Raw genomic sequence first — 230,686 nt, 5'->3', positions numbered from 1 at the left:
TAATAAAATTGGCCTTGACCAGGACAGGGTAAACAATGCCGAAAACAGCGCGCACCTTAAGCTGAAGCTTACCAAAACATTCAGCAACCGTTTTAAACTGGCTGTGGGGGGCGATTATTTTATTACTGATTTTAATGAGGATTATAAAGAGGCTACCGGCTTTAACTTTAACAGCGGTTATTACAACGGTATTGCGGCCGGGTATGCTGAGGCCGATATTGTTTTCTCGCGTGATTTTGCCCTTAAGGCCGGTGTGCGCAGTTCTTACAGCCAGGTGGTGGGAGAGGGTACTTTAGAGCCCCGTGCGGCACTGGCTTACAAAGCCGGTAAAAACGGGCAGTTTTCTCTTGCATACGGTAATTTTACACAAACACCGGGGCAGGGCTACCTTAAATACAGCCAGAATTTTGATTACGAAAAAACAGCCCACTATATACTGAATTACCTGTACAATACTGACGGCCTTATGCTGCGTGCCGAGCTATACTACAAAGATTATACAGACCTTGTAAAGTACAACACAGCTATGCCGGTATACAACAGCATTTACAGCAACATGGGTAGCGGTTATGCAAAAGGGCTTGATGTGATGTGGAGGGACAGCCGCACGTTTAAAAACCTGGAATACTGGGTAAGCTATTCTTATATTGACAGCGAGCGCGATTACCGCAATTACGAATATGCTGTTACCCCAAGCTTTGTGGCTAAACACAATGCATCTATAGTAACCAAGTACTGGGTAAACAGCCTGCGTTCCCAGCTGGGTGTAACCTACAGCTACAACAGCGGCCGCCCTTATGATAACCCTAACGAGCAATTGTTTATGAACAGCATGACCAAGAGCTACAACAACCTGAGCCTGAGCTGGGCCTACCTGCTGTCGCAGCAAAAAATACTGTACTTTTCGGTAAGTAATGTTATGGGCAGCGATAACGTGTTTGGCTATACCTATGCCAATAACCCTGATGCCAATGGCTTTTATAACCGCCAGGCTGTTACCCAGCCGGCAGACCGTTTCTTTTTTGTAGGCTTCTTCTGGACCATAAGCAGCGATAAAAAGAGGAACCAGCTGGAGAATCTTTAGGATTTTTGGATTGTTGGATATTTCGACTTATTGGGTATTTGGTATCAGAATTGTATACAGTTTGAGTGAAGCTCTCGAACAATCCAATAATCGAACAATCCAATAATCGAATAATCCAAAAAGAAGTATCTTTGCCTTTATGAAATACCTGTTATTCATGTTACTGTTAGCGGCGGGTGGGGCAAGCGCACAGCAAAATGCCATGCACTGCGGTTATGACTTTACCAGCTATGTGGTGATTGATGCGCACGAAAACGGCAAAACGCATAATATTAAAAACCTTAAGGTTACTATTGTAGACAGCCTGGGTAATGATGTTATAAACACCAATAACCTGTACAGCTACAACAAGGCGAACCAGCCTATGAAATTCAGTTTTAACTATCTTATAGGCGATGATAACAAACGCCTGCCCGAAGGCGGTGTGGCTAAAAAAGAACGCTGGTTTTTTCCGTATGCGAAGGATAATTATATGCTGTCGGTAGTAAATAATTTCCCGGCAGAAAGCTTCCAGGTTAAGATTGAAGATGTAGACGGCGCTGAAAATGGCGGTAAGTTTAAAACGGTATTTGTACCGCTTTACTCTTATAATATGTATGTGCTGTGCAGTAATGAAAGCGAGCAGGCAGCCATGAAATTTGGCCGTAAGATGAACAAACCCATTGATGTGGTTTTGGAGAAGGAGTAGTTTTCAGTCTCAGTCTCAGTTTTCAGTAGCTTCACTCTCACTGTAAACTGCGACTGAGACTGAAAACTTAAAATAAAAAAACCGGCTACTGCCGGTTTTTTTATTTTGCCTTGTTTGCTTTCTGGCTTAGCTCAAGCGATATTGCAGAGCGCTCCAGTTTAAGTTTTCCGGCCATGGTTTCTATAACCACAGTATCTTCAGAAAGCTCGGCTATACGCCCGTGGATACCGCTTTTTGTTACTATTTTGTCGCCTGCCTTAATGTCTTGTTCAAATTGTTTTTCAAGCTTAGCCCTTTTTTGCTGTGGCCTTATCATCATAAAATACATTACAACGAAGATTAGCAAAATAGGAGCAAATTGCTGTAATTGTTCCATTATATATAGTTAAAAGATTTATTAGTGTGCAATAACGCCGCTTTTAGCGCCACCCTCTACGTTAGCTTTAAAGTTTAGGGTTTCGGTACCTTTTTCGGTGTTTAGGGTAAGTGCTACGGTTTTTTCAACGTTACCGCTTTTGTGAGATGAATCAAAAATTACCTTAACCTGGCCGGTTTCTCCCGGTTTTATAGGTGTTTTAGTCCAGTCTGGCACGGTGCAGCCACAGCTTGGCTTGGCATTGCTTATTACAAGGTCGCCTTTACCGGCATTGGTAACAGTGTAGGTATGCTCTACTTTAATACCTTCTTTAATAGTACCAAAATCGTGTATAAGGTTGTCAAAGTTAGCTACGGGCACTTTGCCAGATTCTGCATGGGCAAGTTCGGCTTTGCGTGCTACGGCATCGTCAATGGCAAGAGAATTGTTCTTTTGGCAAGAGGCAAGGCCCAGTGCTGCAAGTGCCATGATTACGATAGATTTTTTCATAACAGTAATATTATAGTTTTTACATTAAACCCCTTCCGGTTTTTACAAGTTTATTGCCGGCCTGGTAATCTTTAACAAGGTTATCCAGGATTCCGTTGATAAAGATACTGCTTTTTGGCGTACTATACTCTTTTGCAATCTCAAGGTATTCGTTAATTGTAACTTTTACCGGAATGCTCGGGAATTTAAGGAACTCGCAAATGGCCATTTTCAGGATAATGCTGTCAATTTCGGCAATACGCTCGGTATCCCAGTTGGGTGTTTTGTCAATAAATTCTTTGGCAAGCTCTACCTCATTAAGTACCGTTTTACGGAAAAGGTCGCGCACAAAATCCTTATCGTCTATATCTTTATACAGCCTTGGTACCGAGAATGAGTCGCGGCCTTCGGGTGTAAGGTTTTGCAGCTGCTTGCTTATAAGGGTGTTTACCACAGGTATGTCGTCTACCCAGGTAAGTTTGTTGTCTTCCAGGTATTCATACAGTTTTTCGTTAGGGGCAACAACTTCTGTAAACAGTGCGTGTACAAAATCGCGGTCTTCTTCCCACGTGTTGGTGCGGGTTTGCATATAGTTTTTGTACAGCTCGGTTTCTTTAATGTCTTCTAACAATAAAAGAATGTAGTCATCATTAAGCTGCCAGTTGTTTATCCTGCGGTCTGCAATAGCAATGCTAAGCGGGTTGCTTTCGTCAAGCAGGGTAAGCACCAGGTTGTTTACAAATTTTTTGTTGGGGTTGCGCTCTGCATCGGTAGCAAGGTGTTTTTTTTGCGATTTTTCTATAAAATCGTCTTCGGCTTTGCGAAGCTCCACCAGGGCCGACACCATGAGCAGGTAAAGGTCGCGGATGTTTTCAATGCTTTGAAAAAGGAACTTCTCTTCCTTTTCCATACTGTCTGAACTTGTTTGGTGCATGGCATAAATGCTCTGCATTACTTTTACACGAATATGTCTCCTGTTTAACATCCGGCTACTTTAAGAACTTAATAAAATTAATACGGGGCGAAAAATTTTTTCGCCCCGCAAAATTAGTAATAATATTAATGTGCGCTAATTATTTGGCACTTTCTTTTTTCCTGTCGTCAATACGCTGCTGTGCAATTTGCATTGCGGCCTGGTGTGTGGTAATACCGTTAGCCTCAGCGTGGTTAAAGATTTCAAGTGTGGTGTTGTATATGTTTTCGGTACGCCTAAGGGCTTCTTCTTTGCCATAACCGGCAATTTCGCCATATACATTAATAATACCACCGGCGTTTATAAGGAAATCAGGCGCATAAGCAATGCCTTTTTCCATTAGTATGCGGCCGTGCACCTGCTCTACAGCCAGCTGGTTGTTAGCAGCACCGGCAATAACGCGTGCCTTAATGCGGTTAATAGTATCATCGTTTATAGTAGCGCCCAGTGCACACGGGGCATAAATGTCTACATCGGCACTATAAAGGTCGTCTCCGGCAAAAATGGTAGCACCATATTTAGCTGAAACCGCCTGCATGCGCTCTTCGTTAATATCGCTAATGTATACGGTAGCGCCTTCTTCGGTAATGTGCTTAATAAGGGTTTCGCCCACGTGGCCTGTACCCTGTACCAATATCTTTTTACCCTCAAGGCTGGCCGAACCAAACTGGTGCATGGCTGCTGCCTTCATACCCATAAATACGCCATAGGCCGTTACGGGGCTTGGGTTTCCGCTGCCGCCGCGCGCTTCGCTAATACCGGTAACGTGCGGGGTTACATCGCGAATAAGGTCCATATCGGCTGTTGTGCTGCCCACGTCTTCGGCGGTAATGTACTTGCCGCTTAGTGAGTTAACAAACTGCCCGAAACGGGTAATAAGCTCAGGGGTTTTGTCTTTAGAAGCATCTCCTATAATTACAGCCTTGCCGCCGCCCAGGTTAAGCCCGCTAATGGCACTCTTGTAAGTCATGCCGCGCGATAGCCTAAGCACGTCGTTAAGGGCTTCCCACTCGTTGTTGTATTTCCATATGCGGGTGCCGCCCAGCGCAGGGCCTAAAGTTGTATTATGGATGCCAATAATTGCCTTTAATCCTGTATCTTTGTCCTGACAAAAAACAACCTGTTCGTGGTCATTAAACGAGGGCTGGCCAAACACCGGGTCAACCTTGTGTAGCTCATTGGCTTTTACAACTTCTGCAATCATGATAGTAATGTTTTAAATTTGATAATTATTTAAAAACCTGAAGCAAAAATACGGATTTTATTGTGAATTGGCAGATTGAAACCGATTTTTTGAGTTTTTGATAAATAAAAGAGGTGTTTTTTGAAGCGTTTTTAGCTTGTTGCAGCGTGGTTTTTTAACATTCGCTTAAAGCATAATTATACATTTGGTTACAAAGCATGAAAGAATTACAATATTTAAATAAATTTTTTGCCAAATATAAATTTCAATTCCTTTTAGGAATTTTAATAACCATAGTGGCACAGCTCTTTGCACTCTTTGGCCCTAACTACACAGGGGCATCGGTTACGGCAGTGCAGGAATTTGTAAAAGGCACTAAAACCGGCAATGAGGTTAAGGATATACTGGTTACCAGTTTCCTTATAATATTAGGTGCTACCATATTAAGGGGTATCCTTACCTTTTTTATGAGGCAGACGCTTATAGTTATGTCGCGCCACGTAGAGTTTGACCTCAAGAACGAGATTTTCCGCCAATATGAAAACCTGTCGCAAAACTTTTACAAGCAAAATCGCACGGGCGACCTTATGAACCGCATTAGCGAAGACGTAAACCGTGTGCGCCAGTATGTGGGCCCGGCCATTATGTATGCGCTCAACACCATAATACTGTTTGTGGTAATACTCACGCAAATGATTATTATTTCTCCGGAGCTTACCCTGTATACGGTATTGCCTTTGCCACTGCTGGCATGGAGCATTTTTTGGGTGGCCAACCAGATAAACAAGCGCAGTACGCTGGTGCAGCAAAATCTTTCGTCTTTATCTTCATACAGCCAGGAAATGTTTAGCGGCATACGTGTTATAAAGGCTTATGCCCTTGAGGGATTAAAACAGGAGGGCTTTACCGACCTGAGCCGTGAGAGCAAAAAACGCAACATGAGCCTTGCTTTTGTAGGCGCGTTGTTTGGCCCGCTTATGATTTTGCTTATTGGCATCAGTAACCTTGTGGTGCTGTATGTGGGCGGTACTATGTACATAAACGGCGAGATAACCAATCTGGGTACTATTGCACAGTTTATACTGTACATAAATATGCTAACGTGGCCGGTGGCTTCCATTGGGTGGATTAGCGGTATGGTGCAGGAGGCTGAGGCATCGCAAAAACGTATTAACGAGTTTCTTAAAATACAGCCTGATATTGCCAATAACCAGCCGGAACATACGCCAATTGCAGGTAACATATCGTTTGAAAACGTAAGCTTTACGTATGACGATACCGGCATACACGCGCTTAAGGGGGTTTCATTCAAAATAAATAAAGGCGAAACGCTTGCCATACTGGGCCGCACGGGCAGTGGCAAGAGCACGGTATTGTCGCTCATTAGCCGTTTGTATGATACTACAAGTGGTATTGTAAAGGTAGACGGACACGATGTGCGCGGGCTTAACCTGTATGACCTGCGCGACAGTATAGGCGTGGTGCCGCAGGATGCCTTTTTGTTTAGTGACAGCATAGAGAACAATATTAAATTTGGCAAGGAAGACGCCACGCATGATGAGGTGGTGGCCGTTGCCAAAAAAGCCGTGGTGCACCATAATATAGAAACCTTTACCCACCAGTATGAAACCATACTGGGCGAGAGGGGTATAACCCTTTCCGGAGGGCAAAAGCAGCGTGTAAGCATAGCCCGTGCGCTTATTAAAGATGCGCCCATACTGCTGCTTGACGACTGCCTTAGCGCCGTAGATACTGAAACCGAGGAGGCTATACTAAGCAGCCTGCAGGAATTTGCACAGGATAGAACCACTATTATTGTGAGCCACAGGGTATCGAGCGCCAAGAATGCCGACAGGATTATTATACTGGAAGACGGTAAAATTATAGAGGAAGGTACTCACAATCAGTTGGTAAGCCAGCAGGGTTACTATAAGGAACTGTACCTGAAACAGCTTAGTGAGAAAGAATTAAGCTAAAATTGTTGCTTTATTTAGATTTTTTTTAGATTTTTGGTACCCACATAAACCAATATACAAGAACAGAGGATTATGAGAGATAATGATATGCTGGAAAAGGAGGAGATCTTTTCTAAAGTGCTTAGGGCAGGAAGAAGGACTTATTTTTTTGATGTAAGGGCTACCAAGGCTGATGATTACTACATCACGATAACAGAAAGCAAAAAGTTTACTGAAGAAGATGGTTCATTCCACTTCAAGAAGCATAAAATTTACCTGTACAAGGAAGATTTTGCCGCCTTTAGGGATATTCTTGATGAAATGACCAACTATGTACTAAACAACAAGGGCGAAGAGGTAATAAGCGAAAGGCACCAGAAAGACTTCCGCAGGCTGTTTGGCGAAAAAGGCGAGGAAGCCGTTGCTGCTGAAAGCTTTACCGATGTTAGCTTTGACGATATTTAATATTCTTTTTAGAAATACAAAACCCCGCTAATAGCGGGGTTTTGTATTTCTAAAAAGCGGCTGAGTTTCTTAGCTACTGAGCTGCTGAGCAATTTTAATCTATATCAAAAAGATAACTTTGTCGGTCCGGGCTCGTTTTTGCGCTTGGTGGGTTCATCAGTATATTAAAAAATTGTCCCGGTGGGTGGGGTGGGTGTAGTCTTGCCAGTTGATGGAAAGCAGTTTGTGCAGGTGGCCTTTTAATGTGGCGAAGTTATAGGGCTTTATATAATAAAAATGAGCGCCAAGTGTGTAGGCTTTATCAATATAAATAGGGTAATCTGACACTGACATTACAATAACGGGAATAGCGTTGTATGTGGGCAGGGCTTTAATCTGGGCAAGTATTTCCATACCGTTAAAGAGTGGCAGGCTGCTGTCTAAAAAAATCACATCGGGCAATACGCCTTCATATCTTTCAAAGGTTTTGAGCAGTTCTTCCCCCGAATGAAAAATGGTAATTTGAAAGGTGTCGGGAAGCTGTAAAAGTGCCTCCTGAAAAAAATGGATGTCGTCATAATCATCTTCCACAAGGAAAATCTTTTTTGAATACAGCATTACATATAGTTTTGGCGATTCGCAAAAGATAGTTATATTCAAATACTATTTTTTCCTTTAGAAAATCAGTTTGTTATAAAAGTAGCCATTACTTATTGCACCGGCCCTGCATTTAGGATAACAATAACAAAAGCCTCCGTGTGTGGAGGCTGTAACTTAACTAACTATGAACACAAAATCCCTGAAATTAGGGGTTATTATACTGCTTTTCCAATTTATGGAGAGCAGCTTTTTTATGTATAATTTTAATGTGCCAAACTCATAAGGCTTTACAAAATAGTAATGGGCCCCGTTAGCGTGTGCATATTGTATATATTCTTCTTCGGCGCAGGTAGAGTACAGCACAACCGGTATGGCGGCATAGGCAGGGTTCTTTTTAATAGCCTTGAGTGTTTCAAGCCCGTTCATCTTTGGCATATTTATATCAAGAATAATAAGGTCCGGCAATGTGTGGGTGCATTTTTTAAGCTGGTCGAGCAGTTCAAATCCATTACAGGAAACCGTAAGGTTAAAGCTACCATCAACGGTATTAAGTGCCTCCTGAAAAAACTCTACATCATCAGTATCGTCTTCGCACAGGTAAATGTTTTTAGCAAACATCATAATATTCTGTTTTAATAATTCATCAAAGAATACTCAAAATGAAAACAGGATACAGGTTATAAAATGTTGTCAGAAGAAGTTCCCTCAGTAAATCGGGTTATTTTGTAAATATAAACATAATTATTTGATTTTGTGTAATTTATTTGTGTTATTAAATTGTTTGGCCATTAGCGGCTATTAAAAAACCTGTAAGGTTTGCGCCTTACAGGTTTACAGTTTTTATATGGTTTTCAACTTTAAAAACAGCCCTCAACCCTCAACGGAGCAACGGATTAAAACCCTCCCAGGAGCTTGATGCCAAATACAAAGCCATCGCCTATAAAGGTACTGCCCTGGTACGAACGCACATAATCTACCCTGAATATGCGGAACATACCCACGCCTATGTTGTCAAAACCTACGGTAACTTCATGATACGATTTATAGTCTGGTGACGAAATGTGGTGGTAACCGCCCACCAGGTTCCATTGCAGGGCGCTAAGCAGCGGTATTTTGTTCATTATATAACCGTTGTCGTTATGCTCTGTGTGCAGCTCAAAATAAGCGTTATTAGTGCTCAGGCGGTAGTAGGGCAGGTTGTTGAACACGTTATTATAAGTACCGCCATTGTTTACATGGGTTTCGTTGCCGTTAAAGTGCTTGTAATCCATAAAGGCAATGTTATCGCCATTAAAGAATTTACCGCCCTTAACGTTTATTGAGAATGTACCCTTGTTGTCAAAGCTTTCGCTCCACGAGCCGCTGCCATACAGGTGGCTGTAGTTATAATTGCTGTTGCTTGAACCAAAGCCCTGTATGTAGCCAAACGATATTTTAGGGTAGTTAACCTGCTCTATATAGCTTTTGTAACCACCGGGGTAGGTAATGTACTTGCCACGCTGCTTAAACACAATACTGCCCGCAATACCGGCTTTCCATATATGGTGCTTTTCAAACGGGGCAGAGCCATAGTTAAATGGGTCGAGCGGGTTGTTGCTTGTATAGTCGTGGTCGTTTTTAATAAGCACCCAGTCGGCATTGTTGTACAGCGGCCTGCGGCGCTGGTATTCTATGCCATAACTCAAAGACAGGAAGCTAAACGGGCTGCGGCTGTAGGTAAGCCCCCAAAACTGCTTGTCGTACAGCTTCATGTAGTTGTCTTTAAAAAACAGCGTACTAACCGAGTTGATAAACGGGTCTATAGCCGGGGAGTTATTAAACTGCTCTATGCTGTTACCCCCTTTAAGGTATACATAGCCTATTTTACCAAAGTTTTTAGAGAGCGTACCCTGTACCCGCAGGCGGTCTTCGGCAAGGCCATAATTAAACGTGGCTGACGCCGAAAAGTATTTGTTGCGTAGTGAGTCGCGTGCGTCATTGCGGGTGTACGCCAGCTTTGTTTCGGCGTTCCAGCCCTGCACCGTGTTGTACATAGGCACCTGAAGGATGCCATCGTACTTAAAAGATGTGTATACTTTATCTTTATTCTTGTAGTAATCGTAGCCCATAAGCGGACTTAAAATACCAAATTTATTACGGCCACGGCTCATAGAATCCCTGTAGGCAGGGTTATCATACTTGGCGCTCAGGCTGTCTTTCTTTACATAATCGGTTATTTCCTCGTGGCTAAGTGGCACGGGGCGTATGGCCTCCCAATAAATACTGTCTTTTTTATTACTGTCTTTCTCAAAAGAGCCTACTTCATCGGTAAACACACCGGTATCAAAGGTATCTACAAACTTATAGTTGGTATACACGTGTGTAACCAGCCCGGTAAAGCCTACGCCAAACAGCCCGGCATCAATATCAAACGTTTGTGAGTTTTTGCTCCAGATGCCGTTGCCCTGGTTGTAGCTGAAGTTTTGCTGTAGCTTGAGGTTTTTAATAACCGGTATGCGTATGCGGTAGCCTTTAATATCAAAATCTACGGCGTAAATGCCATAAGTATCGTCTAAAATATAAATGTAGCCTTCTACCACGGGCTCGTTATTGCGCTTGGCAATAACCTTGATTTTGTTAACCAGGTAGCCGTGTTCTTCTTCAAAGCTGCCTTCAAGCTTAAACTTGTAGTAGCCAAAAGAACCCTTAGCCAGTGGCGATACCATTTGTACTTCGCCAAAGTCTATATAATCGTCATAAAAGTTGTAGAACGTGCCGCGTGCGGTGTTAAAGCTAAGGCCCTGGTTGTCGCCGCTTACCTTATTGGCAATAATGTGTTCCTTAAGGTTGCGGGGCTCCTCATAGGTAAGGTGGCTCACGGTTTCGCTAAGGTGAATCACCCCGCTGCCGGTGCTGTCTATGCCCATTTCTTCAAAATCTATCTTTTGGCCCAGTATGCTTTTAGGTACGTTCTTTACCCTAAAGATAGCCTTGCTGTAGAAGTCGGCTTCAAACTTACCGCCCTTGGCGCTGTTTTCTTTACGGCGGGCAATGGCCTCGCGCATAATTTTGTAGGCAGGGTCTTCGCTCTTGGCAGAAATAACCAGCTCGTCCATCTTGTAGCTTTCGTCTTCAAGGGTAACGTTAAGCGTGTGCGGAAACTCCTTAAGGTTAAGGGCCACCTCTTTGGTTTTGTAGCCTATAGACTGAAACACCAGCGTGTAGCTGCCGGGCTGCTTTATGGGCAGTTCATAAGTACCCTCATCATTAGCTGTGGTGCCGGTGTAGGTGTTTTTAATAACCACGCTGGCAAAGCTTATGGGCTCTCCCTGCGCGTCTTTAACGGTTCCTTTTACCTGGCTGAAACCCGCCAGGGAGGCAAGGCATAGTAGTAAGGTGAATAATTTGTGCATGTATCGGTTTAAATATTGGTTTATTGGTTGGTTAACGGTTAACTGTTGGGGGTTGGGAGTTGTTTTTAAAGTTGTGGACGACCTGAACGTTCAGGGAACCCGCAACTCCCAACCCTCAACAGAGTAATAGACGTTTTTACTTTTAAAATGGTTGCATGAAGATAAAATTGGTTGCCCATTAGAACGCATTTGTGTGTATTTTGTTACAAAATATTTCTAAAAAACATAATGTAAAGGTAATACGGGCGTGTATAACTTTAGCATTTAGGGGGTGCAGAAAACGTGGGTTTGCCGTATTTTTGCCAATACTAAAATACACAGGGCAGTTTATTGCCGGTACTTAATTTTTTTGAATAGTTATGGAGCAATCGCATCAGGAAAACGCTGTGGCCGCCGGGCTAAAAACCACCCTTACGGGCATACTGGTCAGCACCGTTCTGGCTGTGGCAAAGGCGCTTGGGGGTATTTTTGGCAACAGCTATGCCCTTATTGCCGATGCTATTGAAAGCCTTACCGATATTGTTACCAGCGGCCTGCTGTACATAGGCCTTAAGTGGAGCAGCCGCCCGGCCGATAAAGCCCACCCGTATGGCCACGGCAAGGCAGAGGCGCTTATAGCCCTGGGCATATCGTTAGGTTTAGTTGCTGCTGCGGTTATTATAAGCGTAGAGAGCATACACAACATACAAACCCCACACAAAACACCTGCCCCGTGGACGCTGATTATTTTGCTGGCGGTTATTGTTACCAAAGAAATTTTATACCGCTATGTGCTTAAAACAGGCGAGGAAATAAACAGCGGTGCGGTTAAGGCCGATGCTTTCCACCACAGGAGCGATGCCATAACATCTGCGGCGGCGGTTATAGGTATAGGCATTGCGCTACTGGGCGGCCCCGGATATGAGGAGGCCGACGACTGGGCAGCATTACTGGCAGCTGTGGTTATTGTTATTAACGCTTACCTGATTGCACGCCCCGCGATAGGCGAACTGCTGGACGAAGACCTTGACCCCGCCCTGAACGAAAGTGTGAGAAACTGTGCCGCCGAAGTGGCCGGGGTGGTGCTTGTTGAAAAATGCCACATAAGGAAAATGGGTATTATGAGCCACGCCGATATGCACATTTGGGTAAACAAAGACCTTACCGTGGCGCAGGGGCACGATATTGCCCACGCCGTGCAGGACCACATTAAGCAGTTGTACCCGCAAATGGCGCATGTGCACATACACATAGAGCCAGCTGATATGGTGCATGGATAAGTTTTAGTATAATCCGAAATAAGAATCAAACTACATAATGGATAAACGATTTTCATTAGCCAGCAGGCTTATACACTGGGCTATTGCCTTTACGTTTTTATACCTTTTGTTAACGGTATTATTGCGCCTGGGCTGGATGAACAAAGGCCAGATGGGTGGCATTATTCAAAGCAGCCTGGAAAATGAAGGTATGATCATAGATAACGACCTGGCCGGCAAGATAGGTAAAGACGTGCGCCGCCCCATGTGGAACACGCATACCATTGCGGGTTATGTGCTGTGCGGCCTTTTTATCATCAGGATGGTTATAACCCGTGTGCAGGGCGCTGCGTTTTACAGTCCGCTTAAGGGTGGGTTAACGGGTTACCAAAGATTCCGCTCGTGGGTGTATGTGCTGTTTTATGTTTTTACGGCTACATCATTACTAACCGGGCTTATTATTAAGTTTGGCCCGGACAGCATACACGATATTAATGAAGAAATACACAAGCTCTCCCTGTACTACATGGTGGCGTTTATAGGCCTGCACCTTGTGGGTGTTGTGGCGGCTGATGGCGATAAAGAACGCGGCATTATAAGCAAGATAATAAGCGGGGAGGGGGCAAGGGTTTAACTGTAAAAGCTAAATTAAATGGGTAAATACGGTGGCTACATTGTGCTTGTTTTTTTAATTGGTGTAGTGCTTTTTGCTACCCTGAGAAAAGATACCTATCGTAAAGAAATAGCAGAGCACAAGGGCACAACCATTTGCAAGTTTACCTATTGCTACCACGCTAACAAATCATCTCAGGCGCGGGTAAGGTATTATATTGATGGTGTAAAATTTAAGAATGGCTATGATGATTGCCCGGATAATTACAGGGATAAACTCAAGCATTTTTATGTAATGTACTATTCAACCCTCGACCCGAATAAAATCACGGTTGATTTTACTAAAGAAATAACAGATACCACCGCTATTTTAAATGCAGGGTTTTCGGTTGAAGAATTAGGCAGCGATGCTATTGAGAAAGGAGAAGAATAGGTTATTATCTGTGCGTGAGACACATTTAATGTGTATCTACCGGAAATCTTTTACTGCCCCATTTCGCCCTTATCAATATAATACTTAAGGCTGCTTAAAAAAGTGTTGTAATTTTTGATTAAATACTGCTTTTGTTCGGCTGTTGTGCCTTTAAAATAGTTTTTAGAATGCAGGGCATCACTAAAAGTGGCGCTGATTATTTTGTCGTTATCATCAATAAAATCTTTGTGCTGTATAGTAAGGCTAACCGTATTACCATCAACTTTAATGGTTATTATGTTTGATGCATTAATAATAGGATTACGATTGGTTTTATGTGATGACCTGTTATTAAATACATCAAACAACCCTCCCTCTACAACAATGGTTTTTGCGTTGGGCTCCGGTTGTTCAATTACAGGTATGCCCATAAAGTAGTGTTTGTGTAAAAAAGAATCTACAAGATACTGCAACGTACTTTCATCCTTTTCAAAGGTCAGGATTGCTGTAGCAATCCCCTGTTCGTTAAGTTGTAACGGCTGTTGGCTATAGAGTGCTTTATTAAGGTTAATACCAAATTCATATTTTAAGATACCGGTAGTAATAGCTCGCGACATACAGTTTAAAAATGCTGTAAACTGGTTGCAATAGTTTTCATACTCATTTTCAAAAATTAAAGGGTCAGGCTCACCGGATTGTAGTTTTTTAAAGTCGATATAATAGTCTAAACCATAAATGTGAAAGTTAAGGTGTTGTATGTACCCATCAATTTTTCCATCTGTAATTTGTACTCTCATTTCAAAAGCACCTATTACTTCGGGTTTTTTACCCGAAAAATATTTGCGGCAAAGCACGTCAAGTATTTCGCCTTTTTGTAGATGTAATGTTTTGGTTATGGAGTCGGCTTGCATTCTTTCTTCATGGTAGCCGTAATATGATGTTATGAATGAATATACGCCTTTGTAAATTTCGTCAGCGGTTTTGCCCGGATATTCCCGTTTAAAAACTGCCCTGCCGGATGCATCAAAAACAACATTTTGCGCTTTTATGGCTGAGGTACACAAAAGCAAAAGGAGGATAAAAAGTTTCATAAGATTGAGGTTTACGCTAATTTACAGGTTTTTACAATGCATTGGCGCAGAACTTATGTTAAACTTTACGCCTGTATTGCGCACTGTTGCCAAACAACAAATTGCTTAACTTTGTTTACTCAACATACATCGCCATGAAAAAGATAACCGAAGCCATAGTGCGCAAAGATGCCTCGATACACAAAGTACAGTTTGACCGCGACTGGTTTTACAGCCTTGAGGATATGGAGTATTTTTTAAAGGAAGACCTTAGCGGGGTAGAAGCCGTGAGCCTGCCTATGGAAATATTTGGCGAAACCATGAGCGTTAAGTGTGCCACCTGGGAAGACATAGAGCGCTACCGCCACCGCGAACCGCTACAGGACTTTAAAAGCAGCGTTTTCCGCAACAAGAAAAATTTGGAGGGCGGGAAATAGTATTATTATGGAAAATAAAGATTGGTATACAGGATTGACAGATGCTCAAAAAAAGAGCATAAACCAAGGTCTTGATGATATAGACGCGGATAGGGTATTGCTACACGCTGATGCCATGAAAATTATCAGGGCTAAAATTGACGGCCTGAAAAAATAATTTATCCCAAAATTTCAAAGAACGGCAAAACCGGTTTTCAGACAGCTGAAAATTGAAAGGAAAAATTTAGGTGGCAGTATGGAGGAAAAATCTATGCTGCAAAATTACGAAAATTTTCTAAATTAAAATGAAATTATTTTCTAAAAATTTTTCATCGAATTTTTTGGAATGAATTTTGGTTTCAGATTCTGATTTTCCATCCCCAAAACTTTCTGACTTTTGACTTTCGACTTTGAAACTGAATTTCAAAGTCCAAAAGTGAAAAATTAGCGTTAAAATTTTCTTAAAATGTAAGAAATTACACTATTCGAGGAAGTCGATAAATGTAAGCCCGAAAACTACCCCGTCTGATAAGAATTTTCCTTCATAAGAACGGATGTAATCAATGCGCAACAACCTGAATTTGCCCCAGCCCACATTGTCGAGCCCTATGGTAAATTCCATATACGGGTTGCGGTCGGGCATTGCAAGGGCGTGGTAACCTGCTACAAGATAGTAGTTTAGCTTGTTAAACAGCGGTACAGAATTGGTTAAGTACCCGTTGAAATGGTGTTCCAGATGTGTTTCAAGGTATTGGTTATCAGTACTATGTGTGTAGTAAGGCAGGAAGTTAAACACGTTGAGGTAGCGCTCGCTACGGCCCACATGGGTTTGGTTGCCGTTAAAATGGCGGTAATCTACAAAAGACATCCCCTCGGAATTGAAGAATTTTCCTGCACGGAAGTTGGTGCCAAGTATACCAACGTCCCCAAAATCAGTATCATACGTTACCCTTGCCGATAGATGGTCGAAATTGTAATCGTCTATACTGGCGGCAAAACCCTTCTCATATTTAAGGTACACGCGGGGGTATTTATCATTGCTTATGGTCTCCCTGCCATTGGGCCTGGTGCGGTAGGTTTGCCCAAAGCTGATGCGTGCCATAATGCTGGCTTTTAGCATATTGTGCTGTGTAAAGGCCGGAGTTGTGTTGTCATCATTAAGCAGCATGGGGTTGTTGCTCATGTAGGGTTTGTAGGCATCTTTAAGGGTACTGAAGTTGGTGTTGTTAAACAGCGACCTGCGGCGGGTATACTCAAAGCTGCCGTACAGGTACAGGCCGTTTAGAACCTCTTCTTCATAGTTGACCCTCAGGAAGTTATTATCGTACAGCTTCATGTAATTGTCCCTGAAAAAGAGGGTGCTGATGCTGTTAACTATCTTGTTTATAGGCTTTTCGGGGTTAAACTGCTCTATACTGCTGCCTCCGCTAAGGGTAACGGTACGCTTGGTTATGTTGTTGAATTTGTGGGTAATATAACCCGTAGCACGCAGGCGTTTCTCGGCAAAACCATAGTTGAGGTCGGCGCCAACGGTAGTGTAGCCGTTATTATCATGAAACTTGGTAAACGATGCCCCCGGACCCAGCCAGTAGGCCTGTACTGTGTTGAAAGCCAGTCTTCTGGCAATGCCAATGAAGTTTAGCTGCCATTTATCGTAGGTATTGCGGTAGGTATACCCCAGTATGGGCGATGTCCAGTTAAAGCGGTTGCGGCCGCGGTCTATGCTGTCCTGGTAGGACTTGGTTTTGGCAAGTTCCTCAAGACGACCTTTTTTAGCGTAATCGGCTTGTTCTTCGGGGGTTAGGGGTATGCGGCGGTTGGCTGCCCAGTAGCTGTCAGGACGTGTATTGCCCTCTGGTTCAAAGTATTGAATCTCGGCGGTAAGGCTGTCTCTGGTAAAACCCGGGCTGTAATTGTAGTTGCTGTATACATAAGTGAATGTACCTAAGGACTTTACATCGAGCAGGCTAAGTTCAAACTCTACCACCTGTACGCTTTTGCTCCACAGTTTTGCCGTAGTGTTGTAGCTGTAATTTTGCCTGATGGTCAGTGTGTTAAGTAACGGTTGGCGTATGTTGCTGCCCAAAACGGTTAGCTCGGCGGCATATACCTCCCAGGTGTTGTTAACAATGTAAATATAGCCGCTAACGGTGGGGGTATTGGTGCTTTTTGGGGTTACTTTTATCTTGCTAACCAGCTGGCCACCAGCATCTTTAAAAGTGCTTTCCTGTTGATAATCATAGTAGTTAAGGGCGTTATCGGCAATGGGCGATATTACATTAACCTGAAAGGGCAGGTAGTTTTGGTACAGGTCAAAATTAGCGGCATCGGCATTGTTGTAGCTGTACTCGTCATCGCCGCTAGTTTTGCTGGCAACAACACGCTCATTGAGCCTGCCGTCTTTATATTTTATATGCGACACTGTTTCAGATAGATACAGTATACCTTCATGCGTTGTAGTATCTATTGAGGCACCTAAATCGCCTATTTCCTGGCCCAGTATGCTCTTAGGTACATTCTTGAGGCGCATTACCCCACGGGAGTAGAAATCAGCCTCATATTCAGCGGTTTTGGCAGCATTAGCCTTTCGCGCTTTTATGGCGCTGGTTATAAAGTCTTTAGCCGGGTTTACATCGCCAATAACCAGTTCCTGAAGGGTATAGCTTTCGGCTTCAAGGGTAATATTCTGATTGAGGGGCTGTTGCGTTACAGTGATGGCTATTTCTTTGGTTTTAAACCCAATAGACCTGAAAACGAGGATGTATTTGCCCTTAGCGAGCTCTAACTGGTAAAAGCCGTTTTCGTTAGATGAAGTACCGGTATAAGTTCCCTGAACGGTAATGGCGGTATAGGGCACGGGGTTGCCTTTGGCATCGGTAACACGGCCTTTAACCTGGGCTACAGTAACATAGCCCAACAACAGGAACAGTATAACGGCTAATTGCTTCATGTACGGTAAATGAATGATTGTAATGCCAGCTCATAGCTTTTCAGGCCAAAGCCAATAATGACTCCTGCCGATACCGGCGATATAAACGACTGATGCCTAAAGGTTTCGCGCGAAAAAGTATTGCTTATGTGCACTTCTACAACGGGGGTGGTAATGGCCTTTATAGCATCGCCAATGCCAATTGAGGTATGGGTATATGCCCCGGCATTGAGTATGATACCCGTATGGGTAAAGCCCGTTTCGTGCAGCTTGTTGATGATTTCGCCCTCTATATTGCTCTGGTAATAAGACAGTTTGATATCAGGAAACTTTTGTTGCAGTTCGGCCATGTAATCGTCAAAAGTGCGGCCGCCGTATATTTCGGGTTCACGGGTGCCTAACAGGTTGAGGTTAGGGCCGTTAATAATAATGATTTCCATTTGTGTTTATTTATATGTAAAAATAAAAGTATCCTTACAAATATGATTGGGTATAATGAATAATTTAACAGTAAATCAAAATAAAAAACCGGTTATACCCATCGGGCAAACCGGTTCTTTGAATTTTTATCAAAAATTTTAGAAAAAGTATCCTACAGAAAGCTGGAATACACCGTTCTTAACGTCGCCTGCTACAGTGCTGTCGTTAACGTTGGTAAGGCCTATGTTGTACCGCGCCTGTGCAAAAAGCCCGGCAATGATTTTAAGCTCTACACCACCCGATGCGGCAAGTTCAAACTTCTTGGTTTCGAAGATATCACCGGCATCACTTACCAGGAACGAAAACTGTGGGCCGGCAGTAAAGCTTAGTGTATTAGGCAGTACGTAAAACTTAGCCAGCACCGGAACCGAGATATAATCAAGGTTAATGTCTTCGGCGGCACCAAAGGCATTATCATACTCTGCACCCACGGTAGAGAACATACCTTCAGCCTGAACCGAGAACATAGGTACAATGTTAAGCTCCAGCACGGCACCTGCGTGAAAGCTGGTTATACCATCGGTATCTACATCGCCGTTAAAGTTGGCAAAGTTGGCACCTGCCTTAATACCTAAGTTAAGTCCTTGGGCCTGTGCGGTTAAAGCACCCATAAAAAGGGCTGCTGCTACAATCAGTTTTTTCATAATTATTGTTTTAGTTATAGTTGGGTTTTAAAATACAAATCCAATAGAGGCGCTAACCACCCTGTTCTTCAGGTCGGTATTGCCCGATATTTCGTTAGACCCGGCATAATACCTTGCCTGTATAAAAAATCCGTCTGTTACAAAAAACTCAAGGCCACCGGCCCATCCAAAATCAAAGGTTTCACTCCTGAAAGGCCCAAAATTATCAGACTCACTAAGCAACATGCTCATTTGCGGGCCTGCCTGCAGGTTGAAGTTTCCGTTAAGGTATACTTTAAGCATAACCGGTACTGTAAAGTAGTTAAGCTTTATTTCCTCATCCCTAACCTTAGCACCCTGAACAGAATACAGTAATTCCGGCTGCACATACACGTGGTTAAAAATACGCGCTTCATACAATCCGCCTATGTGAAAGTTTGTATAAACGTTAAAGTTTTCATCAGCATCTCCCTTCAGGTTGGCAAAGTTCAGTCCGCCTTTTATGCCAAACTGCGCATTTGCCGCAATACAGCTGCATAGTGCCATAGCCGCTGCAAGTAATACTCTCTTCATGTGTTATTGGTTTATATAACAAATGTAAATAAAGTAGTACTAATTGTAATGATGTTTAACCCTAATTTGGCATTAAACAGCTCAAAAGTTAAATATAGTGGCACGTTTGTTGTAATGTAAATTCTTGTTAAAAAGTTATAACCAAACAATTTAGACCAATGAAAAAATTACTATTCTCACTCAGTACTTTATTATGCATTACTGTTGCATTTGCACAGGAAACTGAACCGGCTTCAGGTTTTCTAAAAGGCGATGCTTTTATTTCAGGAACTGTTGGCTTTGGCACACAAAAAACCGGCGACTATAAAGCAAACCAGTTTACTGTAGCCCCAAAAGCAGGATATTTTGTTAGCGAAAATATAGCACTTGGTGTTGGCCTTGGCTATAGGTCTCAAAAGTCTGACCAGACAGACAGCTTTTTAGGCACTACATACGAAACAAAGACAAGCACTTTTGAGGCGGGTGTTTTTGGCAGGTACTATTTTACCCCGGCCAGTAATTTCTCAATATTTACTGAGCTTTCAGCGGCTTATGCAACCACAAAACAGGAGAGTAATATGGATTGGGCTACAGACTTTACTGTAAATGCTTTTGATGTTGAATTTGCTCCCGGCTTTAACTATTTTGTAACCAGGCACCTGGCATTAGAGGCTACATTTGGCTTTATAAATTACAGCACAAGAAAACTTGATATTGATGGTGCCGAAACAACAAATGCATTTAACGTAAGCCTTGACCTTGCCAATATTAACTTTGGTATTATATACAAATTTTAATTTTTTCTGATTTATATTTATATTTTAAAAACGGAAACCTCCCGGAAACGGGAGGTTTTTTACTTTAATTATGTTGCTATGGTTTAGAATTTATAGCCTACACCAACCTGAAAAACAGCGTTTTTTGCATCTACATTGTCTACAATTTCGCTAAGCCCCTGGGTGTATCTTGCTGTAGCAAAAAGACCCATGGCTGTTTGGAAAGTAAGGCCACCGGTTACACCAAAATCAAACTTGTTAATGTCTACATTGTCAAGGGGAACATCGCCGTTATCTGAGTTGGGGTTAAAATCAAACTCGTCATTTACCAGAAAGCTAAACTGCGGGCCCGCTTCAATACTTAAGCCTTCCATAAGGTAAAATTTAGCCAGTACCGGCACGTTAATGTAATCTAGCTGAACTTCTGCTTTATCGCCATCCGGGCCTTCAAAATCAAGGTCAAACCCCTGACCTGAATAAAGTGCCTCTACCTGTAGGGAAAAAATTTCGGCTACAGGGAACTCTCCAAATACACCTGCATGAAAACTGGTTCTTGAATCTGGGTTACCCAGGTCATCGCCAGATACTGTGGCAAAGTTAACACCACCTTTTACACCAAAGCTTGGCGAAAGGGTTGAGTTGCTCGTGTCCTGAGCTGAAGTTGCGGTTACGGCTCCAAGCATTAATGCCCCTGCCGATAATAATTTAAATAGTTTCATCTTTTTAAGTTTTAGTTTTGTGAAATCAAAATTATTTGAATAAAATTGGCTATTTTGCGAAGAAATTCTTAATTCACATAACTTTAACCGGAGGATGGCGGCGTGGCAGCGGTATATAAATGAATATAAAAATTACCTCAAAATAGAGCGGGGGCTATCGGCAAATTCGGTTATAAATTATGAATTTGACCTGCAAAAGCTGGTAAAATACCTTGAAGCCCATGCTGTTGAAAATACACCCAAAGACATATCTAAAGAGCTTATCCAGCAGTTTATTTATGATGTTGCAGGCAGTGGGTTAAACCCCAAATCAAGGGCACGGCTTATAAGCGGCCTTAAGAGTTTTTTTAACTATATTGTGTTTGAAGGCTACAGAGATGATAATCCTGTAGAGCTGGTAGAGGTGCCTAAAACCATGCGAAAACTACCCGATACGCTATCAACGGCCGAGATTGACAGCCTTATTGCAGCAATAGACCTTAGTTTGGCAGAAGGCGAGCGCAACCGTGCTATGCTGGAAACCCTTTATGGCTGCGGCCTGCGTGTATCTGAACTGGTAGATTTAAAAATAAGCGACCTGTTTTTTGATGAAGGATTTATAAAAGTTACCGGCAAGGGCAGTAAGCAGCGTTTTGTGCCCATTAGCCCGGCTGTGCAAAAGTATATAGGCTTTTATAAAGATAACAACAGGGTGCATCTTGCTATTCAAAAAGGATATGAAGATACTTTGTTTTTAAACCGCAGGGGCAAGGCATTAACACGTGCCATGATATTTACCATTATTAAGCGCCTGGCCGAAAAAACAGGCCTTAATAAAACCATTAGCCCGCACACCTTCAGGCACTCATTTGCAACGCATTTGCTGGAAAATGGGGCAGACCTGCGCTCTATACAGCTAATGCTGGGGCATGAATCTATTACTACAACTGAGATTTATATGCACCTTGATAAAACATTCCTTAGGGATGTTTTAACTTCTTTTCATCCAAGGCGATAAGAAAATAATAAGAATAATTAAAAAATAATTTTATAATTTCCCCACCTAATTTTTGAGTATGCCACATAGTGAGGATAGTGAGAGTGTAGACGGTTTTTATAAAAAGCTGCTTGATGAAGTGCCCGACCTTATTTTTAAGGCTGTATATGCACATGGTTATTTTTCTATAGCCTATTGTAGTGAGTCTGTAAGGGAGGTTTATGAAATGTCTCCTAAAGAGTTTAAAAAGAACCCTGATATATTTCTGGACGAAAGGATAGTAGATGAAGACCGCCCGGGATTCATGAAAAAGCTGCAGTTTTCTAGAAACAAGCTGGTGCGTTATGAATATGAATACAGGGTGGTGCTGCCTAAAAAGGGCCTTAGGTGGATGCGTATTAGTGGCAAGCCGGAGCTTAAGCTTGACGGCTCTATATGCTTTTACACCCGCGTAAGCGATATAACCAGCCTGAAAGAACAGGAGCAAAAACTGCTAAAATCTGAAGAACGCTTTGAGTTTGCCATGAGCGCCGCAGCCGAAGGTGTGTGGGACTGGAATATGGATACCAACCAGGTATATTTTTCGGCGCAGTTAAGTAAAATGCTGGGTGATGAGGAGAAAGCCAAGTATGTAATTAATACTGAGTGGACCAACAGGATACACCCTGAAGACCGTGCACATTATGAAAAAAGCAAGGTAGACCACATTCAAAATGTAGCTTCTAACCCGGATATATCACCAAATTATGAAAACGTATACCGTATTTTAGTAAATAACGGTACTTATATATGGGTGCTTAGCAGGGGGCAGGCGCTTGATTTTGACGAGAACGGCATGCCGCACAGGGCTATTGGCACCGTTAAGGATATTACCCAGATGAAAGAAAAAGAGATTGAACTGGGTAATACAATAAACATTATAGGCAACCAAAACAACAGGCTGAGCAACTTTGCCCATATAGTATCTCACAATCTCAGGTCGCACGCCAGTAACCTTAAAATGCTCATTGACCTGTTTAAAACTACTACAGATGAGCAGGAAAAGGAAGAAATGCTGGATCACCTTGAAGGTATATCAGACGGGCTTAGTGTAACCATTAGCCACCTTAAAGAGCTTGTAGAAATACAAACAGAAATTAAAATATCAAGGGAAGACCTTAATTTAAGGCATTACCTTAAAAACATACTTACCATACTGCACAATGAAATAACCAAGCATGGCGTGGTAATAGAAATTAATATACCGCTTGATGTAACTGTTAACTATAATCCTGCTTATCTTGAAAGTATTTTGCTTAACTTTACAACAAACGCCATCAAGTATTCCAGCCCGGAGAGGAGGCCTGTTATATCTTATGATTTTTCTGTAGAGAAAGGTGTAAAGGTACTTTCGGTAACCGATAACGGTGTGGGGCTTGATTTAAAAAAACACAAAAATTCGCTTTTTGGTATGTATAAAACATTCCATAAACACCAAAACTCGCGCGGAATAGGCCTGTTTATAACAAAAAACCAGGTAGAGGCCATGGGAGGGAAAATAAGGGTGGAAAGCGAAGTAAATAAGGGTACAACCTTTAAAATTTACTTTAATGAAGATTAATAGCTTATTTGTTATTGATGACGATAAAATATACCACTTTTTGCTTAAAAATCTGTTTAAGCAAAATGGCATTAATGTAGCAACATCATTTTTTCATAACGGCCAGGAGGCTATAGAGGTAATAAAAAACGATAAAGACGGCAATACAATGCCAGATCTTATATTGCTTGATGTTAATATGCCTATTATGAATGGCTGGCAGTTTATTGAAGAGTATAATAAACTCTTTGGCTCGCTGCCGCATCCATCGCAAATTTATATGATAAGCTCGTCTAATGATGAAGTAGATATCAATAAGGCAAAAGGCTACGACAAAATAGTTAAAGATTACCTGTTAAAGCCCATTTGCAAAGAAGACCTTGAAAAAATATTTACCGAAGTATAAAAATTAAGGCTCCCGTTAAGGAGCCTTAATTAGTGTATAAGTAATTGTTTAGTTGAATCGTACTTCAAGTATATCAATTTCACCTTCATTTATCTCGTTGTTGTCGTCCGGTATTACGTTTATGCCTGCAATGCGTAGCGATTTTACCTTGTTTTGGCCTGTTTTTACAAGCTTTTCAAAGTTTGAAGGGTGCAACATTAGCATTACATTTTCGGTAAGTGCATTAGCAAGGATGAAATTTTTAATAGTGGTTAAGTCAATGTTTCTTTTCATGGCTGTAAAGTTTTAGAAGGTTGTAGTGCAAAGATGGCCTTTTAACCTTTAAAATTTTGGTAAGAAAATGCCAATAATTCACTAAATTATCTTAACAAAATCATTCTAAAACCCCGGTACTGTTTCGTTTTAGCTGCTAATAAGTATTGGGTGGAAGCAGTGGCAGTGGCTAATTCTAAAATTGGGCTTATATTTGTATAGCCAAAGCCATGCAAATGCCATATTTTATACAGGTTATTTTACCTTTATCGGTTCCAAAAACGTTTACCTATGCTATCAATGAGGCAGAGTATCATTTTTTGAATCCGGGCATGAGGGTGGCTGTGCCCTTTGGTAAGAATAAAATATACACCGGGCTGGTACTACAGCTGCACCAAAACCCGCCACAGCTTTATGAGGCTAAAGAAATTCACCAGATACTTGATGATTACCCTATTGTAACCGAAACCCAGCTAAAACACTGGCAATGGGTTGCAGGCTACTATATGTGCACATTAGGTGAGGTTTATAAATCTGCAATACCTACAGGCTACCTGCTTGAAAGCGAAACCATAATAACCATGCGTCCCGGATTTACTGATGGAATGGAACTTTCTGATGAAGAATTTATGGTGTTTGAAGCTCTCCAACAGCAGTCTGCACTTAAGGTGGGAGAGGTATCGGCTATACTGAATAAGAAAACCATTTTGCCGGTTCTTGGCAAAATGCTGGCTAAGAGTGCAATACAGCTTCAGGAAGAAGTAAACGAAAAATACAAGCCTAAAACAGTGCGGTATATTCGCCTGCAGGAAGAGTTTTTAAAAGAAGAACAGCTTGGCGAACTGTTGCAGTTGCTATCAAGGGCTGAAAAACAGCGAGAAGCGGTACTGCTTTATTTTCAGTTGTTTGCAAAAGAAAAGAAGCCTGTATCGGTAAAAAAACTAACTGAAGCAGGCGCTACAGCCGCTGTTATAAAGTCGCTGATTGAGAAGGATATTTTTGAAGAATACCATCTTGAGGAAGACCGCGTGCGGTTCCATAAAAAAGATGATGCTGATTTTTCACTTTCGGACAAGCAGAATGAAGCTTTTGAAGGTATAAAAAGCAGTTTTGACCAATTTCCGGTTACGCTTTTTCATGGGGTAACCTCAAGCGGTAAGACTGAAATTTACATCCGCCTTATAGAAGGGTATATCGCTTCCGGTAAGCAAGTGCTGTACCTGTTACCAGAAATTGCCCTTACAACCCAGTTAGTGGGCAGGCTTACGGCTTATTTTGGCAACCAGGTAGCGGTTTTTCATAGCAAATACACTAATAATGAGCGTATAGAAACCTGGCAACAGGTATTGCAGGCCAGCGAAAAGGCTAAGGTGGTAATAGGTGCCCGCTCGGCATTATTCCTGCCGTTTCAGGATTTAGGGCTAATTGTAATTGATGAGGAGCATGAGCAAACCTTTAAGCAACAGGATCCCGCCCCAAGATACCATGCCCGCGATGCCGCTGTTGTGCTGGCTAACTATCATGGCGCTAAGGTATTGCTGGGTTCGGCAACGCCGTCTATTGAAAGTTATACCAATGTAAATTCCGGTAAATATGGCTATGTGGCTTTAAAAGAGCGCTTTGGTAAGGTGTTGCCTCCCGAAATTGTATTGGTAGATGTTAAAGACAAGTATAAGCGTAAGCAAATGACCGGCCATTTTAGTGATACATTAACTGAGGCTATTGCCGAAACCCTGGCTAACGGCAGGCAGGTTATCCTGTTCCAAAACCGAAGGGGGTTTTCGCCTTGGGTAGAGTGTATGTCTTGCGGGCATGTGCCGCAGTGCCCGCAGTGCGATGTTAGCCTTACCTACTACAAATACAAAAACCAGCTGCGTTGCCACTATTGCGCCTACCATATTGCAAACCCCACCCATTGTCACCATTGCCACAGTACCGATATTTCTACAAAAGGTTTTGGTACAGAGCAGATAGAGCAGGAGCTTAAGGTGCTTTTTCCGGCTAAAAACTCCTGGCGTATGGACCAGGACACCACCCGTGGCAAGCATGGCTATGAAAAAATTATAGATGCTTTTAAAAACCGCGAAATAGACATACTTATTGGTACACAAATGCTGGCCAAGGGGCTGCACTTTGATAACGTGGGCCTTGTAGGGATATTGAATGCCGATAATATGCTTTACCAGCCTGATTTCCGTGCATTTGAGCGAGCTTACCAGCTTATGGTGCAGGTAGCAGGCAGGGCAGGGCGCAAAGAGGTTAGGGGTATGGTAATGATACAAACCTACAACCCGCACCACAACATTATCCGCCAGGTAACTGATAATGATTATGAGGGTATGTACCGCGAACAGCTGTATGAACGCCATAACTTTAAATACCCGCCCTACCACCGCATGGTGCGTATAGTGCTAAAGCATAAAGATTATGAGAAGCTTAAAGACGGCGCTATGTGGCTGTATAATGTAATGGCCCAAAACCTTAACGTGCCGGTACTGGGGCCTGAAGAGCCTGCCATAAGCCGTATACGCAATGAGTATATACGTGCCATAATGGTTAAAATACCACTTGGGCAGGCATTGGGCAAAACAAAACAATCCATACAAAAAATGCTGGACAGCCTTGATGCAATACCACAGTACCGCGCTATAAAAGTTACTGTAAATGTAGACCCCTATTGATCTTTACCCAGTGCAATGGCCAGGTCTTCCTTTTTGTTCCTGCTCAGCGGAATTTTCGCGGCGCCTATCTCGGCGGCCTTGCTGTTAAAGCGCTCTACCTTTTCAATATTAATGATATATGATTTGTGTACGCGCAAAAACTTGTTGGCAGGCAGCTCAGCTTCAAAAGATTTCATGGTAGACAGCACCAGATGGCTTTCGTCTTCGGTAATTATCTTTATATAATCGCCAAATGCCTCTACCCACTTAATTTTATCTATGTATACCTTAAAATTCTTTAGGTTGCTTTTTACAAAAATAAATTCGCCTTCTTCTTCAGGGCCATCTTTAGCAATCCTGCGAATATCAAGGGCCTTTTGTATGGCCTTGTTAAAACGGTCTTTAGTTACCGGTTTTTGCAGGTAATCAAGTGCAGCATAGTCAAAAGCGCGCAGTGCATAATCAGATTTAGAAGACACAAAAATAATCTGCGGCCTGTTTTTAAGGCCGTCTAAAAGGTCAAAACCGCTTTGTACAGGCATTTCTATATCCAGGAACAGCAGGTCTACTTTTTTGTTGGCCAGGCAGGCCCGGGTTTCAGTAGCATTAGAAAAGTCTCCCACAAGGTTTAGTTCCGGATGTTCCTTTACAAGTTTTGCGATGGTAATCCTCTGTATTGTACTGTCGTCTACAACAACACAGTTTAATTTCATCTATAAGGCGTGTTTATAATGTTTAGTAATTGTTTGTTTTGCTGGAATGTTTACAAATATAAAGAATTAAACATTTTTCCGGCATTTTCAAAAAACTAAATTTGATATTGCAAATTAAGAAATAATAACTATTTTTGCACCTAATTTTATAACAAAATTTTTTTATTATGAATCACTATGAAACTGTTTTCATCTTGAATCCCGTTTTATCTGAAGCACAGGTAAAGGAAACAGTAAGTAAGTTTGAAGATTACCTTACTTCAAAGGGTGCAGAGATCGTGTCTAAAGAAGACTGGGGTCTTAAGAAAATGGCCTACGAAATCCAAAACAAAAAGAGCGGCTTTTACACGCTGTTCCAGTTTACAGCTCCGGCCGATGTGCTTATAGGCTTTGAAACTGAGTTCCGCCGTGACGAAAGGGTTATGCGTTTCTTAACCGTAGCACTTGACAAACACGCTGTATCTTGGGCAGAAAGAAGAAGGGAAAAACTAAAATCTAAAGCAAACTAATTATGTCAATAGAACAGTCAGCTAAAGGAAAAAAGGATGGAGATATCAGGTATCTTACTCCTCTAAATATTGAAACTAACAAGCAAAAAAAATATTGCCGTTTCAAAAAGGCAGGTATCAAGTATGTTGATTACAAAGATCCTGACTTCCTATTGAAGTTTGTAAACGAGCAGGGCAAAATCCTTCCTCGTCGCCTAACCGGTACTTCACTAAAATACCAAAGGAAAGTATCTGTAGCTGTTAAAAGGGCACGTCATTTAGCGTTAATGCCATACGTAGCGGATTTACTAAAATAATAATATAAATACAGTTGTTGCCCTGCTACGGTGGGGCTAACTTCTAAAAATTAAAAGGACAACAACATGGAAATAATCCTAAAACAAGACGTACAGAATTTAGGTTTTAAAGATGATGTAGTTACAGTTAAGCCAGGTTATGGTCGTAACTTCCTTATCCCACAAGGTTTTGCTGTTATGGCAACTCCATCTGCCAAAAAAGTTTTGGCTGAAAACCTTAAACAAAGGGCATTTAAAGAGCAAAAGCTTGTAGACGATGCTAAGAAAACTGCAGAAGCTCTTAAAGCTGTTGAAATTAAACTAACTGCTAAAGCAGGTGGCGAGAAACTTTTTGGTTCTGTTACCAATGCTGATATTGCAGAGGCTCTTGAAAAAGCAGGACAGCCTATCGAAAGGAAATACATAACAAGTGGTATTGTTAAACGTACTGGTAAATATACTGCCAGCGTAAGGCTACACCGTGATGTTATTGTTGAGCTTCCTTACGAAATCGTAGCTGAGCAAAACGCTTAATATTACATTTTTTTGATATAGAAAAACCCACGCATTGCGTGGGTTTTTTATTTTTCAGGGTTGGCTATTCTTCTTCCTCCATATCCCATATTTCGGTAGAAGAATACGTTACTTCAAGCCGTGGCATGGCAAACCCGCCCGTGCCTACAGATTTTATGAGGGCTACCATCCGCAGGTTTTTGCCTTCATATTTATCGGCATTATCCAGCAGCAGCTTGTCTTCCATCTCAAAGGTTTCAAACATATAAATAACCGTTGCACCTTCGTTAGTGGCGCATTTGCGCCAGGCCTTACCGTCTTCTGCCAGGCTCAGGTAGTTAAACATTCCCTTGGTTTTATATTTGTTAAAAGGGGTAATAATTACTTTGCCTTCAAAGCCTTTTAGTTTTTTTTCGGCTTCTTCCTTACTTATTTCTTTGTTGCCTACCAGTCCGCCTATGGTATGCAGGTACATATAGCGTACTATACCTGCCTCATCGCTCATTTCGTCATCGCCTTTAAAACGGCTTAAAAACTCAAGGCTTACCTTTTCTGCATTGGCAAAATCTTCTTCAACCAGGTAAGGGATAATCGTGTTCCAGTCTTCTTCGGTAATCAGGTTTACGTCTTCGTCCTGGGCGGTACACACAGGGGTGCTGAAAAGCGCTGTAAAGAAAATTACAGGCAATAGGAGTGTTTTCATAAAAGTATAGGAAGGTGTTAAATTATACTACAATTATAACGAAAATCCTTATGCTTTTATGATTGGGGTAAAAATAAAAATTAGCAGTTTTTTACTTGCGGTAACGGTCGTTTAGCCCGCGTCCTTCAAATATGAGGGTGCGTATTTTTTCGAGCCGTGCAAGCTTTGTTTTTTCCTGTTTGGCCTCGCCTACATATTCGTTAAATTCCTTTTGTTTAAAGGGGGTAAAAGCCTCAAACGCGGCTTTTAATTCAGGGTTTGCGTCCAGTTCCTGTTGCAGTATTTCGGGTACAGGTATTTCGCGGCTCTGAGGCTTTATGCCCAAGCCTGCCTGCTCAACAGCAATAGCTTCATTTATGTAGCTTAAAACGAGCTTTTCGTTTATATCGTTAACTGATTCAAAGCGCCACTGCCTGAGCGATTTGGTGTTTTCTTCATTGGCATTGACCAAAACACCGGCTTCGTCTTTAAGAAAAACGCCTTTAAAAAACCAAATGGTAAAGTAGTTTTTAAAGCCGCCTATGCCAAGGACGTTCTTGCCGTTAAGGGTATAAACCGGGCCGCCCCACTTGGTGGTTTCAGTCAGCCCGGTAGTATTTATTATGGATTTCAGTACCTCAAGCTCATTAGTCCAGAGTTCAGATTTATTCCACGTTTTCTTATCCTTTTCCATTTTTGGCTTTGCTATTCTTTTTTGCAGTAAGCTCGGCAATGCGCACAATAACCTCAGTAGCCTTAACCATGCTCTCTACAGGAACATATTCATACTTGCCGTGGAAGTTATGCCCACCGGCAAAAATGTTAGGGCATGGCAGGCCTTTGTAGCTTAGCTGGCAACCATCGGTACCGCCGCGTATAGGCTTAATGATGGGTTTAATGCCCAGCTCTTTCATAGCCTTTTCGGCAATTTTTACAATATGGAAAACAGGCTCAACCTTTTCTTTCATATTATAATACTGGTCATTTATCTCGGCTGTAACAATATCGCCGCCGTATTGTTTTTTGAATTTACGGTTTATGCTGTCAGCCAGGTTTTTAACCAGTTTTTTGCGTTTCTTGAATTCTTTTGCATCGTGGTCGCGGATGATAAGCTGCACGGTGCTCTCTTCAATACTGCCGGTAATGCCCGTTACGTGAAAGAAACCTTCATAACCCTTGGTCTTTTCAGGTACTTCCTCTTTTGGAAGTTGCGAAATGAATTTGTTGGCAAGTAGCATAGAATTAATCATCTTGCCCTTAGCATACCCCGGATGCACGCTCTTACCACGGAAGGTGATTTTAACGCCCGCAGCATTAAAGTTTTCATACTCCAGCTCGCCTATCTGGCTGCCGTCCATAGTGTAAGCCCAGTCGGCGCCAAATTTCTCTACGTCAAATTTGTGGGCACCACGGCCTATTTCTTCATCGGGCGTAAAGCCTATGCGTATTTTGCCGTGCTTAATATCGGGGTTTTGTATAAGGTATTCCATTGCCGAAACAATCTCAGTAATACCGGCTTTGTCATCAGCGCCAAGCAGGGTAGTGCCGTCGGTAGTAATAATAGTCTGGCCTTTATATTGCAGCAGGTCTTTAAAGTATTTTGGCGAAAGCACAATGTTTTGCTCAGCGTTAAGTACAATATCGTTACCATCATAATTAGGTACTATCTGCGGCTTTACGTTAGCGCCGGTAAAATCGGGTGTAGTGTCAAAGTGCGAAATAAACCCTATTACCGGAACATCGTGCTCAACATTGCTGGGCAAGGTAGCCATAATGTAGGCATTTTCGTCTATGGTAACGTCTTCAAGGCCTATGGCTTTCAGTTCTTCAACAAGTTTATTGGCAAGGTCCCATTGTTTAGCAGTACTGGGTGTGGTGTTGCTGTTTGGGTCGCTTTCGGTATCAACGGTTACGTAACCGATAAAGCGGTTTATGATGTGCTCCATCTTAGGGTTTTATTGTTTTTGTAGTACAAATTTACAACTTATTGTAAATACTACAATGCACATTACTGTATGGGTTTTAGTTGTGCCATCTCCCGGCGGATATTTTCCAGAGCTTGTGTTTCATATTTCTCGCTAAAAACACTGGTTTTAAACAGCGGCTTTGTGGCAAGAAAGTGTTCCAATACTTTATAACGGCCCGGTTTGTATAGAAAATCGGGGTATATGACATATTCTTTTCTCACCTGAACAGTATAGGTGTCATAAGCATCAGGAGGGTAGCCTAATATAGAGAGGTCGGCATCGGTAAAGAGGTCGGTGTCGTTATCTCCTGTAGCAATGTGGCTTTTAGTGGCGAGTATTTGTTTGTGGCAGGCGGCAATTTTATCATTTGGATAGCCGATGCGTTTCAAGGCTTTTACTGCTGCTTCGGCACTTTTTTCTTCGTTGTTTTTGGCTGTTGCCTTATATACAATATCGTGGTAAAAAAGCGAGAATAATACCGTATCCCAATCGTTAACCTCATTGCGGCAGGCTTCAAGTTCCCGGTACAGGTTTTCTAAATGGTTTAGATTGTGGTAGTAGCGTTTTTTGCCGGTGTAGGCTTTTTCAATTTCTGTCCACAAAATTTCAGCAATAGTGTGTTCAGAATATTGCTTTACGAGGTTTGTAAAAATATTTTTAAGCATAACACTTGTATTCTTTGGCTTTTTATCAAAAATATGAAAAAATGTTACTTAAAAATTTTGGTATAATTTATAAATTCGGGTTATAATGCTAAATTTGCATAACAACACCGCTAAACAATGTATAAATCGCTTATAAGGCCCCTGCTTTTTAAATTCGACCCTGAAAAAGTCCACTATTTTACATTTTCGTCAATAAGGCTACTCAGCCGACTTGGGCTGATATCCCTGTCCAAATCGTTATATACTGTTGAAGACAAGAGGCTGGAACGTGAGGTTTTTGGGCTGAAGTTTAAAAACCCGGTAGGTCTTGCAGCAGGGCTTGATAAAAATGCAGTGCTCTATAAAGAGCTTTCTAACCTTGGTTTCGGTTTTATAGAAATAGGCACGCTTACGCCAAAGCCCCAGGACGGCAACCCTAAAAAGAGGTTGTTCCGTCTTAGGGAAGACAGCGCACTTATAAACCGTATGGGCTTTAATAACGATGGTGTTGAAGTAGCTGTAGAGCGCCTTAAAAAGAACCCTAAAGGCAAAGGGCATGTGCTGATAGGTGGTAACATAGGTAAGAACAAAGTTACGCCCAACGAAGATGCCGTTAAAGACTATGAAATATGCTTTGATGCCTTGTATGACTATGTAGATTATTTTGTGGTGAATGTAAGTTCGCCCAATACACCCAACCTGCGTGAGCTACAGGATAAAGAGCCGCTAACGGCACTGCTTAAAACCTTACAGTATAAAAACCAGGCTAGACCTAAGCAAAAGCCCATTTTGCTTAAAATTGCACCTGATTTGACCGATGAACAATTGCTGGACATTATCGACATAGTTAAGACTACTAAAATCGCCGGTGTTATTGCCACAAACACAACCATATCTCGCGAGGGGCTGGTGTCTGAAAATAAAACCGAAACTGGCGGCCTTAGTGGTAAACCGTTAACCAAGCGCTCTACAGAGGTAATACGTTTCCTTTCAGAGAAAAGCGGTAAGGCGTTCCCAATTATTGGGGTTGGGGGCATACATACAGCTGACGATGCCATAGAAAAGCTGGAAGCCGGTGCAAGCCTGGTTCAGTTGTATACAGGCTTTATTTATGAAGGCCCGCAGCTTATTAAGGATATTAATAAAAGGATTTTAGATTTATAGCTACTTAGCCACTAAGCTACTTGGCTTTAAAAATATAAATGTCTAAGAATCTCAGTAGCTTATTAGCTAAGGAACTTTTTAAAAAAGCTAAGTGGCTCAGCGGCTCAGTAGCTAAGAAGCCCTAAAGAATGGAAAAAATCAAAATAATAGAATGTCCGCGCGATGCTATGCAGGGTATAAAAGCTTTTATACCCACGCAACGCAAGGTAGATTACATACAGTCGCTGCTGCGTGTGGGGTTTGACACTATAGATTTTGGTAGTTTTGTGTCACCCAAGGCCATACCCCAAATGCAGGACACGGCAGAGGTTTTGGCACAGCTCGACCTTTCGGCCACTACCAGTAAGCTGTTGGCTATTATTGCCAATACGCAGGGAGCCGAAAGTGCAGCCCAACACAAAGAAATTCAATACCTGGGCTACCCGTTTTCTATTTCAGAAAACTTCCAGATGCGCAATACACATAAAACTATAGCGCAGTCAATTGTTACCCTACAGGAAATCCTTGATATAGCCGATAAGGCAGATAAAGAGGTAGTAGCCTATTTGTCAATGGGCTTCGGTAACCCGTATGGCGACCCATGGAATGTAGAAATAGTGGGGGAGTGGACCCAAAAGCTGGCCGCTATGGGTGTAAAGATATTGTCGCTTAGCGATACCATAGGAAGCTCAACGCCTGATGTTATAGACTATCTTTTTGCCAACCTGATACCGCAGTTCCCAAATATTGAATTTGGCGCCCACCTGCATACTACGCCCGATAAGTGGCATGAGAAGATTGATGCAGCCTACAAAGCCGGTTGCCGCCGTTTTGACGGGGCTATACAGGGTTTTGGCGGATGCCCCATGGCTAAAGACGACCTTACGGGCAACATGCCCACCGAAAAAATGCTGTCGTACTTTACGGCAGCAAAAGCATATACCGGCCTTAAAGCCCTAAGTTTTGAGAGCGCCTATAATGAAGCCACTAAGGTTTTCGGCGAATTTCATTGATAGAAACCTATTTGAGCGTATTGTATGTATCTGTAGTGCTCCATACACGGTATTCTAATGTACAATATCCCGGAATGTAAAAAGGTACAGGAAAATAGCTTTGGTATCGAAAAATAACCTCTTCGGTGCTAAGTATAGTTTTCTCAATTTTAGTTGTGCTCTCACAACCGGATGGCATGCCTACAGATATGTCTCCATTTACATCCTCTACAACATAATAAGGAAAACGTGAAGAATTGGGAATTCCATACTTCTCTGTTAAATTGTTCCTTCCAAGGCTAAAATCACCCTTCGCACATTCAACCATAGTGTGTTTTATGCCAAAACGCACCTCTACCTTGTAGTTTTCTTCATTTTCAATTTTTGGCAACATGATATCTACCCTTTTGAATCCTTTTTTGGCTTCAGGGTAAGTGGGTTTATTTTGGGAATATGTGATAAAAGATAAAAGTAATGTGATAAGGAGGAGTGTATTTTTCATGATTAATGAGTTTGTGTAAATATATAAAAACATTTGTATGCTGCTGTTCTTGGTGGCTATTGTTATATAGAAATTAATTATAGCTGTTGCAGTTTTGCATTCTGCTAAAAATGCTTATATTTGCACGCAATTTAACTACAAATTGCAACATGAAAGCACACACAACTAAAATCATCGGCGAAGGCTTAACTTACGATGATGTATTGCTTGTTCCTAATTACTCCGAAGTTTTACCGCGCGAAGTAAATATACAATCTAAATTTACACGAAACATTGTTTTAAACGTTCCTGTGGTTAGTGCCGCTATGGATACCGTTACCGAAAGCGCTATGGCTATTGCAATGGCCCGCGAAGGCGGTATAGGCGTACTGCACAAAAACATGACTATTGAGCAACAGGCTAATGAGGTGCGTAAGGTAAAACGTGCCGAAAGCGGCATGATTATAGACCCGGTTACCCTGCCGCTTACCGCTACCGTTAAAGATGCTAAAAATGCTATGCGCGAGTATGGTATTGGCGGTATTCCGGTTGTAGATGAAAACGGTACGCTTAAAGGTATTGTTACCAACCGAGACCTGCGTTTTGAAAAAGACGGCGCCCGTTCTATACTTGAAGTTATGACCAGTGAAAACCTGGTTACTGCCGGCGAGGGTACTACACTTGATGTAGCCGAAGGTATACTTCAAAAAAACAGGATTGAAAAACTGCCTGTTGTAAATACTGACTACAAACTTATAGGCCTTATTACGTATAGGGATATAACTAAGGTTACCCAAAAGCCTATTGCCAATAAAGATAAATTTGGCCGCCTGCGCGTTGCAGCTGCCCTTGGCGTTACGGCTGATGCCGTTAAACGTGCAGAAGCACTGGTTAATGCAGGTGTAGATGCCGTTATTATAGATACTGCACACGGCCATACACAAGGTGTGGTTAAGGTGCTTAAAGAAGTTAAGGCGCAATTCCCTGAACTTGATGTGGTGGTGGGTAACATCGCTACCCCTGAAGCCGCCCTTTATCTTGCCGAAAATGGCGCTGATGCCGTTAAGGTTGGTATTGGTCCTGGTTCAATATGTACAACCCGTGTTGTAGCCGGTGTAGGCTTCCCTCAATTTAGTGCAGTGCTTGAAGTGGCTGCAGCCCTTAAAGGTACCGGTGTTCCGGTTATTGCCGATGGCGGTATCCGTTACACAGGAGATATCCCTAAAGCGCTTGCTGCCGGTGCCGACTGTGTAATGCTTGGCTCGCTACTTGCAGGTACTAAAGAATCTCCGGGTGAGACCATCATTTTCGAAGGCCGTAAGTTTAAGTCATATCGTGGTATGGGCTCTGTAGAGGCCATGCAGGAAGGCTCTAAAGACCGTTATTTCCAGGATGTGGAAGACGATATCAAGAAACTGGTTCCGGAAGGAATTGTGGGCCGTGTACCTTACAAAGGTGAGCTGTTTGAAAGCATGCTGCAGTTTGTAGGCGGGCTTCGTGCCGGTATGGGCTACTGTGGTGCTAAAGATATCCCTACACTACAGGAAACATCACGCTTTGTACGCCTTACGTCAAGTGGTATTACCGAAAGCCACCCGCACAACGTTACCATTACTAAAGAAGCGCCTAACTATTCAAGGTAATACCTGATAGCTATAAATAACAAAACGCCCCATTATGGGGCGTTTTGCATTACAAAAATCACAATAAGCATTTATAAAACCTTAAACTGGAAAACCGGAGATGCCGTAGCATTACCGGCAACGTCAGTAGTTACTACTTTCCAGTAGTATGTACTTCCGCTAACTACAGCTACATTGTTTACAGATGTTTGTGTGCCTGTGTGGATAGATGTTGTTGGATTGGCTGCCGTACCGAAGAATACCTCATAACTCTCAATATCGTTATCAAGGTCGCTACCGGTCCATTGAAGGGTTAAAGAAGGCCCGTAAACAGAGCTGCTCATAACCGGTGCTACAAGTTCGGCAGGAAAAGGGGCATAGTTGGTAATGCCAGGCCCCGCATTATAAAACTTCCATACCTCGCTCTGCACGGTATTGCCTGAGTTTTTTCTTGAACTTACATACCATGAATAGGGGGTAGCCTTGCTTAGTGTAACTTCATAAGATGTGTTATTGGCAGCATTATACTGCAACGTGTTTTGTGTAACCAGGTTTTTAACATACAAAAAATATGTTTGGTTATCTGCGGCCTCATTCCATTCAAAAGTAACCTTACTTTGGGTTTCATTAACCTCGGTACCGGTAATACACTCGGTATTATTTAATGGGGCTGCAAGTGCTGCGGCTGTACCATTACCGCCGCCGCCATCATTGCCTCCGTCATCACTGCCGCATGAGGCTAAAATGCCTGTAAAAGCAATGGCCCATATTATCTTTTTCATTCTTTTACAATTTTAGTGTTAAACGAATAGCTGCCTGATGCAATTTTTACAATATATACGCCCTGAGAAAGGTTTGTGGTAGGGATGGCAAATACATCGTCCTGAGCGTCAAACTCCCTTACATAAGCCCTAACGCCCTGTAGCGTGAATATTTCTACATTTACTTTGTTTTGTGTAGATGGTATCTTAATATAAAACACATCTTCATTAACCGGGTTAGGATATACCAATGCCGAATCATCAAGCATAATCCTTTCCCTGTAAATGCCCTGGCAATCGCTGTCGGCTTTTACTTCAATATTATTTTCACCCGGGTTAAGGTCTAAAACAATGCTATTCTGGCTCGTAGTGTAAACCGTATTGTTAACCCTGATGGTATAGGTTTCGCCGCCATAAAGGTCGAGTTCCACCTGATACTCTGGTGCCATAATGCGCGATAGTACAGCTAAATCAGTAGGTTCAGTTACTACCAGGTCAAAACATTGCTCGTAAGCAGGGGCTTCAGGCAGGGTAAAGCAAAGCTCATAATTACCGGCAGACAGGTTACTGAATGACGATGTAGTATTAAAGTTGGCCGTTTGGTTACCGTTAGGCCCTGTTAGTGTTGCCACATAGTTATGGTTTGCAGCTGCTGTTATAGCAATGCTGCCGTTGTTAGAAGACCTGCACGTTTCGCCAGTGGTTTGTATGGCAAAATTGTTACCCGGAAGTGTAAATAGCGGACACCCGGTAAAATCTACAACTGTGTTAGCAGGGGTATCAGGGCAAAGGTCGTCCGTATTAGGCACGCCGTCGTTATCATCATCTGGTGCAGCAAATGAAAATTTTACCCAGTTGAAGTTAAAGCCCGGTGCAGTAACCAAAATCCGCAGGTAATACCTGCCTGCCGGTAATGTAGCCTGGCTGTTAACGGTGCTCCAGGTTTGCCAGCCACCGGTAGGAGGGAAACTCACCGTTTGTATGTCCTGAGTAGTTTCGTTTATCAGCTGAAGCTTTACCTGGCCCGTTTGGCTTTCGCCTGCTGTGCGGTATTGTATAAGGTAATTGCCGGTTTGTGTAATATTAACAAGATAGTCAAGGTAGTCGCCCGCATCTGTATAGCCAATGTTCTGGCCACCATTAGTGTCGGTTGTGTTTTCTACTGTAAGGCCACTTTGCGCATAAAACGATTCAGCCTGTATTTGGCCTGATATCTGCTGTAAGTTGCCCACCCTGTTTACTACATTTTTATCGGTAAATGCAGCATGGGTAGTGGTATCGGCAGCAACAAGGTTGGTGCCTGCATAACTGAACTTTATTACATCGCCGGTATTTATGGCTGTGGCTGGCGTAATTACAAAGGTATTGTCATTAAACTGGGTTACCTGTGTAATGGTGGCAGTGTTGTTATTTACGATTAATGATAGCGCACTTGCAGTAAAGTCAATACCGGTGGCAAGGTCTTTATTAAGCGTAACCAGTATTTTATCGCCAAGAACATTAGTGCCGGCATCTATTACCTTAAACGCTGCTTCGGCAGAAGTAGCAGGGTTTTTGAATTCAACATAGTTTAGGTTAAATCCACCAATATCAAAGTACAGCCTTAGCTTGTTAGTGCCCGCTTTTACCAAAACATCGGTGAGGGTTACGGTAGACCATGTAGTATAATTACCTGTTGAAGGAAGAGTGATGTTTTCAGATATACGGCCATCCTGGTCTTCTATATGCAGTGTACCACCCATGCCGGCATAGCGTATATCTACATCATAAGCAAGCAGTTCGGTTGCAGGTATGGTATATTGTAGCCATTCGCCGTTTACTATGTGGCTTACATGGAAACCGTTAGTAACGGCATCATTAGATGTTTGAATGTCTACACCGTCATTTCGGCCGGCCCAACCCTGGTTCCAGTTAACATAAGTGCCACCGCCCGAATGGTAAGTAGCTACTTCGGTATCATAATAGGCAAAGTTGTTTGTGCCAAGGTCATATTCGGTAGCATATACCTTTCCGGGCAGCACGTGGTCTGTATACGGAATGGTTTCGTCTGTTTGCACCTGTCGGAACATAGCATCTATAACATCGGTCTTTTTGGTAACGTTTTCAAACTTATAATTCTCTGCAAGTTCCATAAGGGCGGCTGTTGCAAAAGCCTGAGTGGGTTGTGTGCCACCGTTAGTCCAGTAATTAAGTAGTTGCTGGTAACCGGCAGGTTTTGTTGCAGCAGTAACACCTGCAATGCTTTCAACCTTTTTCATGGGCCACCATGCCCAGCCTATGTTGTTAGACTCTACAAGCTTAATGGCATCTTTAAACCATACGTTAGAGTTTTCGCCGCTTTCGCCCAACCATAGGGGAACGTTATATTGCGAGCGCAGGTTAAGCATGCCCTGTATATCGCCCTGGCTGTTGCCATTCCAGTATTTGTGGAAGCTAACGGCAATATTATCATCCCACAGCGGAAAAATGCCATTGTAGTTATTGCCCCAGCAGTTACCTTCTATAATAATCATGTGGTTAGTATCTACCTGCCTTATGGCGTTGGTAATATCTACCATTAGCTGGCGTAGCGGTGCATTAGAGTTTTCATCGCAACCGTTTTGGTTGGTTCCTGTAAAAGCCCAGTTAGGCTCATTAATCAGGTCATAAGCGCCTATCCATTCGCTGTCTTTGTAGCGTGTGGCCAGTTCCTGCCATAGCGCTACCATTTTTTGCCTGTTGGCTGCACTTTCCCAAAGCGAAGGCTTACTATCGTCATAATCGCTAATATTGGCATCTTTGCCCTGCCCACCGGGAGCAGCGTGCATATCCAGTATCAGGTACATTTCATTGTCTTCGCACCATTGCAGGAGCAGGTCTGTACGTTCAAAGCCTTCTTCCAGCCAGGTATTTTGCCCGGCTACGGGCTCATCTTCAATAGGCAGTGTATAAAGGTTGTAATGCATGGGCAGGCGAATGGAGTTAAACCCCTGTGCCTTAAGCCAGTCAATATCAGCCTTTGTTATGCCATTATTTCTGTATGCCTGATAAAAAGTTTCAGTATTTTCGGCTCCTATCAGGTCTTCTATTTTTTGCCTTATATCATGCTGAGGCCCGGCAAAGGCGCTGGTTTGCAGCATATAGCCTTCCTGTACCATCCATCCGCCCAGGCCAAGGCCACGCAGCAGCACATTGTTGCCATCTGCGTCTACAATATTTTGCCCGTCACGGTGAAGGAAACCCTGGCTAAAAGCACATGCCGATATGAGCAGTGCTACGGTTAATAATTTTTTCTTCATAATTGTTGTATAGCAATTTTAGTAAACTAAAGTCTGTATGCCGTGTGCCGGTATGGTTGCCACAAGCTTTTCGGTGCCAATTATCAGGTTGTAAGTAATCTGTGCATCAGAATTATTCATAACCACAGTTGCCATTTTACCATCGGTATTGACAAACGATACAGTTTGCAGCTGGCTGCGGCTTGCGGCAGAACTAACACGTTTTGCCTGTGGTGCCACAAATTTTGAAAAATGGCCTATGTAGTAATAAGACGGGGTATAGATAAGTTCACCCGTTTTAGTATCGGCATGTACCGGGGCAAAGCAAAAGTTGCCTACGTGGTTGGGGCCGCCTTTTTCATCAAGTAAAATATTCCAGTCTGTCCAGCCGGTAGTACCGTTATTAAAGTCGTTAATCATTTGCTCACCATAGCGCTCGCCGTTAGGCCAGTACTGGTATCTGGCAGCATCAAATTTTTCCACGCAGCCTTCGGTAAACATTATGTTTTTATCAGGGTAGGCTTCGGCCACTTTCCTTACATTATCAAACATTGGTTTTCCCCCGGCCCATGTTTCATACCAATGGAAGCCAATACCCCATGCATATTTAGACGCTTCGGGGTCGTTAAAAATAACATCGGCACGCTGGTTCATAAGGTCGCGGTTATGGTCCCACACTACAATTTTCTTATCTCCGAGCTCTTTTCTTACCGTAGGGCCAAGATAGTTTTTAAGGAAATCACGCTCTTCTTCGGCAGTATAAATGCAGGATTCCCAGGTTTGGGTAGCCATAGGCTCGTTTTGAACACTAAGCCCCCAAATGTGTATACCTTCTTTTTCATAAGCCTGGATAAACTTTACATAGTAGTTGGCCCATGCCTGATAGAATTCGGGTAAAAGTTTCCCGCCTTTAAGCATATTTTTACTGTCTTTCATAAAGGCAGGCGGGCTCCACGGGCTTACAAATACAGTTGTATTTTTACCGGATAGTTTTAGCGCTTCTTTTATAAGTGGGAGACGGTATTTTTTATCGTGGTCTATATTAAACGATTTTAGAGCTGTATCGCCTTCTTTTATGTAAGTATAGCTGCCACTGCTAAAATCGCAGCTGTGTATATTTGTGCGTATTATTGAGTAGGCAATACCTTTATCTTTGCTGTAATAAGCATCTAAAAATTCTTTTTGCTTGGCCGGAGACAGCTTGGCAAAAACCTCTGCACTTGAGTCGGTTATAGCGCCTCCTATACCTAATATTGACTGAAATGATTTAGATGGATCTACAAAAATTGAAAACTCAGTTTCAAGGGGCTGCTTTGAGCTGCTGAATGTTAGTTCATCTGTTTTTTGTATTCTCAGGTCTGTGTTTTCGGCTGTGGTATATACAACAGCCTTTTTGCCTTTAGCCGAATAGTTTTGCTGTGCAAAAGCACCTGTGCCTGCTAATAACAATGCAAGGAGTAAATTCTTTCTTTTATTCATTTTTTGGAAATTTTGGACACAGCAGGTAACTACCATGTTATTAAAAAATAGCCTGTAACCTTATGATTACAGGCTATAAGAAACTAACCCAAATATTTATTTTAATTAATTCTCCTGAACTCTACGTTAGTAAGGCTTATAGAATTTATAGCACCGTTGTCTCCGGTACAGCCGCCTTTAATCACGAAATATACAGTACCTGATTGCGTAAATTCTACAACCGGCCCCTGAGAGTCTCCGCCGCAGCCAACTACTGATAGCATACCTTCAAACGGTGCTGTAGCGCAACCTGCCCATGTATTTAACTGAAGTTTCTTTCCACCGGCACTATAATCACTGTTTTGAACAGGAGCCTGTGCATTTACATATACCTCAAACCACGTATCTGTTGAGCCCGGACCCCAAACTTTCATATCAAGTTTATACTCATGGCCTGCTTCAACTTCTACAGCCTGGTAAATGGCCTTGTGTGCATTACTGCCCAGGCCGCCTGTTACTGTAGCACTGCCCTCGCCAAATGTAAATGCCCCGTTGTTAGAGATGTTAAGTACCGTCCATTTAGAATGGTCATCAGGCGTTTCAAATTTTCCGCCCAGTATAAGGTTACCGGCTATAGGATCGGGGGTATCAACAGTAATGGTTTGTGTTGAGGTGTTAGATGATCCTCCACTTCCATAAACTGTGTGTGTTATGGTATACGTACCAGCATCGGGAAAGAAAAAATCTTCGGCAGATGAGCCCTTAAACTGGCCTGCGCCAATATCCCAACGGTGTACTATAACGCCCTGGGTTACACCGGTAGCTGTTATATGGTTGCCGGAAGCATCTGCAGATACAGTAAACGATGCATCTACATTAGGGTTTGATATAGGGTTGCCGCCCGTAACTTCATCGGGCGAACAACCTGTTAGTGTTACAGCAAGGGCAGATAATGCCAGCCAGCTGTTTTTAAATATATTAAATTTCATAGTTTGATTAGTTATAGTTAGGGTTTTGAACAAGCTGCGTGTTTTCAAGCTCACGAAGTGGTATAGGCCATATTTCGTTTTTACCTGCTGTAAACCCGCGTGGCCCAAGTACAGTTGCTGCTTCGCCCCTGCGCACAAGGTCAAGCCAGCGGTGGCCTTCGCCCCCAAGTTCGCGCCTGCGCTCATCTGCAACTGCCTGTGGTGTAACATTTACAGGACTAAGGCCCACCCTGGCACGAACAGCAGTAAGCAATGCCTGGGCCCTTGCTCCGGTTCCGCCAAGTGCCTCTGCCTCCATAAGGTAAGTATCTGCAAGGCGAATTACGTAGAAGTTTTGCCTGTAATTTAATACAACATCACCACCACCATCTGTAATGTCGTCGTGAGTTGGCATAAATTTTTTAAGGAAGTAGCCAGTATCCTGGTTTGCAGGGGAGTAAATGGCCAGCCCTTGTGTAACAAGTGCATTAAGGTCGGCAATTGTGGCATCAAAGCGTGGGTCACCTTCCATAAAATCCACATAATCTAACGTAACGGTATTAAAGCTCCATCCGGTTTCATACTGAGGGGCTGATGGGCTTGAGGCAGAATAACCGCGTGGGCCTACCATAACATTAAGCGAGTTACCTTCATCCGAACCTGAACCCCAGTTACCCCAGCCAGCATTACTTAGCTTAGTGTGCGATGCCTCAAGTATTGATTCTGAGTTAAATTTATTATCAACAATCCACAGGTCAGCATAATTGTCAAGTAGCTGATAGCCATATTGGTTGGATCCTGATGTAGGGTCTCCGTTTACTTCTGCAAACATGGCGGCAGCTTCGGCATTTTTATGCTCAAAAAGATACACTTTACCCAGTATAGCCTGGCCTGCACCCCTGTTTAGCCTGCCCGCTTCTGTAGCAATATTTAGGTTGGTTGGCAGGTTAGGTATTGCTTCAAGAAGGTCTTGTTCTATTTGTGCATATACATCGGCCGGGTTTGCCTGTGTTACATTATAAAATTCTGACGTGGCAAGTGGCGTGGTAATAAGCGGAATGTTCCTGAACATTGTTACCAGCTGAAAGTAATAATAGGCACGCAGTGCTTTTGTCTCGGCAGTAAAGCGTGTTTTTACAGCCTCATCCATAGGGATATCCGGAAGTTTTACCAATAATGTATTAGCCCTGAAGATACCCTGGTAGTAATCACTCCAAAAACTCATAGGTATTGTAGCTGAGTTTATGGTATAAGTGGAGAAAGACTGTATACCGGCACCATCGGCAGCACTACCGCCACCGGCATGAAAATCATCTGACCCTGCATTAAGCATTGCCGTTAGGTTTTCAAAACCACCCGCGTGTTTCCTCATCAGGTCATATACAGCTATAAGTGCCGAATAGGCCTGGTCCTGGTTTTGGTAATAGTTCGATTCAAGGTTTGTACCCGTAGGCTTTACCTCAAGGTAATCTTCGCTGCAAGAGCTAAATGCAAGTAGCCCGGCAGACAATAGAAATGAATATTTTATAGCTTTAAGTTTCATCTTTTTCAATTTTTTTTAGAATTGTAAATTACATCCAACCATCAATGATTTTGACTGAGGGTAGTATCCACGGTCAATTCCCATCACATCGCCTCCAATTTCCGGATCGAAACCTGTATATTTTGTAAACGTAAATAAGTTTTCAGCACTTAGATAAATCCTTGTTTTAGAAAGGCCAACAGTCTTGATAATGTTTTCAGGAAGTGAATAGCCAAGTTGTATTACTTTAATCCTGAAATAGTCGCCATCCTGAAGGTAAAAGTTAGATGGCTTGCTAAAGTTACCGTTAGGGTCTGAAGTTGAAAGCCTTGGGTATGTGTTAGATGTGCCTTCGCCTGTCCAGCGGTTAAGGGCAGCTGTTTGCCAGTTTGCATTTACCATATCAAGCCTGCGTAATCCCTGGAAAATCTGGTTGCCGGCAACACCCTGGCCAAATACCATAAGGTCAAAGCCTTTATAATCAAAGTTAAGTGTTATACCATAGGTATAGTCAGGTAGTGGGCTGCCAAGGTATTTACGGTCTTCTTCGGTAATCTGGCCGTCATCATTAAGGTCGGCAAATTTAAAGTCACCCGGTACGGCTGCTGGCTGTATAACAGTACCATCTGAACTGGTATAGCCTTGTACTTCAGCTTCGTTCTGGAATACACCGTTTGTTACAAAACCGTAGAATCCGTTAAATGAACCACCCACTTCAGTGCGTGTTAACGGGAATGCAGAAGACTGTATGCTTGGTCCTGAAAGGAAATCAACTGTAGGAACAAGGCTTGTAACTTTGTTTTTAACTGTTGAGATATTACCGTTTATGCTCATGTTAAAATCACCAAAGCTCTTGCGGTAAGCAAGCTCAAGCTCAAGGCCTGTGTTTTGCATAGAGGCAATGTTTGCATAAGGTTCGCCTGTTGCACCTACATAAGCCGGTAAACGTAGTGTTTGAAGAATGCCGGATGTTTCTTTTTTATACCAGTCAAATGTTACGTTCAGGTTGCCAAAAAGCAAGGCGTCAAAACCTATGTTGGTCTGGGTTGTTTCTTCCCATTTAAGATCCGGGTTTGCAGGAGCATCGGGGCTGTTACCTACAACTACCGAACCCTGGTTGCCTATTGTATAGTTACGGCCACCGCTTACCAGTGCCATGTACCTGAAATCTGCAAACTGGTCGCTACCGGTTACACCATAGCCACCACGTACTTTAAACGTATTAAGTACATCATTTGCAGTCCAGAAATCTTCTTTGGTTAATACCCAACCTAAAGATACAGATGGGAATGTACCGTATTTGTTGTTAGCACCAAACCTTGAAGAACCATCTCGGCGTACAATTGCTTCTAACAGGTATTTTTCTTTATAGTTATAGTTTAACCTTGCAAAAAGTGATGTTACAATGTGTTTGTTGTTGGTTGAAGCCCATCCAACAATATCTGTAGCAGGGGTAGGCCAGTTAAATGAAGCATCCTGATAGTTGTTAACCGGCTGGTTATAGTAAGTAACACCATGGCCACTGCCAATATTATCTACATAAGCACCCTGGCCTATAAGTACAGTACCGGTATGGTCTCCAAATGTCTTGTTATATGAAGCGGTGTTTTCTATGTTCCAGCCAAAACCTTTTTGGGTTTCCCTGTACAGGCTGTTCCTTACGGTATTGCTGTTAGGGCTCAGGTAAGACATTGGTGTAAAGCTTTCTGAACCCCAGTAAGCCAGTTTGCCGCTTAGGGTAGACCTTACTTTAAGGCCCTCGATTGGCATAATTTCTACGTATGCGTTACCTACAAAGTTATCGGCCCAGCCATAGTTGCCAAGGCGGTTTTTTGTGTAGGCAAGTGGGTTTGTCATTTCCTGTTGTACAGCATTAGAAATACCATAGTAGTTGCCATTTTCATCTTTTACGGCATATTGCTGTGCATAGTCCCCCGGGTTTGGCACGTTGCTAAGGTCTGTTACAATAGCAGGTGTGGTAGGGTCAAGGTTAATTGCCGAAGCAAGTGGCCCGCCATATTCTCCGTTAGTATTGCCAAGGCCTACGTTTTTCTCTCTTGAATAACCAAGTGTTTGGCCTACAGTTACAAATTTTGATATTTTGTGTGTTGAGTTTAAACGGATGTTTTTACGCAGGTAGCTTGAAATATCAGTAGTTACAATACCTTCCTGGTCTACAAGGCCGAAAGACATATAAAAGTTAGACTTATCGTTACCGCCGCTAACGCTAAACTCGTGTTGAGAACGTTGTGCGCTATCGTTAAAAATAAGGTCCTGCCAGTCTGTTCCCCTGCCAAGTGTTGCGGCATTTGGGTACGGAAGTGTAGGGTTGCCACCTGTGTAGCCGTTAATGTAAGCTTCGTTCCTAAGACTTGCATATTGTTGTGCATTAAGAAGGTCAAGCTTACGTGCTGCTTTTTGGGTACCGGCAAAACCATTATAGGTTACACTAAACTTACCGGCTTTACCTTTTTTGGTAGTAACAAGTATTACACCGGCACCGGCACGAGAACCGTAAATGGCTGATGATGCGGCATCTTTCAGTACTTCAATAGATTCGATATCAGACTGGTTAAGGTAACCAATGCCGCCTGCATCTACCACAATACCGTCTACCACCCATAAAGGGTTGTTGTTGTTAAGGGTGGTTATACCCCTAACCCTTACAGTAGCAGATGAGCCCGGCTGGCCGGCATTAGCCGAAATAAAAACACCCGATGTCCTGCCCTGTAATGACTGCTCAATACGGGTTAATGGCAGGTTTTCAAGCTGTTCTGCCTTAACGCTCGAAATGGCGCCGGTTACAACGCTTTTCTTTTGTGTGCCATAACCTACAACCACTACCTCTTCAAGCATTTCCTCGCTTGGGGCAAGCTGCACATTTACGGTAGACTGCCCATTAACCGCTACTTCCTGGGTTGTGTAGCTTAAGTAAGTAAATACCAAAATACCGTTTGTTGGGGAACTGATTTGGTAATTACCGTCAATGTCGGTCATAGTGCCGGTTGTTGTATCCTTAATAATAATGGATACGCCGGGAACCGGAAGTCCGTTTTCATCTGTTACTATACCAGACACAGAAACATCCTGTGCCCATGCAAAGCTTGAAAGTAAACAGAAGAAGTAAAGAAATCGTAATTTTAATAATTTCATACTCGTTAAAATTTGGGTTGATTATTTATTAATAATAAGCAATATTAGGTGTTTTTTTTAATAATTAACATTTATTAATCTCTACAAAAACCCATCAATTTAAAATTTCAACTATATTAAAACACATCAATTAATTTATAATTAATTGTTTTGCAATATTTTATAAAAAATATTTCTTGCTATTGATATGTTAATTTTATAAATTTACCCCTACAAATAGCTAATATTTAATTACAACGTTGTAGTTAATTATGTATCAATTGGTTAACAACAAAACAATACCTTGTTTTTTGTGGTTTTATTGTTAATTTTTGAGGTCATAAATGAATGTTTTAAGATTATTAAAGCTGTGTTTTGGGTAAAAAAAACTACTTGCTACACCGTTTTCATACTATACAAAGTGCCAATATGAACATAATGTTAAGAACAAAGTTTCTGGTTTTATTATTGTTGATGCTGTTTTCAGGGATGTCAGCCCAGGTTAAAAACATTGGATTGCCTAAGATTATTAATTACAAGAAGTCTGATTATAATGGTGGCTCTCAAAACTGGGATATAGGCCAGGATAAAAACGGCAACCTTTATTTTGCCAATACATCAGGCTTAATTCAGTTTAACGGTACCTCGTGGTCAATAAGCAGTATACCAAATGAAACCGTAAGGTCTTTAAAAATAGATGCTTCGGGTAAAATTTATGTAGGTGGGTATAATGAGTTTGGGTATTATGCTACTAATGAGAAAGGCAAGCTTATTTACCATTCGCTTACACACCTTATTGGCCAAAACTCCAAGAATATAATTGACTTTGTATGGAAAACCCATATAGTTAACGGAGCGGTCTTTTTCCAGACCTTTTACAAGACTTATATATATAAGGATGGAAAGGTAGAGATACTTGAAGCGCCAAATCGTTTTCAGTTTTCATTTGTGGTAAACAATACTTTATACTTTCAGGATATTGTACAGGGGCTTTTAGAATACACAAATGGTAAGCTCATTCCGCTTAAAGGGACTGAAATATTTAACAGTACCGAAGTTTGGGGCCTTTTGCCATTCCAGGACAACCAGCTACTGGTTGTAACACAGGATAACGGGCTTTTTATTTCAGACTCAAATGGTGTTAAGCCCTGGTTATGCGAGGCTAATGATTTTATTGTAGCCAATAACTCTTTGGGAGGGCGTATTTTAGCCGATAAATTTATAGTACTAAACTCTGTGCTTGACGGTATTATTATATGCGACCTTAACGGTAAAATTATACAGCATATTAATAACCGTAAAGGCTTGCAAAACAATACGGCGCTAAGTTCTTTTATTGATAATAGCAGCAACCTTTGGTTGGGGCTCGATAACGGTATATGCTTTATTAATGAGAACTCTCCTTTCTCTTACCTTGGCACCAGCTATGGTTTGGGGGCGGTTTATGGCTCGGCAGTATTTGAAGGCAATTTGTATGTGGCTACAAATCAGGGGGTATTTAAGCACGATTGGAAAAAAACATTTAAAGAAGAGTCGTTTAAGTTTTTAGAAGGCACTACAGGGCAGGCCTGGAACATTCAGGAGTTTGACGGAGAGCTCTTTTGTTCGCACAACCGTGGGCTTTTTCTAATTTCAGGGGGTAAACAGGGCCGTTTTCTCGATAATAAGAGGGGATATCTCAATGTAAAGAAGATACCCGGCAGGCCTGGATTTCTCATCGCCTCAAATTACCACGGTTTTGCTATTTTAGAAAAAACAGCAGCCGGATGGCAATTCAGGAACCAAATTGATGGTTTTAATATATCAGACAGCAAATTTACTACAGACGGTGTTAATGTGTGGTTGAGAAAAGGCTCTGTTTACAGGCTTAAGCTTAGTAACGACTTGAGGAATTTTACCACTATATCTACCTATACTTCTCCGGGAGGTAAACTTAAGGATATACAAAGCGTTCAGGATATAAATGGCGCAGTATATTTTCAGTCTGATAACCGTTTTTTTATCTACGAGCCTGTAAAAGACCAGTTTGTAGAAGATAAAAAAATGACTGCGTTATTTAAAAATGTGCCTAAAATAAGGTATTGTTTTCAGGATAATAAAGGCAACATAGGTTACTTTTTTGGTAAATCTTCTATGGGTATGCTTATCAAAATGCCCGATGGCAATTACAGGAACGTGCAGTCGCCATTTTCATCGCTTACCGGTAATATGGTTTATTTTTTTGAATCTGTCAATACCGTTGATAACAGTAATATATTTATAGGTGTAACCGAAGGGCTCGTGCATTACAACCCACAATTGCAAAATATTTATCCGCAAAAACCTAATGCTTTTATAAGGAGTTTTACTTTCTCCGGCGATACCCTGATAACAGGTAACCTTAAGGCTGTAAAAGAAGTGCACCTGTCTTACAAGGCTAATAATGTTAAGTTTACGTTTTCGTCTCCCATATACGATAATCCGGAAAATATACTGTTTTCGTACAAGCTTGAAGGGTTTGAAGATAAATGGAGTGCCTGGACTAAAAATCCGGTTAAAGAATATACAAACCTGCGAGAGGGCGATTATCGTATGCAGCTAAGGGTTATGGATAGTTTTGGTAAAATATCTGACCCTGATGTTATTTCATTTACTATTGCCCCGCCATTTTACAGGCATCCGTTGGCTTACCTTGCTTATATTTTACTTATCGCATTTTCGGTTTACTACATAAGAAGACGTATAAAAGTTAAAATCCGTAAAAATAAGTACTATGAAACCCTTGAGCAGCGCAGGCTGTATCTTGAAAGGGAAACAAAAATTAAGCAGGAGCAGCTTGAACTTGAAAAAGAAATTGAACGCCTTAAAAATGAGCAGCTTAAAGTTAAGATTCTTACCAAAGATAAAGAACTGGTTAGTAATTCACTACAGGTGGTAAAGAAAAACAAGATGCTTAACGGCATCATCCATAAAATGAAAGACCTTGAAACCGAAAGTATGGATGATGCCACCAAGCAGCGCTTTAACCGTGTGTATAAAACCATTGTAAAAGAACTGAATACCGATAAAAGCTGGAATAACCTTGAAAAGCACATCAGGAACGTACATTTTGATTTCCTGAAGCGGCTTAAAGACAAGTTCCCAGCCATAACACCCCGTGAAATGGACCTTGCTACCTACCTGCTTATGAATATGAGTACCAAGGAAATAGCCGAAATTATGAATATATCTGACGGTGGGGTAGAGTTGGCACGTTACCGCCTGCGTAAAAAGCTGAACCTTACACGGAAGGATAACCTAACCGGGTTTTTAATGAATATTTAATTTTAAAAAGATTCTCTTAGCCGGTAAAGAATAAAGAGGTATAAGAATACTATCGGTATGTTTATTAGTAATATGCTGGTTTTTTGAAGGATAAGCCAAAAGTATCGATTGTTTAATAAGGCTGTAAAGAACATAATGGCAACAATTGCTATATTGATTATGGTAGCTATATAAACATAATAGTATCCTGCTATGATTATATTTACTGAATCAGTTATTAAGTACAATACTAAAAGTGCTGTTCCACCTAAAAAGGATAAAGCAAAAATTACCCGTGGTATAAACAGGATATTTACAATTAATGCAGGTATATTGGTGTGTTTCCCTCTGTACCACGGGCTGAAAAAGTTACGTAAATTGTTCATATAAAAGGTTGACCCCCGTTTCCGGGGGTATTTATATTTATGCTATTGAAGTATTCCACTGTATTTTTCTTGAAAAGTACATTACTGCACCCAGTATAAGGAATAAGCCTATGCTGCCGGCTAAAAGGGCATAGTTTTCAAGCTGTATGATTACATAAATAAAAGTGTACAGGCCTGTTAATGCTGTTGCAATAAAAACTGGGAACTTTCTGTCTTTTAGTATTGACAGAGAGTATAGCCCAATCATAGTTACTACGCTAACACCGGCTATCAGGTAAGCCAGCCAAAAGCTGCTATGTTCGGTTATAGATATAAGCAGCGTGTAAAACATTACCAGTGCAAGGCCTATCATGGTATACTGAAAGATATGGATGTTGATTTTGCTAACAGTTTGTATCAGGAAAAACACCAGGAAAGTAAGCCCTATAACCAGAAATCCGTATTTAGAGGCGCGCTCATTTTGCTGAAATTCATCTACCGGTATTACAAAATCAACATCAAAACTGTAGTTGTTCATTTTTGGTATCAGTGTGGTGTATTGCTGGGCAAATGGCCTGTTAAGTTGCGATATATTCCACGAAGCGGTAAAGCCATTATCGGTTACGTCGTGCTTTTCGGGCAGGTAATTGCCGGTAAACTTAGGCGATGGCCAGTTGCCTGCCATAGTGGCTTCCGTGAGCTTACCAATGGGTACAATAGCAAAGCTGTTACTGCCGTCATAGCTTATTTTTATTTCAAATGGTATGCTGCCCAGCGCAGCTGACTTAAGATTTATAGGAGCCGTTTGCAGTGTGGCAAGGTTTTCCTGGTTGTCCATCTCGGCGGCTTCAAAACTGTAAAGATTATCATTTATACGCGCATTTACAGTGCCTTTAATGCTCTTTATGGCATTTGTGTTTATAATAACCGAGGCTTTATCCCATTCAACAGCATCGGGCGATATATTTTGCCTGGCCAAATCAGGAACAGGGTAGTTGCCTGTTAACTTCAGGTTGGCGTTAAACACGGCTGCGTCATAATTATTCCGGTGTTTTTCAAATGTATTGACCTTAGAATCTGCTTTTAGCATTTCGGGAAAAACATATAAATAATCGGTATAGACTCTGTTTTGTACTGTCTTTACAGTATCGGTTTGCGTAGTTTGGTTGCCATAAGCCTTATATGGAATTTTAAGTATAGGCCCGCAAATGTATACATGGCTGCCCCATTTTTCTGTAATGTCAGATACTACCGTTTCCTGTAGTGTAGACCGTTCTTTTATAATACCCTGAACGTAATGCAGTGGCAGGAGTAAAATAAGGGTAAGCAAGCCTACCATAATAACCCTTGCGGTTGTAGACTGTAGAAAATTAGCATCAACCTGACTGTCGTCAGGTTGTTTAAACTGGTTTTGGTTTTGATTGGTGTCCATGATTAAATAGTGTTAATAATCAGTAATTTGTAAAATGTTTGAGTAATAAAATATATACCCATACTATGGGTAGGTTGGTAAGTATAAGCAGGCAGCGCATCAATAGTTTACGCCTCAGCTTTGCATCGGCAGAAGCCAATATTAACAGCCATGTAAAAACAACTATGTTTATAAATAATATGCTAACAAAACCATTAAAGGCAAAGCATTCGGCATAGTATACTGAGGGCATATCAAGCAGGTTTACAAACAGGTATGTATTGTAAACCAGTGTTAGTGCCCAAAGTAGTATTGGCAGCCACAGTAAGACAGTTTGTTTGGCCATGGTTTATATTATCATAAAAGCCTGTTTTACCTTTTCAACCGGCTGGTACAACAACCCCAGGTGGTCTATGTCATAAAAGCGCAAAGCATTTTTGCCCTGTCTGTACCTTTTGTAGAAATACGGCAGATAGATCGGGCAAACTGCCATGGCAATGCCCATTGTGGCCCATGTACGCAGGCTGTTGCAACCGTTGCCAAAAAGGTAAAAATAGAGGGCAAAATCTTCTTTAATGCTTGATTCTTCTGCGATAAGCAGGTGTAAAACATCTTCGTTATCGGCATAAACATTCTGTCCGTGGTTTGCATTAAGAAGATAGTAACCCAGTAATTGACCCAAGCTGTCTTGTGGGTATGCAATTAACTGTTTTGCAGTGGGTTTGGGTGTGCGGTCAAACTCGCGGCGCACCTGTTCAATTTTTTCCTGTAGTGTTGCCATAGTTTTTTTATTTTACTTTGAAATTCAAAGTGAGTTGATAAATTTTTTTTATTTTTTGATATCACGGTAAATACTAAACAAAAGGTATTGCAAAGCACCAAAGCCAAGTGTAATACCCCAGGCAGCTTTGCAGGTTTCTGCTGAAAACAAGGTGCTTAGTGTATGCGTAAACAGGCTAATGGGTTTATGTAGCACATCCCAGCTATTGTAGCGCAGGTAACGGCCTATGTAAATGCCAAAACCACAAAGCAGGCAGATAACTATTATGAATGCTTTTGATTTTAGCCTGCTGTTTCGTGTAAGAGACAGATTATGAATGCTATGCATAGACTCAAGGCCGAAAAACATCCCAGTCATTGTAAACGACCCAATAAGCAGTATATCAAACCAAATGGGTATGGAGTTGTCTTTATACAGGTGCACAAAGTCAGTCAGCAGATAGAAAGAATTGGGTAAAAATAGCAGCCAGCACAACAATAGGGGGTAGAGGAATACCCTTTTGCCATGCACGGCTGCATTGTTTTGTATAAACAGGCTTATGGCCAATGGAAGCCCTGCCAAAAATAAATTCCAGATTAAAAAAGCAAGAAACAGGCTGTGGCTCAGCTTTATGCGTATGGCGAGGAGTACCACACAAAAGAGGCATAAAGTGGCCGGCAGCCTGTATTGCTTGATTTCGTTAGCGATGTTTATATTTAATGTTTTCATTTTTAAAGTACTTTGTATTTCAAAGTTTATAAGTAAAAAAATATCAGCTTTTTTGTATCAGTTTTTCAAGAGCGTCAATATGTTCTTTGAAGGCCTTACGGCCTTCTTTAGTAGCAATGTAGCGTGTATTGGGCTTTTTACCTATAAACTGCTTTTCTACAGTAATATAGCTCTCAGTTTCAAGGGCTTTTGCGTGGCTGGCCAGGTTGCCGTCCGTCACACCCAATAGTTCTTTAAGGGTATTAAAATCGGCATATTCGTTTACCATGAGTATGCTCATAATACCCAGCCTTATGCGATGGTCAAACGCTTTGTTAATATGTTGTAATATGTTTTTCAAACTGTTATTTTCGGTCGTACCTGTAGTACATAATGCTGCCGTATAGTATGTGGCATACGCCAAAACCAAGCGCCCAAAACTCTAAGCCATAGCCTATTGCATAAGTTGCTGCAAGGCCAATGATTATTATAGTTATGCCCAAATAGCGTACATCACGCAGGGTGTATTTACTGGCGTTAACGCAGGCAAGGCCATAAAATATAAGGGTTACCGGCGCTATAAGCCCGTAATGGTGGCTGTTAATGAGCAGCAGTGCAAACAGGCCGCCAGTGCACAAAGGTATCATAAAATTAGCAGCCAGCCGCTTTGATGTGTTATTCCATAGCGTTTCGCCGTTTTTCCTGGCTTTGCGCGACGATAATATGAAAGCGGTTCCTACCGAAAGCACAAATACAGCAGCCAGTATTACAAGGCTAAGCCTGAATTCCTGGCTCTCAAGCGTTATTTTGCGATAGTTATGATGCGTAAGCTGTTTTACGGCAAACGCCCCTGCCAGCGCATATACACCCGCCATAATACCGGAAATTCCGCTAAGTGACAGGAACTGTGTAGATCTGTCCATCATCTTGCGGATATCCTGTATGTCCTTTAAATAATTTTCCATATTAAAGTACTTTGAGTTGCAAAGTAAAATAATAAAAAAATATTGTGCAAGGGATTTTAGAGAAAGTTGCAAAGAAAAAGAGTTGCAAAGTAACAAAGTGACAAAGTTATAAAGCGAATGAGTTTCAATGTTTTGATTATTAGGTTTTTAATTAAAAGTAAAGGCAGCCGGAGCTGCCTTTATATTATGAGTGTAGTTAGCAAATAACCAAATTATGGTATAACCGAATAACCGATTAGAACTGGTTTATCGTTTTTCTTATCGCAACAAGCTTCTCCATTAGCCCTTCAAAGTAGTTAAGATGCAGCATGTTAGCGCCATCGCTTTTAGCATTAGCCGGGTCAAAATGTGTTTCAATAAAAATACCGTCAACACCGGTTGAAATACCTGCGCGGGCAATGGTTTCAATCATATCAGGGCGGCCTCCGGTAACACCTGCCACCTGGTTAGGCTGTTGTAATGAGTGGGTTACATCAAGAACGGTAGTTGTAAACTCCTTCATTGTAGGTATACCACGGAAATCAACTATCATATCCTGGTAGCCAAACATGGTGCCGCGGTCGGTTACCATAACCTTGTCATTATTGCTGTCAAGTACCTTTTGCACAGCGTGTTTCATGCTCTCAGGGCTCATAAACTGGCCCTTTTTAAGGTTAACGGTACGGCCGGTTTCGGCGGCAGCCACTACAAGGTCGGTTTGCCTTACAAGGAATGCCGGTATTTGCAGGATGTCCACATATTGGGCAGCCAGGGCGGCATCTTCATTGGTGTGGATGTCAGTAATTGTCGGTATATCAAAGGTTTCCGATACTTTACGTAATATCTTAAGGGCTTTTTCATCGCCTATGCCTGTAAAGCTGTCCACGCGGCTGCGATTAGCTTTCTTAAATGAACCTTTAAAAACATAAGGTATTGCAAGCCTGTCGGTTACTTTAACTATGTGTTCGGCAATGCGTAGCGCCATTTCTTCTCCTTCAATGGCACATGGCCCGGCCAGTATGAAGAAATTTCCGCTATCGGTATTCTTTATTTTAGATATCTTATTTAAATCCATTGTTGTGTTTAATTAAGGTGCAAAGATAGCAATAAATCCCTTAATTCTTTTTAACTGCAAATCCTTGTGGTGCAAGTATTTGCCCCTTTTCATACAGGTTTATATAAATGCGTTTCGGGGCGGCAAGGCCCTGCCAGGTAACCTCATAAATATCAAGCATGCCCGCGCCCATGTTATACTTTTCGGTAGGGAAGGGGCAGCACACATCTACCTTGTTGTAGCTAACCTGCTCACCGTTAGGGCCTGTAATGGCGCCAAAGTAACGCTTAACGTTAATCTCGGCTGTTTCAAACTTCATAAAGCCCAGGTTTACAGGGTAATCGGCATCATAGCCATACTTTTCATCCTTGCTTACCTCGGTAATTACAAACACCTTATCCTTGCTTAAGGCAGGCATAACTGCTTTATCATCAATGTTTTTAATGGTATTCCGGGTGCTGATGCATGAGGTTAATGCCAAAGCCGAAAGGCCAGGCAGCAGATACTTTTTCATAAAGTAAGATTTTTACCCAAAGGTAGAAAAATAGCCATTATTTGTGCCATTTTTTGATACTTTTGCACTTAAATCAGTAAAATTATGGAAAGTATATACGGTACCTGGCCCTGGTACATCTCCGGATTTCTTATTGGGGTGGTAATGCTGCTCCTGGTGTATTTCGGTAAAACCTTTGGGATGTCCAGCAATTTAAGGACAATGTGCTCAATATTAGGGGCCGGCAAAACCAGTGAGTTCTTCCGTTTTGACTGGAAAGCCCAGCGCTGGAATCTTACTGTGGTACTTGGCGCCATGATAGGCGGTTTTATTGCCACACACTATTTAACTGACCCGCAAAGGGTTGATACAGTAGTGCTTAACCCTACTACAGTAACCGAATTGCAGGCTATGCAAATTGATGCCCCAAATGGCAAACTACTGCCCGATGCCTTTACCAGTGCGGAGGCTTTGTCAAGTCCTAAAGTGTTGGCTATATTGTTGTTAGGTGGTGTTTTGGTAGGTTTCGGAACGCGCTATGCCGGTGGGTGCACCAGCGGGCATGCCATTACCGGGCTTAGCAACCTGCAACTGCCATCGCTTATTGCGGTAATAGGGTTTTTTATTGGGGGATTAATCATGTCTTGGCTTATTTTGCCTTTGATTTTCAGTTAATTATATGAAATTTATAAAATTTTTACTCGTTGGTATCCTGTTTGGTATAGTGCTCACAAAAAGCGAGGCCGTATCATGGTACCGTATTTACGAAATGTTTCATTTTCAGTCGTTTCACATGTTTGGAATCATCATGACGGCTGTGGTAACGGGCACTATTGGCCTACAGATTTTTAAGCGTAGCCAAATGAAAGATGTTGATGGCCAGTATATTAACCTGCCTGATAAAGACAAAGGTTTTACCGGCTACCTGGTGGGCGGCCTTCTTTTCGGGCTTGGATGGGGGCTTGTGGGTACCTGCCCGGGGCCTATCTTTATCCTCATTGGGTCAGGCTTTTACGCTGTAGGTATTATCTTACTTGGGGCGTTGGTGGGGACGTATTTTTACGGCCTGCTGAAGTCAAAATTATCGCATTAATTTAAGCGATTTTCTTACATTTTGATACCTAAAAGTGCTTAATTTTTCACTTTCGGACTTTGGATTTACGGTGTGAAATGCTTTTTTTGTGAAATGCCAAAAAACAAATCGCAAAATCCAAATTGAAAATTCTAAACTCAAATCAGAAATAATATCACATAAAAAATCCGGACTTAAAAAATAGGTCCGGATTTTTTTTATGTCTGAACTTTTACGGTTTCAAAAACCGGTTTACCATCCAGTGGTTGGGGTGCTCTTTTAGCAGTTTGTCGTGCAGCTCTTTTTTCTCCTTTTCATCGGTAGTCAGGTTATGGCGGTAAATTTGTAATGGTATAGATTCCGGATACTCCTTCAGCGCTTTTTTGGCCTGTTCTGCAGCCTCGGTATTTTTATCAATGCTCATCAGGGTTTCGCACTCATATATCAGCACCAGGCAGGGCACTGTGCCATAAATGGCCTTGGTGTCTTCAAGCATTAGTTTGCAAATGGCACTTTGCAGGTTGGCATTATACTCATTGTCCGAAACATTGGCCTGGTAAAACTGGAACAAAATAAGCAGGTGTGCGTTTTTAATTTTAGCGTATTCCTGCATCATGCCGCCCAGTTTAGATGCCGTTTCCTCGGTAATTTCACCACTATCGCCCTGCAAAACTTCCTGGTTAATGCTTTCCAGTGCATCCCACACCTGTTTGTCTTTACCATCGGGTGGGTTAAGGGCTTTAATTACCTCCAGCTCCCGCTTTAAATTGTCATAAAACTCATCGGTGGTTTGGCTATACGCTTGTAGCGAAAGGAGGGTTGCAAGGGCAATCAGTAGGTTTTTCATTGTTTTACATTGAGTTTAAGCGATACTATAGGGCCATCTGATGCCTGAGACCATATTTTGTATGTTCCCTCGTAGTTATCATAAATAGTATAATGGTATATTTCACCTTTTTTACTGTAGTATTTGCGCTTAGGATGGTTGCTCTCTATAAAAATAAGGTCAAAGGTACAATCACCTGTCCATTCAAATGCCAATTTACTGTAGCTGCCATCAGCAAATTTTTCAAGGTATGTGTTGTTTTTTATTGATACATCTATGTTTTCAATGCCATCAAAATAATAAAAATCGCTGTTTTTTAACAAGTTACGACATGACTTTTTGTTAAGGTTTTGTGTGGATATTTTCTCAATATATTCCGGAGCACCATTTAATTTTTCTGTGTCAGATAATTCGTGTTGGAAAATTGATGGGCAATTTTTATTCATTCGGGCTTCAAAACGTTTGTTAAACTCAGCAGATTTATCTTCATCCAGAAGCAAGACAGAAAATTTTAGCAAGAAAGGCTCAAGATTTTGTAGTAGAGCTTCATCTATTTTATCTTCATGGGTAGTAGCTGTAGATGCATTAAAAGTAGCGCATACAGCAAGCGAAAGCGAATCTACCTGCGCATCAGTCTGGCTATACGCCTCTAACGAAAAGATAGCTGCAAGGGCAATCGGGAGGATTTTCATATAGTTTGTTTACTGTTTTGTTGCCGGGGCTTGCGGCCTGTTTTTAAAATTGTTGTGTTTTTCAAGTTCGGCTTTCAAGTCTTTTGGCATTTTATCCAGGTTGCCAAAACCATCCTGTGTTGCATAGCTACCGTCAGGCTGTTTAAAATGAACCATAAACTCGCTCAGGTCGCTGTTGTAAAACCATACGTTTTCTGCATTGTCAACATACAGCATCCAGTATTGGTAATCGCTAAAGGGTTTTGTAATGGGGTGCTGGTATAAAACCTTACTTTTTTCTCCGGCAATGCCATACAGTATTGTGCCGTCTTCCAGGCCACGAACAACCAGTTCCATATCTTTAAAATGATACTTACCGGCTTCTCTAATAAAAGTGTTTGGCTTTACATTATATTCAATACGGGGTTGTTTAGAGCAGGCTGTTGCCAAAAGCGATGCGGCAAGTAGGGTAAGGAGTTTTTTCATGGTGTAAGAATTGATGATGGTAAAAATAGTATGTTTGCAATAAAATCAAGCCACGAATTTCACTAATTTTCACCAATTTAATTCGTGCTTATTCGTGAAATTCGTGGCTAAAAAATATCAATTAGCGGCTAATTCTTTTACTTCCACCCCTCAAAAACACCAAGCCCAAACAGAGCAAAATCATACTTAACCGGGTCGGTGGCATCCATAGCGCGCAGGTTGGCATCCAGCTCGTTCAGTGCCTTAATATCGTCCTGCCTGCGGGTAATAAGCCCCAGTTTGCGGCCCACGTTGCCGCTGTGCACATCAAGCGGGCAGGAGAGGAGCGCCGGCGAAATATCTTTCCAGATGCCCAGGTCTACCCCGGCATTATCCTTACGGGCCATCCAGCGCAGGAAAAGGTGAATGCGTTTTGCTGCACTGTTGCGCAGCGGGTCGGCAATGTGCTTTTGGGTGCGCTGCTGGTGCTCCACCTCAAAAAACTTCTGTTTGAGCTGGTTAATGGCATGGTGCAGGTAGCCTTCTTTTTGGTTGTCTACAAACACCGTCTCCAGGCCCCCGTAGTTGGTATAAATATGGCGCAGCCCGCGGATAAACGTAGTAAAATCAACCCCGTTAAAGGTGCGGTGCACAAAGGTTTCCAGCGTTTCAAGGTGGTGCGGCTGGTGGGTCATAACAAAATCATAGGGGCTGTTGCCCATAAGCGCCATCATGCGGTGGCAGTTGTTAATTACCATTTTGCGGTTGCCCCAGGCAATGGTAGCCGCCAGGAAACCCGCAATCTCGGCATCCTCTTTCAATGTAAACAGGTGTGGAATCTGAACCGGGTCGGTTTCAATAAAGTTGGGGTTGTTGTATTGTGCGGCCTTTTCGTCAAGGAAAAGTTTAAGCTCAGTGGCATTCATCGTTTCTTGCATGAAGGCAAAGGTAACGGTTTTAGGCTGCTTTTAGAAATGCGGAACTTTTACTTTTTAGTTGTGTAGATTTTTTTAAACACAAGGAACACAAAACTTTGTGATCTTAGTGAATCCTTGGTGCACTTGGTGTCAAAAAAATAGTAGGTTTTTGTGTATTTTTTTTAAACACAAGGAACACAAAGTTTTTCACAAAGGGCACAATGATAACAATTTTGAAGTTCACAAAGCTTTGTGGCCTTTAACGACTAAAAATCTTGGTGTACTTGGTGAATCCTTGGTGTGCTTTGTGTCAAAAAAAATGAATAGTGTTTAGATTTACTCCCCCGTCACAATATTCCCGTCGCTCATAACCAGCTTACGGTCTGCCATGTTGGCCAGTTCCATGTTGTGGGTCACAATCACAAAAGTCTGTTTCAGCTCATCGCGAAGTGTAAAAAACAGCTGGTGCAGGTTTTCTGCCGAAGCCGTATCAAGGTTACCGCTGGGCTCATCGGCAAAAATAACGGCGGGCTTGTTTATAAGCGCCCGTGCCACAGCCACACGCTGCTGCTCGCCACCCGAAAGTTCACCCGGCTTGTGGTCCATACGGTGGCCCAGCCCCAGGTATTCCAGCAGCCTTTTGGCCTCAGCCTCGGTAGCGGCTTTTGGTTTTTTTGCTATATATGCGGGTATGCACACATTTTCCAGCGCGGTAAACTCCGGCAGCAGCTGGTGAAATTGAAAAATAAACCCAAGCTGCGTATTGCGGAATTTACTCAGTTCCTTATCGCTCATTTTAAGGATATCGGCACCGTTTATGGTAAGTGACGAGCCGCTTTCTTTCCCCGGCCTGTCCAGCGTGCCCAGTATTTGCAGCAGGGTGGTTTTTCCCGCGCCACTGGCACCTACTATGCTCACTATTTCGCCGGGCTGTATGCTCAGGTTTACGCCTTTCAGCACGTGCAGCTTGTCATAATTCTTGTGTATGTTGCGGGCCTGTATCATCCTTAAAAATCAGTTTAAGCAAAGAAACAAACAAATTAGTTGATGCAAAATCTTTTTTGGCACATATTTCGTATATAGATAATAAAGTTTAGTTAACACGCCCTTATTGGGGCAGCTTATCAACTAATTTTGAAGATAATGAAAAAAATAGCAACGCTTGTGCTGGCGGTTTTCAGCCTGTCGTGCCAGTCGCGCACGCAGGGCGAACCCACAACCTACAGCATGAACCCACAACCACAAAAAAAAGGAGACACAACCATGGATACCATTTCTAAACAAACTGCCATTTTTGCAGGTGGGTGCTTTTGGTGCACCGAGGCTTTTTTTACCGACCTCAAAGGTGTAGAAAAAGTTACATCGGGCTATATAGGCGGCACTACGGCCAACCCTACCTATCGCGAAGTGTGCAGCGGCTACACCGGCCATGCCGAAGCCATTAAAATAGATTACAACCCACAGGAAATAGGCTATGAAGAACTGCTTGAAGTGTTTTTTGCCACACACGACCCTACCACGCTAAACCGCCAGGGTGCCGATGTGGGCACGCAATACCGCAGCGAGGTGTTTTACACCACACCCGAACAGAAGGACATTGCCGAAAAATACATTACCTTTTTAGGCGATGAAAAGGTGTTTGATAAGAAGATTGTAACCAAAGTTACCGCGGCCACCACGTTTTACCCTGCCGAGGACTACCATCAGGATTATTATTCCAATAACCAGGATGCGCCTTACTGTAGTGTGGTAATAAGCCCTAAGCTCGACAAGCTGCGCAAAAACTTTAAGGACAAGCTTAAAGAAACCGCCAATTAATTTTACTGAAGATAAGTTGAGTTGAGCCTGCGCGAAAGCGTGGGCTTTTTTTGTGGGAAATGTGCTAACGGGTTTTTGTCATTCCGACCGGAGCGCAGCGGAGTGGAGGAATCTCTATAGAGAGTGAGTATAAAACCTTCGTAAATTTATTTCTTGCTTTCAGCTTTAAACAAAAAACCAAAACCCACCAGCTTTACCATCCTCTTTACAAAAGGGAAGAAAAACGCAAACTGCCCCGAGATAAACCCGAAAAACAGCAGCAACACCTGATATATGGGGAAAATAAGCACTATATACAGTATAGTATACTGCCAGTCCCACGCAAGGGAAGTATCTTTTGCCACACCCAGCCATTTAAGTACGGGCTTAGACAAATAAGCCGATGTTGAGCCTGTAACAGCAAATACTATAAAAATAACCACCAGTTGGTAGTTATGCTTTATGCCCCAGCGCTCTTTAAGTTTATTCATCGGGTAGGTAAAGCGCAAATATACCGCATACTATCAGGAGTTGCAACTTTTATTTAATGTTAATTATGCTCTAAGGCAGGCAGGGATTAATAGAAATATCATTGCCATAACCCGTTAAGGTTATTACTTTAAAGTCCATGTTTGGTTTAAACCCCTGTAGATAATTTTCACCGGTATTTAAAGTTATGCTCTCGCCACTTATAGAGGTTGGGCCACTACCGTCTGATACTAAAACATCATCTATCTGTGCAGGCCTGATATACAATGTATCTCCTGACATCCTGTAATAAGGTTTTAGCAAAGTGCCATCTGCATCAAATAGCATCCTGGGTATAGTGAATGCTTCAGGTGTATTGTTATACACATTTACATACGCAATACCCTTTACTACATTGTAGCAGGTCTCATTGGTATCTATAATTGGCTTCTGGGTTTTGCAACCCGCAATTACAAGCAATAAGGAGATACATTTAAGCTTCATAACTCAACAGTTAATCCCTTGGCAAAACGCCGCCCAGCCTTTGGTTATTGGCATTCTGAAAATATACCAGGTAATTAAACAGCAGGTAGTTAACCTCATAGCCATAATCAATCTGCGAATCATAGTCAATGCGCAGCTGGTACATATCGCCATACTGTTGCGGGTTAATCACGCGGTTGTTCCATTCGGTAACCCAAAAGCGGTTGCGGTTTTCCATGTAGGGCTGGCCATAATAGCCCCTGGGCTTGGCACGGGAGTACAGCCAGTTGTTAAAGCCGGGATCAATAATAATAACCTCATACTCCAGCGAGTCGTTTGCAATGCGCACCGTGTCGTTTTTGGCAGGGCCAATAAGTTTATCACCCTGTGCAACGGTTTTCTCGGCATTAGCGGTTTCGCCCGGTTTACAGCCAAACATAAGGGCGCAAAGGCCCACAATAATTAAAAGATAATTTTTCATAATGAGAGAGATTTTTAAGTTACTATAAATATAAACAATAAAAGGCACCCGCAAAAACTTCCGGATGCCTTTTAAATATGCCTGCTAAACTGTTATACAGTAGCAGGGTTGCTTGTAGCCTGGCCGTTAGATGTTGCTTTTTCAGCAATCTCGCCGCCTTTGTGCATTACTTCATCATATTTTTTGCGGGCAGCCTCTTTGGCGCTGTTAAATTTGTCTTTTACGTTGCTGCCAAATTCTTCAGCCTTTTCAATAGCTCCGTCAAGATATCCTTTACGTTTAGCAATAATACCTATAACTGCAAGGGCCGCAACACCGGCTGCAATCCCTATAATCAACTTTTTGTTACTCATAGTCTTTAAAAATTTAAATTAGTGAATGTATAATGGGTTTCTTTCCTCTTTGTTACCTGCGCCTGTCGCGGTCAGGGTTACTGTTGCCGTTTCTTTTTTCCTGGTCGGCATTCAGGTTGCGGCGCTCGTTTTGAATATACGCTTTACCCACCTCCGGGCTCATTTGGGCATTATTATCCCAGTTGTGTGTACGTTCCCTAAACTCAGGGTTTGCGTTGCTGTCGTTATGCTCATCTGGCATAACATTTTTATTAAGTGGTGCCATAATGTTCAAAATTTTAGTTGTTTCTATACCACTAAGTTACCCATTGTAAAACCTTATATCTATTAATAATATCTTAATTAGCAGCTCTTTAACTTTTAAAAGCGGTTAAGGTGGGGGAGTGTTAATTTTATTAAGAGGGTGGGCGTAAAAACAAAAAATCCTGCCACACCGGGCAGGATTTTAGTATATGTATAAGCAGGTATAGCACCCGCGTAAGGGTGCTATTGTGCTGTTATGTATTGCTAATCTTCAAACTGATATTAAACAAATAGCGGGTGGTCTTCTTCATCATAGATGTCGTTGCCCATTTCTTCGTCAAGTTCATCTTCGGTCAAAAAACCGAACATTTTTACCAGCCCAAAACCGGCAATTGCTGCAAGGAAAAATTTAAGCAGTTTCATGTCGTTTACGTTATTTGGGTTCATATTTTTACTCATGGCTCTTTTTTGTAATTTTCTTTATTATTACACCGTGAAATTACGAACTCAAAACTGAAAGGCAGGTTATTTTAATAAAATTTTAATATTAATTCTGAGGATTTGCAGCGAAAAGGTGATTTCGTGTAATGAAATCCCTAAATCGATTTCGCAAAAGTTATGCGTGCATCTCAATTTTAACAAAAACTGAGGTTTTACTACAGGTAGAGCACCATTGCAATTTTGTCGACGGGTTGGGCCTCAATCACAAAATTTTTCATGATGCCGCATTGCTCAAAGCCATATTTCTCATACAATTTTAAGCCTGCAATATTGGTGTGGTATACCTCCAGCCAAATGATTTTGAGGTGCTCATTTTTAGATGCCCAATTTACCGCTGCCTGCATAAGCAAACTGCCCACGCCCTTACCCTGCCAGTCATAGGCTATGCCCATACCCAGCATGGCGGTATGAAACATTTTGCGGCGCTGGTTGCCGGTAAGGTCAAGGTTGCCTATTAGCCGCCCGTTGTGTTCGGCCACAAGCAGCATACTGTTTTGTTCGTTAAGGTAACGCTCAATAAGCGTGCGCTCTTCAGCCTCGCCGTTTTTGTATTCGTCTATGTACAGCGGAATGCTAACCGAACCTTCAATATAACTTTTCTTGAGGTTAAGCAGGTTCAGCGCATCTTCAGGCTTTGCTTCCCTTATGGTTATGTCCATTACGGCAGCTTAAATTCAGGATTGTAAATAAGGCCTATCAGGTTGCCCCACGCATCTTTAACGGTGGCTACCATAATTTCGCCGCCTACGTTTTGCGGGGCTTCATCGGCTGTAGCACCAATAGAAAGGAACCATTCATACGCCTCATTAATATTTTCCACACCCCAAAAGGTAGCCACGTTAGTACCGGTAACGGCCTCATCAGGCTGCAGGCCCAGCTCATAGCCGGCAATGTTGAAGCCCACATAAAACGGCTCGTCAAAATACGGTTCTGTTTTAAAGGCTTTGGCATACCATGCTTTGGCAGCATCAAGGTCGGTTACTTTATAAATTACGGTACGCAGGCCAAGGATTGGATTTTTCATTTTTTGATTGATGTTTATGTTTATCCAAAGATAATTATTTCAAAATTAGAATTCAGAACTCAGAAATTAGAATGAGCTTCACTCGAACTTAAATCTTCGCGAAACTTTGTGCCATCTTTGCGGTTCTTTGTGAAACAAGCCTAAAGAAATTAGTGAAATTTGTATTGCCTTCTAAATGCCGTAGGCACCCTCCACGCACTCTTAGCATTACGAGAAACACGTTCAAAGCATTTCTACAAAAACTCTGTGTATCTCTGTGACTTCTCTGGGTACCTCTGTGGTATAACTTCTTTGCGAATCTTTGTGCCTTCTTTGCGCACCTTTGTGAAATAAAATTAGTGAAATTCTTATATTTGTCCCTTTCGTACTAAAAACAAACAAATAAACAATGAAACTACTTGAAGGAAAAACGGCTATTATAACCGGTGCAAGCCGTGGAATAGGCCGTGGTATAGCGCTTGTTTTTGCGCAGCAGGGTGCTAATGTAGCCTTTACTTACAGCGCTTCGGTTGAGGCCGCTAAGCAGCTTGAAGAAGAATTGGCAACTTTTGGCGTTAAGGCTAAAGGATACCAGAGCAACGCAGCCGATTTTAACGAGGCACAAAAGCTTGTAGACGACGTAGTGGCCGAGTTTGGCACTGTAGATATTTTGATAAACAACGCAGGTATTACTAAAGACAACCTGCTTATGCGCATAAGCGAAGAAGACTTTGACAAGGTAATTGAAGTAAACCTTAAGTCGGTTTTCAACATGACAAAGGCTGTACAGCGCCCTATGCTAAAGCAGCGAAAAGGCTCTATCATCAACATGAGTTCGGTGGTAGGTGTGCAGGGCAACGCAGGCCAAAGCAACTATGCGGCTTCTAAGGCCGGTATGCTGGGCTTCACGAAGTCTGTAGCGCTTGAGCTTGGTTCGCGCAACATCCGTTGCAACGCCATTGCACCGGGCTTTATTGAAACTGAAATGACGGCCAAGCTGCCTGAAGCTACCGTTAAAGGCTGGACAGACGCTATTCCGCTTAAGCGCGGCGGTACGCCTGATGATGTGGCAAATGCCTGCATATTCCTTGCCAGCGACATGTCTGCCTACATTACCGGCCAGACGCTAAATGTTGACGGCGGTATGATTACAGCATAAACTAATTTTTTATACAGGGTTAATGATAACAAATGACTGCAACCACGGTTTTATTAATAATAGTAGCTGCACTTGCAGCATTGGGCTTATCGTTTTACCAATACCTTTTCAGGGCCAAAAGCAGGAGTAAAATGCACCTGTTTTTGGCCTTTTTGCGTACCGTAACCTGGTTTGCGGTATTCCTTTTACTCATAAACCCGGTCATTACCCGCAAGGATTTAGAAACCGTAAAAACCCCGCTGCCCATACTGGTAGACAACTCACAGTCCATCAAAGAGCTGGGGCAGGATACACTGGCTAAACAACTTGCGGAAAGGCTGGCATCAGACAAATCGTTAAAAGATAAGTATGATGTACAGCAGTATACGTTTGCCGAAGGTTTTGAATCGGGCAAAGCGCCTGATTTTAAAGGGAAGCAAACACACATTAGCCTTGCGGCAGATAACCTGAAGCAGCTGTACCGCAACACCACTTACCCGGTTGTATTGCTAACCGATGGCAACCAGACTATTGGTAACGATTATGTGTACAGCTTTACCCAAAACACATCGGTATACCCTCTTGTAGTGGGCGATACTGCTACGGTGCTCGACCTAAAGGTGGCGCAAGTAAATGTAAACAAGTACGCTTTTTTAAAGAATAAATTCCCCGCTGAGATGTTTTTGCAGTATAATGGTAACAAAACTGTGAATGCCGTGTTTAGCGTTATGCAGGGCAACAGCACGCTGTTTAAGCAAAATGTACAGTTTAGTGCCTCAAAAAGGGCGCAGGCCGTACAGGTATTACTTGACGCCGAAAAGGTAGGCGTGCAAACCTACAGCGCAGTGCTTACATCGGCTGAGCCGGAAAAAAACAGGTACAACAACACCAAGAATTTTGCCGTTGAGGTTATTGATCAGCGCAGCGAGGTGGCCATTATCAGTGCTATTAACCACCCTGATTTGGGTGCGCTGAAACGTTCCATCGAAACTAATCAGCAGCGCAAGGTTACCGTACTGAAACCCAACGAGGTTAAATCGCTACAGGATTATAACGTGCTGATACTGTACCAGCCAAACGCCTCATTCCGCACCATTTTAGAGCAAAACAAAAATGCAGGGCTTAATACCTTTACCATTACAGGTTTAAATACCGATTTCAACCTGCTCAACCAAAACCAGGATTTGCTGAGCTTCAGGATGAGTACGCAAAAAGAAAATTATTTGACTGATTTTAACAGCCAGTTCAACCTTTTTGCCCTTACCGATATAGGCTTTGCAGGCTTCCCGCCGCTGGAAAACCCTTTTGGCACCATTACCGTTAAAGGCAATGCAAATGTGCTGCTCAATGCCCGTGTGCGCAATACCGCCACCGGCGCGCCGCTTATGGTATTCAGTGAAAACGGGGCCAAACGCAGTGCGATGCTGCTTGGTGAAAACATCTGGAAATGGCGCATGGAAACCCATATAAATACCAAAACCTACGAGCAGTTTGATATTTTTATGGATAAAACCATACAGTTTTTGGCATCAAACACCAAGCGTAAATCGTTGGTTGTAAACAACGAAAGCTTCTACAATTCCGGCGAGGTAATAAGCATTAGCGCACAGGCCTTCAACAAAAACTATGAGTTTGAAGAAAACGCCCGCATTACCATACAGCTTAAAAACAAACAGAACAACGCTACCAAAACCTACGATTTCCTGAAAGGTTCGGGTGAATATAAAGTAAACCTCGACGGGCTTGAAGCCGGGCAATACAGCTTTACGGTTAAAGATGCGGCCTCAAACAGCACCTATGCCGGCAATTTTGAAGTCCTGGATTTTGAAATTGAAAAACAGTTTGTAAACCCCGACCTGCCGAGGCTGCAGCAAACAGCAGCCAACACAAACGGCGCGGTATATTACCCTGATAAGGTTGATGAACTGGTTAAATTCCTGGCGCAAAACGACAACTACAAGGCCATACAAAAAGAGATAATTAAGAAGTCGCCATTGATTGACTGGTTGTGGCTGCTGGTTATCCTTTCGGTAACGCTTGCGACTGAGTGGTTTGTACGTAAATACAACGGGCTTTTGTAAGTATTAAAGTATTTATAATTAATACCCACAGCATACTGATAATTGTTAATTTTGAATACAACCTAAAGTAACAATTTTATGAAAAAGCTAATGCTGGCGCTGGGTTTTGGCGCTTTACTAATTATAACTTCATGCAAAACCACTAAAGATGCCTCGGCAAACCTTTCTATAGATTATTTAACCGCCACTGCATGGGAACTGACCGAGATTAACGGCAAGGCTGTGAGCACAGCCGATTTTGGAAATGGTGCGCCAACCGCTACATTTACCGCCGAGCATAAAATTAACGGCAAAGGCGGCTGCAACGGCTATGGCGGTGCCTGGAACCTTAACGATGAGGGCGGTATGAACATTAGCGAAGTAATGTCTACCAAAATGTGGTGCGAAAATGCCAAAGGTGAAAACGACTATTTTAAAGCCCTTGCCGAAGTTACCACCGCCAAGGTAGAAAAAGACAAACTAACATTAATGAAGGGCGTAAATGCCGTGCTGGTTTTTAAACCTGCTGCTGCCAAATAACCCAAACATTTTATATATTAGATGCCGCTACAAGCGGCATTTTTTATGAAATATACAGCAATACTCTCATTACTATTTTTTGTTGCATCGTGCAAAAAAGAAGCAGCAGCTCCTGATGTTTCCCTTAAAAGCGGCGATATCATTTTCCAAACATCTACATCAGGCCAAAGCAAGGCCATACAGCTTGCTACACATTCTAAGTATTCGCATTGCGGGATTATTTTCCAAAATGATGGTAAAGACTTTGTGTTTGAAGCCGTGCAACCCGTTAAGCTCACTCCGTTGAACGAATGGATTAAGAAGGGAGAGGACAGCCACTATGTAGTAAAACGCCTTAAAGATACAAGTGTGCTTACGCCAAAGGTGCTTGATGATATGCGCACCGTGGGCCGAGGCATGCTGGGCAAAGACTACGACCTGTATTTTGAATGGAGCAATATGCGCCTGTATTGCAGCGAACTGGTTTGGAAAATATATAAAGACGGTGCACACCTTGAAGTAGGCTACCTGCAAAAACTGGGCGATTTTGACCTGTCAAGCCCGGCCGTGAAGCAAAAACTAAAAGAGCGCTATGGCGAAAACATTCCCAAAGATGAGATGGTAATTTCGCCACAGGCTATTTTTGAAAGTGATTTGCTTACTACTGTAACAGAAGAATAATGAAGAAGTATTTGTTGTTAGTACTATTTATTATTCTGATAGTCCAGATATGGTTTTTGATGTCCTACGAATGTGCTTCCTCAGTAGTTCCCGGATGGCATACCGTAGTATCTCCTGACAATACTTGTATAATTACTACTTGTGCCGTGATGACTTTAACCATAATTAATGTGTTGGTCATTGTTTACTTATCATTCTTCAAAATAGTCAATAAAAAATAATAGCTTATTATAAATTAACTGCTTCTTTCTTAGCGGCTTCAAACTCTTTTATCATTTCAGCTACTACATCTCCGGCAGGTATAATATTGTTTATAATCCCGGCAATCTGGCCTATTTCCAGTTCGCCCTCGTCAAGGTCGCCTTCAAACATGCCTTTTTTTGCACGGGCGCGGCCTAACAGCGTTTTAAGGTCATCTACCGATGGGCCGGTGCTGTACAACGCCACTACATCATGAAAAAACTTGTTTTTTATAAGGCGCACCGGGGCCAGCTCTTTAAGCGTAACGTGGGTATCACCGTCCTGGGCTTCTACAATGGCATGCTTAAACTTCTCATGGCTTGACGATTCTACCGTTGCAGCAAAGCGGCTACCTACCTGAACGCCATCGGCACCCAGCACCATAGCGGCCAGCATGCCACGCCCCGTTGCTATACCCCCCGCTGCAATAAGTGGAACGGTCAGTTTTTCCTTCACCATAGGTATTAGGGTAAAGGTGGTGGTTTCTTCGCGGCCGTTGTGCCCGCCTGCCTCAAAGCCCTCAGCCACTACGGCATCTACACCGGCTTCCTGTGCTTTTAGGGCAAATTTTACACTGCTTACCACATGCACCACCGTAATGCCTTTTTCCTTTAAAAAGGCCGTCCACGTTTTGGGGTTACCCGCTGATGTAAATACTATGGTAACGCCCTCCTCTACAATAATATCCATAATTTCCTGAATATTGGGGTACAGCATAGGCACATTTACACCAAAAGGCTTATCTGTAGCTTTTTTGCATTTCTGTATGTGTTCGCGCAATACTTCAGGATACATAGAGCCTGCGCCCAAAAGGCCAAGCCCGCCTGCATTGCTCACGGCACTTGCCAGTTTCCAGCCACTGGCCCATATCATGCCGGCCTGTATTATGGGATATTGTATATTGAAAAGGGTGGTTATTTTATTGGTGCTCATTTGGTTTAAAAGTATTTACAAGTTTGTTTCCGGTAATAAAATTATAGCCTATATCTACCGTTTTAGTTGTTTTGTCTTTAAAGTAATATTTGTAATAACGTCCGTCTGATGTTATTTTTCCAACAGCATCATCGCTGTATGTAAGCCGATAAAGTTCTTTAAACTGAAGCGGTGTGCTTTTAGACGAAGATAATAAATATGACAGGAAATAACCTTCTGCTTTAGTGAGGCTAAGGGTGCTGTTGGCAGCCTCAAATGCCTCCATGCCCAGGCTAAATTCATCTGTTTTCCTGATATTTGTAACTACGTCCGGCAGGTAATGTGCAGCAAGATGTGCCCATAAAAGTTCGGTAGGTTCACGGTTATAAATATGGATTGATTTTATAATACGGTTGCCTTTTAAAACCGCAACAGAAGTCTGGCTTACATCATAAACCATCTCGCCATAAACAGAATCCCGTTTTATATAATCTGCCTGCTTAAAAAGTTGTTGTACAAGGCTTAAATCATTCCCGCTAATGTGGCCCTGCATTGTAACTCTCTGTCCATCGTCTATGTTACGATTATAAATAACATTATGGTTTGCCGGATTAATGAAAACAGTATTAATTTGATTTGCTAACGGAATATACCCGCCCGAATTAGTCACTATTACCCCATCAAAGTCAGGGTTTGATGCCGTATTGTATTTTTTTTTGATGTAGTAATACGGTATGTCGCCATCCAGCACTTCAAGGCTGTCTTGCGTAAGCTTTATTATTTTGAGCTTATCCCATTTTTTTACAGAAGGGTTATAAACAGATACATACCCGTCTTTAATTTTGTATTGCGAACGGCTGCCGTAGTACTTATTATCTCGATAGTTGATAAAGCCCGGTTTGGTTATTACTTTTCCGTTTTTTTCGAAAGTGTATCCTAATCTGTAAAAATGTTCTAACGGTATTTCTATTGAGTCTTTGATTTTATTAGGTGGTTCTGTCTCTATCCAGTCGCCCAAAATGTAGGTATCATACTGATTGTCCTGCGTACAGGATAAAGCAAGAAAAGTCAGCAAAAAGAGGAGAAGTGCTTTCATGCCTACTGCTTTAATATCTTGCCTTTTATTGATGATGCCCCGGCTTCAATCACATAGGTATAAATCCCGGGGGGCAGGCTTTCAATGTTTATTGTATCTGTAGCCTGTGCTTTAAACATTTCCTGCCCCAGTGTGTTGTACAGCGTTACAAGACTGGCTGTAGCCGAAAAATGAACCACATTAGCAGCAGGGTTGGGGTATAGGGTAAAGGTATTGCCGTTAACTTCTGGCATACCCAGGGCGTCTTCAAGCGCTATAGAAAAATCAGGTATGCCATAGCCATACTGGCTGTCGGGGTTATTATACCGGTCTGCCGATTGCTTTACAATTTGCAGTATTTCGGCATTGGTGCGGTTTGGTGCTGCCTGCCAAAGGCACGCCACGGCACCGGCCATAACAGGGGCAGCAAAAGAGGTGCCGTTGCCTGTAGCTATAGTACCGTCGGTATTGGCATAAGTAGCGGCAAACCCCTTGGCCATAACATCGGGTTTTACACGCCCATCTACGGTAGGACCTATAGCGCTAAAGTAAGCATATTGTTCGCTTTGGTCTACCGCGCCTACTGTAAGGGCATTAAAGGCGTCGCCGGGCACCATAACATGGGGCTCAGGGTCATCGCCGTTATTCCCCGCTGAAACCACCACCAGCATACCACGTGTAAATGCAACATTAGCCCCACGGCTCATAAAAGCAGTCTGGCCGTTGAGGTCGGCATAGGTGTAGGTATAATCAGGGTTATCATAATCAAGGTAGCCCAAAGAGGTGTTTATAATATCAACGCCCAGGCTGTCGGCCATTTCGGCGGCTTCCACCCAGTATGATTCTTCAACCGGGTTTTCGCTATCGGCATTTTCAGTTCTGAAAAGGTAGTAAAAAGCATCAGGCGCAGTGCCCACCAGCTGGTTTTCGGTATATCCGGCAAGGGTGCTCAATATTCGGGTTCCGTGGTTGCCACCACCATAAAAATCTGGTGAATTGGCCACAAAATCATAGCCGCCCAATACCAGGTTATTGGTCATAAGGTGCTGAAAGGGCGCGGCAGTATTAACCCCGGGAAACCCGGCATCAAGCACGGCTATGGTTATGCCCTCGCCGGTATAGCCCTGCTGGTGCAGCAGGTGGGCATTAAGCATTTGCACCTGCCCGGCCGAACCGCCATAATTGTAGTTTTCCTGTGTGTTTTGAACCGCCAGTAGCTGTGCAGGTTGCATTACCCTGCCGTTGTTAAGGTTTTGGTTGGCAAAGGCCACATAATCTACATAACTCAGGTTTTCGAGAGCGTTTATTGCCTGCTGGCTTCCGCGCACGTGCAGCGCGTTTAGCCACTTGCTTTTTGCCATAACGGTTATGCCGCTTGCGGTTTCTATGCCGGTAATGTAGTCCGGGTGTATGGGCACATCCTGCTCATCAAGCGCAATGCCCTGGTTGGCACGGCGGTCAAGGGCTTTTTGGCTCAGCATTTCAAGCGGGTTTGCCAGGTAGTAACCAGCATCGGGCTTATCGGTAAAATATACCCAGGCATCTTCCTGCGCGTGGGCAAGGCAGGTAAAAAGCAGGCACAGCAGTAAAAATTTCTTCATGGTTTGGGAGGCACTATTTATACTTCCAAATGTAAACATTATGTGGTAAATGCCTGCAAGCCCCTGGTTAATTATGTGGCTGAAAATGCTTTTATTACCATTGCTGTAGTGATGGTCTTAACAATTTTGTTGGTATTTGTTTTAAAAATATTGTTGCCTGTACCGTTAAAATAGTACTTTAGGCAAGCTTTTTTTCCAGACGCGCCTATGTTATTTTTAGTGTTTAGCATTATATGCAGTGTTTCGGTGGGAATCATTTTTAAAATGGCCCGCCGCCACAGTATTTCTACCGGCCAGGTAGTAGGGTGGAACTACGTTTTTGCCCTGCTGCTGTGTTATATGTTTTTTGATGTAACACCCCAGTTATATCATTTTACCGATAACTGGCCCATATTTGTGCCGCTGATGTTTTTATTACCGTCGGTTTTTTTAATGCTGGCGCTGTCTATAAGGCACGTGGGCATAGTGCGTACCGATGCCGCCCAGCGTATGTCATTATTTATACCCATACTGGCGGCACTCCTTATTTTTCATGAAGCATTTAATAACTACAAGATAATTGGGCTTTGTATAGCCTTTCCGGCGCTGGCGCTTATACTCTCTAAAAAAGCCGATAAACCCGCTAAAGAATGGTTGTACCCGGCACTGGTATTGCTGGGTTTTGGCCTGGTAGATTCGCTTTTTAAGCAGGTAGCCATAATAAAAACACCAGCTTATACCACATCACTTTTTATACTTTTCAGTGGTGCGCTAACCATAACCATTGGCGCCGTTTTGTATGAAATTATCTTCCTTAAAAAGAAATTTCAACTCATGAACTTTGCCTACGGTATGCTTGTGGGCATTTTTAATTTTGGAAACATACTGTTCTACTTAAAGGCGCATAAAGCTTTTTCAGATAACCCGTCTACCGTTTTTGCGGCAATGAACATAGGTGTTATTGTACTGGGCAGCCTTACCGGTGTGCTTATTTTTAAAGAAAAACTCTCGTTGCGCAACTATGCCGGTATAGTTTTAGCGCTTGTGGCTATTGTTTTTATTACGTTGTCGCAGCTTAAATAGTTAATTTGGTGATGTGGTAATTTGGTTATTTGTACCTGATAATTAAATCTCGGGATAATTTTTTTTATAAAAATTAGACAAATGTTTTGAGGTTAACTGTTTGTTTTTTAAGTTTTTATATGGTAGAATAACTGAATTAACAAATAACCGCATAAACTTTTCTGAAAAAATATTTGGAAAATAAAAAACTTGTACCTTACATTTGCAGCAAGTTCTTTTAGAAATTTATTCTTATCCAGAAAGACCGAGGGAATTGACCCAATGACGTCTTGGCAACCTGTCACTACCGTGTGATAAGGTGCCACATTCAACCCATTAGCTTGGGAAAGATAAGTTAAGATTAGTATATAATATCTTTCAAAATATTACATGCCTTTCTGACTTGTCGGGAAGGCATTTTTGTTTTATGCACTTTCCGGCACTGGATTTTGAGTAGTTTTTAATTGGCCTGTTAAAAATTTTAAATCTTTAAATCTCAAAAAAATGAAAGAGCAGACATCAATCCTGAACAACCTACCTATCGACCCGCTAACCGGAAGCATATCGGTGCCTATTTACCAAACGTCAACCTTTGTGCAGGAAGCACCGGGTGTGCACAAAGGCTTTGACTATGCCCGCAGCAACAACCCAACCCGCAAAGTGCTTGAAGATACCATTGCCCAGCTTGAAAACGGTAGCAACGGTTATGCTTTTGCCAGTGGCCTTGCGGCAATTGATGCAGTAGTAAAACTACTTAGCGCCGGCGATGAGGTAATTGCAGTTGATGATATTTACGGTGGTGCTTTCCGCCTGTTTACCCATGTGTACCAAAAATTTGGCATCAGCATTAAGTATGTAGATACTACCAATGCGCAAAACGTGGCCGATGCCGTTACACCTGCTACAAAGCTTATCTGGATTGAAAGCCCAACCAACCCAACCCTAAAAATCAGCGATATCGCTGCTATATCAGCTATCGCAAAAGCAAACAACATACTGCTTTGCGTAGACAACACATTTGCATCGCCAATAGCCCAAAAGCCGCTTGACCTGGGTGCTGATATTGTAGTGCACAGTGCAACCAAATACATTTCAGGTCATAGTGACCTTATTGCAGGCCTTGTAGTTACGGCTACACAAGAGCTTGGCGACAAGATTAAGTTCATACAAAACGCTTCGGGTGCCATACTTGGGCCGTTTGATAGCTGGCTGGTTATCCGCGGTATAGAAACCCTTAGCCTGCGTATTAAAGCACATGCCGAAAACGCGCAAAAAGTGGCCGAATACCTGCTTGAAGAAAAACTGGTTAAAAACGTATACTACCCGGGCTTACCAACCCACCACAACCACGAAATTGCTAAAAAGCAACAAAAATACTTTGGTGGTGTTGTAACGTTTGACCTTGTGATTGACGATAAAGACCTTGCCTCTCAAATAGTTTCTAACACTAAACTATTCAAATTGGCTGAAAGCCTTGGTGGCGTGAAGAGCCTTTGCTGCCTGCCGTGTGAAATGACCCACAAATCTATCCCGGCTGAAAAGCGTTACAGCGCCGGTGTTACAGACAGCCTTATACGCCTTTCTGTTGGCCTTGAAGATGCCGACGACCTTATTGCCGACCTTAAGCAGGCTATTGCCGCTGCGGTTACGGCCAATGCTAATGCTCAATCTGTAAACGCTTAAGTATCTGTTAGAAATGTCAAGAAAAAATTTAAATATAGGCCTGTTTGGGTTTGGTGTAGTGGGGCATGGCCTGTATGAGGTTTTGCAAAAAACGCCCGGACTTCAGGCAACTATAAAAAATATATGCGTTAAGGATAAGGATAAAAAGCGCCAGATAGGCCCCGAAAACTTTACGTATGATAAAAACGATATCCTTAACGACCCGGATATTAATGTAATTGTAGAGCTTATAGATGATGCCGACGCGGCTTATGAAATTGTTTCGGCGGCGCTTAAAAAAGGCAAAGCAGTGGTTTCAGCCAATAAAAAAATGGTGGCAGAACATTTTCAGGAACTGCTGCAACTACAGCGTGAAAATAATGTTCCGCTGTTGTATGAAGCGGCAGCCTGCGCAAGTATGCCTATAATCCGTAACCTGGAGGAGTATTATGATAACGACCTGCTGGAATCTATAGAAGGTATTGTAAACGGTTCTACCAACTATATACTTACCAAAACGTTTGCCGAAAACCTAAGCTATGATGCTGCCCTTAAGCAGGCGCAGGACCTTGGCTTTGCCGAAAGCAACCCGATACTCGATACCGGTGGTTTTGATGCCAAGTACAAACTACAGATTCTGTTAGCGCACTCCTTTGGCTATATCGCTAAGCCGGAAGAACTCTATAATATAGGTATAGACGGCATAGGCGACCTTGAACTTAAGTATGCCAAAGAAAAAGGCCTTAAAATAAAACTGGTGGCACAGGCATTTAAGGGTGCTGAAGGCAGTATTTCGGCATTTGTAATACCAAAGTTTGTAGGCCCCGAAGACAGGCTGTACCATGTAGACGATGTATTTAACGGTGTTATTACCAAGACCAGCTTTGCTGATACCCACTTTTTTGTAGGCAGGGGAGCAGGAGCATACCCAACGGCTTCGGCGGTACTTAGCGACATATCTGCGCTAAGCTATGATTACAGGTATGAATACAAGAAAATCTTCAGGAGCGAAAACCAGTCTCTTACTGATGATGTTACGCTAAAAGTGCTGTTGCGCCACACCAGGGAAAACGCCGATGCGCTAAAACTGTATTTTGACACGGTAGAAGAATCATACACTAATAATAATATAGGTTATGTTACCGGTAATATATCGCTAACCAACCTTAAAAAGGTTCAGGATGCAAACACGGGAGACCGCTCGTTTATACTCCTTAATATAGTAACCGAAAAAGAGGCCGCACAACAAGTGGCGGCAGCTGTTGCAAATTAAAGATTTAACTGCTCATAGTCCCGCAAGGGAAACAAGCCCCAAATGTTCAGGATTTGGGGCTTTGTTTTTTGGCCTCTCCCCAACCCTCTCCAAAGGAGAGGGAGTAGCTACACTCGGGCTGGATTGGTTCTTTTCGATACAGAAAATATATACCTATATAATAAGTGTCACAAAGGTTTGGTGTGACTTTGTACCTTCTTTGCGGATCTTCGTGAAACACCTTACTTAATAAACACCGTCTTTACATTTACAAACTCCTTAAGCCCGTTTTCAGCCAGTTCGCGTCCAAAGCCGGAACGCTTTACGCCGCCAAAGGGCAGGGCAGGGTCGCTTTTAACCAGGTCGTTTATAAACACGGCACCTTCTTCAAACAGGTGTATTTTAGATTTTATAAATGCAACATCAGCCGTAAAAATTGAAACTCCCAGCCCAAAATCAGTGCTGTTACTAAGTTTAACCGCTTCTTCAAATGTATCAAAAGGTACTACGGGCACGGCAGGGCCAAAAACCTCCTCTTTAAATATAGGCATATCGGGCGTTACGTTAGTGAGTACCGTTGCATCATAAAAAGCATCATTACGCTTGCCGCCCAATACAATTTTAGCGCCCATAGCCACCGAATCATCTACCTGTTTTTGTACTTCCTGCGCAAGGTCGGTACGGGCAAGAGGGCCAAGGGTGGTTTGCTCATCCATTGGGTCGCCCATTTTAAGTGCGCTTATGCCTTTTGTAAACCGCTCCAGGAAATTATCATAAATATCTTTGTGTACCAGGTAGCGTTTTGCAGCAATACAGCTTTGCCCGGTGTTTTGAAAACGTGCATTGATTATGGCAGGCATGGCCTCATCAAGATTGGCATCGGACAATACAATAAGCGCGTTACTGCCACCCAGTTCCAGCACAGCCTTTTTAACCTGGGCTGCGGCGGCACTTGCCACTTCTGTTCCGGCCTTTTCGCTTCCGGTAACCGATACGCCTTTAATAAGAGGGTTATCAATAACCGCCTTTACCTGCTTTCCGGCAATAAGCAGGTTTTGATATACACCCTCAGGAAAACCGGCATCTATAAACAGTTTTTCTATAAGCTGTGCACAGCCTGCCACATTGCTTGCGTGCTTAACCACAACTGTATTACCTGCAATAATGGCCGGTATTGCAAACCTGAAAACCTGCCAGTACGGAAAATTCCAGGGCATAACACCAAGTATAACACCAAGGGGCTCATATACTACAAAACTCTCAGAACCATTTGTCGATATTTTGTTGCTTTGCAAAAATTTTTCTGCATTTTGTAGGTAATATTCGCACAAAAGTTTACATTTGTCTATCTCTGACAAAGATTGTTTTATTGGCTTGCCCATTTCCTGAGTGCAGGATTTTGCTAATAAATGTTGATTTTTTGTTAACTCAAATATTAAACTTTTTATAAAGTTTAGCCTTTTGTAGATGGTTTCAGGACGCCAATTTACATAGGCTTTACCCGAAATTGATATTTTATTTTGTGTTGTTTCATCTGTAATATACTGGTGTTCAGATAAAAAAGATTGATTAGCGGGGTTGATAAGTGAAAACATTTTTTACTTTTGTTTAAAATAATAATAAAAATAACACATATTTTCTTAGGATTTTTTTTCTATTTTTACCGAAAATTACAAAGTACTGATAAACAAAACAATTATTATGAAGAAAGTTGTACTCCCCCTAGCGTTGTTGTGTCTTGCTACAGCAGGCATGAATGCCCAGGACAATGAAAGCACTGATGGTGCAAAAGAATTTAATAAGTGGTCAATTGATTTTGGCGGTGGTGTAAACAAGACATCTGGTCCGTTTGCAGATCCTTCAAGTTATGTTGAGGCTTTTAACTTTTTCCATGCTGAACTTGGTTTCAGGTATATGTTTAATACTAAATTTGGTCTTAAGCTAAGCGGTACCTATGACGTTATTAATGATAAGGACGACAAGTGGGAAACTAATATGTTTGGTGTAGATGTACAAGCTTATGCTAACCTTGGCCGTATCATGGAGTTTGAAACATGGACAAAAAGGATTGGCCTACTTGGTCACTTAGGTGCAGGCATCAATGGTTTTGAAACTAAAGATGTTATGGATGATAACGAGTGGATGGCAAGGCTAATGGTGGGTATTACCCCTCAATTCCGTATTTCTGACAGGGTTGCCCTATATGGTGACTTTACTGTATCTCGTGCTTTTGACCAGGAGCATACTTGGGATGGTGGTGTTTACCCTGCTCCGGGTAGTAACCAACAAGGTTTTGATGCTTGGTTCTATACAGCATCACTTGGTCTTAATATATACCTTGGTGGTAAAGAGCAACATGCTGATTGGTATGTTTATAATGAATCAGATAAACTTGCAGAAGCTGTATCACGTATTGATGAGCTTGAAGCTAAAATGCAGGATACAGACAGGGATGGTGTGCCTGATTATCTTGATGCAGAGCCAAACACTACAGCCGGTGTAGCAGTTGATACTAAAGGCCGTAGCATTGACAAAAACAATAATGGTATTCCTGATGAGCTTGAGTCTGTAACTCAGCGTGTTGATACTCTTGAGTCTGAAGTTAGAGGCAATGGCGGAGCTAATGGCAAGTCAGTTGGTCTTAAAGAAATGATCAACGGTGGTTATGTTAACGTTTACTTCGACTTTAACAAAGATACCCCTAACGCTCAGTCTGTAAGTGGTATTAACTTCCTTATCAAATATCTTAAAGACAACCCATCTTCAACTGCAGACGTAATTGGCTATGCTGATGAAATTGGTGATAATGCTTATAACAACGACCTGTCTCAGCGTAGGGCTGCTAATGTTAAAAAAGTGCTTGTTGAAGCTGGTATAGATGCTTCAAGGCTTAACATTATTGGTAACGGTGAAGATGCATCAGTTGACAAAAAATCTAAGCAGGCAAGGCAAACAGTTAGAAGGGTAACTTTCAAACTTAAATAATAAGCCTCATAAATAAATCTAAAACCTCTGCAACAGCAGGGGTTTTTTTTATATCTTTAAGGGAAAAGATATAGAAATGAGCCAGCGAGATAAAGAGGTACAGTCTCTTAGGGAAGTGGTTATTGGTGATATACATCCGCAATCTTCGCCCGAAGAGGTTTTCCAGAATAAAACACTGAGGCCGGTTTTAAAGCTTCAGAATGATTTAATGGTAGAAGCGTTTATAAATTATGCCAATAAGCAAAAAGGGCAGTTTTTTTCTTTAAGTACAGAGAAAAAGCTACTGTATATAGATAACGCCATCCATAAGGATATTAAGTTTAGAAATGCCCTTAAAGGCATGATAATAGGCATGTTTACTGTTGATGAATGGCGGGAATATATAGCCAATTCATCAAATCTTAATAAACGTATGATGAACCTGCTTATAGAGCGACTAAAAGACCAGGTGCAGGTTTTGGTGGAAGAAACAGCATAAAAAAAGTCCCGCACTGTGCGGGACTTTTTTATTAAAACTTATTCTCAACTTCTGCTGCCTGAAGCATCAGGTAGTGCAGGTCAGTATTCTTAACAAAAGGTTTTAAGAGTTCGCTTCCGGGGCCAAACATAGCCAGGTTAACATAATCGGCACTATGGTCCATACTAATCCAGCCTACGCTGGTATAGTCTTGCTGCATTTGTGCAAACGACTTAAACGGAAGGTTTTTGTAGTTGTAAAGCCCGTCTTCTTTTTTCTCAAGCGCAGTGTAGTGGCTAAGTATTTCTTTAGCTTGTTCTTCGGTAACCGTATGGCTGTTGCCGTATTCAATCAGTTCCCTAACCTTCGCTGTAGTAAAATCAGGCTTAATTTCGTTTAATATCCACTCATTTGTTTGTGTAAACTTCTGGATGTTATCAAAATTATCATTGGCGTTTTTGCCATAAATCACGCCCGGGTTGGCATTGCCGTGGTCAGTGGTAATCACCACCAGTGTATTACCATCTTTCTCAGCAAAATCAATGGCAGCTTTAACGGCTTCGTCAAAAGCTACCTGGTCATAAAGCAGGGCGGCTATATCATTAGCATGCGCGCCCCAGTCTACCTTTCCGCCTTCAATTTGCAGTACAAAACCGTTTTTATGGCCTTTCATGTGGTCAATGGCCTTTTGTGCCATTTCAGCTAATGAAGGTGTTTTATCAGTAAGTTCTTTGCTGCTCCTACGGTCTATGGAATAGGGCAGGCCGTTGTGTTCAAAAACGCCTAATACGGGCTTTCCGGGCTGTGTGGCAAGCATTTCCTGCCTGGTGCGGGCTACCTGCCAGCCTTTAGCTTTAAATTCGGCATACATATCTTTTTTATCCTTACGATGGTCGGCGCTAAAATAATCATCGCCACCGCCCATCATAATGTCAAAACCAAGCCTTAAATAGTCTTCAGCTATGTCTTCCATGGCATTGCGGCTGTCGTTGTTTACACAAAAACCTGCCGGGGTGGCGTGTGTAATAGGTACCGTAGTAACACAACCCGCCATTTTACCTGCTTTCTTGAATTTTTGCCATATAGGCATGTATTTTTCGCCGTTAGGGCCAATGTTTAGTACGCCGTTTTTAACCTTGTGGCCGCCTCCCCATGACGAACTTCCGGCCGATGAGTCGGTAATAATAGAGCTTGCAGAAGAGGTATCCATAAGGGCATTTGCCACGCGATTGTCTTTATAGAGCTGAATCCAGTTGCTGCCCTTGCCTGTTTTGCGGTTAAGGTAAAGGTCGGCCATATTAAGCGTTCCGGTGCTCATACCGTCGCTTACCATAAAAATAATGTTCTTGGCCTTTTTGTTTTTATTAAGGGTTCCGGTGTCTAAGGTGTTGCCGGCAATGCTTTCAAAAGGGTTAATTAGTGTGGCGCCCAGTGTAAAAAGGCCACCATTGCGGAAAAATCTTCTCCTGTCCATGCGTAATAAAATTTGCCCAAATATACCCCTTATTGTAGGAGACTGGGTTATGTGATGGTTAATTTAACAGAAATCAGGCTGGTTTAAAGCAAAAATCCCCGCACAATGTGCAGGGATTTTGTATAAGATGTGTCTGAAGAATTACCTTCTCCTTCTTTCTTTGATCTTGGCTTTTTTACCTGTAAGATCGCGGAAGTAGAATATACGGGCCCTTCTAACTTTACCATACTGGTTAACTTCAATCTTTTGAAGAGCAGGCATGTTAAGTGGGAAAATACGCTCTACGCCAACAGCACCACTCATTTTACGGATTGTAAAAGTCTGGGTAATGCCGGCACCCCTTTTCTGGATTACTACACCCTTAAAGAACTGGGTCCTTGTTTTTTCACCTTCTTTAATTTCATAGTACACAGTAATAGTGTCACCTGAATTAAACTCAGGGAAGTCTTTCCTGGTAACGAATTCGTCGTTAACGAATTTTAATAGATCAGACATGATTATTTAGTTTAAATAGTTTAATCAGAGCAACATATACACGATTTTCGCCAGAGGTTGGTCTAAATGAGGGTGCAAAGATAATAAATATTTGATACTACACAAGTTTAATGCGCTAAGTTTTAGCTATTTTTAAACTCGTTAACCTGTTGAATATTAGTAGTTTCGGGATGTTCCACTCCACAACCTGAAACTTGAAACCTTAAACCTTAAACCTGAAACTAAAAAACTACTCTAAAAGGTCTGGCCTGCGGTTTTGGGTATGCTCTAAAGCCTTGTCTTCCCGCCACTTATCTATGTTTGCGGCGTGGCCGCTTAGCAGTACATCGGGCACTTTCCAGCCCTTATATTCGGCCGGGCGGGTATATACCGGCGGGGCCAGCAGGTTGTCCTGAAAACTGTCGGTCAATGCCGAGGTTTCATTGCTTAACACCCCGGGAATCAGCCTGATAATAGCATCAGACACCACCGCGGCAGCCAACTCGCCACCCGATAGCACAAAGTCGCCTATAGATATCTCTTTGGTAATAAAGTGGTCGCGCACGCGCTGGTCAACGCCTTTGTAGTGCCCGCACAGTATTATAATGTTGGTTAACAGGCTCATACGGTTAGCCATGGGCTGGTCGAGTGTATCGCCATCCGGGGTCATGTAGATTATTTCATCATACTCGCGTTCGGCCTTAAGTTTTGATATACAGGCATCTATGGGCTCAATCATCATTACCATACCGGCACCACCGCCAAACTGGTAATCGTCTACGTTTTTATGCTTTAACGTGCTGTAATCGCGTAGGTTATGAATGTGTACCTCTACCAGCCCCTTGTCTATGGCGCGTTTTAAGATAGACGCCTCAAAGGGGCTCCTTAGCAATTCGGGTAAAACGGTAATGATATCGATGCGCATTTTTTCCTGACGATTTTAAGGCGCAAAAATACCACTTTTTACCGAAAATTGAAGTATTCGCAATATGTTGAATTACAGTAATGTACTGTTTTAATATTTCACTTTCGGATTTCGTTTTCCATCAGCCACGCCAGTAAAACCGTTTTTGGTTTTTGAAAAAGGGCTTAAATTATAGAAAAATTGATTTTTGCTACAATTCTGAAAACGCGAATTTGCTGATTTATTGAAATAACATCAATGTCTGGATGATTTCAATACAGATTGTTTAAATTGTAAGAAAATACGGGTGTTTTGTGGGAGAACCTGAAGAAAGTATTGAAAAAATCCGTGGAAATCCGCTCAATCCGTGTCATCCGCGTTCCAAATCTAAAATCTGAACACTGAACACTAAAACTTTTACACCCCAAACTGCCTCAAATGGTGGTCCAGGTGTTTCCATTGCGCTGAGTCTATCTCCTCATAGCTCATGTGACCAAAAAGCGGGTGGCTGGTTACTACAATGCCGTTTTTGCCCTCGCGGCTAAATTTGGTCACTAAATCCTTAAGCCCTGCTTTTGCCGTTTCAAAGTTAGGTTCGTGTTTAATGATAAATTCCTTTGCAGTAGGCAGGCTATTTTTAAACTTCTTTTCGCCCGTAAACATTTTTTTTGCGCTACGGCCATACAGTAGCTTGGCAAGCCAGCTTACCTTCAGTTCCAGAGTACCATATACCACACGCAGCGGCATTTGGCAGTGTTCCATCATCTGGCTAACGGTCATAACACCCCATTCGCTAAGGGTTATGGGAGTGAGGCGGTCTATACGGTCCAGTATTTCCTGGTTGGCTTTCGGGTCAAAAAGGCTGTGCATGGCAGTTGGGTTTTTGCCTAACAAATGTAGTAATTATCTGCAAAAGTCAACACTCTTAAAGCTACCCTATAAAGACATCTTTTTTAATATGAAAAAACAGGTAAATACCACAGAGATGCCCGGAGTGAGCCCGGAGACACACAAAGTTTTTCAAAATGAGTTTTTTAAGACTGCGCTTTCAGCGCGAAGACACAGAGCCTTGCTGATTCTTTGCGTATAGCTCTGTGTCCTCATACCAAAGGTATAAGCCTCTAATTCTCAGCGTATCTTTGGGCCCACTCCGGGTATCTCTGTGTTACAATCTTATTATTTGAGTCCATATAGTAGCCATAACCTGGCGTTTTAAACAAAGTAAAATCGGCGTTTTAAACAAAGTCGCCCCTGCATCATCAGCCTAACTTTGCCTCATAATCTTAAATCAATTAAAAAATGGAAACTACGGTTAGCAACTACAACGGCGCGCTACAGCAGCCCCTTAACTCTGGCTTTAATGCCCAATCTACCACTCAGGATGTTATAAACGGCATCAGCCTTACCGGTAAAACTGCCATAGTAACCGGTGGCTATGCAGGCATAGGGCTGGAAACCACAAAAACGCTTGTGCAGGCAGGAGCCAAAGTAATAGTGCCCGCCCGCGATGTGGCCAAGGCACAGCGCAACCTTGCCGGTATTGATGCCCAAATATGGGCTATGGACCTTATGGATGCCGCAAGTATAGATGCCTTTGCCCTTCGGTTTTTAAACACCGGCAGCCCGCTGCACCTGCTTATAAACAATGCCGGTATTATGTGGGTGCCGCTTAGGCGCGATGCCCGCGGGTATGAGTCGCAGCTGTCTACCAACCACCTGGGGCATTTTCAGCTAACGGCAAGGCTGTGGCCTGCGCTTAAAAAGGCAAATGTGGCACGGATGGTTAACGTGTCGTCTTTCGGGCACCAAATGGCGCCGTTCAACTTCAACGACCCTAATTTTGAACACCGTGAATATGAAACCCTGCTGGGGTACGGCCAGTCTAAATCGGCCAACATACTCTTTGCTGTTGAACTGGCCAAAAGGGGCGCGGCACATGGGGTAAAAGCCTACTCACTACACCCGGGCGCGGTGGGCGATACCGACCTGAATCGTGAGGGCAGCGACCTGCTTATTAAAATGGGCATGCTGGATGCCGATGGAAATGTAACCCCCGAAATGGCGGCCCGGCTAAAAACCATACAACAGGGGGCGGCAACAAATGTGTGGTGTGCCACCAGCCCGCAGCTTGATACTGTAAGCGGGGTATATTGCGAAGATTGCGATGTTGCGCCTATAGACAACGGTGGCATACAGGCCTATGAAGACCGTACTGCCTTTAACGGAGTGCAGCCCTATGCCGTAAGCCGCGAAAATGCCCAAAAGCTTTGGGCAATGAGCGAAACCATGACAGGTGTGGCGTTTAACGCAGAATAAAAAATATGAGCATCTCCGCCGGCCCTGAAGGGGTCGCGTACATTAGCCGGGGGCAACACCCCCGGTATAGTTATTAGTAAGTAAAAATCTCTGTACCATTCCCAACCCTGAAGGGGACGCGCATATTAGCCCGGAATACAATCCCGGATTTCATGAAGGAGATTTATTTAAACATAAAGCCCACCAGGTACACAAAGGGAAAAACACAAAGATTTTTTTAGAGGCACAAGGTCTTGAACTACAGAGGCTTTGTGGTCTTTGTGTCTTTGTGTTTTAAAAAAATGTAGTACATAAGAACCATAAATCTTTGTGTCCCTGGTGTCAAAAAACAACTACTATTTGTGTTTTAATTAATAGCATAACATTCAACCCTGAAAAATCGCACACATTAACCGGGGCAGCTCCCTCGGCAACAAATACAAGTCAAGTCAGCTCCAGAGGAGCGCCATATCTATAGAAACGTAATATTAATATACGCAGAGTCCCATAGGGACGGCATGTAATGATATTGTTTATATGCCGCTCCTACAGAGCTCCTGCCTGCCCATTACCCAATTCTATAAATATGCCACCCCTTCGGGGTTATTCAAATCAATAACTTTCACTAAATTAGCACGTATGGCACATACCTCTTTATACATAACACCCGAAATAAAACTATCGGTATACAGCGATAGCTTTAGTGCCGAAAACGTGGTCTTTGCCGACCATATATTAATATGGTTTTTAGAGGGAGAAACAAAAATCATTACCCCGGCTGAAACCCTTATATTTTCGCCGGGCGATATTTACCTTTTCCCAAGGAATACCGTAGCGGCAATATTTAATATGCCCAAAAGCGGCAGGCCCAACCAGGCGGTGGTAATGCACCTTACCGTGCAGCGGCTTATGGCCTATTATAAAGGCAAGGAAATTAACCCCGCCGAAGCCACCGGCAAAATATTCCGTTTCCGAAACCATCCGCTACTGCAAAGCTGTATGGCATCGCTTAACCCGTATTTTGAGATTGGAGAACAGCTGCCTGCCGAAATTGCTGACATAAAAATACACGAAGCCATTGCCATACTGCGCAACATAGACCCGGATATAGACAGCGTTTTGGCCAATTTTGAGGAACCCGGCAAAATACCCCTTTCCGGCTTTATGGAAAAGCACTATATGTTTAATATGGATATGGAAAAGTTTGGTTACCTCTCGGGGCGCAGCCTTACCACCTTTAGGCGCGATTTTAAAAAGGCCTATGGTACCACGCCCCAAAAATGGCTCACGCAAAAGCGGCTGGAGCTGGCACACCGTTTTATTAAAGATAACCGCCGCCGCCCGGTAGACGTGTACCTTGAAGTAGGTTTTGAAAACCTCTCACACTTTTCGTATGCGTTTAAAAAGCAGTTTGGTTATGTGCCAAGTGAGGTTTTATAGTCTTTTAGACACAAATTTCACAAATTTACACGAAGTTTTTTTCGTTGCTTTCTTCACGCCCCGTCATTGCGAGGAGGAACGCCGAAGCAGTCTTTTTAGAGTTTGAGTGAAGCTATTCCCCTCCCTCGGAGGGGTGCCGGAGGCGGGGTGGTGAAGTAATGACAGGACGTGAAAACAGCAATGAGTATTAGCGAATCTCTGTGCTCACTCCGGGTATCTCTGTGGTATAATTAACTTTTTATCGCCAAAACCGAGTACACCATAGGCAGCTTATTACCCAGATGCTTTACGCGAAATTTACCCGGCTCAAACTCCTCCAGGTTATTGAAGCACGCGTAAGGCGAATAGTCATATTCGTTAAACTGCTCAATAGTAAGCCCGTGTTTAAGCAGCGCGCCCAGCACTTCACCCAGGCTGTGGTTCCAGCTTACGGTTTCGTTGGTTATGGCAGCTTCGGTGTCGGCATAAGTGCCGGTTTCCTGCTCTATAATGGCTTCGTCCTTAAAATAATTATAGGCAATGGTGTTGAAGTTGGTATCCATCATCCACACTACAGGGTGAAATTCGGCAAATACAAACTTACCGCCCGGCTTTAAAAAGTGCGATACCATACCGGCCCATTTATCAACATCGGGCAGCCAGCCTATGGTGCCATAGCTGGTAAACACAATATCAAATTTTTCATCCAAAACATCCGGCAGGCTGTACACATCGCAGCAAATAAACCGGGTGTCCAGGCTCAGTTTCATGGCCAGTTCGCGGCCTTTATCCACCGCAGCACCCGACAGGTCAACCCCCGTAGCTTTAGCACCCATCCGCGAAAGCGACATAGTATCCTGCCCAAAGTGGCATTGCAGGTGCAGTATGCTTTTGCCCTGTACATCGGCCAGCAGGCCCAGCTCAATAGCATTCAGCGTGTTGCGCCCCGCCATAAAACTCTCATTATCATAAAAGTCAGATGTGGTGTGCGTGGCGGTTTTATTATCCCACGCTTTTTGGTTTATGGCTAAGTAATTGGCTTCTTTGTTCATGGCTGGTTTGGTTTTACTTGCCACGAATTACACGAATTAACACAAATCAGTTAGTGTTAATTCGTGTAATTTGTGGCAAACTATCAATTTTTGCTCTCCCAAATTTACCGTTTTGTTATGACACGGCAGCACAGAAAATTTCGTAAATTTGCGCTTTCACAAAACAAGACAAACAAATGGAAAACGGCATTTACGCAAAATTCAATACTAATAAAGGCACCATACTGGTAAAGCTAACGCATGATAAAACCCCGGGTACCGTGGGTAACTTTGTGGGCCTTGCCGAAGGTAACCTTGAAAACCATGAAAAACCACAGGGCAAACCGTATTATGACGGGCTTGCTTTTCACCGCGTTATTCCTGACTTTATGATACAGGGCGGTTGCCCGCAGGGCAGGGGTACAGGTGGCCCGGGCTACAACTTTGACGATGAGTTTCACCCTGAGCTTAAGCACGATGCACCCGGCGTACTGAGTATGGCTAATGCCGGCCCCGGTACTAACGGCTCTCAGTTTTTTATTACACACGTGCCTACACCTTGGCTTGATGGCAAGCACACTGTTTTTGGCCACGTGGTTGAAGGGCAGGATGTGGTTGATGCCATAGGCCAGAACGATAAAATTGAAACCCTTGAAATAATCCGCGAAGGCGAAGAGGCTAAAAACTGGAACGCTATTGAGGCTTTCCGCACGTTTGAAGGTTCTCGCGAAAAGCGCCTTGCCGAACAAAAGCGCCAGGCTGAAGAAGCTATGGAAAAACTGGCTGCCGGTTTTGATAAAACCGAAAGCGGCCTGCGCTACAAAATTATCCAGAAGGGTAACGGCAAGAAAGCCGAGAAAGGCAAAAAAGTATCGGTACACTACAAAGGTGCACTGGAGAACGGTATGGAGTTTGACTCGTCTTACAAGCGCAAGCAGCCTATTGACTTTACAGTGGGCGTGGGCCAGGTTATTGAAGGCTGGGACGAAGGTATCCTGTTACTACAGGTGGGCGACAAGGCACGCTTTGTAATCCCGTCTGACCTTGGTTATGGTTCTCGTGGTGCAGGTGGTGTTATCCCTCCTGATGCTACGCTTATTTTTGACGTAGAACTTATGGACGTTAAGTAGTATTAAGATAATAGTACAAAGTATTAAGACAAAGGCTGCCCGGTTGGGTGGCCTTTTCTTTTGGTTATAGGTCTGGGGTGAGTATTCCACTCCTTCGGAGGGGTGTCCGGAGGGCGGGGTGGTTTATTCATTAAAAAATTCGTCAATCAAACACTTATTAATCAGCGCACCCGCCTTATTTCCCGATGCAACTGCATGGGCTATAGACCGGAATAACGATAGGCAGTCGCCCGCTGCAAAAATGCCGGGTATAGAGGTTTCCATGCATTTAGAAACGAATATGAAGCCTTTCTCAGTCATATCCAGCCCCAGCTTTTCAGGAATAGGGCACTGCTGTCGGAACGGCAACTGGGTGTAGATAACTTCCGGGTGGTCTGCCTCAGTATCTTTAAAGTTAATGGCCTGTATGCACCCGTCAGATTGCTCAATGCCTTCAATCTCATTTTCTACCACTTTAATATTGCGGCTGTTCAGCAAAAACACCTCTTCGGGGCTCAGAGTGCTGGTGCCGTTGGTGTATAAAGTTAACCCATCGGGGCACCATTGGCGTATTACCTTGGCCAGCTCAAAACCCTGGTCGCCATTGCCCAAAACGGCCGTACGCCTGCCCGTGTTTTCATAACCGTGGCAGTAGGGGCAGTGCAGTATGGTGTGCCCCCAGCATTCGGCAAAACCGGGTATATGCGGAACCAAATCGGTAACCCCCGTGGCAAACAGTATTTTTTTGGATATAAAATCCAGGCCGTCATCGGTAACTACTTCAAAATAATTTTCATGCGGAATAACGTCTTCTACCAGTCCGCTAAGGGTAGAAACGGTAGGGTAGGCCACCAGCTGGGCACGGGCATCAGCCGCTATGTCAAGAGGTGGGCGGCCGTCGTGTGTAATAAAATTATGGGCATGGGGCGCCACTTTATTGCAGGGGTTGCCGCTGTCTATAACCAGCACGGTGCGTAGTGCCCGCCCCAGCGACAGCGCCGCCGATAGCCCTGCATAGCTTCCGCCAATAATAATTACATCATACAATTGCCTGTTTGTCATAACCTTGCTTATACACATAAAGTTATACAAGGCAGGGCGGTGGGCAAGGGGTTTTAACTTCGATTTAAGTGGCTGTGCAGCAGATAGCAGATGGCAGTAGGCAGTCACGCTGAGCCTGTCGAAGCGCCATTAACTGGTCTTAGGCAAGTTCATGCAGACAGCTTAAAGAGATGTTTCAGCTCCACTGCGTTTCGCTCAACATGACAAACCTGCCTGTGACAAGACCGTACAAAAAAAGCGGCTCTTTTCAGAACCGCTTTTATATCATGATGCTTACAAATTAAGCGTCGATACCTTTTACAATTTCAAGGAAATCATTTGCCTTAAGCGATGCACCGCCTATAAGGCCGCCATCTACATCGGGCTTACCGAAAATCTCAGCTGCATTATCCGGCTTCACGCTGCCTCCGTAAAGGATAGAGGTTTCCTCGGCAACCGAAGTGCTTACGTTCTCTGCAATCAGGTTGCGGATAAACGCGTGCATTTCCTGCGCCTGCTCAGGGCTTGCCGTTTCGCCTGTACCAATGGCCCAAACCGGCTCATACGCCAGTACAACGCTGCTCCACTGGCCTTGTGCAATGTGGAAAAGGCCTTCCCTCAGCTGGCTTTCAACCACGGCAAAATGGTTGCCGCTTTGCCTGTCGGCAAGTTCTTCGCCAAAGCAAAAAATAACGGTAAGGTTGTGCTGTAGTGCAGTATCTACTTTTTTGGCAAGAAGCTCGTTAGTTTCGCCAAAGTAAGCACGCCTTTCTGAGTGGCCCAGGATAACCGTGTTTACTTTAATAGCCTTAAGCATATTAACCGATACCTCGCCGGTATAAGCGCCGCTTTCGGCCTGGTGCATATTTTGTGCTGCAACTATAATGTTAGTGCCGTGTGTTTTTTCAACCGCTTTTGTAAGGTTTACAAAAGGTGGGGCAATTACAATCTTGGCAGATGTAAACTCAGGTTTTTTAGCCAGTAGCTCATCAATCAGGGTTTCGGTCTGGTTAATGTCGTTGTTCATTTTCCAGTTGCCTGCAACTATCTTTTTTCTCATTATTTCGGGTTTATTTCAGTTTGTTTAACGTTTCGGTCAGTTTCGGGTCATCCGCCTCAATGGCTTTAAACAGTGCAATTTTGCTGTCTTTGTCTATAACCATGTAGCGCGGAATCCAGTCCAGCTTAATATCTTCGGCAAAAGCGCCCTCTTTCATGCTGGTGCCCACGTGGTAGTTATCGCCCACGGCGCCATATTTTGTAATACCCTCTTTCCAGCGGGCATCTTCGCGGTCATAGCTTAAAAAAATGTATTTTACATCAGGAAACTCTGATTGCAGCTTGTGCACCTTTGGCATGCCTTTAATACAATCCGGGCACCATGAGGCCCAAACATCAATTACAACGGTTTTGCCTTTATAGCGCTCCAGTATATCTTTAAAAGCCACCTCAGTACCATCCAGCGCCTTCATTTTAGCCTCAAGGGCTTCGGCGCCAAAGGCGGTACCGTCATTTTCTTTTTTGCATGACACCATTGCGAAAAGTATTACGGGCAGTAAAAGTAATTTTTTCATTTTAATATATAGTTAATTGTAGCAAATTTACGATATGTAGATGAGAGTATGGTTATTTTTCAGGTATAAGCGGTAATGCATGACGGTAGTATTCAAAACCCTCCCAGGTGAAGGTTACATCAGGGCGTATGCCAATTTGCGACGGCCATACATCTTCAGTAACATCATCTTCCCCATAAATCTTTTCGCAATTACCATCACTATCATAATAAAAAAGGTATTTTCGTTCGCCGTTTACATTATAATATTTTTCTACTTCCACTACTTTTTCGGCATCGTCTTTAAACTTTACTTTTGCCCAGCATATAGAGGCACCATCTGGTTCGGTTTCATCTACATAAACCATCTTATCTATTAAGATAGCATTTTCATAATGCAGGGTTTCTGATATTTCATAGCCGGAATTTTCATAGCTAAAGGAAAAATGGGCATTAGGGTTATCCCTTAAAATTTGCTGAACATCCTCTCTGCCATTAATATAATAATAGGTAGAGTCATACTCCTGATTAATGAATAATTCTGATTTAATCTCTTTACCATCTACAAAATACCTTTTTTGGTACTGTTTTATAGCATTGATTTCAGAAACCGGAATTTCATTCATTTGCCAATCGGTATACTTTATTTTTGTTTCCATAGTATAGTATCATGTTTATAACAATCGTATCCTCGGGTCAAGGTACGCATAAATAACATCTACTATAATATTGATAACCACAAAAGTGGCGGCAATAACCAGTACACTGCCCATAATAACAGGCAGGTCGAGCGTATTGAGGGCTTCAACTACCTCTTTGCCCAGGCCGTTCCACCCAAAAATGTATTCTACAAACACCGCCCCGGCCAGCATGCTTGCAAACCAGCCCGATATGGCCGTTACCACCGGGTTAAGCGCATTTTTAAGCGCATGTTTGCGAATGATTTTCACCTCGCTAAGCCCCTTGGCACGCGCGGTGCGGATGTAATCCTGCCCCATAACCTCAAGCAGGGAGTTGCGCATAAGCTGTATGACCACACCAAGCGGACGTATGCCCAGCACTATAGCAGGCAATATAATGTTTTTCCATTTTATGTGGCTGCCTTCGCCAAAATCGTCTACTTCATACAGGCTGCCGGTCATGCTCAGTCCCGTAATTTCATGCAGTAAAAAGCCAAACACCCAGGCAAACAATATGGCGGCGAAGAATGATGGCAAACTCATGCCCAGGGTACTTACAAGGGCTATGGTGCGGTCTATCCACGTGTCTTTATACAGTGCCGATACCACACCTAAAATAATGCCTATTACTATGGCTATGATAATGGCAAAGCACGCCAGCACTACGGTATTGGGCAGTGTATCGCCTATAACCTGGGTTACTTTCTTGCCGCTTTTCTGGAAGCTTTCGCGTAAATACGGAGCCTTTAAAACGGTTGTAGTACTGCCAATGGTAAACAGCTTTGCAGCCGAGTATTTATCTTCAGATAGATAGGTATAATCGTCTGCATTCGTGCTGTGGAATGACAGCGGCGAAAGGTCATTCAAATAATAAAAGTATTGCGTACTGATGGGCTTATCAAACCCGTATTTTTTGCGGATTTTTTCCAGCTGCTCGCTGTTCTCGTTCTGGTCCAGCATCATGCGGGCAGGGTCGCCGGGCAGTACCGTAAACAAAAAGAATATAACTGTTACCACCCCAAAGAGCGTTAACAGTGCATATCCTGTTTTATGTAAAAGGTACTTTATCACTTTCTGCGTATTGCTTTAAAGAAATTACTAAACAGGTACCTGAAGTTTATCATCATAGAAATAAGCAGCACCATGCAAGACAGCAGTACTATGGCAAGATCCCAGTTGGTTGCTATGGGCTGCGAAAAACGTATGCCCACAATGCCCAGTACACAAAGTATAAGCCCGGTAAGTGCCGATGGTTTTTTACGTGTTGTTTCCATACGATGCGTATTTAATTTGTTTTCCTGCTTTCTTTAAAGAAGCGGTATAAAAAAATGCTGTTATAAACTATAGATATAAGTATGATAACGTAGCCCAGTATTTTTATAGCCTGCTCCCAGCCGGTGGCTTGTGCGGACACATTGTGTACCAGCATGTAACCCGTTAAATAAAGTATAGCACCGGCAAAAAGCCGTTTTATCCAGACTCTTTGTTGCATGGTTTATTTTTTAAGTGCGGCCTGTAGTTCGGCAGCTTTAAACTTCTGGTCGTTTATGCCCTGCCATTCTTTAACCTTGTTGCCGTTGTATTGGTAAATAATACCCGGGGTATCGTTTTGCATGCCCAGCACTTTCCAGAATGTGCCTACCTCAAGCACCGTGTACGGATATTTTTTCCCTGCAAAGGCAAAGAAATCAGGAATTAGGTCGGCTTCTTCATCCATAAAAATAATATATACATCTGGGAAGTTTTTATCCTTGGCCTTCATGGCGGCAAGCTGCTTGGCGGTATCGCGGCAATGCTCGCAGCCCGGAGCAAAAAACGCTATAATTTTCTTGCCCTTATCGGCATTGGCAAAATATTGTGAGTAAGGCGATTTTACAGGCTTGGGTCCTTCTTCCTGTGCCGGTTTAGCAGCTTCAACAGCCTCTGTAGACGGAGAAACCGGTGCTACAGGCGTGCCCTGTGCCGGTAATGCGGCAGTGTCGGTAGGGGGAGTGGTGTCCTGCGGGGTTTCAGGGGCTACGGTGTCAACCTCGGTTTCGTCATACACTACAACGCCGGTTTCGCTTTTGCCTTTAGTAGCCTCAACCGCTATAACCACACCGGCAATACACACGGCAGTAACGCCTACAAGTACCCACGGGTTGCGTTTATCGGGCGTGGATTTAAGTAGTATTTGCAGCCAGATTAAAAGGCCTATGGCTACTATGTTTTTAATAATGGCCTCAATGGGAGTCATGGGCAGCAGTTCGCCAAAGCAGCCGCAGTTGCCCTGATTGCCGTTCATGCCTATTTCAATGCCTAACTGAATAATAAATACCGCCAGTAGCGCTATGGTGGCCGGTATTACTACCTTTTTTAAGAAATGCGGTTGCAGGATTAAAAAGCCCAGTGCAAACTCCACCCCTATAAGCGTGCGCGACAGGAATTTTGCAAGCCCCTCGCCAAAGCCCATAGGCAGCAGCTGCTTCATTTCAAAAGTGGTAATGGCAAAGTGCGGAGACGGGTATAACTTGGCTACAGCCGATACTAAAAACAGTATGGCAATCACGCCACGCAGTATATATCCTAAATTTTGTTTGTTGTTGTTTTCCATTAGTTATTAAGGTTTCCCCAAAAATAAGCCATGGGGCGGTAGGATTTGTTAATGAGATGTTATTGAGGCGGCAGATAGCAGGTGGCAGATAGCAGGAACTTCACTCGCGCCCTAAAAAACTTTGTGTGCCTTTGTGCCTTCTTTGCGCATCTTTGTGGTACAAAATTACTCCTGCGCAAACCCTAAATGAATCAGCGCAAAAACGGCATAGTTAAGCATATCCTGGTAATTGGCGTCTATGCCTTCGCTTACTATTGTTTTACCTTTGTTATCTTCAATTTGCTTTACACGAAGCAGTTTCTGCAAAATCAGGTCGGTTAAAGAGCTAACGCGCATATCGCGCCATGCCTCGCCATAGTCGTGGTTTTTAGCCAGCATCAGGTTTTTGGTCAGGGTTACCTTTTCGTCATACAGGCGGGTGGCTTCGTCAGTTTCAAGGTCGGGTTGTGTGGCCACGCCCAACTCTAAGTTAATCAGCGCCATAATGCTGTAGTTTACAATAGCAATAAATTCGCCGGTTTCGTCTTCGTTAACCATACGCACGGCATTTTCCTGCAGGCTGCGTATGCGTTGTGCCTTTATAAAAATCTGGTCGGTAAGCGACGGCAGGCGAAGTATGCGCCACGCCGGGCCGTAGTCTTTCATTTTGTTGGTATAAAGCTGCCTGCAAACGGCTATAACGCGGTCATACTGCTGGGAGGTATTGCTCATTAAGTGCTATCTTTGTAGTGAAATTTTTTCAAATGTACTAAAAAAACAGCTTATGTACATCAACTGCAAAGGCCGCCTGTTGAGCCTTTCATCGCCCAAAGTAATGGGTATACTAAACTGCACGCCCGATTCTTTTTTTGACGGAGGAAAATACCGCAATGAGGCTGAACTGCTTACTCAGGCTGAGAAAATGCTTGCCGAGGGTGCCACGTTTATAGATGTGGGGGCGTATTCGTCTAAACCCAATGCCGAATTTGTTACGGAAGAGCAGGAACTGCAACGCGCCGTGCCGGTGGTAGAGCTGCTGGTAAAGCATTTTCCGGATGTGCTGATATCGATAGATACCTTCCGTGCAAAAGTAGCTGAGGCCACCATTAACGCCGGTGCCGCTGTAGTGAACGATATTGCTGCGGGGCTTTTGGACGAGAATATGATTGCCACAGTAGGTAAGCTGAAAGTGCCCTACATTATGATGCACATGCGCGGCACACCGCAAACCATGGTTAAGCTTACACAGTATGACGATATTGTACAGGAAATGCTGCTGTACTTTAGCCAGCGCATTGCCGAAGCGCGCAGGCACGGTGTTGACGACATTATTATGGACCCCGGCTTTGGGTTCGCCAAGACTTTGGGGCAGAATTATGAAGTAATGAACAAACTGGAGCTGTTTAAGACTGCCGGGCTGCCATTGCTATCAGGTATATCGCGAAAATCTATGTTATACAAATTGCTGGGCAATACCCCACAGGAGGCCCTTAACGGCACCACGGCGCTAAACATGGTTTCGCTTATGAAAGGTGCTAAAATATTGCGCGTGCACGATGTGAAAGAAGCGGTGGAAACGGTACGGATTTATGAGGCTATGACAGCCAATTGATTGCAACAGGCCACAAAAAAAGGCTGCCCTCGGGCAGCCTTTACTGTATACTTATAACTGTAAACCGTTAACTATTCTGTCAACTGAATACTGACCACTGATTACTGGTTACCTTTTTGGTAGTCAGCAAGGAACTGAGCAAGGCCCAGGTCTGTCAGCGGGTGCTTAAGCAGGCCGGCAATGGCGCTAAGCGGGCCGGTAATAACATCGGCACCTATTTTAGCACAGTTAACAATGTGCATGGTGTGGCGTACAGATGCGGCAAGTATTTCGGTTTCATAACCGTAGTTGTCATATATCTCGCGGATTTCCTGTATAAGGTTAAGGCCATCGGTAGAAATATCGTCAAGGCGGCCAATAAACGGCGATACATAAGTAGCACCTGCCTTAGCGGCAAGAAGCGCCTGGCCAGCACTGAATACAAGGGTTACGTTAGTCTTAATGCCTTTATCGGTAAAATATTTACAAGCCTTAATGCCGTCTTTTATAAGCGGAAGCTTTACCACAATTTGCGGGTGCAGCTCAGCAAGCTCTTCACCTTCGCGTATCATGCCTTCAAAATCAGTAGCAATAACCTCTGCACTTACATCGCCGTCTACAAGGTTGCAAATGTCTACATAGTGCTTAAGAATGTTGTCTTTACCGGTAATGCCCTCTTTAGCCATTAAAGACGGGTTTGTGGTAACGCCATCAAGAACACCAAGTTCCTGGGCTTCTTTTATTTGTGCAAGGTTAGCTGTGTCAATAAAAAATTTCATGATATAAAAATTATGTTGTTTGTTGTTTCGTGTTAAAATCGGTACATAAGCTGCACGCCTGCTTCTATCCTCATTAGCTGTTCCCTGTCGTCACTGGGCAGTTTTACTTTTTCGGTAAAGCCGTCCGGGCCTTTGTAAGTAAACCTCCTTAGGCTGGCTCCTGTAAAATTAATTTTTGGCCCCACAGAAAAATCTTCAAATAGCAGGTATTGGTAAGTAAGGCTAATAGAAGTGCCCAGGCCACCACCGGTTATTTTATAATCATCTATAACAAAAGCCTTGTTGCTAAAGCGCATATAGCCAAAAGAGGAATGAAAATAAAGTTTTTGCCTTTTTTCCTGGAAGATGTTAAAAATAAGGCCCGCACCATAAAAAGATATGGTAATATCATCGCTCACCCTGCTATTGCCGGTTTGGCCGTTAGGGGCAGTAACATCGTGTGTGCCCGGCATGGTGTCAGATGCTTTAAATGAATTAAACTCAAGGCCTGCACCTGCACGGTAGTTAAACATATAGTAGGCACTGGCCTGGTAGCTGTAACCTTGTCTTAGTTGTTTCATGTGCTCTCTAAAAGCACCGGTATAGCCATTTTGAATATTGGCAAGGCGGTATGAATAAAAGCCGCTTGCCGAAACCATAATTTTTTCGTGGTCAGAAACATCAAAGGTTTCAGTATTTTGGGCTAATGCGCAAAAAGGGCTTGCTGCAAATAATAGAAAGGCGAGTAAGGTTTTTTTCATTGGTTGATATTTAACTATAAACTGGCACAAAACTACAATTTATAATGGTTCATAAGCATCTTTTCATACACTTTATCGGGCAAAATGCGTTTTAGCACAATACTGAATTTTTGCATAAAAGCACCCACTTTGTAGTGTACGCCCGGGTTTGGCGTTTTCATTATGGCATAAACGGCCTCGGCCATTTGCAGTGGGTCGCTACCGGCATCAACGTGCTGGTTCATGGTGCTTAGTATGCCGCCATACACCTGCTCATAAGGCGAGCCTTTAAGTACCGGGGCGTGGTAGCGCCTGTCGGCAATGCTGGTGGCAAAATCGCCGGGGGCCACACTGGTTATGGTAATGCCAAACGATTTTACCTCCATGCGCAGGGCTTCGGTTATAAGTTCAAGCGCACCCTTTGAGGCCGAATATACCCCGCGGTAGGGCAGGCCCATGTATCCGGCAATAGATGTAACGTTTATAATTAGCCCGCTTTTTTGCGCGCGCATTTGCGGCAGCACGGCTTTCATAACTTCAATGGGGCCAAACAGGTTGGTTTCAAAGTTGTTTTTTATTTCTTCGGCAGGAATTTCTTCTATAGGGCCGGTAATGCCCACACCGGCATTGTTTACCAGCACATCTATAGTGCCGGCTTCGGCAATAACCTGTGCCACGGCTGCTTTAATGCTTTCAGTATTGCGCACATCAAGCGCCACGAGCGGAAACTTACTGTTAGTCACCGTTTGCGGGTTGCGGCTGGTGCCATACACGCGGTAGCCCTTGGTTAGTAAAAATTCGCCTGTTGCCCTGCCTATGCCCGACGAGCCGCCGGTTATAAAAATTACTTTGCTCATTAAAGTATATTTGTGTGTGCGAAAATAAGCATTGTTTTTTAGCTGTCAGCAGTTAGCCTTCAGCTTTCAGAAAAAATATAATCTTGAGAATTTAAGCAGTATGTCTCGTTTTATCTGATGGCTGATTGCAGAAAGCTAATAGCTAACCGCTTAAAACAAAAAAATCCCCTTAGCGGAGATCATCATGTAAAAAAAGAAAAAAGATGGCAAGCGACCTACATCGCACCGCTACAACCACATACCTTTGCTGTGTTCCCACCCTGGAGGAGTCTGCAGGAGCTGGTCGTGTAGGACTTGCCGGTGCAAATATACAACCATTTCTAATTTTTGCAAGCCATTGCCCAATATAAAATACCGTTGTATATTGCCATACTATTTTTTAAAACCACATGAAAGCATATAACTTTTTGGCTGCCATAGCCTTGGCTGCTTCTTTTACCTCTTGTAATAAAGAAATAATTTTTTCAATAGACCCGGCCGGGCTTAAAGGCCAGTACCGCAACGGCGAAAGCGTAACGCTAAACGTTAAGGAAGAAAATAACGCGGCCCAGTCAACATCAGTAGAATATTTTATTGACGATAAAAAGGCGGGCACAGCGCAGGGTACTGCCGCTTACAGCCTTAAGCTTGACGGGCTTAGGCTTGGGTATCATAACATAAAAGCGGTAGTGAGCTATGATGGCGAAACCGCCCAGACCGAAGAGGTGCGTATTGAGCTGGTTAGCCCCATAACACCAAAGATTATTACGGATTATGAAATTATAAACACCTACCCGCACGATATTACCAGCTATACACAGGGCCTTGAGTTTTACCGCGATACGCTGTTTGAAGGCACCGGCCAGTATAAAGAATCAAAACTGCGCAAAACCGACTATAAAACAGGAAAAGTATATAGCGAAGTAGCCCTTGAAGGCAAGTATTTTGGCGAAGGCATTACCATTTTTAATAATAAAGTATATCAGCTTACCTGGAGGGAAAACACAGGCTTTATATATAACGCCGATAACCTGAAGAAAGAAAAGGACTTTACCTATTTTCAGCCGGTACAGGGCTGGGGGCTTATGCACGATGATAAATACCTGTACCAGAGCGACGGAACCGAAAGGATTTTTAAGCTTGACCCGCAAACGCTTAAAGAGGTAGACCACATTAATGTGTATACCCAAACCAACAAAATTGAGGCGCTTAATGAGCTGGAGTGGATTAACGGTAAAATTTATGCCAATGTATACCAGCAGGATGCAGTGGCTATTATAGACCCTGCCACGGGCAATATAGAGGCCGTTATTGACTTTAGCGCGCTTAAAACCAAAGTAACCCAGCACCCTGAACTTGATGTGCTTAACGGCATTGCCTGGAACCCTAAAACCAACAGCCTTTTTGTTACCGGCAAAAACTGGGACAAAATGTTTGAAATCAGGATACGGTAATTGAATCATAATGATACCATTAAAAAACGCGATGCATTGCATCGCGTTTTTTTTATTCTGATTTCTATGTTCTTAATTCTGACTTTCTATTCAATAACCATTTCCTTGAGCTTTTGCCTGTAGGCTTCCAGCACCTTTTCTTTATAGATAAAGCCATAATAGCGGTCATCTTTAAGTATGGGCAGGTAAGCGGTGTGTGCCAGCTCAAACTTATCCATTATCATTTCCACCGAATCTTCTACCGATGCTACTTCGGCGGGCTGGGTCATAAGCTCCTCCATTTTGGTGTACTTTATTTTGAACTGGCTAAACACCGTGCCCCGCACATTATTAAAGTCAACAATGCCCAGCAGGCGCTTGCGGTCGTCTAACACGGCAAAATGGTTGTAGCTGGTACCGGCTAAAAGTGCCACCACATCATCGGGCTTTTGGGTGGGTAGCAGTGTAGGCACATCGGTACAAATAACCTCCATAACATCTATACTGCCCAAAATATTGCGGTCTTTGTTTGACGTAAATACCTGCCCTTTATCGGCCAGGTGCTTAACATCCATACTGTAGGTTTCAAATTGTTTAGACACGGCAAAGCTTATAGACGATACAATCATAAGCGGTACCATAAGGTTATAGCCCCCTGTAATTTCACCAATAAGGAAGATGGCCGTTAGCGGCGCGTGGAACAGCCCACTCAAAATACCGGCCATGCCCACAATGGTAAAGTTGCCCACGGGGATATCTTTGCTCAGGCCAATAAGCACAAAAAATTTGGCCATAAAAAAGCCCAGGTAAGACCCCACAAAAAGCGATGGAGCAAAGTTGCCGCCGTTACCGCCGCTGGCCAGTGTAAGCCCCGTGGCATAAGCCTTAAGCAGCATGGTAATGCCCACAAAGGCAAGGATAATCCAGCCGTTGTCTTTAAAATTTTCAAGCAGGGTGTTGTCTAAAAGCTCGCCGGCGTTGTCGCTGCTTAGTATTTTAATGGTTTCATATCCTTCGCCAAAAAGGGTGGGGATAAGAAATATAAGCAGCCCCAGCGGAATAGCGCCATACAGCGCCTTGCGGTAGCCCTTAAGGCGGATGTCATGAAAATGCGCCTCAACCCTCTGGAACGCCTTGGCGTGGTATAACGATACAAACCCGGCCAAAATGCCCAGCAGCACATAATATAATACGTTATGATAGTCAAACTCCTGTTTTTGGTTGAAGGATAGCAGTACCTCACTTTTTAGCAGCATGTTAGATGCCAATGCCCCGGTAGCTGCCGATATCATGATAGGGATGAACGCTGTTATGGTAACATCGGTCAGTACCACCTCTATGGCAAAAAGCACCCCGGCAATGGGGGCGTTAAACGCTGCGGCTATACCGGCTGCCACACCACAGGCCAGGAGCAGTATGCGGTCTTTACGGTGCAGTTTGTACTTGCGCGCAAAATTAGAGCCAAACGCTGCGCCTGTAATGGTTATGGGGCTTTCAAGACCTGCCGAGCCGCCAAGGCCTACTGTGAGCGATGAGGTTATAATTTGCGCATACATTTGCTTGCGGGGCATAATCCCCCCCTTTTTTGCCACAGCCACCAGTATGCGGCTACTGCCTTTTTCAAGTCTGCCATCTAACACTTTTTTAATGACCAGCACGGTAAGCAATATACCCACAACGGGCAGTATACTGTTAATGTAGGGCAGCTTTAGCCAACGGTTGACATAGTTGGCGCCTATAAAAACGTAATGCGAAAAGCTTTTAAGCACAATTACCGCAAGGGCCGTAGATATGGCCACCAGTACGGCAGATACATATATAAAGTGCCTTTCGGGTAAAAGGCTTTTAAGCATAAAAAAGAAAGCTTCAAGCCGTGCAAGCTGGTGCCTGAACCAGAGACGGGCTTTTGATGGAATGCCGGGCATTTTGTAGTAAAATTTTTAGAAAAATGGAATAAATGGCTAAGATAGTCCAAAAATCAAAAATTTTGTGACGCTTTTAGATATTTTTTAAAGCTTCGCGGGTACTGAGGGGCTTTAAACCGGCATTTTCTACAAAGGTTTTTACCGCATGCGGATTCACTTTTGCATACTCCCGAAGCGCCCAGCCTATGGCCTTTTGTATAAAAAATTCCTTTGATTGTTTGTGCTTCAGGCATTCGCTGAAAAGCAGGTTTTCATCAGTCTCTTTTTTGTAGCCCAGCTGAAAAATTATTGCCGATCGGTTAAGCCACATATTGCCCGAATTAGAGAACCGTTCAATTACTTTTTCTGTTTCCTGCGGGAATTGCTGCAGGTAGCCGCCCAGCAGGTACTTGGCAATGGTGTCTACGCTATCCCACCAGGAATGGGTAACAATAAGGTGTTCTATCAGCCCGATATCTTCAGGGCGGAACTTCTTTTTAAGCTCCTTCATCAGTATCTCAATACCGCTGTAGTGGTAGTCGCGCTCGGTTTTCGCGTAAAGCGCACGGGCTAACTCACGGGCGTTATCCTTAACTTCCTGTTTGTTGGCTTCAAGCGCCTGCTTGTATAATGAGCGCCTAACATCGGTCTTCATGCCATAAAAGCTAAAGTGGCCTTTCATATAGTTAGCCATAGCCACGGCATACTCTGCATTGGCATTAGCGGTATAGGCTTTTTCTAAATCGGCAATAAACCCCATTACAGTTCGGTAAGCTTTTGTTTAACGTGTGCCTGCATCTCCACAAAAAAAGCACGGAATTCCTGCTCAAATTCGGCATAAAACTCCTGCAATTCGTTAATGGCACTGGTCATGCCCGATATTTTTTTGGTACGGTGGTCCATCTGGCTCAGCGTTCGGGCAATACCCTCCAGGCTGGCATAGCTAACAAGCCAGTTGTGGGTTGTCATGTGCGGAATCATGCCCTGGCAGCGTTCGGGCAGGGTGTCAAACCGTTCGTTAAGCAGCTCATAAAAGCCGTCTACATATTTGGCTAAAGGCGTTTTGTGGTATTCGTGCCAGTTTTTAGCCAGGAAATGGTCATAAAAAATATCCATAATCACGCCCGCATAGTGGTGGTAGTTGGCGTGCAGCCGCTTGGTGCCCTGCCTGAAAATGGGGTGGGCATCGGTAAAAGTATCTATGGCCCGGTGCAGCATTATGCCGCGCTGCACGCCGGGGGTGTAGGCATCGGGTTTTCCGTGAATGCCGTCGGCAATAAAGTTGCCAATTTTTATATCGTTGTCGTCTCCGGAGAGGTATAAGTGTGCCAAAAAATTCATAGCCCTAAGATAAAGAATTAAGTCGAAAGTCAAAAGTCTAAAAGTCAAATGTACGGACGGGAAAGACTTACTATGGTAGGCGACTTTAGACTTTTAGACCTTAGACTTTATGACAAAAGATTTATCTTTGCTTAAAGCGACAAAAAATAACCTAATGACACTAATTAAATCCATTTCAGGCATAAGGGGCACCATAGGCGGCAACACCGGCGATAACCTTACACCTGTAGATGCTGTTAAGTTTGCTTCGGCATACGGCACATTCTTAAAAAACAACTCATCTAAAGATAAATTAACGGTGGTTATAGGCCGCGATGCACGCATCAGCGGGCCTATGATTCACAACCTTGTGGTAAACACCCTTGTGGGGCTTGGTATAAACGTAATAGACCTTGGCCTGAGCACCACACCAACGGTTGAGGTAGCCGTTCCGCTTGAAAAGGCAGACGGCGGCATAATACTTACTGCAAGCCACAACCCCAAGCAATGGAATGCCCTGAAGCTGTTGAACGAAAAAGGCGAGTTTTTAAGCGGTGCCGATGGCGCTAAAATCCTTGAAATTGCCGATAGCGAAGCCTTTGATTTTGCTGATGTAGACAACCTGGGCGAAGTAACCCCTAACGATGCCTATATGGACATACATATAGACGAGGTGCTGGAGCTTCCGCTTGTAAATGCAGAGCTGGTTGCCGAAAAGAAATACAAAGTGGTGGTAGATGGCGTTAACTCATCGGGCGGCATCATTATCCCGAAATTACTGGAGCAGATGGGTGTTGAAGTAGTGCGCCTGTACTGCGAGCCTAACGGGCATTTCCCCCACAACCCGGAGCCGCTTAAGGAACACCTGGGCGATATCTGTAAACTTGTAGTGGAAGAGAAAGCTGACTTTGGCGTTGTGGTTGACCCCGATGTAGACCGCCTGGCTTTTATAAGCAACGATGGTGAAATGTTTGGCGAAGAATATACCCTTGTGGCCGTGGCCGATTATGTACTGAGCAAAACACCGGGCAACACGGTAAGCAATATGTCGTCGAGCCGTGCCCTGAGCGATATTACCCAAAAACACGGCGGCAGCTATGAGGCCAGCGCCGTGGGCGAGGTTAATGTGGTTGAGCTGATGAAGAAAAACAATGCCATTATAGGCGGTGAGGGTAACGGCGGTATTATTTACCCGGAGCTGCACTACGGCCGCGATTCGCTGGTGGGTGTGGCGCTGTTTTTAACCTACCTGGCCGAAAATAACATTACCGATGTGGCTGCACTAAGGGCATCTTACCCGCAGTATTACATGAGCAAGAACAAGATTGAGCTTACCCCGCAGATAGATGTTGATGCCATATTAGAAGCTATGGCGGCCAAGTATGCCAACGAAGATATTACCACCATAGATGGTGTTAAGATTGACTTTGCGGAAGAGTGGGCCCACCTGCGTAAAAGCAACACCGAGCCGATTATCCGTATTTATACTGAGGCACAAACACAGCAAAAGGCGGATGACCTTGCGGTAAGGATAATTGAGGAGATTAAGGCGATAGCCGGGATATAGTATTTTGGAATTTTAGTATTTTGGTATATTAGATGTCGAAAACAGATAATGTGGGTTGTTTATAGCATGGAGGAGTTACGGTAACGTCTAAAATTCTGAAATACCAAAATACTAATATTCTAATTCATAAACGTCGAGAATACCAATATACCAAAATTCTAAAATACCAAAAATGAAACCCACAGTACTCGCATCGGTTGTATTAATGCTGGTAACGCAGGCTTACAGCCAAAAATTTACCAGGGATGAACGCGCCCTGATTGAATCAGGTAAGGGCACCGACCTGATGCGGGTATTGCAGGTTACCGATAATGCCGACCTGAAGGTGCTGGAAGCCCAAAGTACGGATATAGACTATAAGGACAAATCACTGCAACTCCTGATTGACCGTATGTATGCCACGGTAAACGACACCGTTAACCCCGGCGTGGGTATTGCCGCCCCGCAGGTGGGCATAAACCGCAACGTGATTTGGGTAATGCGCTTTGACAAGCCCGGCGAACCTTTTGAGGTGTACCTGAACCCCAAAATAACGTGGCGCAGCAAACTGATGCGAAAAGGGGCGGAGGGCTGCCTCTCAATACCTGATATACGTGGCGATGTGCTGCGCAATTACACCATACAGATAACCTACCAGGACAGGGAGGGCAAACGCCACCAGGAAATAGTAGAGGGCTTTACGGCGGTTATCTTTCAGCATGAAACAGACCACCTTAACGGCATATTGTTTACTCACAGGCTTACCGAGCAGGAAGCGAAGCACTATACGCTTATAAACGGAGAGGTACAGCTGTACCTTGAAGAGCGCCTGCGCAGGCAATAATGCGCTGTTTTTGTGCGTTATAGTTACAACCAACCATAACCTTACCTTATGAAATTCCTCTCACTATGTATCGCACTCCTTGCGGTGCTGCACCCTGCGTTTAGCCAGGAAACCGAAACTGACTCTGTTTTTATTCCTGAAAACAACTGCGGCTTTTACGGTCCTAAAACCGTTGCCCAGCGCAATGCCCTGTTTCCCTTTAAAAAGGCAAAGAAAATAAAGCTCGTGGCTTACCTGGGAGAGGAGGATGTTATTCATTCTGGCCAATCTGGAGAAGAACCTGTCCTTCTCAGGAAAGAAAGTGTAGGAACAGGTAAATACAAAAAGGTGTATAAAATTGTTGAAGAAAAGGAGATTACGGGTGCCGCGGTTGATTCGATAAGTAATATTATGTTCAATTACGGATTGGAATCCGGCCAAAATACCGGCGAAGACGGCCATATAGCCTGTTACGACCCGCGAAACTCAGTATTATTTTATGATGAGAAGGGCAAGCTTATTGGCAACCTTGAAATATGCTTTATGTGCGGCCAAGCTTATTTTGAACCGGATGAAAAAATCATGAAGAATTTGTACAATTTATGTCCCGATGTAATGTATGTACTTAATGATTTTTTTAAACAACAGGGTATTAAACACGGCACAATGGATGAGAATGAATAAGTTTTATAACATATTGTTCCTGGCTGCCCTGCTCCCGCTGCAGCTTTCTGCACAGTATACTGCACCGGACTGCGGCTTTTATGGCAATAAGACGATTGAACAGTGCAATGCGTTGTTTCCGTTTAATGTGGCTAAAAGGGTGGTACTGGTGTCTTTTCCGTGCCCTAAATGCAATAGTGGTATTAGCATAGACAGTATAATGAAGAAATACAACGCTATAAAGCGTTTAGATGTTGCCATAACCGGGCATCGGCAAAAAACCTATGCCGTTAAGCAAGAAGCAACGCTGAGCCAGCACTTTGTAAACAGGCTGAGTAACCTGCTGGTTAATTATACCTTTAAGGAAGAACCTGAAGGCGATGTATATGCAGGCGCCTTGTGTTATGACCCACGTAATGCCATACTGTTTTATGATGCGGAGGGGAATATAATATGCTGTTACGAAATGTGCTTTGAATGCCAACAAGGCCAGATATGGCCGGACCCCAACAAACTGTATAACAGTAGTGTTGTAAATAACTGCCCTGATGCTTACAGGTTGCTAAAACTGCTTTTCAGTGAAAACGGGATTACTTATGGTATTAACGAACAATAAAATCTCATAGAATGAAGTACTTACTCCTGATTGTTGTTTTGCCACTAAGCCTTTTTGCCCAGGGATCAGGCCCCGATTGTGGCTGGTATGGCAATAAAACGGTAGAGCAGCGCAATGCGTTGTTTCCGTTTAATGTGGCGAAGAAAGTGGTGCTGGTGTCTTATCCGGTAGAACCGTTGGTTGTTAAGGAACTCGCAACAATTGAAGGGCTGGCTGCGGGCTGTTTGTTTCAGGGCAGGGAGATAATAGATACTCTCACAGCCGAATATTATGGACGCAGTACTACCTATTATCTTTATGAGAAAAAACAGATAACCGGTGCTGCGGTTGATGGGCTGAGCAACATTATGCTTAATTATACCCCAAACCCGGATAAAAAGCTGCCATGGGAGCCGCATAACTGTAGCTACTGGCCGCGTAATTCGGTATTGTTTTATGATGAAAACAACAGCCTGGTTGCAAATTTCGGGATTTGCTTTTCCTGCCGGCTGCTGTATTTTTCGCCCGACGAACAAGACCCGCTTGCGGATGCAGTAGAATACCGCTGCCCGGAGTTTATAAAATTGCTTAGTGATTTTTTTAATGCAAACGGAATTACCTATGGCATAAAACTGAGGTAGTTTTTTGAAACAATCATATAGGGATTCGGTTAATAAATATTAATTATCGTATTTTATAAAATGATTAAAAATATTTATTGTTTGAGAAAATGCGAAGCAAATTTCAATGCAAAAACAGTCAGTCGAAAAATCTAAAAAATCCAACTGTCGAAAAAATCCGATTCCAAGTTCCGAAAGTGAAATATTAGCATTAAAATCTTCTTAAAAAGTAAGATTTTACTGTAAACAAAACATCCCGTCGAAGCGGGATGTTTTTATCAATATCGTAGTAATTTTGTTAATTTTTAAAATGGGTTGTCTGCTATCTGCAAACTACCATCTGGCTATTTTACCCTGTGCCACACCTGGGTGCGCCCAAGCAGTGAAACGCCCATGTAGCCGCGCACTTTCAGCTTGTCTTTACCATCAAGCGTAATGGTGCAGCTGTAGGTTTTGCCTTTGGTTGGGTCAAGTATATCGCCATCAGTCCACTCATCATCATCCTTTGTTAATCCTTTGATAATCACAAGGCCAAGAAGCGGTTTTCCTTTGTCGGCGCCCTTGCACTTGTCGCATTTGGCGTCTTTTTTGGCGGGGTTTAGTATCTCTACAATCTTGCCGTATACCTTGCCGTCTTTCTCATAAATCTCTACAATAGACTTGGCCTGGCCGGTTTCGTCGTCAATAGTCTTCCATTTGCCCACCACCTGCGCCGAAGCACCTATGATTGCAAACATCACAAATAAAAGTGTAAAAAATGTACGTTTCATAATTATAGCTGTTAATTTAATTAAATATACAAATTTTTCCGTTTTAATTTATGGATTAACGCATTTAATTCAAATCCAAGCAATAAAATAAAACAGTTGATCCATATATACAGCATTAATACAAGTAGCGTGCCAATTGAACCGTACAACTCATTATAGCGCGCAAATCGCTCAACGTAAATGCTAAAACCATAGGAAGTTAGGCCAAAAAGCACGGTGCTGAAAACCGACCCGTAGCTAAAGAAAGCGGCCTCACGGGTTTCCCTGGCGGCATATTTAAAGAGGATGGAAGTCATGGTTAAAATCATGAGTATCAGGAAAGCATAGCGCCCCACGCGTATAAAATCGAGGTCGGCGTTGAGGTACCCCTGGTCTTTGAGCACCTGTATGAGCACTTCGAGTACCACAATGGCTGATACTGTGATGATTAGGATGATAGCAAAGAACAACGACAACCCTATAGCAAGTGCGTATTGCCTGAAGTACGTACGCTTAATGGTAATGTGCAAACTGCTCTGGAAACCACTTAAAATGGCGTTCATTCCGTTGCTCATCAGTAAGATAGCCAGCAAGATACCTGTGGAAAGCAGGCTCCCGTTTTTGTTGATAAGGATGTCGCTCAGTATATCTGCAATGGCATCATAGGTGTTGGGCGGCACATTATCGTGCACAAACTGCATAAAGTCTTCCTTGAAGTTTTGCAGCGGGATATAAGGTATCAGGTTGAGAATGAACAGCGCAAACGGAAAAAGCGACATAAAAAAGCTGAAGGCAATGGCCCCTGCGCGGTATGAAATGTCGCCCTTTACAATGCCGGTAATGTATAATTCGAGCAGGTGGTAGAGCGTAAGCCCTTCACTGTAAGGAAGTTTTATTTTTTTACCAAAACGCACCAGGTATTTTAGTACCGGTATGCGTTCCAGCTTATGTTCCAGCTCAACCGACATTAAAATGCTTTTAAGCTGAGGTCCATATTGTAAATGGAATGCGTTAACGCCCCGCTGCTGATGTAGTTAACCCCGCATTCGGCATAGTGGCGCATGGTTTGCTCATTGATACCGCCGCTTGATTCGGTTTGGCAGTAATTGCCTATAAGTGCCACGGCCTCAAGGGTTTGGTCGTAATCAAAATTATCCAGCAATATGCGGTGTATACCCGGGTTGCTGATGATTTCGCGTACTTCATTAAGGTCGCGCGCCTCTACTATAATCTTAAGATCGAGATTGTTAGCCTTTAGGTAATCGTGTGTTTTGGTAATGGCAGGGGTAATGCCGCCGGCAAAGTCAATGTGGTTGTCTTTCAGCATTATCATATCATACAGGGCAAAACGGTGGTTTTCGCCGCCGCCAATCTTCACGGCCCATTTTTCAAGGGCACGGATGCCCGGCGTAGTCTTGCGGGTATCGAGCACTTTTGTACCCGTACCTTCCAGTATATCAACGTATTTCTTGGTTTTGGTGGCAATAGCGCTCATGCGCTGCATGGCGTTGAGTACAAGTCGTTCAGCCTTTAATATACTTTGCGAAGAACCCGAAACATGAAAAGCTACATCGCCGTATTTAACGGGTGTGCCGTCTTGTATAAACACCTCAATTTCAAGGGTTGGGTCTACGTAATGAAAGACCTGTTTGGCAAATTCAACCCCGGCAAGCAGGCCGTTGTCTTTCACCAGCAGTTTGGCACGGCCCGTAGCATCGGCAGGTATGCACGCAAGGGAAGAATGGTCGCCATCTCCCACGTCTTCGCGTATGGCATTGGTAATTATTATATTGAGTTCGGCCTGGAATTGTTGTTCAGAAATCATGTTTTGGTATTGTTATGCTAAGGTAGGGAATTTTTTTGGGAAGGGAAACCAACCTTTAGTACATTAGTGTGCTCATATAAATTGTAATCTATACAATCATGAAGTATTGCTTGATAATCTTGCTGTTAGCTCATTTTGTTTGTTCCGGTCAAAAAAAGGGCGATTTGTACTATGGGCATGGTAATGATACCCTGTACAATGGTATTAACCTCTTGTTTGTTAATGATAGTGTTGTTTCTTTTATTTATGGCCGCCCAACTGTTGGAGTGAACCATCAATTTCAAACAAAGTATACTATAAAGTCTGATTCACTGGTGATTACGGGAGAGCAACTTTATATTGCCGAAAATTTTATTGCGAAATTGGCTGATTATACTTTTCCAATTCGATTAGTAATTAAAGATAACAGCCTGATAGATAATATTAATTCAGTGATTTATACGGGGGCTAAAAAGATGGGGAGTAATGATCCTTTGATACTGTTTAACGGAAAAAAAATTTCGAAGAGGAAGTTAAAAAAACTCTCAAAGGATAAAGACTTCAGTAACAAACATCATATTGAAATTATACGCGGTTATGATGCATATCAAATGTTTGGAAAAGAGAGTTTAAAAGGTGTGATCAATATTGTCCCCAAGCAAGGTTCTAATGAAGAAAAGGATTGAATTTACCGTATCTTTTCCCCACCTTTGCACCTCAATATACTACCATGAAATATACCCGCCTTACCAAAGAGCAGTTAGAAGAGCTACACCCGGAATTCATCCGTTTCCTGGCGTCACAAAATATTGATAAAGCCGAGTGGGATACCCTTAAGGCCGAGAAGCCCGAAGTAGCTGAGCAGGAGCTGGATGTGTTTAGCGACCTGGTGTGGGATGAGGTAATAACCAAGGCCCAATGGCTGGAGCATTACTCTAAAAACCACATTTTCCTGTTCAAGATAAATGAAGATGCCATGCAAAGCATTGTAATTCATGCCCATACCCCGCATGCCGATTTCCTTACCGAAGGGGGGCTGCAATGGCTTAACGAGAACATTTTTAGCGATGAGGTTAAGCTAACCCGCGGCCAAAAGCCTTTTGGCGAAGACCGTAATGCAGAGGTTTTCAGCCTGATAGAGCAGGGTGCTATTTTAAGCGATGGCGTGTTGTATGGCCAGCTTGAGGATATGTTTTAGAAGAAGCTGCTGCTTCTGAGCGACTTAGTTCCTGAGCTTTTTAATAGCTAAGAAGCTTAGCAGCTAAGTGGCTCAGCAGCTTTCTATTCAAAATACTCAAAAGCATCTATAATATCAAGGTATACCCCATCAAAACCGGCGGAGGTAATTTTGCTCAGGTAAGAATCATCGTTTTTGTAAATGATGCCCTGCCAGTCCTCATTCCAGTATTTAACTTTGTAATTACCGGGCCAGTCGGGGTTTTCGGCAGCAATCCAGCTTGGCCTTGTGCTGTTCCATGAAGTGTCCCAGTAATAACGGTAATCTTCGGCTTCACCAATAGACATATAGCACACTATCAGCCGCGAACCTCCGTTAGCCTTGTGCTTCATCTGTGCAATTTCTGCTTGGGTAAACTGCTGTTCCTCAAGAAATAAATCTATTATAATTATATCATAATTCGTGGCGTTTACCGTGGCAATAAACTCGGCTTTTGTGCTGTAATTCACCGGGTTAATAAAAAAGATAAAGTTTTTGGCCTGCGACAGGCTGGTTATATTATCACTGTTCACGTTATGCGGCTGGCCGGTGGGTATAACGGTAAGGTTACGGTCGGGTGCAGCATACGATATATATCCGGCAGCTACGTTTTTAGCATACGAATCCGTCATTTTAGAGGGCGTACTGCAATAATCGGTAGCCAGTATGGTGTTGCCTGCATTCTTAGAAATGTTGAGGTAACTTCTTAGATAGGAAGTGTTTTCAGCAGATGTAGCCTGGTCATCGTTATCATAACCGTAAAAAAGGTCTTCTTGCCCATTGCCGTCTATGGCGTTCAGGTAGTCGATTGCCGGGGAGCCATCAGGTTCGCCGTTACTGCTAACCAGTTCAATGCCGTTTTGCGGAATAATGGCAAAATTGGGGCTTACGGCCTTGGCCGTCTGGCTTATGCCAATAACAAAATCGCGCATTTCCTGCCGGAAATCTCCCGTTTCGGGTGTAGTGTTGTCACTACTGTCGTCGTTGCTGTTGCTGCATCCTGCAAGCACGACAACCATTACTAAATAAATTACTGTTTTCATTTTTGGGGTCATTTACAGTTATAACTCAAAAGTGATGTTACTTATTGCTTAGCGGCTAAGTGGGTGAGAAGCTTAGCGGCTTCCAAAAAAAACACTAAATTAGCACGATAAACAAACAAGCAACTGCATGGACATCCTGCAAAAAATTACCGCCCTGCGCAACGAGCTTAACCAGCACAATTATAACTACTACGTTCTTGACGAACCCACTATAACCGACTATGAGTTTGACCTGAAGCTTAAGGAATTACAAGAGCTTGAGGTTAAACACCCCGAATATTTTGATGAAGATTCGCCTACGCAAAGGGTAGGAGGCGCCATTACCAAAAACTTCAACACCATTCCGCACGAATACCGTATGTATTCACTTGATAACTCATACAGTAAGGAAGAACTTCTGGAATGGGAAAAGCGCGTGCAAAAAGGGTTGGGGACTGACAACATACAGTATACCTGCGAATTAAAATACGATGGTGCATCCATAAGCATCCGTTATGAAAATGGTCGCCTGGTGCGTGCCGTTACTCGTGGCGATGGCTTTCAGGGCGATGAGGTTACTACAAACATCAAGACCATCCGTGCGGTACCTATCAAGCTCAAGGGCGATTTTCCTGATAAGTTTGACATCCGCGGTGAGATTATCCTGCCATTAGAGGGCTTTGCCAAGATGAACCAGGAAATGATTGAAGCTGGCGAAACACCGTATGCCAACCCGCGCAATACGGCTTCAGGTAGCCTTAAGCTTCAGGATAGCGGCGAGGTAGCTAAGCGCCCGCTTGATTGTTTGCTGTACAGCATTATTGGGCCTAACCTGCCGTTTAACACACAGTTTGAAGGCCTTGAGCACGCCCGTAAGTGGGGTTTTAAAGTACCAAAACAGGCTAAGCTTGCTAATAGTATAGATGAAGTACTGGCTTTTATAGACCATTGGGATACCCACCGCCACGACCTGCCGTATGAGACTGATGGCGTGGTTATTAAGGTCAACGACCTGCACCAGCAGGACGAACTGGGCTATACTGCCAAAAGCCCGCGCTGGGCTGTAGCCTATAAATTCAAGGCAGAAAGAGCTTCTACAAGGCTTAAAGAAATAACCTACCAGGTAGGGCGCACGGGGGCTATCACTCCGGTGGCTAACCTTGAACCGGTGCAGCTGGGCGGTACTACCGTAAAACGTGCCTCGCTGCACAATGCCGACCAGATTGAAAAACTCGACATCCGTGTAGGCGATGAAGTGTATGTAGAAAAAGGCGGCGAAATCATCCCCAAAATTATAGCGGTTGATTTTACCAAACGTCCGGTCGATTCTATGCCTACCATTTACATTGATAAATGCCCGGAATGCTTTACGCAATTAGAGCGTAAAGAGGGCGAGGCGCAGCATTATTGTCCTAATTTCTACGGTTGCCCACCACAGATTGTAGGTCGTATACAGCACTATATTTCGCGTAAAGCGATGGATATTGAAGGTCTTGGCGGAGAAACCGTTACGCTGCTTTATAATGCCGGCCTGGTTCATAATTATGCAGACCTGTATGACCTTAAAAAAGAACAGGTAGTGCCGTTGGAGCGTATGGCTGATAAGAGTGCCGAAAACCTGGTAAACGGTATCGAAAAATCAAAGGAAATTCCGTTTGAGCGCGTGCTGTATGCTTTGGGTATACGCTATGTAGGCGAAACCGTTGCTAAAAAACTGGCACGCCATTATAAAACTATAGATAACCTTGCTGCTGCCAATTTACTGGAATTAATTTTGGTAGACGAAATAGGCGAACGCATAGCCCAAAGCGTAATGGATTTCTTTCAAAATGAAGAAAACCGTAAACTAATAGAAAGGCTTAAAGGCTATGGTGTGCAACTTGAAGCTGTTGCATCGGGCAATACAAGTGTGAGTGATACCCTGGCCGGCAAAATATTTGTGGTATCGGGCGTGTTTACAAAATTCAGCCGCGACGAGCTCAAAAATGCTATTGAAGCTAATGGCGGCAAGGTAGGCAGTTCTATATCATCTAAAACCCATTATGTGGTGGCGGGAGACAATATGGGGCCGGCTAAGCTTGAAAAAGCCAACCAGCTTGGGGTGGCAATTATAAGCGAAGATGAGTTTATAAAGCTGCTGAGTGATTCAGGTTCTTAGATACTCCATTTACCTAAGAACCTCAGTACCTCAGTTTCTAAGAACCTTTTAAAAATGAACATCAAACTACTCGCGATAGGCAAAACCGATAACAAAGCCCTTCAAACGCTTATAGATGAATATCTTAAGCGATTGTCTTTTTATGTAAAGTTTGACCTTGAGATTATTCCTGATATCAAGAACGTTAAAAACCTTAGTGAAGCCCAGCAAAAAGAAAAGGAAGGCGAACTGATACTTGGCAAATTAACGCCAACCGACCAGCTTATTTTACTTGATGAGGGAGGCAAACGCTTTAGTAGTGTGGGATTTAGCGATGAGCTACAGAAAAAAATGAACTCCGGCATAAAAACACTGGTGTTTGTTATTGGAGGCCCTTATGGGTTTAGCCCACAGGTATATGGCAAGGCACAGGGTAAAATTTCACTTTCAGACATGACATTCAGCCACCAGATGGTGCGCTTGTTTTTTATAGAACAGGTATACAGGGCTTTTACCATTTTAAGGAATGAGCCGTATCATCATCAATAACTTTTAGTTTCAGGTTTAAAGTTTCATGTTTCAGGTTCTGAGTGGGTTTGTTATTTGATATTTGTTTTTTGGAATTTATCTCGAAAGCCACTTATACAGCTTTTCAGCATTTTCTCTCGTAAACAGCCCGGTTCCTTCAGCCATAGTAGCAGCCGATCCGCAGGCTACACCCATACGCGCCATTTCGGTTAGTGAACCGCCTTTGGCTAAAATAGATACCATCCCCGCCACCATACTATCTCCGGCACCCACAGTACTACGCTTTTTAACCGATGGCGCAGGTACATGTATGCATTCATCTTTACTAACCAGGTAAGCGCCCTGTGGCCCAAGCGATACTACTACAATTTCGGCTTTGCCTTCGTCAATAAGCTGTTTTGCGGCTTCATCGGCACTGTCGTTATCCAGGTCTGTATTTCCGGTAAGGCTGCCCAACTCGCCTAAGTTTGGCTTAAGCAGGTACACGCCTTCTTTAAGCACTTCGGTAAGGGCATCGCCACTGGTGTCTACAATTACTTTGGCACCTTTAGCCTTAAGGTTTTTAACAAGGTTACGCATATAAGCCGCATCAATACCGGGAGGGAGGCTACCGCTTACCACAACTATTTCCGGAAAAGGCGATAGGGAGTTTATCTTATCATCAATGGTTTCAACCTCTTTAGCTGTAATGTCTTCGCCCGGCATCCCAAAGCGAAACTGCTCGTTATGGCTGGTGTCTACCACAATAAAGTTTTCGCGGGTTTCGGCAGCAACATCAATAGGGTATGATTGTACGCCCTCTTCTTCAAGAAGTTCCTCAAGCAGTTTGCCTGTTCGCCCGCCTGATGTAAATAATGCAGTTGATTGTATTTCAAACCGGGCCAACCCCCTTGAAACATTAATGCCACCACCTCCCGGCTCATATTTTGGCGGGGTGCAGCGCAGTTTCTTTTCGGGTTTAATGTTTTCTACTGTGGTACTCTTATCTACAGTAGGGTTTAAGGTTATGGTAAGTATCTGTTTAGCCATGCTAAATTAGCTTTGTAGTATTTTTAATACATTAAAAAGCTAATTTAGCAATTATATGCTTTGGCTGTGCCTAAGTTTGTGTTAAGAATTATGAACTGAAACGTTGCAGTATGCTGTATTCGTTATTCAGTTCAATGTAGTATTTGCCTTTGGGTATTTCCACATCAAGCCTGTTTATTTCGCCGGCGCTGTATCCCTGCATCCTTAATTCGCGCTTTGTGTGCAGCAGGGCAGGTTCATCTCCGGTATAATACAGGTCGTCATGGGCATAATCTACTTCTCCCAGTGGGCCAGATATGCCATATTCGGTAGAGTTGTAAATAAGCTCCTTTTCAAGTTCGCTTTCGGGCAGGGCATCAAGCCACGCTTTAAGATCCTTAAGTTTCATAGTAGCGTTTTAGTTGAATTAGTAACGATATATTCCTGAGGGCACAGGATTTATGGTGTAAAGATATAAAAATTTTAACTTCTCTTTAACATTGTCTGTAGATAATTTGTATGATTCAATAGACTATTGATCTAAAAGTCAGGTTTATCCGGGCATTTTTAACCGTTTTTGTTGGCGGCAGGCGGTGTAGCCAATGCGTTTGGGTGGTGCCCTGCATTACCAGCAGGCTTCCGGGTTCTAATATAATATCGCGTTTTTCGGCCGTTTTTTTGTGCTTAAAACTAAACTTGCGTGCTGCACCCAGGCTTAAAGAAGCAATAATGGTGTTGTTACCAAGCGCCTTTTCATCGTCGCTGTGCCAGGCCATGCCTTCTTCGCCGGTATGGTAAAGATTTAAAAGGCATGAATTGAATTGTGTACCTGTTATGTTTTCTACAAGTTGTTTCAGGGCAATAAGTTCAGGTGTCCATGGCAGGGCCTGTTTGGTGGTATTGCTGTAGGTATAATTGTAGTTCTCGTTGCCATACCAGGCCACTTTGCGTTTGGTTATGTAATGTTTGCCATAAATTATAGCCTCATCATGCTGCCAGGCTATATTGTGCATTAGCGCTTCAAAATACCGGTTAGCCTCACTAATGCTTAATATATGGCCATAGTAAAGTGTTTCGCCATCATAAGGTAATAGGTTAGTTGTGTTACTAAAAAGATCCATACAATAAATGGCGTTATATTTGCGGTAAAGGTAAGCCTGATACTACAAAAAAAGTTCAGTAAGCAATGTTAATTGACGTTAATCTATAAGCCTGTATGAAAAATTATGATGTAAAACATATTGCCTATCATGTACTGGTGGCCATTTACTTTATATGGTTTGCCGTGTTTGCCATATTGCTAAGCCTGGCGCTTAATAACTATTATGGGGTGGCTAACCTGCAGCTTTCTAAATTATTGCTCACGCTTATAGGGCTTAATCTGTTTATGGGTACGGCACTTTTTTTAGTGCTTCAGCAATTCCGCAAACAAACCGTGCTGGCACGCGTGCTGTTTTATGGGTATTTCTTTTTAACGTCGGCGTCATTAACTACAGTGCTCATTGTCATACAATAAAAAAACCGCTGCAGGATTCCCGCAGCGGTTTTTACTAACCAATTTAAACCTAAACCTTTTATTATAGATGCTTAAAAACGGTAAAGGTTGCTTTACAAGTTAAAAAAATAGTTAACCGGCACATTGCACACCTTATATTTTGAAAAATATATTAAGGGATAGTGTATATTTGCCTTTTATTTAAATGAAGATGGATAAGAAAAGTGAAGAATTTTATGCAAGGCTTAAAGAAGAGCTTGCCGGCAGTGCAGAGTGGCCTGCCATTTATCTTTTTAAATTTATTGTTCCAAGCGATGTCGATAAAATAAACCTGGTAGAAGAAGCCTTTAATAATATGGGTGCTGTCATAGAAACAAACCAGTCTAAAACAGGCAAGTACACCAGTGTATCTATAAACGTAAAGATGGAAGGGCCTGATGCCATTGTGCAAAAGTACCAGCAACTGGGCACAATAGAGGGTATTATTTCTTTATAATAAAATTATGTATGAAGTATAAAGCTGACGAAGCCATATTCAACCTTGAATATAATGCCGAAAGGCCACACCTTATAATACCCGAATATGGCCGCCACCTGCAAAAGCTAATTGAGCAGGCTGTGGCGTTAACCAGCAGGGATGAACGCAACAAAGCGGCTAAATACATCATTTCGGTTATGGGAAGCCTTAACCCGCACCTGCGCGATGTACCCGATTTTCAGCACAAGCTTTGGGACCAGTTGTTTATAATGAGCGATTTTAAGATAGATGTAGATTCGCCATACCCATTGCCAAGCCGAGAAACGCTTAACCAAAAGCCGGGCAAGCTGGAGTATCCGCAAAATTTTCCTAAATACCGCTTTTATGGCAACAACATTAAGTATATGATTGATGTGGCCAACAGCTGGGAAGACGGCGAGATGAAAAATGCCCTTATTATGGTTATTGCCAACCACATGAAAAAATCATTCCTGAGCTGGAATAAGGATACTGTTGAGGATACCGTAATTTTTGAGCACCTGCTTGAAATTAGTGGCGGCAGGATTAACCTTTTCTCTGGTGGGGAAGAGCTTTCTGCAACGAGCAACCTTATGAAAGTTAATAAAAAAACAAGTAATAAGGCACAGTTTAGCAGCAACGTCAATAACGGTAATGCAAAATCAAAACAGCAGCCACAAAGGGGCACACGCAACAACCAGAATAATAACAACCGCAAATAATTTTTTTTAACGCTTAATGGGAACATTTAGAATTGAAGGCGGCGCGCCGCTAAAAGGTGAAATAACGCCACAAGGTGCCAAAAATGAGGCATTACAGGTATTGTGTACCGTGTTGCTTACGCCTGAAAAAGTAACTATTACCAATATTCCTGATATTATAGATGTAAACAAGCTTATAGCACTATTAAGTAACCTTGGTGTTAAAGTGCAAAAGCTTGGCCATGGTGCTTATTCTTTTCAGGCAGATGAGGTAAACCTTTCATATATAGAGAGCGAAGCGTTTAAAAAAGAAGGAGCTGCCCTGCGTGGCTCTATTATGATTGTAGGCCCGCTTTTGGCCCGCTTTGGCAAAGGCTATATTCCTAAACCGGGTGGCGATAAAATAGGGCGCCGCAGGCTTGATACCCACTTTGAAGGTTTTATAAACCTTGGGGCTAAATTCCGTTATAACGAAGAAGACCATTTTTATGGTGTAGAGGCCGAGAGGTTAAAAGGTACCTATATGCTGCTTGACGAGGCATCGGTAACCGGCACAGCTAATATTGTTATGGCAGCTGTACTTGCTGAAGGCAAGACTACTATATATAATGCTGCGTGCGAGCCTTACCTGCAACAGCTATGCAATATGCTAAACAGCATGGGTGCAAAAATTACCGGTGTGGGCTCTAACCTTCTTGAAATTGAAGGTGTGGATAGCCTTGGCGGATGCGAGCACCGCATATTACCAGATATGATTGAAATAGGAAGCTGGATAGGCCTTGCCGCCATGACCCAGAGTGAAATTACAATCAAAAATGTAAGCTGGGATAACCTGGGTGTTATACCTTCAACGTTCCGTAAGCTGGGTATAACCCTTGAGCGCAGGGGAGATGATATTTATATTCCGGCTCATACTGAAGGTTACGAAATTCAGAGTTATATAGACGGTTCAATACTTACCATTGCCGATGCTCCGTGGCCGGGCTTTACGCCAGACCTTTTAAGCATTGTACTTGTTGTGGCCACACAGGCAAGGGGTAGTGTGCTTATACACCAAAAAATGTTTGAAAGCCGCCTGTTCTTTACAGACCGCCTTATAGATATGGGTGCACAAATTATTTTGTGCGACCCCCACAGGGCTAACGTAATTGGCCTTGGGTTTAAGTCTAAGCTTCGTGGTATACTAATGTCTTCACCAGATATTCGTGCAGGTATATCATTACTTATCGCTGCGCTATCTGCAAAAGGCGTAAGTATCATTCAAAATGGCGACCAGATAGACCGTGGTTATGAGCGCATTGACGAAAGGCTTAAAGCTATTGGTGCAAAAATTACCAGGATAGATTAATCTACATATAAATTTAAAGCCGTGCTTTTGCACGGCTTTTTTGTTATTTCAATGTATTATACAAATTTAAAAATCACCTTATGCAAAATTCCCAACATTTTGAATCGTATAAAAACGACCCTCAATATATAGCCTACAGGCAAAAGCAACGTAAAAAAACAATAAAAATACTCAGTATTGTAATTCCGGCGGTACTACTGGCAGCTACCGGTTTTGTTTTCCTTGTTATGGGCATCATAAAAAATACCGATGCTTATCAAACTGCCGTTAGGGAAATTAAGAATAATAAAGAGGTTATAGAAGCAACCGGTGGTGTTGAAGGTTTTGGTGTCTTCCCTACAGGTAGTGTACAAACCTCAAATGATTCAGGTTCTGCGCAGTTGTCTATTACCGTAAAGGGAACCCAACATGATGCAGAGGTATATGTTGAATTAACAAAAGACCCTGTGCAGGACTGGCAGGTAACCCGTCTTGAGGTGGGAAACTAATTTTAAAGCTCTTGTTATCAGGCCGCAATTTTTTGCGGCTTTTTTATTACCTTTCTAATTATAAATTAACCAGTACTTCTTATGAAAAAAATCTTTAGTATGGCCCTGCTTGCGGCCACCCTGTCAATTTATGCACAAACCTCAAAACCGGAAACCGCTTCAGAACATTATATTGAAGTTACCGGTACAGCAGAAATGAAGGTAGTGCCTGATATTATTTATATTACAATAACGTTAAAAGATAAAGTAGTAAACCGCAATAATTATCCTATAGCAGAACAGGAACAAAAGCTTAAAGCACTTGTAAATTCATTAAACATCCCTATTGGTAATTTGTCCTTGTCTGATGCCAGTTCAGATATCATATTATATAAAAGAAAGGAGAAAGGGGTTGAAGAGGCAAAGGTATATACGTTAAAAGTTAGCACAGCTGCCCAGGCAAGTGCCGTTTTTAAAGGATTACATGACAGTAATATTAAAGAGGCCGGCATTACAAAAACAGACCATACCCAAATAACCGAGCTAAACAAGCAGATTCGCATCAATGCAATTAAGGCTGCTAAAGATAAGGCTACTTACCTGCTTGCGGCCATTGGCGAAGAACCGGGTAAGCCTTTAAAAATAGTTGAAGAAATTCCTAATTCGTATTTGGCGGGTAATGCTAAGCCTAACATAGCAAATTATTATATTGAACCGGATACTAATAATGAGTTTGGTGATGTGAGTTTTAGCCAGATTACTATAAAGTTTTCTTACTTTGTAAAGTATGCCATAAAGTAATTTTAATACAAGTATAATGAAACCGCTAATTTATTAGTGGTTTTTTTATGGTGTTATAAAATATTTGTGTAAAAAAATATACTTATTTTATTTAAAACGTTTTCGTGATTCAATAATTTGTTTATTTTTGTTAAGTGTAAAAAATACATTTATAAAACAAACCAAATTTAATTATGAAAAAAATTACTTTAGCAAAAGGTGTGTCCTTTGCAGCGCTTGCCCTTATGTTAGGAGGCGGAAAAGCATTTGCCCAGACGTATACATGGAATGGGGGTACCAGTAACTTTTATACCACATCTAACTGGAATAGTTCAGATGGCCCGGTGCTGTTTGATAACGGAGGTTTCAGGGTTGTTCATGTTAATAATACCGGGACTTCGCCCATACTTAGCGAATTTATAGACTGGCAGCCCGGTATATTTGACAACTATGGTGGCAATTTTACTGTAAATGCAGATTTTAATGTGTTCTTTAATGACTTTTTAAACGGAACGGTTACAGTAAATAGTGGTGCTACCTTTTTATGCCGCCATATTATGAGGGTAGGGCGCGAAGGTCAGGGTACTGTTAATATAAACGGAACCATGCGTTGTAACAATGCTGACCCTGAACAATGGCAGGGAATATTTATAGGCGTGCTTGCAAACGGCAACGGTACGGTTAATGTAAATGATGGCGGACTTATAGATGGCGGATTCCAGGTAGAGGTGGGTACGCGCAATAATTATCCGGTTGGGGTGCTAAATGTTGAAACCGGTGGTACATCATCAGCATATTGGAACACAGTTATTGGTCCGAATGGTACTGTTAATGTAAATGGCGGTACTATTAATTGTGGTCAGGGACTTATAGTAGGAGATTTATTTGTTGATACGCCGGGAACCGAGGGGTCTTTGGGTGCGGTTGTAGGTACTCTTAATATAAATTCAGGTATCGTAACAGTTAATAATAACGATCTTGCGGCTCCTTATCTTGGGCTTCATGAAAATTCTAAAGTCACTATTGATAACGGAACACTAAGAATAATGCGTACCGGGGTAGATTTTTCTTCTGATATTAATGCTCATATACAAGCAGGCAAGATTGTGCCTGTATCAGGTAAAGAAATTGTGGTAAATTATGATGGAATATACACAACAGTAACTGCGCAGGCTGTTACATCAGCTAAAGTTTTTGAAAATCAGTTTTTTACGATTGCTCCAAATCCGGTTGCTGATGTTTTGAATATATCGGCTGCAGATGGTTCTATTGACAATGTAATAATAAGTATATATGATCTTTTAGGTAAAGAAGTTCTTAAAACTAATACCAATATAGCGGCTTCATATAATGTATCAGCATTACCATCAGGTATTTATGTGGTAAAGGTACAGTCGCCTACAGCTTCATCTGTCGTAAAAGTTGTTAAGCAATAAGTTAGTTTAGTTAAGGTTTTTTCATTTTTTGCTGGGCTTTCAGGTATTCTGAAAGCCCTTTTTTATGTCTCTTTACGATATTCCGTAGAGAAGAAGTACGATTTTTAGTGAATCTGTAAAAACCTTGTTTTCTTAAGTATTCATATTATCAGAATGTTAAGAAAAAGTTTTAAAAAAAGTGGTTTAAAAGTTTGGAAAAGCGGAAAAGGTGCCTACTTTTGCACCCGCAATCAAGCAACGTTCTGCACTTACTGAAAACAACGACAACACCTGGTATTATCAGGAAAAAGGTTCAAAAAAATAAATTTGAAAAAAGTTGTTGAAAGATTAGGAAGTAAAGAAAAAGTTACTACTTTTGCACCCGCTACAACAGCGACGCTCTTAGAAAGATTGAAAGACGGATTGGTTAACAGAAAAAGCTTAGTTACTATAAAGAATGAGGTTTTGAAATTAGCTAAAAAGTTTTGNTAGTATGACAGGTTTGGAAACAGATCCTTCTTCGGACATATTACAAGGTGCTGCATGGTTGTCGTCAGCTCGTGCCGTGAGGTGTCAGGTTAAGTCCTATAACGAGCGCAACCCCTGTTGTTAGTTGCCATCGAGTAATGTCGGGAACTCTAACAAGACTGCCGGTGCAAACCGTGAGGAAGGTGGGGATGACGTCAAATCATCACGGCCCTTACGTCCTGGGCTACACACGTGCTACAATGGCAGGTACAGAGAGCAGCCACCATGCAAATGGGAGCGAATCTATAAAGCCTGTCTCAGTTCGGATTGGAGTCTGCAACCCGACTCCATGAAGCTGGAATCGCTAGTAATCGCATATCAGCCATGATGCGGTGAATACGTTCCCGGGCCTTGTACACACCGCCCGTCAAGCCATGGAAGCTGGGGGTACCTGAAGTCGGTGACCGCAAGGAGCTGCCTAGGGTAAAACTGGTAACTGGGGCTAAGTCGTAACAAGGTAGCCGTACCGGAAGGTGCGGCTGGAACACCTCCTTTCTAGAGACACGGTCTCTAAGTCTTAGATATAAAGATGAGTAATACTACTCTCGCTGTTAGTTCAAAAAATTAAAAAGAAGAGAGAGCTTGAAATAAACATAGTCTCGTAGCTCAGCTGGTTAGAGTACTACACTGATAATGTAGGGGTCGGCAGTTCGAGTCTGCCCGGGACTACTAGTTTCTCGAATCTTTTAGGAAATTTTAGAAGTTGAGTGATTATCACGTTAGAGTGAGCACGTTATCAAACTGCAAACTGCTATCTGGTAACTGCTGACTGAAAAACGGGGGATTAGCTCAGCTGGCTAGAGCGCCTGCCTTGCACGCAGGAGGTCATCGGTTCGACTCCGATATTCTCCACAATCCAGTTCACAGTCACAGTGAACAGTAAGCAGATAGCTGCCTACTGGGACTGCGACTGAAAACTAAGGAAACCGTTCATTGACATATTGGGATAATACAAAAAGTAGAAAAATATAGAAAGCACAGAAAGCTTTTAGCTGGCAACTGTCAGCTGATTGCTAAAAAGTACAATAAGCAAAATAAGGGCGCATGGGGGATGCCTGTGGCTCTCAGAGGCGATGAAGGACGTGATAAGCTGCGATAAGCTTCGGGGACTGGCACATACAGACTGATCCGAAGATTTCCGAATGGGGCAACCCACTATGTTGAAGACATAGTACACCGTTAGGTGGGCAAACCCGCTGAACTGAAACATCTAAGTAGGCGGAGGAGAAGAAAACAAAAGTGATTCCGTAAGTAGTGGCGAGCGAACGCGGAATAGCCCAAACCAGAGTTGTTACGGCAATTTTGGGGTTGTAGGACTGCGACATTTTATGCAAATGGAACTGGAATTACCTGGAAAGGTAAGCCGTAGAGGGTGATAGCCCCGTATAGGTAACAAATGTAATAGATAGCAGTATCCTGAGTAGGGCGGGGCACGTGAAACCCTGTCTGAATCTGGCGGGACCATCCGCTAAGGCTAAATACTCCTGAGAGACCGATAGTGAACCAGTACCGTGAGGGAAAGGTGAAAAGAACCGTGAATAACGGAGTGAAATAGATCCTGAAACCATGCGCCTACAAGCGGTCGGAGCCCTTTAGTGGGGTGACGGCGTGCCTTTTGCATAATGAGCCTACGAGTTACCGTTGCTGGCAAGGATAAGCACTTCAGGTGTGGATCCGTAGCGAAAGCGAGTCTGAATAGGGCGCTTTAGTCAGTAATGGTAGACGCGAAACCGTGTGATCTACCCATGGGCAGGATGAAGCTGTGGTAACACATAGTGGAGGTCCGAACCGGTTGACGTTGAAAAGTCTTCGGATGACCTGTGGGTAGGGGTGAAAGGCCAATCAAACTCGGAAATAGCTCGTACTCCCCGAAATGCATTTAGGTGCAGCGCTGGCTTAGTTTATTAGAGGTAGAGCTACTGATTGGATGCGGGGGCTTCACCGCCTACCAATTCCTGACAAACTCCGAATGCTAATAAATGTTTACCAGTAGTGAGGGCATGGGTGCTAAGGTCCATGTCCGAGAGGGAAAGAACCCAGACCATCAGCTAAGGTCCCCAAATGTATGCTAAGTTGAAAAAACGAGGTTTGTCTGCCCCGACAGCTAGGATGTTGGCTTGGAAGCAGCCATTCATTTAAAGAGTGCGTAACAGCTCACTAGTCGAGCGGACGAGCATGGATAATAATCGGGCATAAGTATACTACCGAAGCTATGGACTTGTAAAAGTGGTAGGGGAGCATTCTAGCGGCGCTGAAGGTGTACTGCGAGGTATGCTGGAGCTTTTAGAAAAGAAAATGTAGGCATAAGTAACGATAATGCGGGCGAGAAACCCGCACGCCGTAAGACTAAGGTTTCCTCAGCTATGCTAATCAGCTGAGGGTTAGTCGGGACCTAAGGAGAATCCGAAAGGAACATTCGATGGCCAACGGGTTAATATTCCCGTACTTCTTATAATTGTGATGGGGCGACGGAGTGATGAAAGCACCGCGAACTGACGGAATAGTTCGTTAAAGTACCTAGCTATAGGATTTGTAGTTAAATGCGCAGATTCTGGTGAAATACGATAGTACTCAGAGCCTTCGGGCAAAGAGATAGTGTGCCTAAGGGCTTCCAAGAAAAACCTCTAAACTTAGATTATAAGAACCCGTACCGTAAACCGACACAGGTAGTCGAGGAGAGTATCCTAAGGCGCTCGAGAGATTCATGGCTAAGGAATTAGGCAAAATAGACCTGTAACTTCGGGAGAAAGGTCGCCAGCAGCAATGCTGGCCGCAGTGAAAAGGTCCAGGCGACTGTTTATCAAAAACACAGGGCTCTGCAAAATCGTAAGATGAAGTATAGGGCCTGACACCTGCCCGGTGCTGGAAGGTTAAGAGGAGATGTTATCTTCGGAGAAGCATTGAATTGAAGCCCCAGTAAACGGCGGCCGTAACTATAACGGTCCTAAGGTAGCGAAATTCCTTGTCGGGTAAGTTCCGACCTGCACGAATGGTGTAACGATCTGGACACTGTCTCAGCCATGAGCTCGGTGAAATTGTAGTATCGGTGAAGATGCCGATTACCCGCAGTGGGACGAAAAGACCCTGTGCACCTTTACTATAGCTTAGTATTGACCTTGGATAAGTGATGTGTAGGATAGGTGGGAGACTGTGAATCGGGTTCGCCAGGATTCGAGGAGTCATTGTTGAAATACCACCCTTTGCTTATCTGAGGCCTAACCCCGCGTTGCGGGGGACATTGCTTGGTGGGTAGTTTGACTGGGGTGGTCGCCTCCAAAAGAGTAACGGAGGCTTCTAAAGGTTCCCTCAGCACGCTTGGTAACCGTGCGTAGAGTGCAATGGCATAAGGGAGCTTGACTGAGAGACATACAGGTCGATCAGGTACGAAAGTAGAGCATAGTGATCCGGTGGTTCCGTATGGAAGGGCCATCGCTCAAAGGATAAAAGGTACGCCGGGGATAACAGGCTGATCTCCCCCAAGAGCTCATATCGACGGGGGGGTTTGGCACCTCGATGTCGGCTCGTCACATCCTGGGGCTGGAGAAGGTCCCAAGGGTTGGGCTGTTCGCCCATTAAAGTGGCACGCGAGCTGGGTTCAGAACGTCGTGAGACAGTTCGGTCTCTATCTACTGCGGGCGTTAGAAATTTGCGTGGATCTGATTCTAGTACGAGAGGACCGAGTCGGACGAACCACTGGTGTATCTGTTGTCCCGCCAGGGGCACCGCAGAGTAGCCACGTTCGGAAGGGATAAGCGCTGAAAGCATATAAGCGCGAAACCCACCACAAGATGAGATTTCTTTTAAGGGTCGTGGAAGATGACCACGTTGATAGGCTACAGGTGTAAAGGCAGTAATGTCATAGCCGAGTAGTACTAATAACCCGTAAGCTTATGTACGCTACTTCCTCCCGGAGCAATCCGGGAGGGGTACACTTTCTAAAACAAGACACTTTTGTATTATCTTAGTATGTTAACATATTGCAAGCACGCTTGCTTTTGAGTTCAGGTTATCAAGAACCTGAAACCAAATAAACCTTTTAAGGTGATTATTGCGGCGGGGCTCACCTCTTCCCATCCCGAACAGAGAAGTTAAGCCCGCCTGCGCAGATGGTACTGCATTTTGTGGGAGAGTATGTCATCGCCTTTCTTTTAAAACCCCTTATCTAATCAGATAAGGGGTTTTTGTTTTTAATGTCTCGTCCTGAAAAAAATTGACTAAAAATCTCAACACTATAAAAATATGAGATTAGGATAAAGGTAATTACCCCATCAATCCAATACAGTGAAGCTTTTTAAAAGAGCTGTAGTAGCTGAATTTGAAAAAGAGATTTTTAAATAAGGATCAGATTAAATCCAAGTATGGCATCAGAGGTAAATCGATTGTTTTAGAATGTTGCCGTAAATATGATAAATTGTCCTATCCAAAATCATCTACCAGAGTCTGTCTGATGAAAGATTCGCAAAAGCAATGCATTCAATGCTTGAAGCAATTGAAAGATGCCATACTTAAAGTTTTGGCTTATGAAAGACTTATATTGATTGCTGAGAAGGAAGAGTTGATCTCAATTTTTTAAAAAAAGACATAGCCAAACAATTGATGAGATTACTAAAAGCTAGCCAAGAAAAGTAAGTATGTTGTGTGATTTGTTTTGCTTTTGTAAACAGGCTTACTACAAACATCAAACCTACAAAAAAACATCAGTTCATAGAATCTGTACTTACCCTACGCAGCGTAGGCAGATGCCACGTCCTGGAGTTTGAAAACTTTATCATCTTGCTTCAGAGACCAAGTTTGTATAGGTAGGGATAAGTTATTTTAAAAAAAGAGGCTTATTGATTTGTAAAAAATGTAAATATACCCTTACTACCAAATCAAAATACTGGCTCAGGAACTAGTATCTGAATCTGGTTAAAGCAATATCTTTTTAAAGACCGGAAACAGCTGTGGATAGCTGGTATAACCTATCTTGATATGCTCTAATATTTACCTGCATCTTGTAACCGATGCTTATTCTAATCAAATGATGGGATGAGCTATGGACAATATAGAAGCTACTTTTACTTTAAAAGCCTTCAGAATGGCTATAGGTATAGGTAAACGTACAGAACATTTCCTTATCCATTATTCTGACAGAGGACTTCAATATTGTAGTAAACTTTATACTGGTTGATTAAAAGAAAATAGCATTACTATTAGTATGGCAGATATGGTGCGCCTATGAAAACGCTATTGATGAAAGGGGCAATGGAACACTAAAAGATGATTTGGCTCTATGTGATAAGTTTGAAAATGTAACATAGGCAAAGGAGTTAGTAAGACAAAGTATTGAAATTTATAATCAACCATGACCACATTTAAGCTGCTCTATGCTGACACCAAATCAAATGCATAAATAAAATAAATCAAACTGATATCCTTTAAAAAGAAAAAGCTCAAGCATCTTGATAAAAGTCTGAACTTTTATTAAATTAATAATCAAAAATAATCAATCTATTTTAGGACTGGTCAGTTTATAAAACAAAAACAGAAGTAGCATTTAAGATACTTCTGTTTCATGAGTTTATTTAATCGTAATTACTTAAATTCTTTTAATAGAATTTGAAATGTAATATTATGCATTTATAGCTTTTTTTCTGTTAAAGAAAAATGCGCCTAAAATAATGCCCGCCCCAGCTAAAAGATAAAGCGATGAATTAATAGGAGCCACAAAGTCTTGGCTTTCTAAATTTGTGGATTGAGTTCCTTGACCTTGAGTTTGCCCATAAGGACCTGCAAATGCAAAAGTTGATACGTTTACGAATAGAGCTGCAAGTACGAATACTTTTAAGATGTTGTTTTTCATAATATTGGGGGTTTAAAATCAAGGCAAATATATAACCTGTTTCTTACTTATACAACATTTTTTTAGTTTATTTTAACTACCCTCTAATTATATCGTTATATTCCTTAAAAAATCGTTCAAATGCATCCATTGAAATGCTGAAAAATCTGAAAATTGTAGCCCAGCTGGCCATGTTATACAGGCTTATACCCGAAAGTTCAACCCATATTCTGCTTATAGCTTTTCCATTGTCAAGGTAATAATCTTCTTCATATAATGCATCATGCAAATATTCCTCTGTTAATATTGCTTTTAAAGAAACTAATTTATCAAAATACTCTTTACGTTTTTCTGTCTCTTTAGGTTCAATATCCAGTAAAACCATTGCTTTTTTGTTATCAACATAAAACTTAAAGCTTACATCTTTAATTTTAGTATCATATAATAACCATTTTCGAGGATAAGCCTCTGCAAATGAAGTCCAAAATTCTTTTTTAATTTGCTGTGCTTCTGCTTTACTAAACATTGCCTAACTTTATATATTAATAAGCCTGCAAATTTATGCTATTTAACGATTTCTTACTACTCATACCGCAAATTATGTCTGTTCAACTGCCAGCCATAAATGCCCATCTAAAAATGGCTCCTGTTGAAAGGGCTAAAACTTTAAATAAAGACTATTATAGTAATAATAACCCAAGAAATTCTTCTGTACTTATATTATGTTATCCTAAAAATCAACAGAGTTGTTTTATCTTGATTCAAAGAAATACATATACTGGTATTCATTCGGCCCAGGTATCATTCCCGGGAGGGAAACAGGAAGCTAATGAAACACTGGAGCAAACAGCTTTAAGGGAGGCTTATGAAGAAGTTGGTATATTACCCGGAGGCGTAAATATGATAATGTCGCTTAGTAGTATATATATTCCGCCAAGCAATTTTCTTGTTTACCCTTTTCTAGGTGTAATTAATGAAAGTCCTGAATTTATACCTAGCCCGGATGAAGTAGAAAGAATAATTGAAGTACCTCTTGAAAAACTATTAGATGACAATTCAATAATCAACACTACCGTTATGGTATCTTACAGAGATAACATAATGGTACCTGCTTTTACATTTAATAACAATATTGTTTGGGGCGCTACTGCAATGATACTGGCCGAGTTTAAAGAAATAATAAAAACAGTTCTCTGATAAAGCTTTTTTGTAAGTTTGCAAGTCAATTAACACACATGGGCATATTTAGAAAAAATCCGTTTGGACATATATTATTTTTAAAGAGGTTACTTATACTCTTTTTGGGTTCATTAACTCACCGTAGGTACCGCGGTTTTAATAGGCTAAAAATAGAAGGGTCAGAAATTTTAAGGGCATTGCCAGACACTAACGTGCTTTTTATTTCTAACCATCAAACTTATTTTGCCGATGTAGTAGCTATGTTTCATGTGTTTAATGCCAGCCTTAAAGGAAGGGAAAACACTATAAATAATATAGGCTATTTATGGAAACCTAAGCTTAATATATATTATGTCGCTGCAAAAGAAACCATGCAGGAGGGGTTGCTTCCACGAATATTATCATACGCCGGTGCTATAACAGTTGAACGCACTTGGCGGGCAAAAGGGCAGGATATTAAACGGGACGTAAACCCGAATGATACCGAAAATATAAGAATTGCCCTAAATGATGGCTGGGTTATAACATTTCCGCAGGGAACCACAAAGCCTTTTAAACCTATTCGCAAAGGCACTGCTCATATTATTAAGCAGCACAAACCATTGGTTGTGCCAATTGTTATAGATGGATTTAGGAGATCTTTTGACAAAAAAGGGCTTAGGTTGAAGAAAAAAGGTATACTTCAATCCTTTATAATAAAAGAGCCACTGGTAATTGATTATGATAACGAGACAATAGAGGAAATTGTTGAAAAGATTGAATATGCCATAGAACAACATCCAAGCTTTTTAAAAGTGATACCGGCTGAAGTGCTGGAAGCCCAGGAAGAACTAAACAAGCAAAGACAATGGAAATATTAAGGGAGGCTTGTGCCTCCCTTTCTTTATTTATTTAGCCACAACAGGCTCTACTGTATAGCCTTTTTTTCGTAAAAGCATAATTACCCCTTGCTCTCCGGCAAGATGGCCGGCACCTACAGCAAAAAGCGTAGGCTGTTTTTTTGCTACCGCCTCAATTTTTGGAATCCAGTTTATATTGCGGTTAGTAAGCAAAATATCATTATGATCAAAGTACACAGGATCTGTTTCATTTGTCATATATGCATAAAGCTTATTAAGATCCTGGCTTTCATATAACACAATTAATGATTTAAGTTGGGTAGTACTGCCAGATAACCCATCAGCACTCATTTTTAGCAGTGATTTTACCTGTTCTTCATAAGGAATGTTATCAAACACGGTTAATTGCTCCTGTACAGTTTCAAGCCCTAAAATTTCTTCCTGCTGTTGTTGGCTGTGTTTTACCAGTTCAAGTTCATAAGACTGTATTTCGCAATTAAGCATTTTAGGTAATAAAAGGCTTTCAATAATAAGCGGTTTGTAAGTGTCTAATATTGTCATTCCAAGGCCAATATTATCTTTCAAAAAAGCATCCAGGCTTTTAAACTCATCGGCGCTTACCATTTCACTTATTTTGCGCCCGCCTTTCATTGCAACACCTTTCATCATATCAGCAGTTAATGTTTTGCTGTCCATATCTATTTCAAGATAGAGTTGAGTAGTATTATCAAGTGCTTTAAGCACTTCAGGGCTTAAAGTTGCATTGCAGGTAGCGTGTATTGTGCCAAAAACATAGCTGGGCATTTCAAGGCCATTGCCCGAAACTTTCCATAAAAGGCCTTTTTCAAGTTCCTGTGCATTAGTTGTACAAAAAGAGATTACGCTAAATATAGCAATGAAAAATTTCTTCATATTTCTTTTATCTTTTGTAGTTCAATATAATTTTCGTTTAGCTTTTTAAGCAGCCTGCCATACAGCAGGCGGTAAATAAAATAAATTAATACGAAAACCACAACTATAAAAACGATACCTATCGCAAAAACCTGTTCTGGATTTACGCTGTTACTAAAATCATCACCGTAAATAACAAGCGCACTAACGAGGCTAAATGATATAATGCACAGGTTATAAATTACATAGAATTTTACAACTTTTCTAATGTTAATAATGTTTTGAAGTAATTGTTTTACAGGGTTTTGTGCCGAAATTTTTCGATAGTTAATATAAAATATACTTATAAATATAATCAACACCACATAGTTTATATAGTCTAAAACTTCTAAAAATGCAGGGGGGCGGTAATCATTACCAAATATAGAAGTAACAACGGCGCAAATAGCCCAAAAAGCAAATTCGAGTATACTTATAATAAGTATCCATTTTACTATAGATGAAGATTTTTTATGCAGCATGGCATAAATTTCGGTTTCTGAAAACGACGGATAAGCATTTCCGCTCTTGTTCCAGTCATTTTTAAGCTTGTCTAATACATCCATTTTCCGGCTACGGATTTAATATTTTTTTTAATTTGCCTTTAATCCTGTTCATTTTTACACGCGCATTAACTTCGCTTATACCCAGTGTTTCGGCAATTTCTGTATAATCTTTGTCTTCAAGGTACATAAATACAAGGGCTTTCTCAATGTCATTAAGCTGCTGTACGGCTTGGTAAAGCATTTTTATATGCTCTTCTTCCTCATAGTTATATTCTTCCTGGTTTACCTTGTGTAACTTGCTGTCAAATTCTATGGTGCTTAGAGTACGGCCTTTTTTTCTGTATAATGTAATAGCAGTATTTAGCGCCACCCTATAAGCCCATGTAGTAAATTTAGCTTCTCCCCTAAATTGCGGGTAAGCTTTCCATAATTGAATGGTTATTTCCTGGAAAAGGTCTTTGTGGGCATCTTCATCGTTAGTGTAGAGCCTGCATATTTTATGTATCAGGTTTTGGTTTTCCTGAAGTTGTTGTACAAATGCCTTTTCTGCTGTTGTGTTCATGTAGGATAATATGTATGCCACAGGGCAAGTTTGTTACATATAAACTATAGATTTTTATCTTTATAATAATTTACAAGCAGGCCGGTAAACTTGCTATACCCTTCTAGGCCGTCTTTCTGTTTATTGATCTTTAGAAAGTTATCATAAACATATTTAAAAACATCTTCAACGGCTGATTCGTACTTTTTGTTAAAAGCTTCGCTTTGGGCATAATTTTTCTGAATACCAGTACTTACAAGCTTTAAAAGTCTTTTTGCTTCAGGCTCATTAAGTTTTTTAATGTTTGCAAGGCAATACTTAAGGGCAAAAGTATAGCCGGAATATTGAAAATAAATATTTTTACTGTGTATACTTGCCATATATCCTATAAAGTTAGCCTCGCTCTCGCTTGCATAACCTATTTGGTGTGCCATTTCGTGGCATGTAGTGGTTGGAAGATTATATAGTGGTAATTTATTATTAACCTGGGCCTCATTAGTAAACGGGTTAAGGTATCCGCCAAACCCCATATAGGATAGCGGTGCGCTTATTAAAGATGATTTAATACTGTTAGTATTATAAGCAAAAAAAGGAAATTTCTTTTCTAACTCTTTATATGCATAAGGAGACTGCATATATATACTATCTAAAGAAGGCATTGCTACAGCGGCCGAATCATTTTTTGCAATTAAAAAATGAATTTCATTGGCTTTATATATAAGTCTTTCTGTAAATAATATCAGTTCCTTCTCGGTATACTTCTTTTCAATACCCAGCTTTTTATGCAGGGCTACCCTGTGATAATTTAATGCCCATGAAGCATTAAATACAAAATAGATGATAGAAAATAATGCGGCTATACTTAAAAGGTTTTGTTTGTATTCTTTTTTCCATGACTTTCTTTTTCTCCATAACCATCTTATAGCTAAAAAAAGTACAATACCATATATAATATCTCCTATTGAAAAAGGTATATATCCAAGTAAAATACGCATAAAACGGCTTAAGTACGGAAATATCCCCATACTATAGTACTGTTCTATAAATGATGGAAAAAGGGCAAGAATGTTAATTAAAATAATCTGTACAGGCAGGAGCAGGGCCAATAATTTTGTTTTATTCATAGGTAATTATTACAGCATAAATATACTATTGAAATTGTAAAATATGGCAATAACTTTTTAGGAGTTAGCTATTTACAATTTTAATATTTAATAAAATATAAGCATATTCTTAATAATGCAATAGTGTTGCAAATCGTTAATTTTTAATAAAAACACAATAATTTAATATAAACCCTAAATTAAATGTGTGTTAATGTTAAAATAATGCAAAATATAGTCATAAAATCTATTTTTTAACGCTATTCAAATTTTAGATTGATTTTTCGGTTAAAAATATAATAGTCTAAAAATGAGGTGTTTGAGATTTTGTTTAATTATTTAAAATTTAAATATTACAGATATGTCCGATGAAATACATTTTAATTATCTAATAATCAATATTTTACGTATTAAAATTATCTAAAATTGCATCATAAATGAAAGAGATTTAATGATAGAGAATAATTATGGACGTGAAAATTAACTACCGCATGAAAAAAATTACCACCTTATTATTGTTGATGTTAACCTGTGCTGTAAATGCCCAGTTGTCAAATTTTACGTTGTCGCTTTCTAAAACAGACGAAACCTGCCTTGGAAACGGAACTATAACATTTAATGTTGGCAACACCACACAAAACGGACAAATACTATATAAAGTATTTTCATTGCCGGATACAACTAATGCAATTGCTGTAATTACAGAAAACTACATTGGAGGGCTTTCTGCCGGTACTTATAAAGTACAGGCCATACAATCTTTAGGCTCGCAAATGGCTACTAAAGAAAGTACTATAACTATTAACAATGCTATAGTGCCTTTTAATTTTAGTATTGCATCATCAAATCAATATTGCCAATCTGGTGGTACACTTACAATTAATGCAACTTCTGGTGTTTTTGCAAGCTGTGAAATAATTTCAGGTCCTGAAACAAGGCCACTACAGGCTTCAAATATATTTAATGATCTTCCGGGAGGTACTTATAACGTAAGGGTGTTTAATAATTGCGGCGTGGGTAAAGTTAAAACATTTACGCTGTCTATAGCAAATGCAACATTAAACATATCAGACCCTTCATACCCTGATATTACTTCACCTCTTTGCGACTCAATTACAGTTAGTAATGTTATTACTCCTTCAGCAGGCCCAATTAATTATCCTTTAACAGTTCAGCACGTTCTTAACCTTATGGATATTAATGGAGATGAAATTGTAATAAACCAGGTATTTCAAACCGGAAACCCAGACTCTCAGGTTGTAAGCGTAGTGTTGCCAAGGTATTTAACCCAAACATACACTTATGATATAAATGTGTCAGACAACTGTAATACCGTATATCAAAAGCTAGCAAACGAAGTTAATCCTGATATTACACTTTCATTATCTCAGTTAAATGCCCCATGTGCAGAAAAATACCTGAAATTAACAGTTGCAAAATACACAGATTCATACACTGTAGAGTTTCTTGAAGCTCCGGAAGGATTTAACCCGGCTGATTTTAATACAACTCCTGCTGGTCCTTTTACAGAAAGCAGTGTGATTTATGGCAGTACAACAAACCCTGTGCCTTTTGGTAATTATGTTGTAAAAGTTACTGACTCTTGCGGCAGGACAACAACCGAAGCGCTACTTATAGAATTTAAATTGCCTACACCTGCAACTTCGGCATGGAATAATGGATGTTTCTCACTATTTGGGGGATTAACAATAAATGTTCCACCACAAAAAATAGTTCAGGCAACAATAACAGCCGCACCACCGGCATATACTGGTACACTGCCTGCAGTTGTTAACGGTAACATAAATGCCCAGGGTACATTAGGGTTGTCTAATATGCCCATTGGCTCTTATACAATAGCATTTACAGATAATTGTGGCTTTGAATATCAAACTACTGTTGTTGTACCTCCATTTGTTGAAAAAGATTTTGATATTACTACACTACCATCTTGCGAAGCCGGATTTGGCGGTGTAAAATATGTAAGTGGTAATGGTGTTTTAACAGATGTATTTATTACTGGTGCACCTGCATCTTTTGGACAGGCTTTGCCTTATGATGTTTCAGCAAACCTTGTAGATGGAAAATTTTATCTAAATGGTTTACCTGAAGGAACTTATAAAGTTACTGCTACAGATGTATGTGGTATTGTAAAAGAAAAAGAAATAAATGTAGTAGGCTATACTGCACCAACTAATCCATATATATATACAGCAAGTTGTGGAACTTTCTCTGTAAAAGTAACTGACACCAGCAATGGTACAGAAGCAGCCAGCTACTGGCTTCAAAAATATTTTCCTGATACCAATACATGGGGCCATCCCGGCACAGGTGTAGCTTATACATTTGATGATGTTCCTACAGAAGCTAACAGTGTAAGGCTGTATAACAACACTGCTAAAAACAACCTTAGCTACCAGGGTAAATTCAGGATTATTAAAAAGTTTGAAACTTTTACCACTGCAAGTGCTCAAAACACAATGTGTGTTAGTATACTTGGCGAATTTAATTATAATGATGTACTTAAAATAAATACGGCTTATACACTTGCATGCCTTGGCAGCCCTAATGATGTTATGCTGGATGTAACCGGGCAGCCTGTATCTTATAAAATTGTTGAGAAGAACGGCGATGAGTATGCGTTTGATAACGGTAACAACAATGTGTTTACAAACCTTGAGCCTGCTGAATATGTTTTCAGGATTGAAGATGCCTGTGGTAACGTAGTACAGCAATGGTTTAACGTATCATCAATGCCATCTATTGCAGATGCTACACAACCGGCTGACCTTGTACTGTGTGCAGAACCCGGAATGGCTACACCAACCGGCGAATTTCACCTTACAGATCAGACAGATGACGTTCTTGGCCCGCTACACAGTGCTATGTATACGGTAACATATCACACAAGCTATGAAGATGCTGATAATGGTGTAAATGCCCTTCCGGAATATTATACCAATGTAACTAACGGACAGATTATATATGTAAGGCTTATTCATAATGAAATATCTTTGTGCCACGGCATTACATCTTTCCACCTGTACATTGGCGAATACCAGGAGCCTGTAATACTTTCAACAGGAACTATATGTAATGATGGCGAGCTAACACTTACAGTTAGCAGGAGCTTTGACAGCTACCTTTGGTCAACCGGAGAAACTACACGTTCTATAAAGGTTAGTGAAGCCGGAAATTATACCCTAATGGTTGAAAAAAACTATGGATCGGCTACATGTGATGGTTTTGCTGAGTTTGAAATTATAAAATCTGCTACGCCGGAGATTAAAGAGATAGAAACTCACGACTGGACAGAAGATAACAACACTATTACAGTGCACACTAAAGAAGAAGGTGTATATGAATATTCTTTAGACGGTGTAACCTACCAGCCGGAAAATACCTTTACGGGTTTAGGAACAGGTAAATATACCGTATATGTAAAAGATATAAATGGCTGTGGCCAGGATATAGAAGAAGTAATATTGCTAAACTATCCAAGATTCTTTACCCCTAATGGAGATGGAATACATGACACATGGTATATTAAATATGCCGCTTATGAGCCCCACTTCAATGTTCGCATTATGGACAGGTATGGAAAAGTAATAACCACTTTCGGCTCAACCAGCAAAGGTTGGGACGGTACTCTAAACGGCATCCAACTACCTTCAACAGATTACTGGTTTGTGGTTACAAGAGAAGACGGCCGAGAATTAAAAGGACACTTCTCTATGGTTAGATAACCATCGGTTTAATTTAGCAATAGCAATCCCTGTTTTGAGAAACAGGGATTTTTTTATGCATTAACTTTAAAAAAGAATAGTAATTACCGGCTTTATCAGGACAAGGCATTTTTGTAGTTTTGCACTATGAGCGAAATAAAAAATCTACAGCCGCAAAGCGTTTGGAAAAACTTTGCAGCGCTTAATGAGGTGCCTCGTGCTTCAAAAAAAGAAGAAAGGGTAATAGCTTTTATGCAGGCTTTTGGTGCAAACCTGGGGCTTGAAACTTTAATTGATGCCGTAGGCAACGTTATTATAAAAAAGCCGGCTACACCGGGAATGGAAAACAGGCAAACCATTGTTATGCAAAGCCATCTTGATATGGTGCATCAAAAAAATGGCGATACCGTTTTTGATTTCGATACCCAGGGTATTGAAATGTATGTGGATTCAGACTGGGTGCGTGCTAAAGGTACTACCCTTGGGGCTGATAACGGAATGGGTGTAGCTGCTATTATGGCTGTACTTGAAAGTAAGGATATACAGCATCCTGCAATTGAGGCACTGTTTACTATTGATGAAGAAACCGGGATGACAGGTGCAATGGGCCTGAAAGGCGGCCTGCTTGAGGGCACAATCCTGCTTAACCTTGATACTGAAGAAGATGATGAAATTGATATAGGCTGTGCCGGTGGAGTAGATGTAACTGCTGTAAGGGCTTATGAGGTGGAAGATGTCCCTGAAAATTCTGTTGGATATGCCATTACTGTAAAAGGGCTTAATGGTGGCCATAGCGGAATGGATATTGATAAAGGCCTTGGTAATGCCAATAAAATTATGAACCGCCTGCTTTTTGGAGGTTTCGAAAGTTTTGGGTTACAAGTAGCTGAAATAGATGGTGGTAGCCTGCGCAACGCCATTCCTCGTGAGAGTAATGCTAAAGTTATAATCAGCGCTATTTTTGATGAAGTGTTTGTGTTTGATATGCAACAGGTTATAAAAGATATAAAAGCTGAATACAAAACCACAGAGCCTAACCTGCAAATACTTATAGAAAAAACAAACCTACCTGCCCATGTAATGGATCTTGGCGTGCAGGAAGGATTTATCCGTGCAGTATATGCAGCACATAATGGTGTATACCGCATGAGTGCTGATATGGAAAATTTAGTGGAAACCTCAAATAATGTAGCCCGTATTATTGTAAAAGAAGGCAAAATACACATAGGCTGCCTTACACGTTCGTCGGTTGAAAGCAGTAAGTTTGACCTCGCAAATGCATTGCGAAGTACTTTTGAACTTGCAGGATTTGAAGTAACATTTAGTGGCTCATACCCTGGATGGACACCTAATGTCAATTCTCCAATTCTTAGTGTTTTAAAAGAACTATATACAAAATTACATGGTAATGAACCTCATGTAGTGGCCTGCCATGCCGGACTTGAATGTGGTATACTGGGTACAAACTATCCTGAAATGGATATGATTTCATTTGGCCCTACCATTAAAGGTGCACACAGCCCGGATGAAAGGGTTAGTATAACATCGGTTCAAAAGTTTTGGGCTTACCTGGTTGAAATACTTAAAAATATACCGCTTAAATAATAAAAAAGCCATCCGTAAGGATGCTTTTTTATTCAATGTCAATATTGTATTTCAGTAATAATCCCGCTAAACCCTCTTTGCTGAACTTCGCTTTTTTAATGCGGTTGCGTTCAGGGTCTATGGCATAATTATAGGCGGTGCGTAAATCAGCTTTTTCAAGAATCGTGTTGTCAAATACAGCTTTTGTAAGCTCACATTCCTTAAACACAGCATTTGTAAGATCCGCTTCGCTAAAATCAGCATCAGGCAGTTTACAGTTAATAAACTTTGTGTTTTTGAGTTTCAGCTTGTAAAATGATACAAGCTGCATCTGGCATCCGTTAAAACTGGCTTCAAATAAAAATGGGTCTACCGAGCCAAAATTTAACCCCAGTAACTTACAGTTGGTGAATGTAACAACCTTAAATGCCGTGCCAGACAGCAGTGCATTGCCAAGGTTACAGTCAATAAATTCACAGTCAGTAAATACAATACCGTTTAGTTTGCTGTTTTCAAAATTACAGCCTTCAAATGTGCAGTTATCATATTCTGCTAAAGGTAAAGGAGTGGCAGTAAAATCTTCCTTTATAAATGTTCTCTCTTCAATAAACTGCATTACTGTATTTTTTTCATTGCAAAAGTTTCACTTGCTTCTTTTCCTTTTTTTACACCATATATAACCGCAACAAGCGAATCTGGTCTTACCTGCGTGTAAACTATTTTATTAGGAAAGTCGTGCTTAGGGTTTTCGAAAATCATTTCTTTGTCAGTAATAGAAGTCAGGTCAAAACGCACCGGTTTCTCATCATTTTGGTTGGGTACAGTAACGGTACAAGCCATTTTACCGTCTATTTCATCAAGTACCATGCTTTCGGCAAAAACAGTGTCTTTACCAACAGCAAAATAACTTTCGCCGTGATAAACGCTGTCGTTTACTTTTTTCCAGTTTTCGGTTAAAACACCTTCAGCAGTAGTGTTGCCCCAGCTGCCAATTAGCCATTCGGCATTTTTAATTTTTAGTTCAGGTTTTTCTGCAACTACAGTATTTTCCTGTTTTACATCATTCTTGCAGGACGTTATAAATAAGGCTATTATAGCCGAAATTAAGATGGTGTTTTTCATGGTTGGATTTTTGCCGAAAAGTACAAAAACATCAGAAATTTTCCGAACAAAGTTCCATATTAATCGCTGCTCCGGCCATGTTTCCCTGTGCTACAGCAGCACTAACCGAGCGCATTTGCGTACAACAATCGCCCGCCGCATAAATCCCGGAGACGCTGGTTTTCTGCATCATATCTACAGCAATAAAACCATGTTCGTTCAGGCTGCAGCCCATTGTTTGGGGTATATCGCAATGCTGCGTGCTTTTAGGGCGAACGTATAATGCCGACAGCTTGTGTACAGAGCCGTCTTCTAAAATAAGTTCGCTTATATAGCCCTCATTATGTGTTGCTTTAATAACGGGTTTTTCAATAATATTGATGTTATTTTTATCAAATTTTTCAAGCTGTTCAGTACTGAACTCCTTCGGCCCATTAGTGAAAATTGTGAAGTTAGCTGTCAGGTTACTTACCAATAAAGCATGGTGGTAGGCGCTGTCTCCATTACCTAAAATACCTGTAGTTTCAGAATGAAATTCATAACCGTGGCAGTATGGGCAGTGTATTACCGATTTACCCCAACAATCAGCCAGACCTTCTACATTAGGGAGGTTGTCTTTTACACCAGTTGCAAACAGCAGTTTTTTTGCAGTATAAGTATCTCCGCTTTCAAGGGTAACTTCAAAAGTACTATTGGTCTTTTTGGCTTTAATTACCAGGCCTTCGGTAAATGTAACAGTGGGGTAGGCCAGTACCTGTTCTTTAGCTTTTTGTGCTATTGCAGCCGGTACTTCGCCATCATGGGTAATAAAGTTTTGGGAGTGGGGTGTAAAACGGTTGCAGGGTTTGCCGCTGTCTATTATGAGCACATTCCTTAGTGAACGCCCCAGGCTCATGGCGGCAGCCAGGCCGGCATAGCTTCCGCCAATTATTATAACATCTAATTGTGTTTGCATAACTGTAATTTTTTGATTGACTGTTTGGCAAATATAATGTAATTTTGCACTATTGCAACGTTGTTGCAATAAATGATTATGAAGAGAAGGAACACACCCACAAAACAGGCTATACTTGACCTGCTTACGCATGAGGGCACGGCCATGAGTCAGGATACCATAGTAGGCAAAGTAAACGGAGGCATAGACCGAGTTACTATTTACCGCGTGCTAAACCGCTTTTGCGATGATGGCGTAGTGCATAAATTTCAGGCCGATAACGGCAAGTATTACTATGCGCTTTGCCAGGGTTGCCACGGCGAGGTGCATAGTCACAACCACTTTCATTTCAGGTGTTTAAAGTGCGATAAGGTAGAGTGCCTGGAACAGCAGATTATTGTTACACTGCCCCAGGGCTATAAAATGGAAGACAGCAACAGCTGGGTAAACGGCTATTGTGCGGGGTGTAGTTAGCGGCATATTTTTTGCTTAAGACGTTATACATTGATAATCATAAAAAAATGCGTAATTTTGCGCATCCAAAAATCACGGAGAGATGAGCATGATAGATAGGCTACAGTTTATAAAACAACGTTTTGATGAGGTAAGCGATTTGGTTATTCAACCGGATATTATTGCCGACCAAAAGCGTTATGTGCAGCTAAACAAAGAATATAAAGAACTTAAAGCCCTTACTGATAAGGGCGCTGAGTATATTAAGGCCGTGGGCAACAAAGAAGAAGCCCAGGAAATTATTGCCGATGGTAGTGATGCCGAGATGGTAGAAATGGCCAAGATGCAGCTTGAAGAGGCCAAAGAGCTTATACCACAGCTTGAGGATGACATCAAGTTTATGCTGATACCTAAAGACCCTGAAGATGCCAAGAACGTAATGGTAGAAATTCGTGCCGGTACCGGTGGCGATGAGGCCAGTATTTTTGCTGGCGACCTTTACAGGATGTATACCAAATACTGCGAAAACAAAGGCTGGAGGACAAGCGTTGTAGATATTAGCGAAGGTACTTCAGGCGGTTTTAAAGAAGTAATATTTGAAGTAAGCGGCGAAGATGTTTACGGTACGCTTAAGTTTGAGGCGGGTGTGCACCGTGTGCAACGCGTTCCGCAAACCGAAACTCAGGGACGTATACACACTTCTGCGGCTACTGTAATGGTACTTCCTGAAGCTGAGGAGTTTGATGTACACCTTGATATGAACGATGTGCGTATCGACTTTTTCTGTTCGTCAGGCCCCGGCGGCCAGTCGGTTAACACCACTAAGTCTGCCGTGCGTATGACACACATACCTACAGGCCTTGTGGCACAGTGCCAGGATGAGAAATCGCAGCACAAAAACAAGGATAAAGCTACACAGGTACTGCGTTCGCGCCTTTATGAAATGGAACTTGCCAAAAAGCAGGAAGAAGATGCAGCCAAGCGCAGCAGCCAGGTAAGCAGCGGAGACCGTTCGGCTAAGATACGTACCTACAACTATCCGCAGGGCCGTGTTACAGACCACCGTATTGGCCTTACTATTTATGACCTTGATGGTGTAATGAACGGTAGTGTGCAAAAACTGATTGATGAGCTTCAGCTGGTTAATAATACCGAAAAACTTAAAGAAAGCGAAGTGTTTTAATTTATTCGCCCAAAATATTAAAGCTGCCATTTGGCAGCTTTTTTTATGGTTAGCCACGAATTACACTAATTCTCACAAATTAATCAGTGTTGATTAGTGTAAATTAGTGTAATTCGTGGCAAGAATAAATTACCAGTCCAGTTTTACCAGTGCTACTGCCTGACGTTTTAACACCAAAGGCACGTTAAGTGTACTGCCGGATATGTTTATTTTTTCAGATTTAATCTGCTTCAGCTGCCCGGCGGCTTCTAATGTTGCTATTTGCGCAGCCGTTGGGTTTTGTGGCGAACCCATTTTTTTCCACGTTTCATAAGAGTTGCTGTTGTCTTTATCTATAAGGTAAATGCTCAGCGTAGCCTTTTTTGAAGGGATGTTGTTTATTGTAACCAAAACTTCGGCATCCGGGCCGGGAGCATCAGTATCATGATAGTTCCATGCCATTACCGCTGTGGAGTTGCCGTCAAGGCTTGCCAGCCCGCCAATATCTGATTTCTCGCCGCGTACACTATTTTTAAGTATGGTTTCAAGCGGGTACATATTGCTGGCATCAACGGCCACAAAATCGCCTTTCATCATGCCAAACATCCTGAAAACATTCAGCACCGGCTTGTCTACACCATTGGTAGCCAAATCACGGAAGCCATAAAACCACGGTTGGTTTTCAAATTCAAAAGACCATGATACAGCGCCTAAAAAGTTAGCGCCGGTTTGTTGCGCCAGCTGGTATTTTCGTGCAAACGATGCCGCTGTATAGCTTGAATATAATGTACCGTTACGGTAAGCATTTTCGGGGTTGGTAGCCATACCACAGGCGGCACAGCCTTCGGGGTCAGATTCACCAATTATAAGCGGCAGGTTACGCGTTTCCGGGTAGGACATGGCAATGGTAAACCCTGTCATAATATCCTGCATCTGTGGGCTCATATCCATTTGTACCACACCATTAACTGCTTTTGGCCAGCCTTTTGCGTGAAACAGCAGCGCATCAAGCGGGGCACCTCTCTTGCCTGTGGCATAGTTAGTGCCGCTTATACAGTGCTTAATAAACTCGTTAACCCAGTCCTGCGATTCTTTGCCGCGCGTGCCTGCTATGTTGTTGCCGCCTATTTTAGCGGTAGGCAGGGCGCGCTTAACACCATCGGCAGCATAGTCATACAGTTTTAGGAATTCTTCTCGTGTGCCTTTCCAGTAGTGGCCGTTGGGCTCATTCCAAACCTCCCAGTACCAGGTTTCCACTTCTTTTTTGCCATAGCGCTGTACGCAGTGTTTTACCCATTCATACACCAGGTTGCGCCATTTGTCATAATCCTTTGGCGGATAGGCCCATCCGGTAATAATATCGGTATATGGGTCACCCGGCTTCCAGTAATGGCGGTAGGGGTCAGGGTGTGTAGAAAGTGCCTGTGGCATAAAACCTATTTGCGCCAGGGGTTTCATGCCACGTTTTACATAAGTATCAAAAATACTGTCAATAATAGTCCAGTTGTAAATGGGGTTGCCCTGTGCGTCTTCGGTATAGGCATTGGTAGAGCCCCATTTAAGCGCCGCCTGGCCATCTCCAGTAACCAAAAGGCTATGTGTACGTACATACACCGGAACAGGGCTTAAATCGGCTATTTCGCTAAGTAGTTTTTTACCGTCTTTCATATAGGTATAGTTGGGCTCGTCATAACCAAACCATGCCCATACGGGTGTCATTTTACCGGTCTTTTTACTGAGGTCTACTGTAATGGTGGCTTTATCTGCGGGCTGGTATTGTGCCGAAAGGGTAGTGGCTGCAAGTATCGCCGCAAGGCTTAGCCATTGCTTTTTTAAGAGGTTGGTCATTTTTATAGGTTGTTGGTTTACACAAATTTGCTAAAAATAATTGTATTATCAACACTTATTTATAGTGGTTTTTATGAAAGTTTTAAAAATGGTAGAAAGAAGAGGCTATTGAGGTTCGGTTTTCGATAAACAAAAAAAAGCGTATTTTTGCGCTACAACTAACACAACGCTAATGACAATAGACGATATTCACGAACAGATACTTAAAAAGCAATCGTTCCTTTCGGTAGGGCTTGATGTAGATTTAAATAAAATCCCGCCACACCTGCTGCAAACCGAAGATCCTATTTTTGAGTTCTGTAAAGCCATTATAGATGCCACACACGACCTTGCTGTGGCCTACAAACCCAATACCGCTTTTTTTGAAGCATACGGACTTAAAGGGTGGCATGCACTTGAAAAAACTATTGCCTACCTTAACGAAAAGCACCCTGAAGTATTTACCATTGCCGATGCCAAGCGTGGCGATATAGGTAATACTTCGGCTATGTATGCCAAGGCTTTTCTTGAAGATATGAATTTTGACTCTATTACTGTAGCGCCCTATATGGGCAAAGACAGCGTAGAGCCTTTTCTTGCCGTTCATGATAAGTTTACCATACTTCTTGCACTAACCAGCAATGAGGGCGCTTTTGATTTCCAAACCAAAAAAACCGGTGATGCAGAACTGTATAAAACGGTTCTGGAAACCAGTAAAACCTGGAAAAACAGCCAGAACCTTATGTATGTGGTAGGTGCTACAAAAGCCGAGTATTTTAAGGAAATCCGCAAAATAATACCGCATAACTTTATACTGGTGCCGGGCGTTGGTGCACAGGGCGGCAGCCTTGAAGAGGTATGTAAGTATGGTATAAACAATAAAGTAGGCCTGTTGGTAAACTCATCGCGTGCTATAATTTATGCGTCTACCGGAGAGGATTTTGCCGAAAAAGCCCGTGAGGAAGCCATAAAAGTACAGCAGCAAATGGCCGACCTGCTACTTGATTCGCAAATTTCAAGGATTGTAATTTAATGGCCGAAGTAAAAACGTTTACTGACCAGTTAGGGAATACCATAACACTTAACGGTGTGCCACAACGCATAGTATCGCTTGTGCCCAGCCAAACGGAGTTGCTGTTTGACCTGGGTCTTGAAGGCCGTATTGTGGGTATAACCAAGTTTTGTGTGCATCCGTACCACCTTAAGGCAACTAAAAGCCTTATAGGTGGTACCAAGAAGGTGCATATTGAGAAAATACGCCTGCTGAAGCCTGATATTATTATTGCCAATAAAGAAGAAAATACCGAGGAAATTGTAGCCTCCCTACAGGACATTGCCCCGGTGTGGGTTAGCGATATTATTACCATTGAAGACAGCCTTGCCATGATTGCAGAATTTGGAAAAATATTCGGGGTACGCACGCAGGCAAATCAGTGGATTGATAAGATTGAATTTGCCCGTCGTGATTTTGCACAGTTTATGAATGGTAAGCCGTTTCAGCGTGCGGCATATTTTATATGGAAAGAACCATATATGGCAGTAGCTAATGGTACTTTTATAAACGAACTGCTTAAACTAAACCATTTCACCAATATTTATGAAGGGCGTGAAGGCCGTTACCCGGAAGTAATTGTACAGAAAATGCGCATTCAGGGCGACCCGCAGGTGGTGTTGCTACCCAGCGAGCCGTATCCGTTTAAGGATGAAGATGCTTTTGAGCTTGGCAGGCATACGCACCACGCCAAAACCGTTTTTGTAGATGGTGAAATGTTTAGCTGGTATGGCAGCCGCCTGGTTAAGGCCTTTGCCTACTTTAAGCAGCTACAAGACAGGATGGAAGAACCTGTTTAATTTGTATATTGCAGCTTAAAATATTTTCCTCAATATGATTAAGCGTATCAACTTACGTTTTTGTATTATACACTTTTTGGCAGCTTACTGCTTATGTTATTCCTTTTTCTATTTAGCCTTAATTCCTTATGAAAGTGTTATTAACTGTATTGAACAGGGAGGGAAGGATACAAAATATTGGGAGGGTTGTGTTTCGTTAGAAGATATATCTTATTTTCTGATTATAACTAATGTTATGAAGCTTTTAGGGATACTAACCTCACTACTTATATCCGGTTTTCTGTCATTCAAAAGAAGAATTTCTTGGATAAATTCTTTCCTGGTTTTTACATCAATGTACCTCCTTTATTATTTTGATATATTGGGGTGGCAGTATGCCAGGTATATAGTAGCTCCTTTATGGCTCCTTGATAATTTTATGGTGGAAAAAGCTATGGCAGCTTTACTATTAATCGCATTGTCAATGTTCTTATGGTTTTCGCCAATAACAAACCGTTTTATGGCAAAAGCTACTACATAGGCATTGTTTTAAAAAGCTTTATATATTCTGCAACGGTAGCAAAATTTTCATAGCCCGTGCGGCCCAGCCTTTTACCGGTTTTATCTAAAAGCACAATGTAGGGAAAGAACCCGTCTCGGTTATACTTTTCCGTTAAAATCATTTTGGTTTCGTTTACATCTACCGGTTCGGGCATGCCTTTCTTTTGGGCAAAATCAGCACGCAGCAATACCCAGCTTTTTTCGGCTTCAGCCTTAAATTCAGGGCTATCCCACACCAGTGTGTCAAGTTTTGTGCAGTTGCCACACCATTCGGGCCCAGAAAATACAAGCAGTATTTTTTTACCGGTTTCGGCGGCCTGCTTTTTGGCAGCATCAAAATCGGTATGCCATTCCTGGCTAAAAGCTACAGAATGCGATAAAACCAGTAAGAGGAACAATGATTTTTTCAAGGTGCTATTTTTCTGCAAAAATATAAAATGGGATGACGTGTAAAAGCCCCAAAGCAATTTTTACTGAAATTTAATTATCTCGATACGATTAGCTTAAGGCTTTTTTGGTGCGATGAAAAAATAAGCAGGGTGGCAGCCAGCGGAATACCGGTTTCAAGCAACTCATACGGGCGGTTGTCTATCATTAAATGAAACAGGAAAATGGTGGTAATAACCGGTAAAATAATCAGCGTACCTGCAAAGCGTGTTTTTGGAAATATGAGCAAGGCACCGGCTATCTCTACAATCCCCACAATTATTATAAAACCAGATTCGCAAAGGGCATTAATCAGGTTAATGTAATTTTCAGGTATGTTTTTACCTTCTTCAAGAAAAGCACATTGCGTAAGAAAATGCTTATCTATACCTTTAAAGATAAAAAAAATACCCAATGCGGCTGCCAGCAATGATATGAGCACGGGCAAAAAGAACTTCATAATCGTAACTGTTTAAGGTGCAGTACAAAAATATCAAAAAAGCCCCTCGAATTAACATATAATTAAGATTTATCAAATTGTATATTTTGCATATCCAATTTTGAATTATTTGAAAAGCATACAGGCTATTGCAGGAAAATTTTTATGCTTTTATATAATAAATATTGTTGCCGAATGTTTAAGTAAATGTTTACGCTCCCACATAAGTTTACTATTTTTGGGGACTTTTAATAAATACTAATAAAATAAATATGAAAAAAGTATTCTTCAGCCTCCTGGTGCTAACGTTAAGCTTTGCAACCCAGTCGTGCAGCGATGATGACAGTGGCAGCAACCAGGTTTCTAACAGGGCAGAAGCTATAAAAAATTATACCAATATTGTTCATGCAAATTATAGTGAGGCATATTGGGATGCCGTAGAGCTTGAAGATGCTATAAACAGCTTTAACCTGGCGCCTACGCTGGAAGCTTTTGAAGCGGTAAAACTAAAGTGGAAAGAAGCCCGTGAGAGCTATGGCACTACCGAAGCTTTCAGGTTTGAAGGCAGCCCTGTAGAAACGGTATATAACCAAATAAATGCATGGCCGCTTGATGAGGCTTATATTGATTACACAGATACTGATGCTACTGCCGGCATTATAAACAATACTACTGCTTACCCTGAGCTTACTAAAGAGGTTTTATCGAGCCTTAACCAGGTAGGTGGTGCGGCTAACATAAGCACAGGTTACCATGCAATAGAATTTTTGTTGTGGGGACAGGATTTAACAGCGCCTGCCGATAACCTGTCGGGGCAAAGGCCTTATACTGATTTTGTTGATGGTGAGGAAGGAACTGCCGAAAACCAGGACAGGAGAAGGCAGTACCTTAGCCTGTGTGCCGATTTGCTAACCGATAACCTTGAAAGCCTTGCCGGTGTATGGGCTGAAGGCGGAAGCTACAGGGCTACATTTTTAGCGCTTGATGAGGCTACAGCCCTTCAAAATATTTTTCAGGGGATAATAAATGTTACGGGCACAAAACTGCCTACAGAGCTTATAAATGCCGTAACAAGCCAAAACCAGGAAAACGAGCAGTCTCAGTTTAGCGATTACACGCAAAGGGATTTTATGACGGCCTTTAAAGGTGTGCTTAATGTGTATCGTGGGCAATATGGTACCGTTACCGGTACAGGTATCCAGGTACTGGTATACCAGGGGAGTACTGAAGTATATACTGATACCCAGGATGCCATAACACTTGCCGAAGACAGCCTTGAGGCAATAGTATACCCGTTTGATTATGCCATTTCCGGCGGGCCGGAATCTGAAGAAGGTAAAAAAGTTGTAACCGCAGCCGAAGACCTTACAGCACTTGCTGAGCAACTCAGGACAAGCGCCACTACAGCGGGTGTTAGCGTGCAGTAATCAATAGGATTATTAGCTTAACAAAATAAAAAATGCCGGTAAATATATTTACCGGCATTTTTCTTAACTAACCCTAACCAAATGTGAGAAAACCATTTATTTGAATTGCAAATTACTTAAAAAGAAATCACACGTATGTTAAGGTTATGTTATTTGTATAGGGTTGATAATTAAAATTTTAGCCTTTATTGTCCTGAAGTGCAAACACCTTTTTAAGCAGGGTAGAAGTACGCTCGTTTATATTGGTGCGTATTTCTTTTTCCTCTACGGCAATCATTTTAAATACGCCTTCAAGGGCTTTGTTTGTAACATAATCCGTAAGGTCAGGGTTTACTTTTTGCACCAGCGGCACCTTATTGTACTGGGTTATTATGTTTGTCCATACCTTATCGGCCCCCACTTTACTAAAAGAAGACTTTATAACCGGGTTAAACTTGGCATATAACTGCGTTGTGGTGGTATTTTGCAGGTATGATGTAGCCGAATTATCGGCACCAAGCAAAATGTTGCGGGCATCTTTAAATGTCATGTTCTTAACTGCCGAAACAAATATAGGTGTGGCCTCTTTAACAGCATCTTCGGCTGCGCGGTTCATTACCTTAAGGCCTTCATCGGCCAGGCTGCCCAGGCCTATATCGCGCAGGGTTTTGTCTACCTTTTGCAGTTCTGCAGGCAGTAGTATTTTAACCAGCTCGTTTTTATAAAAGCCATCGGCAGCTGTAAGTTTGCTTACTTGCTGGCTTATACCTTTATCCAGCGCTTCTTTAAGGCCCGAAGCAATATCGGCATCGGTTACGCCTACAGGCAGCTGGGAGGCTATGTTTTGCAGTTCGGCACAGCCCGATAGTAAAAAGCAAACTACTGCGGCTACAGGAGCTATAAGTCTTTTCATTGTAATGTTTACTTAAAGGTTAGTCCTGCAAAGCAAACACTTTTTTAAGTAAGTCGCTTGTGCGCGACGATAAATTTGTCCTAATATTTTTCTCCTCTACGGCAATCATTTTAAACACACCGTCCAATGCTCTATTGGTAACATAATCGGTCAGGTCGGGGTTTACCTTGGTAACCAGCGGCAGGCTGTTGTACTTGGTAATAATTTTTTCCCAAACGGCATCGGCCCCTACGTTGCTTAAAGATGTTTTTACCACAGGGTTAAACTTGCCGTAAAGTGGTGTAGTTGTAGTTTTTTGCAGGTAGGTAGTAGCCGAATTATCACTGCCCATAAGTATATTCTTGGCATCAGTAATGGTCATGCTGGTAATGGCATTTACAAAAATGGGGGTAGCTTCCTTAACGGCATCTTCGGCAGCGCGGTTTAATACCAGCAGGCCTTCATCGGCCAGTTTGCCCATGCCCACCTGGCGCAGTTTTTTATCAACTTTTTGTAGTTCATCCGGCAGGAGTATTTTAACGGCTTCATTTTTATAAAAGCCATCTACGGCTGTAAGCTTGGTAACCTGTTCGCTAACACCTTTATTCAAGGCTTCCTTAAGTGCAGCACCTATATCGGCATTAGAGAATGATGTGCTGCCACCGGTAATTTTATCCTTGGCTTTATTTAGTATATCCCCGGTGTTAATCTGGGCGTTAGATGTAGCAATAATACCGGTTAAGGCAATGGCAGATAAGAGAACTTTTTTCATTGTGTAATAGTTTTCCCAAAAATAATCAAAAACCGTTCCGCAACCAACAACGTTAACCGCACTAAATATGCTGAATACCGCGCTATTGCTGTGTTAAAGCAATCATAAATAGGTTTTAGCCTATGTTTAAATAGAGAAAAGTAATGTAACTTTAAATAAATCAAATTTATTGAATGGTATTTTTGTATTGAAATTAATGATTAAAACAACTACTAACACAACACATTATGAGCCACAATAAACTTACTACTGCCTCAGGCCGCCCCTATGCCGAAAATGAAAACAGCCAAACCGCAGGCCCACGTGGCCCGGTACTGCTACAGGATTATATACTGCACGAAAAAATGGCCCACTTTAACCGTGAGCGCATCCCCGAAAGGGTAGTGCACGCTAAGGGGTCTGCAGCTTTTGGTACGTTTACGGTAACCCATGATATTACTAAGTATACCAGGGCCAAGATATTTTCTGAAGTAGGAAAGCAAACAGGTATGTTGCTGCGTTTTAGTACGGTAGGTGGTGAGAAAGGATCTGCCGATACAGAGCGCGACCCGCGTGGTTTTGCCCTTAAGTTTTATACCGAAGACGGTAACTGGGACCTTGTAGGCAACAACACCCCGGTGTTTTTTGTAAAAGACCCTAAGAAATTCGGTGATTTTATACACACCCAAAAGCGCGACCCGAAAACCAATATGAAGTCGCCTACCATGATGTGGGACTTCTGGTCACTTAACCCGGAGAGCCTGCACCAGGTAATGATTTTAATGAGCGATCGCGGCACGCCTTACGGATACCGCCATATGCACGGTTTTGGCAGCCATACTTTCAGTTTTATTAATGCTAATAATGAGCGCTTTTATGTAAAGTTCCACATACTTACTCAACAGGGTATTAAGAATTTTACCGATGCCGAAGCCGCAGATATGAAAAGTAAAGATTTAGATTTTGCCCAGCGTGACCTGTTTGAGAATATTGAACAGGGCAATTTCCCGAAATGGAGCATGAAAATACAGGTCATGCCTGAGGCAGAAGCTAAAACCTACCATATAAATCCGTTTGACCTTACTAAGGTTTGGCCACACGCTGATTATCCACTAATTGAAGTGGGAGAATTTGAGCTTAACCGCAACCCTGATAATTATTTTGCTGAGGTTGAGCAGGCTGCCTTCGCGCCCGCCCACGTAGTAGACGGCATTGGCTACAGCCCTGATAAAATGCTGCAGGGCAGGCTGCTAAGCTATCCTGATGCGCACCGTTACCGCCTTGGGGCCAACTATGAGCAAATTCCGGTAAACCGTTGCCCGTTTGCCGTTAACAACTACCAGCGCGACGGGCAAATGAGGATTGACGGCAACGGCGGTAGCAGCCCGAACTACTTTCCTAACAGTTTTGACACTATTGAAGCCGACCAGAGCTATAAAGAACCGGCATGGGAGCTTGAAAGCCTTACTGCCGACTGGTATGACCGTAATGCTCCGGGTGAAAACGACCACTATACACAGCCGGGCAACCTGTTCCGCCTGATGGATGCGGAGGCTAAAAAGAACACGATTAACAACATTATAGGCGCTATGAGCGGCATTGCAGGTCCTAAGCGCGAAGAAATTATAAACCGTCAGTTGTGCCATTGGTTCCGTGCTGATATATCATTGGGCATGGCCATTGCACAGGGCTTACAAATAAGCATAGACCCTAATATGATGAAGGGTCATTAAGAGCAGTAATTATCTGTTTTAGGGATGATTGGTTGATTAGGGGAAAAGAGCCACGTGTAATGCGTGGCTTTTTTACTTATTGGCAGCCCTTAGCTTCAGGTAACTGCCTATGTTAAAGATAACTATAGCGACACCTATAAGCGAGTAAGCAACAATTTGTGTGGCAGAGATTTCTTCTTTGTAATAAAAAGCCGCAAGTACAAAGCCAATAATGGGGTTGAGGTACATTAAAATACCCAGTGTAGACGATGTTATCCCCTTAAGGGCAAACAGGTTAAGCAGCATGGGTATTATGGTAAACCCTATGGCTATAATGGCTATGTAAATGTAAAATTTAGGCTCGGCAGGCAAAGGCCCGCTTATGGTAAAGTAAAACGGCAGCAATATAAGGGCTGTAATAACAAGCTGAGACGACAGCAGCACAAACTTATCTACCTCCTGAAATTTCTTCTGTATTACAAGGTATAGGGCATAACTACCGGCCACTAAAAGGCTAAAGCCAAGGTCGGCCACATTGTTGAACGACAGCAGCACACAAGCCGAGGCGCTTATCAGCACCGAGAACCATTGTAATGGTGTAAGCCTCTCGCGAAGGATGATAAATGCACAAACTGTGGTAAGTATGGGGCAGATAAGGTAAGAAAAAGCCGCGGCCTTAACGCTGATGTGGTTCATTACATAAATAAAAAAGAACCAGTTAGCCGATAACATTACCGAGCTGAATACCGTGAGTAATATAAGCGTTTGCCTTTTCTTTGCCGGGAGGTTTAAAAGATAGTTTTTTGTTTCCTTTAGCTGTTTGCGCCTGGCAAGCAGGTTGATAGCCAGCATTAAAGTAACCGATAAAAAGATGCGGTAAAACAATATATCGGGTGAAGGATAGCCTTGTAAAGGCTTAAGCACAAAGCTGAACATGCCCCAAACAGAAAAGGCAATAATGGCAGCAAGGTAGTATTTGGCGCGCATGCTATGGTCAAAAAATTTGGTGTAAAGGTAGCTTTTATCTGTCAAACCAAACAGTACAAAACCTACAGAAAATTATAAATTAAAATACCTGAAAATCATTACCTTAGTAGCTCAATATGCCAATATGACTATTCTTGAACTTGAGTTGCTTAGCGATAACCTTACCCAGACTGAAACCTTTTACCGCAGGGCCTTTGGCCTTGAGCCTTACTTTAAAGACGGTAACGACCTTATGTTTTTCAAGATAGGGGTGACTGAGCTTATTTTTAAAAAGTCTGATAACCAAAAGCCGGTCTATCATTTTGCCGTAGACATGCCCAACAACCGTTTTGAAGACGCTTATAACTACTTTAAGCAAAAGGTTGATATACTTACTGTTGAAGGTTCAGATATTGCCGATTTTATAAACTGGGATGCCAGGTCGTTTTACTTTTTAGATAACAACGGCAATATTGTTGAGGTCATTACCCGTTATACTACAAGGGCGGTTGATAGTGCAGCTTTTAGTTCACAATCTTATATCTCGGTTAGCGAAATAGGACTGGTTACACCCCATGTACCGCAGCTTTCGCAAACCCTGGCAACAGAATTTGGCATTACAAATTACGCCAGGCAGCCGGCGGCTAAGCATTTTTCTGTTTCGGGCGATGATAACGGCCTGTTTATACTGGCGCAAAGTGGCCGCAAGTGGTATCCTACACAGATAAAAGCACAGCATTTTGCTACACGTGTGCTGTATATGGATAATGGGAATTTAGGGCATCTTGTGCTATAAAAATTTTGATATCTTTAATTATTATGTAAATTGCGTGCATAAATTTGAATATTATTCAATATGGAACCTGTGCAACCTTATATTCCAAATAATAAAGTAAGAATAGTAACCGCAGCCTCTCTTTTTGACGGGCACGATGCTGCTATCAACATCATGCGCCGTATCATTCAGGCTACGGGCGTTGAGGTAATACACCTTGGGCACGACCGCAGCGTGGAAGAAGTGGTAAATACTGCCATTCAGGAAGATGCTAATGCTATTGCCATGACGTCTTACCAGGGTGGTCATAATGAGTACTTTAAGTATATGTATGACCTGCTGAAGGAAAAGGGCGCAGGCCATATCAAGATATTTGGCGGCGGTGGCGGCGTTATCCTGCCTGAAGAAATTAAGGAACTGCACGAGTATGGCATTACCCGTATCTATTCGCCGGACGATGGCCGTGAGCTGGGCCTTCAGGGTATGATAAACGACCTGGTTAAAAAGGCCGATTATCCCATTGGCGAAAGCCTTAACGGCGAGGTAAAGCACCTGGAAGACAAGAACCCTACGGCAATTGCAAGGGTTATTTCGGCGGCAGAAAACTTCCCCGAAGTGGCACGCCCTGCGCTTGAAACCATCCATAAACAAAACGAAAACAGCGCTATACCTGTGCTGGGTATTACCGGTACTGGCGGCGCGGGTAAATCATCATTGGTAGACGAGCTGGTACGCCGTTTCCTTATTGATTTCCCAGAGAAAACCATAGGCCTTATCTCGGTAGACCCGAGCAAGCGCAAAACGGGCGGGGCCCTATTGGGCGACCGTATCCGTATGAATGCCATTAACAACCCAAGGGTGTACATGCGTTCGCTGGCTACCCGCCAGAGTAACCTTGCCCTCTCTAAATATGTTGCCGAAGCCATTCAGGTACTCAAGGCAGCTAAGTATGACCTGATTATATTGGAAACATCGGGCATCGGCCAAAGCGATACCGAAATTTTAGAGCACAGCGATGTATCATTATACGTAATGACACCAGAGTTTGGCGCCGCTACCCAGTTGGAAAAGATTGATATGCTGGACTTTGCAGATTTGGTTGCCATCAACAAATTCGACAAGCGTGGCGCACTGGATGCCCTTCGCGATGTAAAGAAGCAGTACCAGCGGAACCATAACCTGTGGGATGCCAAACCTGACGACCTGCCGGTGTTTGGTACTATTGCCAGCCAGTTTAACGACCCGGGAATGAACACTTTGTACAAAAAAATCATGGATAGGGTGGTAGAGAAAACAGGTGCCGACCTGAAATCTACCTTTGCCATTACCCGCGAAATGAGCGAGAAGATATTTGTAATTCCCCCGCACAGAACGCGTTACCTGAGCGAAATAGCCGAAAATAACCGTAAGTATGACGAAACCGCTGCAAGCCAGCAGGAAGTAGCCCAAAAGCTGTACGGTATTTATAAGACTATTGAGTCGGTTGCCGGTGTTAAACCTGAGTTGGCAAAGTATGGCCTTGAGCCGGTTGTGCCTGCGTCGGGTACTGATGCCGACTTCCTAAGGTTGTTAGTGGCTGAATTTGACCGCGTTAAGATGAACCTTGACCCGTATAACTGGGAGATTATTTATACGTGGGATGAAAAGGTGAATAAATACAAGAACCCTGTGTACACCTTTAAAGTGCGCGACAAGGAAATCAAGATACAAACCCATACCGAGAGCTTGAGCCACAGCCAGATACCAAAGGTTGCCCTGCCAAAATACCAGGCGTGGGGCGACATACTGCGCTGGTGCCTTCAGGAGAATGTGCCGGGTGAATTCCCCTTTACGTCAGGGCTTTACCCCTTTAAACGCGAAGGCGAAGACCCAACCCGTATGTTTGCCGGAGAGGGTGGCCCGGAGCGTACTAACAGGCGTTTCCATTATGTGAGCCTTGGTATGCCTGCAAAGCGCTTATCTACAGCGTTTGACAGCGTTACACTATACGGCAACGACCCCGGCCACAGGCCAGATATTTATGGTAAGATAGGCAATGCAGGGGTTTCCATCTGCTGCCTTGACGATGCCAAGAAGCTCTACTCGGGCTTTAACCTGGCCCATGCCATGACATCGGTAAGTATGACCATCAACGGGCCAGCGCCCATGCTGCTGGGCTTCTTTATGAATGCCGCGATTGACCAGCAGTGTGAGCTGTACATTAAAGAAAACGGTCTTGAAGCTGAGGTGGAAAATGCTATAAATGAAATATATAAGGCTAAAGGCGTGGCCCGCCCACGCTACAATGGCGACCTGCCGCAGGGTAATGATGGCCTTGGCCTGATGCTCCTGGGCGTTACGGGAGACCAGGTGCTGCCCGCCGATGTATACAACACTATAAAAGTCAGGACGTTAAGTCAGGTACGTGGAACCGTGCAGGCCGATATCCTTAAGGAAGACCAGGCACAAAACACCTGTATTTTCTCTACTGAGTTCGCACTCAGGCTAATGGGCGACGTTCAGGAGTACTTTATTACCCAGAATGTCAGGAATTTCTACTCGGTTTCCATCTCGGGCTACCACATTGCTGAGGCCGGTGCCAACCCTATTACCCAGTTAGCCTTTACGTTAGCTAACGGTTTTACCTATGTGGAGTACTACCTGAGCCGTGGCATGAACATCAACGATTTTGGGCCTAACCTGTCATTCTTCTTCAGTAATGGTATCGATCCTGAGTATGCCGTTATAGGCCGTGTAGCCCGCCGTATCTGGGCTAAAGCACTGAAAAACAAGTATGGAGCTAACGAAAGGGCACAAATGCTTAAGTACCACATTCAGACATCAGGCCGTTCGCTGCACGCACAGGAGATTGATTTTAACGATATAAGAACCACATTACAAGCGCTTTACGCAATATATGATAACTGTAACTCGCTTCATACCAATGCGTATGACGAGGCCATTACCACCCCAACCGAAGAATCGGTACGCCGTGCAATGGCTATTCAGCTGATTATCAATAAAGAACTGGGGCTTGCCAAGAACGAAAACCCTATCCAGGGGTCGTTTATCATTGAGGAGCTGACCGACCTTGTAGAGGCCGCGGTACTCTCTGAATTTGACCGTATTACAGAACGTGGCGGTGTGTTGGGCGCTATGGAAACCATGTACCAACGCTCTAAAATTCAGGAGGAAAGCCTTTATTATGAGACACTTAAGCATACCGGTGAATTCCCAATCATAGGTGTAAATACCTTCCTGAGCTCTAAAGGCTCACCAACGGTAGTGCCGGCAGAGGTTATCCGCGCAACGGAGGAGGAGAAACAGTTTCAAATCAGCACGTTAGAGGCGCTGCACGATGCCTATGCTGATAAGGTGAAAGAGCAACTGTCTGTAATTCAGGATGCTGCCATACAAAACCGCAACATTTTTGAGGCACTTATGGAGGCCACAAAAGTATGTTCGCTGGGGCAAATTACCAGTGCCCTTTTTGAAGTAGGAGGCCAGTATCGACGCAACATGTAAATTGCAAAATTCAAACAATACAAAAGCTCCTTAGGGGGCTTTTTTTGCTTAATATTTCACTTTTGGAGTTCAATATTCAGTTTTAAAGTCAAAGGTCGAAAGTCAAAAGGGCACACTTGAATTTTTTACTTTCGACTTTGTGATTTTTTACGTTCGACTGATTTTTATCTTTCGACTTTATGACTTTCAACTTTTGACCTAAAGTTGTGTTTTTTTGTAGCGTAAAATATGTGCCATACGAAAATTTTTTTAAACTTTGGTGAAGGCATTCTTTCACTAAACCTTTAAAATGTCGCCGTACCTTTGTACCGGGCAATAAGGTTTGGGATAAATCAAAAACTATGGAACAAGTTGAATTTACATTACCCAATAACCGCAACCTTGAGTTAGAGGGCCTGGGCAGCATTATACAACCCAAATGGAGCAGCCTTAAGGCAGAGCTTACCGCAGGCAGTTCGCACTACAACCTGGAGCCGCGTGGCTTTTGGGGCACCCGCTTTGAGCTTTTGCAAAACGGCAGGGTAATGTATGAAGTCAAAGCCGGTTTTTGGGGCAAGGTTACCGTAACACCGCTACACGAGGCGCACCACTTTTATACCATAACCTACGGCAAGGGTTTCAATAAGGGTTACCGCCTGCTCGACTACAAGGGCGAGGAAGTAGCCACCGTTACCAGCGGCATGCGCAAGTGGAAGACGTTTTATACGCTAAGCACCATTCCCGGGTTTACCGATACCGACCAGGGTAAGCTGCTGGCATTGCTGCTGGTTCGAAATTACCGTGGGGCGCAACAGGCCGCGGTGGCCGCCGGTACAACCCATATTGCCGGGTAAGTATGAAAAAACTGCTCATAATACTCCTGCTTTGCGGCTGCAATGCCTTTGCACAGGACAGTATAATCTGGCTTAAACCGCCGCAGAAAACCAAAGTTAAAACCGAAACCGTTAAAACCAAAGGCGAGGAGCTGGCATCGCACGGGTTCAGTGCCATTGCAGAGCACGTTACCTTGGTTGAAGGTATACCCGCCGGGCAACTGCACACCCTTACGTTTTACTTTAACAGTGGGCTCATTAACCTCAATAAGGGCGAATTTAATGTGGAGTATGCTGATACCAACCTCCGCCTGATGGTGTACACCGTAGGCGCAGATGGCAAACCGGGCGCACTGCTTACACCCACACCGCTGTATTTTACCGTTAAGGCAAGCCATAGGGGAGCGCTCGACCTCGACCTCAGTTTCCTCAACCTGGCCACACAACCGCAGCTATACATTGGCATGGCGGCAACCGAGAGCCACGATAAAGAAACCGTAATGCTAAAAGTGCGCGAAAACAAAGACGCCGTTAGCTATACCAAAGCCAAAGGCAGTAACAATTGGGTGGAGTATGACGATGGCAGTGGGTTTAAGTTTGATATTAAGATGAAGGTGGGGGTAAAAGGTTGAGTAATTATTGTTTGTAATTAAAAAACGTTATAAAAGTGAAGATAGTAAGTGTGATTTCAAAAAATTCAATCTTTTGGATGGTGTTCATGCTTTTGTTGGCAATACCTTGTATCTTGATGTTTATAAGAGGTATTATAATCTTTCAGTTTAAGGTTGCAAACATTCTATTCATGTTGCTGCTTGCGCTTTCGCTGTTATTTTTTATTATTTATCTTAAGCAAATAAAATATGTAGTAATTAAACATAGTAAGCTTAAGTATTACTCTGTTTTTCATCCGTTTGGTAAAATTCTCGATTTAAATAATTATCAATATAAGCTTACAGTAAATGAGCAGGGTAAAAATGGCGGGTATGAAGTACTATACCTGATAGATTCGAAAAATAAAGCTTCTTTTAAGCTCATGCAGTTGCATTATCAAAATTTTGAGGATTTGAAAACAGCACTAAATTTAACTGACTTAAAATACAATTTGACTTTTAAGGAATATGTTAAGTTACTATTTTTCGGAAAATTAATTTTAGCGGTTAATAGAAGTTAAATATTGTACACATGCACCAATTTTACCTAACCGGAAAGCGCCGAGAAAAGGTGTAAGCGAAATCTAAGTATTAAAAAACACTCCTAAATAAATGAAAAATTATATATTGTTACTGTTGCTTTGCGTATTGTCTTCGTGCTCTACTCAAAATTTCTTTAAGTATATTGAGTATGGAAATTTAGAACCATCAGATACAACAGACAAAACCAATAAACAAATTTTATCCTTATTTAATAAAATATCAGCCAGGACCAATCACATCATTTACTTGTTTATTCCTACTGGCGGCTTCCAAGACACTACTTTTGAGGGTATGATTTATGATGTAGACAATAATAAGTATTATGAAATATCAGGAAATGATAAAGATGTAAGTGTAACAGAGGTTTTCGGGTTTGATAAAAGCAACTATAGCCAGTTTATAATATCAACTTACCTAAGCGATATTATCTCAAATGGTTATATGATAACAATATGAGTGTTGGCGACGTATATGGTGACATCTTGTATGATATTAATTTAAAAGAAAAAAAAGCTAATGAGCTTACATACCCCAATATACTCTTTATTGATGGAAAGCCTTTTCTCGAAACTCCTGAAGCAAGAGATTTGTATGACAAAGGGATCTTGAAACCTTATAAACCATGAGAAAGGTATAAGCTAACAACACTGTAAGAATTTTTTGTACCTTAATGCAATTATAACCTGTAGAGCGCGTTATTAAATCGAACCAACAAAATACCTTATGAAAAATTATCTCCTTATGGGCTTTGCTGCCCTTGTAGCGATATCGTGTGCCGATGCTGATACCGATGTTGTAGAAAATACTAACCTATCGGGGCACAACCTGCATACCGTAACCCGTAAAGTGGGCGATGTTACCCTGAAAATGTTTGAGTTTACCGACAACAAAATGATTACCGAAACATTATATAGCGGAGGAGGGGTAGACGATTCATATGTCTATACCTATAATGCCATAGGTGACCTTTTAACTATGGTGGGCACACGTGGCGATGGCTATGTGTTTTTTGAGCGCGAACTTGTTTATGATACGCAACACCGTTTAACTGAAATAAAAGATACCTCCTATAATGACATTATGGAACAGGTAACACACCAAAATAGTACCATTACCTACAATGATGTAAACAACACAGTAACTGCCCAATATGGGTTTGAGCTTCAAAGCGGTCCGAGGGTATTTCATTTTAACAACAACGGCTTTGTTTCGGCTGTAGAAACAGGAAACGACACGATAGCGCTTACTTATGACGGAAACAACATAACCCAGTGGAACCAGCTTAATTTTACGTATGATACCACAACACCCGTAAAAGGGGAGTATCTTAATATGTACCGCAACCAGTTTAAAAGCTATGTTAATTTTATAGTATACTGGGCGTTCCCGGTGCCTACTATTGCAAGCAGCAACTACATTACGTCTATAAACGAGCAGCCCGGTACAATAGGAGATCTAAACTATACTTATGAGTTTGATGCAAACGGTTATCCTACTGTAGTACATGAGGCCCCGACTTCTTATGAAAGCAACGTTGTAGATGTATACATTAACTATAACTAAGCATATATGGCATAAACAAAAAGGCTTACCCAAACGGTAAGCCTTTTGTATTTTTGTTAATTACCCACAACTCCTAAAAACATAATACAGTATTCCAAAAATTATAATGGTGCTTATACAGCCGCCTCCCAGTTTTTTTGCGCCCCATCCGGCAAAAATGGCACTGAAAAATCTATTCATGGTGTTTTTTATTTATTGTTAGGTTTGTTAAATTTAGCACTCTTAATCCTACAACCCATAAAGCTTTAACGCAATGCTAAGATAAAGTTGTGTTAAGGCTTTGGAATTAATGTGTTGTAGTGTGAAACTTGTGCTAATTAGCCTGATTTTCAGGCCTGTAATGGGTAACTTTAAGTATTAAAACCACACAGCTATGAAAACACTTTACCTTTTTGCAGCCGCCCTGTTCCCGCTATTGCAGCCGGTACAGGCACAAGACACCGTAGTGTACGGATGTACCGACCCACTTTCGTCAAGCCACAACGCAAATGCTACTGTTAATGATGGTTCGTGTAACTATGCTTCGGCATCGGTTAACCCCGATACTTCCCTTACACTTTCTACCCTGATAGACGAAACCAGCGGGCTTATCATGTGGAACGGCAGCTTGTACACCATGAACGATGACAGTGATACCAACCTGTACCGCCTTAACCCCGCCACCGGCAACATAGAACAAACCATTGCCATACCCGGCACTACCAATATTGACTGGGAAGAGCTGGCCCAGGATGCCAACTATATTTACATAGGCGATTTTGGCAACAACGCAAACGGCAACCGCAACAACCTGCGCATTTTGCGCATAAGCAAGGCCGCCATAGAGAGCAACAGTCCCGTGGCAGACTATATAAACTTTACCTACAGCAACCAGACTGATTTTACGCCATCGGGCAACAACAATACAAATTTTGATTGCGAGGCCATGGTGGTTACCAGCGAGTACATTTACCTGTTTACCAAGCAGTGGGTTAGTGAAGAAACCAGCGTGTACCGGCTCCCTAAAACCCCCGGAACGCATGTTGCCCAATTGCAGGATACGTTTGATGTAAAAGGCCTTATAACCGGCGCTACTTATCTTGAAGACAAGCGCCTGGTGGTGCTTAGCGGTTACAGCAGCCTGGTTTCGCCGTTTGTATACCTGCTGTATGATTTTCAGGGGCATGACTTTTTTGGGGGTAATAAGCGCAAGGTGGCCCTATCGCAAAGCTTCCACCAAATGGAGGCCATTACCACTACCGATGGCATTAATTATTACATGACCAATGAGCACCTGCAACAGGCGGCTATTATAAACATTCCGCAAAAGCTGCATACGGTAGACTTAAGCGAGTACCTGCAAAATTATATCGACAACCTGGCTTCGCTGCCCGGTGCGCTGGGGCAGGCCGGGGTTATGATTTACCCCAACCCTACAGGCGATGTACTGAGTATAGAAGGGCCTGACTTCCTGCAGGGGCTTGGCTATACGTTTATAGATGTTATGGGGCGTCGCGTATTAGAGGGCACACTTGAAGGCGCGCGTAATAATATTGACATTTCTACCCTTGCCACCGGTACCTATGAGCTTATGATTGCCGGCTATGAAGACGATGTAATTAAGCTGGGGATTAAATAATGTAACAATTAATCAATTTTTTAATGTAGCAATTAACTAATGTATCAATTGTCGCCTCCCGCATAATTGGTAAATTGCTACATTAAAAAATTGATACATTAAACCAGTGAAAAAACGCACCTTCCTTAAAGCACAGTGGCGCAAACTGCTTATGGTTAATTATGCAGTTGACCCAAAAGTGCTAAAACCTTACCTGCCCTTTGAAACCGAACTCGATTTTTGGAACAACACCTGCTATGTTAGCGTGGTGGGTTTTATGTTTGTTGATACCAAAATGCTGGGGCTGCGCATTCCGCTGCACGTAAACTTTGAGGAAATCAACCTGCGTTTTTATGTAAAGTATAAGCATACCGATGGTTACAAGAGGGGCGTGGTGTTTATCAAAGAAATAGTACCCCGCCCGGCGCTTACCCTGGTGGCCAATACCCTCTACGGCGAAAATTATGAAACCCTGCCCACCCGCCACACCTGGACGGAAAGTAATGAAACCTTAACGGTTGAATATGGTTGGAAGAAACAGGGCAAATGGAATACCCTAAACGTGGTAACCAATAAAACCCCGGTAGACATAACAGAGGGCAGCGAAGAAGAATTTATAACCGAACACTTTTGGGGCTATACCCAAATAAGCAACACCGTAACATCAGAATATGAGGTGGCACACCCGCGCTGGCAGGTATATCCTGTAAGGGAGCATACGGTTGATATAGATTTTGCCACCGTTTACGGTCCTGATTTTGCCTTTCTGCAAAATGCCAAACCGCTGTCGGTCTACCTGGCTGAGGGGTCTGAAATACAGGTAATGCAGGGCGCAAAGCTTAAGGTAAAGCGCTAAGGCAATTATTAGCAAACGGGTCTTAAATTATGTATAAAAATAACGGTGCAAAGAGGGCGCCCAATTGGCTGTTGCCGAAAAAACTGTATCTTCGCAGGCTATGATGAGTACAGAAGATATTGCAGGGGTTAAGGAGCTGCTTTCCACACCCAAAAAGATAGTTATAATACCGCACCGCAACCCAGATGGCGATGCCATGGGCTCTAACCTGGGCCTGTACCACTTTTTAAGGCACAAGGGGCATGAGGTAACGGTTATAAGCCCTAACGAGTTTCCTGATTTTTTGGCGTGGCTGCCGGCCAGCGATACCGTAAAGGTATTTGAACGTGATAACGAAGCCGCTACAGCAATACTTAACGCCGCTGAGGTGGTTTTTACGCTCGATTTTAATGCGCTAAGCCGTACCGGCGATGCCATGGAGGCCGTGCTTAAAACCCTTACCGCACCTTTTGTAATGATAGACCACCACCAAAAGCCCGATGGTTATGCCAAATATATGTTTAGCGATACCAGCTACGGCTCTACCTGCGAAATGGTGTATCATTTTATAACCGCCTTAAACGAAAAGCAATATCTTGACGTTACTGTAGCTACATGCCTGTATACGGGTATAGTTACAGATAGCGGTTCGTTCCGTTTTCATACCACAACCGGCACCACACACCGCATTGTGGCCGAGTTTATAGACCTGGGGGTAGACAACAGCGCCATCCACAGCCTGCTGTATGACAACCATACCATGAGCCGCATACAAATTTTGGCAAGGGGTTTGCAGAACATGAGGGTACTGCCACAGTATAAAACGTCTTACACCAGCCTTAGCCAGGAAGAGCTTAACAGCTTTGGCCATAATAAAGGCGATACTGAAGGCATTGTTAACTACGGTCTTAGCATGAAAGGCATAGATTTTACTGCCTTTTTTACCGAAAATAAAGACGAGGGTATTGTTAAGATATCGTTTCGTTCTAAGGGCAGTTTTGATGTTAATGCTTATGCCCGCCAGTATTTTAACGGTGGCGGCCATATTAATGCAGCAGGGGGCAGGAGCACAGAGAGCCTTGAGGCCACCATACAAAAATTTATTGCTACATTAGCAAACCTAAAATTTGACTGATTATGAAGAAGGTTTTATTTGCGCTGCTGCTGGCCACGCTTGTTTTTACAGCGTGTTCTAAGCCACAGGCGCGCAGGGCGGTAAGCCACAAAGAGGGCACCTTTATGCAGGAGAGCATAGACCGTAATAAAAAGCTGGTTGCTACAGAAGAAAAGCGCATAGACTCTATTATAAAAAGCAACCCATCGGTTAAGTATACGGCCTCGGCAAAAGGCTACTGGTACCACTATATTGTAGAAAACACTATAGATACCGTTACGCCTAAAGAGGGCGATGTGGCTTATTTTACCTATGATGTAAAAGACCTTAAAGGCAAGGTTATTTATACCGAAGAAGAGCTGCAGCCACAGGTATACCATGTAGACAAGCAAAACATAATGATGGGCATAAGTGATGGTATAAAGCTTATGAACCGTGGCGAGAAGGTTACCTTTATCTTCCCAAGCCACATGGGGTATGGCTACCATGGCGATAACGACAAAATAGGCACTAACGAGCCGCTTGTGTGTACGGTAACCCTTACCGATATAAAACAGGATCCCAAATAAAAGATAATTAATTATAAATGAAACCAATGACAAGTTTACTTTTAAGCTTAGCCGCCCTGTTGTTTTCGTGCAACAATGCAAATGTTGCCACTACCGAAAACACGCCTGACACTACCATTAACCAGGAACCGGGAGACGGGCTTTTTGCCGAAATGCTAACCAACAAAGGCACCATTTTATTACAGCTTGAATTTCAGAAAACACCGGTTACCGTAGCAAACTTTATAAGCCTTGCCGAAGGTACTAACCCTGCGGTAAGCGAGCAGTATAAAGGCAAACCGTATTATGACGGGCTGCCGTTTCACCGTGTTATATCTAATTTTATGATTCAGGGCGGAGACCCTAACGGTAACGGTACAGGTGGCCCCGGCTATAAATTTAAAGACGAGATAGACCCAAGCCTTAAACATACAGGCCCCGGCATACTAAGTATGGCTAATGCAGGCCCAGGCACTAACGGCAGCCAGTTTTTTATAACCCATAATGCTACCCCGCACCTTGACGGCAGGCACACGGTTTTTGGCCATGTGGTTAGCGGGCAGGATGTGGTAAATGCTATTGTACAGGGCGATAAGATAGTTTCGCTTAAAATTGTGCGCAAAGGTGCCGATGCCAAGAAGTTTGACGCTGCCAAAGTGTTTGCAAACTACTACGAAAGCATAGCTGCCGAAAAGAAAAAGAGCGAAGAAATGGCAGCCAAGGCTAAGGCCGATGCCCTTAAAAAGTTTGCAACACTTAAAAAGAAAGCCACCAAAACCCAGAGCGGGCTTATGTATACCGTTACCAATAAAACCAAGAATGCCAAGCCGGCAGCAGGTTCTACCGTATACATTCACTATGCGGGCTACCTGGCAGACGGTACTTTGTTTGACAGTAGCTATGCCGATATTTCTAAGGCATTTGGTAAATACATAGAGCAAAAAGATATGGCAGGCGGCTACAAACCGTTTCCTTATGTTATGGGAGAAAAAAACCTTATACCGGGCTTTTTTGAAGGCCTGCAGCTAATGGCTCCCGGCGATAAGGTAACAATGTTTATTCCCGGCCACCTGGGCTATGGCGAGCGCGGTGCACCACCGGCAGGTATAGGCCCTAACGCCGACCTTATTTTTGAGGTGGAAATGAAAGCAACACAAGAGTAGTTTTTGGATTGTTCGATTGTTGGATTATTCGATTTTTCGACTGGATAATCGCAGGATATAAATATCAGGAAAGGAACCTTTGGGTTCCTTTTTTTATGTGCTATCGAAAAATCCAATAATCGAACTATCTATTCTAAAAATCCCTTTTCTAAATTAAATTTTTTGAATTATTTTTGCCCATGCAACACAACGTACTTATTTTAGACTTCGGTTCGCAATACACACAGCTTATTGCGCGCAGGGTTCGCGAGTTAAATATCTTCTGCGAAATTTTCCCTTACAACAATCCACCGGCAGATTTGTCATCATACAAGGCGGTAATACTATCGGGCAGCCCGTTTTCGGTGCGCGCTGAAGATGCCCCGCATCCTGACCTGTCTCAAATTCGCGGCAAGCTGCCTTTGCTTGCTGTTTGTTATGGCGCTCAGTACCTGGCACACTTTAACGGTGGCGAGGTAGCACCAAGCAACATTCGCGAGTATGGCCGTGCAAACCTTTCATACATAAAAGAGGGCGAACCGTTCCTTGCAGGTGTTTCGGCACACAGCCAGGTATGGATGAGCCACAGCGATACCATTAAAAAACTGCCTGAAGGCGGTGTGGTGCTGGCCAGTACTAAAGATGTAGAAAATGCAGCTTACCGTATTGAAGGCGAAACCACCTACGCCATTCAGTACCACCCGGAGGTGTACCACAGTACTGAAGGTAAACTAATGCTGGAAAACTTCCTGGTTAAAATTGCCGAGGTTCCACAAAACTTTACGCCAAACTCTTTTGTTGAAGAGATTGTAGAAGAGCTTAAAAATAAAATTGGTAACGATAAGGTTGTCCTTGGCCTTAGCGGTGGCGTAGACTCTACCGTGGCGGCAGTGCTGCTTAACAAAGCCATAGGTGCTAACCTGTACTGTATATTTGTAAACAACGGGCTACTGCGCAAAAACGAATTTGAAAACGTACTGCACCAGTATAAAGATATGGGGCTTAACGTAAAAGGTGTAGATGCATCTGACCGTTTCCTTAGCCAGCTTGCGGGTATTGACGACCCTGAAACCAAGCGCAAAACCATAGGCCGCGTGTTTATTGAAGTATTTGATGATGAAGCCCACCTGCTAACCGATGTTAAATGGCTGGCACAGGGCACTATATATCCTGACGTAATTGAGTCGGTTTCTGTAAAAGGGCCGTCGGCTACTATAAAATCACACCACAATGTGGGCGGTTTGCCAGATTTTATGAAGCTACAGGTGGTAGAGCCACTGCGTATGCTGTTTAAAGATGAGGTGCGCCGCGTGGGGGCTTCTTTGGGTATTGACCCTGAGCTGCTGGGCCGCCACCCATTCCCTGGGCCGGGCCTTTCAATCAGGATTTTGGGCGATATTACGCCAGAGAAAGTACGCATACTGCAAGAGGTAGACCACGTGTTTATTCAGGGCCTTAAAGACCACGGCCTTTATGACAAGGTGTGGCAGGCAGGCGCAATACTGCTTCCTGTAAACAGTGTAGGCGTTATGGGCGATGAACGTACCTATGAAAAAGTAGTGGCCCTTCGCGCAGTAGAGAGTACCGATGGTATGACAGCCGACTGGGTACACCTGCCGTATGAGTTCCTTATGAAAGTAAGTAACGAGATTATCAATAAGGTAAAAGGCGTAAACAGGGTGGTATATGATATATCATCTAAACCGCCTGCAACCATTGAATGGGAATAAAATCAGGAACCGCATCAAAACGATGCGGTTTTTTTATTATTTATTTTTAACATAAATAGTTGCAAAACAGATAAATTTTCGGTCTAATGAAATGGTATTCGTAAGATAATATTGTTAAATCGAGGTAAGTTGTTTAATGGCCAATTGTGTTTTCCTACAAAAAAAGTACATATTACATAATCACACTGTACAGTTACTAATATTTTGTTAAAGAATAATTATAAAATTTGACAATGCCAAAATAATGCCGCTATTGTAGCGTGTTGTAAGGTATGCTAAAGTATTTTCTCTATTTTTATTGTTGGGAAAAAAACGGGAGAATATGGGGAAAACACTACTATTGCTGGCCTGCTGCCTTACAATGGCTACGGGTTATTCGCAAAGCAGTAAAAAAGACGATAAGCCGGAAGAACTTACCAGCCACAGGGTTATGATGGGAGAAACCGTGGTAATGGTGGCTAAGAAATTTAAGGTAACCCCCAAGGATATTTATGAATACAATCCCGGAGCGGTAGAGGGCATAAGCCAGGGTACTTCGCTTACAATACCGTTGCACCGCCAGGTAGATGTTTCGGCTAAAAAGCCAAAAAAACAGGTTGCTGCCGAAACCGTTACAGAACCGGTTACCGATACAGTATATGCCCAAACTGAAACCGCAGGTTTTGTGGCAGACGTACAGGAAACCGTTACTGAAGAAATCCCGGCCCAGCCTGAAGAAACGGCCATAATACATAAGGTACAAAAAGGAGATACCCTGTATGGTATTTCAAAAAAATATGGGGTATCGGTAGAACAGCTTAATGCCAACAACCCAAAAGCCCTGAAACGTGGCTTACAGCCCGGTCAGGAAATAACCATTAAAAGCACAACAAACCACTAATCACATTTTTTTTATCAGTAATTTTTTTTAGAACGGCCCTTTTTTGGGCCGTTCTTTATTTATCTATATGTTAAATACATACTCTAAACACTTTGTAATGTTTTGTTAATCAGAAAATACTGATTTTCTCTCCAACCCTTGTCCTCACTGGGTTTAATTACTGTTTTGTAAAACTTTCACATTTTATAAGGTATTAATTAAGAAACCATTAACACCGGCAACGCCGTAGCTTAGAGGTAATTAACAACAAAATTTCAATTATGAAAAAAACAGTTACCTTATTTTTTAGCGGTATCGTGATGTTTTGCTCGGTTGCAGCATCGGGGCTTTATGCCCAAACGGTTACCGTAACAAACAGTAACGACACGGGCGCGGGGTCTTTTCGCCAGGCCGTGGCAGATGTTGCCGCAGGGGGCACAATTGCATTTGATGCCGATACTAACGGCGATGAAATTGTACTGGCTTCTGCCGTAACCATCAACAAAAACATTACCATTACAGGCAATGGCAGTGACCAGACCGTATTTAGCGGCAACAGCGCCACACGTATTTTTACCATTACAGGCGGCAGCATTACCATTAATGATGTGGCCTTTACAAATGGTATGGCTGCCGAAAACGGCGGTGCAATTCACACCACAGGCAGCACCGTTACCTTTAATGACGTACTGTTTACAGAAAACCATGCAGGCGGTGCAACAGCCGGGCAGGGTGGCGGTGCCATTTTTGCCGAAAGCGGTACGGTAACCGTTAACACGTCAACCTTTACAGCAAATGAGGCAAATGGCGCAGCAGGCAGCGGTGGTGCTATTTTAGCAAGCACAGGCGCTACGCTAAACGTAACCAACAGTACCTTTACCGAAAATAACGCCCTGCGTGCAGGTGGTGCTATAGAGGGTACTGCCGGTGCAACCATCAACCTGACTGATGCTACCATTAGCGATAATACTACAGGCAGCAACCCCGGAAACGGCGGCGGGCTTCACGTAACAGGTGCGGGCAATACAACCATTACCGGCGGGCTTGTAAGCAACAACTGGGCAGCAGCTGAGGGCGGTGGCCTTTGGAACGGCAGCGGCACCATGAGCATTACCGGGACGGTTATTACCGAAAACACAGCCAGCGGCGATGGTGCCGACCAGGGTGGTGGTGGTATTTACAACCTGAGTGGTACCGTAAACATAAATGCCGAAACTGAAATTACCGATAACGTTGCCGATGGCGATGCCGGCAGCGGCGGGGGTATCCTTAACGATGTAGGGGCTTCGCTATCTATTACATATGCTACCATAAGCGGAAACGTAAGTAACCGTGCCGGTGGTGGTATTGAAGACAACAGTGGTGCGGCAGGTACGTTTACCATGACCGATGTTATGCTAACAGGCAATACAACCAATACATCTCCCGGTAACGGCGGTGGTCTTCACATTACAGGTGCGGGCAGCGTAACCATTACAGGCGGTACCGTAAGCGATAACGAGGCCGGAGCCGAAGGTGGAGGCCTGTGGAACGGAACCGGTACTATGAGCATAGACGGCACGCTTATTACAAACAACACAGCAGCAGGTGCCGGTGCCGACCAGGGTGGTGGCGGTATTTATAACCTTAACGGTGGTACGGTTACGGTTATAAACGCAACCATAAGCAATAACAGCGCTACCGGTACTGCGGGCAGCGGAGGTGGTATTCTTAACGATGTAGGCTCTCAGCTTACCGTTACCGATACCGAGATTACAGGCAACACAGCTATGCGCGCAGGCGGTGGTATAGAAGACAACAGCGGTACAAGCACTATTGTACTTAACAACGTTACCCTTACTGATAACAACGCAGGCACGGCTCCCGGAAACGGCGGCGGGCTTCACATAACAGGTACAGGCAGCGCCACCATAAACGGCGGCCTTGTAGCCGATAACATTGCGGTTGAAGGTGGCGGCCTTTGGAATGCTACTGGTACACTTACCGTAAACAACGTAACCATTACAGGCAATACAGCGACAGGTGCCACTACTACCGATGGCGGTGGCGGTATCTTTAATAACGGCGGTACACTTGCTGTAAACCGTTCTACAATATCGGGTAACAGCACAACAGGATTACTGGGCCGTGGCGGTGGTATTCACGTTAACGGCGGTACGGCTACGGTAATGGCATCTACAATATCAGCTAATACAGCGCTGGCTAACGGTGGCGGTATTTACAACAACGGTACGCTAACGGTTAATGCCAATACCATTACCCTGAACTCAGCTACTGTAAGTGGCGGCGGTATTTACAACAACTCTGCTACAGGTGTTAGCGTTAAGAACACCATTTCCGCCGGAAACCTTGCGGTTATTTCAGGCAGGGATATCTTCAGCGAAAGCGGCCCTGTAACATCACTTGGTTACAACATTATTGGCATGGATGATGCTGATGATTTTGAAGAAATGGAGAACGACATGATAGGCACGCTTACCAGCCCGTTTGATGCAGGCCTTATAGCCCTGGCTGATAACGGCGGCGATACCTTTACCCATGCGCTGGATTGCCCTAACCCGGGTGCCGATATGGGCGACCCTGCCGATACTTTTGAAGACCAGCTGGGCAATGCAGTGTTTAACGGCACGCGCGATATTGGTGCTTTTGAAGCACAGGAGGTATGCTCAACAACCGGCCTTGATGATTTTGCTGTTACACAAAGTGTAATATATCCTAACCCGGCAAACAGCCTGTTTAACCTTGAGCTTGCTGCCGGCCATAACGGCCAGGCTACTGTAGCAATTTATGAAATTGCAAGTGGCAAACTGGTTAAAGAAACTGCTGTAGAGGGCAGCCTGCAAATTACTACCGATAGCATGGCAAACGGCGCTTATGTAATGAAAATTACCAGCGACGCTGCTACCGAAACCCATAAGCTTATGGTAAACAGGTAAACAAGCAACCTAAATACTGTAAAGGCCGCCTGTATGGGCGGCCTTTGTTATTTAAGCATATGGGTAAGGCCTTCTTTTTCAAAAAGCAGGCGGCCCACACGTAGGTGGGTATAGCCCGGTTTAAGGGTATAATTAAATTTAGGGATGTTGCCCTCAACGGTACAATCCAGGTAATAACAGGCTATACTGCCGTTTTTTACGGCTTCGGTCTCGGTAAGCTGGTGCAGGTGGCTGGAGATAAAAAACAGCGCATTTTTAAACTTCAGGAGGCCGTTTAATGTAGTGGTGCTTATGTCGAGTGCATCGTCTATGTTCGTGCCGCGGAAAAGCTCGTCGAATACGGCAAAACAGGGCGTACCGGTGTTGGACTGGGTTACCACTTTTTTCAGGTTCATGACCTCGCCCATAAAATGGCTGTAGCCGCTTTGTAAATCGTCGTTGAGGTTTATGTATGCCGAAATATCGCTGTAAAACGGTATGCGCGCTGCGCCGGCGGGTACGGCAAAGCCTATATTGCCCAGGTATACGCACAGCGAAATGGCCTTAAGCAGAGTGCTCTTACCACTCATGTTAGGCCCTGTAAGCAGTATTACATTAGTAGTGGCCTCAAAAGAGTTTTTAACGGGATGCGTAAGCACCGGGTGGTAAAAATCGTGCAGGGCAATGCCTGTGCCCTCAATTTTTGGGAAAACAAAGCCGTAGCGATGCATGCCCATAGCTGCTGAAAGATATGCCTCAAACAGGGTATACTTTTCGCGGAAGGCATCTGTCTCCATGCTTTTCTTTTTGGCTGATATAATGCGGATTATCTCAACTATTTCGCGTATGCCAAAGCTGCCGTTGCGCACCAGGTTTTCATAATATTCTGTACGGAACGATTGCAGGTAGTTGTTTATAAAGCCCAGTTCTTTTTTATACCCTTCGGGGAAATGTTCTGCGTTAAGTATGCCGGTATATTGGGTATATAGCCTGTGGTACAGCAGTATAACCTGTATGCAGTGCCCGCGGAAACGGTGGTATTTAGCCTTGGAAAAGAACAGTTTCATTTTAAGCCGTTTGGGCAAAAAATGCTTGTCGGAATAGCCGGCTAAAAAATGCTCTACCTCCCTGAAGTCTATTTTAGAGTAGGAGTAGGCCTGTATTTTGGGCATATTGGCTATAAAGCCCTTAAATATGTGCTGACGGGCTATAACACTTTCGGCATCAGGCAGGGGTGTGGCCAGCATTTTTTTTAGGGCGGCACGGGCTTCATCGTTAAGGGTAAAGTCAAAAAGCCGGGTAATATCGGTAGTGAGGTTAAGGTCTTTTACATCCATGTAAGGCGGTTTGGTGTAAAGGTAACGATAATCAGGCCGAGATTATTTCGCAAAATGGCGACTAAAAGTAAAAAGCCTACCCAAACGGGCAGGCTCCTTAGCAAAAGTTACCGGAAGGGTAATATGTTATAAACCGGCCGTTTCGCGGCTTACGCTTTTAGGCGTTACCGATGCATCAAAGTACAGCCCCGGCAGGTTGTAGGCGTTTTTGTTTAAGGTAATATAGTCATACTTATTGTTAATCAGGTATTCGGTATCAAGGGTTTCAAACCCCATAAGCGATGTTATTTCATACTCATTACCGGCATCAATAACGTGTATGGCGCTTTGCAGCGTGGTGCCGTCTCCGCTGCTCAGTATGGCATCGGCAATCATTTCGGTCTGGGCTTTTTCGGCCATAGCCTCGTCATAACGCCCCAGTTGCTTAAGGCAGTAGGCACGGTATTCTTTTAGCGTAATACTAAACGGAAAAGCCTGCAGTAATTGCCCGGCATAGGTTACCACGTCTTCCATATCGGCACTTGTGGGGTTGGGCCTGTTTAGTGCAGCCTTTAGCTGCTGCTCAATATTGCGAATGGTCATTTCGTTCATTTTAAGGGGCATAAAAGCAAAGCCATAATACAGGTGGCGGCGTTCGGTAAGCGTCATGGTAGTATCGGCCTTTGTAAAGCGCTCCATGAGGGTGTTGTAGTAGTAGGGGGAGGTTTTATCCTTAATATTTTTCTGTATTGCAGTATAATCGGGTTTACTGGTTTCCTGCGCGCCGGCCACTGTTATAACAAGCAGTGCCAATAGGGTAAAAAGCTTCTTCATGGCAGTAATTCTTTATGTTTATACTATAAAGTTACTGCGGTTTTGGTTCAGGCTGTTTTTAATTGGCACAACGTTAAGGCAAGATTGGCTAAGTGTTGGCAAAACGCTACCATTACTTTAACATTTTGAAAAGCAGGCGGTTATTTAAAAGAGCTCATAATGCGGCTTACGTTAAAATAAAGGCCATACACGCCATAGTCGTTTTCTTCAAGTTCCAGGTAATCATACTTGCCTTCCACCAGTTTCTGCTCGCCAGCATAGGCCATGCCCAGCACGTTTATAAGCTCATATTCGTTGCCTACGTTTATAACATAAAAGCAGGTTTCCTTGCTCATGCCATCTCCGGTGCCCAGTATGGCATCAAAAACAAGGTTGGCGCGAATTTCTTCTTTTTCGGCCAGTTTTTCTTTGCCCAGTGCGCGGTAAAAATAAGCGCGGTAGCCCATCATGCTAACATCAAACGGGTAGCCGTTTATGGCATCCTGGCTCAGTTCTATAACCCGTTCCATTTGTTCTTTGGTAAGGTTATCGGTGTTGACAAGCGTGCGTATTTCCTTGAGGTTGTCTGATGAAAAATAAGGCTTGTAAGCATCGGTAAACGAATAGCCAAAATACAGGTGGTATTTTTCTTCGAGGGTAAGGGTGCTGTCTGCCTGCTGGAAACGTTCAAACAGTTTCTGGTAGTATAGTGCAGACTGCTTGTTTTTAATATTCTGCTCAATAGCCTTAAAGTCGGGCTTTACATAGGCCTGTTCCTGCTCATCCTGTGCATAAATGGCAGATGTAAGCAACAGTAGTATGGCGAGCAGTTTTCTCATTTGGTAAGGTGTTAACAGGGTAAAGGTAGTAAAATTTGTTAATTTATTGGATTGTGGAAGGGGGGGGCTATATAATGTATGATATCCCCCGGGGCGATGCCCCGGGCTAATATGCGCGACCCCTTCAGGGTCTTATGGTGTGGATATAGATAGTGTTTTATTTTTTTGACACTAAGGGCACAAAGCTTTACACTAAGAACGACAAGTTTTTTTACTGTTAAAGGCCACAAAGCTTTGTGTTCGTTGTGTTTAAAAATACATGGCGATTCATATTTCCCCTGGCTGAAGCCAGGGGCAAATCATCCGGAGAGTCGGCTATCGTAGCGCAAACTGCCGCCTGCCAGCTGCTATCTGCTACCTGAAAAACACCCTGTACTACCATCTTTACGCCTGTACTACAACGTTAGTTTCGCAAAAATGCCATAGCTTTATAGCCTTGTTTTAAACACACATAACGCTATAAACCTATAAACACTCATGAAAACTGATTTTAAACGCTTTGCGTTTTTTGCGGCGGCGGTACTGGCCACGGCAACTGCGCAGGCTAAGGTAGAGCTGCCTACATTTTTTACCAGCAACATGGTATTGCAGCAAAAAGCCGGTGTGCCGCTTTGGGGCCACAGCAACGCCAGCCAGGTTACCGTTACCACATCTTGGGATAACAAAACCCAGACGGTTAAAACCAATGGTGGCGACTTTAAGGTTACTGTAAAAACGCCATCATACGGAGGGCCCTATACCATTACTTTTAACGATGGCGATACGGTTGTACTAAGCAACATACTTATAGGCGAGGTATGGCTGTGCAGCGGCCAAAGCAACATGGAAATGCCGCTTGAGGGCTGGGGCAAGGTGCTTAACTACCAGGAAGAGATTAAAAATGCCAACTACCCACAAATTCGCCTGCTTCAGGCCGAGCATATAGACAAGCCCCTGCCGGTTGATAACCTTGTGGTGCAGGCTGGCGGCTGGCAGGTGTGCAGCCCGGCTACCATACCGCTGTTTAGCTCTACGGCTTACTTTTTTGCCTGTAAAATTTATAAGGAAAAAAACATACCTATAGGCCTGGTGCACAGCTCATGGGGCGGCACGGTGGTAGAAGCCTGGACAAGCGCCGAAGCCCTGCGTACTATACATGATTTTGATTCGGTGCTGGATGGCATGCAAAACGAACAGGCACGCGCGGCACAGGAGCAAAAGTATGCTGATGACCTTAAGGCGTGGAACAGTAAAGTACTGGCTGCCGATAAGGGCTACCAAAACGGTAAGGCGGTGTATGCCGACCTTGCTTTTGACGACAGCAACTGGGCCGATATAAAAGTGCCGTCATTTTTTGAAAACCAGGGTTTCCCTGATTTTGATGGGGTTATGTGGTACAGGAAAAGCTTTGAGCTTGAAGCTGTAAACGGCAATGGGCATTTTGAATATTATGCCGATGATAACGACAGGTTGTTTGTAAACGGTGTAGAAATAGGCCATACCGACGGTTACAGCGTGCTGCGTATTTATACCATACCGGCCAATGTGCTTAAAAAAGGTAAGAACGTTATAGCCATAAGGGTGGTTGACACCGGCAGTGGCGGCGGACTTTATGGACCGGAGAATTTGCACATTACTATTGGCAGAGAGTCTAGAGTCAGAGAATTAGCCGGCAACTGGAAAATAGCCCCGGGTGTTAGCTTTGCCGATGTTGAGCCTGCCCCATACATGCCTGCCGGGCAAAACAGGCCATCGGCACTGTACAATGCCATGATACACCCGCTGATTGGCTTTAAGTTTGCCGGTGCTATATGGTACCAGGGCGAAAGCAATGCCGACAGGGCGCAGCAGTACCAAACGCTTTTCCCGCTTATGATAAAAGACTGGAGGGAAAAACTGGGCGACAGCAAGCTGCCGTTTATATTTGTGCAGCTGGCCAGCTATAAGCAGGCTAAGGCCGAGCCGGAGGCAAGTGCATGGGCAGAGCTTAGGGAAGCGCAGGCCATGACCCTGAAACTACCTAACACGGGCATGATTGTAGCTACTGATATAGGCGATGCCGAAGACATTCACCCAAAGAACAAGCAGGAAGTGGGCGAAAGGCTGGCACGCGTGGCCCTGGCCAAAGTATATGGTACTAAGATTGACTACAGCGGGCCGGTATACAAGTCGTTTGCTAAAAAGGGCAACACCATAACAGTTGAGTTTGACTTTAAAGACGGGCTGAAAGCCAACGGCGGTACGCTTAAAGGTTTTGCCGTGGCCGGAAACGACCAGGTATTCTATTGGGCCGATGCCAAAATAGAAGGCGGCAAAGTGGTAGTGTCATCTGCCAAGGTGGCAAACCCGGTTGCGGTGCGCTACAACTGGGCCGATAACCCTGACGGAAATCTGGTAAACGCATCGGGACTTCCGGCGGCACCTTTCCGTACCGATAAATGGTCGGGCGTGACAGAGGGCAGGAAATAGGTTTCAGGATTTTTTGAGCCACGAATTACACTAATTTTCACAAAAAGCAGATTTGCGGAATTGGTGTAATTCGTGGCTTTTGTATTTTTGATATTTCACACCGTAAATCCAAAGTCCGAAAGTGAAATATTAAGCACTTTAGGGTAGTAATTTGTAAGAAATTACACTTTGTAGTACAGGATGGTACAGAAGTAAAAATGTATATATTTGTAAAATGCGTTACAAAACTTTAAAAAACGGTTTCAGGGTTAGTGAGGTAAGCTTCGGTTGTATGTCGCTAAAAGTTGAAAACCAGGATAATAACAGTATAATTGCCAGGGCTATAGACGGCGGTATCAACCTGTTTGATACGGCTGATTTGTATGATAAGGGGTTGAACGAGAGGTTTTTGGGTAAAGCGCTAAAAGGCAGGAGGCAGGAAGTGCTCATCAGTACCAAGGTGGGCAACCAGTGGCGGCCTGATGGCAAAGGTTGGGACTGGAATCCGCGGAAAGCCTATATTTTACAGGCAGTTGACGAAAGTTTACGTCGCCTGCAAACCGATTATATTGACCTGTACCTGCTGCACGGGGGTACGCTGCAAGACCCTATAGATGAGACGATTGAAGCTTTTGAGCGGCTGGTTGAAGCGGGCAAGATAAGGGCTTACGGGCTGTCATCCATACGCCCAAATGTGATTAGGGAATATGTACAACGCTCTAATATTGTGATGGTTATGACGCAATACAGCCTGCTGGACCGCCGCCCTGAAGAAGCTACGCTCAACCTGTTGAAAGAGAATAATATAGGTGTAATGGCACGCGGCACAGTAGCCTCGGGGCTATTGGCGGGCAAGCCTGTTAAGGGCTATTTGAGCATTCCTGAAGTGCAAGTGGCTGATATTCAGAGGCAACTTGCAGAATTTGCCGGAGAGCGAAACCCGGCTGAAGTGGCAATGCGGTATGTTGTTGATAACCTGTCTATTACCACGGCCGTGGTGGGCATACGTACCCAAAAACAGCTTGAGGAGGCATTGGCTGCGGCTAATTCAACACCGTTATTGACTGCTGAACGTGAAGCACTTGCACAAATTTGGCCCGGTAATTTTTATACAGAACACAGATAATCAACCCGTTATATGAACAGACGCTACTTTATTAAAAATACAGGTATGGCCGGGCTTGCCCTTGGCGTATCGCCAATGCTTATAGATGTAATGAAAGATTTTGATAATCAGTTAGATATAAGGCAGTTTTTTAAGCTTTCGCTGGCGCAGTGGTCGGTTCATAAGCAAATATGGGACAAGAGCCTGCACCCGTTTGATTTCGCCCAAAAGGCAAAATCGCTTGGTTTTGAGGCGGTTGAGTATGTTAACCAACTGTATAACGATGAGATTGCCAAAAGCAGCCTCGATACAGTGGTTAAAGAGCTGAAAAAGAGGGCTAAAGACCAGGGGGTAACTAATGTACTGATTATGATAGACGGTGAGGGCGACCTTGCTGCAGCTACCAAACAGGGCAGGGATGAGGCCATTAGCCTGCACTCTAAATGGGTGGATGCCGCGGCAGAACTGGGATGTAAGTCTATAAGGGTCAATCTGTTTGGCGATGCTGTAAACAATGATTTTGATAAGTGGAAGGAGGTCTCGGTTGATGGTTTGGGCAGGCTCGCACAATATGCTGCCAAGAGTAAAATCAACGTAATAGTTGAAAATCACGGTGGTATATCGTCTGACGCCGGTAAACTGACCGATGTAATCAGGGCTATTGGCCTTAAGATTTGCGGTACACTGCCTGATTTTGGTAACTTTTGCGTTAAGCGCCAGGGTGGTGAGCGCTGGGGAGCCCCATGCATAGACGAGTATGACAAGTATAAAGGCGTGCTGGAAATGATGCCCTTTGCCCACGGGGTTAGTGCCAAAACCTTTGATTTTGATAATCAGGGTAATGAGACTACAATAGACTATTTCAGGATGCTGAAAATAGTAAAAGAAGCGGGCTATACCGGCCATATAGGCATTGAATATGAAGGGGAACGCCTTACCGAAGAGCAGGGCATTGCCGCTACCAAAGCGCTGTTGCTCAGGGCTGCTGCCGGGCTGTAAATTTGCAGATGGCTGAAAGTGTGGCAAATGCTGTTATTTGCCGCGCTATTATTGCTATTTAACAGCGCATTTACATTTATTTTGTTTACTTTTGGTTTGTGGGGACTATAAAAATCATGCTACTTTTAAGGGGTGTTATGCCCCACCTGCGCTGTATGGCACTTGCTGCCACAATAGCCCCCTTATCCTTAATCTGCCTTAATGTAAACGCTTTCAATACGTTATGATACTGATTGTTGATGATCAGAGGGAAAATATATTGCCCTTAAAAAAAATACTGGAACTTCACGGGCTGCAGTCTGATTCGGCAGAATCAGGGGAAGAAGCGTTGCTTAAGATACTGAAAAAGAGCTACTCACTCATTATACTCGACGTGCAAATGCCCGGTATGGATGGCTTTGAGGTGGCAGAAGCGCTTTCGGGCAGTAACCGTACCAAAGATATTCCGGTGCTGTTCCTTTCGGCCATCAATAAAGAAAAGAAATATATTTTTAAGGGCTACGAAACCGGTGCGGTAGATTATGTTACCAAACCTGTAGATCCTGATTTACTTATACTTAAGGTAAAAACATTCCTCAAACTTTACGAGCAAAAGAACGAACTGCGCAACATTCGCGACCTGCTGAGCAAGGAGGTTGAAATCCGCAAAGAAGCCCAGGAAAACCTGGAAATCAAGGTGGCAGAGCGTACCAGCGAACTTACCCAAAAGAACGAAGAGCTTGAAATGCGTAACCATGAGTTGCAGCAGTTTTCGTGGGTGGTATCGCACGACCTTAAAGAGCCGCTTCGCAAGATTGAAATGTTTACCAAAATACTTCAGGAGCGATATCTTGTTGAAGATGAAAAGGCTACTGATTATTCTAACCGTACAATCCGTGCTGCCGGGCGCATGAGCAGGCTGATAACCGACCTGCTGGACTACTCAAGGCTATCGTCTAACGTGGTGCCTGAAATGGTTGATTTAAACAGGGTTGTGCAGGAAATTATTACTGATTTTGACTTTAGGGTAGAACAAAAGAAAGCCGTTATAAACGTGTGCGACCTGCCTGTAGTGCCCGGCGTGCCCAGCCAGCTAAGGCAGGTATTCCAGAACCTTATAGGCAATTCGCTTAAATTTTCTAAGCCCGATGTAGCCCCACAAATAGATGTGAGCTATGACCGTACCGGCCAGAAAAGCTTTACTGCCCCTGCTGACCCGGAGGGCCAATATTGCCGTATTACCGTAAAAGACAACGGTATAGGGTTTGACGAAATATACCTTGACAAAATATTTGTAATTTTCCAGAGCCTTAACGACCGCAACCAGTATGAGGGTACGGGTATAGGCCTGGCAATTGCCAAAAAGATAACCGATAAGCACAACGGGCTTATTACCGCAAGCAGCAAAAAAGGCGAAGGGGCCAGCTTTAAGGTGCTCCTGCCGCTACATAATATAAACTAAGTTAGCTACTACATGAACAGTAACTTTAAAAGGAATTTGTTTTTTGGATTCGGGGTGTCATTCATCATCCTGGTATTTAGCTCTATAGCGTCGTTTTTTAGTATCAGTAAGCTACTAAAAAGCAACGAATGGGTTAACCATACACAGCAGGTTATTTACAACCTTAACGCTGGCCAGGGTGTAATGGTGGATGCCCAAACCGGCATGCGTGGCTATCTTTTAACCGGAGACCAGGGCTTTCTAACCCAGTTTGAAGATGCAAAAAGCCTTGCCGATGCTTATTTTGATGAGGTTGAACAACTTACTATAGATAATAAGTCGCAACAACGGATTTTAAATGAACTGGCTCCGCTACGGATTCAGTTTTTTGATTACCTGCAAAAAAGGATAGATGAACGCAAGCAGGGCAAACTGGCTCTTGCTGAAGATATTAACCGCGGAAGGGTACTAATGTCTAATATGCGCAACATTATAAAACGCCTTGAAAAAACAGAGCAGGCACTTTTAAAAGAACGTATGGAGAGCAGCAGCTCTTATGGTAGTTACAGTACGGTACTTATTATTGCGGCGGCTGTTATATCATTGCTAATCACAGGGTTTTACTTTACCAAAATAATCAGGGATTACAGCGAAAGGGCAGAACTGCACAATCAGCTTGAGCTTAAAGATGCCGAAACTGCTGAGAGGATACGTGTTATAGGCGGGGTGTCTAAACAAATTTCAGATGGTAATTATGAAGTAAGGGTAGATGCCAATAGCAGCGATGCCCTGGGCAGTATAGGAGAATCGTTAAATGCTATGGCCCAGTCGCTTGAGGGTTCATTTAAGATTTTGTCTGATAACGAATGGAAACAGGCTGGCCTTGCCGGTCTTAACGATGTAATGCTTGGCGAAAAGAGCGTAGAGCAGCTTACTAAAGATGTTGTGGTATATATTGCCCAGTATACAAGCAGTGTGGCTGCCGTGTTGTATCTGCCGGAAGGCGATGAGCTTGTGTTTGCCGCCGGATATGGCCATATGCCGGGCACTGAGCGTAAAGTAATAGCCAAGGGCGATGGTATTTTGGGCCAGGCAGCGCTATCTGAAACCATGCTTGAAATTAAGGATATAGATGCAGAAAATATAAGGATATCGTATGTACTGGGCGAAGTAAAACCTACCCATGTGCTTGGTTTACCGCTTATTGACAACAAGCTTGAAGGTGTTGTGGTGCTGGCATCGGTTAAGGGGTATTCTATTAAGAATAAAGACTTTATAGAGGCTGCCGCTGATTATGTGGGCATAGCGCTCAGGAGTGCCAAAAGCAGGAAACGCATACAGGAACTGCTTGAGGAAACGCAGTCGCAAAGTGAGGAACTTAGGGCGCAGCATACTGAACTTGAGAATATTAATGCCGAACTTGAAGCACAAACCCAAAAGCTGCAGGCCAGCGAAGAAGAGCTTCGTGTGCAGCAGGAAGAGCTTCAGCAAACCAATGAAGAACTTGCCGAGCGCAGTACCCTGCTTGAGGAACGCAATGTTGAAATACAGCGTAAATCAGAAGATCTGGAGCTTTCAACACGCTATAAGTCAGAGTTTTTGGCAAATATGTCGCACGAGTTGCGCACGCCGCTTAACTCTATCCTGCTTTTGAGCCGACTGCTTTCAGAAAATAATGAGGAGAACATGAGCGGCGAGCAAATTGAGTTTGCCAAGGTTATACAAAGTTCAGGTACCGGGCTGTTAGGGCTTATAGATGAGATACTTGACCTTAGTAAAATTGAGGCCGGTAAAATGGATCTTGAGTTTATAGAGATATCGGTTAAGGATATTACAGACGGCCTTAAAAACCTGTTTAGCGAAATAACAAAAGAAAAAGGCATTGCCTTTAAGATAGTAGATGACAACGCCCCTCTGGTTATTAAAACCGATAAGATGAGGCTGGAACAGATACTTAAAAACCTGATATCTAATGCTATTAAGTTTACTTCGGAAGGTTCGGTAACACTGGAAGTGAAAAAATCCGGCGGCGAAGAAAAAATGGTATCGTTTGCTGTTAGGGATACCGGTATTGGTATTCCGCTTGATAAGCAACCCCTTGTATTTGAGGCCTTCCAGCAGGCAGACGGCTCTACAAAACGCAAGTATGGCGGTACCGGCCTTGGGCTTTCTATCAGCCGTGAGCTTGCCAAGCTGCTTAGGGGCGAAATCACGCTTAAGAGTAAAGAAAATGAGGGTAGCGAGTTTACCGTTACCATACCGGTTATAGGTTCTGAACTTGCTGTGGCAGAGCCTGCACCGTGGGCTAAGAAAACTGAAGATGCTCAAGCCGGAGCTGAATCAAAAACGCCTGAAAAACAATACATAAGCCCGGTTATACCGGAAGATGTGGAAGACGACCGCCGCGATGTGGGAGAAACCGATAAGGTTATCCTGATTGTGGAAGACGACGTTAACTTTGCCAAAACGCTGCTTGAATTTACACGTAAGCGTGGTTACAAAGGTATTGTTTCGGTGCGCGGAGACCACGCCCTTAATATGGCGCTGGTGTACAAGCCGGTAGGCGTACTGCTTGATATCCAGTTGCCTATAAAGAGTGGGTGGGAAGTAATGGAAGAGCTTAAAAACAACGGCCAGACCCGCCACATACCGGTACACATTATGTCGTCTCACCAGTTGCGCCGCGAAAGTTTACTTAAGGGTGCGGTTAACTTCCTTGATAAACCTGCTGCCTTTGAGCAGATTCCGGAGGTGTTCAGGCGCATAGAGCACGTGATTAATAAAGAGTCGCAAAAAGTACTGATTATTGAAGACAACCCTAAACACGCTAAGGCGCTGGCGTATTTTCTTGAAAATAATAATATTAACAGTGAAATACAAAGCGAGGTTAATGAGGGGGTTACATCACTTCAAAAAGATAATGTAGACTGCGTGATACTCGATATGGGTATCCCGGACAGGCAGGCTTATGAGCTGCTTGAGAGCATGAGGCAAAACCCGGCCCTTGAAAAAATGCCGGTTATTGTGTTTACGGGCAAGAGCCTTTCTATGAAAGAAGAGGTTAAAATCAGGAAATATGCCGATTCTATTATCGTGAAAACGGCGCATTCTTACCAAAGGATGCTTGATGAAGTTTCACTGTTCCTGCACCTTGTGGAAGAAGATAAGAAAGGCGCGCGCAAAGACCGCAAGCATACCGGCCTTAGCAATGTACTACAGGGCAAAACGGTAATGGTGGTAGATGATGACGTGAGGAATATTTACTCGCTAACCAAGGCGCTTGAAACACTTAAAATGAATGTGGTAACCGCCATAGACGGTAAGGAAGCCCTTAAAATGCTCGACCAGCACCCGGAAACTGATGTGGTGCTTTTAGATATGATGATGCCTAATATGGATGGTTATGAAACCGCCACCCGCATAAGGCAAAACCCTGTAACCAAAGACCTTCCGGTTATTGCCGTAACGGCTAAGGCCATGACGGGCGACCGTGAAAAGTGTATTAACGCAGGCGCATCTGATTACATTACCAAGCCAGTAGATGTAGACCAGCTGCTATCGCTGCTTAGGGTATGGTTGTATGACAGGATTTAAAGCAAAGCAGTTAAAAAAATGGTAAATAAGAAAGTTTTAATAATTGATGACGATTCACGTAATATTTTTGCCCTGAGTGCTGTGCTTAAGGCCAAAGGTTATATGTGCCTGTCCTGTACCGGCGCTGAAGAAGCGCTTAAACTGCTTGAAACTGATGCTCAGGTAGACGTGGTGCTTATAGATATGATGATGCCCGATATGGATGGCTATGAGGCCATACCGCTTATTAAGGAGTTGCCCGGCAGGCAGGGCCTTCCGGTAATATCTGTAACGGCGCAGGCCATGGTGGGCGACAGGGAAAAATGCCTTGAAGCCGGTGCCGATGGCTATATATCTAAACCTATTGACGTAGATAAATTATTACAACTGCTTAGTACCTTATAATGCCCCATGGTTGATGACCGCCACATTGAAATATTGATTAATGAAGTATATGATTACTATGGCTATGACTTTAGCGGTTATAGCATGGCATCATTTAAAAGGCGTGTAGACCGCATTTACAACCTTGACGGCTATACTGATTTTTCGCACTTTTTATCAAGGCTGCGCACAGAGCCACACTACTTTAAGCACGTTGTTGAAGAAATTACGGTAAACGTGACCGAGATGTTTCGCGACCCGCAGTTTTACAGTGTTTTGCGAAAAGAAGTGCTGCCCACCCTTGCCACAAAGCCTTTTATAAGGATATGGCACGCCGGCTGCTCTACGGGCGAAGAGGTATTTTCAATGGCTATTATGCTAAAGGAAGCCAATTTGCTGCACAAGTCGCTTATGTATGCTACTGACATCAACCCATTAGTTTTGGAGAGTGCCAAAAAGGCCATGTTCCCGCTAAGGATGATGAAACAGTATTCTGAAAATTACAGGAACAGCGGCGGCACTCAGGATTTTTCTCAATACTATATAGCCAATTACGGTTACGCCAAATTTGACGATGAATTTACTGATAAAATGGTTTTCTCTCAGCATAACCTGGTAAGCGACAGGTCTTTTAATGAATTTGACCTGATACTGTGCCGCAACGTGCTGATTTACTTTGACAAAAACCTGCAGGAGCGTGTACTCGAGCTTTTTGACGGTAGCCTTTCTAACCTGGGTTACCTGGTTTTAGGTACAAAAGAAACCATTAAATTCTCATCGGTACAGCACAAATTCCAACAGCTTGGAAGGGAAAAAATATGGAGAAAAATAAAGTAACACCGGCATTTAAAGCCCTGCTAATTGGTGGCTCGGCGGGTAGCCTGGAGGTAATGCTAAGCATTCTTCCTGCGCTGAAACCCCTGCCTGATTATGCTGTGGTTATTGTATTGCACCGCAAAAACTCTGAAGACAATACCCTCGAAGAGCTTTTTACCGTGCGTTCTGCCATACCGGTAAACGAGGTTGATGATAAAACCCAGCTTATGCCCGGTTATATGTATATAGCCCCGGCAGGCTACCACCTTTTGTTTGAAGCCAATGGCGAACTCTCATTAGATGCATCTGAAAAAATACACTACAGTAGGCCCAGTATAGATGTGGCGTTTGAGTCGGCTGCCGAGGTTTTTGGCAATAGGCTTACAGCTGTTTTGCTCAGCGGCGCCAATGCCGATGGTGCACAGGGGCTGGTAGCGGTTAAGGAAAAGGGCGGTACCGTTGTGGTGCAGGACCCTTTAACGGCAGATATGCCCATGATGCCCCAAAGCGCGCTAAACGTAATCACACCTGATTTTTTACTAAAAACCCGCGAAATACTGCCTTTTGTAAACAATCTTAATTAACACTTTGGTGGTGTTTTGGTAACACAGCCTAAACACAGGTTTTGCCAACTTTGCAGCAAATACAATGCAATGCGAAAATTCTTTTCACTCCTACTCATATCGTTTATAGCTAATGCCCAAACCCCTGATGTAAAAATAGCTTTTCTGGCCGATGTGCATTTGCAGGATTTGTACGGCCGTTTTTCTGATAACCCATATAGGGGTGTGCTTAACCCTGCCGATGGTAAGTATGTATTACTGCGCACTATGGATGCCCAGCTGCACTCAACCCGCATTTTTAACGAAAACTATTTTGCCTTTATAGCCGCACTTGATGATATTGCCAAACGGGGTATAAAAATAGTGGCACTACCCGGAGATTATACTGATGACGGGCAACGCATACACCTAAAGGGGCTTCAGAAAATATTAAACAGCTACAGCGAAAAATACGGCATACAGTTCTTCATCACAACAGGCAACCACGACCCGGTAAGGCCGGGTAAGCAGGATGCCGGTAAAGATGATTTTCTGGGCGAAGGTGGCAAAGTGCAGCCTATTTTCAGTAAAGAGGGGATGTACACCCCTAAGCAGGGAGAGCTCCCTGTAGTGGTTACCACTGATATTGCACAAATGGGCTACAGCGGGATTTATATAAACCTGGGTAACTTTGATTTTTTACCAAAGGAACAGTATAAGTACTGGGCTTCGCCGTTTAGTAACTATGCTTATGAAGAGTATACGTATAACCTTGCGGTAACGCAAAGCAGGCTCGACAAGCGTATGTATGAGGTTGCAAAAGGCTTTTATGTGTCTGACGCCAGTTATGTGGTAGAGACTGTAGAGGGTGTGTGGCTGCTGGCTATAGATGGCAATACGTATATTCCGGTTGATGAAAACGGCAACCCAATGGACCAGAAAAACTACAAGGGTGCCGACCTCGGTTATAACAATGTGCTTACCCACAAGCAATACCTGTTTGAGTGGGTGGCTAAGGTTTCGGCGGAAGCCAAAAAACACAATAAAACCCTGGTTGCCTTTAGCCATTATCCCATGGTAGATTTTAACGATGGCGCTTCGCCGCAAATCGCGCAGTTTATGGGCAAGGGCAAGTGGCAGCTAAACCGCGTTCCGGTTGAAGAGATTGCCCAACGCTTTGCCGATGCCGGCATAACGCTGCACTTTGGCGGGCATATGCATATTAACGATACGGGTATTTATACATCGCCTAAAGGCAATACGCTGCTTAACGTGCAAACACCATCGTTAGCGGCATACATACCCGGGTATAAGCTGCTCACACTTCATGATAATACAGCAGAAGTAGAAACCATTACCATTGATGATGTGCCGGGGTTTGACACGTTGTTTCAACTGTATGAAATGGAATATGCCCAGCTGCAAAAAGAGGGAAGGGCAAACATTTGGAACCACGATATACTTAAGACCAAAAGCTACCATGAGTTTACTGATTTTCATTTGAAGGAGCTGGTGCGCCTGCGGTTTATTCCGGATGACTGGTATAAGGAGTTTGCCGGTTTTTTAAAGAACAGCACCGGGCAGGATTTGCTGCTTATAGCCAATATGCAGGGCGTTGATTACAAAGCGGTATTAGATAGTAACAAAGATTCTAAAACCCGTAGAGAGGCTCTTAAAACGGCTAAAAAGGAGCTTAAAAAATCAGGCATGAAGCTGGCTGATTTCAAGTGGAGCGGGGAGGAACTTATGTATGATTTTTACCGTATACGTAGCGCAGATGAGCTGGCCCTGGCCGATATAGGGCAAAAACGCCTTGCGCAATACAAACTTATAATGCAATGCATTCTGAATAATACAAGCGCTGATTATGAAGGAGATATTATCCTTCAGGATTTTAAACTGTTTTTTACCATTCTTGATAAATTTTTAAAAGGCGACCCGGCTAATCATTTTACGTATGATTTAAAAACGAGTGTGTTGACAGACGTGAAGGAATAGAAAACCCCGGTATCTGCAAAAGATACCGGGGTTTTTGTTTATGAACTCATAAATTACTTCCTCATCCCATTTACAGGGTTTATCCTAACATAACCGCCATCATCAAACTTAATGGCATAGGTAGATTCAAACATTTTGCTCGGGAGGTAGTAATCGGTAGTAATAATTTGTGCACCGCTTTTCTTGGCATCTTCAAAATGGGTATAGTCGTTATTACGGGCTTCGGTAGTGCTGTTATCGGCACGGGTGCGGATTATATAGCCTTTTTTAACCAGTCCGCTAATGGTGGTATCTTCCGGGTCATTACGGAAAAGCGCTGCGGCTTCGGGTGTCCCCGGCTCAGAATTGGTAAACACGGCACGGCCTTTAAGCGAGGGGTGGCCTTTAATATAAAGGTCCCTCAGGTCTTTGTTATTATCAAGTAAAATCATAAAGCGGCCTTTGGCATCAGCCAGGGCAGGCCAGTTGTTGTTTAGTACGGCTTCTTCAAGGGTTTTGTACTTGCCACGCACCATATCAGGTGTTATCAGCTTGTCTTTACCCAGGTTTTTGATGATAACCTTGTCCATTTCATCAAATACCTTTTCGGTGAATATCTCAGGCTCGGTTCCAAATTGGCTTTTCCCGCCCGATTTTGGCTCAAGGGTTATAAATATTGGCGCATGGCCGGGGTTTGCGTCGCTCCATTTTTTCAGGCTCTGCAGCAGGCCTTCAAAGGTGTATTCCCACGTGCGGAAATCAATATCAGGCATGTGGAAAACCTTAAAGCCCGGTTTTTTCATTTCGCCTTTTGGGTCATACTGTTCAAGTCCCTGTGCCATATCAAGCCCTGTTGGATGTGCATAGCGGCCACCTTTACTGTCCGGGTAAATATCAACCTCAAGGTTACGCAGGCCCATATCAAGCTGCTGGTCAATAGGTATGTGGTCATACTCTATGTGTTGCAGGCGGTTTTGGGTATCTTTTTCCTTAAGTACCTTCATAAGCTGGGGCTCTATGGCGCGGCGGTAGCTGTTGTGAGAGCCTATAACCTGCAGGCGGTTAATTTTAGTAGTGTCGCTTTGGGCATTGGCCATACATGCAGCCAGCATCAGTGTAGTAACCGATAAGAATTTCACATTCATAAAGTTGTGTGTTTGTAATTAAGATGTTTAAAAGGGAGGAAAAGCAAAAGTATCACTACAGCGTTTTTTTGCGCGCTATTGCTTCTTATTAAAACGATAAGCAATTGTAAATTTTGCATGAATAGACTTACGATTTTTAATCGATTTAAACGTTTTAGTTGATGATTTTTTCAAAATCAGGAAACTTTGATTTAATCCAAAGATAAAGTTTCTGAAAAACGCTTTTGGGCGGTATGGTCTTATTTCGCATCCATTATCCAGACGCAAAAATAACACGATTAAAACCCTGAGTAACCCAAAGAAACAAACACAAAAATTTTCGCTTTAGTAAACCCAATAACACACATGAACTTAAAAACTACTACACCAAAGTTTAAAAGGTACTGTTATATAGTACCTGCGCTGCTTAGCCTTACAGCAGGCTACAGTGCAACAGGTGGTATTGTTGAGAAGGCCGCTTATGAAAGCCTTGTGCAGCAAACCGTAAAAGGTAAAGTGCTTGATGAAAGCGGCCTTCCGCTTGCCGGCGCTACCGTTCTTGAAAAAGGCACTACCAACTCTACCGTTACCGATATGGACGGTAACTTTACAATTTCGGCCGCAACAGGCGCTACACTGCAAATAACCTTTGTGGGCTACACCACACAGGAGGTTGTAGTAACCGTTGCCGATATTAACATTAGCCTTGCGCCAGACAGCAATGAGCTTAGCGAACTGCTTATTGTAGGTTACGGTAGCCAGTCTAAAAAAGACGTTACAGGCTCTGTAGCGCAAATTAGTGAGAAAAACTTCCGCCAGGGTATTAATACATCGGCAGACCAGCTTTTACAGGGTAAGGTAGCAGGTGTACGTATTTTACCTGCCAGCGGCGAACCGGGTGCCGGTGTAAACGTAATGATTCGCGGTGTAGGCTCTGTACGTAGCGGCAGTACACCACTATTTGTGGTAGATGGCGTGCCGTTGAGTAACGATGCCGTTAGCCCGGGTGGTGCAAACCTTGGCCTTGGATCTTCTTCGGCTAAAAACCCGCTCAACTTTTTAAACCCAAGCGATATCGAGTCTATGACCGTGCTTAAAGATGCTTCTGCGGCAGCTATTTATGGTGCAAGGGGCTCTAATGGTGTGGTAATCATCACTACCAAAAAAGGTGCTAAAGGCCAGGCAAACTTTACGTTTGATTCTTACATGGGCTTTAGCCAGGTAGCCCATAAATATGACGTGCTTAGCGCAGATGAGTACCGTAACGCCATTACCGACCCTGCTTTTGACCACGGTGGAAATACCGACTGGCAGGATGTAATATACAGAAATGCTGCTACACGCAACAACTCATTCTCATACTCTAAAGCTACAGATTCGGGCAACTACTATGTATCGGTAGCGCAAATGGACCAGGAAGGTATTGTAAACAAGAGTAACTTTAAGCGTACATCGGCAAGGATTAATGCAGCTGAATCGTTTTTAGATGATAAGCGCCTTAAGGTTAATGTAAACCTTACTGCCAGCGAAAGTAAAGACGATGGTGTACCAACCAGCGATGACGGTGGTTCTGACGGACAGCTTATTATACACACGCTTATGGCAAACCCTACGCGTAATGTATTTGACGAAAATGGCGAGTATACTAACTTTAACATGAATGCCCACTACAACCCGGCTTATTTGTTAGACAGGTATGATGACCAAACCCGCACATCGCGTATTTTGGGTAACCTTGATGCCTCTTTCAGGATTATAAACGGGCTTGAGTATAAACTGAACGTAGGTATAGACCGTTCTATGGCAGAAAGGAATACTACAATGTATCCTAACCTTACAGACCGTTTTACTAACGGCCGCTATGTACAGGGTAACGTTGAAAGTAAAAACTCGCTTATAGAGCACTACCTTTCTTATGACCTGCTTTCTAACAAGCACAAGCTTAACGCAGTAGCCGGTTTTTCTTACCAGAAATTTGAAACCAGCGGTACAAGTTTTATCATGGACCGTATTGCTGACAGGGATGCCGGTATAAACCCTGCAAACAACCCCGCATTTAGCGGTATCCAGGCTGGTGTATCGGGTTTTGCGCAGGTAAATGAGCTTCAGTCATACTTTGGCCGTGTAGACTATGCATTCAATGAAAAGTACCTGTTTAGGGCTTCACTAAGGGCAGACGGTTCTACCCGTTTTGGTGAAAACAACAAATACGGTTATTTCCCGTCTTTCGCACTGGGCTGGAACATAAGTAACGAAGACTTCCTTAGCCAGTCGGCCACTTTAAACAGCCTTAAGCTTCGCGCAAGCTGGGGACAAACCGGTAACCAGGAAGTACAAAACAAAATTACCCAGGCCAGCTATGCGCTGTCTCCACAAGACGGATACTACCTGTACAGCGACCTTGGCCTTGTAAACGGTGTATCGGTAGGCCGTACACCAAACCCTGACCTTAAGTGGGAAGTGGTTACACAGTTTAACGTAGGTGTTGACTTTAGCCTGTGGAACGACAAGCTTTATGGTACCGTAGAATACTTTAATAAAGAAACTACCGATGTAATTCTTAACATACCTGCACCGGTACTAAGCCCCACTAACAGTATATGGACAAACATAGACGGTAGCATAGTAAACAGCGGCCTTGAGCTTACACTGGGTTCAAGGATTATAGATACCGAAGACTTTACATGGTCTTTAGATGTAAATGCTTCTACACTTAAAAACGAAGTAAAAGACCTTCCGGTATCTGAAATCTATTCAGGTGTTATATCTGGCCCGGGCCAGAGTGGTGTACAGGCAAATATCTATAAAAACGGATATGCAGCCGGTTCATTCTTCCTGCTTGAGCACACAGGCTTTGACGAAGACGGTGCCAACGTATACAAAGACCAGAACGGCGACGGTATTATAGACAATAGTGACCGTGTAATTATAGAAGGTGCGCTGCCCAAATTTAACTTTGCCCTTAACAGCGAACTACGCTGGAAAAACTTTGATTTCTCGGTATCGTTTATAGGCCAGACGGGTGGTTACAACTTTAACAACACCGCCATGAATGCCCTTAACATAAACAACCTGGCGTCTGACCGTAACACTACAATGGACTATGTTAACAGTGGTGCCAACCAGGCTAACGCCCCGCAGATATCTACACTGTATCTTGAAAAATCAGATTTCTTAAGGTTAAACACTGCACGCCTGGGCTATACCCTTAAGCTGGCCAATGTCAACTGGTTTGACAGTATTAACCTTTATGTAACAGGCCAAAACCTGTTTACCATTACAAACTATTCTGGTTATGACCCGCTTATTAACAGCCCTAAAGCAAGTGCAGGTAACCAGTCTATTGGTATAGATTATACAGCTTACCCTACAGCAAGGACTTACCTAATTGGTGCAACTCTTAAATTCTAATTGCCATGAAAATTGCTAAAATATTCAATACAAAAACCCTATTTGCAGCCCTTTTTGCCTTTGTAATGGCAGGCTGTACAAACCTTGACGAGCAGGTGCTTGACGAGGTACTGGGCGACGATGCCAGCGACCCTGCCGGTGCACTTGCCGCAGCTTATGACCGTCTTGGCGACGGTACTTTTACCAGCACAGGCGGTATGTTTGCCATGAATGAAATGGCCAGCGATATTGCCCTTCTACCTACCCGCGGGTCTGACTGGGGAGATGGTGGAAAATGGCGCGCCATGCACGAGTTTACCTGGGCGCCCGATAACGCTATTGTTAACGATAACTGGGACAGGCTTACTAACGGTATTACACGTTCGCTAACTGCCGTTGCTACCATAAACGCCAGCGATGCCGAGCAAAAAACACTTATGCTTGCCGAGGCTAAAGGCCTATTGGCATTCTATATGTACCACACCATAGACCTTTTTGGCCAAACGCCTTACCGCGACCCGCTTAACCTTAGCGCCCCGGTAGAATTTATTCCTGCAGGAGAGGCTATAGACCAGCTTATTCTTGATGTAGAGGCCATTATACCTGACCTTGCCAACTCTGGCGAGCAAAACACCCACAATGGCCGTTTTACCAAGCAGGCAGCTTACTCGCTACTTGCCAGTATGTACCTTAACCGCGCTGTGTACAAAGACCGTTATGGCTCAAGCTTTAACTTTAGCGAGGCTGCCGTAAGCGGTAGCGGTACAGATATGGACAGGGTTATTTACTACACAAGCCTTATTATAGACAGTGGCGACTATAGCCTTGAGAGCAACTACTTTAAAAATTTTGATATAGACAACAGCGGTGCGCCGGAACTTGTTTGGGCCATTACCCAGGAAATAGATTACAACCAGCACAATGGTAGTAACGACCTTGCCTATAACACCATGGAGCGTAACCAAAAGTGTTCGCCTACAAACAGGGGTACTAACGCCTCTTGTATTACCCCTGAGTTTTATGCAACGTGGGAGGGTAACCATAATGACCCACGTTTTCACCGCCACTATCAATATACAGATGGTACATGGTTTATGAATGATGGTACAGATGTTAGCGTACCTGCTACCAGCATAGTGCCGGGCACAAGCCTGCCTTGGTTCCACTTTAACCGTGGCCTTCAGGAAGGTTTACAGCACGGGCCTAAACTGCTTTCTTCAGCTTCGTTTGAAATGGTGGGCGACAGGATTAAAGTATCGCCGCTTGTGTGCGAAAAGAGCACTACAACACCAATGGACTTTACACCGGCCCTTGATTTTGATAACCCAACCCAGGCTGTACATGCACAAAACCAGATAAACCGTGGTGTGCGTTGCTTTAAGTTTGAGTTTGACCCTGAAGACGGTAACGGTTCCGGTAAAGTAGATATCCCGCTTTTCCGCCTGGGTGGTATTTATACCATGAGGGCTGAGGCTTACCTGCGCAAAGGCGATGCCGGTAATGCACTTGCCGATATCAACATCCTGCGCACAAGCCGCACACGTGAGTCGCTTTATGGCAATGCTGCCGGTACTGCACTTACTGCAATAGATATGGATGTACTTTTCCGTGAGATAGCGTTTGAACTGTACTGGGAAATGTGGAGGAGGCCCCAAATGGTACGTTTCGGTAAGCTTGAAGCTGCCCAGCCGGGTTCTGCCAAGCCTGCTACGCAGCCGTTCAGGAGGATATTCCCTATACCACAAAAGGTTATGGACGTAACCCCGGGTGTAACACAAAACCAGGGATATTAATATCAATCCAATATAATGCTAAAACGCCTCCGGGAAACCGGAGGCGTTTTTTATTTGTTTAAAGCTGCTTAGCCTCTGAGTTGCTGAGCTACTTAGCCATGGTTACACAAAGCATCGCAAAGAAGGCGCAAAGCCCTCGGGTGCGAGGAGGAACGACGAAGCAATTTTTTATAAGTTATTGAGTAAGATTGCCGCGCTCCGCAAGCTCCGCTCGCAACGACGGGGCCTGAAGAAAGCAGTGTGAAAAAATCCGCGTTTATCCGCTCAATCCGTGTCATCCGCGTTCCATTGTGCGCTGTCATCCTGAGCTTGCCGAAGGACGCGTTCCATTTATTATCGTAGAGTGGCCTGAAAACTGTGACTGCGACTGAAAACTACTTTAAATACGTCTTTAAAAAAGGTGCCAGCTGTGCCGCCATGGCCTTGTCTTCTTCAATGGCAGGGTGAGAGCCGCATCCGGTAGGGGTTACATCTTTAAAGGTGAACACCACCACAGGCTTGTGACCGGCTTGCTTGTTAACGGTTTCCTTAACCTGCTCCAGGCACTTTTTAAATGTTTCCGACTTTTCGCCGGTTACCATGGGGCTGTTAAGCAGTATAATTTGTGTTTTAGGCGAATGCTTGTATACTGTGTTTATAAAGGCTACATAGTTGTCTACATATTCTTTTTCGTTAAACGGAAGGCGTGCTTTTTTGCCGTCGCCATTGCTAAAATCGTTTGTGCCAAGGGCTATGCAGGTAACATCGGGCGCAAAGCCAAAATCATATTTTTTATCATCCTTGCGGTTGAGGTACAGGTTTTCATACACCTGTGGCATGGTAGGCTGGTCTTTATGCTCGTCGTTCCAGTTGCGGTACATACCTATACCGCTGACGGCATTAACCACATAGTCGGCCTTAAGTTCGCGGGCTGCAATGGGTGCATAAGAATAGTAGGCATTGTGCTGGTCATACCACTCGCTGCCGTTTCCGCAAGGGGTTTCGGCAGTATCATTGCCCATACCCACGGTAATGGAATCGCCAATAAACTCAATTTTTTTCTTTGGTGTAACCTTGGCGGCCATAATGGTGCCAATGGCTTCCTTAAACAAAATGGTGCCTATAGCGGCCTCTGTAGCCTTGTATACGGTTAGTGTATGCGGCTTTTTACTGGTAGAATATACATTGAGCTTGGTACCCGCAGAAGTTACCTTAAAACGCCCGTAATACTGCCCGTCGAGTTCCAGTACCACATAGTTATGGTGATCGGTATCATCCTGGGCGCGCAGGCTAACGTCTACACGGTCGCCCTTAAAGCCAAAGGTAACAGATGATGCCGGGCTTATGAGTGCTATGTTGCCGTCTATCATTTCGGTACGGCCGGCCACGGTGTAAAGATTTTTATCTATATCATTAAACGACAGGATAAAGAATGATATAGCTGCCGCCGATGTTATGAAAAAGTGTTTCCTGAAATTTTTCATGGTTTGGTTATTGGTTTATTTATTAAGCTTGCGCAGGTAGGCACGGGTTTTAAGGCCACTTTCTTTAAGGTCGGCATCTTTCCAGTTGCCGGTTGATGCTGCGGTTGGTTTCAGTACACTACAGGTTTCATCTTTATCAGAAACCGACCATGTAACCCAGCTCAGGCCGCGGCTTTCCATCCAGTCTATCCATTTTTGCCACTCTTCGGGGTTTAACGGGCCGTCTCCGGTGGCTTCCATACCGGCGCACTCGCTTACAAATATAGGCAGGCCTTTTTTAATGGCGGCATCCGTACGGTCGCGCAGTTCCTGCTTGTGTGTGGCGGCATAAAAGTGCACGGTATACATAAGGTTAGTACCCTTAATTGGGTCGGCAGCGGGCAGGTTAATGTCCTGATCCCAGTGCGGGCAGCCCACAAGTATAATGTTATCAGGGTCGTTTTGGCGGATAACCTTTATAATCTCCTCGCTATATGCCTTAACTTCAGGCCAGGTTTCTTCATCAGGCTCGTTAAATATTTCGTAGATAACGTTGGGTTTATCGCCATATTTTTTGCTCATTTCGGCAAAAAAAGTTTTGGCTTCAGCCAGGTTAATGTTGTGGCTGTGCCAGTCTATTATTACATAAATACCTTCGGCAATGGCAGCATCTACCACATCGGTAACGCATTTTTTGGCGAAAGCCGGGTTTTCTTTATACGTCTTGCCTTCAGAACCTACTTCTACACCCATGGCGGCGCGCACCACATTGCAGTTCCAGTCGTCTTTAAGCCACTTAACCGAGCCGGCATTGTAAAAACGAGGCCAGAAACTGCTCCAGCCATAGCTCATGCCACGCAGCATAACGTGTTTGCCGTTTGCATCTACAAGCTGGGTGCCTTTAACGCTAAGTTGCCCGTGCTCTTTAGCCGGTTGTGCTGTGCAGCCGGTAAGGGCAACAGCCAGCAGGAGGGAGGTTACAAATTTTTTCATGCTTATTTTTTTGGAGTTAACCTTAGCGTAATAATATCGTGTGCCGGTACCTGTGCGGTAAAGGCTTTTTTAGTAGTAGCCTTGCCGTTGTCTTTTTTATCCCAAAGGTTTTTTATGGTATAAACCGACTTAAAATCAGGGCTTATTTTGTTGATGTCGTCATAAATTTTGGTGGTAGCCCAATCAAAATTTATCTGTTTGGCCTCAGTACTGCGGTTTAGGAATGCAATTGCCCAGTCGCCGTTTTCAAGTGGTTTTGCCCAAACCTCAAGGCCGGCATCTGCCGATACCTTAAACCCCTGAATGCCCAGCCTGTCCTGGTTTATGGCAATAACCTGCTTGTTGGTAAGTACCTCAATGGTTTCTTTGCTCATGCTGCGCAGGTCGTTACCGGCAATAAGCGGTGCGGCCAGCATGGCCCACATGGTAAAGTGTGCGCGGTCTTCGCCCGGGGTTAGTTTACCGTTGCCCACCTCAAGCATATCAGGGTCGTTCCAATGGCCGGGGCCGGCATATTGGCGCAGGCCTTCCTGCTTATCGAGTATTTCCATTACGCCAAAGGCTTTCCAGGTGCCGTGGTCTTTAATACAGTCAAAGCAGTTGTAAATATCGCCGGTGGTGCGCCACAGGTGGCCTACGTTCTGTCCCCAGTCCCACGGCTTGTCGTTACCCCATTCGCAAATGCTGAGTACTATAGGGCGGCCTGCCTTTTTAAGGGCTGCGGTAATGGTTTTATAAGCGCCTTCGGCCTTAAGGCCCTCGGTGTTGCACCAGTCATATTTAAGGTAATCAATACCCCATGAGGCATAGGTTTGCGCATCCTGAAACTCGTAGCCGCGGCTGCCGGGCCTGCCGCCACAGGTTTGGCTACCGGCATCGCTGTAAATGCCCAGCTTAAGGCCTTTGCTGTGCACATAATCGGCCAGGGCTTTCATGCCATTTGGAAAACGGGTAGGATCAGGGTGTATAAAGCCCTGTTCATCGCGGTCGCCATGCCAGCAGTCGTCAATGTTTATATAAGTATAGCCCGCGTCTTTCATGCCGGTGCTTACCATGGCATCGGCCATTTGCTTAATCATGTTTTCGTCTACATTACAGGCAAACTTGTTCCAGCTGTTCCAGCCCATGGGTGGTGTAAGGGCCAGGTTTTGGTATTTTGTGTAGTCCTGCACATAGTTGTTGCCCTGTGCAAAGGCGGTGGCTCCTATTGCAAATGCAATAAGTGCGTGGAGTGTTTTTTTCATTGGTTTGATATTGTTTAGCAGTTGCTAAGATAAACTTTTATGTATGATAGTGTAGCACTGACCATTATTAAAAAACATTCCCCGAGCGAATCGGGGAATGCGTCGAATTAAACTAACTTAACATATAAATGACTAATCAATTGTGTAGCCAAAGTTGTCGAAATAATAATTGTGGGTGGCTCCTGTAAATTCTTTAAAACTAATGTTTTGAAGCGCTGCAGGGCTGCCAAGCTGTGCCCACGTAAAGCGAACTTCCTGCCACTGGTCTGACGTTGTAAACTGCCACGCTGTATTATCATCCCAGCTGCCGTTAAAAATCAACTGTAGCTTTGCAGCGTCGTCTGAACGTACCCAGAAGTGAATGCCGGTGTATTGAGACAGCTGGTCGTTCCAGGCCCAGTTGCCCTGCAGGTTACCCCAGCCCGACATTTCTTTTTTTATGAATGTGGTGCCCTGGTATGCTTTTTCCTGGTCGGTAACATACTCATGGTTATTCCATGATTCTATGTCCCACGGGGCATAAAAGGCATCATCATAAATAGCGGTGCCTATAGCCGTGCCCCATTCTGACTCGCCCGATATGGTAGTAACTGTAACATATTTATGGTTAGAGCCCGCAGGCACAACAGCCACAATTTTAGTAAGTGTTGACGAAACAATTTCGGCCTCTACACCACCTATGGTAACTACAGGGTCAAGAAAAAACGAACCATAAATTGTAATTTCTGCGCCATCGGCTGCATTTACCGGCTGAAAGCTTGTAACGGCAGGGGCAGGGGGCGCTACCACAAAATGGTAGGTTGCCGTGCCGCCCGGGGTTACTACCTTAAGCTCTTCGGTAGTGTTTTCATAAGGCGTGTTGCGGTCTATGGTTACCAGTATTACCTCGTCTGTTACCAGGGTTGAGTTAAAGTAGGTATCTGTTTCGTTAAAATAAATCTTTTGGGTATTGGTAAAGCCCTTACCCCTTATTATGTACATATTATTGGCATAGCCGTATTCTACAAGCGAATCATTTTGCGCAAGGCTCACGCTGTTTATTACGGGAGCTCCGCCTGAAGCGCCATCATCATCACTGCACGATACAAACAGCGATACTACTGCCAGGGCAAGTACTGCAAAAACTGCTTTAATATTGAATGTTTTCATTTCAGCACAATTTTTTAATTAGTCAAAAGAATAAGGTACAGGGTCTTCTAAAAGCTTAGGGTTCTTAGAAACCTCGTTATCAGGATAATCCAGCAGGAAGTCGCTCGAATCTGGCGTAAAGTACTCAGCCGTCCACTGGTTGCCGCGGTTTTGTGCCGCCATAATAGCAGTAGCCTCAGCCCTTGGAATACGGCCCAGGTCAAACCAAAAGTCGCCCTCAAAGCACAGTTCGCGCCTTCTTTCAAGAAAAATATCATCAAACGTTATGCTGGTAAGGCTGGCAAGACCGGCCCTGTTGCGCACTGCGTTAAACGATTCAAGCGCTGCGGCATCGCTGGTGCTGCCTCCACCTGCAAGGGTAGCCTCGGCATGTATTAGCAGCAGTTCTGCATAGCGCATAATGTAGGTATTGTTTTCCATCATGGCCCAGGCATCTATAGGGCCTGTAGCGTTTCCGTTTACAATACCCTGGCAGTATTTTTTAATGGCAATACCCGCACCCTGGCCACCTATATCAGCCGCTGAAGGCACAGTAAAGCCAACCTGCGGCGTAGTGCCGTTTACCATAACCTTCATGTTAGGGTAGCTGTCGCCGGGGAACATTATGGTTTCGTGCTTTCTTACATCGCCTGCATCATACAGGTCTATTACATCCTGAGACGGGGCAAATACACCGCCGTAAGACGCATTAGATGTAGTTACGGCAGCCGTGCTTATGCCAAACTGCGTGTTGCAGTTACTGGCCGAACCATAATTACCATCGGTTACCCACTGTAGTGCAAAAATTGACTCCTCGTTATTATTGTTAGGATACGTAAACAGGTCGCCAAAGGTTTTACCCGGCACCTGGTCGCCGCCCAGTAGCTTAAACTCATTGCTGTTTATAACCTCTGCGGCAAGCGCCTTTGCTTCAGGATATTTTTGTTCGTAAAGGTATACTTTAGCCAGCATGGCTTTCGCCGAACCCTTACTCACGTGGCCGTTAGCGCTGTAGTTAGAACCGCGGTTTTTTTCCACAAGCCTTTCTATAGCCGCCTGGTAATCCATCTCTATAAGGTGGTACACGTCTTCTACACGGTTTGTGTTTATTTGCGGGGCCGTTACATAATCAAGGTTGTTTTCTATAATAGGCACAGCACCCCACAGCCTTACCAGGTAAAAGTATGCGGTAGCCCTCATAAAATAGGCTTCGCCAATGGTGTTATCCAGCACGGCAGGGCTTACGCCGGGGCCTACGCGGTCTGCAAGGAAATTAATGATGGAGTTTGCCTGTGCAATATTTGCCCATAGTGCACCCCAGCCCGCGTTAAGCTCGGCATCAGAGCCGTTTAGCGAAAAGTTGCGCATGGCGCTCACATCGCTTGAGCCTGAGTACATATTGCCCGAGCCTACTTCGGCAACGGCAAAAAAGAACTTGTTGTGAAACTGGAACCACGTGCGGCTGTACATACCGTTAGTGGCCGATGCCACCTGCTCATCTGTAGCATAATACGAGTCCAGCGTTATGGCATCTTCGGGTGGGCGGTTTGTAAAATCTTCGGCACACGAAGCCAGCATAATACACGCCACCGCCATTGTTATTACTCTGTATATTCTTTTCATCTTCAATTTAATTTTTAAAATTCAACATTTATACCTACCGAGAATGTCCTTGGCGTAGGGTACCTGCCGTTGTCTACACCACTTAGCAGTACGTTTTGGTTAAACGAGCCTATCTCAGGGTCGTAGCCGCTGTAGTTTGTAAAGGTGTGCAGGTTTTGCACGCTGCCGTAAACCCTTACGCGCGATAGTTTTATCTTGTTGATAATATCAAACGGAACGCTGTAGCCCAGTGTAAGGTTTTGAATCCTTAGGTAAGAACCGTCTTCTATATAACGGCTTGATACCTGTATGTTAGGGTTACTGGTAGTGCCTATAGGGCGAGGTATGTTAGTATCTGTATTTTGCGGGGTCCAGTAGTTGGCGGCATCGGCCAGTGCGTTTTGGTACAGCTGTGCGTTGCTTGTACCGTTTCTCCAGGTAAGGTTCATAATATCATTACCTACAGAGCCCTGCATAAAGATAGAAAGGTCGAAGTTTTTGTACTTAAAGTTGTTGGTAAAACCAAAGGTAAAATCAGGGTGCGGGTTGCCTATAACGGTCCTGTCTGAAGCATCAATTTTGTTATCGCCGTTTATATCGCGGTACTTTATATCGCCCAGGTAGGTTTGGCCTGCACCGGTGCCCACGCTTTGGTCAAACTGAATAGGCGCGTTGTTAAGCTGGGTAAGGTCGTTAAAAATACCTTCGGCAATGTAGCCGTAAAACATACCTATGGGCTGGCCTACAACGGTATTGGTAACATCATATGGAATGTAGCCGTTAAAGTTTACGCTCTGCACCAGGTTAAGGCCGCTTTGCAGCTCAGTAAGCTTGTTGCGGTACTGTGAGAACACAAGGGTAGAGTTCCATGTAAATTCGCTGCCTTTAGTGGCATAGTTAAGAGTAAGGTCATAACCCTTGTTTTCCATAGCACCCAGGTTAGAGTAAGGAGCATCCATACCGCCATACTGACCGCCGCCACCGGTAAGGTAGTTAGGAAGCGGTACCTGGAACAAAAAGCCTGAAGACTCTTTTTTATACACATCAAAGTTTACCGTTAGCCTTTGGTCAAGCACGCTAAAGTCAAGGCCCAGGTTGGTTTGTTTCATGCTCTCCCAGGTTACATCAGGATTTGGAATAATGTTTGGCAAAAAGCCCGAACCAAGGCCTGAGTTTTGCTGGCCCAGGGTAGCGCCATAGCGGTTGTTTGGTATTTGCTGGTTACCGGTTTCGCCATAGCCAAGGCGTAGTTTAATGTTGTCTACATAAGGGCGTGTACTTTCCATAAAAGGCTCGTTACTAAGCTTCCAGGAGCCTGCTATTGCCGGGAAATAGCCCCATTGGTTATCGGTATTCGGGTCAAATTTAGACGACTTATCGCCCCTGTATGAAGCCGAGATGCCATAGCGGTCGTTAAAGTCATAAATTACACGGGCAAAAAGCGAATAAATGGCCGCACTGCCCTGGTAGCTTGTGGTTTTAGTCTGGTCTGGGTCCGCAAGGTTAAGGCCATATACGCTGTTGGTCTGGAAACCGGTTGCTGTGGCCGAAATGCCTTCCCAATGGCTGTCGTTAGCCTCCTGGCCTATAAGCACTGTAAAGCTGTGGTTGCCTATTTTCTTGTCATAAGTAAGCAGGTTTTTAAGGTTTACCGAATACCAGTTCTGCCTTCTTTCTGTAAGGTCGGCACTCTGGTTTACCTGCACGCCCCAGTTGTAAGACGGCGTAAACTCGGTATGCTCGCTAAACTCGGTATTGGCACCTATCTCAACCCTGTATTTAAGGCCGGGAATAATTTGTGCTTCGGCATATACATTGCCTAAAAAGTTTTTACGTATAAGCTTGTTGTCTTTGCTAAGCGCTTCTGCCACAGGGTTAAAATAGGTGGCATTCATGCTGTTATCAAGCGGACCTGCAAAAGAACCGTCAGGGTTGCGCACCGGTATATCAGGGGCCTGTAAAAGGGTGTTGCTTATAAGGCCGCCGTAGCTTTGGTTAATAGTAAGCACCTCGTTGGTTATACCGGTGTTTACATTAGCGCCCACACGCAGCCAGTCTTTTACCTTGCTGTCAAGGTTCATGCGCATAGTATAGCGCTTGTAGCCAGAGCCCAGCAGTGTACCTTCCTGGTCCATAAACCCGCCCGAAAGGTAATAAGACGTGGTTTCGCTACCACCCGAAAACGACAGCTGGTGGCTTTGTGTAACGGCTGTGCGGTATACTTCGTCCTGCCAGTTTGTACCGTTGCCCAGTAGCTCCGGGTTTGCAAACTCCGGCCTTAACTGCTCTGGCGCTATGCCAAACATTAACGACAGGGCGTTTTGCTGTGCGGCATATTCGCGCAGGTTAAGCACATCGAGCGTTTTATAAATGGTAGCGGTAGAGGTATAGCCTTCATAGTTAAGCTTGCCTGTACCTTTTTTACCTGATTTTGTGGTGATGATAATAACACCGTTTGCACCACGCGAACCATAAATGGCTGTAGCCGAGGCATCTTTAAGGATGTCTATGCTTTGGATGTCGTTAGGGTTAATCATACTAAGCGGGCTAACGGCATTGTTACCGGCGCCACCGCCCGAGCTGAAATCATTACCGCCCATAGGCCTGCCGCTCATTGATTTACCGGTAGCGTCACCGCTTACGGGCACGCCATCTATAATGTAAAGCGGTTCGTTAGTGCCTGATATAGAGGTGGTACCGCGCACACGGATAGACACCGCGCTGCCCGGCTGGCCCGAGTTATTGGTTACCGATACACCCGCTGCCTTGCCCTGAATCATTTGGTCTACAGTGGTTTGCTTAAGGTTTTCAATATCCTTGGTGCGGATAGACGATACCGCGCTGTTTACGTCATCTTTTTTTACCGAACCGTAGCCTATTACCACTACTTCGTTTAGGGTTTCGGCCTCTTCAATCAGGGTAAGGTTGATGGAAGTGCGGTTTTTTATGGCAATTTCCTGTGTGGTAAAGCCAATAAAGCTAAATACCAGCGTGGCATCGGCCGGGGCGCTAATGCTGTAGTTACCGTCTACATCGGTAGTGGTGGCAGAATCTGTGCCTTTTACCACCACGCTAACGCCGGGGATTGTCATGCCTTTGTCATCAGACACCACCCCGCTAACGGTGCTTTGTGCAAATGCAGTGCCTGCACAAAACAGCATGAGCAGGTAAAAAAGGGTTTTACCCCTGGTACACCTTTGTTTAAGTTTGTGTAGTGTGTTACCCATAATAAAATTTGTGTTTGGTTAGTTACTAAATCCTAAATAATTAAACTGTAATATTAGGCTATCAATAATTTTAGGGTTGATTTATTGACAAAAACAAATTTAGATGAGTTGTTAAGTATTGGTTAATATTATTTTATCATTCTATGATAATATTTCCTCTAACGTTTGCGTAGATAGTGCAATATATAGTGTAGTATACATTATGTTAAAAATTAAAACCCTTAAAATCAATATGTTATTGTTTTAAGGGTTTTGTAGTTATATACCGGTATGATAGTATTTTTTAATCATAAAAAACGCTTCATGCCATAAAATTCTTCGCGGTACTGGCTGGGTGTGGTGTTTTTTAAGCTCTTAAAAATACGGTTAAAATTGGCGATGTTGTTGAACCCTGACTTAAAAGCAATTTCGCTTATGCTGAGGTCTTTTTCTATCAGCCAGCGGGCGGCATACCCCACACGGATGTCGTTAAGGTAGTTTACAAACGTTTTGCCGGTGCGCTTTTTTATAAACCGGTTAAACGATACGGGGCTCATGCTGGCCACATCGCTTACTTCATCAAGGGTTATTTTTTCGCTGAAGCGTTTTTGTATGTGCTCATACACCAGCTTCATTTTGTCGTCATCTTCAAAAACATCGTTATCTACCGTGTAGGTGCTCAGCAGTCGCTGGTTGCGGCTGTTGGCCATGTCGTGCAGTATGGAAATTATCTCAAGGAAATAATCCATACCGTCCAGCTTGCTTATGCGGCTTATGCGTTCGGCCAGCTCGGTGCCTGTTTTTTTAGAAAACAATATGCCGTGGTTGCTGCGGTTAAACATATCGCGGATGGGCATCATGATGCGGCGCTCCAGCATAGCATCGCTAAAAAGGTCGTTGTGGAACTGTATGGTAATTTCGTGTATATCCTTGTTTTTGCACCTGCCCAGCTCCCAGCCGTGGTGCAGGTTGGGGCCTACCAATACTAATTCTACATCGTCTATTTCCTCAATATGGTCGCCCACAATGCGCTTAACGCCCTTGCCGCCCAGTATAAAATTAATCTCATACTCAGGGTGGTAGTGTATTGGGAACTCAAAAGTATCCTTTAGGCGGTCAAAAACCAAAAAGCTGTCGCCCTTAGTTAGCGGGGGTATCTCACGGTGAAATTTCTGGTTGTCCATATCAGTTACAACGTTGTAATTATTTGTTATAATATTGATAAAATAATATTAACTAAACTTTTGTGCCGGTTATATCTTTGGCATTATCAAAAAAGCCTCAATAAAATTATATACTCAGGAATAATCAGTCAAATAATTTAAGAATTTTACATCCACCGTAAATTCTTATTGAAGGAGATGCAAATATAGATGAAAAATAAAATTACAATACTGCTGGCCGCTTTTTTTGCAATTTCATGCAAATCAACACAGCAGGCCAACCAACAAACAGCGCTACCGGCCGATAAAAAAGCCACAAAGGAAACCGTTGCGCTGTACCAAAACCTGTTTAAAGCCCGTGAAAAAGGCTATATGTTTGGCCACCAGGATGCCCTGGCCTATGGCGTTAACTGGCGCTATGAAGAAGGACGTAGCGACGTGAAAGACGTTACCGGCGACTACCCCGCTGTATATGGGTGGGATTTGGGCCGTATGGAGAATAAAGAGGCCAATGACCTTGACGGTGTGCCGTTTAACAAGCAGCGCGACTTTGTAAAACAGGTATATGACAGGGGAGGGATAAGCACTTTCAGTTGGCACATGAACAACCCGTTAAGCGGTAAAGATGCCTGGGATAACCCCGAAGGTACCGTAGCCAGCATACTGCCCGGCGGCGCTAAGCACGAGGTGTTTAAAAAATGGCTGGACAATGCTGCGGAGTACTTCCTTACACTGAAAGGCAGCGACGGCAAGCTGGTACCTATACTGTTTAGGCCGTACCACGAATTTACCGGAAATTGGTTCTGGTGGTGCAAAAATACTACCAGCCCTGAGCAGTTTAAGCAGCTGTGGAAATTTACCGTAACGTATTTTGAGGGCAAGGGCGTACACAACCTGCTGTATGTATACAACACCAGCGATGCCAACGTGCAAACCGAGGCCGACTTTATGGAATACTACCCCGGCGACGACTATGTAGACATGATAAGCTTTGACATATACCAGGGAGGGGGAGACGGCAAAAAAATGGACAAGTTTATGGCCGATACCCACCGTATTTGCCAGATTATGGAAAAAGTAGGCACGGAGCACAACAAACTCACTGCTATTGCCGAAACGGGTTTTGAGGAAATTAAATACCCAACCTGGTGGACGGAAACCCTGCACCAGTCCATTGGTGATGCTAAAATATCATACGTGCTGGTGTGGCGTAACCACGGCTGGAATGAGCACATGGAGCCGCCGCATATGCATTATTACGCTCCCTACAAAGGGCACCAGTATGAGCAGGATTTTATTGAGTATTACAACCTGCCGCAAACGCTTTTCCAGAGCGATGTAACCAAACTAAACCTATACAAACACTAAGATTTACAGGGGTTTGCCCTGAACCGATATGAGATTAACGCCAATAGACCTCTGTATAATAGCCGCTTATTTTATTATGATGGTAGCCATAGGCATCATTATGAAAAACCAGGCAAAGAAAAGTAAAGACAGCTACCTTATGGGCGGCAAAAAGCTGCCTTGGTATATGCTGGGCCTTAGCGATGCCAGCGATATGTTTGATATTAGCGGAACTATGCTCCTTGTAAGCATGGCCTTTTTATACGGCTTTAAAAGTGTGTGGATTCCGTGGATGTGGCCTGTTTTTAACCAGGTGTTCTTAATGGTATTCCTGAGCAAGTGGCTGCGCCGCAGCAACGCCACTACCGGCGCCGAATGGCTGGGCACGCGCTTTGGCCTTACCGATAAAGGCGTTAAATCAAGCCATGCCGTGGTGGTGGCCTTCGCACTTATGCTGTGCATTGGCTATATGGCGTATGCATTTGTGGGTGTGGGCGAATTTTTAGAGATATTTATCCCCTACCAAAGTATAAAGGATGTAATACCGTTCCTTGACCAGAACGTAGAGCAGTTTGCCGTGGGCTCGCCACAGTATACCGATGCGCTTATTGCCGCCAAGCACTTTACTGCGCAGTTTTATGGGGTGAGCATTTGCCTTGTGGCTACATTTTATAGTATTGTGGGCGGTATGCACGGCATTGTTTTGGCCGACTTTATAAAATACATGATCATGATTGTATGCTCCATATTTGTGGGTACCATAGCCATGATGCACCTGGCCGATTCAGGTATTGTATTTACAAGCAAAATGCCGCTGGGCTGGGACGACCCGTTTTTTGGTATGGAGCTGGGGCTGGACTGGACCAACATTATGCACGATGCCGGCGTAAAACTACAGAAAGACGGTTACAGGCTGTTTTCGGCCGTGGTGGGCATGATGTTCTTCAGCGGTGTGCTAAAAAGCCTTGCAGGTCCTGCGCCTAACTACGATTGCCAGAAGATTTTGAGCACTAAGTCGCCTGAAGAAGCCAGTAAAATGAGTGGTTTCATCTCCATCATCCTGCTGCCCATACGCTACTTTATGACTATGGGATTGTGCATACTGGGCGTACTATATTTTAAAGACTTATCTGTTAGCCATGCGGCAGACGGCAGCATCAACTTTGAGAGTATTATGCCGGCGGTTATCAACAAGTATTTGCCTGTAGGCCTGGTGGGCCTTGTGCTGGCGGGTTTCCTTGGGGCGTTTATGAGTAATTTCAGCGGCACGCTAAACGCAGGCCAGGCCTATATTGTAAACGACATCTACCTGAAATACTTTAAGCCTGATGCTGACAGGAAATCCATCATCCGTATGGGGTATGTTTCGGGCACCATAATGGTAATCTTCGGCGTAGGCCTGGGCTTATTTATAAAAGACGTAAACGAGATATTCAACATTATTACCGCAGGCCTTTACGGCGGCTTTGTATGCGCAAACGTGCTTAAGTGGTACTGGTGGAGGTTTAACGCAAACGGGTTCTTCTGGGGCATGCTTACGGGCATTGTAGCCAGTGCCATTCCGCCCATACTTTCCGTTACCGGCACTACTGATTTTTTTGAAGGAACAAGGTTGCTGTATTTCTTCCCGGTGTTTATAACCATACAGCTTGTGGCCTGCATTATAGGCTCGTACACTGCGCCGCCTACCAATACCGAAACCCTGGTGCATTTTTACAAAACCGTGCGCCCCTGGGGCTTCTGGAAGCCCATACACGCCCTTGCAGAACAGCAGGAACCGGGGCTGCAAAAAAACCGAAACTTTAGCATAAACATGGCCAATGTGGGCATGGGCATAACCGGCCAGATACTGCTTACACTGCTGCCTATGTACTTTATACTGGGCAAGTGGACGGGCTTTGGCATTGTGCTGGCGCTGCTGGCCGTGATTTTTGCCATTATGAAAAAAACATGGTGGAACCGCCTTACTGATTATTAAACCGTAAATAAGACAATACAAAAACAAATACCCTCAACAATATGATTACTGAAAATAAGGTAATAACCAATTATGATGCCCTTGTAAAGGCGCACCGTGAACTGATAGAAAAGAAAAATGAACCCGTTGCCGAAAGCAACGGTATATATACCCGCTATAAAAACCCGGTGGTTACGGCTGCCCATACGCCGCTAAGCTGGAGGTATGACCTTAACCCCGAAACCAACCCCTTTGGCATGGAGCGCATAGGCATAAACGCGGCCTTTAACGCCGGCGCTACCAAGTGGAACGGCAAATACATTATGGCCGTGAGGGTAGAGGGTACCGACCGTAAAAGCTTCTTCGCTATAGCAGAAAGCCCTAACGGGGTAGACAACTTTGAGTTTTGGGATACCCCGTGCGTGATTCCGCAGATTGAGGGCAACCCGGATACCAACGTGTATGACATGAGGCTTACGCAGCACGAAGACGGCTGGGTGTATGGTGTTTTCTGCACCGAGCGTAAAGACCCTAACGCCCCTGCCGGGGATACCAGTATGGCGGTGGCCAATGCAGGTATTGTGCGCACCAAAGACCTTATTAACTGGGAGCGCCTGCCCGACCTGGTAAGCAATACCGGCCAGCAACGCAACGTGGTGCTGCACCCTGAGTTTGTAGGCGGCAAATATGCCATTTACACACGTCCGCAGGATGGTTTTATAGATGTAGGCAGTGGCGGCGGTGTAGGCCTGGGCTATGTAGACAACATGGAAACCCCGGTGGTACAGGACGAACGCATTATTTGCGGAAAAGTGTACCACACTATATATGAACTAAAGAATGGCCTTGGCCCTGAACCTATTAAAACCGAAAAAGGCTGGCTGCACATGGCCCACGGTGTGCGCAACACAGCGGCAGGGCTTCGCTATACGCTGTATATGTTTATGACCGACCTTAATGAGATTGACAAGGTAATACACCACCCTGCGGGCTATTTTATGGCCCCGGAAGGAGAAGAGCGTGTGGGTGATGTAAGCAATGTATTGTTCTCTAACGGCTGGATTGCCGATGAAGACGGCACGGTGTTTATTTATTACGCTTCAAGCGATACGCGTATGCACGTGGCGGTAAGCACAATAGATAAGCTTGTGGATTATGTAATCAATACGCCGGAAGACACTTTTACATCGGCCGGTTCGGTAGAGAGTATCGTGAAACAGGTAGAAAATAACCGCAAATTTTTGTAATGGCGCTAAAAGAAGACATGCATGCCGAACTGGTTTCCATCCTCACGTATTGGGAAAACAACGCGGTTGATGCCGTTAACGGGGGCTTTACAGGTACAATAGATTTTAACGAACATAAAGATTATACTGCCGAAAAAGGTTCGGTACTGAATGCCCGCATATTGTGGGCATTTTCGGCTGCTTACCCGGTTACCAAAAACGACAAGCACCTGGAACTGGCGGGCAGGGCGTATGAGTATATTGCCCATAATTTTTACGATAAGCAGCACGGCGGCATCTTTTGGAGTGTGAATGCCGATGGTTCAGCCAAAGACACTAAGAATCAGATCTATGCCATAGCTTTTACCATTTATGGGTTATCGGAATACTATAGCGTTACTAAAAATGCAGCGGTATTGGCATTGGCCATAAGCCTCTATAAAAAAATTGAGCAGCACAGTTTCGACCCTATCCACAAAGGGTATTTTGAAGCTTTTACGAGGGATTGGCACCCCATTGACGACCTCCGCCTGAGCGATAAAGATGCCAACGAGGCCAAGACCATGAACACCCACCTGCACATTGTAGAAGGGTATGCCAACCTGTTTCGCGTATGGCCCGATGCTAAGCTGAAAACCGTGATTTCAGAACTGCTTCACACCATAAACAACCATTTTATGGATGCCCAAACGGGTCACCTTCGCCTGTTTTTTAACGAAGAGTGGGTAGAAAAACCCGATATGGTTTCATACGGGCATGATATTGAGGCGGCGTGGCTGCTGCAATGGTGCGCAGAGGTAATTCAGGATACCGAACTCATCGATATTTATAAAAAACACGCCGTGATTATGGCCGATGCCACGTTTGAAGGCGTTGATAATAAAGACGGTGGCCTTTGGTATGAGTATGACCCTCACGAAGGCAGGCTTATTGCCGAAAAGCACTGGTGGCCGCAAAGTGAGTTCATGATAGGGATGGTTAATGCGTGGCAGCTTACGGGCGACACTAAATACTTAGATGCTGTGGAGCGCAACTGGCAGTTTGTGCAGGAATACATTCTTGATAAACAGCACGGCGAATGGATTTGGGGCATAGATGATGCATACCAAAAAATACCAAAAGACAAGGCTGGTTTCTGGAAATGCCCGTACCACAACAGCAGGGCGTGTTTGGAGCTTATTGCGAGGTTATGAGCCTCACCCCGGCCCCTCTCCAAAGGAAAGGAGAGGAGCTTCACTCAAACGTAAAGATTGCTTCGTCGTTCCTCCTCGCAAAGACTGTGCGTGAAGAAAGTAACTTGTAAAACACCCTTACGAAATAACCTTGCCTGACCAAATAATACAATCCTTTGACAAAAAAGCAGTACTACGCAAACGATTGAAACGGTAACTTGGCATCATACAATAACACGAAACCCATAACCTTATACTAATCCGGAGTACTGTTCCGGACTGAATATTATACCCATGAAAAAACTCTATGCCTTACTGGTATTTGGCTTTATACTGGCTTCCTGCGGGGGCGATGATAACGGCTTTGCCGGCATGACCGACGACACCCCGCCCTTTACCGAAGATGTGCTTACACCGGCCAACGCACGGTCTTACATGGCCGACCCAAATGCTACTGACGAAACGGTAGCGCTGTTTTACAACCTTTGGAAGCTGCAGCAAACCAAATACCTTGTAGGCCAGCAGGATGCGTTTGAATCGTTTTATGGCTCAGGGCCTGAAAGCGATATGAAAAGCGCTACCGGTAGCGACCCGGGCCTGCTGGGCAGCGACTTTATGTTTATAACTGATGACCAGAATACCGGCGAAGACTGGAACTGGTTTCACGAGCAGGAAATAATTATTACCGATGATGTTAAGGAGGCTTATGGCAAAGGCATGGTAAATATGTTTACCTGGCACCTGCGCGAGCCTTATGAGGGGGCATCGTTTTATACACACGATATGACTGATTTCCAAAAGCAGAATGCCTTTGCCAGCATACTGCCCGGTGGTGAAAACCATGAGTATTACAAGGCAAAGCTCGACAAGGTGGCCGATGTGCTCAACAACCTTAAAGACAATAACAACAAGCTGATACCGGTTATATTCCGTCCGTTTCATGAGTTTGACGGCAGCTGGTTTTGGTGGGGGGCGCAGTGGTGCACACCGGCGCAGTTTAAGCAGGCCTGGCAGTTTACAGTGCAATACCTTCGCGATACTAAAAACGTGCACAACGTGCTGTACAGCTATGCGCCCGATAACAGTTATACAACCGCAAACCAGTACCTGGAGCGCTATCCGGGCGATGGATATATAGATGTACTGGGCATGGACAACTATGGCGACCTGGCTATGGGTGTTGATAACGGTGTTGCCATTGCCAATAATAAGCTGGTAATGCTGAGCAACCTGGCGCAGGAAAAAGTAAAAGTGGCAGCACTTACCGAAACCGGCTGGAGTGTATCGCCGGGAGTACCGGTTATTCCGGGGTGGTTTGGTACTGATGTGTATAATGTTATGACACAAAATAATGTAAAGCTGGCGTTTGTAATGTTTTGGGGCAACAGCCAAACCTTTTACTTTGTGCCGCCTGCGGGTCAAACCAATACGCAGGATTTTGTAGATTTTGCCAATAAACCGGAGTCGGTTTTGCAGGAAAATATGCCTGATATGTACGTAATGCCTGCACAGTAATGAAATTTTTTAATTTGGGTTAATAAATGTTTGTTTTGGGTGCGGCCGTGGGGACTTTGGCCGTGCCCTTTTTTTAGTTAATGGTTGAGGGGTGTGGGTTGTTTTTACAGTTCAGGAACCGCTCAACCCGCAACCCACAACTCACAACCAATTATCATGAACACAATAAAAACCATATTTTGCGCCGCTATGCTTCCACTGGCATTATCGTGTGCAGCACAAAAAATAGGTGTACCGCAACACATTACCGTTAAGGGTACGCAATTTTATAAGGGCAATACACCCTACCATTACATAGGTGCCAACTACTGGTATGGCAGCCTTTTGGCCAGTACTACTGTGGGTAACCGCGAACGCCTTGCCAAAGAGCTCGACGAGCTTAAGGCAAACGGCATAGACAACCTGCGCATTATGGTAGGAGCAGAGGGCGGTACGCTTGACTATACCGTTACGCCTGCACTACAGCCCAAACAGGGCGAGTATGACCAGGCATTGCTCGATGGGCTTGACTACCTGCTTGGCGAAATGCGCAAACGCAATATGTATGCTGTGCTGTACCTTACCAACAACTGGGAGTGGAGCGGCGGCATGAGCCAATACCTGGAGTGGAACGGCTATGGTACGCTGCCCAACCCTAACATTCCGCCTAATACATGGCCGCAGTTTATGGACTATGTAAAGCAGTTTGTAACCTGCCAGCCGTGCCAGGAGGCGTTTAAAAAGCACATTGGCTACATACTGGGCCGCACCAACGCCTACAGCAAGGTTAAGTATACCGAAGACCCTACCATTATGGCCTGGCAAATAGGCAACGAGCCGCGGGTTTTTACGGCAGATAACGAGGCCGCCTTTACCACCTGGGTTAATGATGTGGTAAATGAAATTGACCGTTTAGACCCCTACCACCTTATTTGCACCGGTAGCGAGGGCAAGGCGGGTTCGGCAGATGATATAGGGGTGTTTGAGCGTACACACAACAACCCTAAGATTGATTACCTCACCATGCACATCTGGCCTAAAAACTGGGGCTGGTACAAGCACGATAATGCAAAGGCCACGCTTCCCACGGCTATAAGCAGCACAATGGCATATATAGACGAACATATTGCCGTGGCACAAAAGCTTAACAAACCTATTGTGCTGGAAGAATTTGGCCTGCCCAGGGAAGGGGAGAGCCTGGACCGTAAGTCGACCACGGCCGACCGTGATGCGTATTATAGGGCTATTTTTGAACGGCTTGCCAAGAGCATAAAGGCAGGGCAGGTGTTTACTGCGCTTAACTTTTGGGGCTATGGCGGTACGGGCGAAAACAACCCGGCCAACGGCCACTGGCGCAAGGGTGATGATTTTACGGCCGACCCGCCGCAGGAGCCGCAAGGGCTCAACACCGTTTTTAGCGGCGACAGCACGCTAAAGCTGGTTAAGGAGTTTAATGGGAAGATAAAGTAGTTGAAAATGTATTATATTTGTTGCGCGAAGCGAAGAGATTCAAACCGCTACCTGAGAGCCTGTTCTAAATTGAACAGGCTTTTGGCTTTTAAACTGAAAACTGATATTTTTGGCTATAGCCAATACATCTTCCATCATGAAAAACATCCTCATCCTCATCCTACCCCTATTACTTGTTGGGTGCAAGCCTACCGAAACCGCCATGAGCAGCGAAGCCCGTACTTATATTGATGAGGTTTTGGGTGTTATGCAACAACATTCGGTTAACAGGAATACGATTGACTGGAAGGATTTCAGGGAAAAAGTATCTGAAAAAGCAGGCAATGCCGTTACGGTTGCCGATACCTACCCAGCCATACACCACGCCATTAGGTTATTGGGCGACAGCCACAGTTATTTTGCACCTGTTTCAGGAAATGATGAAGATGAGCTTGGTGCGCCACCTGTATTGCCTGATGCTGCTGTACCAGGGGATATTGGCTACATAAGGGTTAGGTACTGTATGGGTAACGACAGCAGTAAAAAAGCCTTTACAGAAGATATAATTAACAGGATAAAGGCGCAGGATAGCAGCAATCTTAAAGGCTGGGTGGTAGACCTGAGGGGTAATTTTGGGGGCGATATGGCGCCTATGCTATTGGGTATAGCGCCCATTTTGGGTGAAGGGATTTTGGGCTACACGGCCTATCCTGACGGAAAAATGGCAAAGTGGGAGTATAATTCCGGTAGTTTACTACTTGAAAATGATACGCTTATCAGTCCGCATATCTATAGTTTAAAGAAGCAAAACCCGTATGTGGCGGTGCTGACCGATACGCTCACGGCCAGTTCGGGAGAGACGGTTACGGTGGCGTTTAGAGGCAGGCCAAATACGCGCAGTTTCGGTAAACCTACTTATGGGGTTTCTACAGCAAACCAGGGTTTTACGCTTTTAGATGGTTCGCGTATGCTGCTTACGGTGGCGGTGTTTGCCGACAGGGATAAGAAAAAATACGGTATTCCGGTAAAGCCCGATGAAGATATTGACCCCGACAGGGCTTTAAAACAAGCGGTAGAATGGCTACAAAACAGGCAGTAAAAAACGTTTGTATTGCTATATTTGCGCCGTTAAAATCACCTTATGAAAAACCTTCTTCTGGCCGCATTGCTGGCCTGCGGCGTTACGGCTGCTGCACAGGACTATAAAAAGTATTCTTTTGGCGCGGGTGCGGCGCTAAATATTTCTAACATAAGAGGCCATGTAGATGAATATAACAGTACCGGCTCTTTCTCGCCCTCACTTTTTATGGAGGCACGCCTGTACCGCAAACTCTATTTGCATATTGCTGTTAGTTATGCCGATATGGGTGGAAAATACAAACCACGCAGGGAAGAAAACGACCCTTTTATTGAGCGGGAAGCTAAACTAAAATATATTGCAATACCTGTAAAAGCACGCCTCTATGTAGAAGAGAATGTGTTTTTTGAGCTGGGCCCACAGGTAAGTTTCCTGGTAGGGGACAACGTTACTGAGACCATTACCGAGGGCGATGTTACCCTAAGCCAGCCTTCAAACCTTAAGGCGCGTGAGTTTGACCTGGGACCTACCCTGAGTGTGGGCTGGCGCTTTAAGCCAGACTGGGCAGTACAGATAAATATGTCTCGCGGTAGTTTTAATACATTTGTAAACGATGGGCCTGCAAAAGTGTATAATACAAATGTGCAGCTGTTGCTAAACTACTATTTTTAGGGGTTTAACCTAAGCTATACTACTTTTAAGGAAAACCATCTTCCAAAATTTGTAGAAGGGAACGCTTAATAGATTTTAAGAGTTAAAAATCTTTATTTCATAATTTTTAGTTATAATAAAACGGGTGCTGCAAAAGCTAAAATTGTCTTTGCAACACCCGGTATTATTTTGTCAATCTTGACATGATTTTAAACTTTTGGTGTTTTTGGTTTCACACCGTGAAAATGAATTCCGAAAGTGAAAAATTAGCGTTAAAATTATCTTAAAACGTAAGAAATTACTGTGTTACTTAAGTTCGAATTCTACCTCCTGAACATCGTCTGAAGAAGTACCCACAAATACCTTAAAGATACCGGGCTCTACAAGGTAGTTGCCATTGTTGTTGTAGAAGCCTAACTCTTTGTCTGTCAGTGTGAAAGTGATGGTTTTGCTCTCGCCTTTCTTTAAATCTACCAGTTCAAAGCCCTTAAGCTCCTTAACCGGCCTTGAGAGGCTGGCAAATACATCGCGAATGTACAGCTGTGCTACCTCTTTACCGTCATAATTACCTGTATTTTTGATAGTTACTGATACTTTAACAGGTTCGCCTTTAGCATAGGTTGTCTTGTCAAGAACAGGCTTGCTGTACTGGAACGTGCTGTAACTCAAGCCATAACCAAAGGGGTAGAGTGGTGTTTTCTCCACATCGCTGTAGTGCGACCAGAACACGTTATCATCAGCATTTGTAGGCCTTCCGGTGCTGTGGATGTTGTAATAAATGGGCACCTGGCCCACATTGCGCGGGAAGCTCATGGGCAGTTTGCCGCTGGGGTTGTAATCGCCGTAAAGTACCTGAGCCACAGCGTTTCCGGTCTCGGTACCCAGATGCCAGGCCTCTACAATGGCAGGGATGTGGGCATCCGCCCAGGGCAGTGCAAGGGGCCTTCCGTTATTGAGAACCAGCACTATACGCGGGTTTACCTTGTATATTTCCTCTAAAAGTTCCTCTTGCAGGCCGGGCAGGTCAAGGTTAGTACGGCTGCGGCCCTCGCCACTGCTAAAGCCGTGCTCGCCCAGCACCATAATTACTATATCTGCCTGATTAGCAGCCTTTTTGGCGGCTTCAAACCCACTGCGGTCGGTAGTATTGTACACCACCTCCTGAAGGAAAGTAGCCTCACCCTCAATGAGTTCCGTGCCTTTTTCAAAGGTCAGGGTGTTGCCTTTGTACTGCTGTAGCCCCTCAAGTACTGATACTGCGGTATTGTTGTCGCTCGCAATGCGCCAGCTGCCCAATGGGCTGTTCTTATCGGCTGCAAGGGCGCCTATTACGGCTATTTTTTGCCCGTTCTTTTTTATTGGAAGTGTCTGATTATCATTCTTTAAGAGTACAATACTCTTCCTGGCCATGTCTAAAACCGCTTCGTGGTTTGCTTTGCTGCCAATGGTGGCTTTCTCGCGTTTTGGGTCGCAATAGCGGTAGGGGTCGTCAAAAAGGCCCAACTCAAACTTTACCCTTAAAATACGGCGCACGGCATCGTCAACCAGCGTGATGTCCACCTTGCCTTCGTTTACAAGTTTCACTAATTCAGCTACATACAGATGGCTTTCCATGTCCATGTCAGCACCGGCGGTTACCGCTTTAAGGCTTGCTTCGGCACCATCTTTGGCATACCCCCAGTTAATCATCTCGCGTATTGAGGCCCAGTCGGTTATCACAAAGCCGTCAAAGCCCCATTTGCCCTTAAGGATGTCGCGTTGCAGGAAGCTGTTACCCGTGGCAGGCACCCCGTTAAGGATGTTAAATGAGTTCATATAGGTGCGCACACCGGCCTCATTAGCAGCCTTAAAGGGCGGAAGCACAGTGTTATACAGTGTGGCATTGCCCATGTCTACGGTGTTGTAGTCGCGGCCGGCCTCGGCAAAGCCATAGCCTGCAAAGTGCTTGGCACATGCGGCAATGGTGTTAGGTTTGGCAAGGTCGGCCCGGGTATCGCCCTGAAAGCCCTTAACACGGGCTTCGGCCACTTTACTGCCCAGGAACGGGTCTTCGCCTGCACCTTCCATCACACGGCCCCAGCGGGCATCGCGGCTTATGTCTACCATTGGGCCAAAAGTCCAGTTAATACCTGATGCAGAGGCTTCTGCGGCAGCGGTCTCGGCAGATTTGCGGATGGCGGCCATATCCCAGCTTGCGGCTTCGGCTAACGGAATGGGGCTTAGGGTTTTATACCCGTGAATTACATCAAAACCTATAATAAGCGGTATGCCCAGGCGGGTTTCCTCAACGGCTATTTTTTGCACGGCACGCACCTGGTCTACCCCGCGAACGGTAAGCATTGAGCCTACCCAGCCCTTGCGCAGGTGCTCATATTTTATGGCGGCATTACCCTCTTTTGGGGCAGGGCCGGTTACTTCCCAAAAGCCGTTATACTGGTTCATCTGGCCCACTTTTTCTTCGAGGGTCATCTTAGCGAGCAACTCTTCAACGCGCTCATTTACAGGTTTGTTTGTGTCCATTTTCTTGTTTTTCTGGGCTTGCGCCGAGTTGATGGCAAACAGCATCAGTACGGCTAAAGTTGTTGGTTTGGTCATTTATTTGTCAATGTTTTCGGTTGTAAAAGAAGAAGCAGGCAGGTTGGCACTGTTAAAAATGTCAGCCTCAGCAGTATTGCCCCAGGCAAAGCGCACATATACAGGTGTTTTTACGTTTTTTGAAATAAGGTATACCTTGTCTTTTTTGATTTTAGCCTTAGCGGGATGGAAAACACCATCCTGGCCCGCAACTTCAAACAAATTAGATGTTTTACCCTTAAAATACAGGCCTTTAGCGTTATCGAAACTGATTTCGGCAGTATTTCCCTTAATTGTAAGAGCCTTAAACAGCGGGCTTTCTACAAGGTTGTTATTTACTTTGTAAATTTTGGTTAATGCCATGTTAGCCAGGCGAATACCTACTGATTTTTTATCGCGGGGGTGAATGTCGTTTATATTGCCAATATCACTAATTACAGCCATAGCCGTATTGGCAACTTCATTAAGCACGAGGCGTTGGGAATTTCGAATCTGTACGCCCCAGTCGCCTTCTCCATATTTATACGGGGCAATCTGCACAAAGTAAAACGGGAACTCATAGCCCCATGCAGTGCGCCATGAATTGATGAGTGCGCCAAGGGTTTTGTTGTAAACAGTACTGCCCACATTGCTCTCACCCTGATACCACAGTACCCCGGCTATCTTAAAGCCGGCCAGTGGGTTAACCATGGCATTCCACGTCCGCCCGGGTTCTGTAGGGCCGTAAATTGCAGGTTTAAGTTTTGATGCCGCCTCAGCCACCACGGGGTCTTTAGCTACATCTTCGACAGGAAACCATATTTCGGCGGGAGTACCGCCCCAGCTTGTGTTGATAATACCAACAGGAACATTTTCAAGGTCTTTGTGTACTTTTTGTGCAAAGAAATAACCTATTGCAGTAGCATATTTCATGGTTTCGGGCGTGCATACCTGCCAGTCTCCGGGCAGGTTAAGCTGTGGTGCATCAGCCGTTACCTTAGCAACCGTAAAAAACCTGATATCAGGGTAGTTGGCCTGTGCCACTTCGGCATAGGCATTATCAATCCCTGAATTGGCAGTCCATTCCATATTGCTTTGGCCGCTTACCAGCCATACTTCGCCCAGCATTACATTTTTAAGGTTTATTTGGTTATACCCTTTAAAATTAAGGGTGTACGGGCCGCCTGCACCCGGTGTATTAATTGTTAAGTTCCATTGCGCCTGGTTGTTAGCCTTTACTTTATATACGGCATTATCCCAGCCGGTGGTTAGGATTACTTCTTCACCGGTATTTGCCCAACCCCATATTTTTACCGTGGCATTGCGCTGCAACACCATGTTATCGTTAAAAAAGGCTGGCAAGGTAATCCTGGCATGGGTAATAGCGGGTAGGCTAAGCAGGGTAAAGAGGCTGATTTTTGTTACGAAATTTAGCGGTTTCCTATATTTCATTATGGGTAGTGTGTTTGTTATTAGCACATTAAATATAAGGGTTAATTTTACATTTAACGCAGTAAGTTACTTAAGCTTTTTTAAGTGTTTAAATATTATTTTGTCTGATCCTTATATTATCTGATTATGTGCTTCATAAGTAAACAATTGTCTATTTCATAATATTACATCGTTATATTATATTGAAAGAGTATTTTTTATGCCATAATATTTTGCTATTAACAATTTATGCTTAATATTGCATAATAGTATAGTATAGTACAAACCCCGTTAATCTAAATATCATGTATGTAAAGAAAATTACTGTAAATAGCCTGATAAACAGGAGTATGCTGGCCATGGCAGCTGCATTGTTTACAGGTGGCGCTTTTGCACAAACCTATGAAGCAGAAGCTGGTACCCTTACCGGCGATGCCAATATACAGTCCTGCGATGCCTGTTCGGGTTCGATTGTGGGCAACCTGAGCAGCTCATCTACGGTAACCATAGCAGTAAATGTAGCCAATGCAGGTTGGTATAATATGCAAACTTTTTATGCTACCGGAGATCCGCGCACATTTTCTATAACACCGGGTACGGGTAATACCCTTATAGTGCCTGTATCGGCATCTGGCGGATGGAGCACCGCGGCTTCAATTAATATTAGTATTTACCTTAATGCAGGCAGTACAAACATAACATTCGGCAGCCCGTCATGGGGGCCAAACCTTGATAAAATAGTGCTTTCGGCCGTTACGGCATCGCAGCTTCAGGTAATTGACTTTGGTGCAAACAACCAGGTGCAGTACAACCTTACCGCCAAAACCTATAATGTGGTTATGGATGGTGTTACGGTTATAACCGGAGCTTCGGCTACAGCCAATGGTAACCAGAATAATGTGAGTACAGGCTATACAAATGCGGCACATACATCTGAAGCGTTTACTGATGAAATAGGTAGCGGTACAAAGCACGTTATTACACTTTCAGGAGGGTATACCAATAATATGGAGCAAACTTTTTATACCTATACCGGTAAGGATTACCTTGTGGTGCAGGTAGCGCTTACGGGTGCCGGTGCAAACTGCTACAGGATGTCTCCGCTTACCAGTTACAATGTAAGCCCTGATTTTGCCGGTGGCGATACAAGGGCACTTAACGTACCTTATGATAACGATGCCTGGATACGTTATAGTGCTAACGTACTGGCCACTACAGAGTTTACGGGTGCGGAGGTTACTAACCTTTACAGTAATGACAGCCGCCACGGCCTTGTGTTGGGTTCTATTGATAACTCACGCTGGAAATCGGGCGTAAGCGTTCAGGGTGGTAGTGCCGGTTCTGCTTATGTATCTGTATTTAACGGTTTTGCACAACAAAGCGTAACGCGCGATACCCGTGGCCACGGCTGGGTAAACATAGGGTTAGACTACTGCCCGTCTACCAAAGTGGCTATTATAGCTAATGACGACTGGCGTACTGCCTTTGAAACCTATGGTGAACTTAGCGCCCTTATGCAGCCTAAATATATTGCTGACTGGACGGCTGCCAAGCCTATGGGCTGGAACAGCTGGGGTGTAATACAAACCAACCTTAACCTTACCAAGGCTAAAGGGGTGGTTGATTTCTTTCATGATAACGTACCGGCTTTCCGTACTGAAGACAATACGCTTTACATAGACCTTGACTCATACTGGGATAACATGACCGATGCCCAGCTGGCTGAATTTGTGCAGTATGCCGAAAGTAAAGGCATGCAGGCGGGTATATACTGGGCGCCGTTTGTAGACTGGGGTATGTTTGCCCGACCTATAGAAGGCAGCTCTTATAACTATCAGCAAACCTGGACTAAGGTTAACAACAACCCGTTTACCATGTCTGGTGCTTATGCAATGGACCCTACGCACCCTGCTACACAAATGAGGATAGACCATTTTATAGAGAGGTTTAAAGTAGCGGGCTTTACAATGATTAAGCTTGACTTTTTAGACCACGCCGGTATTGAGGCCGATAGTTTTTATGACTGGCAGGTGCACACCGGTATGGAAGCCTACCACGTAGGTATGAAATACCTTATTGATGCTATAGGCGATGATATGCTTGTTGAGGCTTCTATTTGTCCTAACAATGCAACCGGCCCTTATGCACACATGCGCCGTATAGCGTGCGATGCTTATGCAGGTATAGGCGATACTGAGTATACCCTTAACAGTACTACTTACGGCTGGTGGCAAAACAAAATGTATGACTTTATGGATGCCGACAACGTAGTAATAGGCACACAGCCTATAAATGTTAACCGAGCACGTTATGCATCATCAATTGTTACCGGTACCATTACCGTGGGTGATGATTATTCTGCTGATGGCCCGTGGATTAATACTGCCGAGAGCATGCTGCAAAACCCTGACCTTTTAGTACTTGCCAAAGCTGATGCAGGTTTCAGGCCGGCAGATGGCAACACAGGTAACACGGCTTCAAGGGTGTTTTATACAACTATAGGAGATAATACGTATGTAGCGGTATTTAACTATGCAGGCGCTGCTGCCGATACTAATATTCCGTTAGAAAGGGTGGGGCTTAACACAAGCATTACTTATAACGTAAAAGAGTTCTTTGGAGGCGAAACGTCTACGGCTTCAGGTGCTATGAGCTTTAATATGCCGGGTTCAGATGCCCGTATTTACAGGCTGAGGGATTCATCGCTTAGTGTAGATACCCCGGTTTTAGAAACATCAGGCTATGTATTCCCTAACCCGGCTAATGATAACCTTACCATTAAGTTTGCAAATGCAGTAAACGGTGAGGCTACAGTAACCATTACAGATATTACAGGAAAACAGGTTTGGGCTCAAAATATGCAGATAGACGGCACAATGTCGCCACAAATACCGGTAAGCAGCCTTACAAAAGGACTGTATATTGTTTCGGTTAAAAATGGCAAAGACAGCCAAAACTACAAGTTCATTAAGCAATAAACTGATTTAAAATAATATACCCGTATCCGGCAAGCCAGCCGGGTATGGGTATTTTTATGCCAATACAGCAACACAAAATAAAATGTTTAGTAAACACTTAATCAAATGCTTAGCCTTTTTTTTATTTCCTGTAGCAACATTTGCACAGGTACAGAAGGCTTCTTTAAATTCCGCTGCAATAGCATGGCAGGTAAAACCGCAGGCAGAAGTTGGTGCAGATAGCCTTAGCATCCTGAAGCAGGGCTATACCGGCCAGGGCTGGGTAAATGCTGTGGTACCGGGCACGGTATTTAGTTCTTATGTGGCGGCAGGGCTGGAAAAAGACCCAAACTATGCCGACAACATACATAATGTAGACCGCGCTAAGTATGACCGCAGCTACTGGTACCGTACTGAGTTTACTGTACCGGCCGGTTTCAACAAAGAAATAATATGGCTTAATTTTGAAGGCATTAACCGTTGGGGCGATGTATACCTTAACGGTAAGAGGCTGGCTACCCTCAAGGGGATGATGCAGCGCGGCACTTTCGATATTACCAAACTGGTAAACCGCAACGGCAAGAATGTACTGGCTGTTTTGGTAGGTGTACCGCAGCTTCCGCTCAATAATTACGGTAGCCCAACCTATGTGGCAAGCGCCAGTTGGGACTGGATTCCGTATGTTCCGGGGCTTAACTCCGGCATTGTAGACGATGTATACCTGAGCAATACCGGCAAAATAGTAATGGAAGATCCGTGGATTCGCACCAACCTCCCCACTAACGCCCGTGCCGACATTGAAATTAAGGTAGACGTGAAGAACGTTTCGGCACAAAACCAGCAGGGCGAACTTATAGGTACCATAATGCCCGGTAATATTACCTTCAGTAAAAAGTTTGATGTAGAAGCCGGAAGGATAGCAACCGTTAGCCTTAGTAAAGAGCAGTACAGCAACCTGAGCATTCACAATCCGCGCCTGTGGTGGCCCAATGGCTATGGCGACCCCAACCTGTATACCTGCGAGTTTAAGCTTAAGATAGGCGATGAAGTTACTGATTTGAAGAAGGTAAGCTTTGGCATCCGCAAATACAGCTATGATACCGAAGGCGGTGTGCTGCACATTGCCATTAACGGTAGGCGCGTATTTCTTAAAGGTGGCAACTGGGGTATGAGTGAATACCTATTGCGTGCCCGCGGAGAGGAATATGACCTGAAAGTGCGCCTGCATAAAGAGATGAATTATAACGTGATACGCAACTGGCTGGGCAGTACTACCGATGAGGAGTTTTACCAGGCCTGCGATAAATACGGTATTTTAGTGTGGGATGACTTCTGGCTGAATGCCAACCCAACACTACCGGCAGACATCAACAATTTTAACGAGAATGCCGTTGAAAAGATTAGACGCTACCGCAACTACGCCTGTATTGCGCTGTGGTGTGGCAATAACGAGGGCGTTCCGCAACCGCCGTTAAACGGCTGGCTTGCCGAAAGCATTAAAACCTTTGATCATAACGACCGCCATTACCAGCCGTGTTCTAACACCGGTAACCTGAGTGGCAGTGGCCTTTGGGGCAATAAAGACCCAAGATGGTACTTTACCAAGTATCCGGCGGCTTATTTTGGTACCGGAGATGGCCCCGGATGGGGTTTGCGCAGCGAGATAGGTACAGCTGTTTTTCCTAATGTGGAGAGCCTTAAGAAATTCATCCCTGAAAAATACCTTTGGCCGCGCAATGAAATGTGGAACAAGCACTATTTTGGTACCAATGCGGGCAACGCTGCGCCTGATGATTATGACCGTAGCATAACCGAACGCTATGGCGCACCAACCGGCATTGAAGACTATACCAAAAAAGCGCAATTCCTGAATATTGAAACCAATAAGGCCATGTATGAAGGCTGGCTTGCCAATATGTGGGAAGACGCATCGGGAGTTATGATATGGATGAGCCAGAGCGCTTACCCCAGCATGGTGTGGCAAACCTATGACTATTATTATGACCTTACCGGGGCCTACTGGGGCGTAAAATCGGCCTGCGAGCCGTTGCACATTTTGTGGGACCCAACAAGCAATTCCGTTAAGGTAACCAATACCACAGCTACTGATTATAAAAACCTTCAGGCAGAAGCTGCGGTGTATAACATGGACGGTAAAGAGGTGACTAAATTCCGCCAAAATGCTACCATAGATTCGTATTCTGATACTTCTACCGAAAGCTTTGTAATACCGTTTTTCAGCAACCAGAAAGACCTGGCATATCAAAAGCCGGTTGTGGCATCATCAGGCGGAAATACCCAATTTATTAACGATGGTAACGACAGCAGCCGATGGTCTGCCGATAATTTAGACGGCGAATGGATTTATATTGACCTGCAAAGTGAACACATGGTAAACCGTGTATCGCTAAATTGGGAAAACGCTTACGCCAAAGAATACAAAATTCAGTTGAGCACCGATGCGCAAAACTGGACGGATGCCGTTACCGTAATGCAGGGCAAAACAGGCCCGGAGGCGCTTTCGTTTACCGAAACACGCGCACGCTACGTGCGCATGCAGGGCATTAAGCGCGGTACCGGCTGGGGGTATTCGCTGTTTGATTTTAAAGTGTATGGCGCTGATGCCGATACCAACGGCCTTACTGATGTGCACTTTATTAAGCTAAAGCTGAAAGATGCCTCAGGCTGGCTGGTAAGCGAAAACTTTTACTGGCGCGGGCTAAACATGAAAGATTTTACAGCGCTTAACAAGTTACCCAAATTAGCTGTTAAAACATCTGAAAAAATAACAAAACGTAACGGTAAGTATTATGTTTCGGTAAAAGTTAGCAGCCCTGATGGTGTGGCATTTGGCATACGCGTGCAGGCGCTTAACAGCAAAACCGGGGAGCAGATTTTACCGGGTATTGTGAGCAACAACTACTTTACGCTGTTTAAAGGCGAGAGCAGTGAGGTGCTCATAGAGTTTGATGAAACCCTGCTTAAAGCAGGAGAAAAGCCCGTTATAAAAGCAGAGCCTTATAATGCCCCCTAACCCCCAAAGGGGGAATTGCCACTCGTTCATAATCTGTGGAGACAAAAAACTGAATGATAATAATTTTTTAATTAAATCTGAGTGAAGCTCGCTCCCCTCTCCTTTGGAGAGGGGTTGGGGGTGAGGCCGATATATGAAAATTAAAACAATACTACTAGTACTTGCCGCTACCGGCGCCTTTGCACAGCAAAAGCTAACCGGTTATGTAAACCCGTTTATAGGTACGGGCGCGGCACAGGGTTCGCCGCTGTCGGGTAATAATTATCCGGGAGCCACAGTGCCGTTTGGTATGGTGCAGCTAAGCCCCGACACCCGTAATGTGCCCGACTGGAGCGTGGCGTGTGGCTATAATTATAACGATACCACCATTGCAGGCTTTAGCCATACCCACCTTAGCGGTACGGGTGTGGCCGAACTTTTTGATGTAATGCTCATGCCTTTTAGTGGTGCGCGCATACAGGCTGTACCGGGTGAAAACCCGTATCAAAGCCCCTTTAACCATAAGGATGAGGTTGCACACCCCGGCTATTACAGCGTGCTGCTGCAAAAGCACAACATTAAGGCTGAGCTTACAGCTACTACCCATGTGGGTTTCCATAAATATACCTTCCCGAAAGGGCAGGCCGCGCACGTGTTTTTTGACCTTGACCATTCCATGAAAAAATCAGACTGGAACACGCGCATTATTGCCTCGCAAATAACCTTCGTAAACGATCATACCATAGAAGGCTACCGTATTATTACAGGATGGGCGCCGATGCGAAAGGTGTATTTCCATGTGGAGTTTTCTCAGCCCATTGCCCACAATTTTGTGACGGATGGCGGTAACAGTTATGACAATGCCGTTGTTGTAAACGGAACGGCAATACGTGCTGTACTGGACTTTGATAATGCTACTGAACTGCTCGTTAAGGTTGGGCTTTCGGCGACGAGCATTGAGAATGCCAAAGCCAACCTACAGGCTGAAATCCCTGTATGGGATTTTAACGGTACGGTTGCTGCTGCCGACAAAACCTGGGAAACCGAGCTCTCTAAAATTAAGGTAGACGGTACCCCGCAGCAAAAAGAAATATTCTACACGGCTTTGTACCATACGTTTATACAGCCTAATATTATATCTGATGTAAACGGCGATTATGCTGCGCCCGATTTTACAGTACATAACTCGAAAGAGCCGTATTACTCTACCTTCTCGCTTTGGGATACCTACCGTGGTGCGCATCCGTTGTACACCCTTTTACAGCCGGAACGTTCGGCGTACTTTGCAAACAGTATGCTCAGGTATTATAAATCGTTTGGCTACCTGCCCATTTGGCAGCTGTGGGGGCAGGAAAATTACTGCATGATAGGCAACCACTCCATTCCCGTTATTGCAGATGCGGTGCTTAAGGGCATCCCCGGTATTGATGCCAACGCCGCTTTTGAAGCCGTAAAGCAATCGTCGTTGCGCGAGCACCCGGGCTCACCGTTTAAGATGTGGGAGCAGTTTGGCTATATCCCCGAGAATCTAAAATCGCAGTCGGTTTCCCTTACCCTTGAAATGGCTTATGACGATTATTGCGTGGCAATGCTTGCGCAGAAGCTTGGTAAGACGGAAGATTACAACCACTTTATAAAGCGCTCGCAATACTATAAAAACCTGTATGATGCCCAAATGGGTTTCTTCCGTGCAAAGGATGATAAAGGTCAGTGGATAGGCCCGTTTGACCCGCTTAAATATGGCGCTAACGGCGGCTATCCGTTTACCGAAGGCAACGGCTGGCAGTACTTTTGGTATGTGCCACATGATGTAAAAGGGCTTATAAACCTTGTAGGCGGCAATGCGGCTTTCGCTAAAAAGCTCGACACCTTTTTTACCCTTGAAGACAGGCCTGAGGAGGTTAACGATAATGCATCAGGGTTTATTGGGCAGTACGCTCACGGTAATGAACCCAGCCACCATATAGCCTATCTTTACAACTACGCCGGCCAGCCCTGGAAAACCCAGCAATACGTTTGGGAAATCCTCCATAAAATGTACAACACCACATCATCGGGCTATGCCGGTAATGATGATTGCGGAGAGCTTTCGGCGTGGTATGTGTTCAGTGCCATGGGCTTTTACCCGGTTAATCCCGCGGGCGGCGTGTATGATATTGGTACGCCAATCCTGAAAGAAGCCACCATACAAACACCATCGGGCGAGACCTTTACGGTTAAAGCAAAAAATGTTTCCGAAGCCAATAAATACATACAAAGCGCCACGCTAAATGGTAAGAAGTACACCAAAACCACCATCACGCAAAGCGACATAAACGCAGGCGGCGTACTGGAATTTACTATGGGGTCTAAACCCAATAAGAAGTGGGAATAAAATAGATTAGAATTTTAGAATATCAGATAATGAAAAAGAAAGTATTAGCCATAATTGCATTTGCGGCTACAGCATTCGGCTACAGCCAAAACAACCCGCTTGAGTTGTGGTACTCCAAACCGGCCTCGCAATGGGAAGAAACCCTGCCATTGGGCAACGGCCGCCTGGGCATGACGCCAGATAGCGGTATCAATACCGAAAAAGTGGTGCTGAACGACATTACACTATGGAGCGGCTCGCCACAGGATGCCAATAATTATGAAGCCAGTAAGTACCTGCCGCAGATAAGGCAGCTGTTACTTCAGGGTAAAAATAAAGAAGCCGAGGAACTCATCAACCAGAATTTTGTGTGTAAAGGCCCGGGCTCAGGCTCGGGAGATGGTGCTAACGTGCAGTTTGGCTGCTATCAGGTGCTGGGCAACCTTACCCTGAATTTTGATTATAAGCACGATATGCAGGTCAGCAATTACCGCCGCAGCCTCGACATCAGTACGGCTACTGCTACTGCCCGTTTTGATATGGGCGGCATTACCTACACACGCGAATACCTTACCAGCTTTGACGACGACGTGGCCATCATAAAACTTACGGCAAGTAAAAAAGGCGCGCTTAATTTTAGCGTAGGGTTAGACAGGCCGGAGTGTTTTGAAACCTATAACGAAGACAATTCCATTGCTATGAAAGGCCAGCTGAATAATGGTATTGATGGCAAGGGCATGCGTTATAAAGTGCGCGTAAGGGCTCAGCTTACGGATGGTAAACTTACCGGCGCTAACCGCGAGCTCCGCATTGAAGGTGCCACTGAAGTTATACTGTTTATTTCAGCAGGGACAGACTTTAAAGACCAGGATTTTGAAAAAACCGTAGACAAACTTCTGGCGAACGCCATGAAGAAGAAATTCGCCAAACAAAAAGAA

General features: G+C 43.6%; 208 protein-coding genes, 2 tRNA genes, 2 rRNA genes, 1 other RNA gene, 1 riboswitch and 2 other annotated features (2 of these 216 cut by a window edge). Of the genes, 106 read left to right on the top strand and 107 right to left on the bottom strand.

All coding sequences use genetic code 11. From position 1 onward, the window contains the following. Together AM279_RS08275 and AM279_RS08270 are read left to right on the top strand one after the other, a co-directional pair. On the top strand, window positions 1-1,084 hold the 3' portion of the coding sequence (locus AM279_RS08275; protein WP_054407508.1) for a TonB-dependent receptor. The gene continues 1,070 nt to the left of window position 1, outside the view; only the last 1,084 of its 2,154 coding nucleotides appear in the window; its start codon lies off the left edge, out of view; the stop codon is at window positions 1,082-1,084. 157 nt (window positions 1,085-1,241) lie between these two features. Further along, window positions 1,242-1,772, top strand: coding sequence for a hypothetical protein (locus AM279_RS08270; RefSeq protein ID WP_143090383.1), 531 nt, complete (start codon window positions 1,242-1,244; stop codon window positions 1,770-1,772). Between the two features lie 100 nt (window positions 1,773-1,872). Here the strand turns inward: AM279_RS08270 and yajC are convergent, their stop codons facing one another. The 4 genes from yajC to AM279_RS08250 all read right to left on the bottom strand — a co-directional run bounded on the left by yajC (window position 1,873) and on the right by AM279_RS08250 (window position 4,793). After that, complete coding sequence (gene yajC, locus AM279_RS08265; RefSeq protein ID WP_054407504.1) at window positions 1,873-2,148, bottom strand: preprotein translocase subunit YajC; 276 nt, start codon at window positions 2,146-2,148, stop codon at window positions 1,873-1,875. Between the two features lie 21 nt (window positions 2,149-2,169). Next, window positions 2,170-2,637, bottom strand: a complete 468-nt coding sequence (locus tag AM279_RS08260) for a DUF1573 domain-containing protein (RefSeq protein ID WP_054407502.1) — start codon at window positions 2,635-2,637, stop codon at window positions 2,170-2,172. A gap of 19 nt (window positions 2,638-2,656) precedes the next feature. Continuing rightward, on the bottom strand, window positions 2,657-3,601 hold the full coding sequence (gene nusB / locus AM279_RS08255; protein ID WP_054407499.1) for a transcription antitermination factor NusB: 945 nt from the start codon (window positions 3,599-3,601) through the stop codon (window positions 2,657-2,659). An 88-nt stretch (window positions 3,602-3,689) separates the two neighbouring features. Continuing rightward, window positions 3,690-4,793, bottom strand: a complete 1,104-nt coding sequence (locus AM279_RS08250; protein WP_054407497.1) for a Glu/Leu/Phe/Val family dehydrogenase — start codon at window positions 4,791-4,793, stop codon at window positions 3,690-3,692. A 197-nt stretch (window positions 4,794-4,990) separates the two neighbouring features. On the opposite strand from AM279_RS08250, the gene AM279_RS08245 reads away from it, so the two are divergent. Together AM279_RS08245 and AM279_RS08240 are read left to right on the top strand one after the other, a co-directional pair. Then, complete coding sequence (locus AM279_RS08245) at window positions 4,991-6,748, top strand: ABC transporter ATP-binding protein (protein ID WP_054407495.1); 1,758 nt, start codon at window positions 4,991-4,993, stop codon at window positions 6,746-6,748. A gap of 72 nt (window positions 6,749-6,820) precedes the next feature. After that, a complete protein-coding gene (locus tag AM279_RS08240) occupies window positions 6,821-7,192 on the top strand; it encodes a PUR family DNA/RNA-binding protein (protein WP_054407493.1) in 372 nt (123 codons plus the stop codon). 156 nt (window positions 7,193-7,348) lie between these two features. Here AM279_RS08240 and AM279_RS08235 read toward each other — a convergent pair whose 3' ends face one another. The 3 genes from AM279_RS08235 to AM279_RS08225 all read right to left on the bottom strand — a co-directional run bounded on the left by AM279_RS08235 (window position 7,349) and on the right by AM279_RS08225 (window position 11,163). After that, the gene (locus tag AM279_RS08235) at window positions 7,349-7,789 is read right to left on the bottom strand and encodes a response regulator (RefSeq protein ID WP_054407491.1); all 441 of its coding nucleotides are present in this window, start codon (window positions 7,787-7,789) and stop codon (window positions 7,349-7,351) included. A 156-nt stretch (window positions 7,790-7,945) separates the two neighbouring features. Further along, window positions 7,946-8,392 (bottom strand): response regulator, encoded by a 447-nt coding sequence (locus AM279_RS08230; protein ID WP_054407489.1) that lies wholly within the window; start codon window positions 8,390-8,392, stop codon window positions 7,946-7,948. 272 nt (window positions 8,393-8,664) lie between these two features. Continuing rightward, a complete protein-coding gene (locus AM279_RS08225) occupies window positions 8,665-11,163 on the bottom strand; it encodes a DUF5686 and carboxypeptidase regulatory-like domain-containing protein (protein ID WP_054407487.1) in 2,499 nt (832 codons plus the stop codon). 359 nt (window positions 11,164-11,522) lie between these two features. On the opposite strand from AM279_RS08225, the gene AM279_RS08220 reads away from it, so the two are divergent. From AM279_RS08220 to AM279_RS08210, 3 genes are read left to right on the top strand one after another with little or no spacing between them, the layout of a single operon-like run. Then, window positions 11,523-12,422 (top strand): cation diffusion facilitator family transporter, encoded by a 900-nt coding sequence (locus AM279_RS08220; RefSeq protein WP_054407485.1) that lies wholly within the window; start codon window positions 11,523-11,525, stop codon window positions 12,420-12,422. Window positions 12,423-12,459: 37 nt separating this feature from the next. Then, window positions 12,460-13,035 (top strand): cytochrome b/b6 domain-containing protein, encoded by a 576-nt coding sequence (locus AM279_RS08215; RefSeq protein ID WP_074961563.1) that lies wholly within the window; start codon window positions 12,460-12,462, stop codon window positions 13,033-13,035. 18 nt (window positions 13,036-13,053) lie between these two features. Beyond that, window positions 13,054-13,446 carry a heme exporter protein CcmD gene (locus AM279_RS08210; protein ID WP_054407480.1) on the top strand — a complete coding sequence of 131 codons (393 nt, stop codon included), beginning with the start codon at window positions 13,054-13,056 and terminating at the stop codon, window positions 13,444-13,446. 50 nt (window positions 13,447-13,496) lie between these two features. Here AM279_RS08210 and AM279_RS08205 read toward each other — a convergent pair whose 3' ends face one another. After that, window positions 13,497-14,516, bottom strand: a complete 1,020-nt coding sequence (locus AM279_RS08205) for a hypothetical protein (RefSeq protein ID WP_054407478.1) — start codon at window positions 14,514-14,516, stop codon at window positions 13,497-13,499. 134 nt (window positions 14,517-14,650) lie between these two features. Between AM279_RS08205 and AM279_RS08200 the strand changes: the two genes are divergently transcribed. Both AM279_RS08200 and AM279_RS20625 read left to right on the top strand, forming a co-directional pair. Further along, window positions 14,651-14,932 (top strand): hypothetical protein, encoded by a 282-nt coding sequence (locus AM279_RS08200; protein ID WP_054407476.1) that lies wholly within the window; start codon window positions 14,651-14,653, stop codon window positions 14,930-14,932. Between the two features lie 7 nt (window positions 14,933-14,939). Then, the gene (locus tag AM279_RS20625; protein ID WP_160316436.1) at window positions 14,940-15,089 is read left to right on the top strand and encodes a hypothetical protein; all 150 of its coding nucleotides are present in this window, start codon (window positions 14,940-14,942) and stop codon (window positions 15,087-15,089) included. A gap of 303 nt (window positions 15,090-15,392) precedes the next feature. Here the strand turns inward: AM279_RS20625 and AM279_RS08195 are convergent, their stop codons facing one another. The 4 genes from AM279_RS08195 to AM279_RS08180 all read right to left on the bottom strand — a co-directional run bounded on the left by AM279_RS08195 (window position 15,393) and on the right by AM279_RS08180 (window position 19,516). Further along, complete coding sequence (locus AM279_RS08195) at window positions 15,393-17,861, bottom strand: DUF5686 and carboxypeptidase regulatory-like domain-containing protein (RefSeq protein ID WP_054407474.1); 2,469 nt, start codon at window positions 17,859-17,861, stop codon at window positions 15,393-15,395. Next, window positions 17,858-18,280: a type II 3-dehydroquinate dehydratase gene (gene aroQ / locus AM279_RS08190; protein ID WP_054407473.1), complete on the bottom strand. Its 423-nt coding sequence runs from the start codon at window positions 18,278-18,280 to the stop codon at window positions 17,858-17,860. Before aroQ ends, AM279_RS08195 begins: the two co-directional genes overlap by 4 nt. Window positions 18,281-18,418: 138 nt before the next feature. Then, on the bottom strand, window positions 18,419-18,964 hold the full coding sequence (locus tag AM279_RS08185; RefSeq protein WP_054407470.1) for a porin family protein: 546 nt from the start codon (window positions 18,962-18,964) through the stop codon (window positions 18,419-18,421). 27 nt (window positions 18,965-18,991) lie between these two features. Further along, complete coding sequence (locus AM279_RS08180) at window positions 18,992-19,516, bottom strand: porin family protein (RefSeq protein WP_054407468.1); 525 nt, start codon at window positions 19,514-19,516, stop codon at window positions 18,992-18,994. Window positions 19,517-19,674: 158 nt separating this feature from the next. Between AM279_RS08180 and AM279_RS08175 the strand changes: the two genes are divergently transcribed. After that, on the top strand, window positions 19,675-20,292 hold the full coding sequence (locus AM279_RS08175; RefSeq protein WP_054407466.1) for an outer membrane beta-barrel protein: 618 nt from the start codon (window positions 19,675-19,677) through the stop codon (window positions 20,290-20,292). 83 nt (window positions 20,293-20,375) lie between these two features. On the opposite strand, the gene AM279_RS08170 is transcribed toward AM279_RS08175, so the two are convergent. Next, complete coding sequence (locus tag AM279_RS08170) at window positions 20,376-20,990, bottom strand: porin family protein (protein WP_054407465.1); 615 nt, start codon at window positions 20,988-20,990, stop codon at window positions 20,376-20,378. 94 nt (window positions 20,991-21,084) lie between these two features. On the opposite strand from AM279_RS08170, the gene AM279_RS08165 reads away from it, so the two are divergent. The 3 genes from AM279_RS08165 to AM279_RS08155 are packed head-to-tail and all read left to right on the top strand — an operon-like array spanning window position 21,085 to window position 23,951. Further along, on the top strand, window positions 21,085-21,987 hold the full coding sequence (locus AM279_RS08165) for a site-specific tyrosine recombinase (RefSeq protein WP_054407463.1): 903 nt from the start codon (window positions 21,085-21,087) through the stop codon (window positions 21,985-21,987). A gap of 58 nt (window positions 21,988-22,045) precedes the next feature. After that, window positions 22,046-23,566, top strand: coding sequence for a sensor histidine kinase (locus AM279_RS08160; RefSeq protein WP_054407461.1), 1,521 nt, complete (start codon window positions 22,046-22,048; stop codon window positions 23,564-23,566). Further along, a complete protein-coding gene (locus AM279_RS08155) occupies window positions 23,556-23,951 on the top strand; it encodes a response regulator (RefSeq protein WP_054407458.1) in 396 nt (131 codons plus the stop codon). Before AM279_RS08160 ends, AM279_RS08155 begins: the two co-directional genes overlap by 11 nt. Window positions 23,952-23,999: 48 nt before the next feature. On the opposite strand, the gene AM279_RS08150 is transcribed toward AM279_RS08155, so the two are convergent. Beyond that, window positions 24,000-24,224 (bottom strand): hypothetical protein, encoded by a 225-nt coding sequence (locus AM279_RS08150; protein ID WP_054407456.1) that lies wholly within the window; start codon window positions 24,222-24,224, stop codon window positions 24,000-24,002. Window positions 24,225-24,439: 215 nt separating this feature from the next. On the opposite strand from AM279_RS08150, the gene priA reads away from it, so the two are divergent. Continuing rightward, window positions 24,440-26,884, top strand: coding sequence for a replication restart helicase PriA (gene priA / locus AM279_RS08145; RefSeq protein ID WP_054407453.1), 2,445 nt, complete (start codon window positions 24,440-24,442; stop codon window positions 26,882-26,884). Here priA and AM279_RS08140 read toward each other — a convergent pair. Then, window positions 26,878-27,576, bottom strand: a complete 699-nt coding sequence (locus AM279_RS08140; RefSeq protein WP_054407451.1) for a LytR/AlgR family response regulator transcription factor — start codon at window positions 27,574-27,576, stop codon at window positions 26,878-26,880. The genes priA and AM279_RS08140 overlap by 7 nt on opposite strands. A gap of 167 nt (window positions 27,577-27,743) precedes the next feature. On the opposite strand from AM279_RS08140, the gene rpsF reads away from it, so the two are divergent. The 3 genes from rpsF (at window position 27,744) to rplI (ending at window position 28,894) form a co-directional block, all read left to right on the top strand. Next, window positions 27,744-28,085, top strand: coding sequence for a 30S ribosomal protein S6 (gene rpsF / locus AM279_RS08135; protein ID WP_054407450.1), 342 nt, complete (start codon window positions 27,744-27,746; stop codon window positions 28,083-28,085). Beyond that, entirely contained in the window at window positions 28,085-28,381 is a 297-nt protein-coding gene (gene rpsR, locus AM279_RS08130) for a 30S ribosomal protein S18 (RefSeq protein WP_054407447.1), read from the top strand. The genes rpsF and rpsR overlap by 1 nt, the downstream gene beginning before the upstream one ends. 66 nt (window positions 28,382-28,447) lie before the next feature. Then, complete coding sequence (rplI, locus tag AM279_RS08125) at window positions 28,448-28,894, top strand: 50S ribosomal protein L9 (protein ID WP_054407446.1); 447 nt, start codon at window positions 28,448-28,450, stop codon at window positions 28,892-28,894. Between the two features lie 64 nt (window positions 28,895-28,958). Here the strand turns inward: rplI and AM279_RS08120 are convergent, their stop codons facing one another. The 4 genes from AM279_RS08120 to AM279_RS08105 form a co-directional block, all read right to left on the bottom strand. Continuing rightward, window positions 28,959-29,576 carry a hypothetical protein gene (locus AM279_RS08120; RefSeq protein WP_054407444.1) on the bottom strand — a complete coding sequence of 206 codons (618 nt, stop codon included), beginning with the start codon at window positions 29,574-29,576 and terminating at the stop codon, window positions 28,959-28,961. 91 nt (window positions 29,577-29,667) lie between these two features. Continuing rightward, window positions 29,668-30,249: a YdeI/OmpD-associated family protein gene (locus AM279_RS08115; RefSeq protein WP_054407441.1), complete on the bottom strand. Its 582-nt coding sequence runs from the start codon at window positions 30,247-30,249 to the stop codon at window positions 29,668-29,670. After that, a complete protein-coding gene (pepT, locus tag AM279_RS08110; RefSeq protein WP_054407439.1) occupies window positions 30,236-31,501 on the bottom strand; it encodes a peptidase T in 1,266 nt (421 codons plus the stop codon). Before pepT ends, AM279_RS08115 begins: the two co-directional genes overlap by 14 nt. A gap of 62 nt (window positions 31,502-31,563) precedes the next feature. Then, complete coding sequence (locus AM279_RS08105; RefSeq protein ID WP_054407438.1) at window positions 31,564-32,187, bottom strand: HD domain-containing protein; 624 nt, start codon at window positions 32,185-32,187, stop codon at window positions 31,564-31,566. A gap of 117 nt (window positions 32,188-32,304) precedes the next feature. Between AM279_RS08105 and AM279_RS08100 the strand changes: the two genes are divergently transcribed. Together AM279_RS08100 and AM279_RS08095 are read left to right on the top strand one after the other, a co-directional pair. Then, window positions 32,305-33,330, top strand: a complete 1,026-nt coding sequence (locus tag AM279_RS08100; RefSeq protein WP_054407436.1) for a quinone-dependent dihydroorotate dehydrogenase — start codon at window positions 32,305-32,307, stop codon at window positions 33,328-33,330. Between the two features lie 128 nt (window positions 33,331-33,458). Next, entirely contained in the window at window positions 33,459-34,322 is an 864-nt protein-coding gene (locus tag AM279_RS08095; RefSeq protein WP_054407433.1) for a hydroxymethylglutaryl-CoA lyase, read from the top strand. Window positions 34,323-34,329: 7 nt separating this feature from the next. Here AM279_RS08095 and AM279_RS08090 read toward each other — a convergent pair whose 3' ends face one another. Next, window positions 34,330-34,803, bottom strand: a complete 474-nt coding sequence (locus tag AM279_RS08090; RefSeq protein ID WP_054407431.1) for an ecotin family protein — start codon at window positions 34,801-34,803, stop codon at window positions 34,330-34,332. A 149-nt stretch (window positions 34,804-34,952) separates the two neighbouring features. Here AM279_RS08090 and guaB point away from each other — a divergent pair, with 149 nt between their 5' ends. Next, a complete protein-coding gene (gene guaB / locus AM279_RS08085) occupies window positions 34,953-36,425 on the top strand; it encodes an IMP dehydrogenase (RefSeq protein ID WP_054410207.1) in 1,473 nt (490 codons plus the stop codon). 71 nt (window positions 36,426-36,496) lie between these two features. Here guaB and AM279_RS08080 read toward each other — a convergent pair whose 3' ends face one another. The 6 genes from AM279_RS08080 to AM279_RS08055 form a co-directional block, all read right to left on the bottom strand. After that, entirely contained in the window at window positions 36,497-37,186 is a 690-nt protein-coding gene (locus AM279_RS08080) for a hypothetical protein (RefSeq protein ID WP_054407429.1), read from the bottom strand. Beyond that, window positions 37,183-40,443, bottom strand: coding sequence for a carbohydrate-binding protein (locus tag AM279_RS08075; protein ID WP_074961561.1), 3,261 nt, complete (start codon window positions 40,441-40,443; stop codon window positions 37,183-37,185). The genes AM279_RS08080 and AM279_RS08075 overlap by 4 nt, the downstream gene beginning before the upstream one ends. 18 nt (window positions 40,444-40,461) lie before the next feature. Next, a complete protein-coding gene (locus tag AM279_RS08070; RefSeq protein ID WP_054407427.1) occupies window positions 40,462-41,901 on the bottom strand; it encodes a glycoside hydrolase family 30 protein in 1,440 nt (479 codons plus the stop codon). A 101-nt stretch (window positions 41,902-42,002) separates the two neighbouring features. Beyond that, on the bottom strand, window positions 42,003-42,869 hold the full coding sequence (locus AM279_RS08065) for a PKD domain-containing protein (protein WP_054407425.1): 867 nt from the start codon (window positions 42,867-42,869) through the stop codon (window positions 42,003-42,005). A 7-nt stretch (window positions 42,870-42,876) separates the two neighbouring features. Continuing rightward, a complete protein-coding gene (locus tag AM279_RS08060; protein ID WP_082344195.1) occupies window positions 42,877-44,391 on the bottom strand; it encodes a RagB/SusD family nutrient uptake outer membrane protein in 1,515 nt (504 codons plus the stop codon). A gap of 15 nt (window positions 44,392-44,406) precedes the next feature. Continuing rightward, window positions 44,407-47,523, bottom strand: a complete 3,117-nt coding sequence (locus tag AM279_RS08055) for a SusC/RagA family TonB-linked outer membrane protein (protein ID WP_054407421.1) — start codon at window positions 47,521-47,523, stop codon at window positions 44,407-44,409. Between the two features lie 495 nt (window positions 47,524-48,018). Here AM279_RS08055 and AM279_RS08050 point away from each other — a divergent pair, with 495 nt between their 5' ends. Next, complete coding sequence (locus AM279_RS08050; RefSeq protein ID WP_236688509.1) at window positions 48,019-50,805, top strand: helix-turn-helix and ligand-binding sensor domain-containing protein; 2,787 nt, start codon at window positions 48,019-48,021, stop codon at window positions 50,803-50,805. A 402-nt stretch (window positions 50,806-51,207) separates the two neighbouring features. Here AM279_RS08050 and creD read toward each other — a convergent pair whose 3' ends face one another. The 8 genes from creD to AM279_RS08010 all read right to left on the bottom strand — a co-directional run bounded on the left by creD (window position 51,208) and on the right by AM279_RS08010 (window position 56,540). Next, window positions 51,208-52,581 (bottom strand): cell envelope integrity protein CreD, encoded by a 1,374-nt coding sequence (creD, locus tag AM279_RS08045; RefSeq protein WP_054407418.1) that lies wholly within the window; start codon window positions 52,579-52,581, stop codon window positions 51,208-51,210. A 19-nt stretch (window positions 52,582-52,600) separates the two neighbouring features. Then, complete coding sequence (locus AM279_RS08040) at window positions 52,601-52,906, bottom strand: hypothetical protein (RefSeq protein WP_054407416.1); 306 nt, start codon at window positions 52,904-52,906, stop codon at window positions 52,601-52,603. 3 nt (window positions 52,907-52,909) lie between these two features. Next, window positions 52,910-53,341, bottom strand: coding sequence for a hypothetical protein (locus tag AM279_RS08035; RefSeq protein WP_054407415.1), 432 nt, complete (start codon window positions 53,339-53,341; stop codon window positions 52,910-52,912). 48 nt (window positions 53,342-53,389) lie between these two features. Further along, the gene (locus tag AM279_RS08030) at window positions 53,390-54,049 is read right to left on the bottom strand and encodes a DUF1361 domain-containing protein (RefSeq protein ID WP_054407413.1); all 660 of its coding nucleotides are present in this window, start codon (window positions 54,047-54,049) and stop codon (window positions 53,390-53,392) included. Between the two features lie 43 nt (window positions 54,050-54,092). Next, window positions 54,093-54,389: a winged helix-turn-helix domain-containing protein gene (locus AM279_RS08025; protein WP_054407411.1), complete on the bottom strand. Its 297-nt coding sequence runs from the start codon at window positions 54,387-54,389 to the stop codon at window positions 54,093-54,095. 4 nt (window positions 54,390-54,393) lie between these two features. Next, the gene (locus tag AM279_RS08020; protein ID WP_054407410.1) at window positions 54,394-54,993 is read right to left on the bottom strand and encodes a hypothetical protein; all 600 of its coding nucleotides are present in this window, start codon (window positions 54,991-54,993) and stop codon (window positions 54,394-54,396) included. Between the two features lie 235 nt (window positions 54,994-55,228). Further along, window positions 55,229-56,047 (bottom strand): 3-deoxy-8-phosphooctulonate synthase, encoded by an 819-nt coding sequence (gene kdsA, locus AM279_RS08015; protein ID WP_054407408.1) that lies wholly within the window; start codon window positions 56,045-56,047, stop codon window positions 55,229-55,231. A gap of 40 nt (window positions 56,048-56,087) precedes the next feature. Beyond that, window positions 56,088-56,540, bottom strand: coding sequence for a hypothetical protein (locus tag AM279_RS08010; protein WP_054407405.1), 453 nt, complete (start codon window positions 56,538-56,540; stop codon window positions 56,088-56,090). 84 nt (window positions 56,541-56,624) lie between these two features. On the opposite strand from AM279_RS08010, the gene AM279_RS08005 reads away from it, so the two are divergent. Both AM279_RS08005 and AM279_RS08000 read left to right on the top strand, forming a co-directional pair. Beyond that, window positions 56,625-57,194 (top strand): YeeE/YedE family protein, encoded by a 570-nt coding sequence (locus AM279_RS08005; protein WP_054407403.1) that lies wholly within the window; start codon window positions 56,625-56,627, stop codon window positions 57,192-57,194. A 4-nt stretch (window positions 57,195-57,198) separates the two neighbouring features. Then, a complete protein-coding gene (locus tag AM279_RS08000) occupies window positions 57,199-57,612 on the top strand; it encodes a DUF6691 family protein (protein WP_054407402.1) in 414 nt (137 codons plus the stop codon). A gap of 211 nt (window positions 57,613-57,823) precedes the next feature. Here AM279_RS08000 and AM279_RS07995 read toward each other — a convergent pair whose 3' ends face one another. From AM279_RS07995 to AM279_RS07975, 5 genes are all read right to left on the bottom strand, one after another. Then, window positions 57,824-58,438, bottom strand: coding sequence for a hypothetical protein (locus tag AM279_RS07995; RefSeq protein ID WP_054407401.1), 615 nt, complete (start codon window positions 58,436-58,438; stop codon window positions 57,824-57,826). Further along, window positions 58,435-59,109, bottom strand: coding sequence for a hypothetical protein (locus AM279_RS07990; protein ID WP_054407399.1), 675 nt, complete (start codon window positions 59,107-59,109; stop codon window positions 58,435-58,437). Before AM279_RS07990 ends, AM279_RS07995 begins: the two co-directional genes overlap by 4 nt. Window positions 59,110-59,118: 9 nt before the next feature. Further along, window positions 59,119-59,574 (bottom strand): hypothetical protein, encoded by a 456-nt coding sequence (locus AM279_RS07985; RefSeq protein ID WP_054407397.1) that lies wholly within the window; start codon window positions 59,572-59,574, stop codon window positions 59,119-59,121. A 137-nt stretch (window positions 59,575-59,711) separates the two neighbouring features. Further along, a complete protein-coding gene (locus AM279_RS07980; protein WP_054407395.1) occupies window positions 59,712-60,479 on the bottom strand; it encodes a TIGR02757 family protein in 768 nt (255 codons plus the stop codon). 327 nt (window positions 60,480-60,806) lie between these two features. Further along, window positions 60,807-61,475 carry an ABC transporter ATP-binding protein gene (locus AM279_RS07975; protein WP_054407393.1) on the bottom strand — a complete coding sequence of 223 codons (669 nt, stop codon included), beginning with the start codon at window positions 61,473-61,475 and terminating at the stop codon, window positions 60,807-60,809. A 258-nt stretch (window positions 61,476-61,733) separates the two neighbouring features. Between AM279_RS07975 and msrA the strand changes: the two genes are divergently transcribed. Next, a complete protein-coding gene (gene msrA, locus AM279_RS07970; protein ID WP_054410205.1) occupies window positions 61,734-62,288 on the top strand; it encodes a peptide-methionine (S)-S-oxide reductase MsrA in 555 nt (184 codons plus the stop codon). Between the two features lie 146 nt (window positions 62,289-62,434). On the opposite strand, the gene AM279_RS07965 is transcribed toward msrA, so the two are convergent. From AM279_RS07965 to AM279_RS07935, 8 genes are all read right to left on the bottom strand, one after another. Beyond that, on the bottom strand, window positions 62,435-62,758 hold the full coding sequence (locus AM279_RS07965; RefSeq protein ID WP_054407392.1) for a DUF6787 family protein: 324 nt from the start codon (window positions 62,756-62,758) through the stop codon (window positions 62,435-62,437). Between the two features lie 70 nt (window positions 62,759-62,828). Next, window positions 62,829-63,239 carry a hypothetical protein gene (locus AM279_RS07960; RefSeq protein ID WP_054407390.1) on the bottom strand — a complete coding sequence of 137 codons (411 nt, stop codon included), beginning with the start codon at window positions 63,237-63,239 and terminating at the stop codon, window positions 62,829-62,831. A 10-nt stretch (window positions 63,240-63,249) separates the two neighbouring features. Beyond that, a complete protein-coding gene (locus AM279_RS07955) occupies window positions 63,250-63,699 on the bottom strand; it encodes a DUF6146 family protein (RefSeq protein WP_054407389.1) in 450 nt (149 codons plus the stop codon). Window positions 63,700-63,791: 92 nt separating this feature from the next. Next, window positions 63,792-64,052 (bottom strand): YtxH domain-containing protein, encoded by a 261-nt coding sequence (locus AM279_RS07950; protein ID WP_054407387.1) that lies wholly within the window; start codon window positions 64,050-64,052, stop codon window positions 63,792-63,794. Between the two features lie 52 nt (window positions 64,053-64,104). Next, on the bottom strand, window positions 64,105-64,317 hold the full coding sequence (locus AM279_RS07945) for a hypothetical protein (RefSeq protein ID WP_054407385.1): 213 nt from the start codon (window positions 64,315-64,317) through the stop codon (window positions 64,105-64,107). 260 nt (window positions 64,318-64,577) lie between these two features. After that, entirely contained in the window at window positions 64,578-64,754 is a 177-nt protein-coding gene (locus tag AM279_RS20620) for a hypothetical protein (RefSeq protein WP_160316435.1), read from the bottom strand. A gap of 197 nt (window positions 64,755-64,951) precedes the next feature. After that, window positions 64,952-65,455, bottom strand: coding sequence for a GNAT family N-acetyltransferase (locus AM279_RS07940; RefSeq protein WP_054407383.1), 504 nt, complete (start codon window positions 65,453-65,455; stop codon window positions 64,952-64,954). Continuing rightward, complete coding sequence (locus AM279_RS07935; RefSeq protein WP_054407381.1) at window positions 65,455-65,820, bottom strand: VOC family protein; 366 nt, start codon at window positions 65,818-65,820, stop codon at window positions 65,455-65,457. Before AM279_RS07935 ends, AM279_RS07940 begins: the two co-directional genes overlap by 1 nt. A 388-nt stretch (window positions 65,821-66,208) precedes the next feature. Between AM279_RS07935 and fabG the strand changes: the two genes are divergently transcribed. The 4 genes from fabG (at window position 66,209) to AM279_RS07915 (ending at window position 70,197) form a co-directional block, all read left to right on the top strand. Then, window positions 66,209-66,958 (top strand): 3-oxoacyl-[acyl-carrier-protein] reductase, encoded by a 750-nt coding sequence (gene fabG / locus AM279_RS07930; protein ID WP_054407380.1) that lies wholly within the window; start codon window positions 66,209-66,211, stop codon window positions 66,956-66,958. Between the two features lie 32 nt (window positions 66,959-66,990). Further along, window positions 66,991-69,018 (top strand): hypothetical protein, encoded by a 2,028-nt coding sequence (locus AM279_RS07925; RefSeq protein ID WP_054407379.1) that lies wholly within the window; start codon window positions 66,991-66,993, stop codon window positions 69,016-69,018. Window positions 69,019-69,096: 78 nt separating this feature from the next. After that, entirely contained in the window at window positions 69,097-69,537 is a 441-nt protein-coding gene (locus tag AM279_RS07920; protein WP_054407377.1) for an META domain-containing protein, read from the top strand. A gap of 45 nt (window positions 69,538-69,582) precedes the next feature. Then, window positions 69,583-70,197 carry a YiiX family permuted papain-like enzyme gene (locus AM279_RS07915; protein WP_054410204.1) on the top strand — a complete coding sequence of 205 codons (615 nt, stop codon included), beginning with the start codon at window positions 69,583-69,585 and terminating at the stop codon, window positions 70,195-70,197. 228 nt (window positions 70,198-70,425) lie between these two features. On the opposite strand, the gene AM279_RS07910 is transcribed toward AM279_RS07915, so the two are convergent. Genes AM279_RS07910 through AM279_RS07900 form a run of 3 tightly spaced genes read right to left on the bottom strand, consistent with a single transcriptional unit; the run spans window position 70,426 to window position 74,025 of the window. Further along, window positions 70,426-71,370 carry an NAD(P)H-dependent flavin oxidoreductase gene (locus AM279_RS07910; protein ID WP_054407374.1) on the bottom strand — a complete coding sequence of 315 codons (945 nt, stop codon included), beginning with the start codon at window positions 71,368-71,370 and terminating at the stop codon, window positions 70,426-70,428. Then, a complete protein-coding gene (locus AM279_RS07905) occupies window positions 71,357-72,445 on the bottom strand; it encodes a hypothetical protein (protein ID WP_074961556.1) in 1,089 nt (362 codons plus the stop codon). The genes AM279_RS07910 and AM279_RS07905 overlap by 14 nt, the downstream gene beginning before the upstream one ends. Before the next feature lie 2 nt (window positions 72,446-72,447). Continuing rightward, the gene (locus tag AM279_RS07900) at window positions 72,448-74,025 is read right to left on the bottom strand and encodes a S8 family serine peptidase (RefSeq protein WP_054407370.1); all 1,578 of its coding nucleotides are present in this window, start codon (window positions 74,023-74,025) and stop codon (window positions 72,448-72,450) included. A 207-nt stretch (window positions 74,026-74,232) separates the two neighbouring features. On the opposite strand from AM279_RS07900, the gene AM279_RS07895 reads away from it, so the two are divergent. From AM279_RS07895 to AM279_RS07885, 3 genes are all read left to right on the top strand, one after another. After that, window positions 74,233-75,087 carry a DMT family transporter gene (locus AM279_RS07895; RefSeq protein WP_054407368.1) on the top strand — a complete coding sequence of 285 codons (855 nt, stop codon included), beginning with the start codon at window positions 74,233-74,235 and terminating at the stop codon, window positions 75,085-75,087. Window positions 75,088-75,315: 228 nt separating this feature from the next. Next, a riboswitch (SAM riboswitch) is annotated at window positions 75,316-75,423 on the top strand. 147 nt (window positions 75,424-75,570) lie between these two features. Next, window positions 75,571-76,749 carry a trans-sulfuration enzyme family protein gene (locus tag AM279_RS07890; RefSeq protein WP_054407366.1) on the top strand — a complete coding sequence of 393 codons (1,179 nt, stop codon included), beginning with the start codon at window positions 75,571-75,573 and terminating at the stop codon, window positions 76,747-76,749. 13 nt (window positions 76,750-76,762) lie between these two features. Continuing rightward, on the top strand, window positions 76,763-78,001 hold the full coding sequence (locus AM279_RS07885; protein WP_054407364.1) for a homoserine dehydrogenase: 1,239 nt from the start codon (window positions 76,763-76,765) through the stop codon (window positions 77,999-78,001). Window positions 78,002-78,222: 221 nt separating this feature from the next. Here AM279_RS07885 and AM279_RS07880 read toward each other — a convergent pair whose 3' ends face one another. Then, complete coding sequence (locus AM279_RS07880) at window positions 78,223-79,575, bottom strand: NAD-dependent succinate-semialdehyde dehydrogenase (protein WP_054407362.1); 1,353 nt, start codon at window positions 79,573-79,575, stop codon at window positions 78,223-78,225. A gap of 157 nt (window positions 79,576-79,732) precedes the next feature. Here AM279_RS07880 and AM279_RS07875 point away from each other — a divergent pair, with 157 nt between their 5' ends. Both AM279_RS07875 and AM279_RS07870 read left to right on the top strand, forming a co-directional pair. Further along, window positions 79,733-80,965: an OmpA family protein gene (locus AM279_RS07875; RefSeq protein WP_054407360.1), complete on the top strand. Its 1,233-nt coding sequence runs from the start codon at window positions 79,733-79,735 to the stop codon at window positions 80,963-80,965. 76 nt (window positions 80,966-81,041) lie between these two features. Continuing rightward, complete coding sequence (locus AM279_RS07870) at window positions 81,042-81,443, top strand: hypothetical protein (RefSeq protein ID WP_054407358.1); 402 nt, start codon at window positions 81,042-81,044, stop codon at window positions 81,441-81,443. Window positions 81,444-81,474: 31 nt separating this feature from the next. Here AM279_RS07870 and AM279_RS07865 read toward each other — a convergent pair whose 3' ends face one another. The 4 genes from AM279_RS07865 to AM279_RS07850 all read right to left on the bottom strand — a co-directional run bounded on the left by AM279_RS07865 (window position 81,475) and on the right by AM279_RS07850 (window position 85,144). Further along, a complete protein-coding gene (locus AM279_RS07865; RefSeq protein ID WP_054407356.1) occupies window positions 81,475-82,896 on the bottom strand; it encodes an alkaline phosphatase in 1,422 nt (473 codons plus the stop codon). Between the two features lie 141 nt (window positions 82,897-83,037). Continuing rightward, window positions 83,038-83,391, bottom strand: coding sequence for a 50S ribosomal protein L19 (rplS, locus tag AM279_RS07860; RefSeq protein ID WP_054407355.1), 354 nt, complete (start codon window positions 83,389-83,391; stop codon window positions 83,038-83,040). 229 nt (window positions 83,392-83,620) lie between these two features. Continuing rightward, window positions 83,621-84,295, bottom strand: a complete 675-nt coding sequence (gene trmD / locus AM279_RS07855; RefSeq protein WP_054407353.1) for a tRNA (guanosine(37)-N1)-methyltransferase TrmD — start codon at window positions 84,293-84,295, stop codon at window positions 83,621-83,623. A gap of 396 nt (window positions 84,296-84,691) precedes the next feature. Then, on the bottom strand, window positions 84,692-85,144 hold the full coding sequence (locus tag AM279_RS07850) for a DUF1569 domain-containing protein (RefSeq protein ID WP_054407351.1): 453 nt from the start codon (window positions 85,142-85,144) through the stop codon (window positions 84,692-84,694). Between the two features lie 429 nt (window positions 85,145-85,573). Here AM279_RS07850 and AM279_RS07840 point away from each other — a divergent pair, with 429 nt between their 5' ends. Then, entirely contained in the window at window positions 85,574-86,590 is a 1,017-nt protein-coding gene (locus tag AM279_RS07840) for an SDR family NAD(P)-dependent oxidoreductase (RefSeq protein ID WP_054407348.1), read from the top strand. A 618-nt stretch (window positions 86,591-87,208) separates the two neighbouring features. Continuing rightward, on the top strand, window positions 87,209-88,009 hold the full coding sequence (locus AM279_RS07835; protein ID WP_054407346.1) for an AraC family transcriptional regulator: 801 nt from the start codon (window positions 87,209-87,211) through the stop codon (window positions 88,007-88,009). A 230-nt stretch (window positions 88,010-88,239) separates the two neighbouring features. Here AM279_RS07835 and AM279_RS07830 read toward each other — a convergent pair whose 3' ends face one another. Beyond that, entirely contained in the window at window positions 88,240-89,040 is an 801-nt protein-coding gene (locus AM279_RS07830; protein ID WP_054410202.1) for a class I SAM-dependent methyltransferase, read from the bottom strand. A 176-nt stretch (window positions 89,041-89,216) separates the two neighbouring features. On the opposite strand from AM279_RS07830, the gene AM279_RS07825 reads away from it, so the two are divergent. Continuing rightward, window positions 89,217-90,149: a peptidylprolyl isomerase gene (locus AM279_RS07825; RefSeq protein WP_054407344.1), complete on the top strand. Its 933-nt coding sequence runs from the start codon at window positions 89,217-89,219 to the stop codon at window positions 90,147-90,149. Between the two features lie 123 nt (window positions 90,150-90,272). Here AM279_RS07825 and AM279_RS07820 read toward each other — a convergent pair whose 3' ends face one another. From AM279_RS07820 to AM279_RS07785, 9 genes are all read right to left on the bottom strand, one after another. After that, window positions 90,273-91,190: an NAD(P)/FAD-dependent oxidoreductase gene (locus AM279_RS07820; RefSeq protein ID WP_054407341.1), complete on the bottom strand. Its 918-nt coding sequence runs from the start codon at window positions 91,188-91,190 to the stop codon at window positions 90,273-90,275. Between the two features lie 280 nt (window positions 91,191-91,470). Then, window positions 91,471-92,229, bottom strand: a complete 759-nt coding sequence (tpiA, locus tag AM279_RS07815; RefSeq protein ID WP_054407339.1) for a triose-phosphate isomerase — start codon at window positions 92,227-92,229, stop codon at window positions 91,471-91,473. Window positions 92,230-92,239: 10 nt separating this feature from the next. Beyond that, window positions 92,240-92,743: a TlpA family protein disulfide reductase gene (locus AM279_RS07810; protein ID WP_054407337.1), complete on the bottom strand. Its 504-nt coding sequence runs from the start codon at window positions 92,741-92,743 to the stop codon at window positions 92,240-92,242. Between the two features lie 52 nt (window positions 92,744-92,795). Then, window positions 92,796-93,380, bottom strand: a complete 585-nt coding sequence (locus AM279_RS07805; protein WP_054407335.1) for a hypothetical protein — start codon at window positions 93,378-93,380, stop codon at window positions 92,796-92,798. Between the two features lie 15 nt (window positions 93,381-93,395). After that, on the bottom strand, window positions 93,396-94,472 hold the full coding sequence (locus AM279_RS07800) for an ABC transporter permease (protein WP_054407333.1): 1,077 nt from the start codon (window positions 94,470-94,472) through the stop codon (window positions 93,396-93,398). Beyond that, complete coding sequence (locus AM279_RS07795) at window positions 94,469-94,675, bottom strand: hypothetical protein (protein ID WP_054407331.1); 207 nt, start codon at window positions 94,673-94,675, stop codon at window positions 94,469-94,471. Before AM279_RS07795 ends, AM279_RS07800 begins: the two co-directional genes overlap by 4 nt. A gap of 11 nt (window positions 94,676-94,686) precedes the next feature. Further along, window positions 94,687-94,893 carry a hypothetical protein gene (locus AM279_RS20480; RefSeq protein ID WP_143090382.1) on the bottom strand — a complete coding sequence of 69 codons (207 nt, stop codon included), beginning with the start codon at window positions 94,891-94,893 and terminating at the stop codon, window positions 94,687-94,689. 3 nt (window positions 94,894-94,896) lie between these two features. Beyond that, window positions 94,897-95,994 carry a TlpA family protein disulfide reductase gene (locus AM279_RS07790; RefSeq protein ID WP_054407329.1) on the bottom strand — a complete coding sequence of 366 codons (1,098 nt, stop codon included), beginning with the start codon at window positions 95,992-95,994 and terminating at the stop codon, window positions 94,897-94,899. 165 nt (window positions 95,995-96,159) lie between these two features. Continuing rightward, the gene (locus AM279_RS07785; protein ID WP_054407327.1) at window positions 96,160-96,705 is read right to left on the bottom strand and encodes a DUF1599 domain-containing protein; all 546 of its coding nucleotides are present in this window, start codon (window positions 96,703-96,705) and stop codon (window positions 96,160-96,162) included. Between the two features lie 52 nt (window positions 96,706-96,757). On the opposite strand from AM279_RS07785, the gene folP reads away from it, so the two are divergent. Beyond that, entirely contained in the window at window positions 96,758-97,585 is an 828-nt protein-coding gene (folP, locus tag AM279_RS07780; protein WP_054407325.1) for a dihydropteroate synthase, read from the top strand. Window positions 97,586-97,686: 101 nt separating this feature from the next. Here folP and fsa read toward each other — a convergent pair whose 3' ends face one another. The 4 genes from fsa to ffs form a co-directional block, all read right to left on the bottom strand. Then, window positions 97,687-98,343 (bottom strand): fructose-6-phosphate aldolase, encoded by a 657-nt coding sequence (fsa, locus tag AM279_RS07775; RefSeq protein WP_054407323.1) that lies wholly within the window; start codon window positions 98,341-98,343, stop codon window positions 97,687-97,689. 32 nt (window positions 98,344-98,375) lie between these two features. After that, window positions 98,376-99,083: a hypothetical protein gene (locus AM279_RS07770; protein WP_054407321.1), complete on the bottom strand. Its 708-nt coding sequence runs from the start codon at window positions 99,081-99,083 to the stop codon at window positions 98,376-98,378. 32 nt (window positions 99,084-99,115) lie between these two features. Next, a complete protein-coding gene (locus AM279_RS07765) occupies window positions 99,116-99,919 on the bottom strand; it encodes an SDR family oxidoreductase (RefSeq protein WP_054407319.1) in 804 nt (267 codons plus the stop codon). Between the two features lie 202 nt (window positions 99,920-100,121). Then, window positions 100,122-100,219, bottom strand: an RNA gene (ffs, locus tag AM279_RS07760) — signal recognition particle sRNA small type. An 89-nt stretch (window positions 100,220-100,308) separates the two neighbouring features. On the opposite strand from ffs, the gene AM279_RS07755 reads away from it, so the two are divergent. Then, entirely contained in the window at window positions 100,309-101,352 is a 1,044-nt protein-coding gene (locus AM279_RS07755; protein ID WP_054407317.1) for a glutaminyl-peptide cyclotransferase, read from the top strand. An 86-nt stretch (window positions 101,353-101,438) separates the two neighbouring features. Here AM279_RS07755 and AM279_RS07750 read toward each other — a convergent pair whose 3' ends face one another. The 3 genes from AM279_RS07750 to AM279_RS07740 all read right to left on the bottom strand — a co-directional run bounded on the left by AM279_RS07750 (window position 101,439) and on the right by AM279_RS07740 (window position 104,576). Then, a complete protein-coding gene (locus AM279_RS07750) occupies window positions 101,439-103,256 on the bottom strand; it encodes a chloride channel protein (RefSeq protein WP_054407315.1) in 1,818 nt (605 codons plus the stop codon). A 73-nt stretch (window positions 103,257-103,329) separates the two neighbouring features. After that, window positions 103,330-103,995: a DNA alkylation repair protein gene (locus AM279_RS07745; RefSeq protein WP_054407313.1), complete on the bottom strand. Its 666-nt coding sequence runs from the start codon at window positions 103,993-103,995 to the stop codon at window positions 103,330-103,332. Then, window positions 103,995-104,576 (bottom strand): acyl carrier protein phosphodiesterase, encoded by a 582-nt coding sequence (locus AM279_RS07740; RefSeq protein WP_054407311.1) that lies wholly within the window; start codon window positions 104,574-104,576, stop codon window positions 103,995-103,997. The genes AM279_RS07745 and AM279_RS07740 overlap by 1 nt, the downstream gene beginning before the upstream one ends. A gap of 154 nt (window positions 104,577-104,730) precedes the next feature. On the opposite strand from AM279_RS07740, the gene glmM reads away from it, so the two are divergent. The 5 genes from glmM to AM279_RS07715 all read left to right on the top strand — a co-directional run bounded on the left by glmM (window position 104,731) and on the right by AM279_RS07715 (window position 108,823). After that, the gene (glmM, locus tag AM279_RS07735) at window positions 104,731-106,122 is read left to right on the top strand and encodes a phosphoglucosamine mutase (RefSeq protein WP_054407309.1); all 1,392 of its coding nucleotides are present in this window, start codon (window positions 104,731-104,733) and stop codon (window positions 106,120-106,122) included. A 172-nt stretch (window positions 106,123-106,294) separates the two neighbouring features. Next, window positions 106,295-106,945, top strand: a complete 651-nt coding sequence (def, locus tag AM279_RS07730) for a peptide deformylase (protein WP_082344194.1) — start codon at window positions 106,295-106,297, stop codon at window positions 106,943-106,945. A gap of 48 nt (window positions 106,946-106,993) precedes the next feature. Beyond that, the gene (locus AM279_RS07725; RefSeq protein WP_054407305.1) at window positions 106,994-107,608 is read left to right on the top strand and encodes a hypothetical protein; all 615 of its coding nucleotides are present in this window, start codon (window positions 106,994-106,996) and stop codon (window positions 107,606-107,608) included. Then, window positions 107,601-108,203, top strand: coding sequence for a hypothetical protein (locus AM279_RS07720; RefSeq protein ID WP_054407303.1), 603 nt, complete (start codon window positions 107,601-107,603; stop codon window positions 108,201-108,203). The genes AM279_RS07725 and AM279_RS07720 overlap by 8 nt, the downstream gene beginning before the upstream one ends. Window positions 108,204-108,214: 11 nt before the next feature. Further along, window positions 108,215-108,823: a hypothetical protein gene (locus tag AM279_RS07715; RefSeq protein ID WP_054407301.1), complete on the top strand. Its 609-nt coding sequence runs from the start codon at window positions 108,215-108,217 to the stop codon at window positions 108,821-108,823. Window positions 108,824-109,146: 323 nt separating this feature from the next. Here the strand turns inward: AM279_RS07715 and AM279_RS07710 are convergent, their stop codons facing one another. Genes AM279_RS07710 through nadC form a run of 3 tightly spaced genes read right to left on the bottom strand, consistent with a single transcriptional unit; the run spans window position 109,147 to window position 111,376 of the window. Continuing rightward, a complete protein-coding gene (locus AM279_RS07710; protein ID WP_054407299.1) occupies window positions 109,147-109,572 on the bottom strand; it encodes a DUF2147 domain-containing protein in 426 nt (141 codons plus the stop codon). Between the two features lie 20 nt (window positions 109,573-109,592). Then, complete coding sequence (locus AM279_RS07705) at window positions 109,593-110,519, bottom strand: YihY/virulence factor BrkB family protein (RefSeq protein WP_054407297.1); 927 nt, start codon at window positions 110,517-110,519, stop codon at window positions 109,593-109,595. Further along, entirely contained in the window at window positions 110,519-111,376 is an 858-nt protein-coding gene (gene nadC / locus AM279_RS07700) for a carboxylating nicotinate-nucleotide diphosphorylase (protein ID WP_054407295.1), read from the bottom strand. The genes AM279_RS07705 and nadC overlap by 1 nt, the downstream gene beginning before the upstream one ends. 98 nt (window positions 111,377-111,474) lie before the next feature. On the opposite strand from nadC, the gene AM279_RS07695 reads away from it, so the two are divergent. Next, window positions 111,475-112,041 (top strand): hypothetical protein, encoded by a 567-nt coding sequence (locus AM279_RS07695; protein ID WP_054407294.1) that lies wholly within the window; start codon window positions 111,475-111,477, stop codon window positions 112,039-112,041. A 44-nt stretch (window positions 112,042-112,085) separates the two neighbouring features. Beyond that, window positions 112,086-112,553 (top strand): DUF6495 family protein, encoded by a 468-nt coding sequence (locus tag AM279_RS07690; protein WP_054407292.1) that lies wholly within the window; start codon window positions 112,086-112,088, stop codon window positions 112,551-112,553. A gap of 83 nt (window positions 112,554-112,636) precedes the next feature. On the opposite strand, the gene AM279_RS07685 is transcribed toward AM279_RS07690, so the two are convergent. Beyond that, complete coding sequence (locus AM279_RS07685; protein WP_054407290.1) at window positions 112,637-113,614, bottom strand: endo alpha-1,4 polygalactosaminidase; 978 nt, start codon at window positions 113,612-113,614, stop codon at window positions 112,637-112,639. A gap of 127 nt (window positions 113,615-113,741) precedes the next feature. On the opposite strand from AM279_RS07685, the gene ligA reads away from it, so the two are divergent. Together ligA and rlmH are read left to right on the top strand one after the other, a co-directional pair. Continuing rightward, window positions 113,742-115,751, top strand: coding sequence for an NAD-dependent DNA ligase LigA (gene ligA, locus AM279_RS07680; RefSeq protein WP_054407288.1), 2,010 nt, complete (start codon window positions 113,742-113,744; stop codon window positions 115,749-115,751). Between the two features lie 54 nt (window positions 115,752-115,805). Further along, window positions 115,806-116,279, top strand: a complete 474-nt coding sequence (rlmH, locus tag AM279_RS07675; protein WP_054407286.1) for a 23S rRNA (pseudouridine(1915)-N(3))-methyltransferase RlmH — start codon at window positions 115,806-115,808, stop codon at window positions 116,277-116,279. Between the two features lie 75 nt (window positions 116,280-116,354). Here rlmH and AM279_RS07670 read toward each other — a convergent pair whose 3' ends face one another. The 3 genes from AM279_RS07670 to AM279_RS07660 all read right to left on the bottom strand — a co-directional run bounded on the left by AM279_RS07670 (window position 116,355) and on the right by AM279_RS07660 (window position 118,387). Then, the gene (locus AM279_RS07670; protein ID WP_054407284.1) at window positions 116,355-117,287 is read right to left on the bottom strand and encodes a 1-phosphofructokinase family hexose kinase; all 933 of its coding nucleotides are present in this window, start codon (window positions 117,285-117,287) and stop codon (window positions 116,355-116,357) included. 88 nt (window positions 117,288-117,375) lie between these two features. Further along, complete coding sequence (locus AM279_RS07665; RefSeq protein ID WP_054407282.1) at window positions 117,376-117,675, bottom strand: hypothetical protein; 300 nt, start codon at window positions 117,673-117,675, stop codon at window positions 117,376-117,378. Window positions 117,676-117,790: 115 nt separating this feature from the next. Beyond that, window positions 117,791-118,387: an alpha-ketoglutarate-dependent dioxygenase AlkB family protein gene (locus AM279_RS07660; protein WP_054407280.1), complete on the bottom strand. Its 597-nt coding sequence runs from the start codon at window positions 118,385-118,387 to the stop codon at window positions 117,791-117,793. A gap of 95 nt (window positions 118,388-118,482) precedes the next feature. Between AM279_RS07660 and AM279_RS07655 the strand changes: the two genes are divergently transcribed. The 11 genes from AM279_RS07655 (at window position 118,483) to rrf (ending at window position 128,642) form a co-directional block, all read left to right on the top strand. Next, window positions 118,483-118,782, top strand: a complete 300-nt coding sequence (locus AM279_RS07655) for a hypothetical protein (RefSeq protein WP_054407278.1) — start codon at window positions 118,483-118,485, stop codon at window positions 118,780-118,782. A 190-nt stretch (window positions 118,783-118,972) separates the two neighbouring features. Continuing rightward, window positions 118,973-119,257, top strand: coding sequence for a DUF493 family protein (locus AM279_RS07650; protein ID WP_054407276.1), 285 nt, complete (start codon window positions 118,973-118,975; stop codon window positions 119,255-119,257). Between the two features lie 11 nt (window positions 119,258-119,268). Further along, window positions 119,269-119,979 (top strand): DUF4290 domain-containing protein, encoded by a 711-nt coding sequence (locus AM279_RS07645; RefSeq protein WP_054407274.1) that lies wholly within the window; start codon window positions 119,269-119,271, stop codon window positions 119,977-119,979. A 16-nt stretch (window positions 119,980-119,995) separates the two neighbouring features. Beyond that, a complete protein-coding gene (murA, locus tag AM279_RS07640; protein ID WP_054407272.1) occupies window positions 119,996-121,306 on the top strand; it encodes a UDP-N-acetylglucosamine 1-carboxyvinyltransferase in 1,311 nt (436 codons plus the stop codon). Between the two features lie 80 nt (window positions 121,307-121,386). Then, complete coding sequence (locus AM279_RS07635) at window positions 121,387-121,794, top strand: cytochrome c oxidase assembly factor Coa1 family protein (protein ID WP_054407270.1); 408 nt, start codon at window positions 121,387-121,389, stop codon at window positions 121,792-121,794. An 81-nt stretch (window positions 121,795-121,875) separates the two neighbouring features. Further along, a complete protein-coding gene (locus AM279_RS07630) occupies window positions 121,876-122,574 on the top strand; it encodes an SIMPL domain-containing protein (protein WP_054407267.1) in 699 nt (232 codons plus the stop codon). A gap of 173 nt (window positions 122,575-122,747) precedes the next feature. After that, window positions 122,748-123,989 (top strand): T9SS type A sorting domain-containing protein, encoded by a 1,242-nt coding sequence (locus tag AM279_RS07625; RefSeq protein ID WP_054407265.1) that lies wholly within the window; start codon window positions 122,748-122,750, stop codon window positions 123,987-123,989. A 426-nt stretch (window positions 123,990-124,415) separates the two neighbouring features. Then, window positions 124,416-124,841: a sequence feature (16S ribosomal RNA rRNA prediction is too short), on the top strand. A 13-nt stretch (window positions 124,842-124,854) separates the two neighbouring features. Next, window positions 124,855-124,978 (top strand) — a sequence feature (16S ribosomal RNA rRNA prediction is too short). Window positions 124,979-125,091: 113 nt separating this feature from the next. Beyond that, window positions 125,092-125,165, top strand: a tRNA-Ile gene (locus AM279_RS07620). A gap of 109 nt (window positions 125,166-125,274) precedes the next feature. Continuing rightward, window positions 125,275-125,348: transfer RNA gene (locus AM279_RS07615), tRNA-Ala, on the top strand. A gap of 171 nt (window positions 125,349-125,519) precedes the next feature. Continuing rightward, window positions 125,520-128,392: ribosomal RNA gene (locus AM279_RS07610) — 23S ribosomal RNA — on the top strand. A 141-nt stretch (window positions 128,393-128,533) separates the two neighbouring features. Continuing rightward, window positions 128,534-128,642: ribosomal RNA gene (gene rrf, locus AM279_RS07605) — 5S ribosomal RNA — on the top strand. 1,465 nt (window positions 128,643-130,107) lie between these two features. On the opposite strand, the gene AM279_RS07590 is transcribed toward rrf, so the two are convergent. Both AM279_RS07590 and AM279_RS07585 read right to left on the bottom strand, forming a co-directional pair. Next, on the bottom strand, window positions 130,108-130,338 hold the full coding sequence (locus AM279_RS07590; RefSeq protein WP_054407263.1) for an LPXTG cell wall anchor domain-containing protein: 231 nt from the start codon (window positions 130,336-130,338) through the stop codon (window positions 130,108-130,110). Window positions 130,339-130,414: 76 nt separating this feature from the next. Further along, on the bottom strand, window positions 130,415-130,843 hold the full coding sequence (locus AM279_RS07585; protein WP_054407261.1) for a DUF4268 domain-containing protein: 429 nt from the start codon (window positions 130,841-130,843) through the stop codon (window positions 130,415-130,417). Window positions 130,844-130,917: 74 nt separating this feature from the next. Between AM279_RS07585 and AM279_RS07580 the strand changes: the two genes are divergently transcribed. Both AM279_RS07580 and AM279_RS07575 read left to right on the top strand, forming a co-directional pair. Next, window positions 130,918-131,514: an NUDIX hydrolase gene (locus AM279_RS07580; protein ID WP_236688508.1), complete on the top strand. Its 597-nt coding sequence runs from the start codon at window positions 130,918-130,920 to the stop codon at window positions 131,512-131,514. A 38-nt stretch (window positions 131,515-131,552) separates the two neighbouring features. Next, window positions 131,553-132,356 carry a lysophospholipid acyltransferase family protein gene (locus AM279_RS07575; protein WP_054407258.1) on the top strand — a complete coding sequence of 268 codons (804 nt, stop codon included), beginning with the start codon at window positions 131,553-131,555 and terminating at the stop codon, window positions 132,354-132,356. A gap of 27 nt (window positions 132,357-132,383) precedes the next feature. Here AM279_RS07575 and AM279_RS07570 read toward each other — a convergent pair whose 3' ends face one another. From AM279_RS07570 to AM279_RS07555, 4 genes are read right to left on the bottom strand one after another with little or no spacing between them, the layout of a single operon-like run. After that, window positions 132,384-133,247, bottom strand: coding sequence for a TraB/GumN family protein (locus AM279_RS07570; protein ID WP_054407255.1), 864 nt, complete (start codon window positions 133,245-133,247; stop codon window positions 132,384-132,386). Then, complete coding sequence (locus tag AM279_RS07565; protein WP_054407253.1) at window positions 133,244-133,831, bottom strand: hypothetical protein; 588 nt, start codon at window positions 133,829-133,831, stop codon at window positions 133,244-133,246. Before AM279_RS07565 ends, AM279_RS07570 begins: the two co-directional genes overlap by 4 nt. Window positions 133,832-133,838: 7 nt before the next feature. After that, window positions 133,839-134,333 carry an RNA polymerase sigma factor gene (locus AM279_RS07560; protein WP_054407251.1) on the bottom strand — a complete coding sequence of 165 codons (495 nt, stop codon included), beginning with the start codon at window positions 134,331-134,333 and terminating at the stop codon, window positions 133,839-133,841. 44 nt (window positions 134,334-134,377) lie between these two features. Continuing rightward, the gene (locus tag AM279_RS07555) at window positions 134,378-135,436 is read right to left on the bottom strand and encodes a DUF3810 domain-containing protein (protein WP_054407249.1); all 1,059 of its coding nucleotides are present in this window, start codon (window positions 135,434-135,436) and stop codon (window positions 134,378-134,380) included. 470 nt (window positions 135,437-135,906) lie between these two features. On the opposite strand from AM279_RS07555, the gene AM279_RS07550 reads away from it, so the two are divergent. Beyond that, on the top strand, window positions 135,907-139,161 hold the full coding sequence (locus tag AM279_RS07550; RefSeq protein WP_160316433.1) for a T9SS type B sorting domain-containing protein: 3,255 nt from the start codon (window positions 135,907-135,909) through the stop codon (window positions 139,159-139,161). A 126-nt stretch (window positions 139,162-139,287) separates the two neighbouring features. Further along, window positions 139,288-140,745, top strand: coding sequence for an aminoacyl-histidine dipeptidase (locus tag AM279_RS07545; protein ID WP_054407244.1), 1,458 nt, complete (start codon window positions 139,288-139,290; stop codon window positions 140,743-140,745). A 28-nt stretch (window positions 140,746-140,773) separates the two neighbouring features. On the opposite strand, the gene AM279_RS07540 is transcribed toward AM279_RS07545, so the two are convergent. From AM279_RS07540 to AM279_RS07530, 3 genes are read right to left on the bottom strand one after another with little or no spacing between them, the layout of a single operon-like run. Next, window positions 140,774-141,340 (bottom strand): pentapeptide repeat-containing protein, encoded by a 567-nt coding sequence (locus AM279_RS07540; protein WP_054407242.1) that lies wholly within the window; start codon window positions 141,338-141,340, stop codon window positions 140,774-140,776. Beyond that, complete coding sequence (locus AM279_RS07535) at window positions 141,340-141,846, bottom strand: DUF6265 family protein (RefSeq protein ID WP_054407239.1); 507 nt, start codon at window positions 141,844-141,846, stop codon at window positions 141,340-141,342. Before AM279_RS07535 ends, AM279_RS07540 begins: the two co-directional genes overlap by 1 nt. Window positions 141,847-141,877: 31 nt before the next feature. Beyond that, complete coding sequence (locus AM279_RS07530) at window positions 141,878-142,780, bottom strand: NAD(P)/FAD-dependent oxidoreductase (protein WP_054407237.1); 903 nt, start codon at window positions 142,778-142,780, stop codon at window positions 141,878-141,880. Window positions 142,781-142,858: 78 nt separating this feature from the next. Here AM279_RS07530 and AM279_RS07525 point away from each other — a divergent pair, with 78 nt between their 5' ends. Further along, entirely contained in the window at window positions 142,859-143,233 is a 375-nt protein-coding gene (locus AM279_RS07525) for a Fur family transcriptional regulator (protein ID WP_054410200.1), read from the top strand. An 88-nt stretch (window positions 143,234-143,321) separates the two neighbouring features. Beyond that, window positions 143,322-144,395, top strand: a complete 1,074-nt coding sequence (prfA, locus tag AM279_RS07520; protein ID WP_054410198.1) for a peptide chain release factor 1 — start codon at window positions 143,322-143,324, stop codon at window positions 144,393-144,395. A 129-nt stretch (window positions 144,396-144,524) separates the two neighbouring features. Here prfA and AM279_RS07515 read toward each other — a convergent pair whose 3' ends face one another. Further along, the gene (locus AM279_RS07515; RefSeq protein ID WP_054407234.1) at window positions 144,525-146,222 is read right to left on the bottom strand and encodes a GH39 family glycosyl hydrolase; all 1,698 of its coding nucleotides are present in this window, start codon (window positions 146,220-146,222) and stop codon (window positions 144,525-144,527) included. A 172-nt stretch (window positions 146,223-146,394) separates the two neighbouring features. On the opposite strand from AM279_RS07515, the gene pyrF reads away from it, so the two are divergent. Beyond that, window positions 146,395-147,234, top strand: coding sequence for an orotidine-5'-phosphate decarboxylase (gene pyrF, locus AM279_RS07510; RefSeq protein ID WP_054407233.1), 840 nt, complete (start codon window positions 146,395-146,397; stop codon window positions 147,232-147,234). Next, window positions 147,234-148,052, top strand: a complete 819-nt coding sequence (locus AM279_RS07505; protein WP_054407231.1) for an ABC transporter substrate-binding protein — start codon at window positions 147,234-147,236, stop codon at window positions 148,050-148,052. Before pyrF ends, AM279_RS07505 begins: the two co-directional genes overlap by 1 nt. Before the next feature lie 512 nt (window positions 148,053-148,564). Here the strand turns inward: AM279_RS07505 and AM279_RS07495 are convergent. After that, entirely contained in the window at window positions 148,565-149,002 is a 438-nt protein-coding gene (locus AM279_RS07495) for a thioredoxin family protein (RefSeq protein WP_054407227.1), read from the bottom strand. A 74-nt stretch (window positions 149,003-149,076) separates the two neighbouring features. Continuing rightward, window positions 149,077-149,478, bottom strand: coding sequence for a hypothetical protein (locus AM279_RS07490; RefSeq protein ID WP_054407225.1), 402 nt, complete (start codon window positions 149,476-149,478; stop codon window positions 149,077-149,079). A gap of 251 nt (window positions 149,479-149,729) precedes the next feature. On the opposite strand from AM279_RS07490, the gene AM279_RS07485 reads away from it, so the two are divergent. Continuing rightward, window positions 149,730-150,884: an imelysin family protein gene (locus AM279_RS07485; protein WP_054407223.1), complete on the top strand. Its 1,155-nt coding sequence runs from the start codon at window positions 149,730-149,732 to the stop codon at window positions 150,882-150,884. Window positions 150,885-151,062: 178 nt separating this feature from the next. Here the strand turns inward: AM279_RS07485 and AM279_RS07480 are convergent, their stop codons facing one another. Next, a complete protein-coding gene (locus AM279_RS07480; RefSeq protein WP_054407221.1) occupies window positions 151,063-151,776 on the bottom strand; it encodes a DUF4197 domain-containing protein in 714 nt (237 codons plus the stop codon). 19 nt (window positions 151,777-151,795) lie between these two features. Next, the gene (locus AM279_RS07475) at window positions 151,796-152,527 is read right to left on the bottom strand and encodes a DUF4197 domain-containing protein (RefSeq protein ID WP_054407220.1); all 732 of its coding nucleotides are present in this window, start codon (window positions 152,525-152,527) and stop codon (window positions 151,796-151,798) included. Between the two features lie 227 nt (window positions 152,528-152,754). Here AM279_RS07475 and AM279_RS07470 point away from each other — a divergent pair, with 227 nt between their 5' ends. Further along, window positions 152,755-154,239, top strand: a complete 1,485-nt coding sequence (locus tag AM279_RS07470; protein ID WP_054407217.1) for a catalase — start codon at window positions 152,755-152,757, stop codon at window positions 154,237-154,239. Window positions 154,240-154,311: 72 nt separating this feature from the next. On the opposite strand, the gene AM279_RS07465 is transcribed toward AM279_RS07470, so the two are convergent. Beyond that, window positions 154,312-155,205: an EamA family transporter gene (locus AM279_RS07465; protein WP_054410196.1), complete on the bottom strand. Its 894-nt coding sequence runs from the start codon at window positions 155,203-155,205 to the stop codon at window positions 154,312-154,314. Between the two features lie 124 nt (window positions 155,206-155,329). Here AM279_RS07465 and AM279_RS07460 point away from each other — a divergent pair, with 124 nt between their 5' ends. The 15 genes from AM279_RS07460 (at window position 155,330) to AM279_RS07385 (ending at window position 173,792) form a co-directional block, all read left to right on the top strand. Then, window positions 155,330-155,980 carry a VOC family protein gene (locus AM279_RS07460; RefSeq protein WP_054407215.1) on the top strand — a complete coding sequence of 217 codons (651 nt, stop codon included), beginning with the start codon at window positions 155,330-155,332 and terminating at the stop codon, window positions 155,978-155,980. A 60-nt stretch (window positions 155,981-156,040) separates the two neighbouring features. Beyond that, a complete protein-coding gene (locus AM279_RS07455; protein ID WP_054407213.1) occupies window positions 156,041-159,463 on the top strand; it encodes a methylmalonyl-CoA mutase family protein in 3,423 nt (1,140 codons plus the stop codon). Window positions 159,464-159,804: 341 nt separating this feature from the next. Beyond that, window positions 159,805-160,296, top strand: a complete 492-nt coding sequence (locus AM279_RS07445; RefSeq protein ID WP_054407209.1) for a hypothetical protein — start codon at window positions 159,805-159,807, stop codon at window positions 160,294-160,296. A gap of 2 nt (window positions 160,297-160,298) precedes the next feature. Beyond that, window positions 160,299-160,907 (top strand): hypothetical protein, encoded by a 609-nt coding sequence (locus AM279_RS07440; protein WP_054407207.1) that lies wholly within the window; start codon window positions 160,299-160,301, stop codon window positions 160,905-160,907. Between the two features lie 35 nt (window positions 160,908-160,942). Next, window positions 160,943-161,446 (top strand): hypothetical protein, encoded by a 504-nt coding sequence (locus AM279_RS07435; protein WP_143090388.1) that lies wholly within the window; start codon window positions 160,943-160,945, stop codon window positions 161,444-161,446. 268 nt (window positions 161,447-161,714) lie between these two features. After that, complete coding sequence (locus AM279_RS07430; protein WP_054407202.1) at window positions 161,715-161,924, top strand: hypothetical protein; 210 nt, start codon at window positions 161,715-161,717, stop codon at window positions 161,922-161,924. Between the two features lie 267 nt (window positions 161,925-162,191). Further along, entirely contained in the window at window positions 162,192-163,031 is an 840-nt protein-coding gene (locus AM279_RS07425; RefSeq protein WP_054407200.1) for a hypothetical protein, read from the top strand. Between the two features lie 373 nt (window positions 163,032-163,404). After that, window positions 163,405-164,649, top strand: a complete 1,245-nt coding sequence (locus AM279_RS07420; RefSeq protein WP_054407197.1) for a T9SS type A sorting domain-containing protein — start codon at window positions 163,405-163,407, stop codon at window positions 164,647-164,649. Between the two features lie 106 nt (window positions 164,650-164,755). Then, window positions 164,756-165,484, top strand: a complete 729-nt coding sequence (locus AM279_RS07415) for a YqjF family protein (protein ID WP_236688507.1) — start codon at window positions 164,756-164,758, stop codon at window positions 165,482-165,484. A gap of 103 nt (window positions 165,485-165,587) precedes the next feature. Beyond that, window positions 165,588-166,598, top strand: coding sequence for a DHH family phosphoesterase (locus AM279_RS07410; RefSeq protein ID WP_054410192.1), 1,011 nt, complete (start codon window positions 165,588-165,590; stop codon window positions 166,596-166,598). 2 nt (window positions 166,599-166,600) lie between these two features. Continuing rightward, the gene (gene gldI / locus AM279_RS07405) at window positions 166,601-167,146 is read left to right on the top strand and encodes a gliding motility-associated peptidyl-prolyl isomerase GldI (RefSeq protein ID WP_054407195.1); all 546 of its coding nucleotides are present in this window, start codon (window positions 166,601-166,603) and stop codon (window positions 167,144-167,146) included. Between the two features lie 17 nt (window positions 167,147-167,163). Next, entirely contained in the window at window positions 167,164-168,288 is a 1,125-nt protein-coding gene (locus AM279_RS07400; RefSeq protein ID WP_143090389.1) for a peptidylprolyl isomerase, read from the top strand. A gap of 179 nt (window positions 168,289-168,467) precedes the next feature. Beyond that, a complete protein-coding gene (guaA, locus tag AM279_RS07395) occupies window positions 168,468-169,997 on the top strand; it encodes a glutamine-hydrolyzing GMP synthase (protein ID WP_054407191.1) in 1,530 nt (509 codons plus the stop codon). A 322-nt stretch (window positions 169,998-170,319) separates the two neighbouring features. Further along, complete coding sequence (locus AM279_RS07390) at window positions 170,320-170,877, top strand: LysM peptidoglycan-binding domain-containing protein (protein ID WP_054407189.1); 558 nt, start codon at window positions 170,320-170,322, stop codon at window positions 170,875-170,877. Between the two features lie 260 nt (window positions 170,878-171,137). Next, window positions 171,138-173,792 carry a right-handed parallel beta-helix repeat-containing protein gene (locus AM279_RS07385; protein WP_054407187.1) on the top strand — a complete coding sequence of 885 codons (2,655 nt, stop codon included), beginning with the start codon at window positions 171,138-171,140 and terminating at the stop codon, window positions 173,790-173,792. A gap of 47 nt (window positions 173,793-173,839) precedes the next feature. Here AM279_RS07385 and AM279_RS07380 read toward each other — a convergent pair whose 3' ends face one another. The 3 genes from AM279_RS07380 to AM279_RS07370 all read right to left on the bottom strand — a co-directional run bounded on the left by AM279_RS07380 (window position 173,840) and on the right by AM279_RS07370 (window position 176,739). Beyond that, window positions 173,840-175,108 carry a MutS-related protein gene (locus AM279_RS07380; protein WP_054407184.1) on the bottom strand — a complete coding sequence of 423 codons (1,269 nt, stop codon included), beginning with the start codon at window positions 175,106-175,108 and terminating at the stop codon, window positions 173,840-173,842. 126 nt (window positions 175,109-175,234) lie between these two features. Continuing rightward, on the bottom strand, window positions 175,235-175,921 hold the full coding sequence (locus tag AM279_RS07375) for a DUF4919 domain-containing protein (RefSeq protein ID WP_054407181.1): 687 nt from the start codon (window positions 175,919-175,921) through the stop codon (window positions 175,235-175,237). Window positions 175,922-176,061: 140 nt separating this feature from the next. Next, complete coding sequence (locus AM279_RS07370; RefSeq protein WP_054407179.1) at window positions 176,062-176,739, bottom strand: DUF4919 domain-containing protein; 678 nt, start codon at window positions 176,737-176,739, stop codon at window positions 176,062-176,064. A 477-nt stretch (window positions 176,740-177,216) separates the two neighbouring features. On the opposite strand from AM279_RS07370, the gene AM279_RS07365 reads away from it, so the two are divergent. The 9 genes from AM279_RS07365 to AM279_RS07325 all read left to right on the top strand — a co-directional run bounded on the left by AM279_RS07365 (window position 177,217) and on the right by AM279_RS07325 (window position 190,003). Next, window positions 177,217-179,187, top strand: a complete 1,971-nt coding sequence (locus AM279_RS07365; RefSeq protein WP_054407178.1) for a sialate O-acetylesterase — start codon at window positions 177,217-177,219, stop codon at window positions 179,185-179,187. 271 nt (window positions 179,188-179,458) lie between these two features. Continuing rightward, on the top strand, window positions 179,459-180,292 hold the full coding sequence (locus tag AM279_RS07360; protein WP_394331215.1) for an aldo/keto reductase: 834 nt from the start codon (window positions 179,459-179,461) through the stop codon (window positions 180,290-180,292). A gap of 12 nt (window positions 180,293-180,304) precedes the next feature. Next, entirely contained in the window at window positions 180,305-181,270 is a 966-nt protein-coding gene (locus AM279_RS07355) for a sugar phosphate isomerase/epimerase family protein (RefSeq protein WP_054407175.1), read from the top strand. Between the two features lie 223 nt (window positions 181,271-181,493). Continuing rightward, window positions 181,494-182,711: a hybrid sensor histidine kinase/response regulator gene (locus tag AM279_RS07350; protein WP_054407173.1), complete on the top strand. Its 1,218-nt coding sequence runs from the start codon at window positions 181,494-181,496 to the stop codon at window positions 182,709-182,711. 12 nt (window positions 182,712-182,723) lie between these two features. Then, a complete protein-coding gene (locus AM279_RS07345) occupies window positions 182,724-186,284 on the top strand; it encodes a response regulator (RefSeq protein WP_054407171.1) in 3,561 nt (1,186 codons plus the stop codon). Between the two features lie 18 nt (window positions 186,285-186,302). Next, the gene (locus tag AM279_RS07340) at window positions 186,303-186,668 is read left to right on the top strand and encodes a response regulator (RefSeq protein WP_054407170.1); all 366 of its coding nucleotides are present in this window, start codon (window positions 186,303-186,305) and stop codon (window positions 186,666-186,668) included. A gap of 6 nt (window positions 186,669-186,674) precedes the next feature. Then, window positions 186,675-187,484, top strand: coding sequence for a CheR family methyltransferase (locus AM279_RS07335; RefSeq protein WP_054407168.1), 810 nt, complete (start codon window positions 186,675-186,677; stop codon window positions 187,482-187,484). Further along, complete coding sequence (locus AM279_RS07330; RefSeq protein ID WP_054407166.1) at window positions 187,466-188,047, top strand: chemotaxis protein CheB; 582 nt, start codon at window positions 187,466-187,468, stop codon at window positions 188,045-188,047. The genes AM279_RS07335 and AM279_RS07330 overlap by 19 nt, the downstream gene beginning before the upstream one ends. A 69-nt stretch (window positions 188,048-188,116) precedes the next feature. Beyond that, window positions 188,117-190,003, top strand: a complete 1,887-nt coding sequence (locus AM279_RS07325; RefSeq protein WP_054407163.1) for a metallophosphoesterase family protein — start codon at window positions 188,117-188,119, stop codon at window positions 190,001-190,003. 53 nt (window positions 190,004-190,056) lie between these two features. On the opposite strand, the gene AM279_RS07320 is transcribed toward AM279_RS07325, so the two are convergent. Next, window positions 190,057-191,127, bottom strand: coding sequence for a phosphatidylinositol-specific phospholipase C1-like protein (locus AM279_RS07320; RefSeq protein ID WP_054407161.1), 1,071 nt, complete (start codon window positions 191,125-191,127; stop codon window positions 190,057-190,059). Between the two features lie 345 nt (window positions 191,128-191,472). Here AM279_RS07320 and AM279_RS07315 point away from each other — a divergent pair, with 345 nt between their 5' ends. Both AM279_RS07315 and AM279_RS07310 read left to right on the top strand, forming a co-directional pair. Next, complete coding sequence (locus tag AM279_RS07315) at window positions 191,473-194,517, top strand: SusC/RagA family TonB-linked outer membrane protein (protein ID WP_054407158.1); 3,045 nt, start codon at window positions 191,473-191,475, stop codon at window positions 194,515-194,517. Window positions 194,518-194,522: 5 nt separating this feature from the next. Beyond that, the gene (locus AM279_RS07310; RefSeq protein WP_054407155.1) at window positions 194,523-196,289 is read left to right on the top strand and encodes a RagB/SusD family nutrient uptake outer membrane protein; all 1,767 of its coding nucleotides are present in this window, start codon (window positions 194,523-194,525) and stop codon (window positions 196,287-196,289) included. Window positions 196,290-196,663: 374 nt separating this feature from the next. On the opposite strand, the gene AM279_RS07305 is transcribed toward AM279_RS07310, so the two are convergent. From AM279_RS07305 to AM279_RS07275, 7 genes are all read right to left on the bottom strand, one after another. Then, window positions 196,664-197,752, bottom strand: a complete 1,089-nt coding sequence (locus AM279_RS07305; RefSeq protein WP_054407153.1) for an SGNH/GDSL hydrolase family protein — start codon at window positions 197,750-197,752, stop codon at window positions 196,664-196,666. Window positions 197,753-197,767: 15 nt separating this feature from the next. Continuing rightward, window positions 197,768-198,724, bottom strand: a complete 957-nt coding sequence (locus AM279_RS07300; RefSeq protein ID WP_054407151.1) for a glycoside hydrolase family 5 protein — start codon at window positions 198,722-198,724, stop codon at window positions 197,768-197,770. A gap of 2 nt (window positions 198,725-198,726) precedes the next feature. Then, a complete protein-coding gene (locus AM279_RS07295; protein ID WP_082344193.1) occupies window positions 198,727-199,968 on the bottom strand; it encodes a glycoside hydrolase family 27 protein in 1,242 nt (413 codons plus the stop codon). 132 nt (window positions 199,969-200,100) lie between these two features. After that, complete coding sequence (locus AM279_RS07290; protein WP_054407149.1) at window positions 200,101-201,117, bottom strand: IPT/TIG domain-containing protein; 1,017 nt, start codon at window positions 201,115-201,117, stop codon at window positions 200,101-200,103. Between the two features lie 18 nt (window positions 201,118-201,135). Continuing rightward, window positions 201,136-202,719: a RagB/SusD family nutrient uptake outer membrane protein gene (locus AM279_RS07285; RefSeq protein WP_054407147.1), complete on the bottom strand. Its 1,584-nt coding sequence runs from the start codon at window positions 202,717-202,719 to the stop codon at window positions 201,136-201,138. Between the two features lie 14 nt (window positions 202,720-202,733). Further along, window positions 202,734-205,925, bottom strand: a complete 3,192-nt coding sequence (locus AM279_RS07280) for a SusC/RagA family TonB-linked outer membrane protein (protein WP_082344192.1) — start codon at window positions 205,923-205,925, stop codon at window positions 202,734-202,736. A 287-nt stretch (window positions 205,926-206,212) separates the two neighbouring features. After that, window positions 206,213-207,088, bottom strand: coding sequence for a helix-turn-helix domain-containing protein (locus tag AM279_RS07275; RefSeq protein ID WP_054407145.1), 876 nt, complete (start codon window positions 207,086-207,088; stop codon window positions 206,213-206,215). A 189-nt stretch (window positions 207,089-207,277) separates the two neighbouring features. On the opposite strand from AM279_RS07275, the gene AM279_RS07270 reads away from it, so the two are divergent. The 8 genes from AM279_RS07270 to AM279_RS07235 all read left to right on the top strand — a co-directional run bounded on the left by AM279_RS07270 (window position 207,278) and on the right by AM279_RS07235 (window position 217,462). After that, window positions 207,278-208,435, top strand: a complete 1,158-nt coding sequence (locus AM279_RS07270) for a glycoside hydrolase family 26 protein (RefSeq protein ID WP_054407142.1) — start codon at window positions 207,278-207,280, stop codon at window positions 208,433-208,435. A 28-nt stretch (window positions 208,436-208,463) separates the two neighbouring features. Continuing rightward, window positions 208,464-210,392 (top strand): sodium:solute symporter family protein, encoded by a 1,929-nt coding sequence (locus tag AM279_RS07265; RefSeq protein ID WP_054407140.1) that lies wholly within the window; start codon window positions 208,464-208,466, stop codon window positions 210,390-210,392. A gap of 41 nt (window positions 210,393-210,433) precedes the next feature. Continuing rightward, on the top strand, window positions 210,434-211,618 hold the full coding sequence (locus AM279_RS07260) for a glycoside hydrolase family 130 protein (protein ID WP_054407138.1): 1,185 nt from the start codon (window positions 210,434-210,436) through the stop codon (window positions 211,616-211,618). Continuing rightward, window positions 211,618-212,790: an AGE family epimerase/isomerase gene (locus tag AM279_RS07255; protein ID WP_054407136.1), complete on the top strand. Its 1,173-nt coding sequence runs from the start codon at window positions 211,618-211,620 to the stop codon at window positions 212,788-212,790. Before AM279_RS07260 ends, AM279_RS07255 begins: the two co-directional genes overlap by 1 nt. Window positions 212,791-213,063: 273 nt before the next feature. Continuing rightward, entirely contained in the window at window positions 213,064-214,284 is a 1,221-nt protein-coding gene (locus AM279_RS07250; RefSeq protein ID WP_054407135.1) for a glycoside hydrolase family 26 protein, read from the top strand. Between the two features lie 156 nt (window positions 214,285-214,440). Beyond that, complete coding sequence (locus AM279_RS07245) at window positions 214,441-215,733, top strand: glycoside hydrolase 5 family protein (protein ID WP_054407134.1); 1,293 nt, start codon at window positions 214,441-214,443, stop codon at window positions 215,731-215,733. Window positions 215,734-215,869: 136 nt separating this feature from the next. Next, a complete protein-coding gene (locus AM279_RS07240; protein ID WP_054407133.1) occupies window positions 215,870-216,811 on the top strand; it encodes a S41 family peptidase in 942 nt (313 codons plus the stop codon). Window positions 216,812-216,853: 42 nt separating this feature from the next. Next, window positions 216,854-217,462 (top strand): porin family protein, encoded by a 609-nt coding sequence (locus AM279_RS07235; RefSeq protein ID WP_054407131.1) that lies wholly within the window; start codon window positions 216,854-216,856, stop codon window positions 217,460-217,462. A gap of 285 nt (window positions 217,463-217,747) precedes the next feature. Here AM279_RS07235 and bglX read toward each other — a convergent pair whose 3' ends face one another. Both bglX and AM279_RS07225 read right to left on the bottom strand, forming a co-directional pair. After that, a complete protein-coding gene (gene bglX, locus AM279_RS07230) occupies window positions 217,748-220,036 on the bottom strand; it encodes a beta-glucosidase BglX (RefSeq protein WP_054407129.1) in 2,289 nt (762 codons plus the stop codon). Next, the gene (locus AM279_RS07225; protein WP_054407126.1) at window positions 220,037-221,446 is read right to left on the bottom strand and encodes a sialate O-acetylesterase; all 1,410 of its coding nucleotides are present in this window, start codon (window positions 221,444-221,446) and stop codon (window positions 220,037-220,039) included. It abuts the gene before it with no gap. 284 nt (window positions 221,447-221,730) lie between these two features. On the opposite strand from AM279_RS07225, the gene AM279_RS07220 reads away from it, so the two are divergent. The 4 genes from AM279_RS07220 to AM279_RS07205 form a co-directional block, all read left to right on the top strand. Next, window positions 221,731-224,403 carry a T9SS type A sorting domain-containing protein gene (locus AM279_RS07220; RefSeq protein ID WP_054407124.1) on the top strand — a complete coding sequence of 891 codons (2,673 nt, stop codon included), beginning with the start codon at window positions 221,731-221,733 and terminating at the stop codon, window positions 224,401-224,403. An 82-nt stretch (window positions 224,404-224,485) separates the two neighbouring features. Then, window positions 224,486-227,416: a discoidin domain-containing protein gene (locus AM279_RS07215; RefSeq protein WP_054407122.1), complete on the top strand. Its 2,931-nt coding sequence runs from the start codon at window positions 224,486-224,488 to the stop codon at window positions 227,414-227,416. A gap of 133 nt (window positions 227,417-227,549) precedes the next feature. After that, window positions 227,550-229,769: a GH92 family glycosyl hydrolase gene (locus AM279_RS07210; RefSeq protein ID WP_054407120.1), complete on the top strand. Its 2,220-nt coding sequence runs from the start codon at window positions 227,550-227,552 to the stop codon at window positions 229,767-229,769. A 29-nt stretch (window positions 229,770-229,798) separates the two neighbouring features. Continuing rightward, a protein-coding gene (locus AM279_RS07205) for a glycoside hydrolase family 95 protein (RefSeq protein ID WP_054407118.1) crosses the window boundary here: on the top strand, window positions 229,799-230,686 show its 5' portion. The gene runs 1,449 nt beyond the window's last position; 888 of the gene's 2,337 nt are visible here — the first part of the coding sequence; its start codon is at window positions 229,799-229,801; its stop codon lies beyond the right edge, outside the window.

The sequence above is a fragment of the Flavobacterium akiainvivens genome (genome assembly GCF_001278115.1).
Taxonomy (GTDB): domain Bacteria; phylum Bacteroidota; class Bacteroidia; order Flavobacteriales; family Flavobacteriaceae; genus Flavobacterium; species Flavobacterium akiainvivens.
This window is presented reverse-complemented; position numbering and strand designations above follow the sequence as displayed.

What these genes read in the sequence shown, in the direction of transcription:
- AM279_RS07380 (WP_054407184.1), bottom strand. Translation starts at nt 175,108, where the DNA reads ATGGATGTAAAAGACCTTAACCTCACTACCGATATTACCCGGCTTTTT.
- AM279_RS07630 (WP_054407267.1), top strand. Translation starts at nt 121,876, where the DNA reads ATGAAAAAAATCTTTAGTATGGCCCTGCTTGCGGCCACCCTGTCAATT.
- AM279_RS07900 (WP_054407370.1), bottom strand. Translation starts at nt 74,025, where the DNA reads ATGAAGAAATTTTTACTGCTGTGCCTGCTTTTTACCTGCCTTGCCCAC.
- ligA (WP_054407288.1), top strand. Translation starts at nt 113,742, where the DNA reads ATGGACATCCTGCAAAAAATTACCGCCCTGCGCAACGAGCTTAACCAG.
- AM279_RS07655 (WP_054407278.1), top strand. Translation starts at nt 118,483, where the DNA reads ATGAAAAATTATGATGTAAAACATATTGCCTATCATGTACTGGTGGCC.
- AM279_RS07825 (WP_054407344.1), top strand. Translation starts at nt 89,217, where the DNA reads ATGGAAAACGGCATTTACGCAAAATTCAATACTAATAAAGGCACCATA.
- AM279_RS08270 (WP_143090383.1), top strand. Translation starts at nt 1,242, where the DNA reads ATGTTACTGTTAGCGGCGGGTGGGGCAAGCGCACAGCAAAATGCCATG.
- AM279_RS07840 (WP_054407348.1), top strand. Translation starts at nt 85,574, where the DNA reads ATGGAAACTACGGTTAGCAACTACAACGGCGCGCTACAGCAGCCCCTT.
- AM279_RS08080 (WP_054407429.1), bottom strand. Translation starts at nt 37,186, where the DNA reads ATGAAAAAGATAATATGGGCCATTGCTTTTACAGGCATTTTAGCCTCA.
- AM279_RS08215 (WP_074961563.1), top strand. Translation starts at nt 12,460, where the DNA reads ATGGATAAACGATTTTCATTAGCCAGCAGGCTTATACACTGGGCTATT.
- AM279_RS07505 (WP_054407231.1), top strand. Translation starts at nt 147,234, where the DNA reads ATGGCCGAAGTAAAAACGTTTACTGACCAGTTAGGGAATACCATAACA.
- AM279_RS08185 (WP_054407470.1), bottom strand. Translation starts at nt 18,964, where the DNA reads ATGAAAAAACTGATTGTAGCAGCAGCCCTTTTTATGGGTGCTTTAACC.
- AM279_RS07745 (WP_054407313.1), bottom strand. Translation starts at nt 103,995, where the DNA reads ATGGGGTTTATTGCCGATTTAGAAAAAGCCTATACCGCTAATGCCAAT.
- AM279_RS07795 (WP_054407331.1), bottom strand. Translation starts at nt 94,675, where the DNA reads ATGGAAACAACACGTAAAAAACCATCGGCACTTACCGGGCTTATACTT.
- AM279_RS08070 (WP_054407427.1), bottom strand. Translation starts at nt 41,901, where the DNA reads ATGAATAAAAGAAAGAATTTACTCCTTGCATTGTTATTAGCAGGCACA.
- AM279_RS08115 (WP_054407441.1), bottom strand. Translation starts at nt 30,249, where the DNA reads ATGGAAAAGGATAAGAAAACGTGGAATAAATCTGAACTCTGGACTAAT.
- AM279_RS07805 (WP_054407335.1), bottom strand. Translation starts at nt 93,380, where the DNA reads ATGGAAACAAAAATAAAGTATACCGATTGGCAAATGAATGAAATTCCG.
- AM279_RS07940 (WP_054407383.1), bottom strand. Translation starts at nt 65,455, where the DNA reads ATGGACATAACCATAAGGGAAGCAAAGCCTGAAGATGCGCTGAACCTG.
- AM279_RS07565 (WP_054407253.1), bottom strand. Translation starts at nt 133,831, where the DNA reads ATGGATGTATTAGACAAGCTTAAAAATGACTGGAACAAGAGCGGAAAT.
- AM279_RS07240 (WP_054407133.1), top strand. Translation starts at nt 215,870, where the DNA reads ATGAAAAACATCCTCATCCTCATCCTACCCCTATTACTTGTTGGGTGC.
- AM279_RS07570 (WP_054407255.1), bottom strand. Translation starts at nt 133,247, where the DNA reads ATGAAGAAATTTTTCATTGCTATATTTAGCGTAATCTCTTTTTGTACA.
- AM279_RS07710 (WP_054407299.1), bottom strand. Translation starts at nt 109,572, where the DNA reads ATGAAACGTACATTTTTTACACTTTTATTTGTGATGTTTGCAATCATA.
- AM279_RS07865 (WP_054407356.1), bottom strand. Translation starts at nt 82,896, where the DNA reads ATGGACAGGAGAAGATTTTTCCGCAATGGTGGCCTTTTTACACTGGGC.
- AM279_RS07685 (WP_054407290.1), bottom strand. Translation starts at nt 113,614, where the DNA reads ATGAAAACAGTAATTTATTTAGTAATGGTTGTCGTGCTTGCAGGATGC.
- AM279_RS07875 (WP_054407360.1), top strand. Translation starts at nt 79,733, where the DNA reads ATGAATGCCCAGGACAATGAAAGCACTGATGGTGCAAAAGAATTTAAT.
- AM279_RS08210 (WP_054407480.1), top strand. Translation starts at nt 13,054, where the DNA reads ATGGGTAAATACGGTGGCTACATTGTGCTTGTTTTTTTAATTGGTGTA.
- AM279_RS07260 (WP_054407138.1), top strand. Translation starts at nt 210,434, where the DNA reads ATGATTACTGAAAATAAGGTAATAACCAATTATGATGCCCTTGTAAAG.
- AM279_RS08055 (WP_054407421.1), bottom strand. Translation starts at nt 47,523, where the DNA reads ATGAAATTATTAAAATTACGATTTCTTTACTTCTTCTGTTTACTTTCA.
- AM279_RS08005 (WP_054407403.1), top strand. Translation starts at nt 56,625, where the DNA reads ATGGAAAGTATATACGGTACCTGGCCCTGGTACATCTCCGGATTTCTT.
- AM279_RS07470 (WP_054407217.1), top strand. Translation starts at nt 152,755, where the DNA reads ATGAGCCACAATAAACTTACTACTGCCTCAGGCCGCCCCTATGCCGAA.
- AM279_RS07425 (WP_054407200.1), top strand. Translation starts at nt 162,192, where the DNA reads ATGAAAAATTATCTCCTTATGGGCTTTGCTGCCCTTGTAGCGATATCG.
- AM279_RS07950 (WP_054407387.1), bottom strand. Translation starts at nt 64,052, where the DNA reads ATGAGTAACAAAAAGTTGATTATAGGGATTGCAGCCGGTGTTGCGGCC.
- pyrF (WP_054407233.1), top strand. Translation starts at nt 146,395, where the DNA reads ATGACAATAGACGATATTCACGAACAGATACTTAAAAAGCAATCGTTC.
- fsa (WP_054407323.1), bottom strand. Translation starts at nt 98,343, where the DNA reads ATGAAATTTTTTATTGACACAGCTAACCTTGCACAAATAAAAGAAGCC.
- AM279_RS07385 (WP_054407187.1), top strand. Translation starts at nt 171,138, where the DNA reads ATGAAAAAAACAGTTACCTTATTTTTTAGCGGTATCGTGATGTTTTGC.
- AM279_RS07265 (WP_054407140.1), top strand. Translation starts at nt 208,464, where the DNA reads ATGAGATTAACGCCAATAGACCTCTGTATAATAGCCGCTTATTTTATT.
- AM279_RS08200 (WP_054407476.1), top strand. Translation starts at nt 14,651, where the DNA reads ATGAAAAAGATAACCGAAGCCATAGTGCGCAAAGATGCCTCGATACAC.
- AM279_RS07560 (WP_054407251.1), bottom strand. Translation starts at nt 134,333, where the DNA reads ATGAACACAACAGCAGAAAAGGCATTTGTACAACAACTTCAGGAAAAC.
- AM279_RS07335 (WP_054407168.1), top strand. Translation starts at nt 186,675, where the DNA reads ATGGTTGATGACCGCCACATTGAAATATTGATTAATGAAGTATATGAT.
- AM279_RS07420 (WP_054407197.1), top strand. Translation starts at nt 163,405, where the DNA reads ATGAAAACACTTTACCTTTTTGCAGCCGCCCTGTTCCCGCTATTGCAG.
- AM279_RS08160 (WP_054407461.1), top strand. Translation starts at nt 22,046, where the DNA reads ATGCCACATAGTGAGGATAGTGAGAGTGTAGACGGTTTTTATAAAAAG.
- AM279_RS08020 (WP_054407410.1), bottom strand. Translation starts at nt 54,993, where the DNA reads ATGGAAAATTATTTAAAGGACATACAGGATATCCGCAAGATGATGGAC.
- AM279_RS07555 (WP_054407249.1), bottom strand. Translation starts at nt 135,436, where the DNA reads ATGAATAAAACAAAATTATTGGCCCTGCTCCTGCCTGTACAGATTATT.
- AM279_RS07705 (WP_054407297.1), bottom strand. Translation starts at nt 110,519, where the DNA reads ATGTCGGTTGAGCTGGAACATAAGCTGGAACGCATACCGGTACTAAAA.
- AM279_RS07535 (WP_054407239.1), bottom strand. Translation starts at nt 141,846, where the DNA reads ATGAAAAACACCATCTTAATTTCGGCTATAATAGCCTTATTTATAACG.
- nadC (WP_054407295.1), bottom strand. Translation starts at nt 111,376, where the DNA reads ATGATTTCTGAACAACAATTCCAGGCCGAACTCAATATAATAATTACC.
- pepT (WP_054407439.1), bottom strand. Translation starts at nt 31,501, where the DNA reads ATGGAGCACATCATAAACCGCTTTATCGGTTACGTAACCGTTGATACC.
- folP (WP_054407325.1), top strand. Translation starts at nt 96,758, where the DNA reads ATGTACATCAACTGCAAAGGCCGCCTGTTGAGCCTTTCATCGCCCAAA.
- AM279_RS07390 (WP_054407189.1), top strand. Translation starts at nt 170,320, where the DNA reads ATGGGGAAAACACTACTATTGCTGGCCTGCTGCCTTACAATGGCTACG.
- AM279_RS08090 (WP_054407431.1), bottom strand. Translation starts at nt 34,803, where the DNA reads ATGAAAAATACACTCCTCCTTATCACATTACTTTTATCTTTTATCACA.
- AM279_RS07525 (WP_054410200.1), top strand. Translation starts at nt 142,859, where the DNA reads ATGAAGAGAAGGAACACACCCACAAAACAGGCTATACTTGACCTGCTT.
- fabG (WP_054407380.1), top strand. Translation starts at nt 66,209, where the DNA reads ATGAAACTACTTGAAGGAAAAACGGCTATTATAACCGGTGCAAGCCGT.
- AM279_RS07850 (WP_054407351.1), bottom strand. Translation starts at nt 85,144, where the DNA reads ATGCACAGCCTTTTTGACCCGAAAGCCAACCAGGAAATACTGGACCGT.
- guaA (WP_054407191.1), top strand. Translation starts at nt 168,468, where the DNA reads ATGCAACACAACGTACTTATTTTAGACTTCGGTTCGCAATACACACAG.
- AM279_RS08250 (WP_054407497.1), bottom strand. Translation starts at nt 4,793, where the DNA reads ATGATTGCAGAAGTTGTAAAAGCCAATGAGCTACACAAGGTTGACCCG.
- AM279_RS08095 (WP_054407433.1), top strand. Translation starts at nt 33,459, where the DNA reads ATGGAAAAAATCAAAATAATAGAATGTCCGCGCGATGCTATGCAGGGT.
- AM279_RS07245 (WP_054407134.1), top strand. Translation starts at nt 214,441, where the DNA reads ATGAACACAATAAAAACCATATTTTGCGCCGCTATGCTTCCACTGGCA.
- AM279_RS07305 (WP_054407153.1), bottom strand. Translation starts at nt 197,752, where the DNA reads ATGAAAAATTTCAGGAAACACTTTTTCATAACATCGGCGGCAGCTATA.
- AM279_RS07910 (WP_054407374.1), bottom strand. Translation starts at nt 71,370, where the DNA reads ATGAGCACCAATAAAATAACCACCCTTTTCAATATACAATATCCCATA.
- AM279_RS07575 (WP_054407258.1), top strand. Translation starts at nt 131,553, where the DNA reads ATGGGCATATTTAGAAAAAATCCGTTTGGACATATATTATTTTTAAAG.
- AM279_RS08205 (WP_054407478.1), bottom strand. Translation starts at nt 14,516, where the DNA reads ATGAAACTTTTTATCCTCCTTTTGCTTTTGTGTACCTCAGCCATAAAA.
- AM279_RS08030 (WP_054407413.1), bottom strand. Translation starts at nt 54,049, where the DNA reads ATGAAAACATTAAATATAAACATCGCTAACGAAATCAAGCAATACAGG.
- AM279_RS07515 (WP_054407234.1), bottom strand. Translation starts at nt 146,222, where the DNA reads ATGACCAACCTCTTAAAAAAGCAATGGCTAAGCCTTGCGGCGATACTT.
- AM279_RS07920 (WP_054407377.1), top strand. Translation starts at nt 69,097, where the DNA reads ATGAAAAAGCTAATGCTGGCGCTGGGTTTTGGCGCTTTACTAATTATA.
- msrA (WP_054410205.1), top strand. Translation starts at nt 61,734, where the DNA reads ATGGATACCATTTCTAAACAAACTGCCATTTTTGCAGGTGGGTGCTTT.
- AM279_RS07695 (WP_054407294.1), top strand. Translation starts at nt 111,475, where the DNA reads ATGAAGTATTGCTTGATAATCTTGCTGTTAGCTCATTTTGTTTGTTCC.
- AM279_RS08240 (WP_054407493.1), top strand. Translation starts at nt 6,821, where the DNA reads ATGAGAGATAATGATATGCTGGAAAAGGAGGAGATCTTTTCTAAAGTG.
- AM279_RS07320 (WP_054407161.1), bottom strand. Translation starts at nt 191,127, where the DNA reads ATGAATGTGAAATTCTTATCGGTTACTACACTGATGCTGGCTGCATGT.
- AM279_RS07365 (WP_054407178.1), top strand. Translation starts at nt 177,217, where the DNA reads ATGAAAACTGATTTTAAACGCTTTGCGTTTTTTGCGGCGGCGGTACTG.
- AM279_RS07650 (WP_054407276.1), top strand. Translation starts at nt 118,973, where the DNA reads ATGGATAAGAAAAGTGAAGAATTTTATGCAAGGCTTAAAGAAGAGCTT.
- AM279_RS08175 (WP_054407466.1), top strand. Translation starts at nt 19,675, where the DNA reads ATGAAAAAATTACTATTCTCACTCAGTACTTTATTATGCATTACTGTT.
- AM279_RS07670 (WP_054407284.1), bottom strand. Translation starts at nt 117,287, where the DNA reads ATGGCTAAACAGATACTTACCATAACCTTAAACCCTACTGTAGATAAG.
- AM279_RS07350 (WP_054407173.1), top strand. Translation starts at nt 181,494, where the DNA reads ATGATACTGATTGTTGATGATCAGAGGGAAAATATATTGCCCTTAAAA.
- AM279_RS07990 (WP_054407399.1), bottom strand. Translation starts at nt 59,109, where the DNA reads ATGAAAATCCTCCCGATTGCCCTTGCAGCTATCTTTTCGTTAGAGGCG.
- AM279_RS07945 (WP_054407385.1), bottom strand. Translation starts at nt 64,317, where the DNA reads ATGGCACCACTTAATAAAAATGTTATGCCAGATGAGCATAACGACAGC.
- AM279_RS08000 (WP_054407402.1), top strand. Translation starts at nt 57,199, where the DNA reads ATGAAATTTATAAAATTTTTACTCGTTGGTATCCTGTTTGGTATAGTG.
- AM279_RS07955 (WP_054407389.1), bottom strand. Translation starts at nt 63,699, where the DNA reads ATGAAAAATTATCTTTTAATTATTGTGGGCCTTTGCGCCCTTATGTTT.
- AM279_RS07750 (WP_054407315.1), bottom strand. Translation starts at nt 103,256, where the DNA reads ATGCCCGGCATTCCATCAAAAGCCCGTCTCTGGTTCAGGCACCAGCTT.
- AM279_RS07250 (WP_054407135.1), top strand. Translation starts at nt 213,064, where the DNA reads ATGAAAAAACTCTATGCCTTACTGGTATTTGGCTTTATACTGGCTTCC.
- bglX (WP_054407129.1), bottom strand. Translation starts at nt 220,036, where the DNA reads ATGACCAAACCAACAACTTTAGCCGTACTGATGCTGTTTGCCATCAAC.
- AM279_RS07770 (WP_054407321.1), bottom strand. Translation starts at nt 99,083, where the DNA reads ATGAAAAAAACCTTACTCGCCTTTCTATTATTTGCAGCAAGCCCTTTT.
- AM279_RS07885 (WP_054407364.1), top strand. Translation starts at nt 76,763, where the DNA reads ATGTCAAGAAAAAATTTAAATATAGGCCTGTTTGGGTTTGGTGTAGTG.
- AM279_RS08235 (WP_054407491.1), bottom strand. Translation starts at nt 7,789, where the DNA reads ATGCTGTATTCAAAAAAGATTTTCCTTGTGGAAGATGATTATGACGAC.
- AM279_RS07625 (WP_054407265.1), top strand. Translation starts at nt 122,748, where the DNA reads ATGAAAAAAATTACTTTAGCAAAAGGTGTGTCCTTTGCAGCGCTTGCC.
- AM279_RS08040 (WP_054407416.1), bottom strand. Translation starts at nt 52,906, where the DNA reads ATGGCCAAACAAACTGTCTTACTGTGGCTGCCAATACTACTTTGGGCA.
- AM279_RS20620 (WP_160316435.1), bottom strand. Translation starts at nt 64,754, where the DNA reads ATGAGTAAAAATATGAACCCAAATAACGTAAACGACATGAAACTGCTT.
- creD (WP_054407418.1), bottom strand. Translation starts at nt 52,581, where the DNA reads ATGGACACCAATCAAAACCAAAACCAGTTTAAACAACCTGACGACAGT.
- AM279_RS07870 (WP_054407358.1), top strand. Translation starts at nt 81,042, where the DNA reads ATGAGCCAGCGAGATAAAGAGGTACAGTCTCTTAGGGAAGTGGTTATT.
- AM279_RS07460 (WP_054407215.1), top strand. Translation starts at nt 155,330, where the DNA reads ATGACTATTCTTGAACTTGAGTTGCTTAGCGATAACCTTACCCAGACT.
- AM279_RS08035 (WP_054407415.1), bottom strand. Translation starts at nt 53,341, where the DNA reads ATGGCAACACTACAGGAAAAAATTGAACAGGTGCGCCGCGAGTTTGAC.
- AM279_RS07215 (WP_054407122.1), top strand. Translation starts at nt 224,486, where the DNA reads ATGTTTAGTAAACACTTAATCAAATGCTTAGCCTTTTTTTTATTTCCT.
- AM279_RS07485 (WP_054407223.1), top strand. Translation starts at nt 149,730, where the DNA reads ATGAAAAAAGTATTCTTCAGCCTCCTGGTGCTAACGTTAAGCTTTGCA.
- aroQ (WP_054407473.1), bottom strand. Translation starts at nt 18,280, where the DNA reads ATGGAAATCATTATTATTAACGGCCCTAACCTCAACCTGTTAGGCACC.
- AM279_RS07235 (WP_054407131.1), top strand. Translation starts at nt 216,854, where the DNA reads ATGAAAAACCTTCTTCTGGCCGCATTGCTGGCCTGCGGCGTTACGGCT.
- AM279_RS07355 (WP_054407175.1), top strand. Translation starts at nt 180,305, where the DNA reads ATGAACAGACGCTACTTTATTAAAAATACAGGTATGGCCGGGCTTGCC.
- AM279_RS07300 (WP_054407151.1), bottom strand. Translation starts at nt 198,724, where the DNA reads ATGAAAAAATTTGTAACCTCCCTCCTGCTGGCTGTTGCCCTTACCGGC.
- AM279_RS07410 (WP_054410192.1), top strand. Translation starts at nt 165,588, where the DNA reads ATGAGTACAGAAGATATTGCAGGGGTTAAGGAGCTGCTTTCCACACCC.
- AM279_RS07270 (WP_054407142.1), top strand. Translation starts at nt 207,278, where the DNA reads ATGAAAAATAAAATTACAATACTGCTGGCCGCTTTTTTTGCAATTTCA.
- AM279_RS08245 (WP_054407495.1), top strand. Translation starts at nt 4,991, where the DNA reads ATGAAAGAATTACAATATTTAAATAAATTTTTTGCCAAATATAAATTT.
- kdsA (WP_054407408.1), bottom strand. Translation starts at nt 56,047, where the DNA reads ATGGATTTAAATAAGATATCTAAAATAAAGAATACCGATAGCGGAAAT.
- AM279_RS07550 (WP_160316433.1), top strand. Translation starts at nt 135,907, where the DNA reads ATGAAAAAAATTACCACCTTATTATTGTTGATGTTAACCTGTGCTGTA.
- AM279_RS08140 (WP_054407451.1), bottom strand. Translation starts at nt 27,576, where the DNA reads ATGAAATTAAACTGTGTTGTTGTAGACGACAGTACAATACAGAGGATT.
- AM279_RS08075 (WP_074961561.1), bottom strand. Translation starts at nt 40,443, where the DNA reads ATGAAGAAAAAATTATTAACCGTAGCACTGCTCATATCGGCATGTGCT.
- AM279_RS07400 (WP_143090389.1), top strand. Translation starts at nt 167,164, where the DNA reads ATGAAACCAATGACAAGTTTACTTTTAAGCTTAGCCGCCCTGTTGTTT.
- AM279_RS07895 (WP_054407368.1), top strand. Translation starts at nt 74,233, where the DNA reads ATGTTATTTTTAGTGTTTAGCATTATATGCAGTGTTTCGGTGGGAATC.
- rplI (WP_054407446.1), top strand. Translation starts at nt 28,448, where the DNA reads ATGGAAATAATCCTAAAACAAGACGTACAGAATTTAGGTTTTAAAGAT.
- AM279_RS08010 (WP_054407405.1), bottom strand. Translation starts at nt 56,540, where the DNA reads ATGAAAAAGTATCTGCTGCCTGGCCTTTCGGCTTTGGCATTAACCTCA.
- AM279_RS08225 (WP_054407487.1), bottom strand. Translation starts at nt 11,163, where the DNA reads ATGCACAAATTATTCACCTTACTACTATGCCTTGCCTCCCTGGCGGGT.
- AM279_RS07315 (WP_054407158.1), top strand. Translation starts at nt 191,473, where the DNA reads ATGAACTTAAAAACTACTACACCAAAGTTTAAAAGGTACTGTTATATA.
- AM279_RS07835 (WP_054407346.1), top strand. Translation starts at nt 87,209, where the DNA reads ATGGCACATACCTCTTTATACATAACACCCGAAATAAAACTATCGGTA.
- AM279_RS07580 (WP_236688508.1), top strand. Translation starts at nt 130,918, where the DNA reads ATGTCTGTTCAACTGCCAGCCATAAATGCCCATCTAAAAATGGCTCCT.
- AM279_RS08260 (WP_054407502.1), bottom strand. Translation starts at nt 2,637, where the DNA reads ATGAAAAAATCTATCGTAATCATGGCACTTGCAGCACTGGGCCTTGCC.
- AM279_RS07325 (WP_054407163.1), top strand. Translation starts at nt 188,117, where the DNA reads ATGCGAAAATTCTTTTCACTCCTACTCATATCGTTTATAGCTAATGCC.
- AM279_RS08150 (WP_054407456.1), bottom strand. Translation starts at nt 24,224, where the DNA reads ATGAAAAGAAACATTGACTTAACCACTATTAAAAATTTCATCCTTGCT.
- AM279_RS07540 (WP_054407242.1), bottom strand. Translation starts at nt 141,340, where the DNA reads ATGCAGTTTATTGAAGAGAGAACATTTATAAAGGAAGATTTTACTGCC.
- AM279_RS07585 (WP_054407261.1), bottom strand. Translation starts at nt 130,843, where the DNA reads ATGTTTAGTAAAGCAGAAGCACAGCAAATTAAAAAAGAATTTTGGACT.
- yajC (WP_054407504.1), bottom strand. Translation starts at nt 2,148, where the DNA reads ATGGAACAATTACAGCAATTTGCTCCTATTTTGCTAATCTTCGTTGTA.
- AM279_RS07665 (WP_054407282.1), bottom strand. Translation starts at nt 117,675, where the DNA reads ATGAAACTTAAGGATCTTAAAGCGTGGCTTGATGCCCTGCCCGAAAGC.
- AM279_RS07295 (WP_082344193.1), bottom strand. Translation starts at nt 199,968, where the DNA reads ATGAAAAAAACACTCCACGCACTTATTGCATTTGCAATAGGAGCCACC.
- AM279_RS07715 (WP_054407301.1), top strand. Translation starts at nt 108,215, where the DNA reads ATGAAGTACTTACTCCTGATTGTTGTTTTGCCACTAAGCCTTTTTGCC.
- AM279_RS07980 (WP_054407395.1), bottom strand. Translation starts at nt 60,479, where the DNA reads ATGAATGCCACTGAGCTTAAACTTTTCCTTGACGAAAAGGCCGCACAA.
- AM279_RS07880 (WP_054407362.1), bottom strand. Translation starts at nt 79,575, where the DNA reads ATGTTTTCACTTATCAACCCCGCTAATCAATCTTTTTTATCTGAACAC.
- AM279_RS07965 (WP_054407392.1), bottom strand. Translation starts at nt 62,758, where the DNA reads ATGAATAAACTTAAAGAGCGCTGGGGCATAAAGCATAACTACCAACTG.
- AM279_RS07360 (WP_394331215.1), top strand. Translation starts at nt 179,459, where the DNA reads ATGTCGCTAAAAGTTGAAAACCAGGATAATAACAGTATAATTGCCAGG.
- AM279_RS08195 (WP_054407474.1), bottom strand. Translation starts at nt 17,861, where the DNA reads ATGAAGCAATTAGCCGTTATACTGTTCCTGTTGTTGGGCTATGTTACT.
- gldI (WP_054407195.1), top strand. Translation starts at nt 166,601, where the DNA reads ATGAAGAAGGTTTTATTTGCGCTGCTGCTGGCCACGCTTGTTTTTACA.
- def (WP_082344194.1), top strand. Translation starts at nt 106,295, where the DNA reads ATGAAACCCACAGTACTCGCATCGGTTGTATTAATGCTGGTAACGCAG.
- AM279_RS08165 (WP_054407463.1), top strand. Translation starts at nt 21,085, where the DNA reads ATGGCGGCGTGGCAGCGGTATATAAATGAATATAAAAATTACCTCAAA.
- AM279_RS07480 (WP_054407221.1), bottom strand. Translation starts at nt 151,776, where the DNA reads ATGAAAAGACTTATAGCTCCTGTAGCCGCAGTAGTTTGCTTTTTACTA.
- AM279_RS07340 (WP_054407170.1), top strand. Translation starts at nt 186,303, where the DNA reads ATGGTAAATAAGAAAGTTTTAATAATTGATGACGATTCACGTAATATT.
- AM279_RS07455 (WP_054407213.1), top strand. Translation starts at nt 156,041, where the DNA reads ATGGAACCTGTGCAACCTTATATTCCAAATAATAAAGTAAGAATAGTA.
- AM279_RS07810 (WP_054407337.1), bottom strand. Translation starts at nt 92,743, where the DNA reads ATGAAAAAATTACTTTTACTGCCCGTAATACTTTTCGCAATGGTGTCA.
- AM279_RS07890 (WP_054407366.1), top strand. Translation starts at nt 75,571, where the DNA reads ATGAAAGAGCAGACATCAATCCTGAACAACCTACCTATCGACCCGCTA.
- AM279_RS07210 (WP_054407120.1), top strand. Translation starts at nt 227,550, where the DNA reads ATGAAAATTAAAACAATACTACTAGTACTTGCCGCTACCGGCGCCTTT.
- AM279_RS08060 (WP_082344195.1), bottom strand. Translation starts at nt 44,391, where the DNA reads ATGAAACTTAAAGCTATAAAATATTCATTTCTATTGTCTGCCGGGCTA.
- AM279_RS07960 (WP_054407390.1), bottom strand. Translation starts at nt 63,239, where the DNA reads ATGAAGCTTAAATGTATCTCCTTATTGCTTGTAATTGCGGGTTGCAAA.
- guaB (WP_054410207.1), top strand. Translation starts at nt 34,953, where the DNA reads ATGAAAGCACACACAACTAAAATCATCGGCGAAGGCTTAACTTACGAT.
- AM279_RS07310 (WP_054407155.1), top strand. Translation starts at nt 194,523, where the DNA reads ATGAAAATTGCTAAAATATTCAATACAAAAACCCTATTTGCAGCCCTT.
- AM279_RS08230 (WP_054407489.1), bottom strand. Translation starts at nt 8,392, where the DNA reads ATGATGTTTGCTAAAAACATTTACCTGTGCGAAGACGATACTGATGAT.
- AM279_RS07790 (WP_054407329.1), bottom strand. Translation starts at nt 95,994, where the DNA reads ATGGAAAACAACAACAAACAAAATTTAGGATATATACTGCGTGGCGTG.
- AM279_RS07935 (WP_054407381.1), bottom strand. Translation starts at nt 65,820, where the DNA reads ATGAAAAATCCAATCCTTGGCCTGCGTACCGTAATTTATAAAGTAACC.
- AM279_RS07590 (WP_054407263.1), bottom strand. Translation starts at nt 130,338, where the DNA reads ATGAAAAACAACATCTTAAAAGTATTCGTACTTGCAGCTCTATTCGTA.
- AM279_RS07995 (WP_054407401.1), bottom strand. Translation starts at nt 58,438, where the DNA reads ATGAAAAACCTACTGATTGCCCTTGCAACCCTCCTTTCGCTACAAGCG.
- AM279_RS08065 (WP_054407425.1), bottom strand. Translation starts at nt 42,869, where the DNA reads ATGAAATTTAATATATTTAAAAACAGCTGGCTGGCATTATCTGCCCTT.
- AM279_RS07645 (WP_054407274.1), top strand. Translation starts at nt 119,269, where the DNA reads ATGAAGTATAAAGCTGACGAAGCCATATTCAACCTTGAATATAATGCC.
- AM279_RS07370 (WP_054407179.1), bottom strand. Translation starts at nt 176,739, where the DNA reads ATGAGAAAACTGCTCGCCATACTACTGTTGCTTACATCTGCCATTTAT.
- rlmH (WP_054407286.1), top strand. Translation starts at nt 115,806, where the DNA reads ATGAACATCAAACTACTCGCGATAGGCAAAACCGATAACAAAGCCCTT.
- rpsF (WP_054407450.1), top strand. Translation starts at nt 27,744, where the DNA reads ATGAATCACTATGAAACTGTTTTCATCTTGAATCCCGTTTTATCTGAA.
- AM279_RS07275 (WP_054407145.1), bottom strand. Translation starts at nt 207,088, where the DNA reads ATGGACAACCAGAAATTTCACCGTGAGATACCCCCGCTAACTAAGGGC.
- AM279_RS07375 (WP_054407181.1), bottom strand. Translation starts at nt 175,921, where the DNA reads ATGAAGAAGCTTTTTACCCTATTGGCACTGCTTGTTATAACAGTGGCC.
- AM279_RS07280 (WP_082344192.1), bottom strand. Translation starts at nt 205,925, where the DNA reads ATGGGTAACACACTACACAAACTTAAACAAAGGTGTACCAGGGGTAAA.
- AM279_RS08170 (WP_054407465.1), bottom strand. Translation starts at nt 20,990, where the DNA reads ATGAAACTATTTAAATTATTATCGGCAGGGGCATTAATGCTTGGAGCC.
- AM279_RS07545 (WP_054407244.1), top strand. Translation starts at nt 139,288, where the DNA reads ATGAGCGAAATAAAAAATCTACAGCCGCAAAGCGTTTGGAAAAACTTT.
- AM279_RS07830 (WP_054410202.1), bottom strand. Translation starts at nt 89,040, where the DNA reads ATGAACAAAGAAGCCAATTACTTAGCCATAAACCAAAAAGCGTGGGAT.
- AM279_RS07690 (WP_054407292.1), top strand. Translation starts at nt 112,086, where the DNA reads ATGAAATATACCCGCCTTACCAAAGAGCAGTTAGAAGAGCTACACCCG.
- prfA (WP_054410198.1), top strand. Translation starts at nt 143,322, where the DNA reads ATGATAGATAGGCTACAGTTTATAAAACAACGTTTTGATGAGGTAAGC.
- murA (WP_054407272.1), top strand. Translation starts at nt 119,996, where the DNA reads ATGGGAACATTTAGAATTGAAGGCGGCGCGCCGCTAAAAGGTGAAATA.
- AM279_RS07785 (WP_054407327.1), bottom strand. Translation starts at nt 96,705, where the DNA reads ATGAGCAATACCTCCCAGCAGTATGACCGCGTTATAGCCGTTTGCAGG.
- AM279_RS08155 (WP_054407458.1), top strand. Translation starts at nt 23,556, where the DNA reads ATGAAGATTAATAGCTTATTTGTTATTGATGACGATAAAATATACCAC.
- AM279_RS07975 (WP_054407393.1), bottom strand. Translation starts at nt 61,475, where the DNA reads ATGATACAGGCCCGCAACATACACAAGAATTATGACAAGCTGCACGTG.
- AM279_RS07740 (WP_054407311.1), bottom strand. Translation starts at nt 104,576, where the DNA reads ATGAATTTTTTGGCACACTTATACCTCTCCGGAGACGACAACGATATA.
- AM279_RS07765 (WP_054407319.1), bottom strand. Translation starts at nt 99,919, where the DNA reads ATGAGCAAAGTAATTTTTATAACCGGCGGCTCGTCGGGCATAGGCAGG.
- AM279_RS07755 (WP_054407317.1), top strand. Translation starts at nt 100,309, where the DNA reads ATGAAAGCATATAACTTTTTGGCTGCCATAGCCTTGGCTGCTTCTTTT.
- AM279_RS07290 (WP_054407149.1), bottom strand. Translation starts at nt 201,117, where the DNA reads ATGAAAACATTCAATATTAAAGCAGTTTTTGCAGTACTTGCCCTGGCA.
- AM279_RS07905 (WP_074961556.1), bottom strand. Translation starts at nt 72,445, where the DNA reads ATGAAAGCACTTCTCCTCTTTTTGCTGACTTTTCTTGCTTTATCCTGT.
- AM279_RS07530 (WP_054407237.1), bottom strand. Translation starts at nt 142,780, where the DNA reads ATGCAAACACAATTAGATGTTATAATAATTGGCGGAAGCTATGCCGGC.
- AM279_RS07475 (WP_054407220.1), bottom strand. Translation starts at nt 152,527, where the DNA reads ATGAAAAAAGTTCTCTTATCTGCCATTGCCTTAACCGGTATTATTGCT.
- AM279_RS07490 (WP_054407225.1), bottom strand. Translation starts at nt 149,478, where the DNA reads ATGAAGTTCTTTTTGCCCGTGCTCATATCATTGCTGGCAGCCGCATTG.
- AM279_RS08120 (WP_054407444.1), bottom strand. Translation starts at nt 29,576, where the DNA reads ATGAAAACACTCCTATTGCCTGTAATTTTCTTTACAGCGCTTTTCAGC.
- AM279_RS07285 (WP_054407147.1), bottom strand. Translation starts at nt 202,719, where the DNA reads ATGAAAAGAATATACAGAGTAATAACAATGGCGGTGGCGTGTATTATG.
- AM279_RS20625 (WP_160316436.1), top strand. Translation starts at nt 14,940, where the DNA reads ATGGAAAATAAAGATTGGTATACAGGATTGACAGATGCTCAAAAAAAG.
- priA (WP_054407453.1), top strand. Translation starts at nt 24,440, where the DNA reads ATGCCATATTTTATACAGGTTATTTTACCTTTATCGGTTCCAAAAACG.
- AM279_RS07720 (WP_054407303.1), top strand. Translation starts at nt 107,601, where the DNA reads ATGAATAAGTTTTATAACATATTGTTCCTGGCTGCCCTGCTCCCGCTG.
- nusB (WP_054407499.1), bottom strand. Translation starts at nt 3,601, where the DNA reads ATGTTAAACAGGAGACATATTCGTGTAAAAGTAATGCAGAGCATTTAT.
- AM279_RS07225 (WP_054407126.1), bottom strand. Translation starts at nt 221,446, where the DNA reads ATGAAATATAGGAAACCGCTAAATTTCGTAACAAAAATCAGCCTCTTT.
- glmM (WP_054407309.1), top strand. Translation starts at nt 104,731, where the DNA reads ATGACACTAATTAAATCCATTTCAGGCATAAGGGGCACCATAGGCGGC.
- AM279_RS20480 (WP_143090382.1), bottom strand. Translation starts at nt 94,893, where the DNA reads ATGCAACAAAGAGTCTGGATAAAACGGCTTTTTGCCGGTGCTATACTT.
- AM279_RS08180 (WP_054407468.1), bottom strand. Translation starts at nt 19,516, where the DNA reads ATGAAGAGAGTATTACTTGCAGCGGCTATGGCACTATGCAGCTGTATT.
- AM279_RS07345 (WP_054407171.1), top strand. Translation starts at nt 182,724, where the DNA reads ATGAACAGTAACTTTAAAAGGAATTTGTTTTTTGGATTCGGGGTGTCA.
- AM279_RS08100 (WP_054407436.1), top strand. Translation starts at nt 32,305, where the DNA reads ATGTATAAATCGCTTATAAGGCCCCTGCTTTTTAAATTCGACCCTGAA.
- AM279_RS07985 (WP_054407397.1), bottom strand. Translation starts at nt 59,574, where the DNA reads ATGAAAAAACTCCTTACCCTACTTGCCGCATCGCTTTTGGCAACAGCC.
- AM279_RS07915 (WP_054410204.1), top strand. Translation starts at nt 69,583, where the DNA reads ATGAAATATACAGCAATACTCTCATTACTATTTTTTGTTGCATCGTGC.
- AM279_RS07660 (WP_054407280.1), bottom strand. Translation starts at nt 118,387, where the DNA reads ATGGATCTTTTTAGTAACACAACTAACCTATTACCTTATGATGGCGAA.
- trmD (WP_054407353.1), bottom strand. Translation starts at nt 84,295, where the DNA reads ATGCGCATCGATATCATTACCGTTTTACCCGAATTGCTAAGGAGCCCC.
- AM279_RS07220 (WP_054407124.1), top strand. Translation starts at nt 221,731, where the DNA reads ATGTATGTAAAGAAAATTACTGTAAATAGCCTGATAAACAGGAGTATG.
- AM279_RS07255 (WP_054407136.1), top strand. Translation starts at nt 211,618, where the DNA reads ATGGCGCTAAAAGAAGACATGCATGCCGAACTGGTTTCCATCCTCACG.
- AM279_RS07445 (WP_054407209.1), top strand. Translation starts at nt 159,805, where the DNA reads ATGGAACAAGTTGAATTTACATTACCCAATAACCGCAACCTTGAGTTA.
- AM279_RS08105 (WP_054407438.1), bottom strand. Translation starts at nt 32,187, where the DNA reads ATGCTTAAAAATATTTTTACAAACCTCGTAAAGCAATATTCTGAACAC.
- AM279_RS07635 (WP_054407270.1), top strand. Translation starts at nt 121,387, where the DNA reads ATGCAAAATTCCCAACATTTTGAATCGTATAAAAACGACCCTCAATAT.
- AM279_RS07820 (WP_054407341.1), bottom strand. Translation starts at nt 91,190, where the DNA reads ATGACAAACAGGCAATTGTATGATGTAATTATTATTGGCGGAAGCTAT.
- rplS (WP_054407355.1), bottom strand. Translation starts at nt 83,391, where the DNA reads ATGTCTGATCTATTAAAATTCGTTAACGACGAATTCGTTACCAGGAAA.
- AM279_RS07440 (WP_054407207.1), top strand. Translation starts at nt 160,299, where the DNA reads ATGAAAAAACTGCTCATAATACTCCTGCTTTGCGGCTGCAATGCCTTT.
- tpiA (WP_054407339.1), bottom strand. Translation starts at nt 92,229, where the DNA reads ATGAGAAAAAAGATAGTTGCAGGCAACTGGAAAATGAACAACGACATT.
- AM279_RS07725 (WP_054407305.1), top strand. Translation starts at nt 106,994, where the DNA reads ATGAAATTCCTCTCACTATGTATCGCACTCCTTGCGGTGCTGCACCCT.
- AM279_RS08220 (WP_054407485.1), top strand. Translation starts at nt 11,523, where the DNA reads ATGGAGCAATCGCATCAGGAAAACGCTGTGGCCGCCGGGCTAAAAACC.
- AM279_RS07330 (WP_054407166.1), top strand. Translation starts at nt 187,466, where the DNA reads ATGGAGAAAAATAAAGTAACACCGGCATTTAAAGCCCTGCTAATTGGT.
- AM279_RS07925 (WP_054407379.1), top strand. Translation starts at nt 66,991, where the DNA reads ATGACTGCAACCACGGTTTTATTAATAATAGTAGCTGCACTTGCAGCA.
- AM279_RS07465 (WP_054410196.1), bottom strand. Translation starts at nt 155,205, where the DNA reads ATGCGCGCCAAATACTACCTTGCTGCCATTATTGCCTTTTCTGTTTGG.